Annotated in this window: 172 protein-coding genes, 5 pseudogenes and 1 riboswitch (1 of these 178 cut by a window edge); of the genes and pseudogenes, 144 read left to right on the top strand and 33 right to left on the bottom strand. The window is 55.8% G+C overall.

The window, feature by feature from the left end; genetic code table 11:
- From AC50YL_RS05710 to AC50YL_RS05670, 9 genes and pseudogenes are all read left to right on the top strand, one after another.
- On the top strand, window positions 1–287 hold the end of the coding sequence (locus tag AC50YL_RS05710; RefSeq protein WP_494830080.1) for a polysaccharide deacetylase family protein. 886 nt of this gene lie to the left of the window's left edge; 287 of the gene's 1,173 nt are visible here — the last part of the coding sequence; its start codon lies beyond the left edge, outside the window; the stop codon is at window positions 285–287.
- Between the two features lie 18 nt (window positions 288–305).
- Window positions 306–1,694, top strand: coding sequence for an FG-GAP repeat domain-containing protein (locus AC50YL_RS05705; protein ID WP_494830078.1), 1,389 nt, complete (start codon window positions 306–308; stop codon window positions 1,692–1,694).
- Window positions 1,695–1,728: 34 nt separating this feature from the next.
- A pseudogene (locus tag AC50YL_RS05700) lies at window positions 1,729–2,097 on the top strand (response regulator transcription factor); the annotation flags it as partial.
- Window positions 2,089–2,907, top strand: coding sequence for a winged helix-turn-helix domain-containing protein (locus tag AC50YL_RS05695; RefSeq protein ID WP_494831168.1), 819 nt, complete (start codon window positions 2,089–2,091; stop codon window positions 2,905–2,907). The pseudogene AC50YL_RS05700 and the gene AC50YL_RS05695, both read left to right, overlap by 9 nt.
- Window positions 2,904–4,328: a sensor histidine kinase gene (locus AC50YL_RS05690; RefSeq protein WP_494830076.1), complete on the top strand. Its 1,425-nt coding sequence runs from the start codon at window positions 2,904–2,906 to the stop codon at window positions 4,326–4,328. Before AC50YL_RS05695 ends, AC50YL_RS05690 begins: the two co-directional genes overlap by 4 nt.
- 449 nt (window positions 4,329–4,777) lie before the next feature.
- Window positions 4,778–5,194: an organic hydroperoxide resistance protein gene (locus AC50YL_RS05685; protein ID WP_494831166.1), complete on the top strand. Its 417-nt coding sequence runs from the start codon at window positions 4,778–4,780 to the stop codon at window positions 5,192–5,194.
- A gap of 282 nt (window positions 5,195–5,476) precedes the next feature.
- Entirely contained in the window at window positions 5,477–6,625 is a 1,149-nt protein-coding gene (locus AC50YL_RS05680; protein WP_494830074.1) for a DUF3048 domain-containing protein, read from the top strand.
- A gap of 269 nt (window positions 6,626–6,894) precedes the next feature.
- The gene (locus AC50YL_RS05675) at window positions 6,895–7,509 is read left to right on the top strand and encodes a DUF47 domain-containing protein (RefSeq protein ID WP_494830072.1); all 615 of its coding nucleotides are present in this window, start codon (window positions 6,895–6,897) and stop codon (window positions 7,507–7,509) included.
- Between the two features lie 21 nt (window positions 7,510–7,530).
- On the top strand, window positions 7,531–8,529 hold the full coding sequence (locus AC50YL_RS05670; protein ID WP_494831164.1) for an inorganic phosphate transporter: 999 nt from the start codon (window positions 7,531–7,533) through the stop codon (window positions 8,527–8,529).
- A 201-nt stretch (window positions 8,530–8,730) separates the two neighbouring features.
- Here AC50YL_RS05670 and AC50YL_RS05665 read toward each other — a convergent pair whose 3' ends face one another.
- Complete coding sequence (locus AC50YL_RS05665) at window positions 8,731–9,360, bottom strand: DUF975 family protein (protein ID WP_494830070.1); 630 nt, start codon at window positions 9,358–9,360, stop codon at window positions 8,731–8,733.
- Between the two features lie 268 nt (window positions 9,361–9,628).
- On the opposite strand from AC50YL_RS05665, the gene AC50YL_RS05660 reads away from it, so the two are divergent.
- Entirely contained in the window at window positions 9,629–11,893 is a 2,265-nt protein-coding gene (locus AC50YL_RS05660; protein ID WP_494830068.1) for a S41 family peptidase, read from the top strand.
- A 151-nt stretch (window positions 11,894–12,044) separates the two neighbouring features.
- On the opposite strand, the gene AC50YL_RS05655 is transcribed toward AC50YL_RS05660, so the two are convergent.
- Window positions 12,045–12,689: a hypothetical protein gene (locus AC50YL_RS05655; protein WP_494830066.1), complete on the bottom strand. Its 645-nt coding sequence runs from the start codon at window positions 12,687–12,689 to the stop codon at window positions 12,045–12,047.
- Window positions 12,690–12,924: 235 nt separating this feature from the next.
- On the opposite strand from AC50YL_RS05655, the gene AC50YL_RS05650 reads away from it, so the two are divergent.
- The 7 genes from AC50YL_RS05650 (at window position 12,925) to AC50YL_RS05620 (ending at window position 20,749) form a co-directional block, all read left to right on the top strand.
- Window positions 12,925–13,215, top strand: a complete 291-nt coding sequence (locus AC50YL_RS05650) for a YerC/YecD family TrpR-related protein (RefSeq protein ID WP_161744410.1) — start codon at window positions 12,925–12,927, stop codon at window positions 13,213–13,215.
- Between the two features lie 2 nt (window positions 13,216–13,217).
- Window positions 13,218–14,048 carry a sirohydrochlorin chelatase gene (locus AC50YL_RS05645; RefSeq protein ID WP_494830064.1) on the top strand — a complete coding sequence of 277 codons (831 nt, stop codon included), beginning with the start codon at window positions 13,218–13,220 and terminating at the stop codon, window positions 14,046–14,048.
- A 241-nt stretch (window positions 14,049–14,289) separates the two neighbouring features.
- Window positions 14,290–15,231, top strand: a complete 942-nt coding sequence (locus AC50YL_RS05640) for a diacylglycerol kinase (RefSeq protein WP_494831162.1) — start codon at window positions 14,290–14,292, stop codon at window positions 15,229–15,231.
- 47 nt (window positions 15,232–15,278) lie between these two features.
- Entirely contained in the window at window positions 15,279–16,958 is a 1,680-nt protein-coding gene (gene rlmD, locus AC50YL_RS05635; RefSeq protein ID WP_494830063.1) for a 23S rRNA (uracil(1939)-C(5))-methyltransferase RlmD, read from the top strand.
- 125 nt (window positions 16,959–17,083) lie between these two features.
- A complete protein-coding gene (locus AC50YL_RS05630; protein ID WP_494830061.1) occupies window positions 17,084–17,653 on the top strand; it encodes an SF0329 family protein in 570 nt (189 codons plus the stop codon).
- A gap of 624 nt (window positions 17,654–18,277) precedes the next feature.
- Window positions 18,278–19,726, top strand: coding sequence for a YopA family protein (locus AC50YL_RS05625; RefSeq protein WP_494830059.1), 1,449 nt, complete (start codon window positions 18,278–18,280; stop codon window positions 19,724–19,726).
- A gap of 315 nt (window positions 19,727–20,041) precedes the next feature.
- Complete coding sequence (locus tag AC50YL_RS05620) at window positions 20,042–20,749, top strand: hypothetical protein (protein WP_494830057.1); 708 nt, start codon at window positions 20,042–20,044, stop codon at window positions 20,747–20,749.
- A gap of 147 nt (window positions 20,750–20,896) precedes the next feature.
- Here the strand turns inward: AC50YL_RS05620 and AC50YL_RS05615 are convergent, their stop codons facing one another.
- The 3 genes from AC50YL_RS05615 to AC50YL_RS05605 form a co-directional block, all read right to left on the bottom strand.
- Window positions 20,897–21,067: an HTH-like domain-containing protein gene (locus tag AC50YL_RS05615; protein WP_494830056.1), complete on the bottom strand. Its 171-nt coding sequence runs from the start codon at window positions 21,065–21,067 to the stop codon at window positions 20,897–20,899.
- Window positions 21,030–21,134 carry an HTH-like domain-containing protein gene (locus tag AC50YL_RS05610; RefSeq protein WP_494830054.1) on the bottom strand — a complete coding sequence of 35 codons (105 nt, stop codon included), beginning with the start codon at window positions 21,132–21,134 and terminating at the stop codon, window positions 21,030–21,032. Before AC50YL_RS05610 ends, AC50YL_RS05615 begins: the two co-directional genes overlap by 38 nt.
- A gap of 89 nt (window positions 21,135–21,223) precedes the next feature.
- Window positions 21,224–23,803, bottom strand: a complete 2,580-nt coding sequence (locus AC50YL_RS05605) for a DUF4268 domain-containing protein (RefSeq protein ID WP_494830052.1) — start codon at window positions 23,801–23,803, stop codon at window positions 21,224–21,226.
- A gap of 276 nt (window positions 23,804–24,079) precedes the next feature.
- On the opposite strand from AC50YL_RS05605, the gene AC50YL_RS05600 reads away from it, so the two are divergent.
- The 12 genes and pseudogenes from AC50YL_RS05600 to AC50YL_RS05545 all read left to right on the top strand — a co-directional run bounded on the left by AC50YL_RS05600 (window position 24,080) and on the right by AC50YL_RS05545 (window position 34,593).
- Window positions 24,080–24,271 carry a hypothetical protein gene (locus tag AC50YL_RS05600; RefSeq protein WP_494830051.1) on the top strand — a complete coding sequence of 64 codons (192 nt, stop codon included), beginning with the start codon at window positions 24,080–24,082 and terminating at the stop codon, window positions 24,269–24,271.
- Between the two features lie 247 nt (window positions 24,272–24,518).
- A pseudogene (locus AC50YL_RS05595) lies at window positions 24,519–25,341 on the top strand (IS256 family transposase); the annotation flags it as partial.
- A gap of 229 nt (window positions 25,342–25,570) precedes the next feature.
- Window positions 25,571–25,906: a helix-turn-helix domain-containing protein gene (locus tag AC50YL_RS05590; RefSeq protein WP_494830049.1), complete on the top strand. Its 336-nt coding sequence runs from the start codon at window positions 25,571–25,573 to the stop codon at window positions 25,904–25,906.
- A gap of 251 nt (window positions 25,907–26,157) precedes the next feature.
- A complete protein-coding gene (locus AC50YL_RS05585; protein ID WP_494830047.1) occupies window positions 26,158–26,388 on the top strand; it encodes a helix-turn-helix domain-containing protein in 231 nt (76 codons plus the stop codon).
- A 162-nt stretch (window positions 26,389–26,550) separates the two neighbouring features.
- Window positions 26,551–27,693 carry a hypothetical protein gene (locus tag AC50YL_RS05580; protein ID WP_494830046.1) on the top strand — a complete coding sequence of 381 codons (1,143 nt, stop codon included), beginning with the start codon at window positions 26,551–26,553 and terminating at the stop codon, window positions 27,691–27,693.
- Window positions 27,694–27,950: 257 nt separating this feature from the next.
- Window positions 27,951–28,232: a hypothetical protein gene (locus AC50YL_RS05575; protein ID WP_494830044.1), complete on the top strand. Its 282-nt coding sequence runs from the start codon at window positions 27,951–27,953 to the stop codon at window positions 28,230–28,232.
- 1,019 nt (window positions 28,233–29,251) lie between these two features.
- Entirely contained in the window at window positions 29,252–30,247 is a 996-nt protein-coding gene (locus AC50YL_RS05570; RefSeq protein ID WP_494830042.1) for a tyrosine-type recombinase/integrase, read from the top strand.
- Window positions 30,244–30,588 (top strand): hypothetical protein, encoded by a 345-nt coding sequence (locus AC50YL_RS05565; RefSeq protein ID WP_494830040.1) that lies wholly within the window; start codon window positions 30,244–30,246, stop codon window positions 30,586–30,588. The genes AC50YL_RS05570 and AC50YL_RS05565 overlap by 4 nt, the downstream gene beginning before the upstream one ends.
- Before the next feature lie 355 nt (window positions 30,589–30,943).
- Window positions 30,944–31,351 carry a hypothetical protein gene (locus AC50YL_RS05560; protein ID WP_494830038.1) on the top strand — a complete coding sequence of 136 codons (408 nt, stop codon included), beginning with the start codon at window positions 30,944–30,946 and terminating at the stop codon, window positions 31,349–31,351.
- 730 nt (window positions 31,352–32,081) lie between these two features.
- The gene (locus tag AC50YL_RS05555) at window positions 32,082–33,065 is read left to right on the top strand and encodes a hypothetical protein (RefSeq protein ID WP_494830036.1); all 984 of its coding nucleotides are present in this window, start codon (window positions 32,082–32,084) and stop codon (window positions 33,063–33,065) included.
- A gap of 76 nt (window positions 33,066–33,141) precedes the next feature.
- Entirely contained in the window at window positions 33,142–33,387 is a 246-nt protein-coding gene (locus AC50YL_RS05550) for a helix-turn-helix domain-containing protein (RefSeq protein ID WP_494830034.1), read from the top strand.
- Between the two features lie 27 nt (window positions 33,388–33,414).
- Entirely contained in the window at window positions 33,415–34,593 is a 1,179-nt protein-coding gene (locus AC50YL_RS05545) for a site-specific integrase (protein ID WP_494830032.1), read from the top strand.
- A 210-nt stretch (window positions 34,594–34,803) separates the two neighbouring features.
- Here the strand turns inward: AC50YL_RS05545 and AC50YL_RS05540 are convergent, their stop codons facing one another.
- Window positions 34,804–34,941 carry a helix-turn-helix domain-containing protein gene (locus tag AC50YL_RS05540; RefSeq protein WP_494831161.1) on the bottom strand — a complete coding sequence of 46 codons (138 nt, stop codon included), beginning with the start codon at window positions 34,939–34,941 and terminating at the stop codon, window positions 34,804–34,806.
- A 109-nt stretch (window positions 34,942–35,050) separates the two neighbouring features.
- Between AC50YL_RS05540 and AC50YL_RS05535 the strand changes: the two genes are divergently transcribed.
- From AC50YL_RS05535 to AC50YL_RS05520, 4 genes and pseudogenes are all read left to right on the top strand, one after another.
- Entirely contained in the window at window positions 35,051–35,383 is a 333-nt protein-coding gene (locus AC50YL_RS05535; protein ID WP_494830030.1) for a nucleoside triphosphate pyrophosphohydrolase, read from the top strand.
- Window positions 35,384–35,527: 144 nt separating this feature from the next.
- Window positions 35,528–35,605, top strand: a pseudogene (locus AC50YL_RS05530) (hypothetical protein); the annotation flags it as partial.
- A 135-nt stretch (window positions 35,606–35,740) separates the two neighbouring features.
- A complete protein-coding gene (locus tag AC50YL_RS05525; RefSeq protein ID WP_494831223.1) occupies window positions 35,741–36,142 on the top strand; it encodes a hypothetical protein in 402 nt (133 codons plus the stop codon).
- Window positions 36,143–36,211: 69 nt separating this feature from the next.
- Window positions 36,212–36,658, top strand: a complete 447-nt coding sequence (locus AC50YL_RS05520) for a very short patch repair endonuclease (RefSeq protein ID WP_494830028.1) — start codon at window positions 36,212–36,214, stop codon at window positions 36,656–36,658.
- A 35-nt stretch (window positions 36,659–36,693) separates the two neighbouring features.
- Here the strand turns inward: AC50YL_RS05520 and AC50YL_RS05515 are convergent, their stop codons facing one another.
- Window positions 36,694–37,569, bottom strand: coding sequence for a Cfr10I/Bse634I family restriction endonuclease (locus AC50YL_RS05515; protein ID WP_494830026.1), 876 nt, complete (start codon window positions 37,567–37,569; stop codon window positions 36,694–36,696).
- Window positions 37,570–37,841: 272 nt separating this feature from the next.
- Complete coding sequence (locus tag AC50YL_RS05510) at window positions 37,842–38,960, bottom strand: DNA cytosine methyltransferase (RefSeq protein WP_494830024.1); 1,119 nt, start codon at window positions 38,958–38,960, stop codon at window positions 37,842–37,844.
- A 229-nt stretch (window positions 38,961–39,189) separates the two neighbouring features.
- Here AC50YL_RS05510 and AC50YL_RS05505 point away from each other — a divergent pair, with 229 nt between their 5' ends.
- From AC50YL_RS05505 to AC50YL_RS05460, 10 genes are all read left to right on the top strand, one after another.
- Complete coding sequence (locus tag AC50YL_RS05505) at window positions 39,190–40,308, top strand: DNA cytosine methyltransferase (protein ID WP_494830022.1); 1,119 nt, start codon at window positions 39,190–39,192, stop codon at window positions 40,306–40,308.
- Complete coding sequence (locus AC50YL_RS05500) at window positions 40,305–42,842, top strand: ATP-binding protein (RefSeq protein ID WP_494830020.1); 2,538 nt, start codon at window positions 40,305–40,307, stop codon at window positions 42,840–42,842. Before AC50YL_RS05505 ends, AC50YL_RS05500 begins: the two co-directional genes overlap by 4 nt.
- A complete protein-coding gene (locus AC50YL_RS05495) occupies window positions 42,839–44,575 on the top strand; it encodes a DEAD/DEAH box helicase family protein (RefSeq protein ID WP_494830019.1) in 1,737 nt (578 codons plus the stop codon). Before AC50YL_RS05500 ends, AC50YL_RS05495 begins: the two co-directional genes overlap by 4 nt.
- Entirely contained in the window at window positions 44,572–45,282 is a 711-nt protein-coding gene (locus AC50YL_RS05490) for a hypothetical protein (RefSeq protein WP_494830018.1), read from the top strand. Before AC50YL_RS05495 ends, AC50YL_RS05490 begins: the two co-directional genes overlap by 4 nt.
- A 104-nt stretch (window positions 45,283–45,386) precedes the next feature.
- The gene (locus tag AC50YL_RS05485) at window positions 45,387–48,140 is read left to right on the top strand and encodes a hypothetical protein (RefSeq protein WP_494830016.1); all 2,754 of its coding nucleotides are present in this window, start codon (window positions 45,387–45,389) and stop codon (window positions 48,138–48,140) included.
- Between the two features lie 12 nt (window positions 48,141–48,152).
- Window positions 48,153–53,792: a DEAD/DEAH box helicase gene (locus AC50YL_RS05480; RefSeq protein ID WP_494830015.1), complete on the top strand. Its 5,640-nt coding sequence runs from the start codon at window positions 48,153–48,155 to the stop codon at window positions 53,790–53,792.
- The gene (locus AC50YL_RS05475; protein WP_494830014.1) at window positions 53,789–54,889 is read left to right on the top strand and encodes a PD-(D/E)XK nuclease family protein; all 1,101 of its coding nucleotides are present in this window, start codon (window positions 53,789–53,791) and stop codon (window positions 54,887–54,889) included. Before AC50YL_RS05480 ends, AC50YL_RS05475 begins: the two co-directional genes overlap by 4 nt.
- A 175-nt stretch (window positions 54,890–55,064) precedes the next feature.
- Window positions 55,065–56,240, top strand: a complete 1,176-nt coding sequence (locus tag AC50YL_RS05470) for a restriction endonuclease (protein WP_494830013.1) — start codon at window positions 55,065–55,067, stop codon at window positions 56,238–56,240.
- Between the two features lie 250 nt (window positions 56,241–56,490).
- Entirely contained in the window at window positions 56,491–57,549 is a 1,059-nt protein-coding gene (locus tag AC50YL_RS05465) for a hypothetical protein (protein WP_494830012.1), read from the top strand.
- The gene (locus tag AC50YL_RS05460) at window positions 57,542–58,630 is read left to right on the top strand and encodes a GmrSD restriction endonuclease domain-containing protein (protein WP_494830010.1); all 1,089 of its coding nucleotides are present in this window, start codon (window positions 57,542–57,544) and stop codon (window positions 58,628–58,630) included. The genes AC50YL_RS05465 and AC50YL_RS05460 overlap by 8 nt, the downstream gene beginning before the upstream one ends.
- A 542-nt stretch (window positions 58,631–59,172) precedes the next feature.
- On the opposite strand, the gene AC50YL_RS05455 is transcribed toward AC50YL_RS05460, so the two are convergent.
- Window positions 59,173–59,430 (bottom strand): helix-turn-helix domain-containing protein, encoded by a 258-nt coding sequence (locus AC50YL_RS05455; RefSeq protein ID WP_494830008.1) that lies wholly within the window; start codon window positions 59,428–59,430, stop codon window positions 59,173–59,175.
- Between the two features lie 225 nt (window positions 59,431–59,655).
- On the opposite strand from AC50YL_RS05455, the gene AC50YL_RS05450 reads away from it, so the two are divergent.
- From AC50YL_RS05450 to AC50YL_RS05440, 3 genes are all read left to right on the top strand, one after another.
- Window positions 59,656–60,117 carry a hypothetical protein gene (locus AC50YL_RS05450; RefSeq protein ID WP_494830006.1) on the top strand — a complete coding sequence of 154 codons (462 nt, stop codon included), beginning with the start codon at window positions 59,656–59,658 and terminating at the stop codon, window positions 60,115–60,117.
- 188 nt (window positions 60,118–60,305) lie between these two features.
- Entirely contained in the window at window positions 60,306–62,498 is a 2,193-nt protein-coding gene (locus tag AC50YL_RS05445; RefSeq protein ID WP_494830004.1) for an ABC transporter transmembrane domain-containing protein, read from the top strand.
- Window positions 62,498–63,001: a DUF1854 domain-containing protein gene (locus AC50YL_RS05440; protein ID WP_494830002.1), complete on the top strand. Its 504-nt coding sequence runs from the start codon at window positions 62,498–62,500 to the stop codon at window positions 62,999–63,001. Before AC50YL_RS05445 ends, AC50YL_RS05440 begins: the two co-directional genes overlap by 1 nt.
- A gap of 171 nt (window positions 63,002–63,172) precedes the next feature.
- Here AC50YL_RS05440 and AC50YL_RS05435 read toward each other — a convergent pair whose 3' ends face one another.
- Window positions 63,173–63,763, bottom strand: coding sequence for an NAD(P)H-dependent oxidoreductase (locus AC50YL_RS05435; RefSeq protein WP_494830000.1), 591 nt, complete (start codon window positions 63,761–63,763; stop codon window positions 63,173–63,175).
- A 388-nt stretch (window positions 63,764–64,151) separates the two neighbouring features.
- On the opposite strand from AC50YL_RS05435, the gene AC50YL_RS05430 reads away from it, so the two are divergent.
- Window positions 64,152–65,267 (top strand): NADH-dependent flavin oxidoreductase, encoded by a 1,116-nt coding sequence (locus AC50YL_RS05430; RefSeq protein ID WP_494829998.1) that lies wholly within the window; start codon window positions 64,152–64,154, stop codon window positions 65,265–65,267.
- 99 nt (window positions 65,268–65,366) lie between these two features.
- On the opposite strand, the gene AC50YL_RS05425 is transcribed toward AC50YL_RS05430, so the two are convergent.
- The gene (locus tag AC50YL_RS05425; RefSeq protein ID WP_494829996.1) at window positions 65,367–66,110 is read right to left on the bottom strand and encodes an alpha/beta fold hydrolase; all 744 of its coding nucleotides are present in this window, start codon (window positions 66,108–66,110) and stop codon (window positions 65,367–65,369) included.
- 196 nt (window positions 66,111–66,306) lie between these two features.
- Between AC50YL_RS05425 and AC50YL_RS05420 the strand changes: the two genes are divergently transcribed.
- The 28 genes and pseudogenes from AC50YL_RS05420 (at window position 66,307) to bshB2 (ending at window position 109,916) form a co-directional block, all read left to right on the top strand.
- Window positions 66,307–67,089 carry an alpha/beta fold hydrolase gene (locus tag AC50YL_RS05420; RefSeq protein WP_494829994.1) on the top strand — a complete coding sequence of 261 codons (783 nt, stop codon included), beginning with the start codon at window positions 66,307–66,309 and terminating at the stop codon, window positions 67,087–67,089.
- A 416-nt stretch (window positions 67,090–67,505) separates the two neighbouring features.
- Window positions 67,506–68,213, top strand: coding sequence for a DNA alkylation repair protein (locus tag AC50YL_RS05415; RefSeq protein WP_494829992.1), 708 nt, complete (start codon window positions 67,506–67,508; stop codon window positions 68,211–68,213).
- A gap of 484 nt (window positions 68,214–68,697) precedes the next feature.
- Window positions 68,698–70,167, top strand: coding sequence for an ABC transporter substrate-binding protein (locus AC50YL_RS05410; RefSeq protein ID WP_494829990.1), 1,470 nt, complete (start codon window positions 68,698–68,700; stop codon window positions 70,165–70,167).
- A 67-nt stretch (window positions 70,168–70,234) separates the two neighbouring features.
- On the top strand, window positions 70,235–71,170 hold the full coding sequence (locus AC50YL_RS05405; RefSeq protein WP_494831160.1) for a carbohydrate ABC transporter permease: 936 nt from the start codon (window positions 70,235–70,237) through the stop codon (window positions 71,168–71,170).
- Complete coding sequence (locus AC50YL_RS05400; protein ID WP_494829988.1) at window positions 71,167–72,000, top strand: carbohydrate ABC transporter permease; 834 nt, start codon at window positions 71,167–71,169, stop codon at window positions 71,998–72,000. Before AC50YL_RS05405 ends, AC50YL_RS05400 begins: the two co-directional genes overlap by 4 nt.
- Window positions 72,001–72,129: 129 nt before the next feature.
- Window positions 72,130–73,161, top strand: coding sequence for a LacI family DNA-binding transcriptional regulator (locus tag AC50YL_RS05395; RefSeq protein ID WP_494829986.1), 1,032 nt, complete (start codon window positions 72,130–72,132; stop codon window positions 73,159–73,161).
- Window positions 73,162–73,358: 197 nt separating this feature from the next.
- Window positions 73,359–74,396: a zinc-dependent alcohol dehydrogenase family protein gene (locus tag AC50YL_RS05390; RefSeq protein WP_494829984.1), complete on the top strand. Its 1,038-nt coding sequence runs from the start codon at window positions 73,359–73,361 to the stop codon at window positions 74,394–74,396.
- Entirely contained in the window at window positions 74,393–75,433 is a 1,041-nt protein-coding gene (locus AC50YL_RS05385) for a Gfo/Idh/MocA family protein (protein ID WP_494829982.1), read from the top strand. The genes AC50YL_RS05390 and AC50YL_RS05385 overlap by 4 nt, the downstream gene beginning before the upstream one ends.
- Before the next feature lie 119 nt (window positions 75,434–75,552).
- A complete protein-coding gene (locus AC50YL_RS05380; RefSeq protein ID WP_494829980.1) occupies window positions 75,553–76,359 on the top strand; it encodes an HAD family hydrolase in 807 nt (268 codons plus the stop codon).
- Between the two features lie 55 nt (window positions 76,360–76,414).
- Complete coding sequence (locus AC50YL_RS05375) at window positions 76,415–78,394, top strand: glycoside hydrolase family 127 protein (RefSeq protein WP_494829978.1); 1,980 nt, start codon at window positions 76,415–76,417, stop codon at window positions 78,392–78,394.
- 348 nt (window positions 78,395–78,742) lie between these two features.
- Window positions 78,743–79,582: a metallophosphoesterase family protein gene (locus AC50YL_RS05370; RefSeq protein ID WP_494829977.1), complete on the top strand. Its 840-nt coding sequence runs from the start codon at window positions 78,743–78,745 to the stop codon at window positions 79,580–79,582.
- A 17-nt stretch (window positions 79,583–79,599) separates the two neighbouring features.
- The gene (locus tag AC50YL_RS05365; RefSeq protein ID WP_494829975.1) at window positions 79,600–80,337 is read left to right on the top strand and encodes a glycerol-3-phosphate responsive antiterminator; all 738 of its coding nucleotides are present in this window, start codon (window positions 79,600–79,602) and stop codon (window positions 80,335–80,337) included.
- 169 nt (window positions 80,338–80,506) lie between these two features.
- Window positions 80,507–81,889: an ABC transporter substrate-binding protein gene (locus tag AC50YL_RS05360; protein ID WP_494829973.1), complete on the top strand. Its 1,383-nt coding sequence runs from the start codon at window positions 80,507–80,509 to the stop codon at window positions 81,887–81,889.
- Window positions 81,890–82,051: 162 nt separating this feature from the next.
- Window positions 82,052–82,966, top strand: a complete 915-nt coding sequence (locus tag AC50YL_RS05355; RefSeq protein WP_494829971.1) for an HAD family hydrolase — start codon at window positions 82,052–82,054, stop codon at window positions 82,964–82,966.
- Window positions 82,920–83,990: an ABC transporter ATP-binding protein gene (locus AC50YL_RS05350; RefSeq protein ID WP_494829969.1), complete on the top strand. Its 1,071-nt coding sequence runs from the start codon at window positions 82,920–82,922 to the stop codon at window positions 83,988–83,990. The genes AC50YL_RS05355 and AC50YL_RS05350 overlap by 47 nt, the downstream gene beginning before the upstream one ends.
- Before the next feature lies 1 nt (window position 83,991).
- Window positions 83,992–84,864 (top strand): carbohydrate ABC transporter permease, encoded by an 873-nt coding sequence (locus AC50YL_RS05345; RefSeq protein WP_494829967.1) that lies wholly within the window; start codon window positions 83,992–83,994, stop codon window positions 84,862–84,864.
- A 99-nt stretch (window positions 84,865–84,963) separates the two neighbouring features.
- The gene (locus AC50YL_RS05340; RefSeq protein ID WP_494831158.1) at window positions 84,964–85,797 is read left to right on the top strand and encodes a carbohydrate ABC transporter permease; all 834 of its coding nucleotides are present in this window, start codon (window positions 84,964–84,966) and stop codon (window positions 85,795–85,797) included.
- Window positions 85,798–85,823: 26 nt separating this feature from the next.
- Window positions 85,824–86,564 (top strand): glycerophosphodiester phosphodiesterase, encoded by a 741-nt coding sequence (locus AC50YL_RS05335; RefSeq protein ID WP_494829965.1) that lies wholly within the window; start codon window positions 85,824–85,826, stop codon window positions 86,562–86,564.
- A 418-nt stretch (window positions 86,565–86,982) separates the two neighbouring features.
- Window positions 86,983–87,987, top strand: coding sequence for a LysM peptidoglycan-binding domain-containing protein (locus AC50YL_RS05330; protein WP_494829963.1), 1,005 nt, complete (start codon window positions 86,983–86,985; stop codon window positions 87,985–87,987).
- A 293-nt stretch (window positions 87,988–88,280) separates the two neighbouring features.
- On the top strand, window positions 88,281–93,608 hold the full coding sequence (locus tag AC50YL_RS05325) for an SGBP N-terminal domain-containing protein (RefSeq protein WP_494829961.1): 5,328 nt from the start codon (window positions 88,281–88,283) through the stop codon (window positions 93,606–93,608).
- Between the two features lie 245 nt (window positions 93,609–93,853).
- Window positions 93,854–95,002: a response regulator gene (locus tag AC50YL_RS05320; protein ID WP_494829959.1), complete on the top strand. Its 1,149-nt coding sequence runs from the start codon at window positions 93,854–93,856 to the stop codon at window positions 95,000–95,002.
- Window positions 95,003–95,085: 83 nt separating this feature from the next.
- A pseudogene (locus AC50YL_RS05315) lies at window positions 95,086–95,214 on the top strand (carbohydrate ABC transporter permease); the annotation flags it as partial.
- A 401-nt stretch (window positions 95,215–95,615) separates the two neighbouring features.
- Window positions 95,616–95,900: a hypothetical protein gene (locus tag AC50YL_RS05310; protein ID WP_161744474.1), complete on the top strand. Its 285-nt coding sequence runs from the start codon at window positions 95,616–95,618 to the stop codon at window positions 95,898–95,900.
- Window positions 95,901–96,436: 536 nt separating this feature from the next.
- Window positions 96,437–99,952, top strand: a complete 3,516-nt coding sequence (locus AC50YL_RS05305; RefSeq protein WP_494829957.1) for a PA14 domain-containing protein — start codon at window positions 96,437–96,439, stop codon at window positions 99,950–99,952.
- Between the two features lie 27 nt (window positions 99,953–99,979).
- A complete protein-coding gene (locus AC50YL_RS05300; RefSeq protein ID WP_494829955.1) occupies window positions 99,980–101,554 on the top strand; it encodes an S-layer homology domain-containing protein in 1,575 nt (524 codons plus the stop codon).
- A gap of 26 nt (window positions 101,555–101,580) precedes the next feature.
- Complete coding sequence (locus AC50YL_RS05295) at window positions 101,581–108,738, top strand: GH92 family glycosyl hydrolase (protein WP_494829953.1); 7,158 nt, start codon at window positions 101,581–101,583, stop codon at window positions 108,736–108,738.
- Between the two features lie 159 nt (window positions 108,739–108,897).
- A complete protein-coding gene (locus AC50YL_RS05290) occupies window positions 108,898–109,242 on the top strand; it encodes a YojF family protein (protein WP_494829952.1) in 345 nt (114 codons plus the stop codon).
- 23 nt (window positions 109,243–109,265) lie between these two features.
- Window positions 109,266–109,916: a bacillithiol biosynthesis deacetylase BshB2 gene (gene bshB2, locus AC50YL_RS05285; protein ID WP_494831157.1), complete on the top strand. Its 651-nt coding sequence runs from the start codon at window positions 109,266–109,268 to the stop codon at window positions 109,914–109,916.
- 118 nt (window positions 109,917–110,034) lie between these two features.
- Here bshB2 and AC50YL_RS05280 read toward each other — a convergent pair whose 3' ends face one another.
- The gene (locus tag AC50YL_RS05280; protein WP_494829951.1) at window positions 110,035–110,727 is read right to left on the bottom strand and encodes a hypothetical protein; all 693 of its coding nucleotides are present in this window, start codon (window positions 110,725–110,727) and stop codon (window positions 110,035–110,037) included.
- 193 nt (window positions 110,728–110,920) lie between these two features.
- Between AC50YL_RS05280 and melA the strand changes: the two genes are divergently transcribed.
- From melA to AC50YL_RS05260, 4 genes are all read left to right on the top strand, one after another.
- On the top strand, window positions 110,921–112,261 hold the full coding sequence (gene melA, locus AC50YL_RS05275) for an alpha-galactosidase (RefSeq protein ID WP_494829950.1): 1,341 nt from the start codon (window positions 110,921–110,923) through the stop codon (window positions 112,259–112,261).
- 191 nt (window positions 112,262–112,452) lie between these two features.
- Window positions 112,453–112,845 carry an iron chaperone gene (locus tag AC50YL_RS05270; protein ID WP_494829948.1) on the top strand — a complete coding sequence of 131 codons (393 nt, stop codon included), beginning with the start codon at window positions 112,453–112,455 and terminating at the stop codon, window positions 112,843–112,845.
- A gap of 253 nt (window positions 112,846–113,098) precedes the next feature.
- Window positions 113,099–113,413: a DUF1806 family protein gene (locus AC50YL_RS05265; RefSeq protein WP_494829947.1), complete on the top strand. Its 315-nt coding sequence runs from the start codon at window positions 113,099–113,101 to the stop codon at window positions 113,411–113,413.
- Window positions 113,410–114,114 (top strand): PIG-L family deacetylase, encoded by a 705-nt coding sequence (locus tag AC50YL_RS05260; protein ID WP_494829946.1) that lies wholly within the window; start codon window positions 113,410–113,412, stop codon window positions 114,112–114,114. Before AC50YL_RS05265 ends, AC50YL_RS05260 begins: the two co-directional genes overlap by 4 nt.
- A gap of 196 nt (window positions 114,115–114,310) precedes the next feature.
- Here AC50YL_RS05260 and AC50YL_RS05255 read toward each other — a convergent pair whose 3' ends face one another.
- Complete coding sequence (locus AC50YL_RS05255) at window positions 114,311–115,477, bottom strand: acyl-CoA dehydrogenase family protein (RefSeq protein ID WP_494829945.1); 1,167 nt, start codon at window positions 115,475–115,477, stop codon at window positions 114,311–114,313.
- A 385-nt stretch (window positions 115,478–115,862) separates the two neighbouring features.
- Here AC50YL_RS05255 and AC50YL_RS05250 point away from each other — a divergent pair, with 385 nt between their 5' ends.
- The 6 genes from AC50YL_RS05250 (at window position 115,863) to ilvB (ending at window position 124,573) form a co-directional block, all read left to right on the top strand.
- A complete protein-coding gene (locus AC50YL_RS05250; RefSeq protein WP_494829943.1) occupies window positions 115,863–117,647 on the top strand; it encodes a sensor histidine kinase in 1,785 nt (594 codons plus the stop codon).
- Window positions 117,644–118,717 (top strand): response regulator transcription factor, encoded by a 1,074-nt coding sequence (locus AC50YL_RS05245; RefSeq protein ID WP_494829941.1) that lies wholly within the window; start codon window positions 117,644–117,646, stop codon window positions 118,715–118,717. The genes AC50YL_RS05250 and AC50YL_RS05245 overlap by 4 nt, the downstream gene beginning before the upstream one ends.
- Window positions 118,718–118,839: 122 nt before the next feature.
- Window positions 118,840–120,204 (top strand): ABC transporter substrate-binding protein, encoded by a 1,365-nt coding sequence (locus AC50YL_RS05240; protein WP_494829940.1) that lies wholly within the window; start codon window positions 118,840–118,842, stop codon window positions 120,202–120,204.
- A 97-nt stretch (window positions 120,205–120,301) separates the two neighbouring features.
- Window positions 120,302–121,183, top strand: coding sequence for a carbohydrate ABC transporter permease (locus AC50YL_RS05235; RefSeq protein ID WP_494829938.1), 882 nt, complete (start codon window positions 120,302–120,304; stop codon window positions 121,181–121,183).
- The gene (locus AC50YL_RS05230) at window positions 121,180–122,004 is read left to right on the top strand and encodes a carbohydrate ABC transporter permease (RefSeq protein ID WP_494829936.1); all 825 of its coding nucleotides are present in this window, start codon (window positions 121,180–121,182) and stop codon (window positions 122,002–122,004) included. Before AC50YL_RS05235 ends, AC50YL_RS05230 begins: the two co-directional genes overlap by 4 nt.
- An 829-nt stretch (window positions 122,005–122,833) precedes the next feature.
- Window positions 122,834–124,573: a biosynthetic-type acetolactate synthase large subunit gene (ilvB, locus tag AC50YL_RS05225; RefSeq protein WP_494831155.1), complete on the top strand. Its 1,740-nt coding sequence runs from the start codon at window positions 122,834–122,836 to the stop codon at window positions 124,571–124,573.
- A gap of 133 nt (window positions 124,574–124,706) precedes the next feature.
- Here the strand turns inward: ilvB and AC50YL_RS05220 are convergent, their stop codons facing one another.
- A complete protein-coding gene (locus AC50YL_RS05220) occupies window positions 124,707–125,921 on the bottom strand; it encodes a YibE/F family protein (RefSeq protein ID WP_494829934.1) in 1,215 nt (404 codons plus the stop codon).
- Between the two features lie 318 nt (window positions 125,922–126,239).
- On the opposite strand from AC50YL_RS05220, the gene AC50YL_RS05215 reads away from it, so the two are divergent.
- The 4 genes from AC50YL_RS05215 to AC50YL_RS05200 all read left to right on the top strand — a co-directional run bounded on the left by AC50YL_RS05215 (window position 126,240) and on the right by AC50YL_RS05200 (window position 132,867).
- Window positions 126,240–128,585, top strand: a complete 2,346-nt coding sequence (locus AC50YL_RS05215; RefSeq protein ID WP_494829932.1) for a metallophosphoesterase — start codon at window positions 126,240–126,242, stop codon at window positions 128,583–128,585.
- 76 nt (window positions 128,586–128,661) lie between these two features.
- Window positions 128,662–130,338, top strand: a complete 1,677-nt coding sequence (locus tag AC50YL_RS05210) for an S-layer homology domain-containing protein (protein ID WP_494829931.1) — start codon at window positions 128,662–128,664, stop codon at window positions 130,336–130,338.
- A 361-nt stretch (window positions 130,339–130,699) separates the two neighbouring features.
- Complete coding sequence (locus AC50YL_RS05205; RefSeq protein ID WP_494829929.1) at window positions 130,700–131,671, top strand: HupE/UreJ family protein; 972 nt, start codon at window positions 130,700–130,702, stop codon at window positions 131,669–131,671.
- 47 nt (window positions 131,672–131,718) lie between these two features.
- Entirely contained in the window at window positions 131,719–132,867 is a 1,149-nt protein-coding gene (locus AC50YL_RS05200; protein WP_494829928.1) for a HupE/UreJ family protein, read from the top strand.
- A 201-nt stretch (window positions 132,868–133,068) separates the two neighbouring features.
- On the opposite strand, the gene AC50YL_RS05195 is transcribed toward AC50YL_RS05200, so the two are convergent.
- Window positions 133,069–133,512, bottom strand: coding sequence for a MarR family winged helix-turn-helix transcriptional regulator (locus AC50YL_RS05195; RefSeq protein WP_494829927.1), 444 nt, complete (start codon window positions 133,510–133,512; stop codon window positions 133,069–133,071).
- Window positions 133,513–133,675: 163 nt separating this feature from the next.
- On the opposite strand from AC50YL_RS05195, the gene AC50YL_RS05190 reads away from it, so the two are divergent.
- The 6 genes from AC50YL_RS05190 to AC50YL_RS05165 all read left to right on the top strand — a co-directional run bounded on the left by AC50YL_RS05190 (window position 133,676) and on the right by AC50YL_RS05165 (window position 139,924).
- Window positions 133,676–135,040: a UDP-glucose dehydrogenase family protein gene (locus tag AC50YL_RS05190; RefSeq protein ID WP_494829925.1), complete on the top strand. Its 1,365-nt coding sequence runs from the start codon at window positions 133,676–133,678 to the stop codon at window positions 135,038–135,040.
- Complete coding sequence (locus AC50YL_RS05185) at window positions 135,037–136,098, top strand: GDP-mannose 4,6-dehydratase (protein WP_494829924.1); 1,062 nt, start codon at window positions 135,037–135,039, stop codon at window positions 136,096–136,098. The genes AC50YL_RS05190 and AC50YL_RS05185 overlap by 4 nt, the downstream gene beginning before the upstream one ends.
- Window positions 136,064–136,771 (top strand): glycosyltransferase family 2 protein, encoded by a 708-nt coding sequence (locus AC50YL_RS05180; RefSeq protein WP_161744511.1) that lies wholly within the window; start codon window positions 136,064–136,066, stop codon window positions 136,769–136,771. Before AC50YL_RS05185 ends, AC50YL_RS05180 begins: the two co-directional genes overlap by 35 nt.
- 1 nt (window position 136,772) lies before the next feature.
- On the top strand, window positions 136,773–137,108 hold the full coding sequence (locus AC50YL_RS05175; protein WP_494829923.1) for a lipid-A-disaccharide synthase N-terminal domain-containing protein: 336 nt from the start codon (window positions 136,773–136,775) through the stop codon (window positions 137,106–137,108).
- 528 nt (window positions 137,109–137,636) lie between these two features.
- Window positions 137,637–139,247, top strand: a complete 1,611-nt coding sequence (locus tag AC50YL_RS05170; RefSeq protein ID WP_494829922.1) for a gamma-glutamyltransferase family protein — start codon at window positions 137,637–137,639, stop codon at window positions 139,245–139,247.
- 272 nt (window positions 139,248–139,519) lie between these two features.
- A complete protein-coding gene (locus AC50YL_RS05165; protein WP_494829921.1) occupies window positions 139,520–139,924 on the top strand; it encodes a cupredoxin domain-containing protein in 405 nt (134 codons plus the stop codon).
- A gap of 256 nt (window positions 139,925–140,180) precedes the next feature.
- Here the strand turns inward: AC50YL_RS05165 and AC50YL_RS05160 are convergent, their stop codons facing one another.
- Window positions 140,181–141,224 (bottom strand): LacI family DNA-binding transcriptional regulator, encoded by a 1,044-nt coding sequence (locus AC50YL_RS05160; protein WP_494829919.1) that lies wholly within the window; start codon window positions 141,222–141,224, stop codon window positions 140,181–140,183.
- A 176-nt stretch (window positions 141,225–141,400) separates the two neighbouring features.
- Here AC50YL_RS05160 and AC50YL_RS05155 point away from each other — a divergent pair, with 176 nt between their 5' ends.
- The 6 genes from AC50YL_RS05155 (at window position 141,401) to AC50YL_RS05130 (ending at window position 151,231) form a co-directional block, all read left to right on the top strand.
- Window positions 141,401–144,622, top strand: a complete 3,222-nt coding sequence (locus AC50YL_RS05155) for a glycosyl hydrolase (RefSeq protein WP_494829917.1) — start codon at window positions 141,401–141,403, stop codon at window positions 144,620–144,622.
- A 314-nt stretch (window positions 144,623–144,936) separates the two neighbouring features.
- Entirely contained in the window at window positions 144,937–145,680 is a 744-nt protein-coding gene (locus AC50YL_RS05150; RefSeq protein ID WP_494829915.1) for an alpha/beta fold hydrolase, read from the top strand.
- A 66-nt stretch (window positions 145,681–145,746) separates the two neighbouring features.
- Window positions 145,747–146,559: an AAC(3) family N-acetyltransferase gene (locus AC50YL_RS05145; protein ID WP_494829913.1), complete on the top strand. Its 813-nt coding sequence runs from the start codon at window positions 145,747–145,749 to the stop codon at window positions 146,557–146,559.
- Between the two features lie 410 nt (window positions 146,560–146,969).
- The gene (locus AC50YL_RS05140; protein ID WP_494829911.1) at window positions 146,970–148,061 is read left to right on the top strand and encodes a Gfo/Idh/MocA family protein; all 1,092 of its coding nucleotides are present in this window, start codon (window positions 146,970–146,972) and stop codon (window positions 148,059–148,061) included.
- A gap of 351 nt (window positions 148,062–148,412) precedes the next feature.
- The gene (locus AC50YL_RS05135; RefSeq protein WP_494829910.1) at window positions 148,413–150,848 is read left to right on the top strand and encodes an EAL domain-containing protein; all 2,436 of its coding nucleotides are present in this window, start codon (window positions 148,413–148,415) and stop codon (window positions 150,846–150,848) included.
- A 77-nt stretch (window positions 150,849–150,925) separates the two neighbouring features.
- Complete coding sequence (locus AC50YL_RS05130) at window positions 150,926–151,231, top strand: hypothetical protein (protein ID WP_494829908.1); 306 nt, start codon at window positions 150,926–150,928, stop codon at window positions 151,229–151,231.
- A gap of 155 nt (window positions 151,232–151,386) precedes the next feature.
- Here the strand turns inward: AC50YL_RS05130 and AC50YL_RS05125 are convergent, their stop codons facing one another.
- Window positions 151,387–152,274: a helix-turn-helix domain-containing protein gene (locus AC50YL_RS05125; protein ID WP_494829906.1), complete on the bottom strand. Its 888-nt coding sequence runs from the start codon at window positions 152,272–152,274 to the stop codon at window positions 151,387–151,389.
- A gap of 251 nt (window positions 152,275–152,525) precedes the next feature.
- Here AC50YL_RS05125 and AC50YL_RS05120 point away from each other — a divergent pair, with 251 nt between their 5' ends.
- The 3 genes from AC50YL_RS05120 to AC50YL_RS05110 are packed head-to-tail and all read left to right on the top strand — an operon-like array spanning window position 152,526 to window position 155,663.
- On the top strand, window positions 152,526–153,899 hold the full coding sequence (locus tag AC50YL_RS05120; protein ID WP_494829904.1) for an extracellular solute-binding protein: 1,374 nt from the start codon (window positions 152,526–152,528) through the stop codon (window positions 153,897–153,899).
- Between the two features lie 13 nt (window positions 153,900–153,912).
- A complete protein-coding gene (locus AC50YL_RS05115) occupies window positions 153,913–154,809 on the top strand; it encodes a carbohydrate ABC transporter permease (protein WP_494829902.1) in 897 nt (298 codons plus the stop codon).
- 23 nt (window positions 154,810–154,832) lie between these two features.
- The gene (locus AC50YL_RS05110; protein WP_494829900.1) at window positions 154,833–155,663 is read left to right on the top strand and encodes a carbohydrate ABC transporter permease; all 831 of its coding nucleotides are present in this window, start codon (window positions 154,833–154,835) and stop codon (window positions 155,661–155,663) included.
- Window positions 155,664–155,962: 299 nt separating this feature from the next.
- Here AC50YL_RS05110 and AC50YL_RS05105 read toward each other — a convergent pair whose 3' ends face one another.
- The 5 genes from AC50YL_RS05105 to AC50YL_RS05085 form a co-directional block, all read right to left on the bottom strand.
- Window positions 155,963–156,226, bottom strand: coding sequence for a hypothetical protein (locus AC50YL_RS05105; RefSeq protein ID WP_494829898.1), 264 nt, complete (start codon window positions 156,224–156,226; stop codon window positions 155,963–155,965).
- Between the two features lie 50 nt (window positions 156,227–156,276).
- The gene (locus AC50YL_RS05100) at window positions 156,277–156,756 is read right to left on the bottom strand and encodes a DinB family protein (RefSeq protein ID WP_494829896.1); all 480 of its coding nucleotides are present in this window, start codon (window positions 156,754–156,756) and stop codon (window positions 156,277–156,279) included.
- 301 nt (window positions 156,757–157,057) lie between these two features.
- On the bottom strand, window positions 157,058–157,762 hold the full coding sequence (locus AC50YL_RS05095; protein WP_494829894.1) for a histidine phosphatase family protein: 705 nt from the start codon (window positions 157,760–157,762) through the stop codon (window positions 157,058–157,060).
- A gap of 18 nt (window positions 157,763–157,780) precedes the next feature.
- Window positions 157,781–160,723 (bottom strand): lamin tail domain-containing protein, encoded by a 2,943-nt coding sequence (locus AC50YL_RS05090; RefSeq protein WP_494829892.1) that lies wholly within the window; start codon window positions 160,721–160,723, stop codon window positions 157,781–157,783.
- Window positions 160,720–161,595, bottom strand: coding sequence for a metallophosphoesterase family protein (locus AC50YL_RS05085; RefSeq protein ID WP_494829890.1), 876 nt, complete (start codon window positions 161,593–161,595; stop codon window positions 160,720–160,722). Before AC50YL_RS05085 ends, AC50YL_RS05090 begins: the two co-directional genes overlap by 4 nt.
- 244 nt (window positions 161,596–161,839) lie before the next feature.
- Here AC50YL_RS05085 and AC50YL_RS05080 point away from each other — a divergent pair, with 244 nt between their 5' ends.
- Together AC50YL_RS05080 and AC50YL_RS05075 are read left to right on the top strand one after the other, a co-directional pair.
- Complete coding sequence (locus AC50YL_RS05080) at window positions 161,840–162,877, top strand: Gfo/Idh/MocA family protein (protein WP_494829889.1); 1,038 nt, start codon at window positions 161,840–161,842, stop codon at window positions 162,875–162,877.
- Window positions 162,878–163,209: 332 nt separating this feature from the next.
- Window positions 163,210–163,662: a hotdog fold thioesterase gene (locus AC50YL_RS05075; RefSeq protein ID WP_494829888.1), complete on the top strand. Its 453-nt coding sequence runs from the start codon at window positions 163,210–163,212 to the stop codon at window positions 163,660–163,662.
- Between the two features lie 165 nt (window positions 163,663–163,827).
- On the opposite strand, the gene AC50YL_RS05070 is transcribed toward AC50YL_RS05075, so the two are convergent.
- Complete coding sequence (locus AC50YL_RS05070; RefSeq protein ID WP_494829887.1) at window positions 163,828–165,057, bottom strand: glucose-1-phosphate adenylyltransferase; 1,230 nt, start codon at window positions 165,055–165,057, stop codon at window positions 163,828–163,830.
- 506 nt (window positions 165,058–165,563) lie between these two features.
- Window positions 165,564–167,309 carry an alpha-glycosidase gene (locus tag AC50YL_RS05065; protein WP_494831154.1) on the bottom strand — a complete coding sequence of 582 codons (1,746 nt, stop codon included), beginning with the start codon at window positions 167,307–167,309 and terminating at the stop codon, window positions 165,564–165,566.
- A gap of 251 nt (window positions 167,310–167,560) precedes the next feature.
- On the opposite strand from AC50YL_RS05065, the gene AC50YL_RS05060 reads away from it, so the two are divergent.
- The 5 genes and pseudogenes from AC50YL_RS05060 (at window position 167,561) to AC50YL_RS05040 (ending at window position 175,415) form a co-directional block, all read left to right on the top strand.
- A complete protein-coding gene (locus AC50YL_RS05060; protein ID WP_494829886.1) occupies window positions 167,561–167,896 on the top strand; it encodes a YflT domain-containing protein in 336 nt (111 codons plus the stop codon).
- Between the two features lie 154 nt (window positions 167,897–168,050).
- On the top strand, window positions 168,051–171,785 hold the full coding sequence (locus AC50YL_RS05055) for a response regulator (RefSeq protein WP_494829884.1): 3,735 nt from the start codon (window positions 168,051–168,053) through the stop codon (window positions 171,783–171,785).
- A 25-nt stretch (window positions 171,786–171,810) separates the two neighbouring features.
- A complete protein-coding gene (locus tag AC50YL_RS05050) occupies window positions 171,811–172,662 on the top strand; it encodes a CheR family methyltransferase (RefSeq protein WP_494829883.1) in 852 nt (283 codons plus the stop codon).
- Between the two features lie 101 nt (window positions 172,663–172,763).
- Window positions 172,764–173,423: pseudogene (locus AC50YL_RS05045) on the top strand (response regulator); the annotation flags it as partial.
- Window positions 173,424–173,573: 150 nt separating this feature from the next.
- Complete coding sequence (locus tag AC50YL_RS05040; RefSeq protein WP_494831152.1) at window positions 173,574–175,415, top strand: ATP-binding protein; 1,842 nt, start codon at window positions 173,574–173,576, stop codon at window positions 175,413–175,415.
- A gap of 1,032 nt (window positions 175,416–176,447) precedes the next feature.
- Here AC50YL_RS05040 and AC50YL_RS05035 read toward each other — a convergent pair.
- The 3 genes from AC50YL_RS05035 to AC50YL_RS05025 all read right to left on the bottom strand — a co-directional run bounded on the left by AC50YL_RS05035 (window position 176,448) and on the right by AC50YL_RS05025 (window position 179,467).
- Complete coding sequence (locus AC50YL_RS05035; protein ID WP_494829881.1) at window positions 176,448–177,251, bottom strand: SDR family oxidoreductase; 804 nt, start codon at window positions 177,249–177,251, stop codon at window positions 176,448–176,450.
- Between the two features lie 359 nt (window positions 177,252–177,610).
- A complete protein-coding gene (locus tag AC50YL_RS05030; RefSeq protein ID WP_494829880.1) occupies window positions 177,611–178,504 on the bottom strand; it encodes a carbohydrate ABC transporter permease in 894 nt (297 codons plus the stop codon).
- A 15-nt stretch (window positions 178,505–178,519) separates the two neighbouring features.
- Complete coding sequence (locus AC50YL_RS05025) at window positions 178,520–179,467, bottom strand: ABC transporter permease (RefSeq protein WP_494831150.1); 948 nt, start codon at window positions 179,465–179,467, stop codon at window positions 178,520–178,522.
- Between the two features lie 206 nt (window positions 179,468–179,673).
- On the opposite strand from AC50YL_RS05025, the gene AC50YL_RS05020 reads away from it, so the two are divergent.
- The 4 genes from AC50YL_RS05020 to AC50YL_RS05005 all read left to right on the top strand — a co-directional run bounded on the left by AC50YL_RS05020 (window position 179,674) and on the right by AC50YL_RS05005 (window position 188,078).
- Window positions 179,674–181,239 (top strand): response regulator transcription factor, encoded by a 1,566-nt coding sequence (locus AC50YL_RS05020; RefSeq protein WP_494829878.1) that lies wholly within the window; start codon window positions 179,674–179,676, stop codon window positions 181,237–181,239.
- The gene (locus tag AC50YL_RS05015; RefSeq protein WP_494829877.1) at window positions 181,214–182,986 is read left to right on the top strand and encodes a cache domain-containing sensor histidine kinase; all 1,773 of its coding nucleotides are present in this window, start codon (window positions 181,214–181,216) and stop codon (window positions 182,984–182,986) included. The genes AC50YL_RS05020 and AC50YL_RS05015 overlap by 26 nt, the downstream gene beginning before the upstream one ends.
- A gap of 182 nt (window positions 182,987–183,168) precedes the next feature.
- Window positions 183,169–184,854: an ABC transporter substrate-binding protein gene (locus tag AC50YL_RS05010; protein ID WP_494829876.1), complete on the top strand. Its 1,686-nt coding sequence runs from the start codon at window positions 183,169–183,171 to the stop codon at window positions 184,852–184,854.
- A gap of 146 nt (window positions 184,855–185,000) precedes the next feature.
- Window positions 185,001–188,078 carry a galactose-binding domain-containing protein gene (locus AC50YL_RS05005; protein WP_494829874.1) on the top strand — a complete coding sequence of 1,026 codons (3,078 nt, stop codon included), beginning with the start codon at window positions 185,001–185,003 and terminating at the stop codon, window positions 188,076–188,078.
- 159 nt (window positions 188,079–188,237) lie between these two features.
- On the opposite strand, the gene AC50YL_RS05000 is transcribed toward AC50YL_RS05005, so the two are convergent.
- Window positions 188,238–188,987, bottom strand: a complete 750-nt coding sequence (locus AC50YL_RS05000; protein WP_494829872.1) for an AraC family transcriptional regulator — start codon at window positions 188,985–188,987, stop codon at window positions 188,238–188,240.
- A 121-nt stretch (window positions 188,988–189,108) separates the two neighbouring features.
- Between AC50YL_RS05000 and AC50YL_RS04995 the strand changes: the two genes are divergently transcribed.
- Both AC50YL_RS04995 and AC50YL_RS04990 read left to right on the top strand, forming a co-directional pair.
- The gene (locus AC50YL_RS04995; RefSeq protein WP_494829870.1) at window positions 189,109–189,984 is read left to right on the top strand and encodes a phytanoyl-CoA dioxygenase family protein; all 876 of its coding nucleotides are present in this window, start codon (window positions 189,109–189,111) and stop codon (window positions 189,982–189,984) included.
- Window positions 189,985–190,079: 95 nt separating this feature from the next.
- Complete coding sequence (locus AC50YL_RS04990; RefSeq protein WP_494829868.1) at window positions 190,080–190,280, top strand: hypothetical protein; 201 nt, start codon at window positions 190,080–190,082, stop codon at window positions 190,278–190,280.
- Between the two features lie 264 nt (window positions 190,281–190,544).
- Here AC50YL_RS04990 and AC50YL_RS04985 read toward each other — a convergent pair whose 3' ends face one another.
- On the bottom strand, window positions 190,545–191,657 hold the full coding sequence (locus AC50YL_RS04985) for an NADH:flavin oxidoreductase (protein WP_494829867.1): 1,113 nt from the start codon (window positions 191,655–191,657) through the stop codon (window positions 190,545–190,547).
- Window positions 191,658–191,986: 329 nt separating this feature from the next.
- Window positions 191,987–192,157: riboswitch (cyclic di-AMP (ydaO/yuaA leader) on the top strand.
- 113 nt (window positions 192,158–192,270) lie between these two features.
- Here AC50YL_RS04985 and AC50YL_RS04980 point away from each other — a divergent pair.
- The 9 genes from AC50YL_RS04980 (at window position 192,271) to AC50YL_RS04940 (ending at window position 202,611) form a co-directional block, all read left to right on the top strand.
- Window positions 192,271–192,717 (top strand): hypothetical protein, encoded by a 447-nt coding sequence (locus AC50YL_RS04980; protein ID WP_494829865.1) that lies wholly within the window; start codon window positions 192,271–192,273, stop codon window positions 192,715–192,717.
- A 92-nt stretch (window positions 192,718–192,809) separates the two neighbouring features.
- The gene (locus AC50YL_RS04975) at window positions 192,810–193,259 is read left to right on the top strand and encodes a hypothetical protein (protein ID WP_494829863.1); all 450 of its coding nucleotides are present in this window, start codon (window positions 192,810–192,812) and stop codon (window positions 193,257–193,259) included.
- A gap of 233 nt (window positions 193,260–193,492) precedes the next feature.
- Entirely contained in the window at window positions 193,493–193,570 is a 78-nt protein-coding gene (locus tag AC50YL_RS04970; protein WP_494831148.1) for a potassium-transporting ATPase subunit F, read from the top strand.
- Window positions 193,571–193,611: 41 nt separating this feature from the next.
- Entirely contained in the window at window positions 193,612–195,285 is a 1,674-nt protein-coding gene (kdpA, locus tag AC50YL_RS04965) for a potassium-transporting ATPase subunit KdpA (RefSeq protein ID WP_494831146.1), read from the top strand.
- A 25-nt stretch (window positions 195,286–195,310) separates the two neighbouring features.
- Window positions 195,311–197,350 (top strand): potassium-transporting ATPase subunit KdpB, encoded by a 2,040-nt coding sequence (kdpB, locus tag AC50YL_RS04960; protein WP_494829862.1) that lies wholly within the window; start codon window positions 195,311–195,313, stop codon window positions 197,348–197,350.
- Window positions 197,351–197,375: 25 nt separating this feature from the next.
- Window positions 197,376–197,942: a potassium-transporting ATPase subunit KdpC gene (kdpC, locus tag AC50YL_RS04955; protein WP_494829861.1), complete on the top strand. Its 567-nt coding sequence runs from the start codon at window positions 197,376–197,378 to the stop codon at window positions 197,940–197,942.
- A gap of 80 nt (window positions 197,943–198,022) precedes the next feature.
- Window positions 198,023–200,365: a histidine kinase gene (locus AC50YL_RS04950; RefSeq protein ID WP_494829859.1), complete on the top strand. Its 2,343-nt coding sequence runs from the start codon at window positions 198,023–198,025 to the stop codon at window positions 200,363–200,365.
- The gene (locus tag AC50YL_RS04945; protein WP_494829857.1) at window positions 200,325–201,902 is read left to right on the top strand and encodes an ATP-binding protein; all 1,578 of its coding nucleotides are present in this window, start codon (window positions 200,325–200,327) and stop codon (window positions 201,900–201,902) included. Before AC50YL_RS04950 ends, AC50YL_RS04945 begins: the two co-directional genes overlap by 41 nt.
- 1 nt (window position 201,903) lies before the next feature.
- Window positions 201,904–202,611: a response regulator gene (locus tag AC50YL_RS04940; RefSeq protein WP_494829855.1), complete on the top strand. Its 708-nt coding sequence runs from the start codon at window positions 201,904–201,906 to the stop codon at window positions 202,609–202,611.
- 291 nt (window positions 202,612–202,902) lie between these two features.
- Here AC50YL_RS04940 and AC50YL_RS04935 read toward each other — a convergent pair whose 3' ends face one another.
- The gene (locus tag AC50YL_RS04935) at window positions 202,903–203,592 is read right to left on the bottom strand and encodes a glycosyltransferase family 2 protein (protein ID WP_494829854.1); all 690 of its coding nucleotides are present in this window, start codon (window positions 203,590–203,592) and stop codon (window positions 202,903–202,905) included.
- A gap of 249 nt (window positions 203,593–203,841) precedes the next feature.
- Here AC50YL_RS04935 and AC50YL_RS04930 point away from each other — a divergent pair, with 249 nt between their 5' ends.
- From AC50YL_RS04930 to AC50YL_RS04890, 9 genes are all read left to right on the top strand, one after another.
- Complete coding sequence (locus AC50YL_RS04930) at window positions 203,842–205,467, top strand: response regulator transcription factor (protein WP_494829852.1); 1,626 nt, start codon at window positions 203,842–203,844, stop codon at window positions 205,465–205,467.
- A 1-nt stretch (window position 205,468) separates the two neighbouring features.
- The gene (locus AC50YL_RS04925) at window positions 205,469–207,247 is read left to right on the top strand and encodes a cache domain-containing sensor histidine kinase (protein ID WP_494829850.1); all 1,779 of its coding nucleotides are present in this window, start codon (window positions 205,469–205,471) and stop codon (window positions 207,245–207,247) included.
- 18 nt (window positions 207,248–207,265) lie between these two features.
- Window positions 207,266–208,252 carry a substrate-binding domain-containing protein gene (locus AC50YL_RS04920; protein ID WP_494829848.1) on the top strand — a complete coding sequence of 329 codons (987 nt, stop codon included), beginning with the start codon at window positions 207,266–207,268 and terminating at the stop codon, window positions 208,250–208,252.
- Window positions 208,253–208,303: 51 nt separating this feature from the next.
- Window positions 208,304–209,575: an extracellular solute-binding protein gene (locus AC50YL_RS04915; RefSeq protein WP_494829847.1), complete on the top strand. Its 1,272-nt coding sequence runs from the start codon at window positions 208,304–208,306 to the stop codon at window positions 209,573–209,575.
- A 275-nt stretch (window positions 209,576–209,850) separates the two neighbouring features.
- Window positions 209,851–211,275 (top strand): ABC transporter substrate-binding protein, encoded by a 1,425-nt coding sequence (locus AC50YL_RS04910; RefSeq protein ID WP_494829845.1) that lies wholly within the window; start codon window positions 209,851–209,853, stop codon window positions 211,273–211,275.
- Window positions 211,276–211,373: 98 nt separating this feature from the next.
- On the top strand, window positions 211,374–212,276 hold the full coding sequence (locus tag AC50YL_RS04905) for a carbohydrate ABC transporter permease (RefSeq protein ID WP_494829843.1): 903 nt from the start codon (window positions 211,374–211,376) through the stop codon (window positions 212,274–212,276).
- A 13-nt stretch (window positions 212,277–212,289) separates the two neighbouring features.
- Window positions 212,290–213,135 carry a carbohydrate ABC transporter permease gene (locus AC50YL_RS04900; RefSeq protein WP_494829841.1) on the top strand — a complete coding sequence of 282 codons (846 nt, stop codon included), beginning with the start codon at window positions 212,290–212,292 and terminating at the stop codon, window positions 213,133–213,135.
- Between the two features lie 18 nt (window positions 213,136–213,153).
- Window positions 213,154–213,396, top strand: coding sequence for a hypothetical protein (locus AC50YL_RS04895; protein ID WP_494829839.1), 243 nt, complete (start codon window positions 213,154–213,156; stop codon window positions 213,394–213,396).
- A 28-nt stretch (window positions 213,397–213,424) separates the two neighbouring features.
- A complete protein-coding gene (locus AC50YL_RS04890; protein ID WP_494829837.1) occupies window positions 213,425–213,778 on the top strand; it encodes a hypothetical protein in 354 nt (117 codons plus the stop codon).
- 977 nt (window positions 213,779–214,755) lie between these two features.
- On the opposite strand, the gene AC50YL_RS04885 is transcribed toward AC50YL_RS04890, so the two are convergent.
- The 3 genes from AC50YL_RS04885 to AC50YL_RS04875 form a co-directional block, all read right to left on the bottom strand.
- Window positions 214,756–216,375 (bottom strand): ABC transporter substrate-binding protein, encoded by a 1,620-nt coding sequence (locus AC50YL_RS04885; protein ID WP_494829835.1) that lies wholly within the window; start codon window positions 216,373–216,375, stop codon window positions 214,756–214,758.
- A 68-nt stretch (window positions 216,376–216,443) separates the two neighbouring features.
- Window positions 216,444–217,325: a carbohydrate ABC transporter permease gene (locus tag AC50YL_RS04880; protein ID WP_494829833.1), complete on the bottom strand. Its 882-nt coding sequence runs from the start codon at window positions 217,323–217,325 to the stop codon at window positions 216,444–216,446.
- A gap of 16 nt (window positions 217,326–217,341) precedes the next feature.
- Window positions 217,342–218,265 carry an ABC transporter permease gene (locus AC50YL_RS04875; protein WP_494829831.1) on the bottom strand — a complete coding sequence of 308 codons (924 nt, stop codon included), beginning with the start codon at window positions 218,263–218,265 and terminating at the stop codon, window positions 217,342–217,344.
- A gap of 230 nt (window positions 218,266–218,495) precedes the next feature.
- On the opposite strand from AC50YL_RS04875, the gene AC50YL_RS04870 reads away from it, so the two are divergent.
- The 9 genes from AC50YL_RS04870 to AC50YL_RS04830 all read left to right on the top strand — a co-directional run bounded on the left by AC50YL_RS04870 (window position 218,496) and on the right by AC50YL_RS04830 (window position 230,285).
- Window positions 218,496–220,784 carry an AraC family transcriptional regulator gene (locus AC50YL_RS04870; protein ID WP_494829829.1) on the top strand — a complete coding sequence of 763 codons (2,289 nt, stop codon included), beginning with the start codon at window positions 218,496–218,498 and terminating at the stop codon, window positions 220,782–220,784.
- Window positions 220,785–220,882: 98 nt separating this feature from the next.
- Window positions 220,883–221,326, top strand: coding sequence for a HEAT repeat domain-containing protein (locus AC50YL_RS04865; RefSeq protein WP_494829827.1), 444 nt, complete (start codon window positions 220,883–220,885; stop codon window positions 221,324–221,326).
- A gap of 6 nt (window positions 221,327–221,332) precedes the next feature.
- Entirely contained in the window at window positions 221,333–221,524 is a 192-nt protein-coding gene (locus AC50YL_RS04860; RefSeq protein WP_494829825.1) for a DUF3934 family protein, read from the top strand.
- Between the two features lie 179 nt (window positions 221,525–221,703).
- Entirely contained in the window at window positions 221,704–222,477 is a 774-nt protein-coding gene (locus AC50YL_RS04855; protein ID WP_494829824.1) for an NUDIX hydrolase, read from the top strand.
- Window positions 222,478–222,560: 83 nt separating this feature from the next.
- Window positions 222,561–223,118: a cysteine hydrolase family protein gene (locus AC50YL_RS04850; protein ID WP_494829823.1), complete on the top strand. Its 558-nt coding sequence runs from the start codon at window positions 222,561–222,563 to the stop codon at window positions 223,116–223,118.
- Window positions 223,119–223,145: 27 nt separating this feature from the next.
- Entirely contained in the window at window positions 223,146–224,588 is a 1,443-nt protein-coding gene (locus tag AC50YL_RS04845) for a nicotinate phosphoribosyltransferase (protein WP_494831144.1), read from the top strand.
- A gap of 267 nt (window positions 224,589–224,855) precedes the next feature.
- A complete protein-coding gene (locus tag AC50YL_RS04840) occupies window positions 224,856–225,203 on the top strand; it encodes a hypothetical protein (RefSeq protein WP_494829822.1) in 348 nt (115 codons plus the stop codon).
- A gap of 188 nt (window positions 225,204–225,391) precedes the next feature.
- Window positions 225,392–229,528, top strand: a complete 4,137-nt coding sequence (locus AC50YL_RS04835) for an S-layer homology domain-containing protein (RefSeq protein WP_494829820.1) — start codon at window positions 225,392–225,394, stop codon at window positions 229,526–229,528.
- A gap of 199 nt (window positions 229,529–229,727) precedes the next feature.
- Window positions 229,728–230,285, top strand: coding sequence for a DJ-1/PfpI family protein (locus AC50YL_RS04830; RefSeq protein WP_494829819.1), 558 nt, complete (start codon window positions 229,728–229,730; stop codon window positions 230,283–230,285).
- Window positions 230,286–230,686: the final 401 nt, after the last annotated feature.

Raw genomic sequence — 230,686 nt, 5'->3', positions numbered from 1 at the left:
TGCTGAAGCGGATCGTGGCGGACAACAAGCGCGAATTGGTGTTTTGGACGGTGGATACGAAGGATTGGGAAGGCAGCCCGGTGACGGCCATGCGGGCCAACGTGAACAAGAACACGCATCCCGGCGGCATCATTCTCATGCACTCGTTCGGCAGCAAGCATGTCGCCAACACGGTGCAGCTGCTTCCGCTGATCATAAAGGATTTGGAGGCCAAGGGCTACAGCTTCGTCACGGTCGGCGAGCTGCTCGACGCGAAAGCGCAGCACCGGGCCGCCGCCGCGAAATAACCCGGGAGGAGCGCGATCATGAATTTTCTTCGAACAGCCACTCAGACCGTGCTCGCTCTCGGAGCGCTGGCCGGCCTGCTCGCGACCGCCGGCTGCCAATATACGACGACGCCGGCCGATCTGCTGCTGCCGCCCAAGCCGATGCCGGGCAACGCGGCGCTGGCCGCGGCGCTGCAGACGATTTTGCCGATCCAGGCGAAGCTGTCGGTCGTCGCGCAGGAGAGCTCGAATTCGTCGGTCTTGGAATTCGACGGCGACGGGGACGGAGCGAAGGAAGCGTTCGTCGTCTTCGCCGACGAGAGCGGCACGCAGCGCGTCATGATGCTGGAGCAGACGGCCGGCGGCTGGCGGCAGCGGTTCACGTTCGCGGAAACGTCCGCGTACGGCGTGGACGTGCTGCGGGTCGCCGACCTCGACCGCGACGGCCGGCCCGAGCTGATGATCGGCTGGGATCAGTTCGGCGAGCCGCAGCATATCTTGACCCTCTATCATATCAGCGGGGATAGCGCGGACGCGAAGCCGCCGAAGCCGCTGGCGGAGCTTCCCTACGATACGATGGGGATCGGCGACTTCAACGGGGACGGCAGTCCCGAGATCGGACTGATCAATCTGCAGGGCGCCAAGCTGACGGCTTCGATCGACATGTACCGGTTCAGGGACGACGGCGCCGCCAAGCTGGTGTCCGCCGCGCTGGACGGATCGGTCAACGGCTATATACAGGCGAAGTTGGGCAAAATCGCGCCGGACCGGTTCGGCGTCGTGACGGATGCGGCGATCGGCTCGAATTCCTCGACCTCCACCATGCTGGCCTGGATCGACGGCAAGCTCGTCCAAGTCTATCCGCCGCAATCATCCGGCGACGAGAACGTGCAGACGAACGCCAACGCGGTGCTTAGCGGCGACGGCAACGGCGACGGCATCCTGGACGTCCACGCGCTGACGGAAGCGCCGGGCCAGTCGGACGGCGTCGCTTACAGCGATTTGCTGTGGATCGAGGATTACAAGCAGTGGAACGGCGTAGACCATTTTGACCTCGTGGGCAGGCGGTATACCGATACGGACGGCACCTATGCGATCGACCTCCCGCTCTCGTGGACCGGCTTCACGTTCCGGCATCCCGCGGACGGCAGCGGCAGCGATATCGCGCTGGATGCCTACAACGAGGAGACGGGCAGCCGGGAGGAGGAGCTGACGGTGCGGGTCGTACCGCTCGGCAGCTGGGCCGGCGAGGAAGGGAAGCTTCAAGAGGCGGACAGCCGGTATTTGGAGCTGGGCAGGGCCGACGGGCTCGTCTATTACGCCATCTGGAGGAAGAAACTGCCGGCTGGCGAAACGAACAAAAGCGCGACAGGCATTTTTCCGCCGGACGAAGCGGAAATGAAGCGATTGTTCAAGCTGCTGCCATAGAGAGACAACGAAGGATCGAAAGGGGGACAGCCGCATGCGGATATTATTTCTGGAGGACGAAGAGGCGATTCGCGGTTTTGTCCGCATTAATCTCAAACGCAACGGCATGGAGGTTACGGAGGCCGAGGACGGCGAAACCGCGCTGGAACTCGCGAAGACGGCCGTTCCTCCTTTTGATATCGCGCTGCTCGACGTGATGCTGCCCACGATCAGCGGCTTCGAGGTCTGCGAGCAGCTGCGGCAGCTTTTTCCGCGCATGGGCATCATCATGCTGACGGCGAAGTCCCAGGAGGAAGACAAAATCCGGGGACTGGAGCTCGGCGCGGACGATTACGTGCAGAAGCCGTTCAGTCCGGGCGAGCTGATCGCGCGGCTGAATTCGCTGAAGCGGCGAATGATGCCGTTCGGCGACGAGCCGGCGGGCGGCGCTGCGGCAGAGCGGGGGAGCACGGCGCCGATTGGCGGCGAGGGCGCGGCCAGCAGCGGTGCGTCCGCCAGACCGAGCGCCGTGGGTAACGGCGCATCCGGCGGCGCTGCCGGTCAAAGCGCTTCGGCGGGAGCCGGGGGCAGCGATGCGGACGGCACCGGCGGTGCTGCGCCGGATCAAGCTGCGGCCGCGAGCGGTACGGCAAGCGGAGCAAACGGTGCCGCGGCAGGCACGGCCGGCGGCGCTCACGGCGGCTTTTCGGGCGACGCAGCCGGCGGCGCCGACGTCAATGGCGCAGCGGCGGGAACTGCCGGCATGCCGGGCGCCGCAGCGGCGAACGGCGCCGGTGCCGCGGGCAACGGCAGCGAGAACGGCGGCAATGCCGCCGCCGGAACAGGCGCGGCCGCGTCATTCGCGTCCGGCCAGCCTGCCGGCGAAGCCGGCAGCGGCGGCTACCGGCGCGCGCCGCGGGCCGGCGACATCGCGTCCGGTCCGTTCCTGCTGTCCGCGACGGAGCGGCGGCTTTGGAAGGACAACGTCGAGATCGTGCTGACGCCGACGGAATGGACGCTCGTGAAACTGCTGATGGAGCGGGAGGGCGAGGGACTGAGCCGCGACGATATTTTGAACGGGGTATGGGGCCGCCATTACGTCGGGGATCTGAAGATCGTCGACGTGAACATCCGGCGCATCCGGCAGAAGATCGAGATCAAGCCGTCCGATCCCAAGCATATCGAGACGCTTTGGGGCTACGGCTACCGGTGGAACCGGGGCGACGGGCAATGAGCACCAGCCTCCGCACCCGGATCGTTTGGAGCTACGGCGTGCTGATCGTGCTCGTCGTCGTGCTGCTCGGCTCTTTGTTCGGCACCCTCGTCTGGAACTACTATTACTCCAGCGCGGTCAGCTCCGTGCTGCAGCGCGCGCAGACGGAAGCGGCGCTGCACAACCGGATGATCGCCGACGAGCCGATGAAGGAGAAGGCGCGCTACATGCTGCAGAATATGGCGGTCGGCACGGCGCATCTCCAATTGCTGACCGGCTCCGGCGCGCTCGTCGTCGACAGCGACGGCTTCGCGGGCGATGGCGAAATCGTGGATACGCCGGACGTGCGATTGGCCATGGTGCATGAGCGCGGCATCTGGCGCGGCCGGGATCCCGTCACGAACGAGCGGATCATCGCGGTCACGCTGCCCGTCAAGGAGGGCGCCCGCATCGTGTCGATGTTCCGGTATACGGCGTCGCTCGGCACGCTGGACCGGATCATCCAGAATATTTTATGGCTGACGCTGGCGGTGGGCTTGTTCGTCGTGCTGCTCTTCTTCACGATGAGCGTGTTCATCGCCAACCGGATCGCCCGGCCGATCCGTAACCTCACCAAGGTCGCGGAGAAGATGGCCGAAGGCGACTGGAGCCGCCGGGCCGCGCTGCACGACCGGGACGAGATCGGCCGCCTCGCGGACACGCTGAACACGATGGCCTCCGAGCTGACGCGGAGAGAGAAGCTGAAGGAGGACTTCATTTCCTCCGTCTCCCATGAGCTGCGGACGCCGCTGACGTCGATCAAGGGCTGGAGCGAGACGCTCGCTTCCGGCGACCTGAGCGACGTAGAAGAGCTCAATCTTGGCCTCTCGATCATCGATCGCGAGACGGTCCGGCTGTCCGGGCTCGTCGAGGACCTGCTCGATTTCTCCAAGCTGTACGCCAAAAGCATCGTGCTCCATCCCGAGATGCTGGATATCCGCAAGACGCTCGTCGAGACGCTCCGGCAGTTCGAGGCCCGGGGCCAGCGGGAATCCGTCGCGATCCGCGGGGATACGGGAGACCGGCCGCTGATGGCGAAGGTGGATGCCGACCGGATGAAGCAGGTATTCATCAACGTGTTCGACAACGCGCTCAAGTTCACGCCGAAGGGCGGGACGATCCTGGTGGACGCGGGGCAGGAGGACGGATTCGCCCGCATGACGATCCGGGATTCCGGCTGCGGCATTCCGCCCGAAGACCTGCCGCATGTGACGGAGAAGTTCTACAAAGGCACGAGCCAGCGATCCGGAAGCGGCCTGGGTCTCGCGATCTGCAAGGAGATCGTCGAGCTGCACGGCGGCATCTTCCGGATCGACAGCGCCGTCGACGTGGGCACGGCCGTGACGATCCTGCTTCCTTTGCTGACGGATGCGCAGCAGCAACAGCAGCAGCTGGAACCATGACGGGCAGCCCGATGGTCGCGGCCGCACAGCATGAATAACCCGATTGCAAGCGCGCGGATAACCGGCGCGAAGCGATCGGGTTTTGTTTTGGAGCCGCGGAAGGCGCGGCTATTCTTTATAAAACAACGTCTTGCGCTTCTTCGTGACGAAGGCGACGGCGATCAAGGCCAGACACGCGACGCTGACGGACATCCAATGCTGGCTGGCCCAGTGGAGAAAGGCATGCATGCGGGAGCCTCCCTTGGCAGGTTTTAGGCGTAGTATGCCTTGAATCGGTTGCAGGCTATGCGCGGAGCGTCGACGGGCGCCAACGCGTTACGATTTTCCAAAATTTCCAACGGCATGCATAGCGGACAAGGCAGGTGAGAACGCTAGGAAACGGCGGATGGTGCGGTATGAAGCCGATCGGCCATCCGAACACGACGACGACAGAGATGGAGGAGACGCACATGCAGAACTTATATACCGCTACCGTTACGGTAAAAGGCGGCCGCGAAGGCAAGCTGGCCTCGAGCGACGGCCTGCTGAACCTGGACCTGCGGATGCCGAAGGAGCTCGGCGGCGCGGGCGGGGCCGGGACGAATCCCGAGCAATTGTTCGCGGCCGGCTTCGCGGCCTGCTTCGAAAGCGCGCTGAACCTGGTGTGCCGGACCAAGAAAGTGAAAGTCGACGGCACGCAGGTGACGGGCCATGTCACGATCGGCAAGGACGATGAAGGCGGGTTCGCGCTGGAAGTCCAGCTCGATGTCTCGCTGACGGGCGTCGACGCCGCGCTTGCCAACGAGCTTGCCGAAGCCGCGCATCAGGTGTGCCCGTATTCCAAGGCGACGCGAGGCAACATCCCGGTTATTATCCGCGTCGTCTGACTTTGCGGGGCAGCACCTTCCAAGGCAATGAAGCGGAGGGTGCGACTCCGCAAGCGCAATAGCCGCACAAATAAGAGCTGCCCATCATCGCGGATGATCGATGGACGGCTCTTTGCCGCGGTCTGAGCCCATTCCGCCGCAATTAAAGTCTATCCGTTGGATGCCGCCATAGCCCGGCCCCGCGCAATTCCATCCAGCAGCGGAAGACAATCCCATCCGTCTTATGGTTTAATTGAAGCAGAGTCATTTTTCTTTCCAATTCGACACGAGGTGGGCTGACCGATGGCGCGTGAGCGCGAACAACGATACTACACGCGGCGGCTTGCGCTTCGCTTCGGCATGTCGCTGACGCTGGCTGCCGCGATGCTGCTGAGCGGCTGCAGCGGCGACGACAAGCCGGAGGCGAACGACGCGAAGCCGCCCGCCGGGGATACGACGCCGGCGCCCGCCGATACGGAGCCGGCGCCGGATCAGACGCAGGCCGTCGATCCGCCCCGATTCATCGCCCCGTTGACGGGCCTTCCGCAGGACCATGAAGCCAAGCTCCGCCCGATCGCCGTCATGGTGAACAATTTCGGCGCGGCGCGTCCCCAGTCGGGGCTGCCCAACGCCGACGTCGTCTGGGAGGTGCTCGCCGAGGGCGGCATCACGCGGCTCGTCGCCGTGTTCCAGAGCACGGAGTCCACGGCGCCCGTCGGCCCGATCCGCAGCAACCGGCCGTACTTGATCCGCATCGGCGAAGCGTACCATGCCGTGCTCGCGCATGCCGGGGCCAGCACGGACGCCTACGATCTGCTGCAGCATCACGGCAAGGCTTATCTCGACGAGATCTCGAACGCGGGCGCGTACTTCTACCGCGAGTCGTTCCGCAAGCCGCCGCATAACCTCTACTCCAATCTCGAGAAGCTGCGCGCGGGCGCCGCGAAGAAGAACTACGACGAGACGGTGGAGATTCCGGCGTACAGCTGGTCCGAGACGGGCGCGACTTCGGGCGGCACGGACGCGTCCCAGGTCGACATCCAATTTCTGTTGAAGGACTATCATGTATCTTACGCGTACGACCCGGCGGCGAAGCTGTACAACCGCTCGATCAACGGCGAGCCGCACACGGACCTCGAGACGAAAGCGCAGCTGACCGCGGCGAATCTCGTCGTGCTGGGCGCGAAGCACAAGACGTACGACGATTACGGGCGGCTGGACATCGACCTGGAATCCGGCGGACCGGCCATCCTGATCGAGCTGGGCCGGGCCGTGCAGTGCGAGTGGGTCCGAAGCGACGACGGCATGATCCGCCTCATGAAGGACGGGCGGGAGCTGCCGTTCGTGCCGGGGCATACGTTCTTCCATATCGTGCCGATGACCCCGACGTTCGAGGGGCATGTGAAGCTCGGCAGCGGGACGGAAGCGAGCGCGCACGGAACGACGCCTTAAGAATAAGCTTGCAGAGGAACCGGGAGCGGGAGGCTTCCGGTTTTTTAATTTTGTCGCGGAGGTCGGTTAATAACGGCTCTGCCGGAAAAGACTAGGAGAATGCGGACGCCGCCGGGCGCCGTTTGCGAAAGTTATCTCGCGAATGTCATAAAAGCTTTACAATACCTTAACAAAATCGTCTTCATTTATGATAAGATATTGTCGGTTTCATATGTATTTTGGCGGAATCGGCCGACAAGCAATCGAGGAAGATGGCGAAGGGGATAATTATGTTCAAGAAGAAGAACGACGTGTTTTTTACGACGCTGGAAGCAATGGCGGACACGATTTTGGAAGGCGTGCTTTATTTTCAGCAGAACGTCTCCAAGATCACGGATGTCGCGATATTCGCGAGGGACATGAAAGAATTCGAAAGCAAATGCGACCGTCATGTCCATACGATCTTGACGGAGCTGAATAAAACCTTCATCACGCCGATCGAGCGCGACGATATCATGAAGCTGACGACCTCGCTGGACGACGTCCTCGACGGCATCGAAGCCTGCGCCTCGCGGTTCGAGATGTACGCGATCACGGAACCGGACGAGTTCGTCACGCTGTTCGCCGACATCATCCTTCGTTCCGCCCAGCAGATCAAGCGGGCGATCTACCTGCTGTCGGAGAAGAAGCTGCTGGCGATGCGCGAGCCTTCGATCCAGATCAACGAGCTGGAGAACCAAGCCGACGACCTGCTGCGCGTCAGCGTGAAGAGCCTGTTCGCCAACGTGAAGGACCCGATCGAGCTGATCAAGCGCAAAGAGATCTACGAGCGCCTGGAGCAGACGACCGACTACTGCGAAGACGTCGCCAACACACTCGAAACCATCATCATGCGCAACAGCTAAGGGGACGGGTCAGTCATGGGCATGGACATTTACATTTGGGTCGGCGTCGTCATCTTTCTCGCATTGGCTTTCGATTTCATAAACGGCTTTCACGATACGGCAAACGCCATCGCGACGACGGTATCCACCCGGGCCTTGTCGCCGAGGATGGCCATTATCTTGGCCTCGATGATGAACTTCCTCGGGGCGGTCATGTTTACCGGGGTGGCGAAAACGATCGGCGGCAAGATCGCGGATCCGCGCATCCTCGAGCACGGGGTGCAGGTCGTCGTCGCGACGCTGATCGGCGCGATCGCGTGGAATCTCCTTACCTGGTGGTTCGGCATTCCGTCTTCCTCGTCGCATGCCTTGATCGGCTCGTTGACCGGGGCGGTCGTCAGCTCGGCGGGCTTCGATGCCATCAACAGCGAAGGCTTCGTCGACATTCTCAAAGCACTCATCCTCTCGCCCCTGATCGCCTTCGCCGGGGGCTTCGTCGTCATGTGGATTTTGAAGCGGATCTTTGCGAGGTCAAGCCCGCATCAGGTCAATAAAGCGTTCCGCTCCGGCCAGATCCTGACCGCGGCGTTCCAATCGTTCACGCACGGCACGAACGACGCGCAGAAAGCGATGGGCATCATCACGTTCGCGCTCGTCACCGCGGGGGTGCAGGAGAACACGGACGTGATTCCGCTGTGGGTCAAGATCTCCGCGGCCACGGCCATGGCGCTCGGCACGTCCATCGGCGGCTGGAAGATCATCAAGACGATGGGCACGAAGATTTTCAAAATCGAGCCGATCAACGGCTTCGCGGCGGACATCACGTCCGCGACGGTCATCTTCACCGCCACGCTGACGCATCTGCCGGTCAGCACGACGCATGTCATCACCTCGTCGATACTCGGCGTCGGCAGCGCGAAGCGGTTCGCCGCGGTCAAGTGGGATCTCGCGGGCCGGATCGTCATCTCGTGGATCATCACGATTCCGATCACGATGGTGCTGGCGGCGTTGATTTATCAGATTATCGCCTTGTTCATCTAGTGGCGGTTGCGTGACGGGAATACATCCTAATGCAAAGAGCATCAAGCCGACACGGGCTTGATGCTCTTTTTGTTGGAGCCAGCCACGCCTGACTGACGCTGACAGGCAGACACCTGTGGCCGATTCTTCACTCTCGCACCGACAAGACTACATGCAAAAGCCCCCTTGCCGGGGGCAAGGGGGCTCGAGCAGCCGATACGTTTAGAACGAATGCGGCGGCGGAGGTACTTGGGCGTACGGTTCGCTGAACGACTCGCCGCGCTGGCGAAGGTCTTCGTAGAAATGCGCCATGGTCGTGTAGATGTAAGGATTGAGCCAGAGAATGCCGATGCCGAAGGTCACGAAGCAGAGCAGCATCCAGCCGATGAAGGAAAGGAAGAGCACGAATAAGCGCCCTTTATGGCCCTTCATCATCTCTTTGCTGCGGCGGATCGCTTCCAGCGCGCTGATCTCCGGATTATCCTTCAGGATAAAATAAGCCATCGAGTAACGAAGTGCCGCAATGAAGCCGGGGATGATGAACAGCAGCATCCAAAGCAACGTGAATACCAGCATGAGCAGATAAAGCAGAAACGTGCGAATGAAGTCCGGAAATCCGCTGAGCAATTCGAGGAAAGGCGGACGTTCGCCGCGCGAGATGCGCAGGAAGAAGCTGTATGAGCCGAAGGCAAGCGCGCCGGCGCAAATCTCGATGGCGATCTGCCCGATGGCGGGGATGACGTTCGTGATCGCTCCGATCAGCAGAAACACGAGCATGAAGAGCGCCGATCTCCCCCATTGTCCCGATAAGCTTTGCCTTGCCCTTGCCCGTAGCTCCGATCTTGATACCATGATTGTGCAGAACCCACCTTTAATGTTTTGTTTCTCCTGGAAGGCAACCAGCCGCAGCCGGGGAGATGTGAATAAAATATGAACGAAGAACAGAATCCATGATAGCCTAATTCCCTGAAAAAATCATCACATTTTGGAAATTAACAATAAGTAAATGTCGACAAACTCCACATATAGTTCCTTGGTCCCTATTAATCTGGTATAATCATCCTATTATTCGACAAGACCGGGACAGAATGAGGGACATCACGTGTTGGAGCACAAGCAAATGAAACGGCTTCCGCTTTGGATTTCGGCCGGAATCGGGCTGTTGGCCGTCGCTTATATCATTTTCGCGGACGGGAACGGCATCGGGACAAGCGCCGACATGCGCTGGAAGACGAAGCTCGCCGAAGAGAACGGGACCGCGGTGAAGCTGATGAACGAGAACAAGTACGAAGAGGCGCTCGCGGCGCTTCAGATAGCGGTACAGGATGTCTATGACCATGATCCGAGCCTGAACGAAGTGAAAGAAGAACGCACGCTGTCCGATCCCGTGCTGGATATCCCGTTATCCAATATGAGCTGGGCGTATAACGAGATAGGGGATTACCGGAACAGTCTGGCGGCGATTCGTAAGTCGCTGCTGCTGCTGCCGAACACGGCCGAAGAATACGTTAACGAAGGCAACGCGTTATATGGCCTGAACCGCGGCGAGGAAGCGCTCGCGAGCTTCGACCGGGCGATCGGGCTGGATCGGGACGCGCGGTATGCCTACTACGGCAAAGCCGCCATCCATTACGAAGCGGGCGAGTACGGGGAGGCGCTGAACGACCTGGACCGTTATCTGGCGTATGAACCGGACGACATGGAGGCGGCGGAGAAGAAAATGTTCGCGCTGCTGAACGCGGGCGGGAACGACGAGGCCGCGGCCTACGGCGACGAGCTCGTGAAGGCCTATCCGGACGAATACGAGGCTTATCGGCTGAAGAACGAAGCGATGAGAGCATCGGCCGACTACGAGGCGATTCGGGCATACGACGAGATGGTCGGCGCGAAGTTCCCCGGCAATCCGCGGGCGCAGGAACTGCTCGGCGAGCTGTACGGCGATTACGGCCAATACGATGAAGCGCGTGATTATTACTTGCAGCTGCTGAAGGACAATCCGGCGGAGAGCTCGATCTATCTCGCGCTGATGAACAACGAGAGCGCCCGGGACGACGTCGATGCCGCGCTCGGGTTCTATCGGGATGCCGTGAAGGCAAACGCGGCCGATCCCGAGTCGCACCGCACGATGGGGCGAATCTACGAGGACGCTACGGATTATATGGCCGCCGTGCCGTACTATGAGGAAGCGATCAAGCGCGATCCGCAGGACGAGGAAGCGGTAATCGGCAAAATCCGATCGTTTTACCGGGCGAAGCGCAACATCCGGTGCGCCGATTACGTCAAGGATGCGAAAGCGGTCCGTGCTTCGAAGCCGGACATCGCCTTCTACGGCGGCAAATGCAATGAAGAGCTGGGCCGGAACGCGGAGGCCGCCGCTTATTTCGAACAAGCGGTCGAGGCGGATCCCGGCGATGCGGAAGCGTTGGCCGAGCTGGCCGGCTTGAATCTGACCCTGCATAAGGACGATTCGGCCGCGGACTTCAGCGAGGAGGCGCTGCGACTGGATGCGGACAATGCCGACGCGCTCTACGTGCAGCGCGAGCTGCAGGAGCGGAAGAAGCCGCTCGGGGTGCGGGTGAAGGCGTTCTTCGCGGCGAATTATATGTACGGCGCGCAGGTGAACGACGAGGACGCCTTGCTCGCGAAGCTGGACGAGCCGTCGATTGCGCCGGCCGAGATCGCCGCCGTCATCGATCGCGCGCGGCTGCCGGACGATCCATTCACGTTCGCGGTGTGGGGCGAGGACTATGACGCCGCGACGTCGGACGACGAGCGGGACGTGGACGTCCGGACCGAAGGCAGCGTCGTGTATATGCGGATCGCGGATTTCGGCGAGCATACCGACGATCGTTTCCTCGCGGCGCTCGACGCGGTCGACCAGCCGGCGGGCAAAACGCTCGTCATCGACCTTCGCGGCAACGCCGGCGGCCTCGCGGTCAGCGCCAACAACATGCTCGACGGGCTGCTCCCGGCCGTCGTCATGAGCACGGTCCTGTACAAGGACGGGCAAGCCGAGCCCTACGAATCCGATGCGTCGCACATCGATTTCAAGCATATCTACGTGCTGGTCGACGAGCGTACGGCGAGCGCCTCCGAGCTGCTGGCGCTCGGTCTGCGCACCTATCTGCCGAACGCGACCATCGTCGGCCGCACGACCTTGGGCAAGGGCGTCGGGCAGCAGGCATTCATGGACGACGAGCGCGGGATCGCCGTGTTCGCGGTGAATTTCTACTGGAACGTGCGGGAGCGGAACGTCATGGGCACGGGCATAACGCCGGATATCGCCGTTCGGGGCGATACGCTGGCGGCCTTCATGAAGCCGGTGCTGGCGGGGCAGCTTGGATACATTCGGAAGCTCGGTTCCATGCCAGGCGGTGCGAAATGAATACATACCAAAGAGCAGTCCCGTTCAGCGGAAGCTGGCGCTCGGACTGCTCGATTTGCGGATTTGAAGCAGACGGGGGCGGGCAGGCAGCCGGTGGCTGCCGGCATCTCCCTCTCTCTTAGCCGCCTGCCGAACGGCGTTACGGCTCCGGTTATTTGCGCGGCCGGGGCCGGCGGTTCTTCGGGCCGAGCGGCGTCGGGACTTTGCCGCTGCCGCCCTTGCTGCCGCCCTTGGCGCCTTTGCCGGTCGCGCGGCGGCGTTTCTTCTTGCGCGCCTTCGGCCGGTATTCGTCGATGTCGCCGTCGTCCGCGATCGTCGCGGAGGCGCCCTTCTTTCCGAAGGAGCCGGCGAGCACCTTGATGAGCGGCGCCATCTGGGTAATGCTGCCGACGACCTTCTGGACTTTGGTCATCGTCGTGACGATGCCGTCGAGGCCGCCCATGCGGTCGACGACGCCCTTGAGATCGTTCAGGCTGTTCCCGAGATTGAAGCCGCCCTTCGTCTCTTTCCCGTCGGCGGCCGCCGCGGGCGCGGCATCGGTTTTCGACACGGGCGCTTCCGGGAGCGGAATGATTTGCTGATTGGAGGCCGGCATAATGTTGATGGACGGCACGCCGTTCGAGAATTCGGACGTATCGAATGGAACGGGCGTCTTCAAGCCGACGCTTTTATTCAAGCCCGGGAACGGGTCGGATATGCCCGGAAAAGGGCTGCTTCCCGGATTTTGCGGGCCTTGACCTTGGCCGCCGAGGGGCTGCTGGAAGCTTCTGACGGACGGATCGTAGCGATATTTCACGCAGATCACAACCTTTTTCAACGTTTTGATAGCAGTCTATGGGATAATCGACTATACGGATTGGACGCCTGCCCGCTTTGGGCAAATTTTTTGGGTGAATAGAAGGGGTCATATGGCCCGCGCGGCGCCTTCCGCGGCTCTGCGAGTCTGTACAGCACCGCAACGGTGATGCTTGAATATTACTGACAAAAGCATTACACTGAGCATATTAGTCAGGGTAGGAGTGAACGGACGAATGCAACTCAAGAAGCTGAACGATAAAACGGTCGACCAACTATTCGAGGCGGTACTGACGCTCAAGACGGTCGAAGAATGCTATATTTTCTTTGATGATCTCTGCACGGTGAACGAAATCCAATCGCTCTCGCAGCGGCTTGAAGTCGCGCGCATGCTGGGCAAGGGCGCGACTTATAATCAGATCGAGGCGGAGACCGGCGCCAGCACGGCGACGATCTCCCGCGTGAAGCGTTGCCTGAACTACGGCAACGACGGGTACAAAATGGCGCTGGAGCGCGCGGGACGCTAGGCATGAAGCCGGGCGTGCTGGTGATCAGCCACGGCTCGCGCGAAGCGGGCTGGGTCAAGCTTGTCGACGATGCGGTGGCGGCCGTCGCCGCATCCGGGATCTGCCCGGGCGAGGACGGAGGCCCGGCGGTTCCGGTCGTCTCGTCGTTTCTTGAGATCGTGGAGGGCCGTCTGATCCAGGACGGCCTCGATAGGTTAGCAGCGGAAGGCGTAGGCGAGTTATACGTCCTTCCGCTTTTTGTGTCGTCCGGAAGCACGCACGCGGACGACATCGCGCAGGCGTTCGGCGCGGCGCCCGTATCGGCGGCGCGGGCGGGCGAGCTCGCGCTTTTCCGCGTTCCCGCGGGCGTGCGCGTGCATATCGGGCAGCCGATCGACGACGACGGCGATATCGCCGAGCTGCTGCTGGGCAATATCGCGCCGCTGTCGGCGGATCCCGCCCGCGAGCGGCTGCTGCTCGTCGCGCACGGCTCGCGCGAAGCGGCGTTCCACGGCCGCTGGCGCGACGGCATGACGCGGCTGGCCGGGCGGCTCCGCGCGCTGGGCGGCTTCGCCGGCGCGGACATCGCGATGCTGCTGCCGGATCAGGCGGCATGCAAGCTGCAGTCGCTGCAGCGGCGCCATCCGGGCGAGGCGTTCATCGTCGTGCCGCTGTTCCTGAGCGAGGGCTACTTTACCCGCACGGTCATTCCGAAGCGGCTGGAAGGGCTGGCGTATAGGTACAACGGCAGCGCCCTGCTGCCGAATCCGCGCATCGCGGGCTGGATGGAACGGCAAATCAGGAAGTGGCTGTCAGCGCTGGATGTGGATGGAGGCGGGCGTTTGGGAAGTTAGCCGCATTGGTGTATAGTAAGAACTAGTGCAAGAGATAGATTCATCGGGCAGCAAGAGCAAGGCAGATGGGCGGATGAGGGCGGCGGACTTCGGAAACGAGCGGCCGCCCGAGCGCATACAGGGAACGCATACGGTGACCAACCCAAGGAGAGGATGAGCGGCTTAGCCGGCTTTCGTCCGTCCCTTGGAGGCAAGCCCGCACCGGTTCCCGCAGCGCGGACCGGTCTTTTCTGCCGCCTGGATGTTCGGATGTTCGGAGGTAGTCTTAGTGACGATTAAGCGGGCAAGGCTCATTTATAACCCGACGTCGGGTCGGGAGGAAATCAAGAAACGGCTGCCGGACATTCTCCAGCGGCTGGAGCGCGGCGGCATCGAGACGAGCTGTCACGCGACGGTCAGCGAAGGGGATGCGACGTTAGCGGCGGCGGAGGCGGCGGACCGCGGCTTCGACATGATCATCGCGGCGGGCGGCGACGGTACGCTCTACGAGGTCATCAACGGGCTGGCGGAGAAGGACGTCCGTCCGCCCCTTGGGATTCTGCCCTTGGGCACGACGAACGATTTTGCCCGGGCGCTCGGCATTCCGAAGCACTGGGAGTACGCGTGCGACCTCATCATCCAGCAGTATGCGATGCCGATCGACCTAGGGCGGGCGAACAACCGGTACTTCATCAACATCGCCGGCGGCGGCTCCCTGACGGAGCTGACGTACGAGGTGCCGAGCAAGCTCAAGACGATGATCGGGCAGTTGGCCTATTATATGAAGGGGCTCGAGAAAATGACCCGCCTGCGGCCGACCGAGCTGCGCATCCAGGCCGACGAGATCGGCGAGATCCACGAGGAGATCATGATGTTCCTCATCTGCAACAGCAACTCCGTCGGCGGCTTCGAGAAGCTCGCGCCGGACGCGAGCCTGAACGACGGCATGTTCGACGTCGTCGTGCTGAAGAAGTGCAACCTCGGCGAGTTCATTCGCCTGGCCAGCCTGGCGCTGCGCGGCGAGCATCTCAACGATCCGCACGTGGTCAGCTTCCAGACGAAGCAGCTCACCGTCACGACGCCGGATTACGTGCAGCTCAACCTCGACGGCGAGTACGGCGGCACGCTGCCGTGCACCTTCGCGGTGCTGCCGTCGCATCTGCAGATTATCGTCGACGAATCGGGCATTTCGACTTATAAATAAGCAATCCGGGTGCCGAGGCATGCGGGTGATGGAGCGGGTATAGAATTATGAGCAACAAGTTTAGGGGCAAGGCCAAGAGCAGTACCGGGGGCAAAAGCAATCCCGCGAAGCATAACGGTGCCGTCAGCGGCGGTCGCAGCGGCGGCGCCGCGGCCGGCCGTGGCGGCGGTGCGGGGCAAGCCGGCGGCGGCAACAGCCAAGCGCCGGTGGGCAAAAACGATGACGTCACCGTCGAGATCATCGGCTTGACGCATGAAGGCGAAGGGGTAGGCCGCGCGGACGGCTTTACCCTTTTTGTTCAAGGTGCACTACCCGGCGAGACCGTGCGCGCGCGCGTCATGAAGGTGAAGAAGACCTACGGCTACGCTAAGCTCGAGGCGATCGTCGTGCCGAGCGCGGACCGCGTCGAAGCGCCGTGCCCGATCTACAAGCAGTGCGGCGGCTGCCAGCTGCAGCATATGGACTATGCGGCGCAGCTGAAGTGGAAGCGGCAGCATGTGGTGGACAGCTTGGAGCGGATCGGCAAGCTGCGCGTGGCTGGAGCGGCGGCCGGTATCGGCTCTCCCGAAGATGCGGCTGCAGCATTCACGGGCGAGCGTGGAGAGAGCGGCGGTGACGCGGGAGCTGCTGCGCAGCATGCGGTCATCGTGCATCCGACGATCGGCATGGACGATCCGTGGCATTACCGGAACAAGGCCTCCGTGCCGATGGGCATGGCAGTCAGCGGCGCGATCCATGGCAAGGAAGGCCTGCCCGCGCCGGATCTGAACGGCGAGCATCTCATCGGCGGCTTCTACGCCCGCGGCAGCCACCGGATTATCGACATGGACGAATGTCTGATCCAGCACAACAGCAACGACGAGATCGTCGCGCGGGTCAAGCGGATCGGGCGCGAGCTCGGCATTACGGCTTATAACGAAGAGACGGGGCAAGGCTTGTTGCGCCACGTGATGGCGCGCGTCGGCTTCGTGACCGGCGAAGCGATGATCGTGCTGATCACGAACGGCTCGCGGATTCCGAACGCGGACCAGTGGATCGCGCGCATCCGCGAGACGATCCCGGGCGTGACGAGCATCGTGCAGAACGTCAACAAACGCGACACCAACGTCATTTTCGGCGACGAGACGCGCGTCCTCTGGGGCAGCGAGGTGATCTACGACGAGCTGGACGGGATTCGCTTCGCGATCTCGGCGCGTTCGTTCTATCAGGTGAATCCGATTCAGACGGTGGCGTTGTATCGCAAGGCTGTGGAGTATGCGGCGCTGACCGGGAGAGAGCAGGTTATTGACGCTTACTGCGGCATTGGAACGATCTCGCTATTCCTGGCTCGCCAGGCTGGGCATGTTCACGGTGTGGAGATTGTGCCGGAAGCGATCGAAGATGCGAAGCGCAATGCCGCGCTTAACGGCATCGAGAATGCTTCGTTCGAGGCCGGACCAGCCGAAGTGGTCATCCCGCGCTGGCGGCAAGAAGGCATCGTGCCTGACGTGATCGTCGTCGACCCGCCTCGTAAGGGCTGCGATGAAGCGTTGCTGGACACGATCCTCGCGATGAAGCCGGAGCGGGTGGTGTATGTGTCTTGCAACCCGTCGACGCTGGCGCGCGACCTGCGGGTGCTGGCGGATGGCGGGTACCGGACGGTCGAGGTGCAGCCGGTGGATATGTTTCCCCATACGGTGCACGTGGAGTGCGTCGTAAGGTTGTATCGGGAGGATATTGAAAGGTAACTGCGTCAACTAAGTCTGCTGAGAAAGCAGGCTTTTTTGAATTGTGCTGAGGCATGCATGATGGTATAGAAGCAGTGGTATTAATTCACGCTGCGTACTGATTCATATCGATGAAGGAGAAATATATGGCCTGGAGCAAATTGAAACAAAGCCTGGAAAGTTTTCTCAGCCCTGCGTTAAACGGAAGGGTCGAGTACCGTGCGACCAGCTACCGGTATTTACTCGATAAAGCAGGGATTTGCTACATCGCGGTCGATAAGAAGAACGTGCTCAATATGAGCGATACAACGAACGGGATCAGATGGTATCAGACGGAGCTGGAAATTAAGAATGATCCCGACATCCGAATTCGGGTCAGCGATGAAGAGATTGAAGCCGTCAGACAAGAGACCAAGGGGAACGCCCCGGAGGATCGACTGCAAGTCATGGCTAGCAGCAGAAAAAAATCAGTCCTTGCAAAGGAGATTTTCTCGGCACAGTCATCCTTAAGCAAATCGAATTTTATCGTTGTCGCTACGAAGTTTCTGGCCACCTCTATAGAAGAGAGCCTAGAGAGTCAGGATATCGTGTTGAATATTCTAGCTTTGGTGGACAGACGGGTTGGGAAAAAGCGACTGTTAAATATGGCCGAGAAGATAAAGGCAAAGCATCCGGCTGTGCAGTATTTTTATGAACTGCGGGTTAGTACGTTGTGAGGATAAAAAATGCATTCATCTTTGTTATGCGTTACTGAATAATATAAATTTAGACACTGTTATCTCATGATTGATAGACCAGCAATTCGATTTAGGTTTCCTAGAAATATAGGAATTATAGGTATTGATGCTACTACTCAACACAAGTGGAATCGGTGCGTTGATAGTGTAAATGGTGAATATTGGATGGATGAGGCGTAGCCGGTGGATATGTTTCCGCATACCGTGCACGTAGAATCGGTGGCTTTGTTGGCTAGGGATGGTACAGATCGCTGAGGATGCAGTGGTGGGGCGGGTTTGGGGAGTAATACAGATGATGCAGAAGTGTGAAACAGAGGCTAGAAAATAGTAGAGTTGACTGATTGTTGACGAATTATTAGATTAATTGGGAGATGCCCGATTCTCGAATCGGGCGTTTTCAATTATTGGGACATGGGTTCAAATCCCAAATCCCCTCGGAAAAATGAACCCTTGTCCATACAAAACCACAATGGTTAATGTTGAACAGGGGTTCTTCATGCGAATGATTATTTTTTTGCAGCACATATTCTTAGTAGAATCGAATACTTGGTGAAGGGGGAGGTCGTTGGGGGCGACAAGTTATTTTGCTTCAAAAGGAATACAATGGAAAATTTTGTCTTAACCTTAGGTAGTTTAGTCTTTTTATTTGGAATCATTATAGTTGCTGTTTATTGGTTGACAAAATCCACTGTTGGAAGGAAAAAACTCATGGAATATAATGGATCGGGTAAGTTTGATTATAAGAGTGAAAAAAGTATTACAGCTGATTTTACCTTTAAATGGGAAGAACAGAAATTTTCTAGGAAACCTAGACTACAGATCTTTGCTGTGTCTAAAGACAGTGATTTAATATACCATTTAACCAACCTTCCGTTTTTTCCTTGGGATTTTAAAGGTGAAACAAATGATGGAAGGGTGTTTATTGCCAATGGTCTAGCACTTAGTTCAAGAGGGGAGAAGATAGATAAAGGCATAGATGAAATATCATTGGGGTTTAATTGCAATTTGTTGCAGATCGGAAACCAAGATAACACCTTTGAATATTTTGAATTCTACTTTCCAAACGTATTTATAGCTTTCGATGAGTTTGAAAAAGTGGGAAAGGTTTCGACTTTAAATATTAGCAACTTACAACTAGAATATAATGAAAGTATTTACAATTTAACTTTTTCGGGTTTGAACGAGATTGTAACTAAGAAGAAAAGTATTATTGAAAATGGAGAAGATATTTTAACAGTTAAAATAACTATCCGAAAAACAAGTAACGATCTCTTATTTAACGAAGCAAAGGAAGTATTAGAGATTATTTCTGATTTAATGAGCTTCGTTTATGGAGATCCAGTCAACTGGATTCTTGGAATTGCATATAAGCATAATAAGGAAGTGTTTTCTCAACTGAGGGATGTTAATTTTCCTAGTCTGCACACCTTCAGGAAACTAATTCCCGTCGATTTCCCCCGGCACTTAACCTCATACATTTCTCAATCATTTGCCATTTACGCATCTTTAAATGAAGAGAAGCGAAGGGCTCTCAGAAGATACAATGGTGGTTTACACTTTTCTTCTGAGCGACTGGTCTTCCCGGCACCATTTACGTCTTTGGGCTCATGTGTAGAAGATTTTGTTCAATATACTGTAACTGAGAAAGATACACATTATATAGATACAACAGAGAGAAGGAAAATTGACCCCAGTTTTGCAATATGGGTTAAAGAAAATATTGTGCCTCTACTTAATGATATTGATAAAGCAGACTTTAATGATTCCGGTATGAAACAAAAGCTTTCTGGATTAATACAAAGAAATTTAAGATCTAGAATTAATAAATTACTTGAAACTTACAACGTTGAATATGATCAAAGTTGGGTTTCCGAATTTGTTAAAAAGAGAAACTCAGCAGCACATGGAAGCTATACGTTCGAAAAGGATGATTATTTAATCTGGTCACGCATGGTATCGATGCTAGAAAGAGTAATATTAAAGGAGTTCAACTATAAAGGCGACTTTATTGATTGGTCAGCAAGTCCTCCAGTTACAAAGGAATTTAGCTAATCAACTAAGTCTGACACTGTTATGCCACCTCTTCAAATAGTCGCATCATCACGCGGCGGCGAATTGTGGGCTTGCACAGCCACGGTTCGGAAAAATGAACCCTTGTCCTTTCAAAACCACAATGGTTAATGTAGGGGAAGGGTTCTTCAATTGGACGATTAAAGCACACAAATAAAGATGGCGTGCTTATTTGCAGTATGAAACTGATATCCGACCTTCCCGGCGCCACAACTTGAATTTTAGCCATATCAAAGAAGCATAAAATTACATTCCACTCATAACGATTAGAGAGACTAATCTTATGGGGGAATAAGAATGTTGCCGAATCCATTTATTATGTATAAGCTAGATAAGTTTTTAACTCCGGAATTACTTTTGACAGCAACCGGGCAACAGAGGGTAAAGATATATCCTGGGTTAGGAAATATCTTGGCGGGTTATAAGAGAAGACTTAATGAAACATGCGTAATGACATCAATACTGAATAATGTAAGTTCTTTACCCGATCCAAGCGATACAGAAGCAAAACTTAGACAGTTGCCTTCATATATTTTTAACGATGAGACGTTTACACAGGAAGTAACATTTTCAATGGGGGATTATTATAGAGTAACCTGGAACATTGAAAAGGCAAAAGAAATAATAAAACGTGATAATATACTTGCCGAGGAGTTTAACTGTGAATTCATTAGTCAAGATATCGACTTTAGTTCTGTTGAAACGGAGAAATTAAAATTTGCTTCAACAAATAAAGATCCAATTATCGTGGTTGACTATCACATTACTAATAATTCTACTGGTGGTCTCATTGTCGTAGATGGGAACCATCGTGTAGTTAGCAGAACACTACGTGGGGTAAAGGCAATCAAAGGATATAAGTTGAACCGATATCAGCAGTTTGAAGCATTGGCAGACGAGTTTGATAAATGTATTTATAAAATTCACTCGAATATTCATTACATAATGGATTACATGATTGGACGCGAAAGTTCATCCGAATACACGTTCTATCCAGAAGTTTAATTCATGGTTCTAAGCAACATCCCCGAATAGACTGAGCAATAAGCTGCGGCGAATTGTGGTTTTGCACAGCCACGCCTCGAAAAAACGAACCCATGTCCATACAAAACCACAATGGTTAATGTAGGACAAGGGTTCTTGAATGGGTGATTAATCTTTCGGAACTACATACTCTGACAATTTTATACCTTTGCTGACTTCGGTTGCATATGAAATGTTAATGCCAGAGGCTGCTACTATATCTTTAATGCTGTGGTTGTTTCTTTGGATGACATTCGCATACTTAACACCGAATAAATGAATATAAATGAATTTTGGCAACGTGTTTTCCGTGAGGTGCCTTATTATACATGTCGCTAAGAATTCTTCCTAACTCCTGAACATTCATATGAAGTCCCCTTTCGCTAATCATTTATCTATTTTATAACCTAAAGCACACAGATAAATCCTGCTAGTTTTTGATCACAGAGGGTTTGATTATTCCCTGGATGAGCCGATATCCAATCTTTCCAACGTCACCTTCAGTTTATCGAACTGAGTAATAAGCCATTGGAAGTGCTGTTGGTATAGCTCTGGATTATGGATATCGGCATCTAAGGAGTGCAGAATCCTTTTTGCCGTACTTTTTTCACGGCTGGTATACCATTCAAGTTTCTCGCCATATGCTTCTTCTATTTCAGCCTTAAATGAATCTAACCTCGCGAAGCTCTCCGGATGATAGACATAAAGGCCGATGCGGAGAATTTTCTTTCGAACAATTTGGAAGAAGATAATGTAGTCTCGGCTTCCGATTGTTACATCATACCAATCATCATAAGAAGGCTTTCGAGATGCGATATCTTCCCCTCGTCCATGTGTCTTGCAATATTCTACAAAGTTGCTCCAAAAATCATAGCGTAGGTAATGGCGATCAGACAGGTCACGTGTAGTATCCGGAAGTGTACGCTGTTTTACGGGCAAGGCTTCCTCAATTGTTAGTTCTTGGACTTCTGCACGTTCATCACCCACAAATTGGACATGGAGCAAATGGGTCTTCTGCTCATCAGTAAATGAGAACCGCCATCTTGACTCCATAAATTTAAGTAACAGCATCCCTCGATCCAATATGTTCTGTGCCGTCCAAGCATCTTCTGAAGCTACTTCGATTTCCGAGTGTGATCCGTTCACGTACCCTCGGCGACCAGAAGACGAAGGATTTTTCTTATCTGGAAAACCGTCATTTTGCAGAGAGGAGTTTATACTCTGAGCAAGCGGAAGCAGGTTGCCCAAGGAAGCAGACAGCAGCTTTATTTCATCGGCGGTGTATTGTCTGAACTGATTACGCCAGTAACTTTTTGTTGGGGTCTGCGGTAGTATATGTTCAATAGTTATCTTCTCTTTTTCAACCTTAGTAAACAAATTCCAATCTACTTTCTGCAGATTGTTTCGGGTTGCCAGTTCATATTCATACTCGTACAGGAAGTAACGAAGTTCGCGCCAGCCGTAGAATCCCTCACCAGAATCGAAACGTCTATCGGTACGTGTGATGAAGCTTGCGATAAGAGCAGCCATATCCTTGTTGAGAGTTGTATTCAAGTCATCAGTAACTGATGTTAGTGTAGTGCTATTCCAAAGAACGTCCCTTGCCTTATTATAATAATCGCTGCTTTTGTAGCTTGCATTAAATCCGCCAAAACGGAATGAGAGGAAAATAAATCTCTCTATTGCTTTAAAAAGCATGATCCGTTCGGTAGGGGATGTCGATGTTGCTGAGGCAAGTGAAGCTACTAGCAGTGGTCGGAAATATCCAATCCCTATACGGTTCAATTTGTCAATCCATACCTTTTCACCATCGGTAAGACTAGTGCTATCACTTGGGAAATAACTGTAGTACCAAAACTCTGCTAGTTTCTTCAAGCTGTTGACATAGTCATTGATCTCCTTTGGTGTGAGCTTGCTGACCAGAATAGATTCTAGTTCGGGCATAACATCTGTTAAGTCATCATCATCATCAGAGGCTTCAAAATCAGTCAAAGGTTCGGATCCTTCAACTTGTGTGGTAATAGTAAACTTCTCAAAGACATTTTTCGCGGAGAACTTGCTCAACAGGAAACGAATATAATCGTCTCCACGTTTCCGTGAATATTGGAAATATGTAATCCAATGTGCTCGGAGGAAGTCGTCGTCAGAAAGCGGCGCGTCTTGGTTACGCCCAAGCTGATAGTACACCTCTTTCCATGCGTCATTAATGTTATTCCGAAGTTGTTCTTTATCCCTTGCATCCAGTTGATCGTTATCGAACAGTGTGGTCAGGTAAATAAGACGGTTTTTTAAAAGTTCCAGATTAGTCAACTTTTTGCCACGGTTGTTCATTGTTTCAAATGCAACGAAAACGTCATAATCATCTTCTATTTCGTGAAGATTGAACATCAGACGCAGTGTGAGTTTCTTGTATAAATGCTCAATGCCGTCAATACCTTCGCTTTCGCATATTGCTCTTAGGTTATTAGCAAAGAACGACTTCGCGTATTTCAAATTCTTCGTATAGAAGGTTTCAAATACCGTTCCGCCGAAAGGTTCCTCAAATACCTTGTATTTTAAGTATTCGGAACTTGGATTATCAGTCTCATAACCGAACAGATATGTTGTCACGATATTCTGGGGTGGTCGCTTCCGAAGGACGTACTTCGCCTTGATGTCCTTCAACGATTCATAACCAAGGAAAATTCCTTCATCTGGCTTGTCCTTGTTTTCTGGAGCATTTTTTACAATAGACACTATTTCGTGCATCAGAATGGAAAACGTGGTGAGACGTTGCTGCCCGTCCACAATATGATACGGCTTATAGCCGATATCTAGTAGCCACTCGTCCTCGTGCCACTGGTGCGTTTCCTTTCGGCTAACCGCCTTAAGTGAGAGTAGCCCAGTGTAGTGATATCTATCATCGTGGAGATTTAGCAGGTCTTCCCAGAAATCTACTAGTTGCTCGTGTTTCCACGCATACCCACGCTGATAATCAGGTATGCGAAACAGCCTGTTTTGAAAAAGCACGGATAAAGATTGAAGTTCATTCGGCATTTTCGAATTCTCCTTAGCGCATATTATGGTCACTGAACGCTGATTTCAAATACATGGCAAGAAGGGCACTATATATCTCTTGGTCAGATAGCATCGCTTGCTTCCAGTACTGAAAGATGGTGATTACATATTTCGACATGGGGAAGACAAAATCCTATTGGATCTGGCTCATCCGTGGAGAGGGGAAGGTTTCCGAAATTTCTTGCCTGATGGGAATACAGTTAGGATAGTCGTGGAAAGCTATCCTTACTTTTACGAAAGGGAGGCGAGCATATTTTGAAGGAAAGAATGAGTGGAGCTGAACAACAAAAATTCATTAAGCAAAACGGTGGTTTGAATTTAATGTTAACGACGGCGTATATGGCAGGGTATGCAGAAGGCTTCAGAGATGGCGAACGAAGCGGTGCTGCTAAAGCTCTTATGTATGTATCGAAATTATTTGAGAATCAACAAAAACGTCATGCGTAGCTAAGCGACCTCACCAAACAGCTTTAGCAATATGTGGCGACGAATTGTGGTTTTGCATAGCCACGCTTCGACTCCACCATGTTAAATCCACAACCGCGTGAGGTTGTGGATTTTGCTTTTCATCGATATGTAGCTTTAGAATAAGCTCTACATGCTCCTTATAGACGATCACCTTGAGTCTGTAAAATACTTTGTGTAAACTCTCAAACCTATTAAAATGAAACACAAAGAGAGGTTGGGAGCACACATGAAGAATAAGCTGGTGATGGCTCAAGACGCTCAAAACGCTCAAAACACATTAATGGATCTGTTTGCCAAGACGCTACAGGAAATGCTGGAGGCGGAAATGGACACGCATCTGGGCCACGAGAAGCATGACGTACAGAACAAGATGACGTCCAATAGCCGTAACGGCAAGAGTAAGTAAAAGGTCACGAGTGAATACGGCGATCAGGAAATCTCCGTGCCGCGAGACCGACTGGGCGAGATTGAGCTCTTTGTCGTGAAGAAGTCCGTCTAACGTGACCGGCATATAGGGCCAGATTATCGCCCTATATGCCAAAGGCGTCAGCACGCGAGAGATCCAGGACCATCTTCAGAATTTATACGGTCTGGAGGTCTCTCCGAACTTCATTTCCAATGTCACCAACTAGATCATCCCATTCATCAAAGAGTGACAAAATCGGCCGCTGCAAGGCGTCTACACCGTTGTCTTTCTGGACGCGATTCATTTCAAGGTCAAGCAGGACGGTCCCATCTTGAACAAGGCTGTCTACATGGTCATCGGCATCGATCTGGACGGAAACAAGGACGTGCTGGGCATGTGGATCGGCGAGAACGAGTCCGCCAAGTTCTGGCTAAGCGTCCTGAATGACCTCAAGAATCGCGGCGTCCAAGACATCCTCAACACCTGTGTGGACAACCTCACCGGCTTCTCTCAGGCGATCTAGGCCTGCTATCCGAAGACAGAGATCCAAAATTACCTCATTCACCAGATTCGCAATTCTACGCGATACGTCTCCTACAAAGACCTGAAGAAAGTCACAGCGGATCTGAAGCTCATCTATCGATAAGCGCCTTTTTAAATAATCACAGGCCATTATATGAACCCGCTTCTCTTGAACTTCTGGACAAATCGGACGGCCTGATTTGATGAATCTTTACGCCCTTTGGCACGAGTGTAGTTTAAATAGAAGTTTGGTTAAAAGTTAATTAATATGGGCATGAATGCTTATTAGAATTAAAGTAAATAGGAAAATCAAGGAGTCTTTGCAGTTAAATAAACTGAGGGGCGAAATCATGAAAAATGATGATCTGTTGCGAGTAAAATTATTAAGACTCTTATTGGAATTAGAAGAGGAGCGGGCTGCTAACCTTTATTTCGATAATCAATATGAAGCAAATTCTTGTGAAAATGAAGAAGAAGAATTTTTTCAACAAAAAGCAAGTAGCCAGGAAAGATCCGTTTTTTCAGTAATCGAACTGTCCAGTTATCTTGGTGTCTCTACTGACTCTATATACACGATGGTGCGCGAGAAGCAGATTCCCCACATGAGGATCCGAAGAAGAATATTGTTTCATAGAAATGCAATTGATTCGTGGATTCAAGAGAGCATAGCGTCACCGCTAACCTGAATAATGAAAGAAGCGAACCCCCTTCGCAGGGCAGTTCGCTTCATAGACGGTGCGTTTCATTCGATACGTAAATTATATTGTAGAATGCTATAGATATCAATTCTTTCTTTCGCAGATCCTGTAGTTAAGATATGAACCTAATAGTTGTGGGTGCACCAAAGCATCATTATTTACATTAATTTACATGTGACTATAGTCGGTGGAGCGATGTTCAAGTCTGAAGAATACTAGTTTCAAGGTGGTGTAAGTCCTTGGAACTGGAATATCTATTTGGAGATCTCCTCAAACAAGCACGATTAAAAGCTGGAATGACACAGGAATCCTTGGCATTCCAAGCAGAGCTAGACCGAACATATATTAGTTTGCTGGAGACGGGAAAGCGTCAGCCTACCTTGACGACTTTGTTTGCATTGAGCAAGGCGTTAGAACTAAGGCCATCTGATATTATTAAGGAAATTGAGAAAAAAGTTGGATACTACTAGCTAGGGAACTGAGATTTTGTCTCGGTTCCTTTTGTTTACTTTACGAATAGATTTTCGTATAGTAATTGTGACTATAGTCTGCATGTAGGTCTTTATGAACTAAAGCTACATACAGACGAAGTGGTAGAATTCGTAAAATAAAATTTGGAGAGGTCGTGACTTATGGAGTCAAACAATCATGGTAAGCTGGACTTTTTTAGCATCTTTGATGAAGCTTTTGACAATGAAAGATTGTTTCGAGTAAACGAGCATATGGAAGTCAGACTAACATGCGGTAAGTTTGATCAATTGGATAAGCAAATTGTATACACCCTGTTAAATGAAAGTAGCAAATGGATAGAAGGAAAAGGATTAACTTGCCGAATTGAGTCTAATTTATTGATGAATAGAGTCGGCATGCATGAGGCAGAGCTGTACCGTAGAATTAGAAAACTATTGAGCTTTGGGCTCAATGTATACACGCAAATCGCTGACGCAGAATATAACTTCTGTGTGATCAAAACTCTTTCAGAGAATGGGAAACGAGTCGCATATGAAGTGACTTTCGATCACCTAGACGTGATGAAGAGAGTGTTTGACGATGACTTTTCGAATCTGCTCACTCGTGGTGTGGACGAGAGTCCAGCAGGAGTACATAAATTGGTTGTCGAAGAGTCAGAACTATTCTTTTTGAGTTACATGGAGGCATTTAATTACGGAGAGAATGAACTGAAACCTCAACGAACTGAATACCAAATCTATCATGTACAGAGCAATGAGCTAGTTTATGCTGCAGAGTATATCAATAATTCTACTAAGATAATGAGAAATATAGATATACAACGTCCTGAGGTCAGCAAGCTTAATTTTATGGACATATTTAATTTGGAGTTCGAGAAGGATAATATATCCATCGGAATCAGTGATGACGTCTTTGTAACGGTTGAGTGTCCGGAATTGACGTTGTCGGACAAAGCCGTTTTTACGACAATCTGGGGTAGCGGTGAGAAAATTGCAGTAGATAATAGTATTTTCAGCACAGTTAGTGAGGAAATGCTGCACGCTGACATTTCAATGACTGAATCTGATTTGGAAGAGTCGCTTAAGCGACTTTCTCATTTATCGATTGAAGTCACATATTCGATTCATGGAGAACGTCGTAAAGGGCGTTACAATATATTTGATGTGGCAGCTTCCAGTGACAGTGATGGGGAATTACAGGCAATTACAATGGGAGTAAATTCATTAATGACTTTGAAGTGGTTGTTCTCTGAGGAATCTCTAGAACCGTTTATGACTAAGGATACTGATGTTCGCATAACTTAATTAGACTATTGATCATTGTTGGCTCATCTGACAACTCCTCTATATCCTCTAGAGGAGATGATTCTTTTTAAGTATTCAACTCCGCCATCCACGGCGACTGCTCCGCATCTCCAATAAATCAAGAGTCCTGAATCGTCAATTCAGGACTGAGGTATCCATTACGGATAGTTAATCTGTGTTTCTTGAAGTGCTCATTACGAGCTTGAATAAAATAAGTGTTAAGCTTGAAATGGAACGCTGTTTTTGGAGGGGAACAGATGACCGGACAGAGGTATCTGGAGCTAAAGAGGCTTCATGCTAACCTGCTTATCCCGTTTTATCGGGGATCGCTAGAGCAACGGCTGGATGTAGAGGAAAAGCTATATCAGCTTAAGGAAAAATACGGCTCGGTTCAAGTTTCTTTATCCCACGAAGAGAAGGAAACACTTATTGAGCTTTCACGAATTATGAATCTCTATTCCAAGTATCGAGAGAGTGGCAGCTTAATGGAGCAATCAGAGATTTACGAGCAATTCAAGGTTGCTCTTAAGTTAAGTTAATTGAGTTAACTCAATTAACTTAACTTATATTCCCGTTTGGTCTAAGGATATTGCAATTTTACAGCATGAAAATGTCCTTAAATAAACTCCTTGCACATTATAAGTGAATGATGTAGATTGAAATCATACTTTTAATCATGTATTGCCTCTGGCCAAGCGGCGTAAGAGGAGTTAATTTGCAAAATTGCTGGAACAATATCTGGAGAAATCCGCATAATTATTGTTAATCCCCTCATTTGAGGTGTGATCATAAGTTTTATTCGATGCTCAAATTGAGCAATTTATCGGAGATGTAAGCCCTTAAAGTAACTATTAATCGGGATAGGTATATCCTGTGATAGGTGCTTCAAGGGCTTTTATTGTTCTCCGGAGGTATTTATGAATGTTGTCGGTGTTATGCCGAGAGGTTACAGTCTATCAGTCGAGGAAACCTTATTGCTGATTGGATTGTCATGACCAACTTCATAAGAGAAGTGGGACGAATCTATTTTCTTGATTCGTCTTTTTGCTGTCTTCTGAGGTAGGGATGCTTGTAATAGCCGAGTATCGTCCGTCGGCTATTACACAGGACAAAGTAACGGGGCGTTATCATATTCGGGTTTCAGCGGGATCCCCAAAAACCGCTATTGCATCACCAGCTCATTATGGGCGACTTGGCTAGCCCGGCCGATAGGGGCATTAGGCAATGGAGCACAAAGCGCAAGATATAGTCGGGGAATGTTGGCTATGTCGATCTTTGCTAAGGGATGGTCGGCAAAGATCTAATCAAATAAGATGTCGCCCGGCTAGTAACTATGGCCATCAGCGAAAGGCTGAAGCGGGCGACACCCCGCACCGGCTCTTGTATGCCACACGAGGATCTCGTGCAAGTGCAAACCCATTGCTTAACGACACAACTCCATATAGACGGTTTTGACTTTGCTTGATTTATAAGGGTTTTTGGATCGAGCCTTGTAAAAGCCACTGTATATGCCAATGGGTGAAGTGTGTCCAAATTTAAAAAAGAAGGGTGATTGGTCATGGCAAGTAGAGGATGGATCAAAGACGATAACGAGCTGGCTGCATTTGCGTATCGAGAAGAGGATATAACGAATAAGGGGGTATACATTAATCTTATGAGGCAGCTTAATAGATTGGCCAAGCATACAAAAGGTGGCCTCGGTATTAGAACGCAACGCCAATACTACAATCATATGGATCAGTTTACCCGCTTCCTGGCGGACGAGTTTGGTCTTCAAAATTTGTCCAATATCCACGGGCGTCATATTGCAGTGTACATTGAGGAGCGTCAGTCGGAGGGATTATCCGCATCGGCGGTTGATTTGGATATCGCAGCGATCCGCTATTTTCATGATCAATATGGGAGTGAAGTTCGTAATCGAATTCCGGACAATGTAAGTTTATGCAAGCGGTACGGGATTACTCTGGATCCGCGCTCGTATGGAAAGGTTAACCGTAGATGGACGGACAATGAGATTGCTGAAATGACGGATTTAGCGATGCGTAAAGGACGTACAGATATTGCTAAAATTATTCAACTTGGTGCAGGACTGGGCTTAAGAATTCATGAGACTACGAGGCTTTCTCGACCTGATGCTTTGATGGCTGTACGTACAGGAATTTTACACGTTAAGGGGAAGAACGGATTAGAGCGAGATGTCCCTCTCCGCGCGGATATGGGTGATCTTTTGAAGGCAGCAGCCTCTATTGTCTCTGGCGACGCTAAACTCTTTGTACCGGAGAGCCATAAGACGCACGAGATTATTCAGTCTGTTCAGGATTTTATTCGTAATCATCGGGATAAAGTGGCGGAACAGAGCGCTAGGTCACATGGGGTGAGGATGACCTTCCATGGATTAAGACATCGCTATGCTTTTGACCGATATCAGGAATTCAGAGGAGCGGGTTTTACTGCTGGTGCAGCACGGTTAATGGTTTCGAAATTGATCGGACATCGTAGGGATGAAATTACTCGAATTTATTTGGGCGAAACAACGGAGGAGGATGCAGAATGATGGGAGATATTGAACAGCTGCAGCACCGGATTGCTGAACTAGAAGGGCAAGTAAGACATCTGCAGGAAAGTGTGGGTAAGTGGAGGCGAAAGGCCCAAGGAGCGGCACCTAGGTTTGAATACGTGTCTGAGAGGCATGAACGTGGAATGCACTATATTTCAATACCAGTAGCAGATGCGCCTTCAGATCTTACTCTACACGAGATTCAGCAGCATGTGCGGGAAAATCTATTACCTCAATATTATCCATACCGGTATTATAACGTGTACACAAGCAAGCGATATGACGGCTGGGTTACAACTTTGGTAAAAGAGGATAATGTTATTGAGATGGAACGATAGGACTTTGCTGAAGGAAGCAAGTATAATTGGGTATGATAGGATAGAGGACTCATCGCAATTATCTCTTTGGGCGTGTTAAAGGAAGGGGTTCAAGAATGATATTTGAAATTAACGCAGAAATGAAAAATAAAATCAATCAGTGGGACTCATGTGAAGCACGCGATGTTTCTGGTGCTAAATTTGCGTACACGTTTATTCCTACAGGGTTGGGTTTAGTAGTTACAGTTCAATGTGACGTCTGCAAAAGAACATTGGATCTAACTGATGATTTCTTACGTTGATACGTAAAAAATTGTGTAGGTGCTGATGATTGAGCATCATAATCGCTCAAGACAATCGAGCGGGAGGTATGAGAATGTTTATTATTGAAGCTCGTAATGGTAAAAGAGCGTGGATATCAGGTATTCTTCAAGATGAAGATGAGGCAAAGGAATACTTTAATTTGATACCAGCTAATCAGAGGGGGTATCAGAGCATTGTATCGGTATGCCTAATAGAGTATCCGTTCTATATAGTTGAGGAGACAACCACCTTTAAATATTTGAATCTAAGTTATGTTGTTGATCTGCTTAGCAATATCAGCAAATTGGACGATGACGATCATCTGTATTTCAACCTATACTTTATTAATCAGGATTATCGTCATTCAGAGCCTGGGGTGGATTATATGGGGAGCTTAAACCACATGCATATCGACAATCAATTCCTAGAGCTTTATCAACGATATGGTAAGGACTTATTGGTAAGGAACAGTATGGCTTGATTGCACTCCACAGAGAAACTGCATAAAAAACATTGCAACATATTTGATATGGCCAGATCAAGCGATGTAGATGGAAATGATCGATATTGTTGAATTAATTAAGTTAAGTTAACACAATTAACTTAACTTAATTGAAGTATCAGTCAATTCGTAATTTAGGAATATCAGAAAGTATCAGAAAAAAGTTATTGAAATTGAGAATATTTTCTGTTACAAATAATATAAACATTCATTTTCAATTGCATCTGTCAGGCGATAAGGTGCGTGCTTAACTAACTATTAGTTGGTCAACTTTTAAAGTTCCTTTTGCAAATGCAAAATTCTCTAAATGAGATTAATCCTGAATTTCTTCACCTCCACGCTGTCGATCGGGCAAATGAATTAAAACTTATACTAACCCGCTGGGTAGAATTATTCCTTTAGTGTGTAACATGGAATAACTCTGGCTTAGCGGGTTATTTTTGTTCATAAAACTATTCAAGCTGAAAAGAAACCTAATAAAGGGTTTTCAGCTTTTTACAAATAATGATTTCCGGCTCCAATAAGCCTAAGGAGCGTTCGGAAGTTTACATTACCGCAGCAGTCGAGCGGGTTAGTGATTGAGTCAATGAGTTCTCTCTATCGGAGAATCAGTGGCTCTTTTTTTTACATCGGAACGGCTGGCCCTCCCGCTCCGAGATCATTGGTAACTAGGGCGTTAGTAAACAAAACTTGCAGGAGGTGCTTACCCATGCTAGGAGCAAAGATTTCATGTGACGTTGAGGAAATCGTTATTCATAAGGATTATTTCAAGTATTATGAGCATCCATCGTTTGAGCAGCTCGAGGTGTATGCTAGGGTACTGAAGGAAAATTCCGCATTACCCATTGTTTGCATTTCAACTGATAAGAAGATTCTGTGCGGTGCTACTACTTGGCTGGTGTACAGACAGATGGGACTTAGTAAAATCGATGTATATGAAGTAGATAAGGAGCGGGAAATTGAAATTCTGCTCATGCATGATCTAGATTACAGCCAGAATTACAAGCGAGACGCGATAAAAGTCGCCTGTCACATTGATGCTTTATGTGCAAGGTACAACATTGCACAGGGACGTAAATCGCGACAGAATGACGTGTTTACAATTGCGGATATCGCTCGCTTGTTTGGGCTATCACCGCGATCTATTCAACGTTGCCGACGGTTAGTTAATCTTCACGAAGGTTTTCACTCATTTTTAAAGAGTAAAAAGATTGGTTTGTTATTGGCAGCCGAGATCAGTAAGCATACTCATGAACAGCAAGTGCTCCTCTTTGAAAGAATAAGCCAGGTTGAAGGTGACCTGTCCAAGATTAAACAAAATGAGCTCTCGGTCATCATACAATCATTTTTAAGCGATTGTCATGATGGTATTGCAGGGCCAGTAGAATCGCAAACGGACGTAGAAAGGCTCTACTCCAATCCAGTCTCAGTAGCAGAGAAGGTTGCGGACAGTATTCTTTCGCCGCAACAAAGTGTTATTACTAAGCAAGAACTGAGTAATAGACAGGTTGTCGACCTTGCGCTAGATACCAAGACATCAACCGAGAAATTGGAGAGCTTGATCCGATCTGATTTTATAGCTGATGTTGGACAACAAAACGTTAAAATGCTTCTCGATAATATCGAGCGCCTTACGACCGTAGGACGTGAGTTAACTAAGCTCATTACTACTCATAGCTTATTCGTCCCTTAAGCAGCGAAAAAAAACATTTTGAAATTTGCTGGTAACGCTTAAGAACAATACTCTATTTATATAGGAGGCATCGTGTATGAACATCGTCACACAATTAGAGCATATCCAGGTATCACAAAATAGTCGGCGTAATGTACTAACTTTTGCTGAAGCATGGGACGAAGTATTCGAAAAAGCTATTTCGAAGGACAAGCTCTACGCAGAGGTTAGAGCGGGGCGCATTCCTCATGCAAAAATTGGCTCAAAAATTCTATTCCGGCGCGACACCTTAGAGGCATGGTTCAAGCAGCAAGAATCTCTGAATGTAACCTATTCCAGTTAACATATATCGAAGGGACGGTATCTCTGAATGGCAAGTGTTCAAAAGCGAGGAGATAACTCATGGCTATTAGTAGTAGAGGCTGGTAACAAGGCTGATGGAACAAGAAATCGGTATACAAGGACCGTAAAAGCCAAAGGTATCCGCGAAGCGCGAAAGCTGCTCGCTGAATTCGAGACAGAAGTTGAAGCGGGTGAGTATATTGCACCTGAAAAAATGCTCTTTTCAGCGTTTGTAGATGAATGGCGTGAAAAACACGCTCGAAAAGAGCTCGGTGTAAAAACCCTTAATATCTATGACCGGTTCTTAAAAAATCGCATTCTGCCGGTGTTTGGACATATTCGTTTAGACAAAATAATGCCGATTCATATTGTTAACTTTCTTTCCAGTGAACAACGGCAGGATGGCAAAGAAGGTCCACTTGCTTCCGGAACATTAGAGTATCTCTATCGCATACTCAAGAATATTTTTTCAAGGGCAACTGAATGGCGCATTATCAAAAATAACCCTGTTGCGGATGTTAAGAAGCCTAAAGTGATACAAAAAGAGATTGATGTGTACGATGAAAATGAGATCAGTATATTATTTGATGCTCTAGAAAAGGAACCATTCCATTGGCAAATTTTAATTTTGCTAGCAATAACAACTGGTCTTCGACGAGGGGAGCTAGTAGGGCTGGAATGGAAACATATTAACTTAGAAACTGGAATTATTGAGGTTAAGCAAAGCATTTCGCTATCAGAGAACGGAGAGCGAATCATTACTGAACCAAAGACCAAAAAGTCTAAAAGAAAAATATCCCTACCGGACTCGATTATTGAGAATTTGAAAGAATACAACTTTTACTCTCGCAAAAAGAGATTAACGTTAGGTGATGCTTGGAAGGGAGGAGATCATTTCTTTATATTCTCAAATTCAGAAGGCAATGCATACTACCCGGAGACGCCTTATCTGTGGTTTCGTAACTTTTTGAAGAAGAATAATCTCCGCTACATCCGTTTTCATGATTTGAGACATACTTCCGCGACATTATTAATAAATCAAGGCGTCCATGCGAAAATCATTTCCGAGAGGCTTGGGCATGCCAGCATCACTACGACAATGAATGTATATGGCCATGCACTTCAGTCGGCCGACCGGGAAGCTGCAAATAAGTTTAATTCTATTGTTCCATTGAAGAAGAGAAAAAACAAAGTAAGGGGATGTTAAGAAGAGAGTTTATTGACGATTTTGATACAATCGACTAATATGGAAATTATTCAAGCTCGTAATGAGCATTTGCTGAATTACAGATATTAAGTCCGTAACGGACAAAGGGGATTCCTTGAAGTAGAGTGAGCTACTTCAAGGAATCCCCTTTATTTTCATAAAAATTGATCTATTTGTTTGAAGGAGAAATCATAAGTCAAGTCAGGTTAACTAAGAACATCCTTGTTTGAGCCAATCTTTTATCGACTCCTGATAAAATAAGTTTCTCCTTCTTATTCTGATATGAGGTATTTGTTTCCCACGGAGCATTGCATAGATACAATCCGTTGAGACACCTTTTACCTTGATAAGTTTAATGAAGTCTACAACTGACTCAGCCTAGACGGATATTGTGAACTCGGTGACATCCATGTGATACAATACTACTAAAAAAATACCCATATAAAGGATGAAACTAATGCCGATTTACAATAAACTCGTTCGTGATCTTATCCCCCGAGTGATCAAAGCAAATGGTAAGGAATGTCGTACACGTATTTTAGATGAGGAAGAGTATGAAAAAGAGCTGGTCATAAAGCTTAAGGAAGAGTCAGAGGAATACTTCTCAGCTCAAGGAACAAAAGAGTCATTAGAAGAACTTGTGGATATGCTTGAGATCATTCGGGCGTTGGCCACCGTACATGGTGCAACATGGGAAGAACTTGAAGCCTTGAGAGAGAAGAAGGCGGAAGCACGTGGCGGTTTCCAAAAGCGGGTGTATTTAATCGATGTCGACGACAACAACGCTTAATGTCAAACTGATTACAGAGCCTGGGGAACAGTAAAGGAATCTACTATTCCATCTGTACCTGTCGGGTGTGAGCTCCATCTGGAGACAGCAGTTATCAATCTGCTCGATGAGTTAAGCCGTAAGAAGCTTCCACATCGCGAGCGTTTGCATCGTTCTTTCCTTGATCTAAAGAATGAGCTCGGACGAATCCCAACATATCTAGAGCTTCACCTTCATGGCAGATCCAATAGCTGGGGATATCGGAACGAATTCGGTTCTTACGTTGGTTTTCTTCAATGGGCCGAATGCTTAACGGAAGAAGAAGAGGAAGTATATTATAAATATGAAGCTTGGACCCGTGATGCCGAGAAGACGGTCATGACCAAGAGCTATAAAATGATTGTTCTCCTCTATATGCTCGAACGAGGACCGGAACATTGGGCTGAGTCTGTTACATCTAAGGAGGTAGCGCCATTCTTTCACGCTTACCTTGTGGAAAAGGAATACCGAAGACGAATCGATTTCTCTGACAAGGACTTAAAACGGCTCTGGGATTATAATGAGGCTGGAGTTAGCCAACTTATTGATCGTATGCCAATGACGAAATGGGGTTCGGCTAAAGGGAGCATGACCCGCTTCGAGGATGGGGTGTTTAGTCTGAAATTTGAGCCTGCCCCAGAGCATTGCTCTATCCTGTACCGCTGGACGAAAGAAATTTGTCTTTATAGGCTGCATCATCATTTTGAGCGCAAAGAGGAAAAGCAGGGACCCCTTCAGTAATGAGGGGGTCTTCATGTATAACATTTTTATTTGTTGGAAACCTAATTTGATGAAGCGGGTGATATTTCAATGGCAGACAAAATAAGTAAAGAACAACGAAGTGCAAATATGAAGGCCATCCGTTCCGTTTCTTTTCTTGAGAGTGAAGTAACAAAGGCTCTTTGGAAGAGAGGGATTAGATTTCGTAAAAATGTTAAAGGCATGCTCGGTAAGCCCGATATTGTCATAAAGAGATATAAAGTTGTTATTTTCATTGATTCTTGCTTTTGGCACCATTGTCCTATTCATGGTACTATGCCCAAAAGTAATACTAAATATTGGGCCGAAAAAATTGCAAACAATGTGGAGCGTGACCGTAAAGTAACAAGGTATTATTATGATACAGACTGGAATATATGCCGTATTTGGGAACATGAGATCAGAGCAGATTTCTGTGCTGTAATAAATAAAATATCCGCTTACATAGATCAATGCAAAACAAACATCAACAAAGTACGTCTGAACAGGGAAAAGTAAAATTATCGTCCAGGTATTAATGGCTTATTTCAGTTTTAGTTCTTTAGAATACTATCAAACATTTTTTCAATGTCTTTGAACGTAAGCAGAGAGAAAAGACCATCAACCGCCCTCTCGGGTAAAGAATCCACATTAACGATCGTATGAGTAGCAGCTGTTTGCAATGCATCATCGTCAGCGCCAGAAATGTGCTCACTAGTTGCTCCATAGTATCTAAACGTTGCATCACGGTTCCAATTTCTCATTTTTAAGTGAGCAAATAAAGATTTAAGGATATTTCCTTCGTGTACAACTTGAAGTCTTCTATCGGGACGAAGAGATGTCTTGACCCCGATTCCTGCTTTCAAACTATCCCAATGACATTTACTCTCAAGCACCTTATACAGTTCGAAGGCTTCTATAATGCTTTGACTATCGAGTTTTGTTATAGGTACATTATGGATATCTTGTATGAGGTCTTTTTGTTCAACTACTAACAAATCTGGGTTCGAAGTTACTAAACGGACTTGGGAATTAAGCAATGATTCTTCGAGTTGATCGAGCATTTTCTCTGTTTTTTCCTCAAATATCCTGCGGAAATTGAATGTGCTTACATTTGGCATTTTTACAATGAGCACATCATCAAGGTTATTTTGGATACGATAGTTCCATGCACATACAGCTATGAAGATTTCAAACCAAGTTCCGCGTGTATTTGAGAATGCTTGTGAATTAGGAACAGCTATTTTTTGTGCAGAGGCTGCATTTTTAGCGTGTTTCTCGAGTTTGTCGAGATTTTCTTCAATGGTCCCAGTTGGAAGAGCTTCTCCAAATACTTCTGTCAAAGTGTGATAAGGTTTAATCCGTGTTTTCTGATTTAATTTAGGACCGTGCAGTTCAACACTATTGCTTTTAAAGTAATCAAATTCCATTATCAGAATCCTCCTAATTTTCATTTATCTTGGGACAAACTAATAAATGCATCTAATACTTAAAACCTGCTCTGTAATCTAGCAGCTTATCAATTTCCAGGTTCCTCACTAACAAGTTTAGTATATCTATACTAGACGCTATTACAAGAAAGCAACACTCTTCCATTATAGTTGAATGGGAAAGTGTGAAAAATGGTCAGGATAATAAAAAACAAGAGCGGTTTGCGATTTTTACGCAAACTGCTCTTGTTGAGGCTGCAGTAGGTCTTGAGTCAGATTGTTATTCGTATCTTTTCTCTTCGTTCCTGAACTGCAAGGTTGTAGTTATCTAGCACTGTTCTAATTTCTTCTGCTAATAAATTTGCCAGTTTATAGGCAACTCCGTTGCTTATCATCTTAAACATCTTATCCAGCGGTATACCTTTCTCGAAATGGTACCAGTCAGGGACAGATTGCAGCCGAAGCGCTTCACGCACCGTTAAGCGACGTGGCAGAGTCGGGTGAAGATGTACCTCATTATTTCCATAGGCTACGGTAGGGCTATATCTGAAACGGTGCAGTCGTTTAAATGACTTTCTCTTAACGTCACCTTCCGGTACAGTGAAAAACCGCTGAGAATAGGGATTGAATGAGACGTGGTTTGGCAACTGCATTAATTCGTTTTCGTCTCCAATAACCGAATGAATTGTAAGTTGATATTGATCAAGTGCTTGAAAATTAGCAATGTAGTCCGCTTCATTAACTTCAGCCCCGATCTCCCATGTATCCGGCCATTCAAATGCTTTCTTAGGATCTTCATAGACTGGAGCTGGCCATTTAAAAGTTTCATAGCCGTGCTGTCTCAACGTTATAGGAATGTATTTCCTAAATCCTACAATAAATACTCTTGAGCGGTCTTGTGGAATTCCAAAACTAAGCGTATTAAGAACTTTAAATTGCACTTCGTAGCCAAGCTCCTCAAATTTCTCAATGAGAGGGTTTAATGCCTGAACCCGATGTTTCTTTGTTTTGTATAAAGCTTCAACGTTTTCAAACAGAAAAAAGTCTGGCTGCAGCTTCTCAATTTTATCTAAGAAGTCCCATACAAGCTTCCCTCTTTCTCCTTCAACTCCTGGGCTATTGGCATTACCAATCGAGTAGTCTTGACATGGGGGACCCCCAATAATACCAACTGCTCCTTTAGGAATGTCTTTGATAGGATCAACTTGAGTAACGTCAGCTGTAATAATTCTATTAGAATGGCCGTAACGCTGCCTCATATTGTAGTTATTCGATTGTGCAAACTCTTTTATTAGTTCGGTTCCCCAAATAATGGAAAAGGCATGTGTCTCGGTAAACCCCAAATCGAGAAAGCCTGCACCTGAAAACAGCGATATAACGGGATAGGTCATTAGTTTAATAAATCTCCTCTGTCTTAGATACTCATTCTATTATCACCGATTATCGAAGGATATTCAATAAACTTTCAATTAAAAACGAATATATGTTCCCAGGGGGATTTTGGGTATAATATGTAGGTAGATGGACTCTTAACTTATTATCTCTGTAGGTCTTGCACGTAAGGTGTGATTATACATAGGAACACGATACTCTCGTGTCGGGATTGAAAGGATGTAATAAATGAACAATTTTCAGAACGATAAAATACCGATACCAATTCTATCTTTTTTTTCTGGTGCAGGCTTTTTGGACATCGGCTTTATGCAAGCAGGGTTTCAGACGATCTGGTCTAATGAATATGAACCGCATTTTATAAAGGGATTTGAATTTGGAATTAGTTCCATGATGGGGCAGCATCATAGAATTGCTAACTGTTCATCTATTATTGGGATAGGTCCTAATCAAATTGCCAGAGAGGCTTTTCATAACACCCAAATTCCTGAAACGTTCGGAATAATAGGAGGGCCTCCATGTCCTGACTTTTCTGTAGGAGGAAGAAATAAGGGGCGAACTGGAGAGAATGGAACCCTCTCTAAGGTATACGTTGATAAAATTATGGATCTTCAACCGACCTTTTTTTTATTTGAAAATGTAAAAGGGCTCTTTAGAACTGCGAAACATCGTGAATTTTTCGATAGTCTGAGAATGCAGTTTTCGGAACATTACTTGACTGATGTACGCATATTGAATGCCCTCGATTTTGGTGTTCCTCAGGACAGGGAACGTGTGTTTATGGTCGGCCTAAAAAAGAAATGGTTAAAAAAGAAACTCGGTGTCCGGATTATTCCGCAAGACTATAGCTGGTTTCAATGGCCTGAGGACAACCGGTTCACAGGTGCGAAACAGCGTTTTGCTTGGCCGCGGGAAACACCGTTTGGAGTCTCTCCGGAGAAACCAGCTGGTATACCGGAAGAGTTAATGGTTGGCCCGATTATATGTAATTTGGAAGAGATCGCTTCTTTACCTAACGGTCTAGAAGGATTAAGGCCGTTAAGCGATAAATATCATGTTATTCATGAAGGCGATGTATCCCGAAAAAGTTTTAAACGGCTTCATCGTTGGCGGTATAGCCCTACTGCGGCCTACGGACATAATGAGGTTCATTTGCATCCGACACAGCCAAGGAGGCTTACGGTCAGGGAAGCTCTAAGAATTCAGAGTGTTCCTGATAACTATGTTTTTCCTCCGGAAATGCCATTAACTTATAAGTTCAAGACAATAGGTAATGGCGTGCCAGTGAAGCTGGCACATGCAATGGCAGTAGCGATAAGGAATATGATAGAGGGGGAACCTAAATGACACAGCCAGAGTTGTTTTTCGATTTTACACCAGATCCAAAAGTGCTGATAGCTTTAACTCACACACCAATGCTTCCTTTAGATGCGTTATGTGAGTTGGTTGATAATGCAATAGATTCATTTCAAGCCGCGAAACTTACGGGTATAAAAATAGACAATCCTTTAATCTCGATTGAATTGCCAAGAAATTCAGATCTCAACAAGAATATAGGCATAGTGCGTATTCGAGATAACGGGCCAGGCATGACTGCTGAGATGGCGGAGAAATCAATTAAGGCAGGTTTCTCGGGTAATAATCCTTACGACAGTCTCGGATTATTTGGTATGGGGTTTAATATTTCTACAGGTAAACTAGGCAGGGTAACCCGGTTGCTGACAGCTCGGAGAGATGAGAGGAAGGCAATAGAGGTTATTATTGATCTGGATAATATTAATCAGTCCAAAAATTATCAGCTCCCTGTCAATATTATTGATAAACCAAGGGAAATCAATCACGGTACTTTTATTGAGATTAGCCAATGGTGGCCTGAGGGAAATGCAAACAGCCAATTTGTTAAACGCCTGATTCAATACGGGCTTCCTAAAGTCCGTTCTGAGATTGGCCGGCGGTATGCCTCTGTTTTATCTAAACGTGAAATTAGGATACTGGTAAATGGGGAGCCGTGTGAAGCATTTGAGCATTGCGTCTGGGATTCTAATAGATATGTAGAACGAAAAGGGCATGGCCAGATTCAGGCAAGATATGATTTTGACTATATTATCGGAGTACAGAGGAGATGCGGCAGCTGTACTGCTCTAGTTCCGGTTGAACTAATTGAATGTCCGGCGTGCAAATCTTCAAGTATCAGAAGTGTTGAAGAGAGGGTAAAAGGCTGGGTTGGTATTCAGAGATTTGATGATAGTACCGAATATGGAGTTGATCTCGTTCGGAATGGACGAGCAATCCGAATAGCTGAAAAGACAGCTTTTTTTGAATTTGTGGACGAATTTAAAAAAACAATTAAGGATTATCCGATTGACGGGCCATATGGAAGGATAGTGGGTGAAGTACATCTCAATCATGTTCCTGTAGATTTCCTCAAGCAGGATTTTCAGCGAAGCAGCCCTGAATGGCAGCGGGCTATCTCGTATTTAAGAGGTGAAAGCTCTTTACAGCCTACTCAGCCGGGTGCGGATCAAAATGAGAGTTATATTTATAAATTGTTTCAAGGTTTCCGCAGGGTTAGAAAACCAGGGAAATCTGACTTGTATATGGGTTATTGGGACAAAGAAGCAAATGAATCAAAGAGGATCTCTAGAGATGTGGAGAAAGAATACTATCAAAAATTCCTTGATAAACTCCCAGGTTATTATGATGATTCTGAGTGGTGGAAGCTGGTGGAGCAAGCTGATTCCCCTCCGCTAGAGGAACTGGTTGAGTGTCCAGGCTGCAGTGCACAAAATCTTAAGGAACATGACTCGTGTGCGGTGTGTGGTTTTGTGTTAATTGGCAAACCATGTATTAACCCTGATTGCAAACATGAAATACCGAAGTCGGCACACTCTTGTCCGGAATGCGGAATGTCGCAGGTACCTAAAGTTGAAGAACCCTGGACATGTCAGGTTTGCGGCGTGAAAAACAGGGCGACAGAAAAAAACTGTACAGCATGCAGTGAAGAAAAAGGGGCTGAAAATACACTTTCAAAAGAGTTTCTTTCGAAAAATGCCAATAAATCAGATGATCTTTCTATACCTGGATGTTCAATTATGCTTGCTGATGGCACATATAGTTCCCCTGTGAATGTAAATGTGTATATAACTCAGCTATCAATTAAGGCTAATCAGCAACAAGAAGTGGTTCCTCTTATTGCTTTTAAAGGAGAAGAAATCGATATATATCTTGATAAGACGCACAAAGTATATAAGTCTTTCCGAATCCGTCCGGAGCAAATGATAGCCGCAGAGGTAGCGCTTTACATCTATGATATGAACCGAAGACTCTCCGGTAAACAATATCAAGGCCAGCATACGCTCTCAAACATTGAGTGGTTGATATTGAACAAAAGATGGTCGGATAAGCTGGAGGATAGTCCTGAAAAAATTAGAGAAGAAATCAGCAAATTCCTTATCCAATTAAAGGAGAAGCTGCCGGAACTCTTAAAGGAAATGGTGGTTGATATATTCAATGAAATGAACGAAGAACAGAAGAAAGCAATGGTAGATAACATGCTTAATCAAAGTGCTGATATCAGCAAGTTAGGTGAAATGAAGGAAAATGGTTTATTTTTGTTATACATTGATGAGGATGGTATAACTGAGATCTTTAAGAAATACCCGCACACGTTCTTTGATGGGGGGATGTGGGACATTCCTTATTCGGTATCTGCAGAATTGTCAGGTGCTATTTTAGAGCAGGCACAGCTAAGGATACGGAGCATTTATCTGAACTGTTTAAGTGATATTGCGAATTATATTAAGTACCGTTCTTCTGAAGTAGGAATAGCTCAAAAAACAAGGTTGTCACTGGACTTTCTACAGCAAAGGATGATAAAGTGAACGCTTTTATCGATGATATCAATCTGAGGGCCGGTACCTGGCAGGCATTTGAAAGAGTAGTGTCGCGTTTATTGGCCCATGAAGGCTTCGAGGGAATCAGACTTGTCGGACAGTCTGGTGACCGTGGGGCCGATGTGCTTGCACACCGGGCCGGCAAACGATGGCTTTTTCAAATGAAGCATTGGAAGAATAAAGTAGGTGTTGAAGTTGCAGATCAGACCCTTGAAGCGATGAGAATATACAGGGCTCAGGTGCCGGTAATTGTAGCTTTAAGCGGCTTTGACGAGAAGCTAAAAGAACACCAAAGAGCGATCATGAGCAGAGGAATCCCGCTTCAGCTTTGGGATTCAAAGGCCCTTGTTAATAAGGCAGACAAACTTCCTGAAATACCGGCGGCTGCCAGAGTTCCAAGAGAATATCAAGAGCAGGCAATCCGCTCAGTGATACGGGCATACAACGAAGGGAATAATAGAGCACTTATCGTGATGGCAACGGGGCTTGGCAAAACCTTCGTTGCATGCGAAACGGTCAAACGAATTAATGCTGTATCCCCAGCGAGAGTGCTGGTGATAGCTCATACAAATGAACTTGTGTATCAAATAGAGAAGGCGTTTTGGCCTTTTTTGTCTAAACATCAGGCAACAGCTGTTTGGAATGGTTATGAGCAGCCTAGTGATGAGCAGCTTGAGAAAAGCAGTGCTGTATTTGCATGTTTAAATACTGTAGCTGATTATGTACAACGGGGGAAAGAATTGCCGCATTTCGATCTGATCATCATAGATGAGTGTCATCATGTGGGAGGGCAAATGTATAACCGTATTTTGCAGGATACCATGGCTGGATTAGAAAACGGACCTTTTCTGCTGGGATTAACTGCAACCCCCTGGCGGCCTGATGATGTTAACCTCTATGATTATTTTGGTGAACCCCTGGTGAGTGTGGACATTGTTACAGGGTTGAGAAATGGATTCTTATCTAATGTTGATTATCGAATGTATACAGACAATATAAATTGGGAGGCGCTAGGAGTACTAGAAGGAAAGAGTCTTTCGCCGCGGCAAATCAACAGGACACTATTTATAACCGAATGGGACGATGCTGTTGTATTTGAATTGAAGCGGGTCTGGCATGAGCAGCATAAACCGCGGGCAATAGTATTTTGTGGAACGATAGATCATGCTGCTACTATGAGGGATAGGATTAATTCACTTGGCTTTTGTAATGCTTCAGCAATATATTCACAAACTGCTACGGGACGTACAATGGATCCGGCAGAACGTAATCGTATACTTTGTGATTTTCAAGATGGAGCCATAGATGTGTTATGTGCCGTTGATATCTTAAATGAAGGTGTTGATGTACCGGATGTCAACATTATCGTCTTCCAGAGAGTAACCCATAGCCGCAGAATATTTATTCAGCAGTTAGGCAGGGGGTTAAGGCTATCGAAAGAAAAGGAGAAGGTAATTGTTCTCGACTTTGTATCTGACATTCGAAGATTTGCCGCAGGTATCGACTTAAAGGACGGGCTTATGGCAGATGGACCTGCTCCAGGTAATCCGGTGAGAATCAGTTTGCCGCATAAAGTTACTTTCAGAAAAGCTGGAGGAGAAGATCCGCAGACTGAGTCGTTTTTAAGGCAATGGATAGAAGATGTCGCAGCCGTTGAGGGAGCGGGCGAGGATACTAGCATACTTAAATTCCCACCGGAAATGCCAGGAGGTCGAAAATGACATTCGATGAAGTCATTAATGATATAGAGAAAATGGTTGGTCTGGAGCTGGAAAGTATTAAGCCAGGCGCGAACATTATCCTGACAGGCGTTGACCAGGAAGCCCAAAGAATAGAGTTGACTACTTCCGTAGGCAAAGAAAAGACTAGGCCATTCAGTGAATTAAAAAAAATATGGGATAAACTATGTTCTTCACCGGCTGCCCACGTAGATAGCGTACTTGGAGGTTCAGGATCAAGCAGGAATCAGCCAGAAACTGTAATGGCTAACTTGCCGTATATAGAGTGGTTTTTTATGGACGGCAAAAAGCATCTTGCTTTGATGAAGGAACCAACGCATGATTATGGGACACTTTATAAAATGGATGAAGTGTCAGCAATCGAGATAAAAGATAAATTATTGAATGCTGAAAATACTGCCTGTGAAGTTGTTATAGTCACAGAGGATATTAAAGTAACAGCTGCTGCTTATGAGAAAGTTACAGGGATGCCCTTAAAGCCGCTTTCTCCGGGGATTTACGAGCAGTATAAGGACAAAGTTAGATTTATTTTTATTTTAAAAAGCCAATTGGATGACCAAGTAAAAGCTGGTACATACACAGTAGTAAATGGAAAGGCCAGTATTAGTAGAGGTCCATCTGTCACTGTAAATGAACGTGAATTTGTATTGTTTAATGAGGGAGGAGTTCAATTTCTAATATCAAACTAACTATGTATATAAAACACCCATCATGTGGGTGTTTTTTTTATTTTCGGAAAAAATTAGGGAGGAATTGAAATTGTTATGTAGAAATATAGGAGTATTTATCTAATGTGGACGAAGGAATGAGTCATATGCATCAGGGATACGAGAAATGGAATATGAGCCTCTTTGATTATTTTTTCGGAAAGCATAATTCTCATAAAGTAGTCTACCTTTACTTAAATGAAGAAGTTATTGTGATGGTAGGTGAAAAACTAGGCGTTTCTGAGGAAAGTGCCTTAAATGATTTTTGTTCATCTATTAAATCTTACACTCAGAGCGTTACTGATCTATTCGAAAAGGCATCAATACGGGGGCAAAGATGGTTTAGTCAAAAAGATAAGGCTATACCCCCATTTATTGGGGTTATGGCTATAACAGTTCTAGCTGCAGTAAATATGAGGGCTGACTCCGAAAACGGTATTGGTGGTGGTAATTACTATGTTAGGTTACGTGAATTACTTGGACTAACAGGTACTAGAATACCAAAGGGATTTGATAAGTTTCAAATCTTGTGGGAGGTTTTACGTGACTGGCAAGAGCTAAATAATGGGGAATATGGTTATGTAAATATATTTGAATACGGAACTAAATATACAGCCTATGCCCGTTCCCAGTGCTTAATAAAAGAAACAGAAAGAGAGCAATTATATGATTTCTTTTATTGGGCGGGCTATAGACCCGGGATCCAAATAAACGTTACTCATCTCATTAGCCATCTAGAGGCTTATTTATCATCCAGGTTTAACAGATTAAGTCGAATGTTTAACACTAAAGATTTAGCACTAAAAAAAGCAATGGCTGAAACAATACTTCATGAGTTCAAGAGATGGACTGGAGCTGTACGAGAGAAGCAATCTGATTTAATAAGCTATTCTAGAGAAGTAGATAAAATCAAACAATTTAAGCTATTCCTTGTATTAGAAGCTGAGGGCATAATCCCTACTGTAAAAATAAGTTTTAATTGCATGGTCGAAAACGAAATTCTCATTAGTAACAATGATGATGATGATGATGAATTTAGATTTGAGGGATTTACTTATCGAAATAATCTTTTCCGCAAATATGTTGCTGAAGAAATACTTAGTGAATCAATTGGGTTTGAATCGTCTGACAAGTGCTACGAATTAAAGCATGAAGGTTCAAATTATTTCATTTTTAGAAGAGGTCAAGACAAAGGATTAAGAGGCTGGGTAAGCCGACTGGATATGCTTTCCGGTCATGAGCATCTATTATCATTCAATGAAAAAATGAATGAGGAAATAGAACGATGGTTAATGGACCAAAACATACCAGCTAAATCAAGAAACTACAAAGGATTGCCTGAAGGTTGGAAATGTCTAAGTATATTGATTCCTGAGAATGTGAAAATAATGTCTCTGGACTCTAAAATGATATGGAATGATGAAAATACGAGCATTCATTTGTCTGGGGGCTTGAAAATTGGGAACCAGGAATGGCTGCTTGATGCCCCGCCCACTTTGTCAATCTCTGCACCACCCAAAACTATGGTGAAAATTAACGATACTGAATCTTTTTGCGTAATCGATGGTGCTGATAATATAGATCTCAGAATGCTAAATTTAAAGTATTCAGATACTTATGTTGTTAATGTCAACAATACAAGCAGAACAATTATTTTAAGAAATGATTATGTGCATCGTATTCTTCAAGAGAACTTTACTCCAGTTACTGCACAAGCAACCGATGGTGAGCTTAAAATAGCTGGTACCTATATCTACAACAATCTTGATGAGTTTGATAATTGTTTTGACATGAAAGGCGACACAGCTATTCTTTCGGTGGATGGGAAACGCTATACGAAGCGTATTCCGCCATTTATTAAGGCGGTTCCTTATGACTTAGAACGTGGATACAGAACTTTAGGAATAAAATTCGGAAATGAAGAGTTACCTATACGCAAAATTGATCTTTTTTTAGAGTATTTAACTTTACGCGGAGAAGGTAATTGGAATAACTTCTTGAAGGGGTTAAGCTGGTGTTTTGGGGAAGAACAGCTCCGTTTAAAAGCATATGAAGTTAGACAAAGACTATCTCAAACAGGCTTTGTCGAATTTACGCGTGAGGGGAATAGTAATAATTTTTATTGGAAAGTAATCCCTACATCTGCTGCTGTAATTCCTTGTGCGGATCCCTTAGTAATAATATCTGGTGCAAGAACAAGAAAAATGTTTGAGTTATGGCAGGATAGCAGTAATGACAGGTTTGAGATATTATGGTCTCCTCCAATAAGTGATCTGGAACCTATTTCGTTTTATTTGTATTCTGGAAATTGGGGTGATTTAGAGGAGTCCCTTCAAAGCATGCAAATTCCATATAATTTGGGTGATGATTATTTTGCATATCACCTAGCTAAATGCCTGCCATCGATTGCTTCTCTAATTAATCAGGATGAAGAGATTCTAACTGTAAATTATGAAAATTGGGATACGAAGGGTTGGGATACCACTTTATCGAAATGGGTAAAGAATGGTTCCTCAAGGCTAAAACAGTACACCAGCCGTTTTTGGGATTATATATGTGTATTGCAACTTTCTAGTGGGAAGAAAAAGCAAGTAGATAGGGATATGGGGAAGCTCTATTTGGCCACTATTGAAAGAATGAAATTATTCTTATATAGAAATCATGAACTAAGAATAAGAATTGAGTATACGTTGCCGGAACTCTACGAACGTTCACTCACTGCCTGTTCAGGTAAGTGTCCTGAGAGGGATAAATCGTACCGTGTTTATAGCAATGTACCATTAGAAGTTGCCTTGACTATAGTACATAAGCTTGGGTTTGAACTTGAATTTATTAGGTAGGAGTGAGAGCGCTTGGAAGATGTCCTAGGCCTTTTTCAGAGAATGAAAGAAATGTATTTCCGCTATATGGATAGCCCGTTCGCCCTTGGCCATGATAGATTAGCAGCAGAGCGAAGGTCTCTATTGGAGCAGGAAGGGAATATATATCAGTATCCATATATAGAAGCGCTTCCGCCCTTTATAAGTTCCCAAAAAACGATTAAAGAAGTTTGTAAAGATATTGGGGTGTCATCTGACTTTTCAGAATTTGCGGCTTTAGGTTTATTTGATCCCAAGAATAAGTTGCATCAACATCAGTATGAGGCATTTAAGAATGTTGTAACAGAGAAGAAAAATATTGTTGTGACATCCGGTACGGGTTCTGGAAAAACAGAGAGTTTTTTGTTACCGCTTATTTCAAACATATTAAATGAATCAAAAAAGTGGTCTTCACCAGGTCAACACATTCAAAAATGGTGGGAATCAGGAAGAAGATGGACTTCGACAAGGGCACACGAAAAACGAAAGGCTGCAGTGAGAGGGCTAATTTTATACCCTTTGAATGCTCTCGTTGAAGACCAAATGGTGCGGCTGCGTAAGGCATTAGATAGTGATCGAGTGAGAGAGTGGTTTAGGGAGAACAGGGGTGATAACAAAATTTATTTTGGTCGCTATACTGGTAAGACACCTGTTCCGGGCAACCTATCTAACTCAAATAAAGTAAGTCAATTAAAAACCGCAATGAAAAAAATGGAACAAAAACAAGTTGAGCTTCGAGCTTACTTTGAAGATATGATGCTCAAAGCAGGTAACACCCCTGATTTTAAAACGAAGCAGAATATTTTTGTGGAATTACAAAATGAGATTGATGAGGGGTTGCTGTTTTCAACAACTCAATGGAGTCCATCTGAAGTGGAGTTAATTAGAAACAAACTACTCGAGAGACTTAATGAGAAACTTGCGTTTTTAAACCAAGTCGATGGTTCGGAAATGATTTCTCGCTGGGATATGCAGGACTCACCTCCGGATATTTTAATCACAAACTTTAGCATGCTAAACATCATGTTAACGCGCCAAATTGAACAACAGATTTTTGAAAAAACACGTGAATGGCTTCAAGAAGACTCTGCCAATACATTTCATTTAGTACTTGACGAACTGCATGCATATCGTGGAACTGCTGGTACTGAAGTTTCTTATGTTATTCGTGCATTACTTGATCGGCTGGGACTTAGACCGGATAGTCCTCAACTTAGGATCTTGGCCACTAGTGCATCTTTAGATGAGAACGGTAAAGAGTTTCTCGGAGACTTTTTTGGTGTTCCAATTGATAAATTTGAGATCATTTCTGGGGATCGAGAAAATGCTGCGAAATATCCACTAAGCAACTATTACAAGGAAAAGAAAGATGTCTTTTCTGAACTTTTCAATTCATTCCATAAGGAAGATGGATGGAATAAATCCATCAGCAAATTTTGTAGTGAATTTAATGTGAAATACGATCCAAATACGACAGGAGAATGTTTAAGAAAGGTTCTAGAAAATAGCGGCGCTTTGCGGGCATTAATTAGTGAATGTGAAAAACCAAAGTCAATAAAATATCTCTCCGCCAAATTGTTTGATGTTGAGAAAGATCTAAGCTTTATCGGCGGTTTATTGTTAGCTATTGTTAAATCAAGGATTAATGGAGAACGCGATGTTGTTTTACCATTAAGAGCTCATTTATTTTTTAGAAATTTCCAAGGACTTTGGGCATGTTCTAACCCTGACTGTACAGAAGTTAATCCCCTTTATAGATATAAAGGAAGGAATATCGGCAGATTATACAATCAGCCGCGTATTCAATGCGGTTGCGGATCTCGGGTATTGGATTTCTATTATTGCCAAAATTGCGGAGATAGCTTTCTTGGCGGATTCAAGACAGCCGATAATACCGATGATTCAAGTAACCAATTTTACTTAAGTGCCGAATTCCCGGAAATAGAACAACTCCCCGATAAATTGCCTCCTATAAAAAAGTATGGGCAGTATACAGTTTATTGGCCTTCACTAAGTATTGATTCTGATGCGATGAAATGGGAGCGTACCCGCTCCGGGGATGATTCCGACCAAACAGGAAGCATTAAAAATAAAATGAAATTTAAATGGGAAAAAGCGTTTTACCGTCCAAGGTTAGGCCAAATATGTTCTGATATGCACAATGCAACAGGACATTGGTACCAAATTACTAACATGGGGGATACGGCGAAGGATATGCCGGCATTTCCTATTAAATGTCCTCATTGCGCAGATGATTGGGAATTAATCAGAACCTCAAGCGGCCCACTTCCTATTGAGAGTGAGAAACGTACCCGGTCACCAATCAGGGGACAACGAACAGGCTTTGACATGATTGCACAAATTATGCTCGATGCATTAATGCGGGAATTGCCTGATAGAGAGCAGCCTAAAGCTGTACTATTTTCTGATAGCCGTCAGGATGCTGCTAAATTGTCAGCAAAGCTGGAAATTAACCACTACAGGCAGATTATCCGTTACGTTGTAATAAAGGTTGTCCGTGAACAGAATGCTGCTTTACGCAGCTTTATTAAGCGTACCAGACAAGAAGCATTAACTGATCTAGAGGCATCTCTTGCTGAATCGTACTGGAACGAGAATTTTACTGAAGCCAGTCTAATTGAAGCTGCAATTTTAAACAGAAATCTGCCTCCGGCTAAATTGGAAGAGGCTAAACATATTATTAATTCAGCTGAAAGTTATCCTCAGCTGGGTGATCTGTGGGATAGCATAGAGAAAGAGATTCTAAAGGTTGGAATAAACCCGGCAGGACCGGAAAATTCCCTCAAGGAGTATTCGGGTATCATATGGAAAGATATGTACAGTTGGCTTGACAGGAATAATCCAACTCCAATTACAATAAATATGAATGCTGATAAACAAGGCTATCGTCAAAAAATACAAGAGACTCTAAAAGAACGCGTCATTATTGATGTGCTCTTTTCACAAAGAAAGAGAGATCTGGAATCTATAGCATTGGCCACAATCACATCTGATCTTGATAAGGACTTTGGTGATTATCTTGAAAAAGAGCCGGAATTTTGGCGGCAGTTAGTTGATAGTTCAATCAGGATACTTGGGGGACTAAGACGTTTTAATTCGAATAAAAAACCAAGTGATCAGCCGCCTCCGCAATTAAATACTTATTGGAAGGCAATTGCAAAAGACAATAATATTAATGAAACGCAGTTGCTAGAAAGAGCTCACCGTATTTTTTCTTCCTTACGTGGAGTTAAACAATATTTATTACAATCAGATGAATTGCAGGTTATTCCGTTTACTGGAAAGCCTTATGCTTGTGTAAAGTGTCATAGGGTACATTTGCATCTATCCTGTTCGGTTTGTACTGATTGCTATTCACGATTAGAAGAAAGCAGTCTTGAAGACTCTGTAACGAATGATTATTATAGATACCTTTCCGTTGACGCAAAAACTGTCCGTCGTTTCCATTCCGAGGAAATGACAGGGCAAACCGATCCGGATGATGCATTAAAGAGACAGCAGCTTTTTCAAGGTATCTTCGATTCAGAAGATACACCGCTTGTCGACGAAATTGATATTTTAAGTGTCACGACCACGATGGAAGCTGGGGTGGATATTGGATCTTTAAGAATTGTCGCCATGTCAAATATGCCTCCACAAAGATTTAATTATCAACAGCGTGTAGGACGATGCGGACGCCGGAATTCACCGTTATCCGTAAGCTTGACACTCTGCCGCGGCAGAAGTCACGATGACTGGTATTTTGATAACTTAGACAAAATTACGGGAGATCCATCTCCACAGCCGTATATCGACCTGCAGTCTAAAAAGATCTTTAACCGTGTTGTTAATAAAGAGATGCTGTTTTATGCCTTTAAAGATACAGGTCTATCACAAGAAAATATAGGCGGAGAAAGCGTCCATGGACAGTTTGGTAACAGGAATGATTGGGAACAGATTAAAGATCGTGTGCAAGCTTACTTTGCGTCTAAAGAAGGGCTCGCCCGTTTAAACCAAGTGATAAAAGCACTATCAATAAAAAGCAATATCGCGGCTGGGGAATTAGAGCAAGTAAAAGAAGATATAGTTAGCGGAAGATTAACGGAAGATATTACACGAATCGCGAAAGACCCAAGATATTCTTCGAATGCACTAAGCGAGAACTTAGCTGCAGCAGGCGTGTTCCCTATGTTTGGGTTCCCGACACGGGTCAGATTGTTACACCATAGCCGGAAAAGCCCTTATACGTCTATTCATGATTTAGATAAAGATACAGTAGATCGAGATTTGGAAATGGCGATCAACGACTACTCACCTGGATCTGAGGTTGTTAAAGATAAGTCAAAACACCGAGCTGCAGGAGTGGCACATTATTGGATTCAGGGCAACAGGGTTATGCCAGAAGAGAATCCTTTAGGTGAAATCAAGACAATTGCCATTTGTAAAAACTGTCATATGTTATACGATAAAGATCTGCCAGAAGAATGTCCATCCTGTAATGCTTTACTAGATTCCGCAGAGAGTCCTTATAAAAAAATTCGAATTTCCGAGCCGCAAGGCTTCAGAACTGATTGGATTAAAAGAGATTATAAAGAGGAATTCGAATGGTCATCAAGAAGTTCTGTACCGAGACTGGCTCTTGACGGTAATAATGATACTAACTACACCCATGAAATATACAATGCTGCTTTCTCGTGTCAAGAGGGGGATGTTTACACTATCAATGATCGTAACGGGGCATTATTCACTTTTGAGAAGGCCCAAAACGAGTATGAGGGCTGGATCGAAACATCGAATTTAGCTGATGATTATAAGCCGCCTGCACGGAAATCAGTAAAAGAAGAAGTAGCCTTAGCAGCTATCAAAAATACCGAAGTACTAATTATTAGCCCCAAAATAACTGCTGCGGGTATAAGCTTTGATCCAACAGTTCTTGGAGCACGCTCCGGACTAATTTCGTTTGGGTTCCTTTTTAGAAGAATTGCAACAAATCTTTTGGATGTTGATGCGGATGAACTTCAAGTGGGTATCCGTTCGGTATATAACAATTCTACAGATAGTCTTGTGGGTCAGATTTTTTTCGGTGACAGGCTTATTAATGGAGCGGGTTATGCAAAATATTTAGCTCAAGAGAAAGTCATGAAGAGGATCCTAGATGACTTATGCGGTGAGCTGAATTATCTTCCAAAACTTCGTAATCACGACTGTGATTCTTCATGTTATGAATGCCTGCGTACCTATGAAAATATGAGTTATCATGGCATCCTTGATTGGCGGCTTGGACTCGATGCGGCGCGATATTTAAGAGATGGCAGTACACCTGTTATTGACGGACAGTGGATTGAACTGGTTCAGAAGTCCTTAGCAAATCTAGTAGAAAACTTTCCAGGGGTAGAGCCAGTATGGTTTTCTGGAGTCCCAGGTTTAAAGTTTGCTTTTGAGGATGAAGCTATTGCCTTATTTGGACATCCGTTCTGGAACACAAAAAATGATGATTATTTTACTCGTGAATTATCCACAGCGACGGCAGAAGCAGAAGTAGAAGCTAGAGTGATCAAACATTTTAATATTTTCGATTTAATCCGTCGTCCAACTTGGATAATTCAAAAGATGATTGAAGGAAACAACGAATGAAAATACCCGACTGGCCTACACCTGAATTGATACCTTATCTGACTCCTTCTACTTATACGGCATTCCGTTCGTGTGCTCTTAAAGGAGTCTTATCAAGATCTGCAATATACAAGGATTTAGTATATATTCATCCAAAGGCAAGAATAGGTAGTGTATGCCATGAGATACTTGAGCGGATTGGAAGTGGTGAATTTGATCAGCTAGCTGAAGGTGAGCTAGCTGATCACATTGAAGTGCTTTATAAGCAGTTGTGCCTGAATCAATATACTTTGGCAATGCAAAGTATCTATAGGGAAAAGGCCCTCCCTGAACAATGGCCGGGATATTTTATACGTTTAGCACGATTAAAAATAATAGGCCGGAATTTGTGGAACAATAGAAAGAACGCAGTCATTCGGCATTCCAGACAATTTTTAGAACAATCTGTTAACGTTTTTGATGGTAAGCTCAAAGGGAGACCAGACCGTTTTATCTTTATTTCTCAAAATGAACTACTGATTGAGGATTATAAAACAGGCCTTATTTATGATGAAGATTTAAAGTTAACAGAAGGTATCAGACAGCAAATGCTGGTATACTCTGCTATATTAGATCAGTTATATCCTAATAGTAGTATTCGCTTTCGGGTCATTCCCCTAAAGGGAGTTGCTTATGAAGAACTAGTGAATATCGATGAGGCGGTCCAACTTGCAGAGGAAGCCGTTAATTTATTGGAGAAAGTTAATTTCGATTTAGGCAAGATAGTAAATGCAAATAAATCGTTTGATGATTTGGCACAGCCTAGTTTTGATAATTGTGTTTACTGCTCTTATAAATTTAAATGTAATAAGTTCTTGAAACAGGAATTTACAGATCAAAAATTTATTACTATGAAAGGTATATTCGTAAGTCATATTCTTAAGGAGAGCGGCTTTTTAGAGATTACTTTAAAGAATGAATTTAATAATCAAAATGTTGTTATAAGGAAATTGCCTGGCGCCCAGTATGATTTTTTTTGTACTTTGAATGAACAAAGCACAATTATCATTACAGAATTAGTTAAAAAAGAAGATTGCATTTATGAAGCGGGATTATACACTACAGTATGGGGAGAGTAAGTGCTAAATTATGTATTTATTTAGCAGATAACAAACCTGCTCTTTTCTATATTATAAATAATTATAGACATCGTTATTCTGTTTTCAATTTCTGGGTAAGAAGCGGCACTAAAAAAGATTCCGAATACACACTCTTTCTTTAAAAATTATTATTCGTTGCCTTAGGAGTTACGTGATGAAAGATAAAAGAGTTTTTCTATTTAACGAATTACAGACCGCCGATTTGAAGGTCGATGCTATATATAAATGGGGAGGTGCTCCCAATTTAAGTGCAGAGCCCATAAGTAAACTCTTAAAAGGTTGTGGAAATGCGAAAGGAATTCGTGTCAGTGGAAGGAATCCCAAATATAAATTTGCAGTCTTATATTCGGACTTCAGTGACGTTAATTGGCCGGATACACTTGATTTAGAAACCGGTGAATTTGTGTACTTCGGAGATAATAAAACACCTGGAAATGACTTGCATAGTACTAGTGGCAACAAATTTCTAAAACAGATTTTTGATGCCCTACATACTAATTGTCGAACTGATATATGTCCAATTTTTCTTTTCACTCAAGGTCAAACTAAACGTGAAGTTATTTTTAGGGGGTTAGCTGTTCCTGGAACAGCCGAGTCATCTCAAGTAGACGATATGGTTGCCGTTTGGAAAACAACTAATAATGCACGTTTTCAAAACTATCGTACTATTTTCACAATTTTAAATGTACCCACTCTAAGCCGGGAATGGATTGTCGATATTCAAAGTGGTAATCCTTTCAGTCCTAATTGCCCAATCGAGTGGAAGAACTGGACTGAAACAGGAAGTTATACTCCTCTGCAATCTCCCAGAGCAATTGAATATCGAACGGAGACAGAACAAAAGCCTAGCAGCCGAATCAATCTGGATATTGTCCAAACCATTATAGGTTATTTTTCTGAGGACCCCTATGCATTTGAGAAATGTGCAATAAAAATTGCAAATATGATGCTGGATGGGGCTATTGTCGAATACGAGAATACATCGAAGAGCCGTGACGGGGGACGTGACGCATATGGCAAGATGCGAATTGGCTTGCCAAGCAATTCTGTTCTTATTGACTTCTCTTTAGAAGCAAAATGCTATGCTCTTCATAATGGTGTTGGAGTTAGAGAAACTTCAAGATTGATATCAAGATTGCGGCACAGGCAGTTCGGAATATTGGTAACAACTTCTTTTGTAAAGAAACAAGCTTATGAAGAAATTAAAGAAGATGGACATCCAGTTATTATCGTATGTGCGGAGGATATAGCTACAATTCTCAAATCACACGGTTTTTGTACTAAGGAATCAATCCGTAATTGGTTAAACGTGTATTTCCCTCTTGATTAGTTAGGAGTGTTACAGATGTAACCAAAAATCAATAATTAAAGCATATGAATGGGGAAACATGCAATCCTTATATTAACAATAATTTCTACCAATCTTTGAATACACGCTTCCTCCCATAATTGTTCAGTTGAAAGAATTGTATGCTATATTTTGAGAGTAAGTTAAAAGGGATTACCGAATAAGTCTTGGATAGTTAACATGGAGCCAGTTCTAGCATAATCGGCATAATCTGAACAGGAGATGTTGTTCTTTGAGAAAGTACCTTTTTCTGCTTGGTAATGGATTTACGATAGACTTTTTAAATCATATGGAAGTGAAAAAAGACGAAATAGACGTTCTGAATTTGTTTTCACTTGGTGATACTGTAAATTATCCAAGTAATAATGAACCAGGTTTTCTTTCGTATAGATGGTGTAAAAACCTATGGAATCTAGGTGCTAGACCTAATATGTCATATGAGTCTTCTATGGAATTAATAGAAGCAATCGTTACTTGTGCAAACACTGCAAGTGCTATTAATCGTAGATTTGATACTGTTTATCTGCAAGCATACCAAGAGCTAATCACATATTTAAAATATCTTTTCATCTCATACGATAAGAAAATATCGTTTTCTGTTGATGAAGTAAAGAGAAAAGTGGAAACTTGGGGCTGGTTTACTCTTTTTAAAAAGCTTCAGGATTCCCCAAATACGTCCAAAATAACTATTATCACATATAATTACGATATCTGGCTTGAACGCGTACTAATGATGGCAGACATTAATTTTGAAGTTGTTGGTGTCCAAAATGGTATGTTTAAACCAGGGGAACCTTGCAAAGTTCAAATTATTAAACCCCACGGGTCAATAAGTTTCTCATATAAGGATCCAATCGAACGACATAGGTTTAAGCTGGCATCCGAAAATCGAGATGAAATTGTTATCGGTGAAATCGGTGATTATTCTGTGAACTATGGTGCTCTTGATAATATTTACAGTTTTAATGCAATGATACCTCCTGCTGGTGATTCGATTAGACTGGATAATGCTACTGGGAATACAAACTGGGCAAGGTTTTTGAGAGTAGAAGCAAACAAAGCAGCAAAAGACCTTGTTTATTCAGATGAAATGTTTATTTGTGGAATCTCCTATTGGCACGTTGACAGACTTGAGTTAGATCAAATATTAACTAGCGTAAACTCTAAGATTGCGTTGAGAGTTGTTAATCCAAGACCAACAAGCACTTTTAATGCTGTACTTACAGGATTATATGAAGAACATATTACATATAATAGTTCAAAGGTACTAGGAGGTATTGTCATTGAGTGAATACAAAAGTTTGAGTTTAACTCGCAGTTCAAATAACATAACTATCTCTGAGTATTTAGAAAATCACGATTTAAAAAAATATAATTATGATCCTAGATATCAAAGAAACGGTGCAGTCTGGAACACTGAACAAAAGTCATTTTTAATGGATAGTATCTTCAAAAACTATCCCATACCTCCTATATTTTTACGTTCAAAGTTAGATATAAAAACAGGAAAGACCACTTACGATGTAATTGATGGTAAACAGCGTTTAGAAACGGTTAGAGACTTTATATCTAACAAGTTTTCTTTACCTGAAAATTTTGGCGATGACAACTATGGAAGTGAAAGTCTTAATGGTTTGAACTTTGAGGATATTCAAAAGTTATCTGATCTCGACAGTGAACACTTTAAGAATAACTTCTGGAACTATCTAATACCTATTGAATATATAACTATAGCAAATGAAGAAGAGGAAAAAGTTGTTCACACTATTTTTGATAGGTTAAATCGAAATGGAGAACCGCTTAATGATCAGGAACTTCGGAATGCAAATGCTAATTATTATGATTTAATTCGAATTATTAAAAAGTTAAAAAATGACTTTTGGAAAGATCGTTTAAGTGAAGCAGTATCAATTAACCGTATGGAAGACGATGAGTTTATTTCAGAATTGTTTTTTACTTTACTTGAAAATCAATGGATTGACTCTATACCCTCTAAAGTTGAAGATTTGTATAAAAAATGGTCGGCGAGAATCCCAGATATATCTGAAAATGAAATAAAAGGGAAGTTTACAACAATAACAGATTATATGAATGCTTTGCAAATTGATTATGATGGATACAGAATTAAAGGTGTCAGCCACCTTTACGGAATATGGGGCTTCTGTAAATATTGTGTTGAATATAATGTTCCGAATGAAACTACAAAAGAGGTAATAAAAGAGTTTTATGAACAATTGAGAAATAACCCAACCAAAGATGAAACAGTCATCAATTATAAGTGGAGTATGTCTTCGGCAACTCGTACAGCTACAAGAAGGAAGAAAAGAATCGAATCCCTAATTGAATTCTTAAGAAAAGCTACGAATGGTTAAAGACTTTTTGAACAGAAGGCTATTACTTAGCTAGTGGTAACAAAGTTAGAGAGAAAAGAATACCTCTGTTGCTTTTACATAATACAAAAAATAATACTCATAACAGAAGCCTCGTTCACATCGCAATAGCGACTTGAACGAGGCTTCTGTTATGAGGGGGACTCGGATGAGGTATGGTTTTGCCCCAGTGTATTCCTTCATGTTTTATTGAGTGATTATGAAAATGTATTTTACAATATAGTTGTTGACGCTTTGTTGACGAACATCGTCAACAATCAATAAAACGCAAACAAATAGAACAATATGCCTTGGTTAAAACCATTATAAATCAAGGGTTTTAACCAACTGAAACAGAATCCATCCAAACCATACATGTTCCCGCATACGGTGCATGTGTAACGTCTACTGTAAATAATGCTGCCCTTGAAGGAATAAATACATCTATTAGGTATAAACGAAGGACCGGGCTCGATAATTCTTAATTAAACATAAGAGCGAGACGCAGGCTACTGAAGCCTTCTGTCTCGCTCTTATTTGCGTTCTCAGTCCTGTTCACACATCTTCTCGTATTCACCCTCTACTAGCTTGAAAAAGTCGGACGGCCTAATTCTAAGCCCTTTGCAGAGGTCAAATATTTTCGTGACGGAAGGCTCATTCCTACCGACTTCAATCATGGAAATATAGGAGCGATCCACGTCACATTCATGCGCCAAGTCCTCTTGACTCAACCCTTGCTTGATACGTATGGCTTTCAAAGTTTTTCCGATAATTTGTTTGAGGATAACGGGCTGCTCGCGCAAGGATATTTTCTCCTTTTAAGTCCATTATCAGTCTGGTATACTAACCAAAACAGATAAAGTATTCAACAAATAGTAAAAAATATACATTTAATGAAGTTGGAATGGAGCTACATGCCATGATCTCTAGTTGCTTATTCGTTACGGGATTAAAGTGACCGTTTTATTAACTAACTTCAGCAATAGAGTGAAATTCGCACGAGCCACGCTACCTAAGGGGGACAATGCATGCAGGATAGGTCTGCTGAGGGATCTTTCTTCACGCTATGGAATTCGAACTACTGGCACGAAACATCCCGGGCTTACATGAATTCGGCGGTCATCTTTTATCGGCACCAGATGTATTCGGACTGTCAGTTGGTTGCGGACATGGCTCTGGATGCGATGCTTAAAGCAACATACATCCATAATCAATGCATCCGCAGCGTTCCGGCGCGCGACACCGAGAGTTGGCTCAGTTATGCCCAATTGGTCACTGAGATAAATGCCGGTATTGCGCTGCTTCGAGTCCAATATGACGTTGGTCACCGACACTTCTCATCGCTGATCACGGAAACGGAGATCAGCGGATACTTGGAGCGGATAGACCATTTGCTTGTAGAACTGTCGCCATCCATTGTTGAAATAGATTCCAGTGCTTCATACCGTTCGATTGCACTAACGCTCAATGAAGCAAAGGAGCAAATCTGATATCTCGGCTTAAATCATAAGGGTTTTCAACAGTACCGACCCACTCGCAAAAATTTGGGTAAACCTTACAAATTAAGCAGGAACTATGCGGCCCATGCCGAACATATATTCGGAGTGCAGGCTCCATCCGACGAACGCGTCCGATGAGGAGCCCGCCGAATACGTGCATTGGCGCATAGGGGGAAACCATGTCTACCCAAGATCAGCTTCCGGATGTACTGAGGAATCAACTGACGGCTGAGCTTCTGTTCAGCGCCAAGACCGATCTGCTGCAGGACGGTCGATTCGGAGAGCAATGGCTGGCTGTCACGGAGCAGGCGATCGTGGTATGGAAGCAGGACCGGACGCAGCTGCTCCGGCAGCCGATCGCGAATCTCAAGGATGCGCGGGCCGTCGGCGGCATCGGCGGCGGTACGCTGCTGGCCGACACGGGCAGCGGACCGGTCGTCCTCGCGCGCTATACGGCCGCGCAATCCCCGGTGTTCGGATTTGCCGCCAAGCTGCTCGGCGCGATCGCCAAGGACGAAGAGCGCCCGGTGCTCTCGGAGCGCGAGATGCCCCGCAGCTGCCCGAGCTGCGGCAATCCGCTGGCGGAAGGCACGCAGATCTGCCAGGTGTGCACGCATAACGGCAAGGTTGCCGCCCGCATGCTGCGTTACACCAAGCCGTACAAGCTGCAAATGGTCGTGGCCGCATGCCTGCTGATCACGACGACGCTGGTCGAATTGGTGCCGCCCTACCTGACGAAGGTCATCATTGATGACGTACTGGGTCCGAAGGATATCGGCTCGACGCTGCTGTATGTCGTGCTGGGGCTGGGCGCCACGATGCTGCTCATGTCGGTCATGCAGACGATTCGCGGCTTGATCGGCGTATGGGTCGGCTCCAAGCTGATGGGCGATTTGCGCAAGGACGTCTACAGCTCGCTCATGCGGCTCTCGCTCGCCTTCTTCGACCGCCGCCAGACGTCGCAGTTCATCGGCAGGGTGAACAGCGATTCGGAGGCGATGCGCCAGTTCATGACGGACGGCGTCGTGTTCATGTCCGCGGAGGGGCTGCGGATCATCGCGATCTTCATCATTATGTTCGGCCTCGATTGGCAGCTGACGCTGTACGCGATTCTCCCGGTACCGGTCATGGTCGCGGTGTCGATGACGATCTGGCCGAAGATCGGACGGCGCTGGTACCAGCAGTGGCGGTCGATCTTCCGGCTGAATACGCTGGTCGGCGATTCGCTGCAGGGGATCCGGGTGGTCAAGGCGTTCGGCAGGGAAGGGGATGAATTGTCCCGTTACGGCGAAGCCAACGTGGACGTGGTGCGGCGCAATATTCGCATGGAAGGGCTCTGGTCCTTCATGTTCCCGGCGTTCGCCTTCATTGCCGGACTCGGCACGCTTCTGATCTGGTATAACGGCGGCAGCAAGGTGCTGCACGACAATATGCAGCTCGGCGTGCTGATGGCGCTCATTGCCTACCTGGGCATGCTCTTCGGCCCGCTGCAATGGATCAGCCAGATGATCAGTTGGGCGAGCAATGCGATGGCGGCCGCGCACCGCGTCTTCGAGATCATGGATACGCCGTCCGACGTGCCCGACGTGCGGGAACCTGCCGCGATCGGCGTCATCCGCGGCGATGTCGTATTCGAGCGCGTCACGTACGGCTACGAGAAGCATCATCCGGTGCTGAAGGACGTCGATCTACGCGTGCAGGCCGGCGAGATGATCGGCTTGGTCGGCCACTCCGGAGCGGGCAAGTCGACGTTCATCAACCTGATCTGCCGGTTCTACGACACGGATGAAGGCGCCATCCGCATCGACGGCACCGATCTCCGCGATATTAGCCAGATCGACCTGCGCAAGCAGATCGGGGTCGTGCTGCAGGAGACGTTTCTGTTCGACGGCACGATCGCCGAGAACATCGCGTACTCCAAGCCGGATGCCACGCCGCTCGACATCATGCGCGCGGCGAAGATCGCCAATGCGCATGACTTCATCGTGCGGCTGCCGGACGGCTACGATACGCGCGTGGGCGAGCGGGGCCATAAGCTCTCCGGAGGCGAGAAGCAGCGGGTGGCGATCGCCCGCGCCATCATCCACGACCCGCGCATTCTCATCCTGGACGAGGCGACCGCGTCGGTAGACACCGAGACGGAACGCCAGATCCAGGAGGCGATCTCGCGGCTGGTCAAGGGCCGTACGACCTTCGCGATCGCGCACCGTCTCTCGACGCTCCGCAACGCCGACCGGCTCGTCGTGCTGGATCGCGGCAAGATCGTCGAGGTCGGCACGCATGAGCAATTGCTCGAGAAAGAAGACGGTGCCTACCGCAAGCTCGTCGATGCGCAGAAGGAGCTGTCCAAGATCAAGGGGGTTGAAGGCTGATGACTGCCGATGACAAGTACGATATTCGGCTATTTTCGCCGGACGACGTGTATTTCAGCCGCGGCCAAGGCGGCGTGTTCCAAGGCATCGTGGAAGGCAAGCCGTACGAGGAGCTTGAAGTGTACCGCGCGTTTCCGTTTCTCTACGCCACGCAGTACATCTCGATTCGCAACACGAAAGGCGAAGAACTCGGCATCGTGCCCGACTTGAAGGACCTCTACGAAGAGAGCGCGACCGAGCTGGAACAGGAGCTTCAGCTGCGTTACTTCATGCCGCGCGTGACCCGCGTCGAGAGCGTGAAGCAGAAGTCGGATCTCTGGATGTGGGAGCTGCAGACCCATCTTGGCGCGACCCGGATGGTGATGCGCAACCTGCACGAGTACATGCAATACCCCGGCGGCGGCCGCGTCATCCTGACGGACATCAGCGGCAAGCGCTGCGAGATCGTCGATTGGCGGGAGCTGGACGCGCACAGCCGCAATCAGCTGGAGGAAGTGCTGTAACTGTCCCATGACAATTAAGCCTTCGGCTACGCTTCACAATAACGAAAGGCAGTCTGACGACTTGGAAAATAAAGTCGTAGACTGCCTTTTGTAATGAGCGATCGTACCTGTCCCTCGGAGTGAGGCCGCCGCTCGATCCTGCGGCAGCCTATACGCTGATGCGGTTTGAATTCATTGTGGAAACAATGAATCGATCTTATCTTCCACTTCCTTCAGCAGCCCTTTATAATACGATTCGTCATCGAGGTACCCGATACTGCCGAATAATAAATGGCCTACGGGCTCGATGCCGACGAAGTCGAAGATCCCGATATCGGACGTGATTTTTAATCCATCGGTCATGCCGATCTGATCGTAAATCTCTTGCGGCGTACCGTGCGTATTGATAATGAAACCCTGCTTGCCCGTCAGCATCTTAACGATGCCTTCTTCACCGACGCTATAGGCAAAGCCGTAAGCGTACACGCGGTCAACGTAACCTTTAAGGATGGCGGGAAGCCCCGTCCACCAAATGGGATAAATAAATGTAATCGCGTCCGCTTGGGCGATGAATTCCTGTTCCGTTTTAATATCCTGCGGCGTGCGTCCAGCTCTCATAGCGGCCGTATCTTCCGGTTTTAGCACGGGTTGGAAATTCAGCGCATACAAATCGCGCACAATAACCTCATGACCGTTTTGTTTCAATGCGGCGATCGTAGTTTCCAATAGAGCACGATTTAAACTTTCGGGTTCTGGATGGGCATAGACGACAAGATGCTTCATTTCATATGGCCTCCAATCGCATTATTTTTCAACAGTTCTAAGTCATGTTCAAACGACGTGAGCGTGACCTGTTCACCTCCGAATCATCTAAGCAATCTTCACTATATATTCGACAGAATCGGCTACAATCCTTCCATTTTGTTCCAAACAACTGCCCGTGAATTGAGAAAACGGCAGCCATAAGCCGGCTGCCGTTTCTTCGTGTTTATTCAGCTATCGTTTCCGTTCGTGTAACGCATGGATATTTCTAAACATAGTAACGATATAAATGTTAGTTGGTCAATTCAAATCGGCTAGGTCCACAAATTTTGCGTTCTTACATCATGAAAGTGTCTTCACTATAATTCCAATTATCAGCTAACGACGCTATCAAAGGAGAGGTTTCCAAATGAACGAACGCTATCGACTTTTGTTTCAACCGCTTAACCTGCCGAATCGGATCCAATTAACCAATCGAGTGATTATGGCTCCCATGACGCACTTATCTTCGGGGGTCGATGGTTCCATTACCGACCAGGAAATTGAATACTACGCTCGTCGTGCACGAGGTGTCGGCATGGTCATCACGGCAGCCACGTGGGTTGCACCGAATGGCGGTATTCCCGGCGCGCCTGCCGCTGACCGCGACGCAGTGATTCCCGGGCTTCGTAAGCTTGCGTTAGCTATACAGGAGCAAGGAGCTAAAGCGATTTTACAGATCTTCCATTCCGGCCGCCAAGCAACGTTAACCGGAGATCTTGTGAGCGCCAGCGCCGTACCGGAACAGACAGAGGGTTCCATGGTACCGCGTGAATTGACGGATCATGAAGTGGAAGAGCTTATTCATGCCTATGGTCAAGCGGCAAGACGCGCCGTCGAGGCAGGGTTCGATGGTGTTGAAATTCATGGCGCGAACGGCAATCTCCTTCATCAGTTTTTTTCGCCGTTTACGAATAGACGCAGTGACCGCTTCGGCGGGACGCTCGAGAAACGGATGACGTTTGCTTTGGAGATTGTGAGCGAGGTGAAACGGGTTGCAGCCGTGCACGCGAAGACCCCCTTTATCATCGGCTATCGGTTATCGCCCGAAGAGCCGGAAACACCCGGAATAACGATGGCTGAAACACTCCCGTTCGTGGATGCCCTTGCTTCGAAAGGATTGGACTACTTGCATATTTCTTTGAAAAATTATAAAGCAGTACCGCGTCGGGGAATCGATGATCCGCGCACGCGACTTGCCATTATTCAAGAACGCGTGGGGGATCGGCTGCCGGTAATCGGAGTTGGGAACGTGCAGACGCCGGATGATGCCGTTCAAGCGCTGCAATCCGGAGTTCAACTCGTTGCGCTAGGACGCGGACTTATCATGGAACCGGATTGGATGAAGCTGACTTCAGAAGGAAGCGAGGATGGAATACGAACCGCGCTTTCATTAAGGGATCAACAGAAATTGGTCATCCCGGACGGAATGTGGCAGCTGATTTTAAGCGATCCAGGCTGGTTTCCCACAGTGAAAGAATTATAAGCTTATAACAGATCATGAGAAAAAGGAGCCAGCGAACATGGGGTCGCGGCTCCTTTTCTTTCGTGGTGTCCATAATAATGAGCGATTAGCCGCGGCTACCTAACCGATAGACTTTTCGGCGATATGATGCAGATGCTTGCTCAGCGCTTCCGGCTGCGAGAAGAACGGCGAGTGGGCCGTATCCATGGTGATGACTTCGCCGCACGGAGTCTGCGCCAGCATTTGCCGTTGCAAGCCGATCGAGATCGCGACATCTTGGAGGGTTTCGATATAGACCCGAGGTACCGATCCGTAGCGTTGCGGCGTGAGTTGGACGGGCGCGACGAAGGTCGCCATCGGATCCAGGCAAAGCCGCTCTTTGGCGAATTGCACGTCCTCGTCCGAGCAATCGCCGTACAGGTTCACCTTGACGCGATCTCCGTCGAGCGACATGTACGTTTGGTCGTCGCTGAACACGACGGCCGATGGCGGCCTAACGGCAGCGGGATCGATTTGCTCGCTTTGGATGACTTGCAAGAGAGACTGCCCGTCTTGCGGAAGATACGCGCAGAGATAGACGAGCGTCTGAATCTTGTCCGGGCGATACTCGGCCGTCTGGGTGATGGCGAGCCCGCCCGAGCTGTGCCCGACCAGAATCACCTTCTCGGTCTCGTTATCTAATACGCTGCACAGGCGGTCCGTGTAGTCCTGCAGCGTAATTTCTTGTACGGGCTTTGTATCTAAGCCGTGCCCGGGCAAGTCGATCGCGACGACGCGATGTCCGGCGTCTTGCAGCAAGGGGACGACCTTATCCCAGCACCAGGCTCCGTGCCATGATCCATGGACCAATACGAACGTACTCATCGAACAGCAATCCCCTCTCAAATTAAACCTATATAATAGTTAAATAGTTAAATACGTATTTAACTTATAAGAATTCATCGTGATTGTCAAGCTCGATGCCTTCATCCGGAGAGAGCGCGCGGCAGATTCAGGTCTACCGCCGTTCGGTCTCCAATATGTATCTAAGGTGCATCACTTTCAACAAAGGGGGATCACCTTGGAATCTTTCGTAACGGTAGAACCGGGCGTTCGGGTATTCGTGCAGGATTTGCTTCCGACGGGGAACAAGACGATCTTGTTCATTCACGGCTGGCCGTTAAGCCATAAACAGTTCGAGTATCAATACGACGTGCTGCCGTCGATGGGCGTGCGATGCGTCGGCATGGACTGGCGGGGGTTCGGCAATTCGGATAAGCCCTATCATGGCTACGGCTTGGATCGATTGGCCGACGACATCCGCGCGGTCATCGATGCGTTGCACTTGCAAAACATCACGCTCGCGGGACATTCGGCGGGCGGCGCGTTGGCGGTCCGCTACATGACCAGGCATCAAGGCCATGGGGTAGCCAAGCTCGTGCTGATCGATGCGCAGGCGCCGGGCTCGGTACCGCAGCAGGCGGCCAATAATTTCATCGCGCAAACGCTGTCCGATCGGCCGGCGTTGCTTGCCGGGCTAACGAATCAGTTTTTCTTCAAGTACATCACGGGTCCGTTCTCGGATTGGTTCTTCCAAGTCGGCTTGCAGGGAGCGGGCTGGGCGACGGCGGCCGTGATGGCGACGCTAAGGGATCAGAACGTGCGAGGCGATCTGCCCATGATAAACGTGCCGACCTTGATTATTCACGGCATCCATGACCAGGTCGTGCCGTTCGCCAATGCCCAAGAGACCCACCAGCTCATCCGGGGCTCGATCCTCGTGCCGTTCCAGTACAGCGGCCATGCCTCCTTCCTGGACGAACGCGATCGGTTCAATCAGGTCGTGATGCAGTTTATCGGCTGACGGAACGGTTGACGCTGCAGGATGATCAGTCGGCCGCTCTTGTCCAAACCGAAGTTTTGGAACGCGTACGATCTGCCGGGCACGCTGTTACGGCGCATGCCGGCGATGAACCGCACAGGGTCACTTTTATCGCTCGCGACTCTCTGTCGCGGGCGTTTTGTATTGTGCCCATCCGTTGCGGTAGGGCTGGTCAAGCCTGCTGCAGCCAATTTCCCGGGAACGCACGCAGGCGGCATCGCGTAATAACGAATGAGGCGGAGAAGCGCAACCGAACCGGAAAACGAGCGAATTTCGGACAGCCATGCGCTATAATAAAGGTACGATCAACAGCAGCTGCCGGCGGCGTGGATCATGAACCCATGCCGGCTAATTCCCCTTCAAAGGGCATAATCCCAAATAGAAGGAAGTGTCTATCCATGAATGCAGAACTGGTATTGCAGGAGCTCGAAGCGCTCGGCAAGGAACGCCTGAAGAAAATGTACGGCACCAACGGCGCGCAGGAGCCGTTCTACGGCGTGGCTACGGGCGAGATGAAGCCCATCGCCAAGAAGATCAAGCTCAACCAACCGCTGGCGGAGGAGCTGTACGCCACGGGGAACTACGACGCCATGTACTTTGCCGGCATCATAGCCGACCCGAAAGCGATGACGGCAGCGGATTTCGACCGGTGGATCGCTGCGGCGTATTTCTATATGATTTCCGATTACGTGGTTGCGGTCACTTTGGCGGAGACCGATATCGCGCAGGAAGTGGCCGATAAATGGATCGCAAGCGGCGAGGAGCTGCGCATGTCGGCGGGCTGGAGCTGCTATTGCTGGCTGCTCGGGAGCCGGCCGGACGGCGAATTCGCCGCAAGCAAGCTGGCCGCGATGCTGGAGCAGGTGCAGCGCACGATTCACGACGTCCCCGAGCGGACGAAGTTCGCGATGAGTAATTTTATCTACACCGTGGCCGTATCGTACGTGCCGCTCCATGACCAGGCGGTCGAGACCGCCAAGGCGATCGGTCAGGTCGAGGTCAACCGGGACAAGCCCAAGAGCAAATTCCTGAACGCCTCCGGCAATATCCAGAAGGCCGTCGACAAAGGACAGATCGGGTTCAAGCGCAAATACGTCCGGTGTTAGCCGGTGCGCTGGCTACGGTAGAATGTGAGTGAAGCGGCTGTCAAATCACCGGAAACGATCGTGTTAGCGGACGAGTTATCGGTCAAGAGACGAAAAGGAAAGTGTTGACAAATAAAAAGAGAAAATCTACAATGAGTTTAATTTAATCGGCGCACGACTTAAGTAGGCGATTTCACCGCCTGCTTTTATATTCGATTAAATTATGAACGTTAATGTTAACGATAATAAAATTAGGAAAGAGGTGATCTCCGCTTGTTGCCGCAATTCCTCCCTCGGTTGCTAAGATGAAGCAGACATAGCAGATGTCTGCTTCTCTTATCGACCGGAATATGAACGTTAATGTTAACGTTCACAAGGATCTTCGCAGCATCAATCCAGCATTCATTTTTGACCCATCAATCCCATCTAGCGTCATTCTGGCTTCGATCGGTACCTTTGGCATGAATAGGTATTTCATTCATTTCATGAAGGCGGGGGAAGGAACATGAAAAGGGGAGCAGGTTTTGCACTGGTAATAATGATAGCGCTTACGCTCGTATTGTCGGGCTGCGGGAGCAATAATGGCGCTGCGGGCGCAGGGAACGGATCCGCGGAACAAGATGCCGGTTCGAGTCCGAATGCGGGCGGATCGAACGCCGCGAACGCCGCGAATGCCGCGAATGCGCAGGAGCCGGCGGAGACGCCGGAGAATCACGAGCCGGTCACGTTGAAGTACACGTTCTGGGGAAGCCCGAACGAGAAGAAGGTCCAGGAAGCGGCGATCAAATCCTTTACCGCGCATTATCCGTGGATCAAGGTCAACACGCTGCACATTCCGGATGCGTATACGACCAAATTGACGACCATGGCGTCCTCCGGGCAAACGCCCGATATCGGCTTGCTGAACGGGGACGTCGCGCTCGCATGGGCCGAGCAGGGCCGGATTGCCAATATTATGGACTTTCTCGAAGGCGACGCGGACATCGGCCTGGCGGACATTTTGCCCAATACGCTGTATTTCTGGGAGGAGGGGAAGCTTGCGGGCGTGAACGGCGCGTTGGAGGCGTTCGCGCTTTTCTATAACAAGGACGCGTTTGCGGATGCGGGCGTGCCGCTTCCTCCGACGAAGGCGGAAGCCGCGTACACGTGGGAACAGTTCGTGGAGACGGCCCAGAAGCTGACGCTCGACCAGAAAGGCCGGAACGCGCTCGATCCGGACTTCGATGCCAAGGCGATCAAGCAGTTCGGCGTCACGCTGCCGCTGTGGGCGTACATGAACGCGGTCTCGTCCAACGAAGGCCGGTTCGTGAACGAGGACGGGACCCAATTCCGGTTGACCGATCCCGAGGCAGTCGAAGCCATTCAGCGATGGGCGGACTTGATCAACAAATACCATGTCGCCCCGTCGCCTTCGCAATCCAAGAACATTCCGAGCGGCGCAACGGCGCTCCAGTCCCGCAAGGTCGCCATGACGCTGGACGGACAGTGGAGCCTGGTCGATCTGAGCGCGACCAAGAAGCTGAACTTCGGCATCGGCGTGGCGCCGGTCATGAAGACGAACGCGACGATGACGCTCGGCGAACCGATCGTGATATTCAAGGACACGAAACACCCACAGGAAGCGTGGATGCTCTACAAATGGATGATGAATCCCGAAAACACGCTGGAGCTGCAAACGAGCGGACTGTGGATGCCGGTGCTGAAGAAGTGGTACGAGGACCCCGAGCTCGTCAAGAAATGGGCGGCGGGCAATGCGGCTCACCCGGAGGGCTACGAGGACGCCGTCATGCAAAACGCGTTCAACAACGGGTTCCCGAACACGTCGTACTACGTCAAGAACCTGTCGAAGATCAACAGTCTCATCGATCCTGCGCTGGAGCAGGTCTGGTTCGGCAAAGCAACGGCGGCGGAAGCGCTGAATAAAGTGAAGCCGTTGGTAGAAAAGGAGCTCAAAGGGGTTTACAAGCAGCAATAAGATCCGCCGGGGCGGAGCAGCGGACTTCGCCCCGGAACTCCCGAATGGAAAGAGGGACGCGAAGGTGATTGAAGCGGCGACTTCCGCCGGCCGAGCGGTATCGGCCAAGAAACGGGCGTGGAACAAAGAAGCATGGACGGGCGTCCTCTTCGCTTCCCCGGTCATTGCGGGCTACCTGATCTTCGTATTGGGTCCGATGATCGCAAGCCTGGTATTCAGCTTTACGGATTACAACGTCATCAGCCGGATGAATTTCGTCGGCGCGCGCAATTATACGAATCTGTTCGACGGGACGGATCCTTTCTTCTACCAATCGTTGAAGGTCACGGCGTACTATGTCGCGCTTAGCGTCCCGCTGCAAATCCTGTTCGCGTTCCTGCTGGCCCTGCTGCTGAACAACGACATCCGGCTCAAAGCGTTGTTTCGCACGGTCTTCTATCTCCCTACGATCGTGCCGGCCGTGGCCTCCTCGATGCTGTGGCTGTGGCTGTTCGATCCCGATCTGGGCCTGCTGAACCAGCTGCTGGGCTATGTCGGCCTGCCGGGCTTGCAGTGGATCTATTCCGAGCGGCTGGCCGTGCCGTCGCTGGTGCTGATGAGCCTGTGGACGATCGGCGGGACGATGGTCATCTTCCTGGCGGGGCTGCAGGGGATTCCGAGGCATCTGTACGAGGCCGTCGAAGTGGACGGCGGAAAATGGCGGCATAAGCTGTTCTCCGTTACGATCCCGCTAATGACGCCGACGATCTTCTTCAATCTCGTCATGGGCTTCATCGGCAGCTTCCAAGTGTTCGGCCAAGCGTACATCATGACTCAAGGGGGACCTAACAACGCAACGCTGTTCTATTCGTACTATCTCTTCCGGGAAGCGTTCGAATCCGCCCGCATGGGCAGCGCTTCGGCGATCGCTTGGGTGATGTTTCTGATCATCCTGCTGCTGACGCTGCTCGTGTTCAAGTCCTCCGCGGCATGGGTGTACAACGAAAGCGAGGGGAAACGATGACCGGACCGGGCCGTTTATCCAAAGGGACCGTCTATGCCGCGCTGATCGCCGGCGCGATCCTGTGCCTATTCCCGTTCTACTGGCTGCTGCGCAGCTCGCTGATGGACCAGTCGGACATCTTCGTCATTCCGCCGATCTGGCTGCCGCATCCCCTGCGGTTCGGCAATTATTCGGAGGCGCTCACGGTAGTGCCCTTCGGCCGCTACTTTCTGAACACGCTGACGATCGTGGTGCTGGAGGTGTCCGGCGTGGTGCTGTCCAGCTCGCTCTGCGCCTATTCGTTCGCGCGACTGAGATGGCCGGGCAAAAACGCGGTATTCGTGGTCATCCTGACAAGCATGATGATGCCCGGGGCGGTAACGCTCATCCCGCAATTCGTCGGCTGGTCCGCTTTGGGCGCGACGAACACGTTCATTCCGCTCACGCTTCCCGCTTGGTTCGGCGGAGGGGCGTTCAACGTCTTTCTGCTGCGCCAATTTTTCATGACGATTCCCAAAGAGCTGGACGAAGCGGCATTGGTCGACGGGGCGGGTTTTTTCCGGATATACGCCGGCATCCTGCTCCCGCTCGTCGTTCCCGCGCTGGTCGTGGTCGGGTTGTTCTCGTTCTTGAACGGCTGGAACGACTTCATGGGGCCGCTGATCTACTTGAGCGACGAGAAATTGTATACGCTCGCGCTCGGGCTGCAGACGTTCAAGGGCATGTACAACGCGCAGTGGCAGCTCATGATGGCCGCGACGACCGCGGTGCTGCTTCCGGCCATCGCCGTCTTCTTCGCGGGGCAAAAGTATTTCGTCGAGGGCATTGTCATGACGGGCGTGAAAGGCTAACAAAACTGCCGCTGCTGCAGGCTTACCGGCCGAGAGCGGCTCGATTGACGTCAAATTGGTTGGATGCTATGCTCTCTATGAATTGGATCGGGCTGTTTCGCAGACATTGAGTCCTGAAGGAGAGAAAGCATGGAGGGCAAGAAGGTAACGCTCAGGGATTTGGCGGTAAAGGCCGGGCTGTCGGTCAACACGGTGTCGCGGGCGCTGAAGGATAAAGAGGACATCGCGGAGGCCACCCGGAAGTTGATCAAAGACCTGGCGAAGGAAATGGGTTACGTCGGGAACGCGCTTGCCGGCTCTCTCCGGTCGGGACTGACGAAGACGATCGCGGTCATCGTCAGCGACGTGGCGAACCCGCATTTCGGCATCATGGTCAAGGATATCGAGAAATCGGCGCGGAAGCACAACTATACCAGCATCGTGATCAATACCGAGGACGACCACGAGATGGAGGAGCGCGCGATCTACACCGCCATCGGCAAGAACGTGGACGGCATCATCATCTGCCCTTCCCAGCGCAGCGCGGACACGATTCGCCTCTTGAAGAAGAACGGCGTCCCGTTCGTGCTGATCGGCCGAAGGTTCGAGGAGGAGCCGGAATTCGACTACGTGATCTGCGATGACGAGAAGGGCGGGTATCTGGCGGCCAAGCATCTGCTCGATAGCGGTCACGAGCGCGTGCTGTATCTGAACGGGCCGAGCCGCATCTCGAGCGCCCGGGAACGGTTGGACGGGTATAAGCGGGCGTACCGGGAAGCCGGACTGCCGATACGCGAGGACCTGATCATCGAAGTCGAGCCTACGGCGGGGGATGCGCGGCAGATCGTCAAGCAGCTGATCGAGCAGAAGGCCGATTTCACGGGGATATTCGCGTTCAACGACGTGATCGCTTGGGAAGCGGCGTACGTGCTGCAGAAGTACGGCCACCGCGTGCCCGAGGACTATGCCATCATCGGGTTCGATAACATCCAGTCGCGGTTGTTCCTGCCCTTCCAATTGTCGTCCATCAGCAATTCCAAAGGCAAAATGTCCAAACGGGCGGTGGACATCCTGCTCTACAAAATCAACCATCCGGATTCCACGGAAAGCTATCGCGACGTGATCGATACGGCGCTGATCTTGAGAGACAGCACGAGACGAACGGCGAGCGAGGAGGGTTAGGGGAGTGCGCGAACCTAACTTGTCCGATTCGAAAGCGCATACAATCCGTCTAGTAAAATCCCCCATCTAACGTATTGACAGGAAAATGATGGAGTGTTAACTTAACATTATCGTTAATGTTATCGTTCCTTATACCTGAATCAGCATTGATTTTGGTGTCGCCGCACGTACCTTATCGCAATCGGAGGATGAAGAAGATGAGCCAAGTACTGAACACGCCGCAAACGATGACGATCCCGCTGTTCGTCGGGCAGGGCAAGATCGCGTACGGGGAGAAGCCGGTCCCGGCTCCGGGCCCGGGGCAGCTGCTGATCGAAGTCAAAGCCAACGCGCTGTGCGGCTCCGACCGCAGCCAGTTTTACGACGGGAGCGCGACGACGCCGGGCCATGAGGCGGCAGGCGTCGTCGTCGGGACCGGCGAGGGAACCGTTACGGCGGTCGGCACGCCGGGAGTCGTGTTTCTGATGGATTTCTGCGGGGAGTGCCGCAGCTGCAAGCTTGGCTTCACCAATCAATGCCTGAGCAAACGGGCGGACTACGGCTTCTCGCATGACGGCGGATACGGCCCTTACATGGTCGTGAACGAGAACGTGTTCTTCCCGATGGATCCGTCGATCCCGTTCGGCGAAGCGACGATGCTGCTCGATATTATGGGCACGGGCGGCCATGCGATCAAGCGCGCCCTGCAGGTGCATCAGGACATCGAATCCGTCCTCATCGGCGGCGCGGGACCGATCGGTCTCGGCGTGCTGGCGATGGCGAAGCTGCTGCTCGGCTCCGGGATGCCGGTCTTCATCATGGATTTCGTGCCGTACCGCCTCGAGCTGGCGAAGCAGATGGGGGCCATCCCGATTAATCTCGCCGAACAGAAGGCCAACGACGTCATTCGGGCGGCGGGCTTCGGCGGCGTCGATGCGGCGATCGACACGAGCGGCAAGACGGCCGGACGCCAAACGGCGCTTCAGGCGCTGAATCAGCGCGGCGTGCTCGTGTGCGTCGGTCACGGCCAAGAGCTGAATCTGGACGTGTCGAACGATCTGATCGCCGCGGAGCGGACCGTCCTCGGCAGCGAATACTTCCGGTATCAAGAGCTGGCCGAGAATCACGCGCTCATCCTTGAACATCTGCCTTATCTCCGTCAGATCATCACGCACCGGTTCGGCATCGACCGGATTCAAGAAGCGTACGAATTGTTCTTCCAAGGCGACACCGGAAAGGTGCTGATCGAGCAATGAGCGCCGGGGATAAGCTGAAGGTCGCCTTGATCGGAGCCGGCGGCTCCGCGGGCAGTCTCGGGCTGCCGGACGGTTTCCGGTCGGCGGGCAGCTGGGGAATGCAGCACGCGCGGATCTGGTCGTCCCGGCCGGACGTGGATTTCTGCGCCATCGTCGGCAGGGACGAAGCGCGGACGCGGGCGAAGGCGGAATCGTTCGGCACCCGGGCGTATACGCGGATCGCGGATATGCTCGCGCAAGAAACGCCGGACCTGGTCAGCATGTGCCTGCCGAATCAAGGGCATTTCGACGCGACGCTCGAAGTGATCCGCGCGGGGGTTCCTTTGCTCGTGGAGAAGCCGCTGGTGTTCGATATTCGGGAGGCCGATATCCTGATGAACGAGGCTGCCAAGAATAATGTCTTCTTCGCGATCAACTTCAACCATCGTTTCGCCAAGCCGGTGGAGCTGGCGCATGCGGCGATCGCGGAAGGCCGCCTGGGCGAGATTACCTTCGCCTCCTGGCGGTTCGGCGGCGACGGCGGCGGCGCGCATCCGCACGCCAATCTGATCGAGACGCAGTGCCACGGCATCGACATGCTGGAGCATCTGTGCGGACCGATCGAATCGGTCATGGCGGAGATGACGGACAAGACGGGCGGCGGCTACCGCACGATGTCGCTCGCGCTTCGTTTCCGCAGCGGCGCGGTCGGCAGTCTGATCGGCACGTACGATTCGTCGTATGCCTATCCCGACACGCACCGCGTCGAGATCGACGGCACGCGCGGGCGCTCCGTCATTCACGATACGGTGAAGCGGTATACGTTCCACGCGGCTGGCAGCGAGATCGGGGAGAGCTGGGAAGCCGGCTACTTCAACGATGCGGACCGCGAGTTCCACCGGACGTTCGACAAGCACGCGGACGCGCTGCTCCAAGCGCTTCGCGCCGGGCAGCGGCCGCCCGTCGAAGCCGCGGCAGGGTATCGCGCGCTGCTCGTCGCCGAGGCGGCGATCCGTTCGTTCGAGAGCGGGCGAAGGGTGACCGTCGGCGAGCTATAGAGTCGCTGGTCCGCCTTGAAGGCAGGGCCGGCCTGCAGCAGAACGCGGACGCGCGCGAGCCGGGCGATTCTGACGGCGAGTAACAGAGCATGGAACGAACGGAAAGGAGCACGGTCCGCATGACGGTTCATGAATCAACTCGGAGGAAGCTGTTTCTATCGGATATCGACGGCACCTTGATGGACAGCCGGAAGGAAATCCAAGCCGAAGATATCGAGGCGATTCGGGAGGCGCACCGGCAAGGCGTCGTCATCGCGCTCGCTTCCGGGCGCATGCACGCGGAGATTCGGCAGGTCATCGAGCTGCTGGGCGTGCCGTGCTACGCGATCTGCCAGAACGGCGCCGATCTCGTCGGCTTGGACGGCAATGTCCTTCGGTCGTTTCGCTACGAGGCGGACCTGGCGTTGTCCGTTCAAGCGTTCACGGACCAGGAGGGATTCGTCCCCGTGATCTGCAGCGCCGAAGGCAATTTCGTCGCGGACTTGAATTCGCGTGCCGAGCAGGTGGGCCGGCGATTCTTGACGCCGCTGCGCGAGCGCAAGCAGCTCGCGGCGGACATCGCGGACGGGATGCCGGTCACGAAGTTCTCCGTATACGGCGAGATTCCGGCACTGCAAGCGATGCTGGAGCGGCTGCGCGAGCGGTTCGGCGGCCGGATCACGGCTTCGTTCTCCGATCCGGACGGGGTCGACGTCATGCCCGGCCGCGTCGATAAAGGCGCGGCCGCGGAAGCGCTGATGGCGCTGCACGGCATCGGCCCGGCGGATACGGCGTGCATCGGCGATTCCTTCAACGATCTTGCAATGTTCCGGGTCTGCGCGCACAGCATCGCGATGTCCCACGCGCCGGAGGAAGTACGCGCCGCCGCGGCGCATGCGGCCCATACGGTGGCCCTGGCGCTGCGCGAATGGCTGACCGAAGAATAACGCATGGCCCTCAGTCTATCATCTATTATCTATCATCCCGGAAGAGGTGTACCCCTTGTCCAGTCAAACAACGCACGCGCACATGCGGCCGACAACCTATAAGCATCAGACCGTGACCAATATACCGGTTCGCTCGGTAAGCATCGACGATTCCTTCTGGGCGCCGAAGCTGAAGGTGCTGCGCGACACGACCGTGCATGACGTGCTCAATAAATTCGAGCAGGACGGCACCCTGCGCAACTTCGATTTCGTGGCTGCCGGCGCCGAGGGCTATCACAACGGAGAACCGTGGTTCGACGGGCTGCTCTACGAAACGATTCGCGGGATATCGGATATTCTGGCGGTTCATGACGACGAAGCGTTGGACCGCAGAGTCGACGATATCGTGGCGAAGATCGCCGCGGCGCAGGATGCCGTCGGCGACGGCTATATTAATACGTATACGCTGCTTGACCGGCCGACCCAGCGCTGGGGCGAGAACGGCGGCAATTTGCGCTGGCAGCACGACGTGTACAACGCGGGCTGTCTCATCGAAGCGGCCGTGCACCATTACCGGGCCACGGGCAAGACGTCGCTGCTCGCGGTCGCGGTCAAGTTCGCCAATCACATGAGCGGCTTGATGGGGCCGGCACCCAAGCGCAATATCGTCCCGGCGCACTCGCTGCCGGAAGAAGCGGTGCTTAAGCTGTACCAGCTCGCCGTCGACGAGCCCGGGCTGGCGGATACGCTGAACCTGCCGTTCGCGGCATCCGATTACTTGGCGCTCGCCGCGTTCTGGATTCATAACCGGGGCAACCACGAGGGCAGAGCGTCCCATGACGGCGAATATGCCCAAGACCATAAACCGGTGCTGGAGCAGGACGAAGCCGTCGGGCACGCGGTCCGCGCGACGCTGCTCTATGCGGGGTTGACGTCGCTGCACCTGGCGACCGGCGAAGCCGCGTATCTGGACACGGCCAAGAAGCTGTGGGACAATATCGCCTACCGCAAATCGCATATTACCGGCGGCGTCGGCGCCATACATCATGACGAGAAGTTCGGAGGCGAGTATGAGCTGCCCGACAACGGGTACCTGGAAACCTGCGCGGGCGTAGGCTTGGGCTTTTTCAGCTGGAATCTGTTTCTCGCGACCGGGGAAAGCCGGTACATCGATAAGCTGGAGACGATCCTGTACAATATCGTGCTGGCGGGAAGGTCCATGAACGGCCATAAATATTTCTACGAGAATCCGCTCGTCAGCGACGGCGGCCATAATCGGTGGGAATGGCACGGCTGTCCGTGCTGTCCGCCGATGATCGTCAAGCTGCTGCCGGAGCTGGCTTCCTACGTTTATGCGAAGGACGAGAACGGCGTTTATGTCAATTTATTCATCGCGAGCGAGGGCGCGCTGCAGGTCGGGGACGTGCCGGTGCGGCTGAAGCAGCAAACCCTGTATCCCTGGGACGGGGCGGTCGCGGTCACGGTTGCGCCGGAACGGGAGGCGCGGTTCGACGTTCGCGTGCGGATTCCGGAATGGTGCGCGCGGTACGTCATCACCGTCAACGGCCAAGAGGCGGCGTACGACACGTTCAACGGCTACGCGGCGTTAACCCGCACATGGGCAAAGGACGATGTCATCCGGCTGGACATGGAGCTGGCGGTCGATCTGATCGGGGCCCATCCCAAGGTGACGACCCATGCGAACCGGGCCGCGATCAGACGGGGACCGGTGCTGTACTGCCTGGAGTCCATGGATAACGAGCGATATGACGACGGCGTCGTGAACTACGCGCGCGAGGCGTTGGATAAACAAGTGCGCCTGAACCGCAAGCTGCCGCAATCGCCCGTATTCGAGACGCAGTACGACCCTGATTTCTTCGACGGCGCCGTGATCATCCGAACGGAGGACGCGGACGGTCATCCGCTGATGGCCATCCCGTATCCGTATTGGAACAATCGGTCGCGCGGCACGATGGACATCTGGCTCGCGTACGACCATGCGGCGGGCTCGGAAGGCTGGGATAATCGGCTGTATCGTAAAATTATGCCCGAGTGAGGCAGAGCAAGCCGTGCAAAGGCAGAGTCAAAGGCAGCAGTCCGACGATGAACTGCACTCCGATTGTTAGACACGAGCTAACAGCTGGAGGTGCAGTTCAACAAGGGACTGCTGCCTTTGTTGATGTTTCGCGGGCATGCGGGCGACGGTCAAGGCCGCGTGGACAGCGAGGACTTTCTCCTAAACAGGTTGGCATGATGTTTTCGCTTGAAAGCCGCTGCGGTCGTGTTTCTTCGTTTTCATAAACCTTTACAAAAATACCTTACCGGCTTAATGGACAAGCAATACTCGCTCGCTAGCATGAGGGTGGTAGTTGAAAAATTGGGTATTTCCAGGAGGAGAGAAGCAATGAGATTGGTTCTGATGGGCGACTTGCATTATCACGAGATCGATGCGACGATTCCGGGGTTGCCGGAGGCTAGGACTGCTTTCTACCACACCTTGCTGGAACGATTTCTGAACACGGACGCCGATTTGCATATATCGCTTGGAGACCTGACGAATTTCGGTTCGCCCTCGGAGCTGCAGGAAGTGTACGAGCTGCTGCGGCGCGAGGAACGGACGTTCGTCCATGTGCTGGGCAATCATGACGTCTACTCGCAGACGCGCCGGCAGGTGCTGGCCATTACGGGACAGCAGCGCTACCGGGCGATCGACACGGACGAGGCGATGCTGGTCTTTCTGGATACGGCCAGAGAGATGGACACCGCCGACTGGAGCGGCTGGATCGACGAGGAGCAGCTGCAATGGCTGGAAGCCATGGTGGAGCAATCCGGCACGAAGCCGCTGCTCGTCTTCGGCCATCATCCCGTCTATCAGACCACGGCCCGATCCGAGATGGACAAAGGCTCGATTCATCCGAGCATCGACATGTGGCGCATTCTGGACCGCAAACAGGGGACGGGCGTGTATTTCAACGGCCATACGCACGTGAATTCGATCGTCGCCCGGAAGAACTGGACCTTCGTGCAGCTCGCCGCCTGTCTGGACGAGCCTGGCTTTCGCATCGTGGAGCTGGAAGGCGAGCGGATCCGAATCACGCCGGTGGATCTGATGGACGAAGCCATGCTGGCGTATGCGGCCACGATGCATCTGCATATGTCTCATTTCCGCCATAATCCGAACGCCCGCGGACTGGACGCAGACCGTCAATCCGAGATTCGCTTGACGACTGCGGCACAGCCTTGATGACGGAGGGAAAAGGAATGAAGCGCGCCGCGAGCCATGCCGCTTTCCTGGAAGGCCTCGCCGCGCACAGAATGATCGCATCGATCAAGGACCCGAGGCATATCGAGACCGCCTTGTCGCTGCGCGGCCAATTAAGCGGGGTCTTCCTGTTAACCGGGCACATCGGCGTCTTGAAGGGGTACGTGGACGTGTTCAAGGCGCATCAGCTGCCGGTCTTCCTGCATCTGGAGAAGATCGGGGGCCTCAGCACGGACAATTACGGCCTGGATTATCTCGCGAAGGTCATCAAGCCGACCGGCATCATCTCGACGAAAACCAACGTGGTGAAAACCGCGAAGAAGCTGGGCTTGGTCACCGTCCAGCGGTTCTTCCTCGTCGATAGCGAAGGCTTGGACAATATCGCGAAGAGCATCTGCCAGAGCGAGCCGGACATCATCGAGGTCATGCCCGCGCGCATCCCCGACATGATCGACAAGGTGAAGGCGTTCGCCTCGGTGCCGATCATTACCGGCGGTTTGCTCTACGAGCAGAGTCAGGCGGAGGAGTGTCTGAGGCACGGGGCGGCCGCGATCTCGACGTCGAAGCCCGAGCTGTGGCGATGCGCGGGACCCGCGCCGGTCAGGGCCGATGGCCGGAAGGCGGGCGCGGCGCCTTCCGCCGCGCGTCATCGGAAGACGCTTCCGATGGCGCAGATCGGATGCGGGCTGGCCGCGCTCTTCGAATATTCATACAATCTTTGCAACCAGATAACATAGATTTAACGAACGCCTGCTATGATTCGTTATGAAAAGTAAATAGCGAACGGTTGGAGTATTGGAGAAACCTTATCCGCTCGAGGACATGCCTTGTCCTCGGCAGGATTAAGGTTTCTTTTTTTGCGCCCCCGGTCGTATCCCAGGATAAGAAAAGGTGGAGGATTAGGGAATGGTTAAGAAGCTTACTGCAGTGACGGCGGTTGCAATGCTGATGACGGGGGTGCTCTCGGCTTGCGGAGCGAGCGGCACGAACACGAACGACGCGGCGGCGGACACGAATGCCAACGCCGGCACGAACGCTGGCGCCAATACGGACAACGCCACGGCCGGAGGCGAGGCGAAGCCCGCGGATGCCGATGCCTCCAAGAAGATCGTCATCAAATACTGGTACGCGTTCGGGGACAAAATCGAAGAAGCGAAGCTCCATATGGTCGATACCTTCAATAAATCGCAGGACAAAATCGAAGTGGTCGCCGAGCACCAAGGCAACTACGACGACCTTCACGCCAAAGTGCAAGCGGCTTTCGCGGCCGGAGACGCGCCCGCGGTAACCGATCTCGAGATCTCGTCCACCGGCGTGTTCGCCCACTCCGGCATGTTGGAAGAGCTGACGACGTACGCGGAGCGGGACAAGGAGCAGCTGCAGCTGGACGATTTCAATCCGGGCCTGATGGGCAATGCTTACGTGGACAGCAAGCTGTACGGCCTTCCGTTCATGCGCAGCACCCCGATCCTGTACAAGAACGTCACGATGCTCAAGGATGCCGGACTCGACCCGGCCGGGCCGAAGACATGGGACGAGCTGGAGGAATATTCCCGCGTCCTGAAGGGGAAGGGCAAAGTCGGCATGACCGTGCCGGCCGATATCTGGTACTACGAAGGCCTCGTTGCCCAAAGCGGCGGCCAAATGCTGAGCGAAGACGGCAAATCGGCGGCGTTCAATTCGCCTGAAGGCGTGGCGCCGGTCGAGTTCTGGAAGAAGCTGTCCAGCGAAGGGCTGATCAAGATCCCGATGGGCGACGAAGCGGGACCGACCGCGGACAAAGACTGGGCCAACCAGTTGTCGGCTTTCAAATTCGGCTCGACGGCCGGCGTAACCGGAAGCCTGGAGATCGCCAAGGGCAACGGCTTTGAGATGGATACGGCGTTCATGCCGTCGAACGTCAGCTACGGCGTGCCGACCGGCGGCTGTCAATTGGTCATCACGTCGAAGAGCAGCGACGAAGAGAAGGAAGCGGCCTGGGAATTCCTCAAATGGATGACGTCGAAGGAAAACACAATTTACCAGCATAAGCATGTCGGATACCTGCCGACCCGTATCTCTGCCGTGGAGAGCGACGAGCTGAAGGCGCATTTTGCCGAGTTCCCGCAATTCAAAGTCGCCGTGGACCAGCTGGAGTTCGCCAGACCGCGCCCGATGGAGAACGCGTATCCGGAAGTGGCGAAGATCATCAAGGAAGCCATCGAAAAGGCGATTCTCGATCCGAAGGTGTCGCCGCAGGATTCGCTCAACCAAGCCGCGGAGAAAGCCAATAAGCTGCTGAGCAAATAAACGCGGCACCCGCGTCTGCAGCCTGGGCTGCCATCGCGCGGCCGGGCTTGTCCCTCCTGTTTACTCTATATCTACTGCGGCAATTGCTGAAGCTACGGAGGAGCCTTTCGCTTGGGCGGAAGTCTTCTCCTTCTTATCCTAAGAGCGGAGAGGTACCACCTTATGTACAACGAGAATTGGCTGTCTGCGATCAAAGTCGTGATATTCGATATGGACGGAACGCTCTACCAGGAGGATACGTTCCTGGAGCGGTATATCCGGTATCTGCTGGAAGGAACGGAGCACGAAGCGGCGACCGACACGGCCATGCGCCTCGGAAGAGCGATTCTCGCAGGCGAGCATGCCATCGGGTTCGGCCATTTCTATCATATGCGGGATGACGTGGGACTGGTGCTGGAGGGCGAGCGTTTCGTCCGGGGCTTTACCTGGGAAGGGGCAGCGATCGAGGAGGGGGCCCTACGCGAATACGGCGCGTTCTCCTCGCAAGCGCTTCATCTGATTCCGATCGGCGACCCTTGGGGAGTCGTGACGGCGCTCGGCCGCAAATACCGGCTGCCCGAGTCCAAGTTAAGATCGGCATTCGACCGGGTCCGCAAGGAGATGCTCCTTCCCCCGTATCGATTCGAGCGCCATGGCAAGCTGTTCGAGGCCATTGAAGCCCTTGGCGCGGTCGAGAAGAAAATCCTCTTGACCAACACCCATCTCGAGTCGGGCATCGCGTTCATGAGCTATATGGGAATTCGCCATTTGTTCGGCGATGTGGTCTGCGGCGCGAATAAGCCTGCCGGGCTTCACGCGTATTTCAACGCGCTGCTTGCGCAAGGCTACCAAGCGCACGAGATATTGTCGATCGGGGATAACCCGTGGAATGACCTGCATCCGGCCAAGAAGCTGGGAGGCAGAACGTGCATGATCTCCCCTTATCCGAGCGGCGACCCGGAGGTCTGGGATATGAGGCTGCGCCATCTGGACGAATTGGAGCAGCTCATGCGCGCGTTGCAGGAATCCATTACAAGGAGGAACATAGCGGATGGCCAAGATCGAGCTGAAGCATATCAGCAAGAAGTTCAAGGATGAGACCGTCATCGAGGATCTCAACCTGACCATCAAGGACGGATCGTTTACCGTGCTCGTCGGCCCGTCGGGCTGCGGCAAATCCACGACGCTGCGCATGGTGGCGGGGCTGGAGAAGCAGACGGGCGGCGAGATCTGGATCGACGACGAATGCGTGAACGACACGCCGCCGGGGCTGCGGGACGTCGCGATGGTGTTTCAGAATTACGCCTTGTACCCGACCATGAGCGTGCGCGGCAATATCGAATTCGGTCTCAAGAACAGAGGCATCGCGAAGAGCGAGCGCGAGAAGCTGATCGCGGATATCTCCGAGATCGTCGGCTTGACGCCGCATCTGAACAAGAAGCCGCAGAACCTCTCCGGCGGACAGCGCCAGCGGGTAGCGCTCGCCCGGGCGATGGTGAAGCAGCCGAAGGTGTTCATTCTCGACGAGCCCTTGTCCAACCTGGACGCCAAGCTGCGCAACCAGATGCGGACCGAGCTCATTCAGCTGCACAAGCGCCTTGGCACCACCTTCGTCTACGTGACGCATGATCAGGTCGAAGCGATGTCGATGGGCGACGAGATCGTCGTCATGAACAAGGGCGTCATCCAGCAGGCGGATACGCCGATGAAGCTCTATCACGATCCGGCCAACCGGTTCACCGCGGAGTTCATCGGGACGCCGGCCATGAACATGATGAACGGGCAGGATCTGCAGGGGATGGAGATCCGGTCGGCCGCCGCCGTCGGCCATGTCGGATTCCGTCCGGAGCAGGCGCTTATCGGCGCGGGCGCGGATGTCGAAGGGTACGAGATCGAAGGCGAGATTCTGACCCGGGAGAGCCTCGGGGCGGAGAATATCTATCAGATCCAGTCCCGGACCGGCGTTTTCTTCGTGAAAACCTTCCTTGCGCCGCTCGAGACGGCCGCCCGCGTGAAGGTGACGGTTCCGTACGGCCATCTCTATTATTTCGGGCTGAACGGGGAACGGCTGCGCGGCGTCGAGGGCAGCTCGAAGCGCCTGGCGGCGGCTGGGGGCAGATAATATGCGCACTTGGGAAAAGCTGCGTCCGTACAGCATGGTCGCGCCGGCGATTATCGTGTTCTCGCTGTTCTTCATCTATCCGATCTTCTACATGATCTACCTAAGCCTATTCGACTGGAATTTCGTCAGCCCGACCAAGACCTTCGTGGGCATCCAGAACTTCAAAGACCTGCTGACGGACCCGGATTTCCGGCAGGTCCTCACCAATACCTCGATCTATACGCTGCTCACGGTGACGCTCACGACCGGACTCGCGCTGTTGCTCGCGCTGTGGCTGAATCGCAAAAGCTTCTTCCACGGGTTCGTGCAAGGCGCGATCTTCAGTCCGCATATCATCTCGCTCGTGTCCATCTCGCTGCTGTGGAGCTGGTTGATGGATCCCGAATACGGGCTGCTGAACTGGGTGATCGGACTCGCGGGCTTCGGCAAGCTGGAATGGCTGTCCCATCCGAGCACGTCGCTCGTCTCGCTCGTGATCGTGGCCGTCTGGAAGGGGCTCGGCTACAATACGCTGGTGTTCATCGCGGGGCTGCAGAGCATTCCGCCGGACATCTACGAAGCGGCTTCCCTGGACCGTTCCAAGCCGTGGACGACCTTCTCGAAGCTGATTCTGCCCATGCTGTCGCCGTCGATATTCTTCCTGGTGATCATCAACATGATCGGGTCGTTCCAGGTGTTCGAGACGATCGCGATCATGACGCAGGGCGGACCGGTCAATTCCACCAATACGCTCGTCTATTACATCTATGAATACGGATTCCGGTTCTTCAAGATCGGCTATGCCTCCGCGGCCGGGGTTATCCTGCTGGTCATCGTCGGGATCCTCACGATCATCTACTTCAAGCTGTTGTCGAATCGCGTTCATTACCGTTAGGAAGAGGTGAAGCTCTTGGAAACCGTAGACAATACGATCGGCAAAATCGGAACCGCCGCCGCAGGCAGCCAGCGGAGCTATGTGCGTACCCGCAAAGCGATGATCCGGCAAACGATAACCGCCATTCTGCGCGTCATCAACGTGGCCTGCCTGCTGGCGCTGGTGCTGGTCTTCGCGCTGCCGTTCATCTGGATGGTCTCCACTTCGCTCAAGACGTTGCCGGAGACGATGATTTTCCCGCCGCGGTGGATTCCGACCGATCCCGTCTGGCAAAATTACGCGGACGCCTGGAACACGGGGCCGTTCCTGCAGTATTTCACGAACAGCATCATCATCGCGGGGGGCATCCTGATCCTGCAGATGCTGACCATCATTCCGGCCGCGTACGCGTTTGCCCGGTACCGGTTCGCGGGCTCGAGCTTCCTGTTCGGCATCGTCATGGTCACGCTCATGATTCCGGCCCAACTGATCTTCCTGCCCGTGTACCTGGAGCTGAGCGCTTTCAAGCTGCTGAATACGCATCTTGGCCTGATCCTGCCCTTCGCGTCCAGCGCCTTCGGCATCTTCATGCTGCGGCAGGCGTTCATGCAAATCTCGGACGAGCTGATCGAAGCGGCGCGCCTGGATCAGGCGGCCGAATGGAAGATCATCCTGCGGATCATGGTGCCGTTGGTGAAGCCGGTGCTCGTTACTTTCGCGTTGTTCAGCTTCATCGCCCATTGGAACGATTACTTCTGGCCGCTCGTCATGACGACCAACGAGACGGCGAGAACGCTGCCGCTCGGCATCGCCAAGATCCGGGAAGTCGAAGGCGTCGCGACCTGGAATGTCCTCATGGCCGGCAACCTGATTCTGGTCACGCCGATCCTGATCGTCTTCTTCTTGTCGCAGCGGCAGATCATCAAGGCTTTCGTGTATAACGGCGTAAAATAAGAGCATGAGAAGGGATGAATGAAATCATGGTAACGATCGTAGCACACCGCGGATGTTCGGGCGTCGCGCCCGAGAATACGATGGCGGCGTTCAAGCTGGCGCTCGGCGAGCCGGATATCGCGATCATCGAGCTGGACGTGCACCTGTCCAAAGACGGCGTGCCCGTCGTCATTCACGATCATACGCTGGACCGGACGACGAGCGGCTCGGGCTTGGTCCAGGCGCATACGCTGGAAGAGCTGCGCGAATTGGATGCGGGCAGCAAGTTCGCGCCCGAATTCGCATCAGAGCGGATTCCGACGCTCGAGGACGTGCTGGAGCTCGCGAAAGGACGCTGCAAGCTGCATGTGGAGCTGAAGATGCTGGGCAACGAGTATGCGGGGATCGAGGAGAAGGTCATCTCGCTCATTCAGCGGCATGGCATGCAGGAGGAGGTCGTGCTCTCGTCCTTCAATCACGACTCCATGAAGCGGGCGCACGAGTTGGATGCCACGATCGCGACGGGCCTCATCTTCCTCGGCAAGCCGACGCTGCTCGCGGAGCAGCTTCGTTATACGGGTGCCACGAGCGTGTCGATGCATTATGCGTTCATGACGCCCGAGCTGGCGGACGAGATGGCTGGCCTGGGGATCGATCTGGGCGTCTGGACGGTGGACGAGCCGGAGGTGCTGGCGCGGATCATCAAGGAGTATCCGGGAATGCGGATTACGACGAATTATCCGGACCGGATCCTGCGGATCGTGTGGGGCGATGGGGTCAGAGCTTAGGTTCGAGACTAGAGTACGAGGCTTAGATAAGATTCGAAATGAAACCGTAATTGCCGGCAAGCCGGTTCTATTCCTAGAATAGGACCGGCTTTTATGTGGTTGAGCGACGGCAGCCGGGATATCGAACGCCTGAGCGCTGCGAACTGCGGGATAAAATACCGAAAATATACTACTTTAGGATAATAATAGAACAATCAATGGCGTAATGCATAATACCCGATAGTGGTATTCGGAGCGGTTCTAAAGCACCTCATGAAGACGAGTGCTCGCCATGCGCTCCTACTACCGGCTCAATTATCCGCCCGACCTGCCGGATTAAAAGGATTTATGCCGAATGATGACGAATCCTCTCAGCCGCAATTTATTCCGGCAGAAGGTGTGATCAACGGTGGGCAGGCAGACGAAGTGGGTCTTTTGTATGGTGATGGTATTGTTCGTATTGGCGAGTTATCCGAGGATTTCGCACGCGGGGGAAAACAAAGAAAGCTTCATCAGCGTCTCGTACGACATCAAGCCGGGGGAAACGCTGTACGCCATCTCCAAAAAGTTTTATTTGACCGGCGATTACGAGCAGGTCGCGCGGTTGAACGGATTGAATCCGAAGGCGAGCCTGAAGGCGGGGACGACGCTCAAGCTGTCGAATCCGCTGGTGATGGATCAATACACGGTCAAATCCGGCGATACGTTGTTCGCGATCACCAATCGCTATTTCAGCCGCGACCATTATATGAGCGCGCTGATGGCTTATAATCGGATCTCGGACCCGAACACGGGCTTGAAGCTGGGCATGGCGCTTCGCGTGCCGCTTCCGTCGGGGGAAGGCAGGCATACCGTGCTTAAGGGCGACACCTTGTACAGCCTGTCCGCGCGGTACTTCAAGGCGCAGGACTATCGGGGGGCGATCGCCGAGTCCAACGGCCTTCCGCCCGCGGGCTCGATCAAAGCGGGACAAGTCCTGCGAATTCCGAATCCGTATTATTACGCGACCGGAGGCGGCGCGGCAGCTCCAGCGGCGCCAGTCACGGTCGCGGCGCCAACCAAGGTGTATGCCATCGAGATCGACATCAAGCAAAACAAGCTGTACGTGTCAGCCGGCGGGAAGGTCGAGAAAAGCTTCGCCATCGCGAGCGGCAGGCAGGGGCTGACGCCGATCGGCAGCTTCGAGATCATCACGAAGATCAAGAATCCGTGGTATTCGGCCAAGGGCATTCCCGGCGGCGACCCGAAGAATCCGCTGGGCAGCCGCTGGCTGGGGCTTAGCGTCCCGAATACCGAGGGCACGACTTACGGCATCCATGGCACGAATGCGCCGACGTCGATCGGCAAGAGCGTCAGCGCCGGCTGCATCCGGATGAACAACGCGGACGCCGAGTGGTTGTTCGACACGGTTCCGACGGGAACGAAGGTCAAGATTCATGCCTGAGGAGGCGAACCACGGAGCTAGCTTATCGACCGATTACGAAAAACCGCGACAGCCTTACGCTGCGCGGTTTTTTGACGTTTATTTGTAACGCGGTGCCGGGTGTATTCGCACGGCTGCCCCGGCAACCGCTCCCATTGAGCGCCTCCCGCAGCTGCCGCGCGGTTTTCGCGTATTCCGGCCGCGTTTTTCATTATTCTTTTATTCACCTTCGGTAGACTTGGCTAAGGAGGGCTGTCTATTCAGCCCCTATGTCGACGGCGCTTGAACGAATAACGCCAAGAGGAGGAAGAAACATGCGCAAGACGAGCCATAAAATCATGCTGCTGCTGCTGGCGGGGACGGTCGCTTTCGGCACGATGACCGGAGGGCTGTCCGGCGGCGGGCGCGCTTATGCGGCATCGTCCGATTTTCCGGGCTCCGGCACGTCCGCGGATCCATACCTGATCGCCACCGCGGATCAGCTGAACAAGGTTCGGGACGAGTATTTGGCCGCGGGACTTCACTATAAGCTGATTGCCGATATCGATTTGAGTGGGTACGCGGCAGGAACGGGCTGGATGCCGATCGGGAATCAAGACGAGGCTTTCTACGGCCAGATGGACGGCAACGGCTTTACGATCGCCGGGTTGACGATCGATGCGAGCGAGAACGAATATGTCGGCTTATTCGGCTACCTGGAAGTTGGGAGCGCATTGACGAACATGAAGATCGCCGATGTGTCGCTGACCGGCAATCAATTCGTAGGCGGCTTGGCCGGATACAACAACGGCGGGCAGATCAGCGGCAGCGCCGTTTCGGGTACCGTCATTGGCACCTACAACGCGGGCGGCCTGATCGGCTACAACGCCGACGGCGCGATCAGCGACAGCCGCGCTTCGGCGAGCGTCACCGGGAATTCCGCCATCGGCGGGCTGCTCGGACATTCGAGCGGGGAGGACGGGGCGATCAGCGACAGCTACGCGACGGGGAACGTGACCGGCAATAGCGGCGGCGACAGCGTCGGCGGGCTTGTCGGATACAAAGGAGGAGGCACGATCGACCGCAGCCATGCTTCGGGGAAGGTGAGCGGGAAGAAAAAAACAGGCGGACTGGTCGGCGACGAGGATTCGGTATTTATTCATGACAGCTATGCTACGGGCGACGTGAGCGGCAATACGGATATCGGCGGACTGGTCGGAAGCGGTTCCGGCGGCGGGGAGATCGTCGGCAGCCGCGCGTCGGGCAAGGTCGGCGGCAGACAGGCCGTCGGCGGCCTGATCGGACGGAACTACGGCGTTGCGATCAGTGCCAGCCATGCGTCCGGAGACGTGGTCGGGGGCAATAACGGTACTGGTATCGGCGGTTTGATCGGCGATCTTCTCGGCGGAACGGTGACGGACAGCTATGCATCCGGGACCGTGAGCGGAGCTAGCGGCGTTGGCGGCTTGATCGCTTATAACGAGTCGTCCGACATCATTCGCGGCTATGCCTTGGGGGATGTTAATGGGAATGACACTAGCATGGATATCGGCGGGTTGGTCGGAATCAACAAGGGCCTGATCGTCGGCAGCTTCGCGGTCGGGGCGGTATCCGGCGGCCAGAGCGCTTTTCATCTCGGCGGTTTGATCGGCGACAACTTCGGTCCGGTCAGTGCGAGCTTCGCTTCCGGAGCGGTGACCGGAGGCGACGAGAGCGGCGCCGTCGGCGGCCTGGTCGGCAATAGCAACGGCGCGATAAGCGCGAGCTACGCCTCGGGCGATGTCACCGGCAGCTATTATATCGGCGGTCTGGCCGGGTATCATGGCAGCGAGCCCGTCACCGACAGTTATGCCTCGGGCAGCGTGAAGGGCATCCAAAGCGTAGGCGGCCTGTTGGGCTATAACTTCGACCAGACGATCGGCAATAGTTATGCATCGGGCGCGGTAAGCGCGGCGGAAAGCGATAATTCGGGCGGTTTGATCGCGTATTCTTCGGGCACGGCGGTCAACAGCTTCTACGACGCGAATACGACCGGACAGTCGGTATCGTCAGGAGGCGACGGCAAAACGACCGCCGAGCTGCAGACGCAGGGCACCTATGAAGCAGATGTCCCGCATGCGTGGGACTTTGCCGCGATCTGGGCAATGGATGCGGCGCATAACGGCGGGTACCCTTATCTGCGGCGAAGCCAGGCGTACGTGGATTATGACGGGAACGGCAGTGACGGCGGGACTGTCCCGGCAAGCCGGTCGTTCGTCGCGGGGGGAGCGGCGATCGCGGCACCTGGTCCAGGGGATTTGGTCAAAGCGGGCTATGGGTTCTATGGCTGGAACACGCAAGCGGATGGCGGCGGGACGACCTATAGGCCGGGCGAGACGTTCGTCATCTCCGGCAATACCGTCCTGTACGCAAATTGGATCCATCCGAGCACGGACGCGACGCTGACTTCCGCAATCGGTACCGTCAGCGTCGGCGGAACCCCGGACGAGCGCATCACGGACGTTCCTTACGGGACGGCATTGGCCGCGTTCGCAGGGGGGATCACGCCGGCAGCGGGCGCGGAGTTCGCGATTTGCGAGGCGGACGGCACGACGCCGGCAACGGAGCTGGCGACCGGCGTGAAGGTGATCGTTACCGCGCAGGACGGAGCGACGCAGGTGACCTATACCGTGAACGTTGCGGGGAACAGCGCCAAGGCGATTACGGGATTCAGTTTGGCGGCGCAAACGGGTTGGGCGGTCATCGACGGAGCCGCGCGCACGGTCGCGATCGAAGTCGGCTACGGCACGGACGCGAGCAGCTTGACCGCCGCGTTCGCGTTATCCGCCGGCGCTTCGGCGAAGGTCGGCACGGCGACGCAGGCGAGCGGCGTGACCGTGAATGATTTTACGGGTCCGGTCAGCTATGAGGTGACGGCGGCGGACGGCAGCGCGCAGCGCTGGACGGTGACCGTCACCGTTGTCGCCAGCAGCGAGAAAGACATGACGGGCTTCGGCTTCGCGGCGCAAACCGGTCCAGCCACGATCGATGCGGCCGCGCATACGGTGACGATCGAAGTAGCGGCGGGAACGTCCCGAAACGGCTTGGTGGCGACGTTCGCGCTGTCCCCGGGCGCTTCGGCGAAGGTCGGCGCCGTGACGCAAGCGAGCGGCACGACCGCCAACAACTTCGGGAGTCCGGTCACTTATGCCGTGAAGGCGGCGGACGGGAGCACGCAGAATTGGAGAGTGACCGTGACGGTTGCCTTGAGCGGCGCGAAGGCGATCACGGCGTTCAGCCTGGCGGCGCAAACTGGCCCCGCTGCGATCGATGCGGTCGCGCATGCGGTGGCGATCGAGGTCGCGAACGATACTTCCCTTAGCAGCTTGAGAGCATCGTTCACGCTTTCCCCGGGAGCGTCGGCGAAGGTCGGCGCAGCGAATCAAGCGAGCGGCGTAACGGTAAATAATTTTACGAATCCGGTCGCCTACACGGTGAGGGCGGCGGATGGCAGCACGCAGAATTGGATCGTCACGGTAACGGTCGCGGCGAGCAGCGCGAAGGCGATCGCGGCGTTCGGCCTGGCGGCACAAACCGGTGCGGCTACGATCGATGCAACCGCGCATACGGTCGGGGTTGAAGTGACGAACGGAACGGACGTCAGCAGTTTGGTTGCAACGTTTATGTTATCCGCCGGCGCAACGGCGAAGGTGGGCACGGTGGATCAGGTAAGCGGCGTGACCGCGAATGATTTCACGAGTCCGGTCAGCTATATGGTAACGGCGGCGGACGGGAGCACGCAGAGCTGGATCGTCACGGTGACGATCGCGGCGAGCAGCGCGAAGGCGATCACGGCGTTCAGCCTGGCGGAACAAACCGGGGTGGCGACGATTGATGCAATCGCACATGCAGTCTCGGTTGAGGTGGCGAACGGTACGGACTTGAGCAGCCTGGTCGCAACATTCGCGCTGTCCGCCGGTGCCTCGGCGAAGGTGGACACGGTGGATCAGGTGAGCGGCGTGACCGCGAATGATTTCGCAAGTCCGGTCAGCTACACGATTAGGGCAGCGGATGGCAGCATGCAGAGCTGGACCGTCACGGTAATGGTCGCGGCGAGCAGCGCGAAAGCAATCACGGCGTTCAGCCTGGCGGAACAAACCGGGGTGGCTGTGATCAATGCGGCCGCGCATACAGTCTCGGTTGAGGTGGCGAACGGTACAGACGCGAGCAGCCTGGTGGCAACGTTCGCGCTGTCCGTCGGCGCCACGGCGAAGGTGGGTACGGTGGATCAAGTAAGCGGCGTGACCGCGAATGATTTCATGAGTCCGGTCAGTTATACGGTTACGGCGGCGGACGGGAGCACGCAGAGCTGGACCGTCACGGTGACGGTCGCGGCGAGCAGCGCGGCTACGCTGACTTCGACGATCGGAACCGTGAGCACGGGAGGAATAGCGAACGAGACGATCACGAACATTCCGAATGGCACGACGTTGGCGGCATTGAAAGCCGCGATTACGCCGGCGGCGGGCGCGACGTTCGACGTCTATGACGCGGACGGCATAACGGCGGCGACCGTGCTGGCGACCGGCAAGAAGGTCATCGTCACCGCTGAGGACGGCGTGACGAAAGTAACGTACACCGTAACGGTGGATGCGCCGCCCGTAAGCGGAGGCGGAGGCTCGGCTCCTTCGACCGACGACAAATTCGAATCGACAAATGGCAAGCTTACGATTCCGGCCGGCCATGCGGGCACGGTCAGCTTGGACGACGAAGTCATCGTCACGATCCCGGCGAATGCGGCGGAGCGGGATATCTTCGTCACGATCGATAAGCTGAGGAATCCGCAATCGCTCCTGTCTGGCAACGAAGCGCCGGTCAGCGGAATATTCGAGATCACGAAGAACTTCACGGGGAATTTCGCGCATCCCGTCACGATATCCATCTTGTTCGATCCCGCGAGACTCAAGCCCGGCCAAACGCCCGCCGTCTTCTACTACGACGAAGCCAAGAAAAGCTGGATCGAGATTGCAGGCAGCGCCGTCAACGGCAATCGTGTTACCGTGTCGGTGGATCATTTCGCGACATTCGCCGTTTTCGCTGCCGGTCAGCCTACTGACGCGCCTGCGGACGAACCTGCGATCGAGCTTAGCGACATCGCCGGACATTGGGCCGAGGCCGCGATCAAGCAAGCCGCCGCCGGCGGCATCGTCTCGGGTTACCCGGATGGAACGTTCCGGCCGAACCATGCCGTGACGCGCGCGGAATTCGCGGTCATGCTGATGCATGCGCTGAAGCCGCTGCCCGCAGCCGCGGGACCTGCACGGGCTTTCGTCGACGACGGCCAGATCGCAGCTTGGGCGAAGGAAGCCATCGCGCAAGCGGCGCAGGCCGGGATCATCAGCGGCTATGCAGACGGCAGTTTCCGCCCGAACGCCGCGATCACCCGCGCCGAGATGGCGGTCATGCTGGCGAGAGCGCTGGGTTTGGCGCCGGATGCCAACGCGATGACCGGCTTCGCGGATGACGGCGACATCCCGCAATGGGCGTATGCCGCCATCGCGGAGACACGCAAGCTCGGCTTGATCGAGGGCACGGAGACCAACGCGTTCCGCCCTCTTGCCTTGGCAACGCGAGCGGAGGCGGCCGTGATGCTGCTGCGCATGCTGGCGTTGAAGAGCGAGTAATTCGCAGTCGAACAGGGGTTGCCCCGAAGCAGGTCGAACGAACGGGCTGACGGATCCCCCTTTTCGGATCCGGCCCGGCTGAGGGAATTCAAGCAAGGTGCGCCCCGCGACGCGCGTCCTAACGGCGCGCCCAGGCAAACCGCCAGATGCGGCGGGCATCCGGTTAAGGCCTGCTTCTGTTTAAGCATTTATGCTGCATTTACGGAAAAGCAAGTGGACGACGAAGCGATGGAGGCGAAGGCGGCATGAACGTGATTCTGGTGGACGATGAGCCGGCCATGCATCTGATATTGACTAAAATGCTGGGCAAGCTGCCCGGCATTCGCGTGCGGGGCGCTTTTGCGGACACGTCGTCGGCGACCGCTTTTCTAAGTGAGAACGCCGACATCGGCCTCGCGTTCGTGGACATCTCGATGAAGGGCGAGAACGGTTTGGCATTCGCCGCCCGGATAGAGCGCGCCGGTTATCCGCTGCATATCGTGTTCGTTACGTCCCACAAGGATTACGCCCTGGATGCATTTGAATTGTCGGCTCTAGATTATCTGGTCAAGCCGGTCTCCCAAGAGCGGCTGCAGCGGACGGTGAATCGCGTGCTGGCCGTCCGGGGGGATTCGAGTCGCACCCAGCTGACGGAGACGGCGGGCACTCTGGCGGATCGCTTCGAGATTCTCGCACTGGGGGACGTCGCGGCGAGCAGCGGTTCAGTCCGCGTCAAGTGGATCTCGCGCAAATGCACGGAATTGTTCGCCTACCTGCTGCTTCATCACGGTCGGCGCATCCCGCGCTCGAGACTGATCGCGGATATATTCGGCGGCATGAATCAATCCAACGCGGAGAGCTATCTGAATACGACCGTGTATCAGCTGCGCAAATCGCTGGAACCGCTCGGCATGCGCGAAACGGTGCGTTCGGAGAACGACGGCTACGCGCTGGAGCTGAATCACGCCGCGATCGATTACGTGGATTTCGCGCGGCAGGCGGAGCATTTGAAGACCATCGATGCCGGCAATGTCGACGCCGCGCTGCGGATCGAACGGCTGTATGCGGGCGATCTGTTCGGCGACAAGGCCTATGTCTGGGCCGCGAGCGCGACGGAACGGTACGCGAGGATCTACGAGTCCTTCTCGCTCAAGCTGGCCGCCGCGCTGATGGCCATGCGGGATTCGTCCGCGGCGTCCAAGCTGCTGCTTAAGTTGAACGTGCGCAATCCGCTCGAGGAATCCGTCCTGTGTCTGCTGATGAAGCTGCGGGCGCAGGCCGGGGACAAGAAAGGCTTGGCCGTGCTCTACGCCGATTACGTCCGGCTGCTCGTACGCGAGCTCGGCATTCGGCCTTCGGAAGAATTAATGCGTCTGTACGACGACTTGGCAAGCGGTACGGCGCAGGAAGGCTAGCGCAACGCGGTTCGAACAAGCGATTGATCGTCTGCCCCCGATTTCTCGCGTGCGTTTTTGCACGATGGAAGGACACCGGCGACATCGCCATCCTGAACGAGATCAACGACCGCACGACGAAGTCGGCGCAGATCTTCCTCGCCGAGCTGCCGATCTTGAGCGTGTACCCGTTCCTGCAAAAGTACTTCGTGCTCGGGAGCGTGAAGGGGTAGGCAGCGCGGGGAATCGATCGTTATCCCTGCCAATGGGTGAATGAGCGAAAAAGCGGGACGGCATGTCCCGCTTTTTTGGCGTTGCCGTGGGACGGGAGGCCGGTTCCGGACGCATGCGAAGCGCTCGCGCCGCATCTCCGGGGCGTCGTCTCCGATAAATGTGCATTGCCAAATCCATGTCAATCGTGGTAGTGTGGGGGTTGGGCTGCGGAACTTTGCGACGCGCAGGCTTTAAGGCGGAACCTATTTATGTATGCGGTGTATACAATACAAAGAATAGCATTACAATAATCCTATACGATATTGTAAAAAGGTTCCTTTTTATCGGTGTAATGGATTGCAAGCTTAATCGTGACTATAACATGAAACCTAGGGGTGATTCTCTGAGAAAGCACAAGCCAATGCCATTCGACGAGCTGCTGAAGGAATTGCAAGGACAGAAGACGGCGCAGGAAGATCCGAATCACGTTCCGCTCGGCCAGTTGTTTAACGACGCGTTCATGGGGAAGTATTCCAACATGAACAGCTTCGCGGAGTTCGTGGAGAAGGGCAACTTCAAGATCGAGACGCGCGAGGACATCGGGAACATTCCCGACGAGCTGTTCGACCGGCACGTTGCCCGGGAGACGAAGTTCGCGGATTGGAAAGCGATGCTGGAAACGGCGACCAAGGAATTGAGCAAGTAAAGGAAGTCGCGCTGCGGATAGCCGGGCGGGATTCAGGGATTTTCCTGAATCCCGCCCGGCTATTTTTTTGCGATCGTTTTTGATGCCGGCGCGCGATTTTGAGTCGCGGCAGGACGCGGAATGACAACCTCCGGCGCATTGCGATTTATATGTCAGCTTTTGCGTTCTGAATTATATTTACGTTTTATTAACAATCAAGGCCTGCCAGAGTCTTCCATGACTTTGGTAGGCCTTTTCGAACAGGGCGTTCGCCGTCGATCGCGCATGAACCGCTTCCAAGTCATAAAGAAGGGCCATTCGAGGATTTTCGCGCGACACGGGCCGATCTACCTACGGGAGACTGCATTTTTACAGATATATACACCGCCTCCAATTTACGATGGCCGGCCGCGGAAAGTGCTTAAAACCATTTATAGATATAAGCCAATTTGTTTACAAAGGATTTAACTTCCGTTGACACTCCATGAATTGAACCCCCCATTGTACAGGCTTATATTAGGTCAGTGAAATTAGTAATAGTAGGAGGGAATGCAAGAGTGAAAAGGAGTGTCAAGCTGACAAACCGCTTGCTCGTAGTCGTAATGCTTTGGACGTCGGTGTTTGCCGCCGCAGGTTATTTCGTGGTGCAGCATGCCAATGCCCGAACGGCCGCTACGAACGTTTTTGCGGCAGCCGGCGTAACCGCGACCGCCAATGGGTACGTGTCGGACGAATTCGCGCCGGCCCACGCCATCGACGGAAGCATGAATAGCGGCAAATGGGTGTTCGAAGGCGACAAAGGGTTGCCTACGCCGGAGAATCCGTATTGGCTCAAAATCGATGCCGGCTCGGAAGTCACCGTGCAGCAGTTCGTACTGGCTCATGCCGGTGCAGGAGACGAGCAGGCGCAATATAATACGAAGGACTTCACGATCGAGACAAGTACAGACGACGTGAACTACGCGCCGGTCGTGACCGTAACGGGCAACACGGAAGGCACGACGACGCATGATCTCGAATCGCCGGTCAAGGCGAGGTACTTCAAGCTCAACATTACGAATCCCGGCGACGCGGACCCCGTGACCGGCTTCTATTCGGCCCATATCTACGAGTTCCAGGCCATTGGCTTCGCGCAGGAACAACCCGATGCGACGGACGCCGCTGCCGATGCGGCTGCCGCGGCCGGCAACGTGCACGGTTTGCTCGGCGAGTATTACTTGAACCAAGGTCCTGACAAGAACTTCGCGTTCGGCGAGTATAAAGGCACGACGGTCGATCCGCTGATCAACTTCCCGGATTTGAACCCGGTGCTGACGAGCTTCACGGGCGGAGAGGACGGCGCGAACGTGCGCTGGACCGGCCAAATCATGCCGCCGCAGGACGGCGACTATACGTTCTACATGACGGGCGACAACGGCTATCGCGTATGGATCAACGATCAGCTCGCCATCGACCACTGGGTAGACGATTGGGATACCGAGTATTCGAGCACCCCGATCACGCTGCAAGGCAATCATAAATACAGCTTCAAAATCGAATATTTCGAGAACTTCGGCGGCTCCCATCTGTTCCTTCGCTGGTCGGCGCCGGGCGTGACGAAAGACTTCGTGCCGAGCAACGCGTTCTACCTCCCGGCGGACTATGCGGGAGCGGGAGCAGGCGTCATCGCACAAGACGGCAAGAGCGTCTCGCTATCGATGCTCTCGGACTTGGGCGCACTGCCCGCCGAGCTCAAGGCTCACCTGACCGTGACGGCAGGCGGCCAAGCCGTTTCGGTAGATGCCGTGGAAGCGGGAGCGGATGCTTCCAGCATGACCGTAAAACTTGCGAAAGCCGTCATGCCGGGTCAGGTCGTAAACCTTGTTTACGATGGATTAGCCGGGCTGCAATTCGCGGACGGCACGGCCGTTGCGAGCTTCAAGTTCAGCCCGTCCAATTTATCCCAGGCGGGCATCTATTCGCCGATCGCGATCGCGATGTCGATCTACGGCAGCGCGAAGACGAACCGTTCCTTCGCCTGGTACACGCGATACGACAATCCGCAAAAAGCGCCGGAGAACGCGACGGACAGCATCGTCGAGATCGTTCCGGCGGACAAGGACTTCGATTTTGAGCCGAAGATTCGCGTCGAAGGCAAGCCGGAAGACACGCGAATTCTGAAGAACCTCGTCATCTCCGGCAGCACGACGGGATCGTTCATCAGCCATAAAGTGCTGGCGGAAGGCTTGACCCCGGGAACGGCGTACAAGTACCGCGTCGGCGCGGACAACAACTGGAGCGAGACGGGCAAGTTCACGACCGAGGGAGAGAACGAGAATACGTTCAACTTCTTGTACATGACCGACTCGCAAGGCTCCAACACGCAGGATTACGGCGTATGGGCCAATACGATGAAACAAGCGCTGGGCCACGTCGATAATCCGAAGTTCCTGCTCATGACCGGCGACCAGGTCGATGCGGGCGCGCAGGAAGGCCAGTGGCTGGACTACTTCGGCCAACCGCAGGACATGCTGATGAACCTGCCGATCCAGGCGGCCGTCGGCAACCACGAAGGTCCTTATAACGATAACTATTACTACCATTTCAACTATCCGAACAATTCGATCAAGGATCCGCTTCCTCCGGGCAGCGTTTATGCGTACGACTACGGCGACGCGCATATCATGATCCTCAACACGATGGATATCGGATGGGACGATCGCCAAAAGGCGGCATTCGAACAAGAGGTCGAATGGCTGAAGCATGAAGTGGCGACCACGGACAAGAAGTGGAAGGTCGTTGCCTTCCATAAAGCGATCTATTCCGTCGGCAACCATGCCATCGACAGCGACATTCTGGCATTGCGCGATAAGATGTACCCGATCTTCGACGAACTGGGCATCGACGTCGTGCTGCAAGGGCATGACCATACGTTCATGCGTTCGTTCCAAATGTACAACAACACGCCGATCAAGGACGTGCAGAAGGACGCCGAAGGCCGTGTCGTCAACCCAGGCGGTACGCTGTACATGATCAACAACTCGGCCGCTACGAAGTTCTACGACATCAAGGACGGCGTCAATAGTTTCTACGCGGATAAAATCGAGCAACCGAAAATCGCCATCTATTCCGGCGTGAGCTTCACGGAGAACAGCTTCACGATCAACTCCTTCAAATCGGGCGAAGGTACGCCGTTCGATACGTACTCCATCATGCGGGACGACGTGAAACCGGCTCCGGTTACGGGCCTGTCGGCGTCCAAGTCGGACGATGGCGGCAAACGGACGATCGCGTGGACCAAGCCGCAGGACGACGCGAACAACAAGATCCGCGGCTTCCGGATCTACGAAGCGGGCGGCAAGCTGGGCGCCAACTGGAACGTTTATGTTCCGGCGGTGGACGGCCAAGACAACTACCAATACGTCGTGGACAATGCGAACCCCGACCAAACGTATAACTTTGTCGTGAAAGCCGTCAACAAACGCGACAATTCGGATGCCGGTACCGCTGTCAGCGCAGGCAACCAGCCGGCGGCGCCTACCGCGCCGGTGATGAACGACACGCATAACACGTTCGGCTGGACCAATTCGCCGGCATATACGAAGCCGACGGATTATGAGTTCAGCGTGGACAACGGTGCGACCTGGAAGCCGGCAACGGCGAATCCGCAGCCGATCGGCGACGGCGATTTCCCTGCCGGCACCGTGCAGGTGCGCGTTGCGGCCAATGCGGCGCTCGGCATCGCTTCCGGCGCGCCGCTGGTCTCGACCAAGGCGTATACCAAGAACGACCTGGGCGACACGTTCCAGCTCTCGGGCACGATCGACCGTCAAGATCAGATCAAAGTCGAAGTAAACGTCGAATCGTTGACCGACTACAGCGAGGATGCGTTCCTGGTGTTCCAGCTGATGAAAGGCGACAGCCCGACCCCGGTCCTCATCAGCGCGGTTCCGCTGAAGCAGACGAAGATGGCGATCACGCAGTACTTTAACGAAACCGGCGCGGATTACAAGGTGAAGGTATTCGTGGTGAATCAATTCAATAGCGAGCTTAAGACGCCGGTTCAATTGGCGAAGCCGATTCTGCTTCAATAAACGGCTGGAAAGAGAGGACTGCAAACGGTGAAAAAGGTTTTGGCGGCTGTACTGGTATTGCTCTTCGTGATATCGCCGGTATCCAGTTACGCGGCAGCTTCTTTCGCGCTCGAGTTGAGTGCGAAGGAGGTGCTGCGCGGCGATGCAATTACGCTTTCCGGGACGGCATCCGGCGACGTTGGCTTGAAAATCGTACGTTCCAACAATACGGTATTCTACCTCGATGTCATCGAGCCGGTCGACGGCAAGTTCAGTGAAACGATCACGATCCCGGAAGAGGAAGATTTAGCGCCATACGGCGATTATCAAGTCGTCGCAAGCAGCGGATCCGAGACGTTGAAAGCGACGTTTAACGTCAAGAATCCGAATGGCAGCACCGGCGGCGGCTACATCCCGCCTGCTACCTCCAACGGAATTCCGGCCGATGCCGGCAGCGCGGCAGGCCCGGTCATTCAACCGGATAAAGACAAGGACGGCACGTACATCTTCGGCAGCGATACGCTGGCTGCCGCGATCGGACAAGCCAAGGATGCCGTCACGATCGGGCTGCCTGCTTCCGCCGGCACGCTCGGGAACGCGCTGGCCTTCCCCGCGCAAGCATTGAAAGCCTTGAACGACAAGGAATTGGATCTTGTCATTACATCCGATAACGGTACGGTTCGCTTCCCGGCGGGATCGATCGCGTCTGCCGCCCAAAGCGGAGACGGCGCGAACGTTCGCATCGTGCTGAACACCGCGCTGACGGACGATGCGAAAAACGCCATTGACGGAACGCTGCAATCGAATCCGGATTACGCGCCGACCGGCGTCGTGATCTCGGTCGTCATTCAAGTCGTCGTCGGCGACAAGGTCACGGAGATTCACGATCTGGCCAAACCCGCGACGGTCAAGCTGAAATTGACGCCCGAGCAGGAGAAGCTGATCGCTTCCGATCTGGCTGGCGTTTATTACGTGAACGGCAAGCAGCTGGAATACGTCGGCGGCACCGTCGGCGCCGGAACGTTCACGTTCCAAGCGAATCATTTCTCGTACTACACGATTCTCGAATACGACAAGACCTTCGCGGACATGAAGGGACACTGGGCGGAGAAGCCCGTGAAGTCGTTGACCGCGAAGCATATCGTGAACGGCGTGGACGAGCAGCACTACGCGCCGAACCGGGCGATTACCCGCGGCGAGTTCACCACGCTGATCATGCGCGGCATGGAATGGGCGGGCAATACCGACGTTCAAGCGGGCACGAACCCGTTCAAAGACGTGCCGGCTGGCCAGTACTATGCGGACGCGGTCGCGAAAGCGTCGGCGCTGGGCATCGTGACGGGCTACGAGGGCGCGTTCAGACCTGCCGACAACATCACCCGCGAAGAAGCGGTCGTTGCGCTCGTGCGCGCAGCCAAGTATTTCGACCTGACGGCGACGGGCAAAGGCGCGCCTGCTTTCGCGGACGCGAAGAGCATCTCGGCTTGGGCGGCTGCCGCAGTCGACGAAGCTTGGACGAAAGGCCTGATCGAAGGCGACGGAAAGCAATTCCATCCAAAGCAATCCGTGACGCGGGCCGAAGTGGCCGTCATGGTCACGCGACTGCTGCCGGTCTCTGAGTAAGACGAAAGAAGGAGGGCCACATTCGAATGTTTAAGAAGCTTCTTGCTGTTGCGATGACGGCATTGTTCGTTTACAACATGCTGATGCCGATCTCTTCGGAGATCGCGTCCGCGGCGACGGTCGTCGCAGGCGAACCGACGCAAAACGTTGCGCTCGGCGCGACGGCGACGTCTTCGGGCCAATGCAACGCGAACGAAGGCGCCAGCAACGCCATAGACGGCAAAACCGACACGAAATGGTGCGACAATACGACCGCCGCGAAGAAATGGCTGATACTCGATCTGGGCAAGGTCTACAACATCAATGAATGGGTGCTGCAAAACGCGGCGATCAACGAGGGCGGCAACGCCCCGTTCTGGAACACGAAGGACTTCCGTCTCCAGAAAAGCGACGACGGCATGACATGGACCGACGTCGACGTCGTGAAGAGCAACGTGCAGACGATCGTCGACCGTTTCGTAACGCCGTTCGAAGCTCGTTACGTCAAGCTGCTCATCGACAAAGCCGCCTATGACAACAACACGGCCCGTATCTACGAGCTGGAAGTGTACGGCGTAGACGCAGGCAAAACCCCTGCCGATCCGGCTACGAACCTGGCGCCGATCGATTACGTGGATCCGTTCATCAACACGCTTGGCGATAACGGCCAGACGAACCCCGGGCCGACGACGCCGTTCGGACTTGTCGCCCTCGGTCCGGACAGCGACGGCGGAGCGTTCAGCGGTTACTATTACCAAGATAAGAGCTTGAAGGGCTTTTCGCATTTGCGCTTCAGCGGCGTAGGCTGCAGCGGCGGCGGCGGCAACATTCTTATGATGCCGGAGACGCGGGATTTCACGAAGAACGTCGCGGACTACAAGCAGAAGTACGACAAGAGCAGCGAACAGGCTTCCGCCGGCTTCTACGGCGTGACGCTTGCATCCGGCATCGGCGTTCAGTTGACGAGCTCGGATAACGTCGGCTTCCACAAATACACGTTCCCGGGCACGGCGAATAAGGGCTCCGTATTGGTGGATCTCTCGAACTCGTACGCGGGCATGGTAGATGCCAACCTGAAAGTCACGAACAACCATGAGATCACGGGTATGATCAAGTCCAAGAACGTTTGCGGATACGGTTATTACACGATCTATTATTCCATTCAATTCGATCATGATTTCGACACCTACAGCACGTGGCAGAACGATGCGGTCGGTCAAGTGGCAGAGCGCACGGGCTACAACAGCGGCGCTTGGCTGAACTTCAACACGACGGGCAACAAAGTCGTTCAAGCGAAAGTCGGTCTCTCGACGATCAGCGTGGAGCAGGCGCAAGCCGAGCGCGGCGAATATTCCGATTGGGATTTCGATGCGCGCCACCAAGAAGCGAGAGCCGCTTGGAGCAGCGTCCTGAACAAGGTGGAAATCACGGATTCGAACGAAGAAAACAAGCGCGTGTTCTACACGCAAATGTACCACGCCTACCAGAGCCCGAAGAACGTGACGAGCTCGGTCGGCACGTTCAAGGCAGGCCGTGACGAGAAAACGATTCGCAGCGTCTCGGAACCGGGACTCGGCGAAGATTTCGAATACTACAACGGCTGGACGACATGGGATGATTTCCGTAAATATTCCATGTTCTCGCTCTTCGAGCCGGATCGCTACAACAATATGGTGAAGTCGCTGGTCGATCTGTACGGCACCCGCGGCACGTACACCCAATATGGCGATGGCTATTGGCCGAGCCCGACGGTACGGAACGAATTCAACGGAGCCGTTATCCTCGATGCGTATGCAAAAGGCTTCCAGGACTTCGACGTATCCAAGGCTTTGAAGGGCATGGCCGTCGATGCGGACAATTTCTCGATCGGCGACGGTGACATTTCCGGCAAGCTGGAGAAATACAACAGCGCTTCGTTCCCGATGAAGCTGGCTTCCTTGATCGGCGACAAAGCGACGTACGACAAGTACAAGACGTTGGCATTGTCCTACAAGGGGCTGTGGAATGCGGATCAAGTGGACGAGAAGGGCGTCAAGACGGGCTTCTTCACGCCGAACGGCAAGCCGGTCGGCGCCGGGGATATCTTGGCCGTCGACCGTTACGCCTACCAAGGCAACCTGTGGCAGTACCGCTGGTCGGTGCCGCAGGACGTGAGCGGCATGGCCGACCTGATGGGCGGCAAGACGGAGATGGCGAAGCAGCTGCAGCATTTCTTCGCGATCGACGAATACATGGCGATCAACGAAGAGGATATCCAGGCGCCATACTTGTTCGACTACCTGGGCTATCCGTATCTGACGCAATATTATGCCAGAGAGTACACGACGGAAGTCGTGACGCAGAAATACCATAACCACGGGGCATATATGTATCCGATGGAGTCGCGCGTTTACCGCGACGATCCGGAAGGCTACTTGTCCTCGATGGACGACGATGCCGGCGGCATGGGCTCCTGGTATGTGTACAGCGCGCTCGGCTTGTTCCCGGGTAACCCGGGCGAAGCGGATTTCTTGATCGGCTCGCCGATCTTCCAAGAAGTGAAGCTGCATATGGGCAGCGGCAAGACGCTGACGATCAAAGCGGACGACGTTTCCAGCGCGAACCGCTTCATTCAATCCGCGGAGCTGAACGGCGCTAATTTCGATCAAGCCTGGATCAAGTACGACGATTTGATGGCCGGCGGCACGCTCGAGTTCCATATGAGCAGCACGCCGAACACCGATTGGGGCGCGAAAGCAAGCGCGACGCCGCCAGCGATCGATTACTCGGCGAACGTCGACAACAACTTTAATCACGAGCCGCTGATCGCCGAGAAATCGACGTGGAAGTATCTCGATCAAGGCCATTACGCCGGCAACGGCTGGACGGGCTTGAACTTCGACGACAGCACGTGGGGCTCCGGCCCGGCGATGCTCGGTTACGACAGCTACGGCAAGCCGGCGACGAAAGTCGGCTACGGGCCGAATACCAACGATAAATACCCGACGACGTATTTCCGCAAGACCTTTAACGCGAAGGACATCGACGGCATTCTCGAGTTGGATGCCTCGTTGATTCGCGACGACGGCGCGATCGTGTACTTGAACGGTCATGAGATCAGCCGTACGAACATGCCGACGGGCACCGTGGGCTACGACACGTACGCGAATGCGACCGTGGCGGACGAGCGCGACCGGAACAGCTTCGTCGTCGACCCGTCTTATCTGGTCGAGGGCCAGAACGTATTGACGGCCGAGGTGCATCAGGTCAACGGCACGAGCTCGGACATCGCGTTCGAATTCAGCCTCGAAGCCGTCAGGAAATTATCGATTCCGGATGCGCCGACGAGTCCGGTCGTGGACGACAAGGCGAATACGTTCGGCTGGACGCCGGTTGCGGACATCGAGCAAGCGACCGACTACCAATTCAGTACGGACGGCGGAAAATCGTGGAGTAAGGCGAAGTCCAATCCGCAAACGGTCGGACCGCTGAATTACGCGGCAGGCGCGGTTCAAGTCAGGTTAGCGCCGAATGCCGAGAAGAACCGCGGGGCAGGAAAGGCGCTTGTCTCTAATGCGGTCTATACCTCCGACGTGAAATGGGACGTATACGACCTCAAGGCCGATATCAAGCGCGACGGCAACATGACGGTGAACGTAACCGGAACATTGAAGGGCGATTACGTGGATTCCGCGGTTCTCGTCTTCCAACTGATGGACGGCACCGGCAACAAGAGCGCGTGGTTATCGAGCGCAGTACCCGTAAAACAAGGCAGCTTCGACATCGCGGAAATCTATAACGTCAATGCATCCAAATACAACATCAACGTTTATTTGGTCAGCGACTTCAATGGGGATATCTACGATTCGTCGCTGTGGCTCGCCGATCCGATCGAGAACGAGGCGGAGCCGGGCACGTTGCCGGACGCGCCGACCGTCGATGATCCGATCCCGCCTGCGCTGCCGCTCCCGGATCCGGATCAACCGGAAGATCCGGGACAACCGGGCGACGGATCGACGGTACAGTTCGAAGACCGGCTCGACTGGTCGCAGGAAGTCAATCCGACCAACCATAATCCGCTGAAGACCGAAGCGGGCAACGGCGGCATCGTCGTGGCGAACACGTTCGACGGCGCATGGCTCTCCTACAATGTCGATTTCGGCACGACCGGCGCCAATAACGTGACCGTTTCGTACGATTCGCCTACGGATAAAGCTCCGGCGGGCAGCAAGCTGGAATTCCGCTTGGGCAGCGTGACCGGAGAATTGGTCGGTACCGTGAATCTGGATGATAAGCTTGCCGGCTGGGGCACCTATACCGAAACGAAAGCGCAATTGAGCAAGACGCTCGCCGGCGAACAGTCGCTGTATGTCGTGATGGTGGCCGGACAGCCGAACAATCTCCCGTATATCGGGAACTTCGATTCGTTCAAATTCGGCTACGAGAAGATCAGATCCGACTACGCCAAGCTGGAGTTGGAATCCTTCGACGAATGGTCGACGGATCTGAATCCGGACAACAGCCAGCCGCTCAAGACCGAAGGCGGCAAGAGCGGCCAACAAGTAGCGAATACGTTTAACGGCGCATGGTTGGCCTACAAGCGCATGGACTTCGGCAGCGAAGGCGTGAACAAATTCGCGATCGAGTATTCGAGCAATTCGACGAACTGCTTCGTCAATTCCGCGATCGAGGTTCACCTCGGCAGCGTGACCGGTCCGAAAGTCGGAACGGTAGCCGTGCCTCCGACTGCTGGCGGCTGGGGAACCTATGCGACCGTAACCGCTGACTTGACGCAGACGGTAAGCGGCATGCAGGATCTGTATCTGGTAATGACCGGCAGCGCGGCTAACGGAGAGACGGGCAAACGATACGTCGGCAACCTGGATAATGCGAGCTTCTCGTACGCGGCTCCGCCGGAAGAGCCGACGGATCCGGGCGATCAGCCGGATGCGGACACGCTGAAGCTGGATTTCGAGCAGAAGACCGATTGGACTGAAGACGTTCATCCGATCAAGGGAGGACCGTTGAAAGTCGAGAACAACAACGGCGGCCAGACGGTCGGCAACACGTTCGGCGGCGCTTGGCTGCATTATCGTAACGTTAATTTCGGCGAGACGGGCAAGAACAAGATCTCCCTCGTCTACGATGCCCCTTCCGATAAAACGCCAGCAGATACGGCGGTCGAGCTTCGATTAGGTAGCGCAACAGGCGATTTGATCGGGACCGTCAATCTGTCGAAAACGGGAACAGGTTGGGGAAATTACAGCACGGCAACCGCAAGTTTGACGAGGAAGGTTAAGGGCAAGCAAGACCTGTACCTCGTTCTGAAAGGCACGCAGACGGAAGCCCTGCCTTACATCGGCAACTTCGATAGCTTCATGCTCGGTTACGAGCGCGCCGATTATGCCGCATTGGAGCTTGAGACGTTCGATGCTTGGTCGTCGGCCAAAAATCCGGTGAACAACGACCCGCTCAAGACGGAAGCAGGCAAAGGCGGCGCGGGTTTGCAAGTGGCCAACACGTTCAACGGCGCGTGGCTCGCTTACAAGCGCATGAATTTCGGCACGCAGGGCGTAAATCAATTCGCCATCGAGTACACGGGCAAGAACGATAGCGTTCCTGCCGATGCTTCCATCGAAGTTCACCTTGGCAGCATTGACGGGCCGATGGTCGGCAAGGCAGCTACGCCTCCGACCGGCGCAGCATGGGGCAACTATGTGATCGCCAAGGCTAATCTCACGCAGATGGTAACCGGCATTCAAGATGTCTATCTGGTGATGAAGGGTACGACCACGACCGCGCTCAAATATATCGGCAACTTCGATAACGCGAGCTTCTCGTTCCAAGCCGATCCTGCTCAAGCGGTCGTCGAATTCGAGAACAAATCGGATTGGACCAAGGCGCTCAACCCCGTCTCGGGCGGAACGCTGGCGGTCCAGGACATCAATGGCGGCAAAGCGGTCGGCAATACGTTCAACGGCGCATGGCTGTCCTACAAAAACGTCGACTTCGGCACCGAGAATGGCAGAAACAACATCGCGATCGTTTATGACGCTCCATCCGACCTGACGCCTGCGGACATCAAGGCGGAAGTCAGATTGGGCGGCATCGCGGGCCAACTCGTCGGCACGGTCAACCTGCCGAACACGGGAACGGGCTGGGGCACGTATGCCACAGTCAACGCGGAATTAACGACAACTTTTAAAGGCCTCCAGGACGTGTACGTGGTGTTGAAAGGTACGACGTCCGCAGAGCTGCCTAGCGTGGGCAGTTTCGACAGCTTCGCGCTGACCTATAATCCGGTTCGCACGGACTTCGCCAAGCTGGAGCTTGAGAAGTATGACGATTGGACGCAGGTCAAAAACCCGGGTAACGGTAACCCGCTTAAGACGGAGCCCGGCAAAAATAAAGTCGGCCTGCAAGTGGCGAATACGTTCAACGGCGCCTGGCTGCAGTACAAGCGGATGGATTTCGGCACCGAAGGGGTGAACCAATTCTTCGTCGAGTATGTCGGCAATACGACGAATACCTTCTTGAACTCCGCCGTCGAAGTGCATTTGGATAGTTTGGAGGGACCGCTGGCCGGCACGATCGCCACGCCTCCGACGGAGGGAAGCTGGAATAAGTACGCTACGGTAACCGGTACGCTGACCCAAACCGTTAACGGCATTCACGATGTCTTTTTCGTCCTGAAAGGCAGTGCCGCTCAAGGTGAAACCGGCAAGATTTACGTCGGCAACTTCGACAACGCCGGCTTCTCGTTGAACGCCCAACCGGAGCAAGGCCTTACGGTCGAGTTCGAGAACCGGACAAACTGGTCGCCGGACAAAAATACGTTCAACAGCAATCCGCTGAAGACCGAGGACAATACCGGGCGGACGATCGTGGGCAACACGTTCACGGGCGCATGGCTGACGTACAATGACGTCGATTTCGGCGCCAAGGGCAAGAATACGATCGCGATCGAATACGATTCCCCGTCCAACCGGGCGCCGGCCGATGTCACGGCGGAGATCCGCCTGAACGATAAAGAAGGCGACCTCATCGGGACGGTGAAGCTTCCGAACACGGGCGGCGCATGGGGCAACTACAAGCCTGCCACCGCCAAGCTGGATCAGCTCGTGGCCGGCAAACAGACGATCTGCGTCGTGTTCAAGGGATCGACGACGAAAGACTTGCTCTACGTCGGCAACTTCGACAAGATGACGTTCACCAAGCAAGCATAACAACAGACTGGTCCGGATGGGCCGCCCCTAAGCCGTCCATCGGCTTAGGGGCTTTTTGCTTCCGTAATGTCGGGATTTGACGGATGTTTTGGAAGTCTAGCGGATTTGGGCTATAATCGCATTAAGGGCAACGTTGTAACGTTGGGAGGGAGGCAGCACATGCAGCTAATCGACTTTAATGAGATCCAGCATCGGATTGACGAGTTACGGGATCAGGAGTTATATATTCATCTCGAGATGACCACGGGCGCGTATGCCGCCCATATGGACGCGTCGAAGCATCCGGCGGCGACCTTTATCAGCAATGCCGTCATTCGCTTCACGCACGGCTCGATCTCCGGGAACGGGCCTTACCGGGTCGGCCTCAAAATGCCGCACGGCTGGGTCTACTCCGAAGGGCTGACCCATTTCGAAGAGACCGATCGGGAACGGCTGATTTTGGCCGGGCACGACGGTCAGGGCAAGCTGGTCGTCGCCCTGCAGCTGAGCCGGGAGCCTTTCTGATGAAAGAGGAGATGAAGAACGCGATGGAACGTCACATCCTTGTCGTGCTGCCGCATCCGGACGACGAAGCTTTCGCTTTGTCCGGTACGCTGGCGAAGCATATCGTGGCCGGCTCGCCGGTCACTTACGCCTGTCTGACGCTGGGGGAAATGGGCCGCAACATGGGCAACCCGCCCTTCACCAACCGGGTCGGACTCCCCGGCATTCGCAAGCAAGAGCTCGAGGAATCCTGCGCCGCGATCGGCATTCAAGATCTGAGGCTGCTCGGATACCATGACAAAACGGTCGAATTCGAAGATACGGCGCTGCTGGACGGCAGCATCGCGGCGATTCTGGACGAGGTGAAGCCTTCCCTCGTCTATACCTTCTATCCGGGCTATTCGGTCCATCCCGACCATGACGCCACCGGCGCGGCCGTGGTGCGGACGGTCGGAAGCCTGCCCGAGGACGAGCGTCCTCTCGTGCGCTGCATGGCATTCTCGCGGGACCACGAACTGGCGATCGGACGCCCCGACGTCATCAGCGACGTTAAAGGCTTCCTGAAGCAGAAGATGGGCGCGATACGGGCGCACCGCTCCCAGTTCCACGGCGTGATCGGCAGCAACTCGTTGACGGATCGGGAGATGCAGGAACGGTTCGGAACGGAACGGTTCTGGACGTACCGGTTTAACTAAGCGGCATTCGGATATGGGAACAAATGAGGACGTCAAAAAGGCTTGCTCCTACGCGGGGCAAGCCTTTTATGCGTATGGACAAGCCGCCGCCTACCGGCGAGACGTCAAACGCGCAGCATTATTCCGTTGCCTGCAGGTCCTTCAAGGCGTCGGGATATACGACCGTGTTGAACACTTCTTTCGTGCTAGCATCCTTGTAGTTGATCGTGACCTTATACTTGTCCGGAGCAGCGCCGTTGAACGCCTGGTACATCATCGCGCTCATGCCGAGGCCAAGACCGGCGAAGCCGTCGAAACCGCCTTCGAACGCGGCCTTGTCCACGGTCAGGGTGAACTCGGAGAGCGATTCGTTATGGTCCACGCTTTGGATGGATTTGAACGTCTCGCCGTCCGTCAGCGTGGCCGCGTAGTCGAGCACGCTTTTCTCCGCATCCTTCAGCATGTCGTTATAGACGGACTTGGACATCTTGTACGTATAGGAGCCGTCCGCGTTCTTTGTGACGTCTTTGACGCCCTTGCTCTTCGCGCCCGCGATGATCGACTCGCTGGTCTGGTCCTCGCCTTCGAAGAAACTGGCCGGCAGCGTGACCTCCGCGTTCAATAATCCTTTGTCCGCTTCGATCTGCTGTTCGTCGTCGACCGCCTCTTCGGTCCCCGCCGCATCCGTCCGGTTCGCGTCATTCTCCGCCGGCGCATCGGCCGGTTGGACATTGGCGGCAGCCCCGTTCGCGGCCTTGTCGTTGCTTGCGCCGTTCGAGCAGCCCGCGAGCAGCAGGGCGCCCAGCGCGAATAGAACGATTGTTTTTTTCATGTTTTCTACTTCCCTCCTTCTGGTATATCGGCTGGATAGGTTTGGTATTTTAGGACGAAATCGCCTTGAAGTTGAAGAATCGGGCAGGTGCCGAAACGCGGACGCCGAATACCAATCATTAGGCTGACCTGCTGCCGCGCCTGCGGCACAGCGCAACCGCCCGCATGCAACGATCATGAAGGAGGAGATTGATTTGACTTCGAAGATCGCCTTTATCGGCGCCGGCAGCTTGGTGTTCACGAAAAATTTGGTGCGCGACCTGCTGACCTTTCCCGCGTTTCAAGACAGCACGATTGCCCTGATGGATATCGACCCGGGCCGGCTCGCTTTCGCCAAAGCGGCCGTGGAGAAGATCATTGCCGCCGGAAATTACGGCGAGGTGACCCTGGAGGCCACGACCGACCGCGAAGAGGCGCTGCGGGGCGCGAACGGCGTCGTCTGCACGATCCTGGTCGGCGGCTTGGACGTGTTCCGGCACGACGTGGAGATTCCGAAGAAATACGGGGTCGACATCAATATCGGCGATACCCGGGGTCCGGCCGGCGTATTCCGTTTTTTGAGAACGCTTCCGGCGATGCTGGACATCTGCCGCGACGTCGAGCTGCTCTGTCCGGATGCGATCGTCCTGAATTACACGAATCCGATGGCGATGCTCTGCCGGGCGCTGCAGGGCGAGACGAGCGTGCAGGTGACGGGCCTATGCCATAGCGTGCAGGGGACGGCGGCCATGCTCGCGGGCTGGATCGGCGCGCCGATGGAGGAAGTGACGTATACGTGCGCGGGCATCAATCATCAGGCGTTCTATCTGGATTTCAAGCGCAACGGCGAGGATGTCTACCCGCTTATCCGGGACAAAGTGAAGCACGACCCCGCGGTCTACAACGAGGAGATCGTGCGCAATGAAATGTTCCTGCATCTGGATTATTACGTCACGGAGTCGAGCGGCCACAACTCGGAATATAACGCGTGGTTCCGCAAGCGTCCGGATCTGATCGAGCGCTATTGCACGCACGGGACGGGCTGGAATCCGGGCGAATACGGCGTCACCGTCAAATACGGGGAGCGCATGAAGAACGATTGGCAGAAGCAGATGGAAGCGTGGCGCGACGCGCCGGTCGACCTGGCGCGCGGCGGGGAGTATGCTTCATATATCTTCAACGCGGCGTTCGGCGACGGCACGCTGTTCCGGTTCAACGGCAACGTGCGCAATTTCGGCTTGATCGACAACCTGCCGGAAGGCGCGTGCGTCGAGGTCCCGGTGCTGGCATCGCGCGGCGGCCTGTCGCCGATTCACGTCGGCAAGCTGCCGGACCATCTCGCGATCCTCGTGAACACGAGCGCGAGATGCGAGGAGCTGGCGGTCGAAGGGGCGCTGACGGGCGACCGCCGCAAGATCTTCCAAGCGATCGCGTTCGATCCGCTGACCTCCGCCGTGTTGAGCTTGAGCGAGATCCAAAGCATGGTGGACGAGCTCTTCGAAGCGAACCGGGGCTGGCTGCCGCAATTCGAGGATAACGAGCTCGTGAAATCGTAATCGATTGGATGCGGCGAGCGGGGGAACCCCGTTTTGCCGCTTTTTTTGGCTGGCGGCAAGCTTTTGGTACAATAAAGCCATCGTAAAGCCAATCCTAAAGCCATCGTAAAAGCCAATTTTAAAGCCATCATACAGTCACTAACAAACCAGCAGCGACCGTCGCGGTACGAGCCGTGCGAGAGGAGCCCATCATGAAGGAGACGGACAAAACGGATTACGCCACGATCGACGCCTATATCGCGCTGTTCCCGCCGGACGTGCAGGCCGAGCTGCAAACGCTGCGGCAGGTCATCCGCGCGTCTGCGCCGGACGCGAAGGAGAAAATCGCGTACCGGATGCCCGCGTTCGAGCTGGAGGGCAGTCTCGTGTACTTCGCCGCGTACAAGAAGCATATCGGCTTCTATCCGACGTCGAGCGGCATCGCGGCGTTCAAGGACGAGCTGTCCGCGTACAAAGGGTCGAAGGGCGCCGTGCAATTTCCGATCGGCGACCCTCTGCCGTACGAGCTGATCCGCCGGATCGTGGAATACCGGGCCGCGGAGAACTTGGAGAAAGCAAGCCGCAAACGCCAAGCGAAGCCGTAACGCGAATGCGGCCGGCCGGCGGAGCGCTTGCTCCGCAGGCGCCGTTGACAAGGGCGGAGACCGCGGCGATCATGCAGCGATTGCTGCAGAAGTCCGGTTTGATCTAAGCCTCTCTCGATCCGATCCCGTTCCGGGTTTGGGCGAATCCGCCCCGGGACGGGTTTTTTTATTCGTTCGGAACGATTCGGCAAGCCGCTTTCTCATGCTACAATAAGCATGCAATCCAAATTCCACGAGAAAAGGATCCTGTGCGATGATTAAAATCAACAAGCCGGAAGTCGAGACCGAGCTTCGGCGTTTCGTCGGAGCCGAGGTCTATCTTCACAGCGAGGCGACGTCCTTCGTGTTCGTCCGGAATTTCAAGGTCAAGGTGACCGACGCGTTTATCGCGGGAGAGGGCAGCTCCTACCGGGTCGCGCTCCGGTTCGACGGCCACGGATGGCTGCGGATGGAAGCGCTCACGCATTACGAGGTCGACGGGCAGGGCCGGCTGCTGCTGGCCGGCTACGATGACAGAGGACGCATGCATGTCGCCCTGCATGCAGGAAAGGAGCCGTTTCCGGAATGAACACGAGCGATAGCAAACGCAAGCTGCTGGCGGTCTTCGCGCACCCCGACGACGAATCGTTCATTTGCGGCGGGATGTTGGCCAAATACGCGAGCGAAGGCGTGGACATCACGCTGGTAAGCGCCACGAGGGGCGAGATGGGGCGCCGGATGGGCAATCCGCCGTATCTGAACCGGGAAACGATGGCGGCCGCGCGGGAGCAGGAATTGCGGGCGGCCTGCGAGTGCCTGGGCATCGGGAAGCTGATTTTCTTCGATATGCGGGACAAAACGGTCGAGTTCGCGGACGAGGAAGCGCTGACGGGAAGGATCGAGGATTTGATTCGCGAGCTCGAGCCGGACGTCGTGCTGACCTTTCACGAAAAGCTGGGCGGGCACCCGGACCACTGCGCGATCGGCAAGGCGGCGACGGCCGCATTCCGGCGTTCCGCGGGCAAGGGCGCGCTTTATTTCATCACGTTCGGCGACGCGATGGAGCATCCCGAACGGTACGGCTATACCCATAAGGACGTCATCAAGGTCGACGTGCGCGACCATTTGGCGGCCAAGCTGGCTTCGTTCCGCGCCCACCGCTGCCAGACGGAGATCGACGAGTGGGTGTGGCTGTCGGACCGAGAGGCGTTGGCCCATTTCGGCAACCATGAGTATTTTCTGAAAGGCAACCGGGATGCGCCGCAGCGGACGTATCACGATTTGTTTTAGCGGGTATATGGTCTTCTAGCTCAAGAAACGGAATTGTCCCAAAAGTCATTCCGCGAGTTCTCAAGCCGGACTTAGCACGAAATTCTATGCACGAAAGAACCTCGATTTCCGCTTTAGTGGAATTCGAGGTCCTTTTGCGTGTCAAATGGGAAGTGCCGATGTCGTCCAAATACTTTTGGGACAACGCCGCAATGCGTCAGTCTTCCGGCGTCTCGCCCAGCGCGGCCGCGGCCAGCGTCGAGAGCACCGCATTGTCCATCGGCGGATTATGCAGCCCGGCGCGGACGTCGCGGTAATAGCGCTCCAGCGGATTGCTGCGCGCCAAGCTCGTGCCGCCGACGATGCGCATCGCCAGGTCGACGACCTTGATGGCGTTATTGGTGACCGCGTACTTGGCCAAGCCGAGCTCGGGCTTGAGCGATGGCCGGCGGTCCGCTTCCTTGTCCCAGCGGTCCGCCGCCTCGTACAGCAGCGAGCGCGCCGATCGAAGCAGGACCTCCATCTCGCCGATCGTCTGCTGGACGGCCGGGAGCGCGGCGATCGGTTTGTCCATCGTGTTGGGACGATACGCGCGGGCGAAGGCCAGCGCGTAATCCCGCGCGGCGAGGGCGATGCCCATGTAGCACGCCGGAATATGCAGCATCCAGCCGGCTCCGTCGTCCATGCCTTTGCCGGACAGCCGCATGCCGGGCTCGGCAAACGCGCCGTCCAGCACGACGTCGTGGCTGCCGGTCGCGCGCATGCCGAGCGTGTCCCACGTCTCCACGACGGTCACGCGGTCGCTGCGGCGAACGAGAAAATCCGCCGCGCATTCCTCGTCCGGCAGATAAGCCGTCACGACGAACCGGTCGAGTATCGGGGACAGCGTGCTGAACGTCTTGCGTCCCGTGATCAGCCAGCCGCCGCCCTCCGCGGGCACCGCGATGGTCTCCGGCCGGCCGCCGCGGCTCGGACTGCCCGAGGCCGCTTCGCTGGCGAACGTGTTGATCATCGCGCCGTCCTCCACGATGGCGCGGCACAGCTCGGCGAAGACCGGCTCCGGCCATTTCCGCGTCGTTCGCAGATGCATCACCTGGCCGACATGCCAGCCTACCGCCAGCGCCGTCGATCCGTCCCCGTAAGCAAGCCGTTCCTGAAGCATGACGAGCTCGTAGAGCGACAACTCGTCCCCGCCGAATGCCCGGGGAACGGTTATTTTCAAATACCCGGCTTCGCGCAGATCGGCGAAATTATCGAACGGAAACGAGCCCTCCCGGTCATGCCTCGGCGCACGCTCCGCGAACCGAGCGGCCAAGGCTTCCGCCCGATCCGCTCTGGCCCTCTCCGCTTCGCTCCGGATATAATGATCGATAAATCGACTCATGCCATGATTCACTCCCTTCCTCCGTATTATACCAAGCGGCGCGGGAATAGGGAGAGGCGAATGATGCGATTCCCGCCGGCGCGGCGAGGAATGCTCGTCCGCCCATGCTTTGCGCGCTCCTCTTGTGCTGCTCCCGTGCTGCGCCGCGATGCGTCTGGACTGCAGCCGTGCAGCGGCAGTTTTGCATCCGCACTACGCTTATCCTGCACCCGTGCATCGGCTCTCTCGGATGCTGCGGACCGCATATCACGATCAGGTCCGCCTGATCCGCTTTCCTGCAACCTAAACGCTTTTCCATAATGGAAGCGTTGACAACTTGCACCGACAGGCGTCACACTTGCTGGTAGATGCATTTCTACACGAAGCGGGGATGACGATGGCGATAATGATGGCAAGGAAGGTTCTGCGGGGCATCGTCCGTCCGTTCCAGCTCAGCCTCCGGTACAAGCTCATGCTGCTCATGGTGCTGATCGCCGTGCTGCCGCTGTCGCTGGTCACGCTGTTCGCGACGAAGACGACGAAGCAATCGCTCGCGTCCGAGGTGATTCGCTCGAACGAATCCCGGATGGAATGGGCGTCCAAATACTTCGACGAGAAATTCGATCAGCTGCAGGCGGTGTCCTATTCGCTTCTCCTCGACAGCACGCTGTTTCCGAACGCCAACGGAGGCACGGTCCAGAGCGAGGGCACGCCGGCGTTCGTCAATCCATACACGATCGACAAGCTGAAATCGCTCTACAGCGCCAACAATAAAAATATCGCGCAGATCGCGCTCTATCTGAAATCCCAGAATCGCCTGTACGTCGTCGACAAGGACGCGGGCATCACGACGGATCAGCTGGGGACCCCGCAGGCCGACTGGGGCGCGATCGGGCGGACGCACGAAAGCTTGAACCTGCTGCTCAACAACGGGAAGAACACGTTCTCCCTTGTCCGCAGCATGAACCGGTTCTCGGACCGGGAGGTGCTCGGCGGCGTCACGCTCGAGGTCCGGTGGAAGATGATGAACAGCGTGCTCGACATGGTCCGCTCGGAATCCAACAGCGAAGTGTTCGTGGCGGATGCGGACGGCAACGTCATGTACAATCCGTATGCCCCGACCATCTCCACCGACCGGGAGACGCTGAAGGCGGCGATTTCCGGCCCGTACGGCCCGGGTTACACGGAATCGAAGCGGGGCTTCTTGTTCTACCAGCCGAGCGTGTCCGGGCAGGTCTGGATCGTGAAGTTCATTCCGATCCGGTACGTCACCGAAGGCGCGTCCTCGACGCTGAATTTCAGCCTGTTCACCGCGATCGCGTTCGCGTTCGTGGCCATCGCGGCGTCGGTGCTCATCGCCTACGTCACGACGAGGCCGATCATCCGGCTGACGAAGTCGATGAAGGCGGTCGAGATCCAGAACTTCGACGTGGACATCCGCGAGCCGCGAAGCGACGAGATCGGCACGCTGGAGCGGCGGTTCAATTCCATGCTCGGCCGGATCAAGGAGCTGATCCAGACGGAGTACAAGGCGAAGATCGAGAAGCGCACGGCGCAGGTGAAGGCGATGCAGGCGCAGATCAATCCGCATTTCCTGCATAACGCCCTGCAGGCGATCGGGGGCATCGCGCTGTCCCGCAACGTGCCCGAGATCAACGACCACGTCCGGGCGATCAGCGATTTGTTCCGTTACGCGATCCGGATGAAGTCGGACCTGGTCACGGTGGCCGACGAGCTGGAGCATGCCCGGAACTACCTTCAGATCCAGAAGCTGCGGTTCCAGAGCATGATCGAGGTAGGGATCGAAGCGGACGAGGAGTGCCTCGCCTGCCGGATTCCGAAGTTCTCGCTGCAGCCGATCGTGGAGAACTGCTTCTTCCACGGCCTCGAAGGCAAGATGGACGCGTGGCGCATCTCCATCCGGGTCGAGAAGGTGCTGGACGAGATCGAGATCGATATCGCGGACAACGGAGCGGGCATCGGAGAAGCGCGCCTGGCCGAGATTCGCCGGCAGCTGAGCCAAGAGACGGAAGCGCAGGAGAGCGCGGAAGGCATGGGCATGAGCAACGTCAACGCGAGAATCAAGCTGCTGTTCGGCGAGGAGTACGGGCTGTTCGTCTCGAGCGGGGTGAACGAGGGAACGACGGTCAAACTGTTGATTCCCGCCCAAGAGAAGGGAGAAACGGAATGAAGGCGGTCATCATCGACGATGAATTTTGGACGCGCGACAGCATCAAGCGGCTCGCGGACTGGGAACGCTTCGGGATCGTGCAGGTCGAGGAAGCGGAGGAGGGGCTGAGCGGCCTGCGGATCATCGACGAGATCCGTCCGGATATCGTCATCACGGACATGCGCATGCGCGGCATGGACGGCGTGGAGCTGCTGCGCAAGCTGACGGAAGACTATCCCTTCATTCGCAAGATCGTCATCAGCGGCTTCGATGATTTCGCGTATACGAAGCAAGCGATCCAGTCGCGGGTCGACGAATATATCCTGAAGCCCGTTCAGGCGGAGGAGCTGAACCGTGCGCTGGAGAAGGCCGCGTCGGAGCTTCGGACCGCGCGGGGTCTTCACGCCGCGCAGCCGATGGCCAAGGACGTCATGAGCGCCGTGACCGAATTCAAGGAACAGCTCTCGCGGCAGTTCCAGGAGCTGCAGGCCGAGGCCGTCCGCGAGTCGTTCGACGCGCTCGAGACGCTCCTGCGGTCGCAGGCGAACGCCGCCCCGGGGTTGAACCATCTGTTGTACAAACATTTCATGCTGCTGCTGGACGAACTGATGGCGAAAGCCGGCATTGATTCCTCCTCGGCGCTGCCGGCGCAGGCCGGGGCGTTCTTCGTGACCGACTTTACCCCGCTCGAGCAATGGATCGGCATGCTTCGCTCGTCGTACGTGTGCGTGCTGGAAGGGACGATCCAGCTCCGCCGAAGCAAGGGCCGGATCGACATCGAGCATATCCGGCAGTTCATCGACCGCGCGTACGCGGAGCCGATCACGCTGGAGTCGATCGCGAGCCTCTACTTCGTCAGCAAGGAGCATTTGTCGCGGACGTTCAAGGGCGTCACGGGCACGACGGTGATGGATTATATCATCGCGAGGCGGGTCGAGGAGGCGAACCGGCTGCTGCAGGCTTCCGCGTCGATCAAGAGCGCGGCGGAAGCGGTAGGCTATTCCGATCTGACGTATTTTCATCGCATTTTCAAGAAAATCACGGGCATCACGCCCGCGCAGGCAAGAAGGGAAGCGGCGGACGAGCGCTAAGGAAGCATTGCCCAATATCAATATCGTCCATAACAATACGCAAATGCGGTCCAATGCCAAGGGCGTACCCTCCCCGTTATACTCATTACGTAAGCGTTACCACGACATAGGGGGGCCTTGAAATGAAGAAATCAATTTCGATTTTGGCAGCGGTTACAGTGCTGGGACTGACAGCCGCTTGTTCGTCCGGCGGAGGAACCGCGAACAATAACGCGAACGCAGGCGGCTCGGGAAGCAACGCGGCAGCGAACGATGCGCCCGCAAACAACGCGCCTGCGAACAACGCGGCGGACAACCAGCCGGCGGCGGCGCCGAAGAAAGTCGAGCTCAAAATTTTTCTCGGCGGCCTTGACCGGTTCCGCGAGCAGTTCGACGGCTACTTCGAGAAGTTCGCCGAGAAAGAGAAAGCCGAGAAGAACATCGAAGTCACCTTCAACTCCGAATATCCGGGCGCGGACAACGCCCCGCAAATCTTGAAAACCCGTCTCGCCACCGGCGACGTGCCGGACGTATTCAGCCTGCATGCCGGCAACGACATGCCGACCTTCTACAAAGCCGGCTATCTGACCGACCTGTCCGACCAGCCGCTCGCGGGCAAGCTGATCGACGGCATCAAGGACCTCGTCTCCATGGACGGCAAAGTCGTCGCGGTGCCGATGGAAAGCCTCTCGTGGGGTTACCTGTACAACAAGAAGATCTTCAGCGATCTCGGCATCGCGCCGCCTAACACGCTCACCGAGATGAAAGCGGTCGTGCAGAAGCTGAAGGACAACAAAGTCACGCCGTTCCTGCTCAGCTACAAGGAAAGCTGGATTCCGCAACTGTTCCTGCCGCTGACGGTCGGCGGGCTCGTGAACAGCAGCCATAAGGATTTCATGGACAAAATGAACAGCGACCAAGGCAGCTTCGCCGACATCAAGGAAATGTTCGACATCATCGACCTCGTCAACGCGAACGGCACGGACCGCGCGTTCGAGAAGGGCAACGACGACGGCGCGGCCGACTTCGCCAACGGCAAAGCGGCGATGTGGGTGCAGGGCACTTGGGACGCGGACAGCATCCTGAAAATGAACGACAAGATGGAATTCGGCGTCGCGCCGCTGCCGATCAACGACGACCCGGCTTCGCTGCGCATCAACGTATCGGTGTCCACGGCCCTGTCCGTGCCGCCGAACAGCAAGAACAAGGACGTCGCGACCGACCTGCTCAACTTCATCTTGGATGACCAGGCGTCGAACGACCTGTACCAAAGCTTGAAATTCAACCCGGTTTCCAAAAACCACACCTTCAAACCGTATCCTTGGGTAGAAGACGCATCGGTGTACGTGAACAACGGGCAATCCTACAGGGACCCTGCGATTCCGTCCGCGGTGAAAGACGAGTCCGGCAAAGCGCTGCAGTCCTACTTCGACAAGAAGCTGTCCAAAGACGATGTCATCAAGGCTTTGGACAAAGCGTGGAAGGAAGCCAACGCGGCCGTCAAGTAACCCGTACCCGGATCAAAACGAGCCTACCCTGTTTTTGCCGCCGCCCCCGGGAGCGGGCGGCGGAAACGGGGTATGTCCTTAAGGAGTGAACGCATAAATGACCCGACGCTACAAAGCGACCTTCTCGCTGCTGTTGTTCGTCCTGCCCGCCCTCGTGCTCTACCTGATATTTCTGATCATCCCGATGCTGCAAGGCTCGTACTACAGCTTCACGGACTGGAACGGCTTGAACAAGACTTACGACTTCGTCGGCATTCGCAATTTCGCCGAGGCGCTCCGGGATGACCGCAACTTCCGCACGGCGATTTGGTTTACCGCCAAATACGTGTTCTTCGCCGTCGTCTTTCAGAACGCGGTGGCGTTGCTGCTGGCGATGCTCATCGAATCCCGCAAGCGGGCCAAAGGGCTGTTCCGCACGATCTTCTTCATGCCGAACATGCTCAGCGTCATCATCAGCACGTTCATGTGGGTGTTCGTCTTCTCGAAGGTTCTTCCGGCGCTGTCCGAGCACGCTGCTTTCAAGTTCCTGGACTTGTCCTGGCTCGGCGATCCGAACATCTCGTTCTGGTCGATTCTGCTCGTCTCGCTCTGGGGCGGCGTCGGGACGCTGATGTTGATCTACATGTCGGCCATTCAAGGCATCCCCCAACACCTGAAGGAAGCGGCGATCATCGACGGGGCGACGCCTTTCCATATGCTTCGCTACATCACGCTGCCGCTCATCGCGCACGCGCTGACGATCTGCATTTTTCTGACCTTGAACAGCTCGTTCAAAGTGTATGACCTGATCTACGCCTTGACCGGCGGAGGTCCCGGACGGGGCACGCAGCCGATTACGATGAATATTTTCGAAGAAGCGTTCCAAGGCAACAACCGGTACGGCTACGCCAGCGCCAAAGCGATCATCCTGTTCCTGATCATCTTCGTCATCACGATGATTCAAGTGACGGTCATGAAGAAACGCGAGGTGGAAGCATGAGCAGACGCCTTTATTCCGCGCTCGCATGGCTCGTGCTCGCCTTGCTGGCGGTTTATTTCCTCTTTCCGATCTACATGGCCATCGTCAATTCGTTCAAGACGGAGGGCGAAGTGTACAGCTCCGTCTTGGGCTTGCCGTCTACGTTCAAATTCGACAATTACACGGAAGCGTTCAAGAAAGCGAACATGCTGCACAGCGGCTTGAATACCATCATCGTCACCGTGACGGGCATCGTCGGCATCGTCGTCTGCAGCTCGTTGGCGGGGTATAAGCTGTCCCGCACGCGGAGCCGGCTGAGCAATTGGATCTTCATGCTGTTCGTCGCCTCCATGCTCATTCCGTTCCAGACGATCATGGTGACGCTGACCAAGATGGCGCGGAACCTCGGGCTGCAAGGCTCCCCGTTCGGCCTCGGCGTCGTCTGCGCGGGCCTCGGCGTCAGCATGGCGATCTTCCTCTACCACGGCTTCGTGAAAGGCATCCCCCGGGAGCTGGACGAATCGGCGAGCATGGACGGCTGCGGAGAATGGAAGGGCTTCTTCTTGATCATCTTCCCGCTGCTCGTGCCGATCACGTTCACGATCGTCGTGCTGAACCTGCTCTGGCTGTGGAACGACTTCCTGCTGCCGGTGCTGCTGCTCAACGATTACCGCAAATACACGCTCGTGCTGACGATCAATATGTTCTTCGGCAAATACAGCCGCGACTGGGCGCTTATTCTCGCGTCGCTGATCCTGTCGTCGATTCCGATCGTCCTGATCTTCGCGTTCTTCCAGCGGTGGGTTATCCAGGGGATTACGGACGGGGCGGTCAAGGGCTGATCGCCGCCGGTTACCCGCAAGATATGGATTGCCAATCGTCCGGCGGTATGCTAAGATGATAAAAATTTACAACGCGAAGAAGAGAATCACATGCGCGATTGCTTATGCTCAGAGAGCGGGGGGAACGCTGAGAACCTTGCCTTAAGCGCCGCATGACGTCGTCTCGGAGCGGTCGAATCGAAACGCGGTCCCGGCATTGCAAGCCGGCATTCCGGCGGAGTAGGCTCGAACGGAGTGGCACACGTTATCGTGCGGAAGGCAGGCGTCGAAGCTTGCCTCGCAAGGCCGGCATCGCAAGATTTCGGCAAACCAGGGTGGTACCGCGAAAATGATGACCCCTTTCGTCCCTTGGCCAGACCATTGTCTGCGCCTTCGGAGGAGAGGGGTTTTATTGTTGCCTATACGAACGCGATGAAGAGAAAAAGTACCGGTGGCCTTATGTCCAGAGAGCAGGGGGAATGCTGAAACCTTTGCCTTAAGCCCGGGTATGGCGTCGTCTCGGAGCGGTCGATCGAAAGTCGAATCCGGCGGTCCGCCCGCGCCCGGGTTCGAACGGTAGAATCGAACGGAATCGCACACGTTAGCGTGCGGAGGCAGGCTTGTCCCTGCCTCGTGAGGCCGAAATCGCAAGATTTCGGCGAACCAGGGTGGTACCGCGAAAATTTGACCCCTTTTCGTCCCTTTGGCCAGACAGTGCTGTCTGGCGTTTGGGAGGAGAGGGGTTATTTTATTTTCGGGAGGGTTTCGAATGGAGCAGCTATTCATGGCAACGAACGGCGCGGCTAAGCGGGAGCAGGAGTTAGAGCCGGGGCAGGAACTAGCGCCGGAGATGGTGCAGGAGTTGGCGTCGAAGCAGGAGCCAAAGCGCGAACAAGCGCAGGAAGAGACGATCAGCGGCTCGGAGGCGCTGCTGCGGGGTTTGCTGGCCGAGGGCGTCGACTGCGTGTTCGGCTATCCGGGCGGCAATGCGCTCTACATCTACGATGCGATGACCGGCAATCCGGCATTCAAGCATCTGCTCGCCCGGCACGAACAAGGAGCCGTCCACGCGGCGGACGGCTATGCCAGGTCGACGGGGAAGGTCGGCGTGTGCGTCGCGACCTCCGGCCCCGGGGCGACGAATTTGGTGACCGGCATCGCCACGGCATACATGGATTCCGTGCCGCTCGTCGTGATTACCGCCAACGTCCCGACGACCGTCTTGGGCACGGACGCCTTTCAAGAGGCGGACATCGTAAGCATCACGATGCCGATCACGAAGCACGGCTACTTCGTGCGCGACGCGCGCGACCTGCCCCGCATCGTTCGCGAGGCGTTCCATATCGCGGGCAGCGGCCGGAAAGGTCCGGTATTGATCGACATCCCGAAGGACGTCTCCAATCACCGCATGGTTTATCGACCGTATGAAGCGGAGTTGAGCCTGAAAGGTTACGAGCCTGCGCCGATCATCGATCCGGCGGCCATCGACGAGCTGCTGGCGGCCATCGCGGAAGCCGAGCGTCCGCTTATCATTGCCGGCGGCGGCGTGGTGTACGCCAATGCGGCGAGCGAGCTGCTCGCGTTCGTGAACCGCACCCGGATTCCAGTGGCGACGACGCTGCTCGGATTGGGCGGTTTCCCCAGCAGCCACGAGCTGTGGCTGGGGATGCCCGGCCATCATGGCGGGTATGCGGCGAATACGGCGATCCAAAATGCCGACCTGCTGATCTCCATCGGCGCGCGGTTCGACGACCGGGTCACGATGAAGCTGGACGGCTTCGCCCCGCGGGCCAAGCGGATCGCCCATATCGACATCGATCCCGCCGAGATCGGCAAGAACGTCAGGACGGACATCGCCTGCATCGGCGATATCAAGGACGTGCTCGATTACGCGAATGCGGCGGCGTCGCCGGCCCGGACCGAAGCATGGATTGCCCGGCTGCGACGGGATAAGGCGGACTATCCGTTCCGCTACCGCGATTCCGAGACGGAGCTAAAGCCGCAGTACGTCATCGAGATGCTTCACCGGACGACGCGGGGGGAGGCCATTATTACCACCGACGTCGGCCAACACCAGATGTGGACCGCACAGTTTTACAAGTTCAACCATCCGCGCGCGTTGATCACCTCCGGGGGCATGGGGACGATGGGCTTCGGCTTTCCTTCCGCGATCGGCGCCCAGCTCGGCAATCCGGAGAGGCTCGTCGTCTCGATCAACGGCGACGGCGGCATGCAGATGTGCGCGCAGGAGATGGCGGTCTGCGCGATCCATAACATTCCGGTCAAGATCGTCGTCATCAATAATCAGGTGCTCGGCATGGTCAAGCAGCAGCAGGAAATCATGTACGAGCGCCGCTACAGCCAGATCGACCTGGCGGGCAGCCCCGATTTCGTCAAGCTGGCCGAAGCTTACGGCATCAAAGGACTGCGGGCAAGCACGAAAGCCGAGGCCGAGCGCGCTTGGCGGGAAGCGCTCGACACGCCCGCGCCGGTGCTTGTCGAATTCATGGTACCGACGGACGAGAACGTCTATCCGATGGTCGTCGCCGGCACGACGCTGGATCGGATGATTATGGGTGATCTTGGATAAGGGATTTGTCCCCGGCCCGGCGATTATGCGATCGGAATCGGCTCCAAGGCTCCAGCCATGGCCGCATGAAAAAGGAACAAGTCATGAAGTCGACGTGTTCCTTTTTTGCATGGTTTGAAGCTGCTCGGCTATTTTAAAGCTGCTCGGTTACTTGAAGTTTCTCGGTTGCTAGGAGCTTCTCGGTTACGGGAGAAACCATGGCCGGGAGCTTTTCATATTTCGGAATAATTCTGGATGATACGAATGCTACGGCAGGTACGAGGAGCACGATTCCGATGCATCCGCTCATGCCCAGGATAACTTCAATGCCGATCAGATTCATGTTCAGCATTTGAGCGATGGAAGTTCGCAGCGCGTAGATGATAATGAGCGAACTGAGCGCACTGCCCGTGAACGCAAGAATTAGGGTGGATGCCATCGTCCCCATCATATCCCGTCCCACGTTAAGGCCGGCCAAATACAATTCTTTCCTGCCGATGTTCGGTTTGGCGAGATACACCTCATGAACGGCTGCCGCAACAGAGATGCTGACATCCATCATAGCACCTAACGAAGCGAGTAATATTCCGGCAAATAACAGATCTTTCAGCTGCAAACCGGTGTTATGGGAAATGGTCACGAGCGCCTCGCCGCTATCGATGTTATACCCCGAAATATGGGCCATGTTTCCGGCGACATAGGCGATAAGGCCGGCAACCGTCACCCCGATCATCGTACCGATGATCGCGGACCAGGTCTTTGAGCTCCAGCCGTTTAAGAGCACAAGCGTGACGAACGTGGCTAGAACGACGATCAACACAGCTGCCAGAATAGGCGAGTAACCTCTATAAATCATCGGAATAAATAAATAAACGATACAAGCAAACGTGAAGATAATGCCGAATACGGACAGCAGCCCTTTTTTACCTCCGACCGCCCATAATGCGGCAAAGAAGAGCAGGATTAAACCGAGGATGATAGGAGCTTTATGGTTGCTGTAGACAAAAACCTCATATTCTTTCGTGGAAGCCGTATCCACGTTCACGACGGCCGTAGAGCCTTCTTTGAAGATATTGTGGTTGTACAAGCTGACATAATTCATGACCGTGCGAACCTCGCCTTTATGCTCGCCGGTAAGAAGTTTCACCTCTAGCTGCTGCGTGCCGGTTCTAAGATTCAGTTGATCGGGACTTTGCTCTAATTGCTCTTCTAGAATCTTCAATACTTTCGCCGTTTCGTATTTGGAATTCGTGGTGCCTGATTGGAGATATTTTACCTCGGGAGCCCTGTGGAACATATAAATGGAAACGCAGATGATTAACAGTGCAAGGAGAGAGAGAGCCGTTCTTGTCGTTTTCGTTAATTTCATCGCTTACCCCCGAATGGATTGTATGCATGAGTTGGCTCAAATACACTAATCAATCTATCTTATTGGCAGAAAATGCACAAGGAGATTAATATATTGTTTTCGTAAGCAGTTACCTGAAAATTGGAAGTTTTGGATACGAAGATAAAGAAGCCAGGTACGAAAGCCATAGGTCGCAGGTCATTGGCTATCGATGATAGATTATACATAAATTTACAAAGGTAACACTAAATTCTGAAAGCGATTTAACAAATCAACCTTACACTTAAACAGTCGGGCTGATAGGCTCGCAAAATAGTTTAGGGGAGTGTTGATATCTCAATGTTCAGCAAAGGCAAGAAAAAGCAGTTCACGAAGGTAGGTTCGTTGATCCTGGCTTCGATGTTGGCAGTATCTATATTGCCAGCTAGTGCGCTTGGAGATGAAGGGGCCGAAGGTGCGGCAGCGGCAGTCGAAGTACAAGCCGCCTATTCGGCGAAGGACCTTTCGCTTTCTCCGGGTTCGGACGTGTCCCAATTGAATTTCGCTTGGTACTCTTCCGTTAGTCCGGTCGCTGCCGTCGTTCAAATGGCGAAAGCCGCAGATCTGGTTAACGGTACTGATTTCCCGACTGCTGACAAGATTATGACATTCACTGGAACGACTTCTGCGGCAGTCACCGGATTCAATTCCAACAAAGTAACGGCAACGGGTCTCGAGCCAGACACCGAGTATGCGTACCGTTTCGGAGACGGCACGGACGGTAACTGGAGCGCGGCTTCCGAGTACAAAACGCCAAATCCGGACAGCTACACGTTCATGTACGTAGGCGATCCGCAAATCGGCGCAAGCGGCAACGCGACCACCGACGGTGCCGGTTGGAAACGCACCATGCAATTGGCTAAACAAAACTTTCCGAACATCAACTTCGTGATGTCTGCCGGCGACCAGGTGGATACGGGAACATCCGAGGCGCAATACGATCTCTATCTGGCTCCCGACCAACTCAAAAACCTTCCGGTAGCAACGACTGTCGGTAACCATGATACAAACATTAACTATCAGTACCACTATAATGTTCCTAATTTGACGACTTTGGGCGGTCAAACCGTTGGCGGCGAGGTCGTTAACGGCGATTACTCGTATACATACGGCGATGCGCTGTACATGGTGTTGAACTCCAATAGCTCCAGCACCGCGGACCATGCCGTATTTATGAGACAAGCCGTTGCTGAGCATCCGGATACAAAATGGCGTTTCGTTACGCTGCATCATGACATCTATGGCGCCGGTGCGTCTCACTCGCAATCGGATTCGCTAGACAGAAGAATTTATCTCCAGCCGATCATCGACGAGCTTGACATCGATTTGGTATTCACGGGTCATGACCACTCGTATGCGAGATCGTACCCGCTGTATAACAACAACGTGCAAACGCAATTCAAAGACGCAGCAGGCAACGATATCAACCCGACCGGTACGTCCTACTTTACGGCGAACTCCGCGAGCGGAAGTAAGTATTATGATCTTGCGGCGGTTGCTGAGTATTATTCTGCAGAAAGAATCCAGCACAAAAAACCGATGTTCTCTACGATTACCGTAACGCCGACAACGTTCACTTACGACACGTATGAAATCCAAACGGACGACAGCATTACGAAGCTCGATTCCTACTCCGTGTTGAAAAAACCGGAGGACGCGAAGGTTTACGCGAAAGCAGAGGATAAATCCAGCGCGTACTACGCAATCAAGAACGCGAATGCCGTTAAGGATCTAGATGTGACCTTTAAGTTCGACAGCACGAAAGCGAAATTCAAAGAAGCGGCATTGGTAACGCCGGATACGGGCAGCTTCGTAGTCGACAGCGCTACGGCCGGAGAAGTTAACATCAAGGCGACGCTTGCGAACCCGATTCACACGGTGGATTATGCGGATGTCATCAAGCTTGCATTTGAAGCGCCAACCGGCCAAAAATCCGCAGTAACCAATGTAGAGCTTACCAAATCCAATCTCACGACATTGAATAAACACAGAGCTACCGTTTCCGCACTCGAAGCGAATACCGCTCCGATCACGGTTACGAATCAGCCGAACGTCAAAGTGTACGCGAAAAAGGATACGATCATTGCGGAGCTGTCCAACAAGGCGGAATTCTATCTGGCACTGAGCAACACGGATGACGTGAACGCGCTCGACGTGACATTCCATTACGACAGCACGAAGTTCAAGTTGCTGACTCCGGAACTGATCGGTCAAACCGATGACATCCAAGCCTTCGAAGATAAGGATGGCACCGTGCGCTTCCTCGCGGGCTTTACGAAACCAATAACGAATGAGGGCTACACGGATGTCGTGAAGCTGACGCTGCAGCCGCTCAATGTATTCAATCGATTCTTGCAAGCCGACATCGAGCTTGACAAAGTATCAACGGCTTCCAAGGGAATCAATACGGAAGTGCTGAACAACACGGAGGACAAAACGTCATCGATCCTGATTCGTACGTATAAAGACCTCGTTGACGTTAACGAAGACACCAAAGCAGACGTTGGCGATATTTCCTTTGGCGTCGAGTACTACAGAACGACGACTACCGATTCGCAGTGGGATAAGGCCAAGCGCGCCGACGTTGTCGAAGACAACGTGATTGACACCGCAGACTTAACCTTAATCATGACCCACATCCTATAACTATAAAAGCAAGTAAACGAGCAGGCGAAGACCTTTCGTCATCGCCTGCTCCTTACTAAATTAGGGAGTCTATACTATGAAAATAAAATGGTTAGCCGCACTCTTAGTCATCTGCTGCCTTAGCTTCCAAGCACCTGCTTATGCGTTAGCCGATCAACATATTCAATCCGTGGATTTCTCGCAATCCAGCATTAAGGTTGGCAGCAGTGCCAACGAATTTTCCGTCGATCTCCTGTTAGACAATAACGCCTCTTATAGCAGCGCCGAATTCGGTCTTCGCTTGGATGGCGTAACGTTTCAAAAAGTAACCTATAGCAACACCGTAGCCGCCAGTTCGAAAGTCGGCCCGAAAGAAAGCAATGGCATCACGTACTTCGGTTTTTTCGATCTTGCCAATAAGTACAGCGGAAAAATAAACGTGGCTACGATTACGTTCGCCTACACAGGCAATTCTCCGGCCACTGTAACCCTTGCGGAAACGAAAGTGACGACCATCACAACGGATGGCTCTGTAAGCTCCGAAACGGCGCAGCCGAATAAAGCGTTGCATGTCACGCGCGATCAGGGCGGCAACACAGGTACTGGTCCGGGTAACCAGACGGGTACGACACCTCCTCCGGTTAACGACGGTTTGTACGTGTTGAACAGCCAAGATGCGCTCGTCGCAGTGGAACAAGCCAAAACGGACAAGAACAATGTCAAGGTCATCACTCTCGATGCAACCGGAGTCAAGCCGGATGACAAGGGTGAAATCGCGATGCAATTCCCTTACTTCCTGCTCGCTACGTCCGAGAAGCGGATGGTTACAATCTTGACGCCATACGGAACGTTCAATCTTCCGTCTAACGTGTTGACGAAGGAACAAGCAGCCAATGCCAATACGTTGACTTTGGTCGTGAAAAAGCAGGATGTTACCCTCCTGCCGCAGGATGTTCAGACGCAGGTCGGCAATCATCCGGTGTTTGATCTTCATTTCATGGTGGATGGGAAAGCGATCGCTTGGAACAATGACGAGGCAGCCGTAACGGTATCGATTCCTTACGCGCCGACCGCGGACGAAGCAAAGAACAGCAATAAATTGGTCGTTTATTATATCGACGACCAAGGCAAGCTGCATGCGGTGGCCAACAGCACGTATAACGCGCAAAGCGGCAGCATTCAATTTGCAACCAATCATTTCAGCAATTACGGCATCGCTTTTGCCCGGAAGAGCTTTACGGACATTCAAACCTCGTGGGCGAAGAACGAGATCGAAGCGCTTGCCGTCCGCGACATCATTACGGGGATGACGGCAACGACGTTCGCTCCTGCGGCCAATATTACGAGAGCGGACTTCACCAAGCTGCTTGTGGGCGTGCTGGGGTTGAAAGCGCAGAAGCAAGGGGCGGATTTCAGCGACGTAACGTCGACGGCGTATTACTATGAAGCGGTCATGACGGCGAAAGCGGCCGGCCTTGTCAATGGATCCAGCGACAACAAGTTCAACCCCAAATCGCAGATCACCAGACAGGAAATGATGGCCTTGATGGATCGCGCGTTTACGATCGCCGGCAAGCCGCTTTCGGAGAAAGCCTCTCTCTCCGCTTTCAACGACGCGAAGCAAGTGTCGGCTTATGCAACGGACAGCACGGCGAAGCTCGTCGCGGCGGGCATTATCAGCGGCAGCAACGGCAAGATCAGACCGCTGGATAACTTGAAACGCGACGAAGCGGCTAAAGTGCTGTATGCCATCTTTACGCGCTTGAACCCGTAATAGGCGAACAATCATAGAGCAATATTCGGCGTTGTACGAACGAAGTATGCGAGAACGAGTAAGTTCCAGTCAAGCCAAAAAAGGAACAAGTCACGGCATCGACTTGTTCCTTTTTTTTGAGCTATTTGCCAGAACGCTCATAGATAGGAAATACACAGGGAGATTAAGTTAATATTGGCATAATTAACGTATGGTATCGTGTGGACTGAAGCAGATTTCAGTTCATTAGGAGGCAGCGATGTTACTACGATTGGGCAGGCTTATAGGCTGTACGGCAATTATTTTAGGTTTTGCGATAGGTTTGTTTCCCAAGGTTACATCCGCGCATGACAATGTAAGCATAGCGTTTACGGATATTTCGATGAAAGGCCATGCCATTAAGATGGTCTTGCAAATCAATATGTACGATATCCGGGTAGAGGCAACCCCGGAGGAGCCGGACGTAGGGGACCTGACGCCGGAAGCGTACAAGCGGTTTGTCACGGAGCTGCAGGATCCCGTAGAGAAATACTTGCTGGCGAATATACAGCTGTATGCGGACGACTTACCGCTCAAGGGGAAGATGACGCAGCTGAGTCAGGTCGAGATCAAGGATCAGAACCAGCCGTTCGCGGAAGCGGAGCTGGAGTTCCCGGTCGTGAATACGCCGCGGAAATTCGAAATGGCGTATAATCTGGTCTTTCAGCGCGATCCCTATCATGTCAATTACGTCAACGCGGCGCTCGGAGATTTAAAAGCAAACGCGGTGTTCGTCGCCGAGCTGCATGACATGCGAATCGGGCAAATGAGCATGCCCTATACGTTGGGGCATTTTTCCTTGCTTGGTCTTAAGGAAATGCTGATCATGTTCGAAGCGATAATCTTAATCGCGCTGTTGATCATAGGTCGTACATCCTTGAAGCAGCTTGCGATGGCATTGTCCGTTTTCTTAGGCATGGTTGCCGTAACTTTGGCTTTGGCGAGCATGCGTCTGGTGGACTTGCCCAGCCAGTTCACGCATTTCATGATTGCGCTAAGCATTGTTATCGTTTCGCTCTATACCCTGCTCGGCAAGAAGAAAAATCTCTATCCCTGGTTAGCGGGAGGGTTTGGTTTCTTCTACGGAGCCGGTTATGCGGAAGGACTGGCCGGGTTGCAATCGGACGAAGGGAATAATCCATATCCTGTTCTGGCGTATATGGTCGGAATCGCTGTCGCGTTAACTTTAATAGCCGGCCTCTTATACCTCCTGCTTCATTTCGCCTTGAAAGCGAAGAGCGCGATTCCCCGGATTTCGAAAGTGATTTTGCCAGTTGCAATCCTTTGGCTGCTTGTAAAATTATTCATCCAGTAAGGAGAGTAATCATGTTTCGTATCCAAACCGCAATGCGAGTTTCCGTTATGCTGTCTCTTCTATCCTTGCTGCTGATCCCCCTTGGACGAGCGGATGCGCATGCATACAGCGCCAGCTATACGACGTTAACGCTGACGAAAGCCAACGTCGGGATGACGTACACGCTTGACGAGCTTTCCGTCATCGAGCTGACGGAGGGGGACGCGAATAAGAACGGTACGCTGGAACAGGAAGAGTTCGACGGGGTGAAGGATGAATTTTTGGCATTGTTAAAGAAAGATATCCAGTTAAAAATCGATAACGTGCCGCAGGAATGGTCCCAAATCGAAAGCTATTCGTTGACACGCGAAGGAAACGCAACAAAACTGGTCCTCGCGATCGACTTCCCTCCCGTATTGGCTTCCCAGTCGATCGAGTTAACGGATAATCTGTACTTAAGCGATAAAGTGACCGCGAATTACGTTGATTTAGTCAAAATCGATTACGGTAAACATAACGCCACGTCCGCACTGTCGGGAAAGTACCGCGTATGGTCGATGAAACTCGCCGAAAGCGATTATGCGGCTCTCCGTCAAGATTTGCAATCGCAGGCGGATAGCAATAGCGCCGAATCCGGCGGTACGGAAAGCTCGGACGGAACGGAGCAGACTTCAGGTTGGTATTCTTTCTTTACGTTAGGCATGGGTCATATTTTAGGCGGTTATGATCATCTCTTGTTTTTGTTCTCGCTGCTGATTGCCAGGCAAACGTTCGGGCAATATGCAAAGATGATAACGGCGTTTACGATCGCGCACAGCATCACGTTGACGTTGACGGTGCTCGGCATGATCAATGTACCGGCGTGGTTCGTGGAGCCCGCAATCGCGCTGAGCATCTGCTACGTGGCCGTTGAAAATATCGTGCGGAAAAAAGTCAGCTATCGATGGGTATTAACCTTTTTGTTCGGATTGATTCATGGTATGGGGTTTGCCGATATTTTGAAAGAAATGGAGATTCCGAGAAGCGAGCTGGCGGTAGACTTGATCAGCTTCAATCTCGGTATTGAAACGATTCAAATCACCTTGGTTGCGTTGGTGCTGTTTCCGCTCTTGCTGCTGCATCGTTGGAAGTTCTCGAGACGGGCGATCATGGCCGGCTCCGCCATCGCCTTGCTGCTAGGCGCATACTGGTTAATCGACCGTATCATTATTCTGTGAGCCTCGTTGCGCCGCCGAAACGAACGAAGAGACGCCGGGATCATCCTGGCGTCTCTTTCTCTTTGCGACGGGCTTTCCATCATAGACACGGTCTATAGCGCCTGTGCAAACTATGTATTTCTTAACATAGGCGCTTTCGTATTATAGTGGAGCTAGCCAATACGGGTACCTTAAGTTCCGTTTTGGTTGTCATGATTCGTTCTAGTCCCGATTATTATAATAGTGATACGCTTTGGTCAGCAGATCGGCCAAGTGCCGGCTTTCTTCCAAGCCCAAATGATCGATCAATCCTCCGAGCGATTCCTTGAAAAGCGCATCGGCTTCCTTGGCGACCTCTTTTCCTTTGGGCGTGAGCTCGATGCCGACGGAACGCCTGTCGTCCGGATCGACGGAGCGCTCGATGAGATCCTCTTCGATCAGCTTCTTGATCAATTGGGTGACCGTCGGCGTCGTGACTTGCAGCCTTCTGCTGATTTCCGAAATTTTCGGCTTGGGATTGCCGCCGTTCTCGAAATCCATGATGCAGAAGAGGATGCGAATATCGCTTCGCGTCAGTCCGCCGACCGGCTTTTGCCGCCATTCGGCTTTCAAGAAACGGAAGAAAGCATCCTGCAGCTGTTGGATCGTTTCGTGGTTGTCGTTCATACATGCTCCTATCCATTCTGTTTTTTGCGAAACGCGGGCCGGTCGCGCCGAGCACCGCAGGATCGGTTACATCTTCTGCTTGAAATATACTACATGGATCATTATGATAAAAGTTAAGTTGGTAAACTAATTATTCTCATCTTGCTGGATATGAGGTGGAACGATGGTGAAGATTGGCATTATGGGAACGGGGTACGTCGGGCTTGTCCACGGCGCCGTTCTTTCCGGTTACGGCTTCCGGGTGACTTGCATGGACGTAGACGCCGATAAGATCAAGCGATTGACGGACGGATTTCCCCCCCTCTACGAGCCGGGTTTGGACGAATTGCTCGAACGCGGCGTACGGGACGGGACGCTGTCGTTCACGACAAGCGCCAAAGAGGTCATTCAATCCAGCGACGTGATCTTCATCGCGGTGGGGACGCCTGCCAAGGACGACGGAAGCGCCAATCTTGCCTATGTCCACGAAGTCGCGCAGGCCATCGGCAAATACGCGAACGGCTATAAAGTGATCGTCAGCAAGTCCACGGTGCCGGTCGGCACCAACCGGACCATCGCGCGTTATCTGGATGGCGCGCTCAAATCGCGGAATGCGCCTTTCCGGGTCGACGTCGCGTCGAATCCCGAGTTTCTGCGGCAGGGCAAGGCGGTCGGCGACTCGCGTTCGCCGTCTCGGGTCGTCATCGGAACCGAGAGCGAGCAAGCGAAGCGGATGCTTCAGGAGGTATACGAGACGCATATCCGCGGAAACGTTCCCTTCCTTTATACGAATCTGGAGACCGCCGAGATGATCAAGTACGCATCCAATTCGTTCCTGGCCGTCAAAATATCATTCGTCAACGAGCTCGCGCTTCTGTCCGAGAAGGTCGGCGCGAACATCGGGGACATCGCGGCCGGCATGGGGCTCGACGAACGCATTTCCCCGCATTTCCTGCAGGCCGGTCCCGGCTACGGCGGGAGCTGTTTCCCGAAAGACACGCAGGCGCTGGTCGATACCGGCCGGCGGCACGGCGAAGAACTGCATGTCGTGCGCGCCGCCATGGCCGCCAACGAGAAGCAGAAGAGCCGCATGGTCGCGAAAATCGGCGAGCTGCTCTCGTTCGACGGCACGCTCAAGGGGAAAACGATCGCCGTCTGGGGCTTGTCTTTCAAACCCGAGACCGATGATATTCGCGATGCGCCGAGTTATGCTATTATTAACGGCTTGTTAAGCCGCGGCGCCGCCGTGAAGGCCTACTGCCCGCAGGGCATGAAGCAGGCGCAGCGCCTATGGACCGAGTTGGACGGACGCGTGACCTACTGCGAGAGCGAGGCGGACTGCGCGCAGAACGCCGACGCCATCGTTTTGATGACGGAATGGGAACAGTTCAGGAAGGTCAGCTGGGATATCCTCGCGAAAAGCATGCGCGGCAACGCCTTCTTCGACTTGCGCAACATGTTCGCGGAGCATCCGCGGGTGCGTCGGCTTTTCCGCTACTATCCGGTCGGCTCGAGCGAACTGGCGTATACCCTGGAGGAGGCAAAGTGAGTACTTATTGCGTAACCGGGGGAGCGGGTTTTATCGGCTCCCATCTGTGCGAGCGTCTGCTGCGGCTCGGTCACCGCGTCGTCTGCGTCGACAACTTCAACGACGCGTACGACTACAAAATCAAGATTAAGAATATCCTGAATAGTAAAGGAATGGAATCGACTTTTCAATCTTTTAACAAAGAAACCGATCTGCTTCAACTGCAGCAGGCTGTCGACGGGGACGGCTACAGGCTCGTTGCGGCGGATATTCGCCATGCGGACGAGTTGGACGCCGCGTTCGCGGGCGAGCGGATCGACGCGGTGATCCATCTGGCTGCAATGGCCGGCGTGCGGCCGTCCATCGCGGACCCGCTGCTCTACGAGGACGTCAACGTGCGCGGCACGCTCCACGTGCTGGAGGCGATGCGGAAGCACGGCGTGCGCAAATGGCTGTGCGCCTCGTCCTCGTCCGTATACGGCAATAACGCGCAGGTTCCCTTCTCGGAGCGGGATATCGTCGACCGGAGCATATCGCCGTACGCGGCCACGAAGAAAGCCTGCGAGGTGCTGGGGCACACGTATTATCATTTGCATGCCATCGATACGTTGATGCTGCGCTTTTTTACCGTTTACGGCGAGCGGCAGCGGCCGGACCTGGCGATCCATAAATTCGTGCGCATGCTTGACCAGGGCGAGGAACTGACGGTCTTCGGCGACGGTTCGTCGCGGCGCGACTACACCTATGTCGGGGACATTATCGACGGCATCGTCGGCGCGCTGCACTACGTCGAGGAGAATGAGAACGTCTATGAAATCGTGAATTTGGGCACGAACCGGACGATTTCGCTGCTCGAGCTGGTCCGGGGCGTGGAGCAGGCGCTCGGCAAGGCGGCCCGGATCCGCCGGCTGCCGAATCAGCCCGGCGACGTGGCGCGGACGTACGCGGACATATCCAAGGCCAAGCGGCTGTTCGGCTATGACCCGCGGACCGATTTCGCCGATGGCTTGAATAAGTTCGTCACTTGGTATAGGGGGAATACAAATGGTCAAGCTCTCGATCGTCGCGCCGATCTATAACGAAGAAGAGAATATCCTGCTGCTGCACGAGGCGATTACGAACGCGGTCCAGAGCAAAGTGGACAGCTACGAGATCGTGCTGGTCAACGACGGCAGCAAGGACCGGAGCGCCGGCATCCTGAACGAGCTGGCGGCAGCGGATCCCGCGGTGAAGGTGATCCATTTCACGAAAAATTGCGGCCAAACCGCCGCGATTTTTGCCGGCATGAAAGAGTCCTCCGGCGAACTCGTCGCCTTGATCGACGCGGACCTGCAGACGGACCCGCGCGATATTTTCAAGCTGATGCCGTATATTCCGAACATGGATTTCGTGAACGGCAAGCGCGTCAGACGGAAGGATACGCTGGTGAAGAAGGTATCGTCCCGGATCGGCAACGGCGTCCGCAATTGGCTGACGGGGGACAAGATCTACGATACCGGCTGCCCGATGAAGCTGATGAAGCGCGAAGTGGCCGACAGTTATTATTTGTACGAAGGGATGCACCGCTTTCTGCCGACGCTCGCGAAGATCAACGGCTTCAAGGTCATCGAGATCGCGGTATCCCATCAAGAACGGCAGCACGGCGTGTCCAAGTACGGGGTATTCAACCGCGCGTTCGTCGGCCTGATGGACGCGATCGTGATCGGTTGGCTGCGCAAACGGGTCATTCGCTACCAGATCCGGGGACAGTAAGATGTGGTGGCATTCGTTGATCGGCAATCTCTCCGCCGGCAACATGGCGTGGATCGTGTTCGGGTTCATCGGTCAAATCATGTTCACGATGCGATTCATCACGCAGTGGCTGGCCAGCGAGAAGGCGAAGCGAACCGTCGTGCCGCTTTCCTTCTGGGTCTACAGCATTCTCGGCAGCGTGGTGTTGTCCATCTACGCGATCTACCGCAGGGACCCGGTGTTCATCCTGGGCCAAGCGCCGAGCGTCTTTATTTATTTCCGGAACATCATGCTGGAGCGCAAAAACAACATGGCGACCGCGGCGGGAGCAGGGGAATTCAAGTCGATGGATTCTTAAGCGATTGGTTTGCGTAAGGCGATTGGTTTGCGTTTCCGTCGCGAGACGGAAATGCAGCATTCGCCGGCTTCCTCGAATAGATTGGTTTGCGTAAGGCGATTGGTTTGCGTTTCCGTCGCGAGACAGGAAATGCAGCATTCGCCGGCTTCCTCGAATAGAGACGGAAATGCAGCATTCGCCGGCTTCCTCGAGTAGAGACAGGAAATGCAGCATTCGCCGGCTTCCTCGAGTAACCTGCGGTCGGGATGGGCCTGCAATCGCTGTTGTAGTCGGATATCTGGAATGGAAAAACAGGTAGAGGTCGATATCCGACTACAAAGGCGAACACTTCGTTTTTCCGGCTCCGTCCCGACCTCCGGTCACTTCTTCACCATTTTTCTGGGTGCATAAAATAGATAAGATAAGCCGGTCTGGCCTTGCGCTGACCGGCTCTTTTGGGGTTTTCGCAGGAATCGGGAAGCCGGCCAGCGAAAAGGTAAGGTATCGTGTTTATCATTCACTAATGGAAGAGGAAGGGGATTGCTTACCATGACGTTCGATTTGACGAATTATCCGTATCCTTCGCGCAGGACGGCGGCCGTTGCCCGGAAGGGCATGGTCGCGACTTCGCAGCCGCTCGCGTCGCAGGCGGGGCTTCGCGTGCTGCAGCAGGGGGGCAACGCGATCGACGCGGCGATCGCGGCCGCGGCGTGCTTGACCGTCGTGGAGCCGACGGCGAACGGGATCGGGGGCGATGCGTTCGCGATCGTCTGGCATGAAGGGCGCATGCACGGATTGAATGCCAGCGGCCGCTCTCCGATGGCGATGACGATGGAAGCCGTGCGGGAAAGAGGCTTCGATTCCGCGATGCCGGCGAACGGCTGGCTTACCGTGACCGTGCCCGGGGCGCCGTCCGCCTGGTCGTCCTTGTCCGAACGGTTCGGCCGGCTGCCGTTCGCGCGCTTGCTCGATTCGGCCGTGCAGTATGCGGACGAAGGCTTTGCCGTGACGCCGGAGCTTGGGGCTACATGGTCCAAGGCATACCGGGCATGGGCCGCCAAGCAGGAGGATCCGCTGCTCGCGGAATGGTTCCGCGTTTTCGCGCCGGAGGGCCGGGCGCCGCGCCCGGGCGAGCTCTGGCGCTCGCCGGATCATGCGCGGACGCTGGCCATGATCGCGGAATCGAAGGGCGAAGCGTTCTATCGCGGCGAGTTGGCGGAAGCGCTGGACCGCTTCGCCCGCGACACCGGCGGCTTGATCCGGAAGGAGGATCTGGCGGCGCACCGGCCCGAATGGGTGGATCCGATTTCCGTCCGCTACCGCGATTACGACATCTGGGAGATGCCGCCGAACGGGCAAGGACTCGTCGCGCTCATGGCGCTGAACGTGCTGAACGAAATTCCCTTGACCCATAGGGAAACGATCGAGACCTATCATGCCCAGATCGAAGCGCTCAAACTGGCATTCGTCGACGGCCTGCAGTACATTACGGATCCGGGGCGGATGCAGGCAAGCGTGAACGAGCTGCTTTCTCCCGCATATGCCGCGCAGCGCAGGAAGCTGATCGGCGAGCAGGCGCTGCTGCCCGCGCCGGGGCAACTCCCGAGCGGCGGTACCGTGTACTTGGCGACGGCCGACGGGGAAGGCAACATGGTCTCGTTCATTCAGAGCAATTACAGCGGATTCGGCTCCGGTCTGGTCGTCCCTGGCACGGGCATCGGCCTGCAGAACCGCGGCGCGTCGTTCTCCCTGGATCCGCGGCACGCGAACGCGGTCGAGCCGGGCAAACGGCCGTACCATACGATCATTCCCGGCTTCATCACGAAGAACGGCGAAGCGGTCGGCCCGTTCGGCGTCATGGGCGGTTTCATGCAGCCGCAGGGACATGTCCAGGCGATATCGAACCTCGTCGATTTCGGTCTGAACCCGCAGGCGGCGCTCGACGCGCCGAGGTGGCAGTGGCTGGAGGGCAAGCAGCTTGCCGTGGAGACCGGGTTCCCCGACCACTTAGCCAGACAACTGGAGCAGCGGGGACATCAGCTTCAGCTGAGGCTTGACCGCAAATCCTTCGGCTGCGGGCAGATCATCTGGCGCGAGCCGAGCGGCGCGCTCATCGGCGGCACCGAGCCGCGAACCGACGGCTGCATCGCCGCTTGGTAAAATTGGATCATGGCACAGAAGAGCTCGCGACCAGGACGTTCGTCGACCGACGAAGCCGCATTCCGGACGGGGCTCTTTTTGCTTTCGTCCTACACTGGCGTCGACCGGACCGCTGCAAGGAGCAGCGTTCCCTTCGCTCCGATCGCGGGCGCAGCGACCGGTCCGCAGCGGCTGCCGGGAGCAGATCTCCGAATGATCGAACCGATTCTCCATTAACCGCGTTACGTGTAGAGAGGGGTTAAATGACGCAGCGAATGGGATGTGAGAGGGTAATGATTAACAAAAAGCTTGTCCGTACTTGTTTGGTCGCCGTTGCCTTGACCGGCGCGTTGTCCGCGTGTTCCGGCAAAACGAATGATACCGAAGCGACATCGGGGAATGCATCGGCGGGTGCATCGAGCGCGCAAACGGTTAAAATCGACATGAACGAATTCAGCTTTTCGCTCGGCGAGGTCACTGTGAAGCATGGCGATACCGTGCATTTCGTGCTTTCGAACACGGGCACGGTACCGCATGATATGAACAGCGAGGAATTAAAGCTCGACCAAGACGTGGACCCCGGGAAAACCGCGGAGTTCGACTGGACCGCCCCCGATAAGACCGGCACGTATAAAGTGATCTGCGATAAACCGAACCATATGGAGCAGGGCATGACCATGAATTTGATCGTGAATTAATTCCTGTCCGCAACGAGCACGCGGAGCATGGGAGCGCTCAGGCCGCCGTGATCCGTGGCTTGCGAGGCTCGAAAGCGACCGTCCAACGAAAAGAAGACATTCCCCCTTCGTAACTTCGGGTGAATGTCTTCTTTTTATTTGGAGCTTCATGATGGTTACATCCAAGTATGGGCCAATGTCGTGTCCGAGCCAGCGCCGAAGTCTGCTGCTCTCTGCCGCCGCCCCGCAACGTTGGTTGCTCGGCTGTTCCGCGCCTTCACGACGGGATCGTGCGGATCGTGCCTCCGAGGTAGAAGCCGCCCTTGAGCCGTATCTGCTCGAACGGCAGCAGCGGGTTGGCGATCCTCCGCAGCATCAGCTCCGCGGCCCGCTCGCCCACTTCCCGCACGAGCAGATACGGACGCGACATCTCGGGAAAATACGGATTTTCCTCGTTCTCCATTCCGATCAGCGAGAAATGCTCCGGGATGTTCAGCTTCAGGAAGCCTGCCGCGATATAGATCCACTCCGCCATGTTGGGCACGGCGCTGATGACCGCGGTGAACCGGCCCGAGCTCAGCTTGCCGCCCAGGTCCTCCAGCCAGGCGGTTCTGTCCCCCGCCGGACCGGTGACATGCTGGCCGGGATCGGTCAGCCCTTCCAATTCAAGCCGTTCCGCCGCATCCTTGAACGCCTTCCACCGCAAATGGAACCCGCGCAGCGGCGCGATGTCGACCGCGTACAGGATGCGCCGGTGGCCGTGGAGGTACAGCTCCTCCATCGAGCGCTGAACCGCATACTCCACGTCCCAGACGATGCTGTCCACTTCCGCCAAGTCCGGCGGATAATTGATCAGCACCTTGGGGACGGGCATCCGCAGCAGGACGGCCTCCATCCATTCGGGAATCGCCGCGGTCAGGAACAAACCGTCGGCGAAGAACAGGTCGTTCCTGTCGAGCCAGGCATGGAATTCCGCGCCTTCGGACAAGCCGCCCGGAACGATCAGCGGATACAGCGAATGGCCGAGCTCGTTCAAGCGAAGCCGCACGCCCTCCAACTGCAGCCGGTGGAAATTCGTATCCCCGATAATGAGCATCGCGAACCGCCGGGATTTGCCGTACACCGACGGGATCCGCTCCCCGAACAGGCCCGTCTCCTGCTCCTTCGTCCGGTAACCCAGCGCGCGCGCCCGGTCGGCCACCGTCTTGCGGGTCGTCTCCGCCATGCCCGGCAGGCCGCGCAGCGCCTTGGATACCGTGTGGATCGTCAAGCCGAGGTCGTCGGCGATCGTCTGCAGGGTCACCTGTTTTTTTCTGGGCATGTGCCGCATCCTCCCCGGAAAAGCCTTGATCATACGAACCAGAACGATAATTGAAACTAAAATGAAACTATATTTTAAGCGCTTTCTTTTCTAAAATGTAGTAGAAATTCAGGCTTGCGTCAACCTTCGGACAGGAAGAATCACGGGTCGCAACAAGACAGGGAGAGGATGATTTGATGAAACGGGTTAGAAAACTCAAAGCGACGATGGCGATATTTTGCGCGGTGGTCCTGATGTTGTCGGTTTTGCCGGGCGCATTCGCGTTCGCCGCGGAAGGGGATGCGGGCACGGAGACCGTTACCCCGCATTCCGGGACGTACATGCTGAAGTCGGCGCTGAAGGGCGAGCAATCCTTATGGGCTTACGCGGAGCAAGAGGTAAGCGGCATTACGGCGAACACGGATTATTCGTTCGGCATGTGGGTGAAGGGGCGCGGCATCGTCACGATGAAGGTGTCGTCGAACGGCTCGACGGTCACCTACAAGCGCCCCGTCGCGACGGATGATTGGACGTATGAAAGCGTCGATTTTAATTCCGGCGCCAAATCCGGCAAGATGGTGTTTTCCGTGGTGGACAGCGCGGCGACCGCATTCCCGCAAAATCAAGTCGCGGGCACGATGTACATCGACGACGCTTACTTCGGCGTGAAGGACTCCGGCGTCAACCTGCTGCAAAATCCGGGCTTCGAGCAAAGCATAACCGGCTGGAACAGCAGCTTGAAGGACGTATTCTCCGTCGTTGCGACCGACGAGACGACGCCCGGCGAGCCGACGGATCCGACCGATCCGCAGGACCCGAACGACGACGGCACGAATTACGATGCGACGGATCCGAGCAACACGACGAATATTTACGCGGGCAACCGTTCCATGCAAGCGGTTACGAAGGGACTCAAGTCCGACTGGAAGTCCGCGACGCAGCAGATCGCCGGGATCACGGCCAATACGGAGTACACGTTCGGCGCCTGGATCAAAGGCAGCGGGGCCGTCACGATCAAGGCGGCGAAGCTCGGCGGCGGCGAGAATCTGCATTTCATGCGTCCGAAAGCGGCAGGTATCTGGACGCACGTAACGACGAGCTTCAACTCGGGCTCGTATGCCGGCACGATCGTATTCTCGATCTCGGACAGCGCGGGCAACGTGCTTCCCCAAGCGGAAGCGGCCGGGACGATGTACATCGACGAATTGGCCTTCGGCCCGACGGGCGGAGCCAATCTGCTGCGCAACACAGGGTTCGAGGAGCAGCTGAAATATTGGGGCGGCGACAAAGGAAACGTCTTCGTCCGGTATCCCGATCAATCGGACAATCCGCCGGCGCGGCAGTACGAAGGCATCGCCAATCTGGGCGCGTATTCCTGGGACCGCAACCCGGACGGCGTATCGGATTTCGGCACGTGGACCGGCACGACCCCGTATCTGGCCGAAGACTTTCTCGAGCAGAATACCTGGTCCGACCTGGAAGGCGGCAACCGGCTGGACGCCTGGAAAGACTCGCCTTATGCGCAGAGCATGCTGTGGGCGACGTATCCGTTCCCAAAATCGGGCGGCAGCCTCGCGGCCGCGGCGCACGGCGATTACAACGAGCATTACCGGCAGCTCGGCGAGAACCTGATCGCGGCCGGCATGGACAACGCGATGATCCGTTTCGGGCATGAGTTCAACGGCGGCTGGTACTACTGGACGGTCGGCAACGCCAACGAACCCGATCACGAGCAGAAATGCGCCGATTTCGCCGAAGCGTTCCGCCAATTCGTCACGACGCTGCGCAGCATCGACGGGCAGCATTTCAAGTTCGTCTGGAACCCGTCGACCGCGGTGTGGGGCGTCGATCTTCCGGCCGCGTTCCCGGGCCGGGACTACGTGGACTTCATCGGCATCGACCACTATGACCAGACGTGGGCGCAGAGCAACGGGCAGCCGCTGTACGGCCCGGCCTACCAAACCGCCGACCCGGCCGAGCGGGCAAGAAGGCAGCAGCTGGCCTGGAACGCCGAGGTAGCGGACGGCAACTGGGGCCTCGGCATGATCGCCGATTTCGCGGAGGACCAAGGCGTTCCGCTCGGAATCTGCGAATGGGGGCTCGCGACGAGGTCCGACGGCATGGGCGGCGGCGACAACCCCGTCTTCATTCAGAACATGCATGATTGGATCGCGAACAACAACGTGGCCTGGCATGTATACTTCAACGTATCGGCCAGCGACGGCGACCATGATTTGTACGATACGGTGGCGTTCCCGCAAGCTTCCGCGAAATTCAGCGAGCTGTGGAACCCCAGCGGCGCGCCTCAAACTTCCCCGGCCATCGCGCCGTCGGACATCGTCGCAAGCGGCGAGTCCTACGCGAAGCTCGAAGGCGAGGACGGCGTTCTCACGGGAAGCGCCTTCCGGTATCACGGAGATCCCTGGGCATCCGGCGGCGAATTCGCGGTCATGTACAGATCCGTCAACGCGCTGACGTTCGCGAACGCGCCGCAGGCGAACGACGGCGTCGCGATCGTGTATCAAGGCTGGCAGTCGGATCAGAAAGCGTCGCTGTACGTCAACGACGCGCTGGTGAAGAAGAACATTTTGTTCCAGCAGCATGGCCGTTCCTGGTCGAACAGCTACGGCTATGTCGTCTTGAACGACGTTCGGATTCCGGCAGGAGCCACCGTGAAGCTGCAGATCAACAAGGACGACGAGTTGGACAATTTCGACAGCCTGAAGATCGACTACCTCCTGCTGCTGGGTACGTCCGGCGGGAGCGGCAATCCCCCCGCGAACCCTGGCGACGGCGGCTCGGCGGTTCCAAGCGTGAAGCTCTATGCGAAGCATGCGACGGTGATCAAGGAGGAAGGCGGCAGCCTGGAATTTTATCTGGCGGTGAACGGCGCGGATAAGCTCAATGCCGTGAGCGCCGATTTCGGCTTCGACAGCTCGAAATTCAGCCTGCGCAGCGTGGAAGCCGTAGGGGCGCCGGGCGCGGTCATCGACAATCGGGTCAGCGGCAATACCGTCCATATCCTGGCCGGCTTCCCGGCTTCGATTACGACGACGGCTTATGCGGACATGATCAAGCTGACCTTCGATCCGCTGGACACGAACGCGAAGAGCGTGCAGGCGGACCTGCGGCTGCTCGGCGCGACGACCGCCTCGAGCGGCGTGAACGCGGATATCGAGCCGACCAAGGACGGCGATTCGGCCTCGATCATGCTTCGTTCGTACGCCGATCTCGCCGACGTCAACGGGGACGGCAGCATGACGGCGGCAGACCTGTCGCTGGCGCTGGACCATTACCGCGCGACGCCGCAGGCTGCCGATTGGAGCAGCGCGTGGCGGGCGGACGTCAATGCCGACGGTATCGTCGACACGACGGATTTTACGATCATCGCGGCCGGCATCTTGGACGCGCGGCCGTAATTCCGGTCGCGGGGGGTGACGGACGTCACGCATCGTCAAGCCTCTCGCGAGCTATTGAAAGGATGCAATTCTACTTCAGGGACGGCTGGGTACGAAGGTATGCGCAATCTGCCGTGCTTTCAGCCAATTATTAATCAGAGCCGAACGGGACACTCGGAAACGAGCGTTTCGTCCGGCTTTTCTTCTGATAGAGGCTCCCTGTCCCGTCATGGTGCAACGCGATGATGCCGAATCGTTTGCCGTTCGCTGACAGGTTCTGTCGCGAGGCCGTGCTACAATGAAGGCAGTAACGAGGAAGAAAGGGAGGCATCGGAATGACGAGGATTTTGGGCAGTCAAGCAGCGGGGCACGAAACCGGGATGCTGTTCATTCACGGCGCGGGATTGCGCGGGAGCATCTGGGAGGAGGTGGCGTCGGGGCTGGGCGCGCCGGCGCTGCTGGCGGATTTTCCGTTCCGCGACGGCTGCGGGCAAGCGAGGCTGCGGCTCGGATTCGCCGATTATACGGCGCATCTCCGCGAGCAAGCGGAAGCGTGGGAGGTTCGCAGGATCGTCGTCGTCGCGCATTCGCTCGGCGGCGTGCCGGCGCTGCAGCTCGCCGCTTCCTTGGCCGCGGAACGGCGGCTGGCGGGATTCGCCGCGGTCGGCGCGGCGATTCCGCGCGACGGCGGATCCTTCCTGTCGGCGCTCCCGATGCCGAAGCGGCTGCTGACGGGCGCGTTCATGCGGCTGTTCGGCACGAAGCCCCCGGCGTCGGCCATCCGGAGCGGGTTATGCCAGGATTTATCGCCGGAGCGGTCCGCGGCCATCGTTGACGGATTCGTGCCGGAAGCGATTCGGGTCTATACGGATGCCTGCGGGGCTGCCGTTCCCCAGGCGCCGTCGCTTTACGTCAAACTGACCCGCGACAAGGAGTTCGGCTCGGATTTGCAGGATCGCATGATTGCGAATATGACGCCGTCCCGCGTGGAAAGATTGGCCGCCGGCCATCTGCCGATGCTGAGCGACCCGGACGATTTGCGCGAAATTCTGCGGCATTTCCTTATTGCGTGCGATTAAGAGAGTTGCATCGAAGCCGCGTTCTCTTTATGATTTAATCACGAATCATAGAGGACGGTGAGCGCAATGGGAGAAAGGGAAATCATCGCGAATTCGGGCATGCCGGTAACGGTGGACCGGATCGTTCGCGATCTGCGGGCGCTTGGCGTCGAAGAAGGCGATACGCTGCTCGTGCACGCGTCGTTATCGAGCTTGGGCTGGGTATGCGGCGGCCCGCAGGCTGTCGTGCAAGCGTTGTTGGAAACGGTCGGGGAAGCCGGAACGATCGTCATGCCCGCCCAAAGCGGCGACTGGAGCGACCCGGCCGAATGGTCCAACCCGCCCGTCCCCGCGGAGTGGCTCGAGCCGATCTACCGCGGCATGCCGGCGTTCGATCCGTTGACCACGCCGACGCGGGGCATGGGACGGATCGCCGAGCTGTTCCGCACGTTTCCGGGGAGCGTGCGGTCGCATCACCCGCAGGTGTCCTTCTCCGCGAACGGGAAGCACGCGGCGGCGATCGTCGCGGATCATCCGCTGACCCCGCAATTCGGCATGGCTTCGCCGCTCGGCAAGCTGTACAACCTGGAGAACGCCAAGGTACTGCTGCTCGGAGCGAGTTACGGCGCCTGCACCGCCTTCCATCTTGCCGAATCGCTTCTGCCGGACATGCCCGCGAAGAAGATGGGCACGGCGATGATGGAATCGGGCGCGAGAACATGGAAATGGTTCACGGATTTCGCATACGATTCCGCCGACTTCAGCTTGATCGGCGCCGTGCTGGACGAACGCGGCGAGCTCCCGGCGAGAGGCAAGGTCGGCGGCGCGGACTGCCGGCTCTTCGGTTTGCAGGCAGGCGTGGACGCGGCTGGCGAGTGGCTGCGGGCGAATCGAATTTAGGAGTGAAATGATGCAAAAGTACAGCAATTTTCTGTCTTGGCACGCATTCAAGCGGATTTCCTGCAAAAATGCAGTATTTCTTCGAATTCGGGAGGCAGATGCGAGAAAACGATTCGAGTTGCTGCACATTTGCAGGAATGATATGCGCGTTGATCGATTTTGAGAAATATTGCTGTAAAATTGCAGGAAAGTGCAAAAGCAGTCGGCTTCCCGCAGCCATTGTCAGTCCTATCGGGCTTCGACTGGCTATTCTGCTATCGTACAGCTGCGGAGGCTCATGCCGCAGGTGATGATCGGATTACTGGCATCCTGTGGACATCCTCTGGCAGAAAATGGGGCGAACGAGTAAGATGAAAGGGAATGCTCCATGCGAAGATGCCTGTTTCTTGCGCATGCGAGGACACGCTATCATGTCGTCGATCGGGAGAGGATGCAGCATCAAAACGTATCGAATCGGTTTAATCGGTCTGGGCGGGATGGCCCAGGCGCATATCAGATGGCTCGCGGAGGCGGGCGAACGGTTCCGGCTCGTCGCCGTCAGCGACGTGAACCCGCTCGCGCTGTCGGCGACTGGCGACAAGCACGGTATATCCGAAGCCAAGCGCTACGCGGACTTCGAACAGCTCGTCGCGGATCCCGACGTGGACGCCGTCGTGGCGGTGACGCCGAACAACGTGCACGCGGCGATCGTGCGGGCCTGCTTGGAAGCGGGCAAGCCCTTCATGGCGGAGAAGCCGTTCACCCGCGTCTTCGAGGAAGCGGTTCCGCTGCTTGCCCTGTACGAACGGCAGCCCGTTCCGGCGATGATCGGCTTTTCCTACCGTTATACCCCGGCGTTTCGCTATACGCGCGAGCTGCTGCGGGACGGGCGGATCGGCGCGGTCCGAAGCTTCTCCGGCCAATATTTGCAGGGCTGGGGCGCGGAGCAGTACGACTGCCCGTACGTTTGGCGGTTCGACAAGGCGATTACGGGCACCGGCACGCTCGGCGACCTGGGGTCGCACATGGTCGATCTCGCGCGGTTCCTCTTCGGGGAGTTCGAGGAGCTGTCGGCGCAGATGCAGACGATCGTTCCGGAGCGGCCGGACCCGCTGACGGGCGGGATGGTCCGCATCGAGGTCGACGATTTCGTCAGCTTCCAAGCGCGGATGGCCGACGGCGCCATGGGCGTGTTCCAAGCGTCGCGCAATGCCGTCGGCTCCGGCAACCAGCACGAGATCTCGATTTACGGCGATCGCGGCACCATCCATGCGTCCACGCTGGACCCCGACCATCTGGTACTGGTCCGGGAGGACGGAGAGGGGCAGCTGTCCCGATCGACGCTGGCCGTGCCGAATCGCTGCAAAGTCACGCAGTACGCGGACTTCCTGGCGGCGCTGGACGGGCTGCCGGCGGACGGGCTGCCCGGCGTGCTCGACGGGTACCGGAATCAAGCGGTGCTGGAGGCGATCGTGCGGGCCAGCGAAACGCGGAGCGTGGTGTCGCTGCATGCCGGTCTATAACAACCTCTTACGCGATGGCATCCCCGGGTAGTTTTGAATTTGAAACGGAACGGGTATAGCTGATGAAGGCTGGTTCGGATCGGATTGAAAAAGCTCGGATCGGAATGCGGGCGGAGTCTGTCGCCGGCAAGCAATAGAAGGATGGCTTCGGGGGAAGAACCGGGGCCGTCCTTCTTTCCGTTTATTTTGAAATGCCGGGAAGAAATCGCTCTTTTAAAATGAATTTTTTCTTGAAAATGGCAAAATTCCGTTTATGATTAGTAAATTGGGACTGTCGCCCGACCGACACTTCATTCCACTTCTTCAGTGAGCGATATTGCGTCCATTACATCCATGAAAAGAGGGACAATAGTGCATCACGTGCATGGCTCCTACGATATGCTGCTGGTTTTGTTTTCTTATGTGGTTGCCGTCGTGGCATCCTATACCGTACTTGATTTGGTCGGCCGCATCAGCACGGCCAAGGGCATTCACCGCTGGGGATGGCTCTGGTTCGGAGCGGTCGCGATGGGACTCGGCGTGTGGTCGATGCATTTCGTCGGCATGCTTGCTTTCTCGCTGAGCGTATCCGTTGCTTATAATTTGTTGACCGTCATTCTATCCGTCGTAGTCGTCATCGCGGCTTCGTTCGTCGCGCTGTACGTCGTCGGACGCGGCCGCCTGTCCGTAGCTCAACTGCTAAGCGGGGGACTGCTGCTCGCGGCGGGCATCTCGGCGATGCATTATATCGGCATGTCGGCCATGCAGATCGGGATTACCTACGAGCCGGTCTTGTTCGCCTGCTCGATCCTGATCGCGATCGTGGCTTCCGTCGCGGCCTTGTGGCTGGCCTTTTATTTGCGCCAAGGGAATGCGCGCGGGGGGCTGTGGAAGAAGCTCGGCAGCAGCCTCATCATGGGCGCCGCGGTCGTGGGCATGCACTACACGGGCATGCGGGCCGCAAGGTTTCATATGGCGGATGCGATGGAAGGCGCGAACGGCATGATGCTGGATCAGAAATTCTTGGCCTTCATCATCGCGGGCGGCACGCTGCTGACGCTCGGGCTGTCGATATTCGGCATTTATATCTCCAATCGCTTCTCCCGTAAAGATTCAGAAATCCAGCAAAGCGAGAAATGGTACCGCTCCTTGTTCGAGAATAACCAGGATGCCATTATATCCATCGATTCGCAGTACCGGATCATCGGCTTCAATCCGGCCGCGATCAAGCTCACGGGCCTATCGGGCGACTCGCTCCGCAACCGGACGATCGAGGGCATATTGCCCTTCGTCGCGGTCGCGGAGCGCGAGCGTACGCGGGAAATGTTCCTGAAGTCGCTGGGCGGGGAGATGCAAAATTATGAGACCGCGATCGTCCACCGCGAAGGGCGCCGGATCGACGTCAGCGTCGTCAACGTGCCGGTCGAACAGGACGGACAAGTCGTCGGCAGCTACATTATCGCCAAGGACGTGACGGCGGAGAAGGAATCGAAAGAGAAGATTCAATACCTGGCCTTCCACGATGAATTGACGGGCATGCCGAACCGGCGCATGTTCAATCAGGCGCTGGCCGGGGTCATCCAGAGCGACGCCGACCGCTTCTCCGTCATGGTGATGGACATGGACCGGTTCAAATTGATCAACGATTCGCTCGGGCATACGTACGGGGATCTGTTTCTCCAGGAAGTCAGCCAGCGGATTCTGCGCTGCACGAGCGATTATCGCGTGAAGCTCGCCCGCATGGGCGGCGACGAGTTTACGCTGCTGTGCGACAGCTGCTACGGGAAGGAAGAGGTCGCCCGCATCGCGGAACGGATCATCGAGGAGGTCGCGATCCCGTACCGGCTGAAGGAGAACGACTTTTACGTCACGGCCAGCATCGGAATCGCCGTCTATCCGCAGGACGGGGAGGACGCGGTCCAATTGCTCAAGAACGCCGACACGGCCATGTACGAGGTCAAGAAGAACGGCAAGAACGGCTACCAGTTCTATACCGGCGAGCTGAACGCGCAGCTGCAGGAGAAGATCGAGCTGGAGGTCGAGCTGAGGCAAGCGCTGCTGCGCGACCAGCTGTTCCTCGATTACCAGCCGCAGATTCGGGCCGGCGACGGGCAGATGATCGGCGTCGAGGCGCTCGTCCGCTGGCGGCATCCGTCCAGAGGCACGATCTCGCCGGGCGTATTCATTCCGATCGCGGAAGAAACCGGCATGATCTACGAGCTCGGGACATGGGTGCTGCGCGAAGCCTGCCGGCAGATGAAAACCTGGCATGACGCGGGCGGACCGCTGATTACGGTGTCCGTCAATCTCTCGTCCCAGCAGTTTCACCAACCCAATCTAACGACATATATCAAGGGTATCCTGGAGGAAACGGGGCTCGAGCCGCAGTATTTGGAGCTGGAGATCACGGAGAGCATGATGATGGACGCGGCGGTCTCGACCGGCATCCTGAACGAATTGACCGAATACGGCATCCGCATCAGCCTGGACGATTTCGGGACGGGCTACAGCTCCTTGAGCTACTTGAAGCTGCTGCCGATCCACAAGCTCAAAATCGATCGTTCCTTCATCCGCGACATCGTCGTGAACAAGAACGACAAGGCGATCGTCGCGACGATCATCTCGATGGCGCAGCATTTGAACATGGACGTCATCGCGGAAGGCATCGAGACGAAAGAACAGCTGGATATCCTGACGGACAACGATTGCGAGAAGATTCAAGGCTACTATTACAGCCGGCCGCTCCCCGCGGTTCAAGTGGAGCAGGAGTTCTTCGCTCCGATGCGGATCGCCGCTGCCGCGAAGTAATGCAAGCTGCCGGAATGGATACACTAGAATCGGTGCAGGGAATCTCGTGCCGTGCCGACCGATAAGGAGGGACGCCCGTGGCATTCGGCGTGAAGCGCGAGGAATTGGAACAGTGGAAGGCGCAGGTGGCGCGCGGCGAGATCGCCTTCTTGACGCATTATTGGCTCGAGCCGCGGTTCAAGGACATCAAGACCGTGACCAAGGTCGGCTGCGGCGATCTCGACAAGCTGACCGCCTGGTGCAGAAGCAACGGACTGGATCCGAAGTATATCCACCGCCGGCAGCCGTTTCCGCATTTCGACCTGATCGGCGAGAAACAGCTGGAGATTCTGAAGCGGGAAGGGCTGTGGGAGCAGCTGGAACGGTTTAAGCTGCAGGATTGAACGCGCGCTGCGGCGGGCTGCGGGTTGAGAAAGAAATAACGGCTGCTTCCGGTCATGGACCGGAGGCAGCCGTTTTTGCGTGGGGGTCGCCAGCGGGCATGGGCGGAGATGGCAGGCGCATTTCAGTCCGGGCAAGCGCGCGGGTTCTGCCGAATCTATCCTGCCGATACCGACTCCCCGTCGCCTTCCCAGCCTGACCTTGCCCCCATTCCCTTTTTCCGGTAATCCGACGGATTCATCCCGTAGAACTGCAGGAATTTCCTCGCGAAGAAAGCCGAGGAGTTGAAGCCGACGTCCATCGAGATCTCGATGACCGATTTCTTCGTATTCAGCAGGAGCTTCGCGGCCTGTTTCAGCCGTTCCTTTTGAATGACGTCGACGATCGTATGGCCGACCTGCTCCTTGAACAGATGCGCGAGGCGCGAGGGGGACAGGTACACTTTGTTGGCGAGCTCCTTGATCTGGACGGGCTGCGCGTAGTGCAGCAAGAGGTAATCCATCACTTCCTTGATGCGCGGGTCCAGGCGGGCACTGTCTTCGTGGTGGTGCTTGGCGAGGAGCAGCAGGATTTCTTCCAGCGCATTGACGGACAGCTCTTCCGTGAACGCTTCCGGTTCGCCCTGATTATAACGGATTAACCGTTCGAACGCCTGCTCGACCTGCTGCCGCATGCCGCTTTGGCCGAGCCGGAGATAGAGGAACCCGTTGTGCTCCTTTGGCAGGGACAGCCACGAGAAGACCTGCGCCTTCGGCGTGAAATGGCACCACATCTTCTTCCATACGCTGTTCGCGGCGGTATAGAAATCATGGGGCGTGCCCGGCGGAATGAGGACGAGGTCGCCGCTCGTGCATTCGTAAGGCGCGTCGTCGTTCTCCACGATGCCTTTTCCGGACAGCGTGAACATCAGCAGCCAATCCTTGGTTCCTTTCGAACGATGGCAGAAGTATCCGTAGGCTTTATCGTAGAGTTCGGTCGCCAGGACGCCGGGCGGACGTTTCTTAGGCGTTTCGTACCAAAGGGGGACAGGCGGCTTTTGATGCATGCGGGCACGCTCCTTTCTGCGAGTTGCTTGTCTCTTCAGTGTAGGCGGAGAACGTTAGGAGAGATCATGGCAATCGTGAAGAAAAGGTAAATTTCCCGCAGCAATGCGGCATGCGGCCGCGTGCGGCGGCTGCCGATAGCAGGATTGTAGTGTTATTCAGCCGTTTCGAGCGCTCTTTGCGGCGAGGGGCGGTTCTATAATGAACACAGGATCGATCCGAAGCCAACCAACCCCAACGAGGAGTGACATTTGTGACCAAACGCTTTCGCTTTACGCTTACGATGTGCATCATGATCGGCCTGCTCGCCATGCTGTCGGCCTGCGGTTCCGCCGCCAACGATACGCAAGGCGCCGGCAATGCCGCGGACAAGGGCGGCAACGCCGCGCAAAATGCCGCCAATGCCCCGGACGATGCGCCCCCGGCCGAAGAACCGGCGAAGGAAGTCGACCTGACCTGGGTAGGCTGGTCCGGATCGGACAAGCCGTGGATTCCCATCATCCAGCACATGATGGACGACTGGAATACGGCCAACCCGAAGGAGCAGGTCAGCTGGCTCGGCTGGCCGTGGGATCAGACGCTGCAGCAAATTCTCGTGCGCAACCAGTCCAAGCAGCCGATGGATATCGGCCAGACCGATCTCGGATGGCTGAAGACGCTGGCGGATTCCGGCGCGCTCGCGGATCTGGGCCAGCTGTTCGACAAGCAGTGGCTGGCAGACAATTTCGAGCCGTCCGCGCTGGATGCCGGCCGCATCGACGGCGTGCTGTACGCGCTGCCGTGGACGATGTCCGCGACTTCGATGGTCAATAATCCGACGCTGCTGGAGAAGGCGGGCATTACCGCTTCGCCGGCCACGATCGCGGAATTCGAAGCGGACCTCGGCAAACTGAAGGCGCTCGGTCCCGACATCGTGCCGTACGGCATGCTGACCAAGTCGGCCTCGGCCAGCAACGACATTCAAGTATGGCTGAAGGTGTTCGGCGGCGACGTATTCGACGACGCGGGCAATATCATCCTCAACAACGCCGCGGGCGTGAAGACGCTGGACTGGTACAAGAGCCTGCTGGCCAAAGGGTACGTCAAGATGGACATGGCCCGTGCCGACGCGCGCAACCTGTATTTGCAGGACAAGGTCGGATTCTACGAGGATTCCATCCTGGCCAAGGGGCTGGAGCTGACGAACGGCGTCGCGGAAGCGGACGTGACGAAGCATCTGGTGCCGATTCCGCGTCCGGTGCTGAACCAAGGCGACAAGACGCTGGATAAAATGTGGGGCCATCACCTCGTCGTTTTCAATAATTCGCCGAACAAGCAGCAGGCGGCCGACTTCATCAAGCAAATCGTCGGCAAAGACAACTCGCTCTACTATTTCCAAAACGGCGGCCTGCTGCCGACCATGAAGTCGGCTATCACGGATCCGATCGTGCAGAATGATCCGACGTCGAGCAAATTCCTGGAGATCACCAAGAACAGCACCTCCGTCGATACCGATGCTTACAATCAGAAGGCGGCGCTCGACAACGTCATCGTGGAAGAATTCCAAGCGGCGATGCTGAACAAGAAGTCGAGCCGGCAAGCGCTGGACGATGCGGCCTCGCGCATTGCGGCCGAGCTGAAGAAATAAGGAGAAGTCCCCTATGAACAAATCCAATCGCGGGTTGCGGTTGACAGAAAGCCAATTTGGCTTTCTGTTGCTTTTTCCGGCGCTGATCGTCTATGCCGCCGTGCTGCTGTATCCGCTGCTGAATTCGACGTACATGAGCTTCACGGACCAGACGCTGCTGAAAGCCGACCGGCATTTCATCGGGCTCGCGAATTTTCGCGCGCTCTGGAACGATCCCAATTTCCTGGACGTGTTCCTGCATACCGTCGTGTTCGTGGTCGGGGCGACGATTGCGCCGTTCATCCTTGGGTTCGTCTGGTCCATCGTGCTGCAGCAGGGGTTCAAAGGGTCCAAATGGCTCCGCAGCCTGACGCTGGTGAACTGGGTGCTGCCCGGCACGGCGATCAGCTTCCTGTGGATGTGGATGTTCCAAAGCAATTACGGCGTGATCAACGGCCTGCTGATGAAGCTGGGCCTGATCTCGGAGAATATCAATTGGCTCGGCTCCACCAATTACGCGATGGCCGTCGTCATCCTGGCGTCGACCTGGAAAGGCGTCCCGTGGTTCATGGTCTTCTTGTTCGGCGGGCTGCAGGCGGTGCCGCGCGAGCAGCTGGAGGCGGCACGGATGGACGGCGCTGGCAACGTGACGGCGTTTCTGAAGATCGTCTATCCGAGCATGCGGCCCATTATCGCCGTGTCGCTGATCCTCGGCGCCATCGGCAATTTGCAGCAGTTCGACCTGCAGTGGGTCATGACCGAGGGCGGTCCCGCGCGGGCGACGACGACGTTATCCATCGAGGTGTACCGCAGCGCGTTCCGCGAATGGGACTTGGGCAGGGCTTCCGCCATCGGCCTCGTCTGGGTGCTGATCATGGGGGTGTTCGCCGCGTTCTATCTGCGCCGTATGCGCGAGCAATTGAAATCATAACCGACACGAAGGAGGCAAGCCCCATGTTCGAGCAAACTTCAGGCTTCCGGGTGTTCTTCTGGATTTCGCTCGTCTGCCTGACGGCGTTTCTGTTCTTCCCGCTGTATTGGATGCTGAATTCCGCGCTTAAGCCGGCGTCCGACATCTTCGATCTCTCGTTCATCCCGCATCACCCGACATGGGGACATTTTGGGGAAGTTTTCCGGGATCGGGAGATCCGGCGCTATTTCGTTAACAGCCTGACGCTGTCGATCGCGAGCTGCGTCTTCGCCACGATCATCTCCGCTTACGCCGGGTACAGTTTCTCCAAGTACCGGTACCGCGGACGCATGTCCTTCATGCTGCTGTTCCTCATGGCCAAAATGTTCCCCTACGCGGTGCTGCTGCTGAGCATGTACGCGCTCATGCTGAAGCTGCAGCTGCTCGACAATTACCTCTCGCTCGTGCTCGCTTACGTGACGTTCACGCTGCCGGTCGGCTGCTGGACGCTGAAGACGTACTTCGACGGCATCCCGGACGAGCTGATCGAATCGGCCAAGATCGACGGCGCCGGCAATGCGCGCATCCTGCACCGCGTCATCCTGCCGCTGGCCGTGCCCGGCCTCGTGTCGGTCGCGATCTACGGCTTCGTATGGAGCTGGAACGACCTGCTGTATTCGCTCACGCTCGTCACGTCGCCGGAGAAGCGCACGCTGGCTCCCGGGCTGATCCTCAGCTATCTCGGCGAAGCGCAGCAGGATTGGGGCGGCATGATGGCGGCTTCCATCGCGGTGTCGCTGCCCGTCACGTTGCTGTTCCTGCTGCTGCAGCGGTATTTCATTCAAGGGCTGGTCGCAGGCGCGGTGAAGGGCTAGCCGCGGTTGCCGGTCGGAGGTTGAGCGTCGGGAGAGGACATGGCCGGCCGAACGCAAAGGGCGGAAATAACGGTGTCCATCCCGTAAACGAAAGAGCAGACCACCGTTGTGATCTGCTCGGGCTCATGTTCAATGACGGACAAGCGGGGGAACAACATTCACGTCCTGCACCATAAAAGGGAATTTCTTTGCCTCATCCTGGGCCAACCGCTTGATTCGCTCCATGATCTTGAGAACGCTTGGCGGCCCGATGCCGATGACCGCGCTGAACGCATGCGTTTGCCCTTTCATGGACCAACTCAATGTATCTTGTATCCGTCGCATACCATGTCGGGCTCGAATCCGGAAGCTTCCACCTCCCATGGCCGGGCCGCTAAAGCCTTGGCCAGGTTTTGGTACACCCGCTTGGAAGCCGGCCAGCGGTGGCCATCCGGCATAGCAATCGGTAAATCGGAGCCTTCGCAATCATATTCCATCGTTCCGTCCGGACGGTAAAGGAGCTTGGTGTAACCCATGGGATGGCTTCCGAAAAACTCCAATTGCATCCAATCGACGACCGTCATATCGTACTCCCTTCTCTCCAAGCAAGCGCAAAGACCCGTTAAGGAAAAATCTATTTTTCGAATAGCTTTCTGCCGACAAAGTTGGCCGTAACCGGCTTCTTGCCGAGTTCTCGCGACCAGACCGATAATTGGCCGGCGTGATGGATCTCGTGCGCGATCAGGTGCCGCATCACTTCCCCGTACGTATGGGCTTCCCGTTCCCCTTCATCCGTGATATCGATCATGATGCGGTCCTCCAGGCTGTCGTTCCAATCGCAGACGAACGGAGCGAGCTCGGCGTGGCAGCGTTCGGAGAGGTCGCGCACTTGCCCCAAGCTTGCCACGTCCCCGAACGAAGGGACGTCAATCGCTTTTTCTTGAATGCCGCCGCAGATCCAGCCATACTCGACCGTCACGATGTGGTACAGCGTGGGAAGGATGTATCCGATGCCGCCGGTGCGTTTCTTCAGCAGCTCCTCCGCGCTCACGTCCTCGCACCAGTCAAACCACTCTTTGCGAACCTGCCAGTTATACCGGAATAGTTTTAACATGTCGCCGCCTCCTTGAAAAACTTGTATTTCTTACCATTCGCGAAAAAAGTAAACTTTCCTGCCGAGCCGGTTTATCTGTTACGGATAACCGCAAGCACGGTCTCTCCATCGGCGGCTTGCCATTGCGACTCTTAGTAGATGGCCGCCGATTCGCGGCCAAGCGCAGCATTAGGCGGCGTCGCGAACGCGCGGCACATGCGGCAAGCCTTTACCGCGCGCATCTCCCGGCGCGCCTCATTGCGCCGAAGGCGCCGTGCGTCAGGACGCAGTAAATGGCGAAGATAGATCGTAGTGCCGCGGACTACCCGAAGTTGGCGATAATGCCCTGCCGGCTGACGGGAAGTCCAGCCTCGTACAGGTGGGAGACGTCCCCCGCGCCGAGGCACCGGGGGACCGCCCATTCCTCGGAGCGGGCGTCCATCAGGATCGTCGTCACCGAGCTGGGCGGGAGCCAGAAGCCCGACCAGACGAGAGGAAGCGGAATCTCGAGCAAATGCGCGAGCCAGGCGAGGCCGAAGCCCATGTGGCAGAAGACCGCCAGCTTGTCGTCGTTCTCCCGGAGAATCCGGTATTTGCCGCCTTCCCGGCGGTAACCGGCCGCCTCCATGAAGGCATCGGACTGCCGCTTGAGCTCGGCGAAGCCCTGCTCGAACACTTCGCCGCTGAACGGCTCCATCCGCGTCCACGTATCCCGTGTCGGGTACGGTCTCGCGCCGCGGATGATTTCGCCGTCCACGTTCCAGGGGGCGATCGTGCCGCCCTGGTTATCCGGCACGTCCCAGCCGCGGATCTCCGACAGCCAAGGCTGCGTCTCGAACGGCAGCCCGGTCAACGCCCGGGTGTAAACCATCGTATGCTGCGCCCGCTTGAGCGGGGAGCAGTAGATACGGCTGATGTCCTCGGCCGCGATTCGTCTGGACAACGCCTCGGCTTCCAGATGGCCGGCGGCCGTGATCGTGTCGTTCTCATAGTCGGGATCGGCGTGACGAATGATGTAGATGCGCAAGCGATACACTCCTTAAAGTCATTGCGGAACCTGTCCTGCCGAGACGGTTCCGGGCGTAGGCGTCTGATGGAGCGAAGCGGGCGAGCGCCGCTCCATTTCCCGTTTCACGGGATCGAATGCCGCCGGGTAATAGTAGGCGATGCTCTGATTCTGCGCGGCGTCGCAGCCCGTGGCCGGCACGCAGGCGTTATCGCCGATGCCGGGATTGTACCGGACGAAGGAATAGCGGTCCGTGTCCTTGTCGCCGAACGGTCCGGCGATCGCCAGGAACCGCTCCTTCGTCGCGTCCCATTCGGCGCCGGTAACGTAGACGAATTGGTTGGCGGCCAGGCTCGTGCCGTAAACGGCGTTGAAGTCGGCGACGGTCTTCGTGGGATCGGCGAGCAGCCAGACGATTTTGGTGCCGTGCGCCGGGATCGTCATGCCTCCCCCGCGACCGGCATCGTGCAGCGTGTACCGCAGCAGCTCGTAATTCCACGGATCGGCGAACTCGTACCGCCAGTAATAGTTGAGCTGATGCCCGCTCAGGTCGATCGCGGAGCTGCTGTTGTTATAGAGCTCGACGTACCGGTAAGCGTTGTTCCCCGAGGATGACAGTACCGTCTCCGTGATGAGCAGCGCCCCGGGTACCGTGCCGACCGGCTTTGTCGCGGCGGTCACGGCCGTCAAAGGCGTCGCCATCAGGCGGTCGATCGGATAGATGCTGGCGTAGCCCGTCATGTATTTCGGAGCGGCGTTCTCGAACGAGACGTACAGCGTGCCGTTCGCGCTGAACAGTCCTTCCGACTGCGGCGGCATCATGATCGTGTTCACGAGGTTCACATGGTCCATGTACCAGACGGGAACGTTCGGCGAGCCGAAGCGGTTGGTCGTCGTGTTCGGCGTGCCGTTCAGATTGATCTGGTAGACGAGCAGCTCGCTGTCCCATTCCGGGCCGTACGACTTGCTGACGATGAATTTATCGCCGGACACCTCGACGCCCTGCACTTCGTCCGGGACGGAGATGATGTAGTTCGGCACGACGGCGCTCGTGCCGGGCCGCAAGCGGGTCCGGTCGACCGTGTCGGCGGCGTTCAGGCGGAAACCGGCCATCCATGCTTTGTTGACGCGTCCGTCGCGGTTCGTCATGGCATGCGCGGGATCGGTCTCGTAGTTGTAGCGGCCGTATTCGCTGACCCATACGATGCCGTTATCGATGCCGACGGCGCCGGCTTTGTTTTCCAGCTCGATGGCGTCATTGAAAATCAGCTTGTCGCCGTTGACCGCGGCGACGAAATCGGCCAGCTTGAACTGGTACAAATACTTCCACGAGGTGATCCAGCCGTTGGTCGCGCTGAGCGCGACGCCGGCGGCATGCTCCGTGTACGCCGTGCCGGGATCCTTGTACAGCCGGACGTACTTCACGAGCTGGCCCGTCGATTTATCGACCGCGGCCAGGATGCTCGGCGCGCCCTTGTCGCTGTAATACGACAGCAGAATCCAATCCTTGGGGGCGTAATAATCGGCGCCCTGCACGATGTAATCCTGATTGAGGCCCGGAATGATCGGGCCGGGCGCGCTCATGCCCAGATACTTGTCGTAGTTGACCGTATGCTTCGTAATGGCGATCGGCATGGCTTCCTGGGTGACGGGCTTCGGCGGTACTTGACCGGCCATGACCGCGCCGGGCGACGGGGCTTGATGGAGCGAATCCGGATTGACGCGTCTCATCTCCCTGGAAGCCGTATCGAACGAATCGGGATAAAAGTAGTCCACGCTCTGGCCTTTGTTGAAATCGCAGTTCGTCGTGCAGGCATTCAGCCCGGCGTCCGCATTGTAGCGGATGAAGGAATGCCGGTCGTTGACGGTGTACGGGGCGGCGGCGATCGCCATGTACCGCTGGTACGTGTAAGCCCAACCGCTATTCTGGGTATAAACGAAGGCGCTCGCGGGCAGATTCGTGCCGTACGCGGCGTTGAAGTCGGCGACGGTCTTGGTCGGATCGGAGAGCAGCCAGATGATTTTGGTCGAATAGGGCTGGATGTTCATGTCCGTCGCCCGACCGGCGGATATGATGTCTTCCTGCGAGGAAGCGCTGTTATTCCAAGGCTCCGAGGAGACGGCCTGGTAATAATAGAGCAGCTTCTGTTCCGCCAGATTGATCGCTTGGCCGCTGTTGTTGTACACCTCGATGTACCGGTAGGGCTCGTTCGTGCCCGGCGATTGGATCATCGCTTCCGTGATGAGCAGCTTGCCTGGCGGAGTCGGCACCTGACCGGATGATACCGCTCCCGGCGTCGGCGCCTTATGCAGCGATTTGGTAGGAATGCGTTCCATCTCGCGGCTCGTCGCGTTGAAGACCGCAGGATAGAAATAATCGACGCTTTCTCCCTTGGCGAAGTCGCAGTCTACGCCCTGCGTGCATGGCGTCGTGCCGGCATCGGCGTTATAGCGGATGAACGTAACGCGGTCGGCATCCTGGCCGTAGGGCGCCTTAACGATCGCCAGATAGCGCTGGGACGCGTAAGCCCATCCGCTGCCCTGCGTATAGACGAACCGGCTGGCGTCGAGACTCGTGCCGTAGGCGGCGTTGAAGTCGGCGACGGTCTTCGTCGCGTCGGATAGCAGCCAGACGATCTTGGTGCTGTACGGGTGGATGTACATATCGGTGGCCCGGCCGGCGGAGATGATGTCGGACGGGCCCGCGGCGCTGTTCGACCACGGGTTGGACGCGACGGGCTGATAATAGTACATGATCTTATAGTCGGCAAGGTCGATGGTGCGGTCCGTGTTATTGTAAATCTCCAAATAGCGGTACGGCTCGTTGGTGCCCGGCGATTGGATCATCGCCTCCGTCAGGAGCAGCGTCGGCGGGTTCTCGGCGGCTGCGAAGGCCGAACGGGACCCGGCGATCCAGCAGGCGCCGAATACGATCAGCAAGCCGAACGCGAAGGTCCAGCGGCGAAATGCGGTTGCTTTCATGGAAATACGCTCCTCTCTATGGGTGATTCAAGATAAGGATAGCCGACTTCGAGATAGCGGAGCCGGACGGCGCCATCCGCCTCGAGAGTAATCGCGTTCACGTACGATTGCTCTCCGGCGACCATCGCGACGCCGTTGACGAACGTCAGGTTCGGCGCCATGCGGCGAATCTCCGCCGCCGGATGCACGTGATGATGGCCGGCAAAGTAATACACGTCCTTCGCCTGACCGCTCTCCGGGCTGCCGGTCCCGACGTTCTCGGCCAGACGGACGAATTGCCGGACATGCTCCTGGTCGAAGTACGCCTCCGGTCCGCCGATGCCGTTATGCGCGAACACGAAGATCACCGGCTCCGGGCAGGCGCTCATCTCCTGCTCGAGCCAAGCGAACGCTTCGGGCTCGATGGTGCCGAGGCAGGATCCGGCGCGGTGCTTGCCGTCTTCCCCAACGTACGTGTCGAGCAGCAGCACGCGCGCGGAGATGCCGTGACCGGCCGTCACCGCGAAGGAACGGTTGAAATGGCTGCCCGCGACGATCGGCGCGGCCGGGCCGCAAAGCTGGTTCGCGAGCAAGTCGTACCCGTTGTCCAGATCATGATTGCCGATCATGATCGCCTTGGGACTCCGAATGCGTTCCCAGTGGACAAGGAAGGAAGCCAGGCTCTGCTTCTTGTCCACGATGTCCCCCGTGCAGACGAACAATTCCGGCATCTCCCGATTGGCGATGTCGACCGCCTGCCGCCATTTATCCAGCGATCCGTAGAAATGCCGCTCGGCGAATACGGCCTCCGGATGCTCCGGCCGGTCGGTCACCCGGTCTTTGATATGCAAATCCGTGGTCCAATGAATCGTCAATTTTCCGCTGCCGGACATAAATGCCTCCTTCGGTTTCAAGCTGCAGATGGCCATCTGAGAGCAAGGATACCGAAGTCGAGCCGCGGATAAAACGCCGATTCGGCTAAGTCGGCGCATGATGCTGCTATTCTGGGTCGGGCGGCCGTTCGGCTGCGCGAGGCCGCTCCGCGAACGCAGCTGCTTCCGACCCGTCATGTTGCGGTTAATAAAGAGGCAGAGGCCTTGCGCTAGAGGCCGACTATGGAGTACGGGGTGAGGACGAATGAAAATCAAAGTCGCGATTATCGGCTGCGGCTCGATCTCGGAATTCCGCCATGCGCCGGAGTACGCGGCGAACGCCCATGCGGAGATCGTCGCGTTCTTCGATCATAATCCGGAACGGGCGGAGCGGCTTGCCGACATGTTCGGCGGCAAGGTCGCGCCGAGCATCGACGCGATCATCGAGGACCCGGCGGTCGATGCCGTCAGCGTCTGCACGTCGAACGAAACGCACGAGGAAGTCACGGTCAAGGCGCTCCGGGCCGGCAAGCATGTGCTGTGCGAGAAGCCGATCGCCATCTCGGTGGCGGGGGCGAGGGCCATGATGAAGGCCGAGGAGGAGTCGGACTGCGTGCTCATGATCGGCCACAATCAGCGTTTCTCCAAGGCGCATATCGTGGCGAAGCGCCTCGTCGCCTCCGGCGAGATCGGCAAGGTGCTGACGTTCCAGACGACCTTCGGCCATAGCGGACCGGAGCATTGGGCGTTCGAGAAAAGCAAGGATTCCTGGTTCTTCAGCAAGGACCGGTCCGTGCTCGGAGCGGCGGGCGACCTCGGTATCCACAAGCTGGATCTGATCCGGTATCTGCTGGAGGACGAGATCGCGGACATCGCGGCATTCGGCGGGGCGCTGCACAAGACCGACTCGGACGGCGAGCCGATCGCCGTCAACGATAATATGGTCTGCATCGTGAAGACGGAGGGCGGCGTGCTCGGCACCGTCTCGCTCAGTTGGACCTACTACGGCGAGGAGGACAACAGCACGACCCTGTACGGGGAGAAGGGCATCGTGAAAATATTCGCCAACGAATCCTACCCGGTGCAAGTGAAACGCAGCGACGGCACCTCCCGGCAATACGAGATCGACGGCATCCAGACGAACGACAGCCAGACCGACAGCGGCGTCATCGACGCGTTCATCGACTGCATCCGGAAAGGCAAGAAGCCGCCGGTCAGCGCCCGGGACGGACTCGTCTCGCTGAAGCTGATCCAGGCGGCGATGAAGGCAGCCGAGGAGCGGCGTTCCGTGCGCGTGAAGTGAGCGCGGAGTGCGGGTGGAATTACGGTTGCCGGATAGGAGCGGCGGCAATCTTCGGAGAGGCCGATGCATTCGTTTAAGAAGAAAGAAAGAGCAAGCATCTCGGATTAGGAGAGCTTGCTCTTTCTTCTTACTTAGGGTCGTTTTTACGCTAAGGCGGGTTGCGGGATGTCCATTAACAGGAGAAATCGTGAGGTGAGTCGTTTGTATGCAGCCTTAATTTTCGGCAATGCTGGAAAAGTACGAAGCTCCGCCGCATGGCGGCATGAAGCCGCCCATCGTTCCATACGATGAATTAACCGTGAAACTAGCCCGATCCGAAGGAGGGAACATGCATGATCGTCGCCCAAGACGTTCTCGACTTGCACCGAATGACCCATGAAGCGTTTGTCGCGTGGATGAAGGAAAAGGCCGCAAGCTCCGTCATCGGCCTCATGGATATCGAATTCGCGGAGCTGGCCATGGACCGCGTCGTGCTCGAGATGCCCGTGGGCCCGAAGGTTCATCAGCCGGCCGGCATTCTGCACGGCGGCGTGTCCGTGCTCCTAGCCGAGACCGCGGCGTCCATCGCGTCGGAGCTCAATATCGATCCGTCGAAATACGCGGCGGTAGGACTGGAGATCAACGCCAATCATCTGCGTCCCAAATCGGACGGCCGCCTCGCCGCCGTGGCGACGCCGCTGCACCGGGGGCGGAAGACGATGGTGTGGGACATTCGAGTCGCCGACGAAGCCGGCAAGCTCGTCTGCATCTCCCGCTGCACGGTGGCGATCGTCGAAAAACAGTGATCGAACGACTAAACACGAAAGACGCAAGAAAGCCCGACACGAGGAGGCATAGCCATCCCCGTTCGGGCTTTCTTGCGTATGGATAGTCCCGTTCGCCGCCCGCTTGCCCGGATCGGAGCCGCGGCGCGTGCGGTGAATCGGTCGTTCGCTGCTTATGGATAGGAATTAAACCTTGTCGTAGGCGATCCCGGCCGAAGCGGGCGTCTCCCGGTCGTATAACGACTGCGGCAGCCGGTCCGGCGTGACGACGAAGCGCGGATGCGCCGTGACGCGTTCGCCCGGGGCGATGACGGTGACCTCGCCGTTCAGGCTGCCGATGACCGCGCCGTCCTCGACGATCGCACCTTCGCCGATAATGGCGCGGGAGAGCTGCACGTCCCGGCCGATGCGAACGCCCGGCATGAGGATGCTTTCGCGAATGTCCGCGCCTTCGTCGACGGCGACGTCGCCGAATACGATGCTGCGGTCCAGGTCGCCTTTGATCGAGCTGCCGTGGTGCACGTACGAGCTCTGAACGTCCGCGTTCGGACAGAGATAGGTGCGCATGGCGCTGCTTCGCCTCCGGGAGAGAATCGGCCAAGGTTTGGCTTTCGTCTCGGCCGCCGCGTCCAGCTCGCCGTCGATGAGATCCATGTGGGCTTCCCACAGGCTTTCCACGGTGCCGACGTCGCGCCAGTAGCCTTCGAACGGATGGGCGAGCAGGGGCGTGCCTTCCTTCAACATGCGCGGAATGATGTCCTTGCCGAAATCATGGCTCGAGGCCGGGTTCCGGCGGTCCGCCAGCAGCGCCTCCCGCAGGGCCGCCCATTTGAAGATATAAATGCCCATGGAAGCCAGGTTGCTTTTCGGTTTCGCGGGTTTTTCCGCGAAATCCCGGATCATCCGCCGCTCATCCGTCATCATGATGCCGAAGCGGCCGGCCTCGCGCCACGGCACGCGCTTCACCGCGATCGTGGCCGCCGCGCCGCCGGCGATATGATCCTGCAGCATGGTGCGGTAGTCCATCCGGTAGATATGGTCGCCGGACAGGATGAGCACGTGCTCGGGCGATTGCTCGTCGATGAAGCCGATATTTTGGTAAATCGCATCGGCCGTTCCCAGATAGCCCTCCTCGCCGGCGCTGCCGGAAGGCAGCAGCGTGATGTTCGCCGATTGTCCGTTCGTTCGCCAAGAGGAACCGTCTCCGATATGCGCATGAAGCGAATCCGCCATGTACTGCGTCAACACCCCGACCGTTTCGATCCCGGAATTGATGCAGTTGCTGAGCGTGTAGTCGATGATGCGGCAGTTGCCGCCGAAAGGCACGGCCGGCTTTGCCATGGACGCCGTCAGCGGCGCGAGCCGCCGTCCCTCTCCACCGGCTAACAGCATTGCGACACAACCATTCGAATTCATTTCGTTTCCTCCCCGAAGTCCGTTGTACTAGTTAATACACGCGGCAAAATAGGATGAAACGCCCAAAAAAATTTCCTCCGGCGCGGGAAAAAGCGGCGCTTCAAGCGGCAAAAGGACGGGTATATACCCGCGGTTTTTTGCGGCCGACGCATGTCCGGGACTGTCGGTGGGGGAGGGGGGCGCTCAACGCGAAACGAACGTACCGCTTCCGCGCGGTTCAAGGGTACGTTCGGTTTGGCGAGGGGCAGCCTGGGCACCTCGTACCCGCACGATGCATGCGGACAAACGCTGCGATTACGCTTGGCGTACTGCGCCCAGTAAAGTATATGAGCCGACCTGTGCGTAAATTAACGGAATGCGTCCATAATGCGGAAAAATCTGTTTTACCCGCTTCCGAACGCCGAATTCGCCTAGTAACTGGGATTTAATCATTCTGCTTGTCTTTCCTATGCCAATCCTGCTGCCATTTCGCCTCCATTGACGCGACGCACCTACCGCGGCCAGCCTCACAGCTCCCGCCGCAAGATCCGGTAGCCGTACGGGTCGAGCTCGACCTGCTGCACGCCGTCCTTCGCCGGCGCATGGTCGCCGGTCAGGGCGTCATGCCAATCGTTCGTGTCCATGGCATGCTCCAGCACGGTCCGCTCGCCGGTCGGATTCATCCAGACGGTGAAATGCTCGCCCTCCCCCAGCCGTTCGTAGACGATGCGCGCGTCGCCGCCGTCCGCCTTCAGGAAGCGGAACCGGCCGCTCAGCAGCGCGGGATGCGACTTGCGCAGGCCGATGAGCAGCTTGTAGAAATCGTACAGCTCGCCGTCCTGCTTTCCTTCGTCCCATTCCATGCAGGGGCGGCAATCGGGATCGTTGCCGCCCTGCAGCCCGATCTCGTCGCCGTAGAAGACGCAGGGCGTGCCGATGTAGGTCATCAGGAAGACGACCGCCAGCTTCAGCTTCAGCTTGTTGCCGCCCGCTCGCGTCAGCACCCGCGGGGTATCATGGCTCGACAGCAGGTTGAAGATGACCTCGTTCGTCCCCTGCGGGTAGCGCATGAGCAGATGGTTCATGCCCTCCGCGAACGTTCGGCCGTCGACGCCCTCGCCGGTGAAGAAGCCGAGCACCTTGTCCGCGAACGGGTAGTTCATGACGGAGTCGAATTGGTCGCCGAGCAGCCAGGCGCGCGAATCGTTCCAAACTTCGCCGATGATGTACGCATCCGGCTTCGCGTCCTTGACGGCTTGGCGGAAGGAGCGCCAGAAATGGTGATCGACCTCGTTCGCCACGTCGAGCCGCCAGCCGTCGATGTCCGTCTCGCGGATCCAGTAGGTCGCGACGTCGAGCAGGTACTGCTTCGCCTCGGGGTTCGCCGTGTTCAGCTTCGGCATCTGGCCGTAGAAGCCGAACGTATCGTACGTCGCGATGCCGTCCTTTACCTCCGCGGGAAACGTCCGCACGTGAAACCAGTCCGCGTATTTCGATTGCTTGCCATGCTTCAGCACGTCCTGGAAAGGCGGAAACTGCTCGCTCGTATGGTTGAACACGGCATCCAGCACGACTTTGATCCCGCGATCGTGGCATTCGCGGACGAGCTTCTTGAGCGTCGCCTTGTCGCCGAAATGCGCATCGATCTTCATGTAGTCGACGGTGTCGTATTTGTGATAGGAGGGCGATTGGAAGACCGGGGTCAAGTACACCGCCGTCACGCCGAGGTCGGTCAAGTGGTCGAGATGGTCCGCGATGCCCTTCAGATCGCCGCCGAAGCAGCTTTCCCAGGTCGGCTGTCCGCCCCATTCCGCCTTGTTCTCCGGGTCCAGGGAAGGATCGCCGTCCGCGAAGCGATCGGGCATGATCTGGTAGAATACCGCCGATTTGGCCCATTCCGGCGCGGCGAACAGATCGATTTCGTGTATGTACGGAAATTCGTAATAACCGGCGACGGGCTGCGGCTGATCCGAGCAGATGCCGTCCTCCGTCAAATAAACGGTCTCCTCGCCCTGGCGCAGGCGGAAAATATAGGAGAAGCGTTTGTATTTCGGCTTCACCGCGGCTTCCCAATAATCGAAGAACCGGTCGGTCGCGATTTTGAGCATCGGCAGTTCTTCGTTGATGCTGTCCCAATCGTACTTGTCTCCCGCGATGGCCGTGACTTCTTCCACGTCGTCGCGTTTGGTCTGCACGCGCAGATGAATGGTATCCATATCGTAGGCGTACGCCCAATTGCTGCGGGGCGAGTGGTGAAAACATTCCTGAAACATAAGCTTCATCTCCTTCGGGGTGATCGGGCAGGACGCGGGCGTCGCCGCCCGGCAGTCTATCCTCATATACACGAAGAGACGAAACCGTGAATCCGCCTCGATCCGGGCGCGGCCCGCATAGGTCCGCATAGGCCGAAAGCCTCCCGCATCCGCGTTCTTTCCGGACGCGGTTTGTTTCATTCCGCCCGGCCCGGGGTAAATTCAGACTAGCCTCACCTGGCAAATCCATTTGGAAAGCGGAGGGATTGACTATGCAACAGATGAAACCGAGCGTTCAAATTGTACCGACGGCGATGGATGCGCTGCATACCGTTCAAGAGCTGAACCGGCGTGGATACAGGCAGGAAAACATTTTCGTCCTGGCGCACGACAGCAGCCAGACGAAATCGTTGTCCGAGGCGGCGGACGCCAACGAAATCGGCTTGAAGGAAGAAGGCATGTTCACCGCAATGGCGAATGTATTCAAATCGCGGGGCGACGAGATTCGCTCCAAGCTGACTTCCATCGGATTGTCCGACATGGAAGCGGAACGTTACGAAGAGGAGCTTGATCGCGGCCGTGTACTCGTTATTACCAACGTCCATTAACCAACGCAGCACGGATTCATCGATTTTCGACAACGATCGATAGCGAGAAGGTCGCCGTCCCCCGGGACGCGCGGCCTGTTCGCATGTTGACATACAGGGGCTCCGCTTGGGCGGGGCCGCCGGGCAAAGGGGAAATAAATGTGGGTTGTGTCTCATGAAAACGAAAACCAAACTAACGATCAGCTTCGTCGTGCTGATGGTCGTCCTGATCTTCATCTCGGTCGTCAGCCTGAACAACAGCTCGGTACTGGGCGGCAAATTGAACGAGGTGTACGGCAACCGCTATCAGAAGCTGATGGCCGCCTACGATATGCGCAGCTCCGTCAACAACATCGCGAAAGGGCTCGCGAACGTGCTGACCGTGCCGACCGCGGAGAATCTGGCCAAGAACGACTCGCTGCTCACCGACGAGCCGAAGAAGGCGCAGCAGGATTTCGACGAGCTGAAGCGGCTGTCCGCCGACGAAGCGGAATCCGCGACGTTGAACGAGCTGAGCCGCAGCATGGCCCGGTACGTCCAGTATTCGGACGACGTGAAGCGGCTGATCGCGGCAGGACACGGCGCAGAGGCGGTCGCCTTGCGGGAGAAGGAAGGCTTGAGCGCGCAGGAGGACACGATCAACCTGATCGACGATCTGACCGCGTTCCACCGCAGCGCGACGGACAAAGCGGTCCAATCGGCGGAGGAGGCGAACCGCAGCACCCGAATGATCATGGTCGCGACGATGGCCGCGGGCATGCTGATCGGCATCGGCACGATGCTGTGGAACATCGCCGGCCTGACGCGCAGCCTGAACCGGTTGACCGACATGATCGGCGCTTATGCGCGCGGGATCAGCGATCCCGGCCTGCGCCGGCGCGCGGAGACCGGCGACGAATTCGGCAGCGTGGCCAAAGCGTTCTTCTCCCTCGCCGACGATTTGGAGCGGAAGACGGAAGCGGAGCAGATTTATAATAAGAAGGTCGAGGACGAAGCATGGGTGAAATCCAACTTCGCTTCCATCGCGGTCACGATTCAAGATGCCGCGGAGCTCGGCCAGCTCGGCGCCGCGTTCATGGAGCGGGTCGTGCCGCTCGTCGGCGCGGCGTACGGCGGGTTGTACGTCCGGGAAGGGTTCGGCGAGGACAACCGGCTGGGCTTATACGGCGCCTATGCGCCGACGGACGAGACGGCATTCGACCGGCAGTTCCGCATGGGCGAGGGGCTCGTCGGGCAATGCGCCGGCAGCGGGCAGCCGATCGAGCTGACGGAGCTGCCGCCCGCGTACGTCCGGATTCGTTCCGGGCTCGGCGAGACGGAGCCGCGGACGCTGCTTCTCCTCCCGGTCGCTTACCAGAACAAACAGCTGGCCGTCATCGAGCTGGCCTCGCTGTCGCCGGTCGGCGGCCGGGAGCGGGAGCTGCTGCAAGAGCTCGCCGAAGGGCTTGGCGTCCTGCTGAACAACCTGTTCGGCCGGCTTCGGATCGAGGAGCTGCTGCGGGAATCCCAAGCGCTCGGCGAAGAGCTGCAGGCGCAGTCGGAGGAGCTCGTCTCGCAGCAGGAAGAACTGCGCCGCTCCAATGGCCAATTGGAGGAGCAGACCCGCTCCCTCAAGAAATCCGAGGAGCTGCTGCAGAGCCAACAAGAAGAGCTCGAGCAGACGAACGAGGAGCTGCTGCAGAAGACGCATCTGCTGGAGAAGCAGATGCGCGAGACGGAGCGGAAGAACGAACAGATCGAGCGGACGAAGTCGGCGCTGGAGCAGCAGACCGTGCAGCTGGCGATGTCGTCCAAATACAAATCCGAGTTTCTCGCCAACATGTCGCATGAGCTGCGAACGCCGCTCAACAGCCTGCTGATCCTGTCCCAGATGCTGATGGACAACAAGGACAGCAACTTGACCGGCAAGCAGATCGAATTCGCGACGACGATTCATTCGTCCGGCGGGGACCTGTTGAAGCTGATCGACGAGATTTTGGATTTATCCAAGATCGGGGCGGGCAAAATGAGCTTGGTCACGGAGCACGTGAAGCTCTCCGATCTGATGCTGACGCTGCGCCGCAGCTTTGGGCCGATGAGCCAGCAGAAGGGGCTGGCCTTCGACCTGACGATCGAGAAGGATGTCCCCGAGGGCCTGTATTCCGACAGCCACCGGGTCAAGCAGGTCTTGAAGAACCTGTTGTCGAACGCCTTCAAATTCACGCATCGGGGGGCGGTCGGCCTGACGATCCGGAACGCGCGGCCGGAGGAAACGCAGGCCGCGCCGGAGAGCGGCCGCATGCTCGCCTTCGAAGTGCGGGACACCGGCATCGGCATTCCGGCGGAGAAGCAGCAGCTCGTCTTCGAAGCGTTCCAGCAGGTGGACGGCACGACGAGCCGCATCTACGGCGGCACGGGACTCGGCCTTGCCATCAGCCGCGAGCTGGCCGGCCTGCTCGGCGGGACGATCGCGCTGGCAAGCCGGGAAGGCGAGGGCAGCACGTTCACGCTGTACCTGCCCGAGTATTACGTGGCGCCTGCGGCCGGCAGCAGCGCCGCGCATGCGGCGGAGGACGCCAAGCTCGGCGAGCAGGCCGTGCAGGCGGCCATGCTTGCCGCTCCTGCGCGGCATGACGCGAGCGCGGCTATCATGGAAGCCGCGCCTGGAGCAGCGGCGCCGAAGAAGAAGGGGACCGAGGCCGGCCGGTTTCCGGTTCAGGCGGCGATCGAGGACGACCGGGACGCGATCGGGCCGGAGGACCGCGTCGTGCTCATCATCGAAGACGACGGGCCGTTCGCCCGCGTTCTGCTGGAGATGGCGCGCTCGCGCGGCTTCAAGGGCATCGTGGCGATGCAGGGCGACGCGGGTCTCGCCGACGCGAGGACCTTCAAGCCGGACGCCGTGCTGCTCGACATCATGCTGCCGGTCATGGACGGCTGGTCCGTCCTCCATCACCTGAAGCACGACGCGGATACGCGCCACATACCGGTGCATGTCATCTCCGTCATGGAGGAGGTGCAGCAGGGGCTGTCCATGGGCGCGATCGCGTACCTGCGCAAGCCCGCGGACAAGGAGCGGCTGGATAAGCTGTTCCAGCAGATCGAATCGTTCCTCGCCCGCGACCTCAAATACGTGCTCGTCGTCGAGGACGACGCCGCCCAGCGGACCGGCATCATCGAGCTGGTCGGGGACGAAGACGTCGTCGTGAAGGCCGTGTCTTCGGGCGCGGAAGCCATGGAGGAGCTGGAGAGCCGGCACTACGACTGCATGGTGCTCGATCTTGGGCTGCCGGACATCTCCGGTTTCGACCTGCTGGACGGCATCCGCCGGAGCGAGAAGCTGCGCGAGCTGCCGATCATCATTTACACCGGCCGCGAGCTCGACAAGAAGGAAGAGATCCAGCTCAAGAAGTATGCCGAGACGATCATCATCAAGGACGTCAAGTCGCCGGAGCGGCTGCTGGACGAGACGACCTTGTTCCTGCACCGCGTCGTGGCGGACCTGCCGGAGGAGAAACGGAGCGTGTTGCGGAGGCTGCACAGCGTGGAGACGATTTTCGCGGGCAAGACGATCCTGATCGTGGACGACGACATCCGCAACGTATTCGCCCTCTCGAGCGCGCTGGAAGGGTACGAGATGAACATCCATTTCGCGGAGAACGGGCGGGAAGCGCTGGAGCAGCTGGAGCAGCATCCCGAGACGCAGCTGATCCTGATGGACATGATGATGCCGGAGATGGACGGTTACGAGACGATGCGGCATGTCCGCGCGATACCGGCGTTCGAACGGCTGCCGATGATCGCGGTCACGGCGAAGGCCATGAAAGAAGACCGGGACAAATGCATCGAGGCCGGCGCTTCCGATTATATCGCGAAGCCGGTGAACATCGATCAGCTATTGTCCTTGATGAGGGTGTGGTTATATCAATAACGGAACGGCGAGTGAAGAGAACATCATGATGCAGGGCGACGAAGAAACGAACAAAGCCGGCGAGCGCGAGCAGATCGAGATCGCGCTGCTGCTCGAAGGGCTGTATCAGCTGTACGGGTACGATTTTCGCAATTACGCGGCTTCCTCCGTCCGCCGGCGCATCTGGCACCGGGTGAACGCGGAACGCCTGCCGACGATCACGGCGCTGACGGAGCGGGTGCTGCACGACCGGACCGTCATGAACCGGCTGCTGGCCGACCTGACGATCCACGTGACGGAGATGTTCCGGGACCCGCTGGTTTTCCGCTCGTTCCGCGAGCGGGTCGTGCCGCTGCTCCGGACGTATCCGTTCATCCGCATCTGGCACGCGGGCTGCTCCACCGGCGAGGAAGTGTATTCCATGGCCATCCTGCTGAAGGAAGAAGGCCTGTACGACAAAACGCGGATCTACGCGACGGACATGAACGAGCGCGTGCTGGAGACGGCGCGAGAAGGCGTATTTCCGCTGGAGCGGATGCAGACGTTCACGCGCAATTACATCGAAGCGGGCGGCAAAGAATCGTTCAGCAATTACTATACGGCGAAGTACGATTCCGTGCTGTTCCAAAGCGAGCTCAAGCGCAATATCGTGTTCGCGCAGCACAATCTGGTGACGGACCGTTCGTTCAACGAATTCAACGTCATTTTCTGCCGCAACGTCATGATCTATTTCAACAAAGAGCTGCAGAACCACGTGCACGGCTTGCTCTTCGACAGCCTCAGCACGTTCGGGGTTCTCGCGCTCGGGACGAAGGAGTCCATCAATTTTACGCGGTACGCCGATTCGTACGAGGAACTGGACGCGCACAGCCGGCTGTACCGCAAAATCAAATCGTAGCCGGGGCGGCGCGCGCCGGATGTGTTGCAGGCATTCTCGGGACTGGATAGGGGAGCAACATCGGTTTTCCGAACCAAGGGGAAGGTGAAGAAGCAGTTATGATCGCTTATGATGGACCGGTTAACATATTGCTGGTGGACGACCACCCGGATAATTTGCTGGCGCTGGAGGCGGTGCTCGGGGATTTGAACTGCAAGCTGGTCAAATGCCTCTCGGGCACCGAGGCGCTGCGCTGCCTGCTCAAGGACGAATTCGCGGTCATCCTGCTCGACGTGCAGATGCCGGAGATGGACGGCTTCGAGACGGCCAGGCTGATCAAGTCGCGGAAGAAAACGCAAGAGACGCCGATCATCTTCATCTCGGCGACCAGCAAGGAGGCGGAGCATTTCTTTACGGGCTACGAGGCCGGCGCGATCGACTACATGCTCAAACCGTTCGTGCCGCAGATCCTGAAGGCCAAGATCGAAGGGTTCGTGCGGCTTTACGTGGGCAACAAGACGCTTCAGCTGCAGGCGGAACTGCTGCAGCGGCAGACGGCGGAGCTGGAGCGCAGCAACCGCGAGCTGATGCGGACGACCTACCAGCTGACGAAGACGCAGGCGCTGACGCGCGCCATTCAAGAGACGAGCACGGATACGATGATGACTTTCGACGAGGACGGCAGCATCCTGACGGTCAACCCGGCGGTCGCGGCGATGTTCGGTTACCGGGAGGAAGAGGTGCTGGGCTTGCCCGTGTCGCTGCTCATCCCATGCTTCGAGGGCGGCGCGTTCCGGCATTCGGAATCAGGGGCGGGATCGGGAATCGCCGGCGGGCCGGATGGTTCGAGCCGCCGGGCAGCGGGGAAGACGGAATCGGTAGCGCAGACGGAATCAGTAGGGCAGGCGGAATCAATAGGGCAGGCGGAATCAATGGGGCAGACGGAAATGCAGCAGAGGGAACTCATGGCGCAGACCGAGTTAATGGAGAAGTCCGAATTCGCCGCCCCGGCGGACCTCGAAGGACACATGTCTAGTGGTGCGGGTTCCGCCGCGGGCGGAGCTTTCGGGTCCGTGCCGCGCGCGGAAGAAGCGGGCCGAGTCATGTCCGGACAGCCTGCGCCGGCGGGAGAATGGTTCTTTCCGCGGCCCGGTCAGTCCGCGACGGCTGCCGTAAACGGCAAGAAAGCGGAAGGGCCGGTGATGTTCGCTTCGCTCCCGGGCGAACGGATGCAGCTGAATCCCCTTCGCAAGGACGGCAGCGCCTTCCCGGCGGAGATCCAGATCGGCGTCGCCGTTGTCGACGAGGAACGGATCTACGCCTGCACGGTCAGCGACATGACCGAGCGCGTTCGGTTCGAGCGCGAGCTGATGGCCGCCAAGGAAACGGCGGAGGTCGCGGCGCGGGCGAAGACGAATTTCCTCACGATGGTGAGCCATGAGATCCGTACGCCGATGAACGGCGTGCTCGGCATGACGGGCCTGCTGCTGGATACGGAGCTGGACGGCGCGCAGCGCGAATACGCCGAGATCATCCGCAAGAGCGGCGAAGCGCTGCTGTCGGTCATCAACGACATCCTGGATTACGCCAAGATCGAATCCGGCAAGCTCGAGGTGGAGCAGCTGCCGTTCAAGCTGCCGCTGCTCATCGCCGAAACCTTCGACCTGTTCACGGCCCGATCGATGCAAAGCCGCCTCGCGTTGACCTACGAGCCGGATCCCGCGCTGCCGGAGGTGCTGGTCGGCGACGAGATCAAGCTGCGCCAGGTGCTGGTCAATCTCGTCGGCAATGCCTTCAAGTTCACCCCGGAGGGCAGCATAACCGTCGCATCGAGGATGCTGGCTTCAAGCGGGCATACGGCATTGATCGAATTCGTCGTGTCGGATTCCGGCGTCGGCATTCCCGAGGATAAGCTGCCGCTGCTGTTCCAGCCGTTCTCCCAGGTCGATACGTCGCTCACGCGGCAGTACGAAGGAACCGGACTCGGCTTGGCCATTTGCAAAAATCTCGTGGAGCTGATGGGCGGCTCCATCGGCGTCGCGTCCGCCCTGGGCGAAGGCACGACGTTCCGGTTTACCGTGCAGCTGGGCACATGGCTGACGGGACGGGACGAATCCGCCGCGCAATCGTACCGCGCGGATGCGAAGCTGCCCGATGCCGGCAGCTTCGCCATGTTCGCTGCGGAGGATGCCGCCGGCGGAGAACGGGGAGCGGGCAATCGCGAATTCGCCGCGGAAGGTCCGGTACATAACGCGCTCACGGCGGAAGCCCGGTCCGCGAAGGATACCGCCGCCGGAGAACGGGGAGCGGGTAATCGCGAATTCGCGGCGGACGGTAAGCTGATTAATGCGATCGCGGACTCGGCCCCCGGTCCAATGAGCGGCCGTGCGGCCGTTCTCGTCGCGGACGATAACGAGATCAACCAGAAGCTGACGCTGTCGCTGCTGGATAAGCTCGGCATCGCCGCGGATGTCGCCAGCAATGGAAGCGATGCCGTCGATTTGGCCGCGCTTCGCCATTACGATCTGATTCTGATGGACATGCGGATGCCTGTCATGGACGGTCTCGAGGCGACCCGGCGCGTGCTCGCCTCCGCCCCGTCCGGCCGCGCTCCGGTCGTCGTGGCGATGACGGCGAACGTGCTGCCGCGCGACCGCGAACGCTGCCTCGAAGCGGGCATGACGGATTTTCTCGCGAAGCCGATTCAATTCGACGCGGTGGAGAGGCTGCTGCAGCGCTGCGGCATCGAGACGGAGCGCACGCGGTTATCGTGAGAGGAGAGACTGCCCGTATCTGACTCCAATGGAGGCAGCAGCGGCACTCCTCAGCTGAATGCGGATGGAGCAGATCACGAACGCTGATGCAGCCAGCAGCTCATACCTGAATGAACTTTGCGCAATGAACGAAATGTACGAATGCACGAGATGCACGAAATGCACGAGAGATACGAATTGCATGAGAGATACGAATTGATTGTAGGTCACAGCCGCAGGAATTCCTGTTTTTTTCTGCGCCGAGGTCCGAATTGCTGCAAATCAACAGGAAATCATGGCTCAGTGCGCTACTAGTTCGGAATTGCTGTAAATCTGCAGCAATTTCGAGCGAATAAAACAGCTCCATGTATGTATGGGGTAAAATGGCTGCATTATTGCAGCCATTTTACCTTGAGGCCCCCGTTTGATCTTCATTTCCTGCACTTTCGCAGCAATTTTTTCGATAGGCGCAGCTCTGGGTATATGCATAACTACACGGGACAACGTCCCGCCGTGCGTCTGCCAATGATCGCCGGTATAGTGAAAACGTCGTCCTGCCGAGCGCATGGCATCGAACGTTGACGAAACGAAAACCTCTTCCCGACACGCGTAGTGCCAGTATCATTAGCGAGGCGAAAGCAACCTTCGCCGCGCATCTGCCGGCAATCACCGGCGAAGCGATAATCGTTCCCCCGCCGCGCTCTCCCGGCAATCACCGACCAAGCGATGACCGTCTCCCCGCAGCAGACCAGCCGGCGCACGCCGGCCAAACACAAACAACCTCCACGCCGCCGATCTCGGCGGTACTGGAGGTTGTTTGCTTGATGCGGCACGGAAATATCCCGTGCATGGTCTTGATGATTATGCATGAGGTCCGTGGAGACCCCATATTCTGAACGTCCATCGTTGTCATCCGATTGATCAAGTGCGAGACGGCAAAGCACGCAACATTGCGATGACTTGTCGTTTCGTTTGCGCGCATTTCGCATGCAACGATTCGACAGCGCCAAGCAAAACAAATCCGCTCATTGTACCCGCTTTCGCTTGAACAAATTACCCGCGCAGCAACGACTCCGCCCCGTCGATGAAGATCGGAGTGCCGGTAATATGGCTCGACGAATCCGAAGCGAGGAACAAGACGAGATCGCCGACCTGCGAGGCGCGGCCGGGGCCGTTCTCCAGCGGCTGGTTGCCTTCCGGGTATTCGACCGGGATTTGAATCTCGTCCAATTCCGGTGTCGGGTGCGTGCTTTGTCCGATATGCGTCTTGATGGCGCCCGGACAAATCGCATTCACGCGGATGCCATACTGGGCCAGCTCCAGTGCGGCCATTTGCATAAACGCAACCTGACCGGCCTTGGAGGTGCTGTAGGCGCTCATGCCGAAATTCGAAAATACCCGGTTGCCGTTGATCGAGCTCGTGATCACGATGCTGCCGCCGTTTTTCTTCAGATACGGAACGGCGTACTTGACGGTCAGGAACGTGCCCTTCAGGTTGATGTCGAGCGTCGTGCTCCAATCCTCCGGCGTCATCGTCTCGATCGGCGCAAGCGTGCCGTTGATGCCCGCGTTGGCGAAGACGATATCCAGTCGGTCCCAGCGGCCGGCGGCCTCTTGAACCGCGCTCTCGATGTCCGCAGGCTTCGCAATATCCGCCTCGATGGCGATCGCCTCGCCACCCGCCTCCGCGATCCGTTTCTTGACGTCCGCGACGCGATCTTCCTTGACGTCCACGAGCGCGATCCGCGCCCCTTCCTCGGCCAGCCGAAGCGCCGCGGCCCGGCCGATGCCGGAACCGGCCCCGGTAATGACGGCGACTTTGCCGTTTACGATTCCTTTGCCGTTCGATGTGGTCATGACGGGCAGAGACCTCCCTTTCGATTGGATGCTAGTATGCCTGGAATGCTTGTGCGCCTGGAATGCTTGTATGACTAGAAAGCTAGCACGTCTGAATGCTTGTACGTCCGCATCCTCTCATACCCGTTTTTTCCTAATCGCAACCAGATATACCTGCGGAAAGCAAGACTTCCGCCGGCCGTGACGCGAGCCGGCGGCCCAGGAGCGTAAGGCGGCCGCGCCGGCTGCCGCCGAGCAAACGCAAAAACTCCGGTTCATGCACCGCGATCGGCGATATGAACCGGAGAAGCATTCGTGCGTGCCAACCAACCCGCGTTAAGCCGCGCCAATCAGCACCGTCGCGTCAATCCGCCATGCGGTCAGCTCTTGATCGCGCCCATCATGATGCCCTTCACGAAGAAGCGCTGGATGAACGGATAGACGAGGATGATGGGCAGCGTCGAGACCATGGTCACCGCCATGCGGATGCTTTCGCCGGACACGGGGATGCGCTTCGACGACTTGGCCAATGCCTCCGCTTCGGACACCATGGCGCCCGTCTGGAACTGGTTCAGGATCTTCACGAGCACCGCCTGCAGCGTCTTGAGCTCCGGCTTGTACGTGTAGATGTACGAGTCGTACCAAGCGTTCCAATGCCCGATTCCGATGAACAGCGCGATGGTGGCGAGCACCGGCACGCAGAGCGGGAGCACGATGCTGCCGAAGATCTGCAGGTCGTTCGCCCCGTCGATCTTGGCCGACTCTTCGAGCTCCGGCGGCAGCTGCTCGATGTACGTCCGCACGAGAATCATCAGGAAGACGCCGATCAGGCCCGGGAACACGAACACCCAGAAGGAGTCGATCAGATGGAGCGACTTGATGATCATGTACGTCGGGATCAAGCCGCCGCCGAAGTACATCGTGAAGATGAAGAACAGCGTGAAGAAGCGCCAGGCGATCAATTCGCGCTTGCTGAGCGAGAAGGCCATCATGCAGATCGCGATCACGGAGAGCGGCGTGCCGACGATCGTCCGCAGGACGGTAACCTTCACGGAGCTGATCAGCTCCGAATTGCGCAGGATCGACCGATAGCTCTCGAGCGTGAATTCCCGGGGCCAGAGATAGAGGCCGCCCCGAACGGAGTCGGTGGCATCGTTCAGCGAGACGATAAGGATGTTCCAGAACGGATAGAAGGTGACGACGAAGACGAGAAACAGAAACGCGTACATCGCCGCATCGAACGCTTTATCCGAAATCGTGCTTTTTCCGAGCATGCTGCACCTGCTTCCTTAGAATAGCGATTGGTTGTTGAACCTCTTGGAGGCGTAATTGACGATCACGATGATCAGGAAGGCGACGACGGAATTGAACAGGCCGACGGCCGACGCGTAGGAGAACATGGAATTTTGCAGGCCGTACCGGAACGAGTACGTCGAGAGCACGTCCGAATAATCCTGGTTCAGGCCGTTGCTCAGCAGGAAATGCTGGTCGAACCCGGCATTCAGGACGCCGCCCAGCGACAGGATGAGCAGGATGACGATCGTCGGCTTCAGATGCGGCAGCGTGACGTAGAGGATCTGCTTGAACCGTCCGGCTCCGTCGACCTTGGCGGCCTCGTACAGATCCAGGTTGATCGACGAGATCGCCGCCAGATAGATGATCGAGCTGTAGCCCATCTCCTTCCACGTATTGCCGAAGGCGACGATCCACCAGAAATATTTGCCCTCTTGGAGGAACAGAATGCTGTCCTTGGTCAGATGCAGCCACTTGAGCAGGTCGTTCACGATGCCGTCCGAGGAGAGCACGGTGACGATGATGTTCGCGGCGATGACCCAGGAGATGAAATGCGGCAGGTAGGACACGGTCTGCACCGTTTTCTTGAACGCGGCGCCTTTGATCTCGTTCACGGCGATCGCGATCAGGATCGGGACGGGGAAGGACACGATCAAGGTCAGCAGCGTCGAAGCCAGCGTGTTGCGCATGATGATGAAGAAATCGCCGTTGCTGAAGAAATAGTCGAACCATTTCAGGCCGACGAACTCGCCGTGGAACATGTTGGTCCAGAAGCTGCCGAGCATCGGCTGGTAATTGATAAAGGCCATATAGAGCCCGGCCATCGGCAAGTAGGCGAACAAGACCGCCCAAATAATCGCGGGAAGAAGCATAAGCAGGAGAAACCGCTGCTCCATGAGCCGGTGCTTGAATTTCTTTTTGGCCGTCTTCTCCTTGGTGCGCATCGTCGTCGCAGCCGTTTCCATGGGGTGCACCTCTTTCGTTCATATTGGGAAAAGTATACGGGTCCGCGATTTGCGCCAGCAATACAACAATGTGCAGAATCGTGCGGGAAAACGTCTTTCATGCCGCAATGGGGCTTTTCGGTCTTCTTCGCGGATCGGGACAGATAGTATAATAGGTCTGGACGTAATAGGGGGAGGGTTCGGAAATGCTGGCTGTATATCTTGTGGAGGATGAAATCATCGAACTGAACCTGATGAAGAACCATATCGATTGGGGAGAAATGGGGCTCGAGGTCGTCGGCGCCGCCAAGAACGGCAAGAAGGCTTGGGAGGAGATCCAGACGCTGCAGCCGGATATCGTGCTGTCCGACGTGCGCATGCCGTTCATGGACGGACTTCAGCTGGCGGCGCTCGTCCAGGAACGTTTCGATTGGATCAAGGTCGTGTTCCTGAGCGGGCACGACGAGTTTACATACGTGAGATCCGCGCTGGAATCGGGCGCGGTCGGCTATCTGCTCAAGCCGATCGATCGCGGCGAGCTGTCCGCCGTCATGGCCAAGGCGAAGGCCGAGGTGGAGAAAGCGAAGCTGCTTCGCCGCTCGAAAGAGGTGCTGATCGAAAATCTGTTGGCTGCCCTGCTCGTCGGGACGGACGCCGGAAGCCGGGAACAGGCGTGGAGGGAGCTGATCGCTCTGTATCCCGAATACGCGGACCGAAAATTTGTAACCGCTTTAATCAGCGTGGACGGGTATTCGGACCTGCTCGCGGACAGCCCGGGGACGGCGCGCGAGGCGCCGCGAACGGCACAAATGCTCCGCGAGCGGCTGGAAGCCCGCGGGCTCGAAGGAACGGTGATCGGATTGAACGAGCATGAATGGCTGCTCGCGCTTCCCGCTGCGGCCGTGCCGGAGGCGGCCGGGTTGTGGGAAGAGCTGGCGGACGCGATCAAGACCGCGCTCGGCCGGACGGCGACGATCGGGGTATGCGACCGGGAGGCCGCGCTGCATGAGGGAAGCGCGCTGTTCGCGAAGGCGAGGAACGCGGCCGACGAGCGTTTCTTCGCCGGGCCGGGGAACGTGGTGCTGGACTCCCGGCTGCATGCCCGGCTTGACCTGGGCTTCGGCGCGACCGACGACGCGGAGCGGCCCGGCAAGCTCGATCTGTCCGACCGGGAAGGGACCGCCGAGGCCGTCGGCCGTTTCTTCGACGTCATGCACAGCCTCCGGGCCACGAAATCGCGCGTGCTCCAAGGCGCCGGCGAGCTGCTCGGCGCGATCGCTTCCGAGCGGGCGAAGTACGAGGACGCGGCCGGCGAGGCCGATATCGCCGGCGAACTGGCCGGCTGGAAGCGAGCGATCGAACGCGCGGAAACCCTCGAGGAGGTCAAGCGGTACATGCTGGAGCTGAGCGGCAGGCTCTGCGCGCAGCTCGAGGACCGGCAGCAGGACCGGCATATGCAGCTCGTGCGGCAGGTGAGGGACATCATCGACCGCGAGTATCACGACTCGCTCACCATCGATTATTTGGCGGGGAAGGTCTATCTGTCGCCCAACTATCTGCGCGTGCTGTTCAAGGAGAAGACAGGCTGCACCGTGCACGAGTACCTGACCCGGATCCGGCTGAGCAAATCGCTGGAGCTGCTGCGCGACAAGTCGCTCAAGATCCACGACGTCGCCCGCCGGGTCGGCTACGACAACACGTCCTATTTCTGCTCGTTTTTCTATAAAACGCAAGGAGTCACGCCGAATGAATATCGCAAGAAGTTTTTATAAACCCGTGCGGCTGCTCTATGCGGATCTGGTCAACAAGCGTTATCGAAGCAAGCTGTTCTTCGTCTTTCTCCTGGTCACGATCGTCCCGGTCTTGTTCCTCGTCTCGTATTCGTACCATGCGATCAAGGACCAGCTCGTCCGGCAGGCCGTCGAGAACGTCGGCAGCACGATGGACCAGATCAACAACAACATCGAGAACAAGCTGAGCCTGTATTCCCAGCTCTCGACGCTGCTCTACCTGGATACGGAGCTCCGCAATTATTTGGTCAACCAGTATAAGAAGAACGACGTGTACATCCTCGACGCGTTCGACTATATCAACAAGTCGCTGTACAAGATCATGGCGATGAATCCCAATATGAAAGCGCTCACGATCTATTCCGACAACGAATCGCTGAACTCGGACGGGTTCTTCATCAAGCATATGGAAGATTTGCCGCAATCCCTGCGCGAGCGGTCGTTCCATGCCGAGGGACAGCTGACGAGCTTCTATATGACGGACTCCGCGACGAACGAGAAGGTCATCCTGTTGGCGCGCTCGCTCAATTATCTCAGCTTGAACTATCCGTACGGCATCCTGACGATGGAGATCTCGGAATGGGAGATTTATTCCCTCATCGAGAAGGAGAACAAGAACAAGACGATCTACGTCGCGGACGAGAACGGCGACATTATCTCGTCGAGCGCCAAGCGGTCGGCGTACCGAAATATTTCCCAGATCGTGCCCGGCACGGCGAAGGCGGAAGCGCTGAACGAAGGGGATGTCGTCTACGGCAGCATCCATGGCGAACGTTCGATCTTCGTGCAGAAGTCGCTGCCGAACGGCTGGAAGACGGTCGTCGTCCTGCCGTACAACGAGCTGATCGATCAAGCGTCGGCCGCATCCCGGAAGATGCTGTACATCTCGATCGTCTGCATCGCCGTCGCGATCGTGTTGATCTACTGGACGAGCCAGCTGATGACGAAGCGCTTCGAATCGCTGCTGCAGCAGATCCGCAAGGTCGAGCGGGGCAACTTCGACGTGCGGCTCCCGAAGATGGGGACGGACGAGGTCGGACAGCTGTCGTTCGCGCTGAAGAAGATGGCGGTCAGGATCCAGGAGCTGATCAACGACGTGTACAAGAAGGAGATCGCGCAGAAGGAAGCGGAGATGGACAGCCTGCAGGCGCAGATCTCGCCCCACTTTCTGTACAATACGCTGGCTTCGATCTCGGCGCTCTCCATCGCGGGCAACACGCGGCAGAGCCATCTGATGGCGGACGATCTGGCGCGGTTTTACCGGATCTCGCTCAGCAAGGGGAAGAAGAGCATTCCGATCGAGCAGGAGATCCGCTTGACCGAGCATTACCTCGCGATCCAGAAGGTTCGATTCGAGGGGCTGTTCAGCGTCCGCTTCGCGCTCGACGAGGCGCTGCTGCATTTCACGACGCCGAAGCTGATCCTGCAGCCGTTCATCGAGAACTGCATCAATCATGCCATGTGGGACGAGGAGGGCGGCATCGGCATCGTCATCAAGCTCATGGAGGACGGGGGCGATCTCGTATTGGCGGTCATCGACGACGGCATGGGCATACCGCGGGCGGTCATGGAACGGATGCAGGAGAGACCCGATGCATCGGTGGGCTACGGCATTTACAACGTGCATAAACGCATCCAACTCGCCTTCGGGGAGCGGTACGGGGTACGCGTGCACAGCAGGCTCGGCATCGGAACCTCGGTCCACATCCGCATGCCGATGGAGCGGTGATGTCGGGGATGAAAGTCGTTTTCCGGTACGTTTGAATGCAAAGTGGTATGGAAACGCGGCGGACCCGGTGTCTACAATGAATGCAGGCGGCAGCGATGGGCCCCGCGGAACCGGCCGGTCCGACCGGATATGAAATCGCTGTCATGCATTGGTCGCCAATACGTGAAGGGGGAAAAATACGCATGTGGAAAAAAGGGCAGTTTCGATTTACGGTCGCCATGGTGTTGATGGCGTCGATGCTTGCGGGATGCGGCGGCAACAACGCGCCGGCCAATAACGGAGGAACGGCGAGTACGGGGAATACGGGGAATACGGCCGCGGCCGGCAATGAGGGCGAAGCGGGTAACGCGGGCAACGCGGAGGCGCCGGCGGACAATAAGCCGGTCACCTTCACGTTCTTCGACGCCAACGTCGGGGATACGTTCGACAACCCGGTCGCGCAGGAAATCTCGAAGAAAACGAGCGTGTCGCTGGAAATCCAGCAGCCGACGGGCAATCCGTCCGAGAAGCTGAACCTGATGCTCGCGAGCAACGACTTGCCGGACATCATGGACATCGGCCGAGGCGACATTCTCGAGAAATACATCGCGGCCGGCGCGCTCGTGCCGCTGAACGATCTCATCGACAAATACGGCACGCACATCAAGGAAATGTACGGCGACATGCTCAAGAAAACGAGAAGCGCCGACGGCAAGAACTATTACCTGGCCAACTGGTACGGCCTCGAGCAGTACCCGGTCTTCGGCTTCCTGATGCGGATGGACGTCATGAAGGAGCTCGGCGTCGGCGACAAGGTCAACAACGGCGAGCCGTTCACCTCCGACGAATACGTCGAGCTGCTGAAGAAATACAAGGAGAAGTACCCGACGTCGGACGGCAAGCCGACGGTGCCGATTACGTTCAACGGCGAGAACATGGGCGCGATCACCGGCTCGTTCAAGGGCATGTTCGGCATCATGCCGTATTACCAGGATGGCGGCGAGCTGAAGACGGACGTGAAGGATCCGCGCTACCTGGACATGATCAAGTTCATGAATTCCCTGTACACGCAAGGCCTGATCGACCCGGAATGGGCGACCAACAAGACGCAGCAGTACGAGCAGAAGCTGGCGAGCGGCAGCTATTTCTCCACGGCCGACGCCTTCTGGAACCTGGGCAAGCCGAACGCGATCCTGAAGGAAGCCGCCAAGGATCCGGCCTTGAAGGACGAGAGCCAATTCTACCCGTACAAGGTGCTGGCGCCGGGCGTCGACCCTTCGAAGGCGACGTACGGACCGAAGAGCTCCCTGGGCTGGGACGGCATCGGCATCTCGAAGAGCAACAAGGATCCGGTCCGCGCGATCCAATTCCTCGATTTCCTGGCCAGCGAAGAAGGCCAGTACCTCATGATGTGGGGCATCGAAGGCAAGGACTGGGACATGAAGGACGGCAAGCACGTGCCGCGGCCGGAGACGCTGGAAGGCTTCGCGAAGGACTGGGACGGCTATTCCAAGCAGACGGGTATCCGCAAATGGACGTGGACGGTCAAGAACGGACCGGGCTCCGACGGCACGCCGTACGACCTGATCGGCCGCTATCAGACGGATCCCGTGTCGGCGCTCGCGATCAAGAACCTGGCGGACACGTCGTTCGACACCTCGCCGTTCGATAACCTCGGCCCGAGCGGCGGCACGCCGGAAGCGATCATCCAGCAGAAGGTAAACGAGACCACGTCCAAATACTTCCCGCGCATGGTCATGGCCGCTTCGCAGGACGAAGCCGTCGCCACCTACGAGAAGATGCTCAAGGAGCTGGAAACGGCGGGCGTGTCGAAGCTGGAGAAGATCTACACCGACAATTACAACACGCGGATGGAATTGTGGAAATAACGAAGCTGGCTGCAGGGTCGGAGGCGCCGTCAGGCGCTTCCGGCCATATGCCGCCGCTTCGTGCACGAGGGATGGATGCTGCTCTGCCCGCATGAACGGCGGAAGCAGCCGGTATCATAATCGACGCTATGCCAAGGAGGCAGCCAATGCGCACAACCATATGGACGCGGCTTATTGCAGTTTTCATCACGATCGTGCTGGGAGGGACGTTAATACCGCAAGTGAATTACGCGAAAGGAAAGCTGACGGTCGAACAGAAGGACGGCAAGGTAGCAGCGGCTAACGGCAGCTACGCGATCGCGTACGATCTCGCGACGGGGCTCGGCAGCTTCGCGTGGGGCGGACGGACGATCCTGCGCGACTTCAGCTCCGACATCAAGTTCGCCGGCGACGACGCGCGCTACCGGTCCTCCGATCCGGCGAAGCGGACGGCGGAATGGAACAAGCTTCCTCGCGACGGCTACGGCAAGGACGGCGTGAAGCTGTCGATCCGCAGCGTGCTGGATTCCGGACCGACCTTGACCCTGAATCTCTATTTGTACCCGGACGAGGCTTATTTCTTATCCGATCTGAACGTCGTCAATCCGGCGGGCAAGGCGGTCGAGATTCTCGAGCCGGTCGCGGCCTCCAACCTGGATATCGGCGCGGGCGCGGACAAGCGCGTCCTGACCACGCCGTACACGAACAACTTCGACTTCGGCGTGGCGCCGGTGAACGATTTCGGCAGCAGCCAGAACGGCGCCGACCGCTACGAGGGCGAGCAGCTGAAGTGGGAGCCGTTCAACGGCATCAGCCACTGGGTGTCCGCGATGTTCGACAATGCCGGGAAGCAGGGCTTCGTCGCCGGCGCCGCGACCGTGAAGAACTGGAAGAGCAGCCAGAAGCTCGGGCAGGCGTCGCAGGCGAACGGACCGCTCACCGAATTCGGCGTCTATAACTGGGGCGGCTCGCAGAGCGGGCAGGCGATCGCTTCCGACCGGTTCTTCTTCGGCTTCTACGACGACTACCAGGCGGGCCTGGAGGAATACGGCAAGGTGTACAATATCGGCGAGCCGCATCTGGAGTGGAAGGGCGACGTGCCGATGGGCTACAACACCTATTATTCGCATTTTGGCTACGCGACCGCGGAAGCGATGCATGCGATGGTCGATTACGTGGCGGATAACCTGAAGCCGCTCGGTTACGAGTATTTCAACCAAGACGGCGGCTTCTGGCCGGATACGAGCCTGCCGTTCGACGAAGGCATGCAGACTTTCGCCGATTACGTGCACAGCAAAGGGCTGAAGGTCGGGGGCTACCAGACGCCGTTCACGATCTACGACTCGTGGCTGGACGAGGCGATTCCGGGCACGGACGCGACATACCGCGACATCTGCCTCAAGGACGAGGACGGCAAGCCGATTCGGACGTATCTGGGCACGTACGCGATGGATATCTCGAACCCCGCGGCGCAGACGGCCATTCGCAACGCGATCCAGAAATACGTGGATTGGGGCTTCGATTACCTCAAGCTGGACTTTATCGATATGGGCATGTACGAAGGGCAGCATTACGATCCGTCGGTCAACGGCGTGCAGGCGTACCGGATCGGCATGGGCATCATTCGCGACACGGTGCTGGCGGCGGGCCGGCCGATCTATATCAACGAATCGATCGCGCCGCTGCTTCCGGCGGCATTCGCCCACGGCAGACGGGCGGCTTGCGATACCTCGCTCGGCGTGGACGGGTACTCCGGCATCGAGCGCCAAGCGTTCAACGACCTGGCGTCCTGGTGGACGAACGGCACGCTGTACGACTACAACGATCCCGACATGATCATGCCGGAGAATTTCGCCCAAGGCTTCTGGTATAAATACAGCCAGAGCGAAGGCAAGCTGCTGGCGACGACGGTCGCGATGGGCGGCGGGCATTGGCTGATCGGCGACAACATCCCGTTCCTGACCGAGGACCGCATGAGCCTCCTCCAGAACAAGGAGCTGCTGGACATCGCCGCGAACGGCCGGGCGGCCAAGCCGGTCAGCATGACGAACTTCTATCACAAAGGCGAGCATTCTCCGTCGGTCGCCTATACGACGGGCAAGCATGGCGAGACGTACGTCGGCCTGTCCAATTGGGACGCCAAGAACGAAGCGACGATCACCGTCAAGCTGGCCGATCTCGGCTTGAACGGCAGCGCGAATTACGCGCTGGCGGAGATTTATTCGGGGCAAGGGCTCGGCAAGGCGAAGGGGCAGTTCACGTATACGCTACCGCCGAGCGGCACGGCGATCATCAAGGTGACGAACGGCGGCCCGGGCAACGGCAATGGCGACGCGCCGGTCAATCTCGCGCTCGGCAAACCGGTCAACGTATCGTCCACATGGGGCGATCCCGGCTACGAGGGCGCGATGCTGACGGACGGCAAGCTGTCCACGAGATGGAGCGCCGCCGACAAGCATCAGAACGACGAATGGGCGGAGATCGATTTCGGGAAACCGACGGCCGTCAATCAAATCGTGGTGAAGGAATACAAGGGCGACTATTTCCAAATCGCCAATTACGCGCTGCAGTATTGGGACGGCTCGCGTTACGTCGACATCACGAAGGGCTTTACGGTCGGGGATGACAAGACGATCGATTTCAAGACGGTCACGACGTCCAAGATCCGGCTGTTCATGAAGACGAACTATTTCATTCCGTCGATCAAGGAGATCGAAGCGTATAACATCAAAGGCGGCGGCGGACCGAGCATCGTGCAGGACGACAGCAACGGGGAGTACGCGAACTACTCCGATATCCGCGCAGGCGTGCAGCGGATGCAGGTATTCAAGCTGACGAAGAGCGATCTGCCGAAGCTGGACGTGTACATCTACGAGAGCTACGTGAGCGCGGTGCCGGCGGACGCCTATTATTTCGACCTCGTCACGCTGGACGCGAACGACAACCCGCAGGACAAGATCTTCTCGGCCTCGCTGCCGGCGTATAACATCCCGGGAAGCGTGAGTCCGTACTCGATCTATCCGCGCCTGAAGAACCTGGATACGACGAAGAAATACGGCCTGATTCTCAAATCGCCGAAATCGGCGGACACGGAATCGACGGACAACAACTACGGCTTCGCCTACAGCGACAACGATCCGTACGCGGACGGATACGAGAAGCTGTCGCTCGACGGCGGCAAGACGTGGGCGACCGAGAATGACGGCAAGCGGGATTTGATTTTCTCGGTTTATTCGAGCGAGTAACGGTTGCATGCGCATGAGGATGGAAGACGGCGGGAGCGATCCTGCCGTCTTTTTTTGCGGGCGGCGGCAGTCGGCAGTCGGCACTCGCTCTGCGGTTGATGAAGCAGAGAGGCGTCCGGCGTGGGTCAGGCCGACTTCCGGCAACGCAGCGGCTTGGCGTCAGCGCGTCTTCCGGTAGCGCAACGGCGTGTCGCCGAGCTCCCTGCGGAACAGCTCGATGAACTGCGAGGTCGTCGAGAAGCCGCACTCGAGCCCGATCGCGCTGATCGTCAGCGTCGTATTCAGCAGCAGCCCTTTGGCCGCTTCCAGCCGCTTGCGCAGCAGGTATTGCCCCGGCGACAATCCGGTCTGGACCTTGAACAGATGGCGAAAATGATCCTCGCCGTAGCCCGACAGCTCCGCCAGCGTGCGAAGCTGCAGCGGCTGCGTATAGTTCTCGTCCATGTAGCGCCGCGCGTAGAACAGCCGCTCGGGACGCTGCTCGTCGCCCTGCGGCGCTTCCGCCTGCCGGCCGAGCAGCAGGATGATCTCGTTCAGCAACAGATTCGCCCGCTGCGCGTAATGGGCTTTCTGCGCGAGCAGCTCTTCCTTCATCGTCAGCATGAGCGCCAGAATCGACCGCTCGTCCGTATCGCGGATAAGGCCGTTCGGCAGCTGCACCGGGAAATCGTCGTAGCGAAAGCCGAAGAAGACGACCTCCGTCGCTTCGTCATGCCGCTCGTCGTGCATGTAATTCGGCCGGGTCAGCGTGATCGTGCCGGGTCCGTAGGCCAGCGTCCCGCCGTTCAGGTTCATCGTCCCGGTCCCCGATACGTAGTAGACGAGCTCGTAGCAGCTATGCTTGTGATAATCGACGTAGCTGCCCGCTTCATGGGATTTGTAGAAGAAAAAATCCAGTTGTCCGTTCACGCCCGCCACGACCTTTCCCCGAATCCTGATAGTTTATCCCCAGTCTATTATAGCTCGGGGGCTCTTGTCACCCGTATGATGGAGGAGAGAGACGACCAATCATTCACGGGAGTGATCGACGATGGCGAACGGAAACGAGACAGGGCTGACGGAACAAGAAATCACGCGGTACCGGGAGGACGGCTTCCTGGTGTTCGACGGGATATTGCGCGAGGCGGAAGTCGAAGAGCTGCGGCTAGCGTGCGAAGCGGACCCGATCACGGCGCTGCGCACGCAGAAGGAGTACGAGACGATGACGGTGCACGCGCTCGGCATTACGTCCCTGCATCCGGCATTTCTGAAGCTGGCGAAGCATCCGGCGATCGTGGGCAAGCTGCGCGCCCTGCTCGGCGACGATATCGAGCTGCAGCATTCCAAGCTGGCGACGAAGCCGCCGACGAAGGGCGTCGGCGCGTTCGCGTGGCATCAGGATTACGTCTTCTATCCCCACACCAATACCGATCTGTTGTCCGTCATGGTCATGCTGGACGATGCGACGCCGGAGAACGGCTGCATGCAGATGGTGAAGGGGAGCCACCGGCTCGGCCCTCTGAATCACATGAAGGACGGACGCTTCGTTGCAGCCTGCCAGGAGACCCGTTACTGGGAGGAACCGGCGAATCCTGACGACATCGCCTACATTATGCCGAAGACGGGCGGCATCAGCATTCATCATGCGCTGACGCTGCACGGCTCGGCGGCCAACGCGTCCGGCAGGCCGCGCCGGGGCATCGTGTTCTCGTACCGCGCGGGGGACGCGTATCAGCTGGCCGATACGCTGTTCGACGACACCGGCCTGCTGATCAACGGCAGCCGCAAGGGCATCGTCCGTTGCGACGCCGGCGTCGTGGCGCTGCCGTTCCGGGGAGGAGGCGCCCACCCGTACGGCTCGGCCTGGAACCAGGCGGGCGGATTCGCGGCGGCGCATAACGCGGAGCAGTTCCGAGACCCGCTTTGATCCGCGTGCGGCAGCCGCATGCGGAGCGAATCGCGGGTTTCCGCGGAGACTGCCGCAGCTTCGCCTGCACCCGCCGGGCCAGGGGCTTCTCGGTCGTGGCGACCGAGATCCGGCGCATGGCGGTGCAGAGTCGCGACTCCTCCCAAGATATCCGCACGCAGCTCGGCCTGATGCAGAACCGGCTGAAGGCAATCGGCGCGGACATCGACCGGATCAAAGGCGACATGGCGCATCACTCGCAAAGCGTCAAGGAGCTCGACGGCGGCGTTCGAGCATATCGCCGCCACGGCCGGTGAGCTGCTGGACAAGTTCACGACGCTGCAAGCCGAGCCTTCCTAATCGTTGCATTAGCTGAGGCGGCGATCGCCTCGCGCGAGCAGGCTCACCCTTCCATGGGCTGCCCGAACTCGTTTTTGCGATCTTTCGAGCTCCGCTTAGTACGGATTTATCGCAAGAAAAGGACCTCCATTTCCGCTTTGCGGCGGAAATGGAGGTCCTTCGTTTGCCTATCGGGATTTTCCGTTGTCTGCGAATCTTTTTTTTGTGACAGCGCCTAGGCGTCAGTACAGCGTTCCGAGCGCTTGCGGCGCGAACGGCTGCAATTCGTCCGGCCTTCCTTGCTTGATCTTGAGCGCCCAGGCGGGATCGCTCAAGAGCGCCCGGCCGACGGCGACCAGGTCGAATTCGCCGCGATCGAGCCGTTCCAGCAAACCGTCGAGGCTGGCCGTTCCGGCGCCCATCCCTTCCCGGAAGAGGCGCGTGAATTCCAGATCGAGCCCGACGGAGCCGACCGTGATCGTCGGCTTGCCCGTCAGCTTCTTCGTCCAGCCGGCCAGGTTCAGGTCGACGCCGTCCTCGAAGGCGGGCTCCCAGAACCGGCGGGTCGAGCAGTGGAACAGATCGACCCCCGCGTCGACGAGCGGCCGCAGGAAGCGGTCCAGCTCGGCGGGGGTTTCCGCGAGCTTCGCCTCGTAGGCGCCGTCCTTCCACTGGGAGTACCGCAGCACGATCGGATAGTCCGGGCCGACGGCGCGCCGGCAGGCCGCGATGACTTCGGCGGCGAACCGGGTCCGGGACACCAAGTCCCCGCCGTACCGGTCCGTCCGGATATTCGTGACGCCCCAGAAGAATTGGTCGATCAGGTAGCCGTGGGCGCCGTGCAGCTCGATGGCGTCGAAGCCGAGCCGTTTGGAATCGGCTGCGGCTTGCGCGTAGGCCGCGATCAGGCCGGCGATCTCGTTCTCGGTAAGCGGCTCGCCCGCTTGCTCGCCGGCGAGGTTCAGTCCCGACGGACCGACGGAAGGCGCGTCCGGGTTCGACCCGGTTCCCGGCTTGCGGGTCATGCCGACATGCCAGAGCTGGGAAGCGATCTTGCCGCCGGCTTCGTGGACCGCGCCGACGACGCCGGCCCAGCCGTTCAAGGCAGCCTCCCCGTAGAAATGGGGCAAACTCGGGCTCGCGCCGGCCGCGGGATGATCGATCAGCGTCCCCTCCGTCACGATGAGGCCGACGCCGTTCTCGGCGCGCCTCCGGTAATAGGCGGCCACGTCTTCGCCCGGCACGCCGCCGGGAGAGAAGCCGCGCGTCATCGGCGCCATGACGATCCGGTTATCGAGCGAGAGCTTTTCGGAACGGAAGGGGGCGAACAGGGCTTGCGCAGAAGTAGTGCTCATCCAAATTCCTCCTCGGGAAAAAATGCGGAATCAAGGGACTGGGGCATAAGGGCATTGGGAAATTATAGGTTAACTTTAAACCTTTAAGTCGTTCATTTCAATAGAAATAGTCGGCTTTTATATCCGCCGGACCTTATCGAGACGGAGGGCTCGCGAACGGAGATACACCCGAAAACGAAAGCAATTTGCAGGCATGCCGCCGATACCATTCTTTGTGCGCGCTTTCATTGCCGCTGACCGACAAGAATTTCGTCATGCGGGTTTCTGCGGCTTTTTACAATTTTCGCCGCCGGGACTACGATTAGAAGCATCACAAGCAATCATCGTTCAACCCATAATCGCTGAATCCCTTTATAGGGAGCGGGGGAACCAATGGAAGCCGGCGCCGCGTGGCGGCGCGTCTTCCCGGGGTGAATCGCGGACAAGCAACGCTTGTCCGGGTAGGGCACTCTCTAGCCCGAATCCGACAGCTAACCTCGCAAGCGAACCAGAGAGACGACTTAGGCCAAAGCGCGCGAAGCAGCCTTTTTCTTTGCGCTGTCCATGAAGCCGGGAGTGGAGACATCTCTTCTTCCCGGCTTCTTTTTTTTATCCCACGAAGGAGTGAATGAGCATGCACGCCGTACAGACAAGGGCTTCGCTTCAAAGAGAACGCATGGATATGGTGAAAATCGAGCGCATCGAATGCTTCCGGTTCGATCGCGAGACGGCGCGTCTGCTGTTGCCGGACTGCGGAAACGGGGATTGGTGCGGCATCCTGATGCTCGGCACGGGCTCCGGCGAGCTCGGCATCGGCGTCTTCCGGGAATGCGCCTTGAAGGGCGATTTTATCAAATGGGCCTGCGCGTTCCAGGGGTTCAAGCACCATACGCTCAGCGAAGGCCTGCTGGAAGCCCGGATCAAGCACGAGGCTTGGGGCGACGTCCGGTCGTTGGCGGCGGAAGCGGCGCTGCGCGAGCTGGCCGGCGGCATCGGGGCGCCGGTGGGCCGATCGTTGTCCGACAGCCTGCACGACCATTCCTTTTGCTTCGAGCACGCGGAGGCATATGTCATTTTCTAGGCGGAGAACCGCGGCGACATGGCCGTTTTTATATTTTTTTTACACCCTGGGGGCGATCTCTTTACCCCGATTTTATGGGGAATGGGATTAAGATGACGGAGTACGGAAGAGGGGAGCGTGGAGCGGACGTGGACATACGGGAAATCAATTCAAATTCGGCAACGATCGTCGTCGCGGCCATGACGAAATCCGGCGAGCATTTCATGAAGCAGCTGCTCGTCAAAGGCGTGCCGTTTACGGCGATCACGAACAGCGTCGCGGAGCGGCAGCAGCTGTCCAAGCTCGGCATCGCGTCCATCCTGCTCGTGAATACGATCGATCCGGATACGTGGGAGATGCCGGATCATCCGGTCGGCAAGGTGTTCTTGTTCGAAAGCAGCCTGTCGCTGTGCTGCCGGTACCTGCGCATGATTCGCAAATGGACGGATCAGCCGGTATACGTCATCACGGGGCGGACGCACGGCCGGTTGATCTATAAGAGCCTCGGCGCCACCCACATCGTGCATTCCAACACCGGCAGCATTTCGTTTCTGCTGGATTAGCATAAGATTGCTTCGATTGGAAAATGTTATGACTAACTACAGAAAGGCTCGTGAGGAGGGTGCTCGGATGGTTAACGATTTTACGATGGTCCTCTTGGCTGCGGTCCTGTACGGATTGTTCTGGGGCTTCAAGAAATTATGCGAGAAAGCGTGAGGCCGATCTCCCCAAGCAGTTGCGTTAGCTGAACGGATCGGGCCAACGAGGCCGGATCCACTACAAAGGAGGAAGCGACATGGTCGTAATGGGGATTATCGCCATCTGCCTGATGATCTATCTCGGTTTCGTATTGGTGAAGCCGGAAAAGTTTTGAGTAAGCTGCTTCAATAACGAGGAGGAAACATTGCTATGGCTATGGGATTCGTACAAGTTGCCATTACGCTGGTCATCATCATGCTGTTGGTGAAGCCGGCGGGCACATATCTCGTCAAAGTTTTTTCGCAGGAAAAAACGGGCCTCGACCGGGTATTCGGCCCGGTCGAGCGTTTGCTTTACCGGATCATGGGCGTAAAGGAAGGGGAATCGATGGGCTGGCGCGGCTACCTTGGCGCCGTGCTGCTATCCAACTTCGTCATGATGCTGCTGATGTATCTCGTGCTTCGGCTGCAGAGCTATCTGCCGATGAATCCGGACGGGATCGGCAACATGCCGGCCGGTCAGGCTTTCAATACGGTCACTTCGTTCATAACCAATACGAACTGGCAGTCTTACAGCGGCGAGAACGGGTTGTCTTACCTGTCGCAAATGCTGGCGATCACGTTCCCGATGTTCACGTCGGCAGCGACCGGCTTCGCGGTGGCGGTCGCCTTCATCCGCGGCTTGATCGGCCGCAAGGACGACCTCGGCAACTTCTACGTCGACATGACCCGCTCCATCACGCGTGTGTTCCTGCCGATCAGCTTCATCGTCGCGCTGTTCCTGGTATTCCAAGGCGTGCCGCAGACGCTGCTCGGCGCCGTTCACGCCTCGACGCTCGGCGGCGGCGAACAGACGATCACGCGGGGCGTCGTCGCTTCGCTTGAATCCATCAAGCACTTGGGCACGAACGGCGGCGGCTATATGGGCACGAACGCGGCGCATCCGTTCGAGAACCCGACGGCGCTCGCGAACCTCGTCCATATCTTGTGCATGATGCTGCTGCCGACGGCGCTGGTCTATGCCTTCGGTCTCATGATCAAGAACAAGAAGCAGGGCTGGGCCGTATTCGGCGCCATGAGCTTCATCTTCCTGGTCATGCTGGCGACGGTGTTCATCTCCGAATACAGAGGCGTCGGCGCGATCGACGCCATGGGCGTTCACGGCAACATGGAAGGCAAGGAAGTGCGCTTCGGCGTCTCCGAGTCCGCCTTGTTCACCGCGGTGACGACGGCGGCTACGACCGGCAGCGTCAACAACATGCATGAATCGTTAACGCCGATGGGCGGGTTCGTGCCTCTGGCGGAAATGATGCTGAACAACGTGTTCGGCGGCAAGGGCGTCGGACTGCTCAATGGTTTATTGTACCTCATTCTGGCGATCTTTATATGCGGCCTGATGGTCGGGCGGACGCCGGAATTCCTGGGCAAGAAGATCGAAGGCAGGGAAGTGAAGCTCGCTTCGATCGCTCTGCTGATCCATCCTTTCGTCATTCTGGTGCCGACGGCCATCGCATTCCTTAGTCCGAACGCGATGTCGTCCATCGCGAACGGCGGCATGCACGGCTTGACGGAAGTGCTATATGCATTCACCTCCGGCGCGGCCAATAACGGTTCGGCGTTCGGCGGCTTGACCGCGAATACCGATTTCTACAACATCATGATCGGCGTGGTCATGCTCCTCGGCCGGTACGTTTCCATCATCGCGATGATCGCCATCGCCGGCTCGCTTGCGGTCAAACGCGTCGTTCCGGTGACGACGGGCACGCTGAGAACCAACACGCCGTTGTTCTCGGGCATCCTCGTCGTGATCATCCTCGTCATCGGGGCGCTGACGTTCTTCCCGTCGCTTGCGCTGGGACCGATTGCCGAACATTTGGCGATGCCGAAATAAAGATTGCTGAGAGGAAGGATCTATAATGGCCGCAAGTAAAAAAAGCTTATCGAAGGATATGGTGCTTCAAGCGATCGCGGACGCGTTCAAGAAGCTGAACCCCGCCGTCATGATCAAGAACCCGGTCATGTTCGTCGTTGAAGTCGGTACCTTCATCACGTTGCTGCTCTCCATTCAACCGGATCTCTTCGCCGCTTCAAGCGCGGGCCGGGGTTATGATATTGCCGTGTTCTTCATCCTGCTGTTTACGCTGCTGTTCGCCAATTTCGCGGAAGCGCTGGCCGAAGGCCGAGGCAAAGCCCAAGCGGACACGCTGCGCAAAACGAAGTCGGAGACGATGGCGAAGCTGGTCCAGAAAGACGGATCGCTGAAGCAGGTATCGTCTACGCAGCTGCGCAAAGGGGACGTCGTCCGCGTCGATACCGGGGAGATCATCCCGACGGACGGCGAGATCATCCAAGGGCTCGCGTCGATCGACGAATCGGCGATCACGGGCGAATCCGCCCCGGTTATCAAGGAAGCGGGCGGCGACTTCTCGTCCGTTACCGGGGGCACCCGGGTCGCGTCCGACTTTATTATCGTGAAAGTCATGACGGATCCCGGCGAGTCGTTCCTCGACCGCATGATCTCGCTCGTCGAAGGCGCGAAGCGCCAGAAGACGCCGAACGAGATCGCGCTGACGACGCTCCTCGCCGTCTTGACCATGATCTTCCTGGTCGTCATCCTGACGATGGTGCCGATGGCGGACTACTTGAACGTGCATCTGGATATCGCGACCTTGATCGCGCTGCTCGTCTGCTTGATCCCGACCACGATCGGCGGGCTGTTGTCCGCGATCGGGATCGCCGGCATGGACCGCGTCACGCAGTTCAACGTGCTGGCGATGTCGGGCAAGGCGGTCGAAGCGGCCGGCGACATCGATACGCTCATCCTGGATAAGACCGGCACGATTACGTACGGCAACCGGATGGCATCCGAGTTCGCTCCCGTCAAGGGCGTGTCGCAGAACGAAATGACGCTCGCCGCGCTGAAGGCCTCCGTCAAGGACGAGACGCCGGAAGGACGCTCCATCGTGGAGATGGCCACGAAGCTCGGCGAGACGTTCGCGGAGAGCGAATACGGCAGCGCCGAACCGATCGAATTCACCGCCGAAACCCGGATGTCGGGTCTCGATATGACCGATGGCACGCAGATCCGCAAAGGCGCCGTGGACGCCATGAAGAAGTACATCTCCGCCAAGGGCGGCAGCGTGCCCGCCGACCTGGACGAGATCTCGAACCGCATCGCGAAGGCCGGCGGCACGCCGCTTGCCGTCTCCATCGGCGACCGGATCTATGGCGTTATCTACCTTAAGGATACGGTGAAGCCGGGACTCAAGGAACGGTTCGCGGAGCTGCGGGCCATGGGCATCAAGACGATCATGGCCACGGGCGACAATCCGCTTACGGCCGCGACGATCGCTTTGGAAGCGGGCGTCGACGATTTCATCGCGGAAGCGAAGCCGGAGGACAAGATCGCCGTCATTCGCAAGGAGCAGCAGGAAGGCAAGCTGGTCGCGATGACCGGCGACGGCACGAACGACGCGCCGGCGCTGGCGCAGGCCGACGTGGGCCTCGCGATGAATTCCGGCACGATGGCGGCGAAGGAAGCCGCCAACATGATCGACCTGGATTCCGATCCGACGAAGCTGCTGTCCGTCGTGTCCATCGGCAAGCAGCTGCTCATCACCCGCGGCGCCCTGACGACGTTCTCGATCGCCAACGACATCGCCAAATATTTCGCGATCATTCCGGCCATGTTCATCCTGGCGATGCCGCAGCTGCAATCGCTGAACATCATGGACCTCGCCTCGCCGCAATCGGCGATCCTGTCCGCGCTGATCTTCAACGCGATCATTATTCCGCTCTTGATCCCGATCGCGATGCGGGGCGTCAAATACCGCGCCATGAGCGCGGACCGGCTGCTGACGCGCAACGTGCTGCTGTACGGCATCGGCGGCGTGATCGTGCCGTTCATCGGCATCAAGATCATCGATCTGATACTGCAGGGACTGCACCTAGCCTAAAATGGAAGCAGAGGAGTCTTCAACCATGAAAATGATATCCACCGCAATACGCGTATCCATCGGCCTGATGATCATCTGCGGATTCATTTATCCGCTCGTGACGACCGGGGTGGCGCAGGTGCTGTTCCCCAAGCAGGCGGACGGCAGCCTGATGGAAGCCGCCGACGGCACGGTCACCGGGTCGGAGCTGCTCGCGCAGGGCGTCGACTCGCCGAAGCTCTTCCATCCGCGGGCCTCGATGGCCAAGTATGATCCGACCGCTTCCGCCGGCTCCAACCGGGCCGTCGCCACGCCGGATTACGTGAAGGAGATCGGCGACAACGTCGCCGCCGTGAAGGCGGACAATCCGGGACTGACGGATATCCCGGCCGACCTCGTGACGGCCTCGGGCTCCGGGTTCGACCCGGACCTGTCGCCGGAGGCGGCGAAGGCCCAGGTGCCGCGCATCAGCAAGGCGACCGGCATGAGCGCGGACGACCTGAACAAGCTGATCGACGACTTGGAGAAAAGCAGGCAGCTCGGGATCTTCGGGGAACCGCGGGTCAACGTGAACGCCCTGAACGAGGAATTGTTGAAGCAGATCAAGCTATAAAACGGCGCAGCCGCTCCCGCAGGTCGGGGGTGGCTTCGTTTGCGTTATGCGCCGTCTGGCTATAGAGGGGGGAACTCACCGTGAAAAGCTTTAAACGCAAGACGCCGGAAGAAATTTTGCAGTCCATCTCCAAGCTGCACACGGGGACGCTGAAGATATATATCGGTCCCGTCAGCGGATCGGGAAAGACGTACCATATGCTCCGGGAAGGCCAGATGCTCCGGCAGCAGGGCGTCGACGTGGTCATCTGCGCGGTCTCGACGCTGAAGCGGCCGGAGACGGTGGAGCAGATCGGGGACCTGGAACGGGTGCCGAGCATCCACTGGTTCCGGGACGGCGTCGAATGCAAGGACCTGAATCTCGACGCGCTGCTGGCGCGCAACCCGGAGGTCGTGCTGGTGGACGGCCTCGCGCACCGGAACTGCTCCGATTCGCGCTTCGCCACGCGGCTCGAGGACATCAAATTCCTGCTCGGCCACGGCATCAGCGTCATTACGACGGTGAACGTCTACGAGCTGGAAGGCTACACGGAGATTGCCCAGAAGCTGACGGGCATAGAAGTAAAGCATACGGTGCCGGCGGATACGCTGGAGCTGGCGGACGAGGTCAGATTGATCGACGTAACGCCGGAGATGATCCTGAACCGGCTGGCGGAGGGCCATCTGACGGGAAGCATGGATAAGTCCGTGTTCAAGCGGGGCAATCTGGGCGTGTTGCGCGAGCTTGCGCTGCGGCTGGTCGCCGAGGATGTCGGCGACGAGCTGCGGGAATACCGGGAAGAGCTGGGGCTGATCGGCCCGACGGGCACGGGCGAACGGATTCTCGTCTCGGCGCAATATCATTGGAACGGCTCGATCTACGTCCGCCGCGGCCAGCAGATCGCCAAGCGGCTGAACGGCGAGCTGATGGTCGTGACGTTCCGCAACATGAAGCGCAAGTTATCCAAAGAAGCGGCTGCCTTTCGCCGCAATATGATCAAGTTGGTCGAGAAGGTCGGCGGCGAATTCGAGGAGCTAAGCTTCCGCAATCGTCGCGTCCTCCCGAGAACGCTCGTGAATTATGCCGTCGAACATCAAGTGACCCGCATCGTCATGGGCCACACGAAGCGTACCCGTTGGCAGGATAGAGTGTACGGCTCCATTGTCAACCAGTTGTTGAAGAAGGCGCGCAACATCGACGTTTTTCTCATGGCGGACCGTTCGGAACGGGAAGGGGAGCGCGTGCTTCCCGCCAATATAGCTTCCACCGTGCAACAGCCTTACCGCAGGCTTAGCGAACAGGAAGTGACCGAACGGATCGGGGAAATCAAGCGGGGCACGTTCAAGGTCTACATCGGGGCGGCGCCCGGCGTCGGCAAGACGTATACGATGCTCCGGGAAGGCAATGACTTGTTGCGCAAAGGCATCGACGTGCGGGTCGGCCTGTTGGAAACGCACGGCCGTCAAGAGACGGTCGCCCAAATCGGGGGACTTACGCTGATGCCGAGGGACCAAATCCAATATCAAGGGGTCTCGCTCGAGGAGATGGACACCGATGCGATTATCGAGGCGTGTCCGGAAGTGGTGCTCGTGGACGAATTGGCCCATACGAACGTTCCCGGCAGCCGGAACAAGAAGCGGTACGAGGACGTGCAGGAGATTTTGAATGCCGGAATTTCGGTCATTACGACCGTTAATGTCCAGCATCTGGAAAGCCTGAACGATGCGGTGGAGCAGATCACGGGCATCCGCGTCCGCGAAACGGTGCCGGACAGTATCCTGCAGATGGCGGATGAAGTACAATTGATTGACGTGGCGCCGGAAGCTCTCCAGAACCGAATGCGCGAAGGGAAGATCTACGCGGCGGCAAAGATCGATCAAGCCCTCTCGAATTTTTTCAAGACGGGCAACCTCATCGCGCTGCGCGAGCTGGCGCTGCGGGAAATCGCCGACGACGTGGATGAACGGCTGGAGTCGCTGGAACGAAAGAATTCGCTTCGCGGACCGTGGCGAAGACGGGAAAGCATTTTCGTTTGCGTCAACGATACGCCCTACGCCCAGCGTCTCGTGAGACGCGGCTTCCGGACCGCGTACCGGCTAAAGGCGCCATGGTGCGTTAATTACGTGCTTGTCGGCGAAAATAGCGGCGGCGAAGGTTTGCATGGCGAGTTGGCGGCTTTGGAACGGTTGACGGTTAGGCTGGGCGGCAAGTTCTGCGTGCACCGCGCCGATTCGCGAAAAGAAATCGCGGCCACGTTGGCGGACAAAGCAAATAAATCGGAAGCCACGCAGCTCATTATCGGGCAATCCAAGATTTCCTGGTGGGATGCGTTTCTGCACGGCTCGGTCGTGAAGAATCTGATCGCGTTGTCAAGGGAGAGGGATATCTTGATCGTCGCGGATCATGATGCGAAAGAAGGGGAAGACAGTCGCGGCAGCCGCTGAAAGCAAACGAATCACATTCAAGCCTTATGTATGGATAACGATCGGAATCGCAGGATTGACATTCCTTTTTCATGCGTTAGGCTTTATATTCGATGACGTCAATATCGCGCTCATTTATTTGTTCCCGATTTTGTTCAGCGCCGTGTATTGGGGGATTGCGCCTTCGTTCTATGCGGCGTCCGCGAGCGTCCTGGCATTCGATTATTTCTTCGTTCCGCCGTTCCTGAGCTTTACCGTGCAGGACCTCAGGTACGTGCTTTCGTTCGCGGTGTATTTGGCGGTGGCGGCGCTCACCGCTACGCTCGCCGCCCGGTTGCGGCAGCAAGTAAAGCTGTCCAAGCAGCGGGAAGCCAACACGGCGGCTCTTTATTCGTTAAGCCGGCAGATGACCGCCATAGGCGATATCCAAGTGCTGCTGGAGAATATCATCTCTCGCGTATACGAGACCGTCCGGACGTACGTGGCCATTTATTTGCCCGACGACAAGACGGAGCTGCGGCGGGCGGCTTGGGCTCCCGCGGAGCTTGGACTCGACGAAAGCGAATCTGCGATGGCGATCGCGATGTTGGCGTTCCGGCATGGGGAAATGGCAGGCAAGGGCACGCGCACGCTGAAAGACTTCTCGGGTTTGTTCGTCCCTCTGCGAACCGAAGAGCGGACCTTCGGCGTGATGGTCATTCGTACCGGGAACGAGGACGATGCGCTGTCGACGGAGGAGCTTAACCTGCTGGAGGCGTTCGGAGGACTGGCCGCAAGCGCAATCGCCCGTATCAAGCTCAGCGAGGAAGCGAAGCTGGCGCATCTGACGGCGGAATCCGAGCGTATCCGGACGGCGCTGCTCGATTCGGTATCCCACGAGCTGCGCACGCCGCTCGCCACCATCATCGGCTCGGCATCGGCGCTCATGGAAGCCGACGAGGTGTTCTCTTCCGCCGACCGGGTGGAGCTGCTCGGCACGGTACGCGACGGCGCGCTGCGCATGAACCGGCTGGTCACCAACCTGCTCGGCATGGTGAAGCTCGAGAGCGGCATGCTGGCGCTGCGCCGGGATTGGTGCGACGCCGAGGATATCGTCGGCGTCGTGCTGTCGCAGGTGAAGGGATTCCAGCAGGACCGGCGCATCGTCGTGAAGATGTCCGACCCGGCGCCGTACTTTCCGGGCGACGAGGTGCTGCTGGAGCAGGTGCTGGTCAACGTCGTCAGTAACGCGATCAAGTATTCGCCGGATGGCAGCGAGATCGTCATCGCGGTCCGGCAGACCGGGCCGTGGGTCCGGATCTCGGTGGCGGACGAAGGCATCGGCATCGCGGAAGACGACCGCGATCGGGTGTTCGATAAATTTTACCGGGGCGCCGAAGTGAACGGCACGACCGGCACGGGGCTCGGGCTGGCCATCTGCAAAGGCATCGTGGAAGCCCACGGCGGAACCATCGCCGCGGGACCGCGCGCGGAGAAGGGCACGGTCGTGACGATCGCGCTGCCGGCTGGAGACCCCGAGCTGCCCGAGGATTGGAAGCGCAAGGAGGAGGAAGCGTAGCATGACGACAACTAGCGGCGCGCGGATTCTCGTCGTGGACGACGAGCCGCAGATCATCAAGCTCTTGAAGGTGACGCTGAAGGCGCATCAATTCGAGGTGCTGGAGGCCGCGACCGGGGAGGCGGGCATCTATGAGGCGAGCATGAATCACCCGGATCTGATCGTGCTCGATTTAGGGCTGCCGGACATTCCGGGCATCGAAGTGCTGCGGCGCATCCGGGATTGGTCCCGGATTCCGATCATCGTGCTGACGGCGAAGGACCGGGAGACGGATAAGATCGAAGCCCTCGACGGAGGCGCGGACGATTACGTGACCAAGCCGTTCGGGATGGGCGAGCTGGTCGCCCGCATCCGAGTCGCGCTGCGCCATTCGGGCAACGCCCAGCAGGAACCCGTGCTGCGCTTCGGGCGGCTCGTCGTCGATCTCGCGCAGCGGCTCGTGGAGCTGGACGGCAGCCGCGTGAAGCTCACGCCGACGGAGTACGAGCTGTTGAAGATCTTGGCCTCCAACGCGGGCAAGGTGATCACCCAGCGGCAGCTGCTGCAGCAGGTGTGGGGCGGCCATCATCACGAGTCGGACAGCCATTACCTGCGCATCTACATCGGTCATCTGCGCAAGAAGCTCGAGGAGGACCCGACGCGTCCGAAATTCATCGAGACGGAGCCGGGCATCGGCTACCGCTTCCTGCTGCAGGAGCAGGCGGAGTAGCGATTCCGCGAACGATTTCGGGCACGTCGCGGAGAATGGCCAGGTGCGATTGCGGAAACGATCGCGGGTATATCGGAGAACGTTTATGCGCGGTTGCGGGAACGGGCCGCGCCCATTTCAAGAAACGGCCGCGCACCCTCTGATGAACGCCTGCGCCGTTTCCGGTCGAGGCCGAATACCGCCCCGCCTCGGCCTGATTACACGGCAAGAAGGCAGCCTGAGCAGGCTGCCTTTTTGCCGTTCGCGGATGCCGTCATGGGCGGCATCCGCTTCTGTTTCCTCCCATCCCCGTCAATTCACGTAACGGCGATAACGTTTCGTCTTGCGCACCATCCTGCACTGCGACATGTAGCGCCGCATGCTTTTTTTCTGCGTGTGGCTGCCGGAATTTTTGCGGCGGATGCAGACGTAATGCTTCCTGGACAAGGAATACAGCCGTATCCCCCTGCGGTGGCAACGCCCGAGCCAGCCGGCGTCGGTGCCGACCTTTTTGAATTCGGGAAAGGGGACCCGTTTCCAAACCGATCTCCGGAAGACCAGCGTGCCGCCTTTGAGGCTGCGCGTATAGGTGCGTTCGCCGCCGGGGCGATACAGCATCAGCGCCCGCTTCGATTTAAAGTAGACATAGGCCGTACGCTTGCCGACGACGCCTGCTTTACCCCCTTTGATGGCGCGGGCGGCTTCCCGCAGGAACTTGGGGCCGTAGTAATCGTCGTCGTCGAACTTGGCGACAAGGCCTTTGCTGGCCCGTTTAATGGCGTAGTTCAGGCATTTGCCGAGCTTATATTTCTGCTGGACCCTGAACACGCGGACTTTGTTCTTCGGATAGCGTTTCGCTCGTTTCCGGTAGCGTTTGATCTTCAGCTTGTCGTTGTTCAGGACGATGATCATTTTCTTGTCCTTCCATTTCTGCCGGTCGAAATTATCGAACACGTTGTCGATGCACGAGGATCTGATCGTGCACGAGATCACGGTAATCATGGATTATCATCTCCGTTTGGTGTAAGTTCAAGCTTCGCTTTCATAGGCATTCTTTGTAGGATATGAGCGGACGACGGCGCAAGGCACGGCGTATTCATCATTTTCGCGCCGGCGGACGATGCGGGGGCTGGCCCTTATTCGTTCGGAGAACGACCCATTTGCCGATTCGTCACCGCTGGAAGAAGAAAAGGCATGGACGATTGCCGTCCCGATCGGCTACTCTTAGGGGAGCGGGAGGGAGATGGACGGATGTACAAAGCCATTATCGTGGATGACGAAGCCGTCGTCCGCGTCGGACTGAAGAATACGATCCAATGGCAGGAGCACGGCTTCGAGCTCGCCGGCGATTACCCCAACGGGCGCGACGCTTGGGAGGCGATCGAGCAGGACAAGCCGGATCTCGTCATTTCCGATATCAGCATGCCCTTCATGGACGGCCTGGAGCTCGCCGGTCTGATCGCCGCCAGCTATCCTTATATCAAAGTGATCATCCTTACCGGGTTCGACGAATTCGAATACGCCCAGCATGCGCTGCGCCTGAAGGTATCCGACTTCGTGCTGAAGCCGATCACCGCCCGCGAGATCCGGGGGCTGCTCGACAAGGCCCGGAGCGAGATGGACGAGGAACGGCAGCGCCGCGAAGACCTCAGCCGCCTGCAGAGCCAGCTGAAGCAGAGCGTGCCGCTGCTTCGGGAGCGCTTCCTGGAACGGCTCGTCGCCGTCGGCCTCGGCAAGGCGGAGATCGAGGACCGCTTCGCGTATTTCGGCCTGCCGCCGCTTGCCGCGGGCTCCGTCGCCGTCGTGGCCGACATCGACGACTTCGGCGACCGCGAACTGCTCTCGTACGCGCATGACGTTGAATTTTTGCGGTTCGCCGCTTTCGATATCTTCGAAGAGATCGCCGAGCGCGAGAACGCGATCGTTTTCCGCACCCGCGAGGAACGGATGGTCGCGATTCTGACCGGCGAGGGGGAGGGCAACGAGCTTTACGAAACCGCTTTCCGTTACGCGGAGGAAGCGCGCCATCACATCGAGAAATTCCTCAGCTTCACGGTGACGGCCGGCATCGGGCGCATCGTCCCGTCCGCCGAGATGCTGCCGGACTCCTACAAAGGCGCCTTGTCCGCGCTCGATTACCGGTTTCTCCACGGCAAGAACCGCGTGCTCGGCATCCTCGACCTGGAGGGCCGGCCGGAAGCCGCGCCGCCCGCGACCATGGCCTGGGACCGCAAGCTCGTGTCCGCCGTCAAGACCGGCTCCATCCGCGAGGCGCAGGAGCTGATCGAACGCGGCATCGCGGAGCTCAAGCAGTCGCGCGTGCCGATCGAGACCTGCTTCCTGCAGATGCAGAAGGTCGTCCTCTCGCTCATGAACGCGATCCAGGAGGTCGTGCCGCATGACCGCGAAGCGTCGATCGACAGCCAGATGATGCTCATGGAAGTATACCGGTTCAAGACGCTCGACGAGATCGAGGTTTGGCTCAAGCAGGTCGTAAGCGCCGTCATGACGGAAATCGCCGAGAACCGGAACCATTTTACGAATGCGCAAATTCACAAGGCGGTCGAGTACATCGAGACGAACTACGCCAACGACAAAATGTCGCTGCAGGACCTGTGCCGCCACGTGCTCATGAGCACCAGCTATTTCAGCCTCGTGTTCAAGCAGCATACGGGCGAGACGTTCGTCGAATATCTGACGGGCGTCCGGATCGCCAAGGCGAAGGAGCTGCTCCGGTCCACGAGCCTGAAGTTCTACGAGATCGCCGCGCAGGTCGGCTACGGCGACCCGAATTATTTCAGCATCCTGTTCAAGAAACGGGCGGGCATGACGCCGAAGGACTACCGCGACGGGACGGCAAAGGAGAGCGGATCCTGACATGCCGAGAGAACGCCCGCTTCGCCTGCCGATCTTTCCGCTGAAGAGCATCCAGTCCAGCATCTCGTTCGCGTTCTCGTGCGTCATCCTGGCCGCGATCGTCTCGATCAGCCTGATCAGCTACCAGCTGTCCGTCGGCGCGGTCGAGAAAAATTCGCAGGGCTACATCGAGGAAATCATCAAGCAGGTGAACACGAACATCCAGTCCTACGTCGACAACATGGAGAACATCTCCCTGCTCGCGATGACGAGCAAAGACGTGAAATATTACATCTCGGACAACAGCTTCATCAGCCCCGAGGAACGCCGCCCGTACGAGAAGCGCATCTCGGATCTGTTCCAGGCCATTCTCTACACCCGGAAGGACATCGCGAACCTCATGGTGTTCGGCTACAACGGCCGGTTCGTCTCCGACCGCCGGATCACGGATCTGAACCCGAACGCCGACATCGCGCAGCAGGCCTGGTACAAGGACGCGAAGGCGGCCGGCGGGCGATCCGTCATCTCCGCGCCGCATATCCAGAACATCATCCAGAACGAATACCGCTGGGTCGTATCGCTCAGCCGCGAGCTGAAGAGCACCGACGGCATCACGGCGGAGGGCGTATTTCTGGTCGACCTGAACCTGAGCGTTATCAACGACCTGGCGAGCAACATCAACCTCGGCAAGCGCGGCTACGTCTTCATCGTCGACCGGAAGGGCAATATCGTCTACCATCCGCAGCAGCAGCTCATCAACAGCAACCTGACCACGGAGCTCATCCCCGAGGTGACCGCGGCGAAGAGCGGCACGTCGTTCATCGCCGACGACGACAAGGGCAAGCGGATCTACTCCATCCAGGATACGAGCTTCGGCTGGAAGATCGTCGGCGTCGCGTATACGGACGACCTGATCGCGAGCAAGGGCACGATTCGGAATTCGATCCTGCTGTACGCGCTGTGCGGACTCGGCATCTCGCTCTTGATCTCGTTCTGGCTGTCGTACCGGCTGTCCCGGCCGATCCGGAATTTGCAGGCGGACATGAAGCTCGTGGAACGGGGGAACTTCGGCATTCAGACCGAGATCGGCCAGATGAACGAGATCGGGCAGCTCGGGCGGACGTTCAACATGATGGTCGGCCGCATCAAGACGCTCATGGACGAGATCATCCAGAACCAGGAGAGCAAGCGCAAGAGCGAGCTGCAGCTGCTGCAGGCGCAGATCAATCCGCATTTTCTGTACAACACGCTCGATTCCATCGTTTGGATGGCGGAGCAGAAGCAGCACGAGGAAGTCGTCCTCATGACGTCCGCGCTGGCGAAGCTGTTCCGGGCGAGCATCACGAAGGACCAGGAGATCGTCCCGATCCGCGTGGAAGCGGAGCATATCGCGAATTACCTGCTCATCCAGAAGATGCGCTACGAGAGCCAGTTGGACTACGAGATCGACATCGCGGACGACATCATGCGGAACAAGACGCTGAAGATCCTGCTCCAGCCTTTCGTCGAGAACGCCATCTACCACGGTATCCGGGGCAGCGCCGACAAAGGGCTGATCGCGATCCGCGGTATGCGGGCCGGCGACAACGTCGTGTTCGAGGTCGAGGACAACGGCCAAGGCATGACGCCGGAGCAGCTGCAGCGGCTGCTGCTTCCCGAAGACGGGGAAGGCCGCAAAGGCATCGGCATCCGTAACGTCGATGAACGGATCAAGCTGTATTTCGGCCGCGAATACGGCGTGCACATTCGCAGCGAGCTCGAAGTCGGCACCTGCGTGACGATCACGATCCCCACACTCTAACCGAAGGAAGAACGCCTCATGCGCAAGCAACGCCTCACGATTCTGCTCGTTCTCGTGCTCGCGACGGCCGCCGTCTATGCCGTTTTTTTCGCCAAGCTGATCCCGGGGCCGGACCGCGGCGGCAAGACGATCACCGTCGTGCTCAAATCGCTGAACGTCCGTTCCGATTATTGGCAGGCGGTCATCTCCGGCGCCCAGACGGCGGCCAAGGAGCTCGGCGTCCGCCTCGACCTGCAGGGTCCGCTGCAGGAATCGGACGTCGAGGGGCAGATCACGGCCCTGAGGGACGCGATCGCGCGCAAGCCGGCCGCGATCGCGGTGGCGCCGATGGACGATCCCCGCATCCCGGAGCTGCTGGACGACGTTCGCGCGGCCGGCATCAAGCTCGTCGTCATGGATACGCCGCTCGCGCTGAAGAATCCGCCCGCGTTCGTATCGAACGATCATTTGCAGGCAGGCCGGCTCGCGGGCGATGCGGCCGCGCTCGCGGTCGGCGAGGCTCCGGCCGTCGCGGTGTTCAGCGATTCGCAGAAAGCGCCGATCTCGAACCGGCGGTACGCCGGTATCGAGCAGGCGATGAAGGATCACGGGGGCCGCATCTCCGGGACGTATTACAGCGGCGATTCCGAGCAGCTGGCGTATGAATTCACCGTTGCGCTGCTGCGGACGAATCCGAAGGTAAACGCCTTCATCGCGCTGAACGAGAATGCCACGCTCGGCGTCGCCAAGGCGATCAAGGAAGCGAAGAAGACGAACGCCTACAAGCTGATCGGCTTCGAAAGCTCGATCTACGAGATTCAGCTGCTCGAAGAAGGCACCGTGGACGCCCTCGTCGTCCAGAAGCCGTTCAACGTCGGCTATCTGGGCGTCAAGACCGCCGCGGAGTCGGCGGGCGGCCGCAAGACGGACAAGACGACGCTGATCGGCTCGACCGTCGTGACCCGGGCGAACATGAACGACCCGGAAATCCAGCGGCTGATGTTTCCGTTTCCCGTCATCCAGTGACGAAGCGCGTCATCGCGATCAAGAGATTCGTTCGAAAGGAGCGTCCAAGCCATGACCGTTGCGTCGCATTACCCGAAACGAGCCGCCGCGCTGCTGCTCGCGTTTCCCGTGCTGCTCTCGGCTTGCGGCGGCGACGAAGGCGGGCAAGCGGCTCCTCCTCCGGAGAAGAGCGCGCTCATCCGTTTCGTGGCCTCCGAATACAGCACGGAGACGAAGCCGATCCTGGAGAAGCTGGTCAAGGAGTTCGAGCTCAAGAACCCGCTCATCGACATCGAGCTTCAGGTCGCGAACTGGGACATCCTGGACGGCATCTACACGACGATGATCAGCCAGAACCAGCCGCCGGACCTGCTGAACACGAACGTTTACGCGCATTTCGCGAAGGACGGCCTGCTGAACGATTTCAACGACATCCTGTCGCCGGAGCTGCGGAACAAGCTGTATCCGAACTTGATGAGCATGGACCAGATCGAGGGCCATCAGTACGCGATTCCGTACGTCGCCACGATCCGGAGCTTGTATTACAACCAGGATATCTTCGATAAAGCCGGCATTCGGCAGCCTCCGCTTACTTGGTCGGAGCTGAAGGCGGACGCGCAGAAGATCAAGCAATCCGGCGCCGGCTACGGCTTCGGCGTCGACCTGACCGACAACGAGACGCAGGCGTACCTGTCGTACTTCTTCTTCGGCGCGGGCGGCGGGTGGATCCAGAACGGCCAATGGACGATCAATTCGCCCGAGAACGTGGAAGGGCTGACGTATCTGAAGGCGCTGTTCGATGCCGGGCTCACCGACCCGGAGCCGACGGTCACGACGCGCGACGAGAAGCAGCGGATACTCGGCGACGGCAAGCTCGGCATGATGATCTCCGGCAACTATTTCTCGTCCGTCGTGCCGAAGGAATTTCCGAATCTGAGATGGGGCCAAGGGCCGATTCCGGTCAAGGACGGCAGCGCCCCGATCTCGTTCGGCGTGCACGACGTGCTCGTCTCTTTCAAGACGGACCATACCGACAAGGAGGCGTTGTCCAAATTTCTGGATTTCCTCTACGACGACCCGTCCTACCTCGAGATGATCCGGCGGGAGGGGTTTCTGCCGGCCAATTCCCAGGTGGGCGACGAGCTGGCCGCCGAGGACGACGACATGAAGGCCAATCTGCTCGCGCTCACCCGGGCAAAGTTCTACCCGGTGCAGGAGCCGGCCTGGCAGGCCGTCATGGACTACGCGCGCAAGTTGGGCGACGCCGTGCTGTACGACGGCTTAGCGCCGAAGGCGGCACTCGACGAGCTGCAGCATTTCGCCGAGACGCGCAGCAAGCAATAGGCGGCAGCGCTAGGTAGGCAGCAGGCAGTGATGCAAAGAACCGGTCCGCGATTACGCGGGCCGGTTCTTTTTGTTCTTGGAGATCAGGTTGTTTGCGGACCGCGAGCTCCTCGATTTTTTTACAATAAGAAAATACTAAAGAATTCGTGGAAGATATTCGATTCAGCGCAGCCGCCCCGCCCACTATGATGAATACAAGCGCTGCAGCAGGTTCTCCAGCGAATCGCGAGATTCGATGCCGGCGCCGACACACACATACTAGGAGGGTACGCTTAATGATGAACAAGAAAAAGTACGCCGCGATGGGCGCGGCGGTATTGCTTGCTTCGATGTCGCTCGCCGGTTGCGGGTCCAATGGCAACAACGCTTCGAACGGCGCGGCTTCCACGAACAACGCGACCAACAACGCGGCGAACAATGCCGCCGCGACGAACGATTCCACGAATGCGACGAACGCGGCGAACGCGGGCGGCACGAACGCCGGCGCAACGACGGACACGCCCAAGCTCACCGGCGATTTCGAAGTGCAATACTTCGTCGGCGGATACGGGGACAAATGGTGGACGAAGGTCATCGCGGATTTCCAAGCGGCTAACCCCGACCTCCATGTGAAAGCGCTCGGCGGACCGAAAATCAACGAACAAAACAAACCGCGCTGGATCGGAGGCAATCCGCCGGACTTCGTGTACATCGACGGACCGGAGCTGAACGACCGCCAGATGGTCGAGGACGGGCAGCTCGAGGACCTGACCGACTGGCTCAAGGACGCGAAGAACGTCGACGGCGACAAAATCCTCGACATCCTCGCGCAGGCGCCGCAGCAGTACGACGGCAAGATCTACAACATTCCGCTCGTGCTGAACTCGTGGGGCATTTTCTGGAACAAGGCGCTCTTCAAGGAAAAGGGTTGGCAGGAGCCGCAAGACTTCGGACAATTCCTCGAAGTCAGCGACAAAATCAAAGCGGCCGGCATCACGCCGTTTATCCATACCGGCAAATACCCGTACTACATTAACGGCGCGTTCCTGTACCCGGCGATCGTCTCCGCGAACAACGGCGACTATACCGTCCTGCAGGACATGGCGGCGAACAAGGTCGAAGCGTTCGAGAGCGAAGCGGTCAAGACGGCCCTCGGCAAAATCGTGACGCTGCGCGACAAAGGCTTCATCGACAAGGCGTCGATCCAAATCAACCACACCGACTCGCAAATGCTGTTCCTGCAAAACAAGGACGCATTCATCCCGAACGGCCTGTGGCTGCCGAACGAGATGTCCAAGGACATTCCGCAAGGCTTCGACTTCGGCTTCATCCCGTCGATCACGCAGGACGCGGGCCAGAAGATCGTCGCGAACACGTCGACGGCCACCGTCGCCATCGCGAAGAACGCCAAGAACAAAGACGCGGCCAAAGCGTTCCTGCAGTTCGTCTTCTCTAAAGCGCAGGCGTCCCAGTGGGCGGAGCTGAGCGGCGCGCCGTCCAACATCAAAGGCGACATCAGCGCTTCCAACGCGCCTAGCTTCGTGAAGGACGCGGCGAAGTACCTGACGGATCCGAACACGGTCGTCATTCCGACGATCACGTTCAACGCGGACGTGGACAAAGCGATGCAAGACGCGACCGACGCGTTGACGATCAGCAAGATCACGCCGGACGAGTGGATCAAACGCGTCACCGACGTCGTGAAGAAAGTAACCAAGTAACGATCGTCTTCGCTTCAAGGCAGTAGACAAAGCGCGAAGGATGGCCGGGCCCGCGCCCGATCATCCTTCGCGAATTTTACCGGAAGGGCGGTCGCGTCATGGAAGCAGGCAGCGCCAAGTGGCAGAGAAATCTTTTCATCGCTTCGTTCATCATCCCGACGTTCGTGTTTTTCTGCATCTTCACCATTTATCCCGTTGCCAAGGGCCTCTACTATTCGATGTTCGACTGGTCCGGCATGTCGCAAACGAAAGACTTTATCGGCTTCGGCAACTTCAAGGAAATGTTCAAGGATCCCATCGTCTGGCGGGCGATCGGCAACGATTACTTCCTCGTCGTCGGCAAAATCGTCGGCATCATGGTGCTCGCGACCTTCTTCGCGGTAGCCTTGACCCGGTTTAATTTCAAGATGGCCGGTTTCTTCCGGTCGATCTTCTTCATTCCGAACGTCATTTCCGTCGTCGTCATCGGCGTCTTGTGGAACTTCATATACAATCCGCAAATCGGCTTCCTGAACGCGTTTCTCTCCCTGTTCACCGACGAGAAGGTCAGCATCACCTGGCTCGGCTTCACGAACCATACGATCTGGATGCTGCTGCCGCCGGCCATCTGGGCGGGCATCGGCTTCTACATGATCCTGCTGATCGCCGCGATCCAGAACATTCCGGCTTCGTACTACGAGGCGGCCGACCTGGAAGGCGCGGGCCAATGGACGCAATTCCGGCGCATCACCGTTCCGCTCATCTGGGAGCAGATGAAAGTATCGATTCTCAACATCATGATGACGACGCTGAACGGCTCGTTCGTCATCGTTTGGATCATGACCGAGGGCGGCCCGGACAACAGCACGCAGGTCATGGGCTCGTATTTGTACCAAATGGCGTTCCGGCAGTACCATTTCGGCTTCGGAGCCGCGATCGGCGTATTGATTCTGGTGCTCTCGCTTATTACGACAGTGGTGCTGCAACGGCTGCTTCGTCATGAGACCGTCGAGCTGAGCTAAGGGGGATTTCATCATGAACAACGGCATTCGCAACCCGATCGTCAAACTCGCGTTCTACGCCATCCTGATCCTCTGGGGCTTGTCCGTGCTGTATCCGCTGCTGTGGACGCTGCTCGACGCGCTCAAGAACAACGACCAGTTCTTCCGCCACCTGCCGTGGGCTTTGCCGGAGATGCCGCTATTATGGTCCAACTTCTCGTATGTCTGGAACAAATACAATTTCGATTCGTATTTCCTGAACTCGATCATCATCACGGTCGGTTCGACGCTGCTCGGCCTGCTGCTGGCAGCCACGACGGCGTACGTGCTGGCGCGTTACAAATTCCGAGGCAGCGGCGCGCTATATCTGCTCTACATCGCGTCGATGATGGTGCCGTTCATCCTGGCGCTCATCCCGCTGTTCTTCCTGATGAACTCCTTCCATCTGATCAATACCAAAATCGGCCTCATCCTCGTGTATACGTCCAGCGTGCTGGCCTTCGGCATCTTCGTGCTCGTCGGCTTCTTCAAATCGTTGCCGAAGGAGCTGGAGGAAGCGTCGATCATGGACGGCGCGTCGAATTTCGGCACGTTCTTCAGGGTCATGCTGCCCTTGTCGCAGCCGGGCCTCATCACGGTCGCCATCGTCAACGTCCTGAATATCTGGAACGAATACATCGTCGGCACGATTCTCGTCAACGATCCGACCCAATACACGTTGCCGGTCGAGATCGGCGTCATGCAGGCGGAGATGCAGTACCGCACGGAATGGGGGCCGCTGTTCGCCGCGCTGTTCTTCACGATCGTGCCCGTGCTGCTCGTCTATATCGTCTTCCAACGCAAAATCGCCAGCGGCATCACGGCCGGGGCGGTCAAGTAACCGCGGCTTCCGGTGGTATTGGCGGAGACCCTGCGCCTGACGTTTCGCGAGATGCCGCGCGGCGCGATCCGCGAACATGCCGCGCTACGCGGTCTTCGAACAGGCAACGCGGCGCGGCTCGCGAACCGGATGCAAGACGACGAAGCTCCCGCGCGTTTCGACTATCGAAACGCACGGGAGCTTTTGCGATTGTCATGTTCGCGGCCGAACGTTCGTCCGGCACTTGCGATGATCGCCGCTTCCCCCTACAATGAACGGTAACGAGAACATGAAGGAGCTTTTACCGCATATGAACCATGAAATCACGATGAATCTCTACGGCGACTGGGTGGAAACGGTGAAGCAGGTGTTCCGCGGATCGGGCCAACCGCTGCCGGAGGATTTGACGCCGGATCAAGTCGCCCTCGCGTACTTCCTGCAGTCGGCCCCGTCCAAGGAAGAAGCGCTGCGGCAGCGCGACGCGAACGAAGCGCGCTTGATCGACATGCAGCAGAAGCTGTTTGACAACTTCGATTCCGTCGTGCTGCCGGACCTCCGCAGCCGCACGGGCTACGAGGGCAGCGCCTTCGTTTTCAGATGGATATACGGGCAGGGCGGCGAGCACATCGTCGAAGAACGGTCCGCGTACCGGATTCCGTTGTAGGCGGCACGGCAGAACGGTAGACGCAAGCGCGAATTGCACGGGAGCAGTTGGATAGGTCGCGGCGTTGGCTGGGGCGGGAATGGTCCGGGGATTACTTGCTAAGTCGGGGTGCCTGTTCATCCGGGAACCGCGGCAGACTGCGTGCGGATTCGATGCGAGATGAACGTTTTGTCGTTTTTGCAGGAGTAGGATCGGCCCCTCGATTGTCGCCTGATGGGGATGTAATCCTCGCCGCATGAGTGTGGGATTGGCCGCCCAAGAGTCGCCAGCCATGGGTTGAATCTTCGCCGCATGAGTGCGGAATTGGGCATCCAAGAGTCGCCAGCATGGGCTGAATCCTCGCCGCATGAGTGCGGGATCTGCCGCTCAAGAGTCGCCGGATGTGGAAGTGTCTTCGCGGTCGCAGGTCATGGACTCCAACCTCGAAAATGCTGCAAAAGTGCAGGTTTTTTCTGCCCTAATCGTCCATTCAAGCGATATTGCTGCGAAAATGCAGCGATAACTCAACAATCAAACCACTATTGATGATTCTGCTAGTAATTGCTGCAGAATTGCAGTAAACGGATGCTCCTATCACGAACTGTGAGCTAATTGATGCCTTTTTGCAGGATTTCTCACCGTAAAGGAGCTGTCCGCGGTGATTCTAGCCACGGTAGCAGCCCCTTTTGTCGGTGCGGTCCTTCTCGGGAATTTTTCACGCCTGCCGCAATGCGAAACCGATTCTATCGGTCTTGCCGATCGCCGCGATTAGCCTTATCTGTTTTCGGGAATCCCGCTCAACTCGATCTCATGTTCCGCCTCCGAGTAGTGTGCCGCATCCGCCTTCTCACTCGAAGCTTTTCGCGCACCGATCCGCAGCCGCCTCTCATGGCATGCGAATCTTCCTCCCGCCATTGCGAGCCGGCTTACGGCGAAGCTACCGCATCGATCCGCAACCGCCTCTCATGGCATGCGATCATCCTACCGCGCGCGACCGCCTACTTCGAAGCCTTCCACGCATCGATTTGCTTCTGCATCTCGGCAATGATTTTATCCGCGCCGGCGGTTTTCATTTTGGCGACGAAGGCGCCGTATTTGTCCTCGGACGTGACGCCGAGGCTGATCGCGCGGGCGTATTCGTCGAAGACCGCCGTCGCTTTGGCGATCTCGCCTTTGACCGGCTCCGCGTCGAACGTGAAGCCGAGCAGCTTGGAAGGCAGCGCTTCGGCATTGACCTTCTTCGTCTGTTCCCACACGTCGGTCGGCATGCCCTTCTCCACGTTCGCCAAGAAGTTGGTCGCGAACATCCACGGCACCTGCGGGTTATATGCCTGCTGATTGTCGCCGGGCACCATGAAGCCGTCCGCGTCGATTTTGTAATGGTCGTCCTTGATGCCGAAGTTGAGCAGGTTGTAGAGATCCTTGTCGGTATTGAGCAATTCCAGCAGCATCATGGATCGCTCGGGATTTTTGGAATTGCGGTTGATCGCCTGCATCGTCGCGGTGATGCCGCCCGTCGTCAAGTGGGCGACGCCGGCCGGTACTTCCGCGTACGGTTCACCGCCGAGCGCGGCCGCGAGGTTGGCGCCGCCCGGCTTGAACGCGCCGCTGATGCTGAGGATCCACTTCCCGGCTTTGGCGTCGACCCAATCATCCTGTTTCTTGGAGATCCGTTCCTTCGAATTCATATACCCCTTGGCGTTCCAGTCGCGAAGCGTCGCCGCGAACGTTTTGAACTCTTCGGATTCGAACTGGTTCACGACCGTAAGCGTATCGTCGTCGAAGCGCACGACGCCGGGTACGTTGATGCCGACGATCGCTTCCATGTTGAAGAAATCGGGATCGATGCCGAGGGTCGGGTACTTCTGCGGGTAATCCTTTTTGACGGCCTGGATGAACGGTTCAAGCAGATTCAGCGTATCGAACGTGATTTTGCCGCTGATGCTGCTCATGTCGAAATTGTATTTGTCCACGAGCGCTTGCGGAATATCGACGGCCGGCGTTCTCGCCGATATCTGCTGGTTGACGAAGCCGTAGATCTGGCCTTTGATCTTCGTGGCATCCCAGAACGAAGCGGGCATCGAGGCGTAGGATTGCGGCGCGTACTTCGCCAGCAGGTCGTCGAGCGGGAGGAAGGCGCCCTTGGCCACGTTCTGCGTGTAGTTGTTGATCCAGCCTGCCGTGAACGCGATGTCGTAAGGCTCGCCCGAAGCGATGACGACCTGCATCTTCTGATCGTAATCGCCGAACGGCAGCGCTTTGAAGTCGACGGTGGCGTTGATTTTGGCTTTAATGACCTTGTTGACCTCCGCGAAAACCTTGTCCTGCTCGGGCTGCGGAAAGTTTCCCGGGAAATACCAGGTCAGCTTCGCCTCGGGCAGATCGGCGGTGCTGCCGCTGTCGGCCGGCGTATTGGCGTTGTTCGTCCCCGCGTCGTCGGCGGCAGGAGCGTTCGCGTCCGTCCCGTTCGCGGTGCCGCTCCCCGCGTCGTTCTTCGGCGCATTCGTGCTTGCGCCGTTGTTGTTCGAGCTGCCGCATGCCGTGACCAGCAAGCTCAGCGCCAGAACCATGAGCATGCCCGCGAATCCGATCTTGCCCTTTCGAAATCTTTTTGCCATGAATGGATCCTCCCTTTTCTCGTTCGAGTCGCTTATATCCTGAGATGGACATGACGTCCATGTTCAAGCTAGCCCTTGATCGCGCCGACGGTCAGTCCGCGGACGAAGTACTTCTGGAAGAACGGAAACACGGCCAGCATCGGCCCTGCCGCCAGCACCGCCATCGCCATGCGCGCCGATTCCGAAGGGAGCGTGACGTTCTTCATGCTCGGCGGCATCATGTTCGTGGAGCTGGTCAAGAACGAGATGTTGTTCATCATGCGGTAGAGCATGTATTGCAGCGGCACGAGATGCTCTTCTTCGATATAGAGCAGGCTGAGCCACCAGTCGTTCCAATACTGCAGCATGGTGAAGAGGGCGATCGTGGCCAATCCGGGCTTGGCGAGCGGCAGGATCACCTGCCAGAAAATCCGGAACTCGTTCGCCCCGTCGATCATGCACGATTCGATGATGTCGTGCGGGATTTTCTGCATGAAGGAGCGCAGCAGCAGGATGAACCAAGGAACGGCGAGATAGGGCAGGATCAGCACCCACAGCGTGTTTTTCAGATGCAGATAATTGCTGATCAGGATATACGTGGGCACCAGGCCGCCGTTGAACAGCATCGTGAAGAAGACGAAGAAGCTGAGGCCGTTCCGGAACCGGTAATCCTGACGCGACAAGGCGTAGGCGATGCCCGCCATGAAGAACACGGCCAGCACGGTGCCGATCACGCTGACGAGCAGCGATATTTTGAATGCGCCGAGCAGCTGGACGGGGCGGTACAGCACGTAGGCGTACGCTTTGAGATCCGGGAGATGCGGGATGAGGCGGTAGCCGTTCTGGATGATGTCGACCTCGTTGCTGAACGACACGGACAAGACCGAGACGAGCGGAATGATGCAGGATAAGCCGAACAGGATGAATACCAGATGGATGACGAGCTGCGGGGCTCTTTTCTTCAGCGGCACGGCGCGCGCCTCCTTTCTAGAACAGTTTGTTGTCGTCGTCGATTTTGCGCACGACGTAGTTGCTGACCAGCACGACGATAAAGCCCATCACGGATTGGAACAAGCCGACCGCGGAGGACATGCCGATATCGCCGGACACCTTCAGCATGCGGTAGACGTAGGTATCGATGACCTGCGTGACCGGGAACAGCTGGCCGACCTCGCGCGGCACGAAGAAGAACAGTCCGAAGTCGGAATAGAAAATTTTGCCGATCGACAGCAGGGTCATGATCGTGATGAGCGGCATGAGGAGCGGAATCGTGATATGCCGGATCGCCTGGAGCTTGGAGGCGCCGTCCATCTCGGCCGCTTCGAAATACTCGCCCGGAATGCCGATGATGCCCGCGTAGAAGATAATGCTGACGTATCCGAGCCCTTTCCAGATATTAATGAAGGTAAGCAGAATCGGCCATATCCACGTCTCGCTGTAGAAATCGAAATCCATGCCCAGCCGGCTGAGCCCGTTCGTGAGGATGCCGTAGGGGCCGATAAAGGAATACGCCATATAAGCGACGATGATCCACGAGAAGAAATACGGGAAGAAGAACACGGTTTGGTACGCTTTCAGCCACCGCCGGCTGACGATCTCGTTCAGCAGGATGGCGAAGACGACGGACAGGAAGGTGCCGACGGCGATGAAGACGATATTGTACGTCAGCGTATTGCGGATGACCGTCCAGGCGTCGCTCGAGGTGAAGAAGAACTTGAAGTTGCTGAAGCCCACCCAAGGACTTCGCAGGATGCCGTCGGTATAATTGATGTTCTTGAATGCGATGAAGATGCCGCCCATGGGCAAGTACGAGAAGACGAGGATCAGGAGAATGGCCGGCAGGGCGAGCAGCGTGAGCTGCAGGTTCTTCTTCAGATGCCGGGAAGGCGAGAGGAAGGAAGGTTTATCCACGGATAGCGACGACTCCTTTGCACAACGAATTGTAAGCGTTCTCCATTCATGCTCCGATCATAGGATAAACGGCGCGCGCCGGCAATTTCTCGTTTTGCGCATCGGTCCGTTTCCGGCGAAAACGGGAGTTCTCAAAGCGGCCAATAGTTCTCATTTCCGTTCTTTTTCCAAATGAATTGAATCGATTTTGCGTTCTGTGATAGTCTTGGGGGAAGAGGAGTGGTGCGCGCATGTTTAGAAAATTCGTGCTCAAAAATCCGTTTCAGCTCTTCCTTACGATCCTGCTTCCTTTCCTCGTCAGCACCGTGCTGCTGCTGTTCGCGCAATCCTCGCTGCTGAGCCGCAACTTCGAGCGATTCGCCTTGGACCAAGTGTACGGCCAACAGCTGGCGAACCTGCAAGCCGCGAGCCGAAATGTAAGCGTTCTCGAACAAACGGCCAGGTCGGTGTCCACGACGGCGTTCTTCGACGACGGCATCAAGGACCTGCTCTATTCCGACGTCAGCTCGGAGGACTACAACAAATACCAGACGAAGCTTCAATCCTATAAGAACATCTATCCGTTCCTTCAATCCATCTACGTATACAACGGCGACAGCATGTATGCCGTGCCCAGAGCGCAGTTCGTCCGCCCGCGCGCCGATTTCGACGATCAGGGGATCTTCGCCGTCCTCGACGACATGAAGACCTACAAATCCCACAGCATCGTGCTCCGCAAAATCCCGAACGTCATGTCGGGCATAGTGGCCGGCGCGGAGAAGGACGTGTACGTATACTCGTACTTGTTCTTCGACTCCCAGCTCACGAGCGGCAAGGTGAACGAAGCCATCATTTTGAACATCTCGGAGGATTGGCTGAAGCAAAGCATCCAAACCCAGAATGCCGGCGATGCCAGCCGCGCGTTCATTATCGATCGCGCGGGCAGGCTGATGTCGTCCGATTCGATTCATCCGCTGCTGAGCGACCTGCACGGCGAGGCGTACATTCGGCAGATCAACGCGTCGAAGGCGCGCGCGGGCAGCCTGCGCATGAACGTGAACGGCGTGGACGCCTTCGTTACCTATGCGGCAATGGACGTATTCGATTGGAAAATGGTCAGCGTCACGCCTTACGCGATGATCGTGAAGGACGTCGAGCGGATGCGGCAGAAGACGTATCTTTTCGTGGCTTGCTTCATTATAGGCAGCATGCTGCTGTCGTTTTATTTCTCCCGCAGGCTGTACGTGCCGATGTCCGTCGTCATCCAGAATTACAACCAGCTGGAGTCGGAGAAACGCAACGAGCAGTACAACCGCAAACAGGAGTTCCTGCGCAAGCTGATCCACGCCAAGGGACTGCTGCCGCCGGAATTCGTCCGCAAGCAATTTCAGCGGTACGGCATCGAATTGGATCCGTCGGCGAGCGGCTTGATCGTCCTGGCCAGGATCGATCGCTTCAAAGCGTTCTGCGCCGCGTACAGCCGCTCCGACCGCGATCTGCTGAAATTCGGGATCGTCAATATCATGAGCGAGCTGCTGCGACCGGCGCATAAACATGAGTGCATCGACATGGACGAGGATTCGATCGCGATCCTGCTGAACGTTCCGACGCTGGACGCGCCGTCCGCGAACGAGAGCCTGACGGCAGCGATGCTGCAGGCGCAGCGGCATACGCACGAGTACTTGCGCTTATCCGTCTCCATTACGTTCGGCGAGCCCTTCGCTTTGCTGCAGGCGCTTGACTTTCACTATTTGAAAACCGCGGACCTGTCCGATTACCGGCTCATGCACGGTTATTCCAGCATGATTTTCAGCGACCGGATTCCACCGCGCACGGACGAATACCAGCTCCCGGCGGACACGGAGAAGGCATTGACGGAGACGCTCGTTCAAGGCCGGTTCGAGGAAGCGAAGGAGCTGCTCCAGGCGGTGGCCGCCGCCGCGCCGAAGTACAGCTACACGGCGGTTCATTCCATGTTCATCCGGCTGCTGCTGCTCATTCGCCATGCGATCGAAGTGCTGGAGAGCAACCATGCGATGAAGGTGGATTTTCAATTCAACGGGTTCCTGGTGAAGCTGCAGAAAGCGGAGACGACCGCGGAGATCCTGGCCGATTATTTCGCGTTGTTCGACGGCTTGGCGCGCGAGCTCGAAGCCAAGCGAGACAACAAGTACACCAAGCTGCTCGAATGCGTCGCGCGCATCGTGGAGCGCGAGCTGGCGAATCCCTCCCTGTCGCTGGATGCCATCGCGGATGAGGTGAATCTGTCTCCGCCTTACCTCGGCAAGCTTCATAAAAAGCATCGCCAAATCTCGGTCGCGGATTACATCAACCTCGAACGGCTGGGCTGCGCGAGCCGGCTGATCGCTTCGTCGGACGATCCGATCGCCGACATCATGGCGAAGTCGGGCTTTTCGAGCCGCAGCCATTTCTTTACGCAATTCAAGAAAGCATACGGCGTGACGCCGAGTCAATACCGTACGAACGCGAAACTCGGATCGAGCGAAGGAAGGGCGTTATCGGATGCCTACCAGCCTTAGCGAAGACCGCGGCATTGACTTTCGAAGTATTTAAAGGTAGCGTTGTAGTGATTGCAGTGAAGCAAGCTAAGCGATTCGACTAAGGGAGTTTGATGGAATTGGAACATACAGAACAAATGACGGACGCAGCGCCTACGCTGGAGGAGCTGAAGAAATCCGCGGGGCGCATGTCCAACTGGCGTGAGCGGCTGAAAGCGGTGGAGGCGCTGGGCGAGGCGGGCGGTCAACCGGTGATCGACCTGCTGTCCCGCATCGCGCAGAACGATCCCGTGCATCAGGTGCAGCTGGCGGCCCATCGCGCGGCGGTCAAGCTGGGCGGAGAGCTGGAAGCGCCGGCACGGAAGACGGGCGAGCTGATCAAGGGCACGGGCAAAATCCTGCTTCGCATCAAGAAGAGCCTGCCGGCAGGCCATGATTACCAGGCATTCAAGGAAAAGCTGAAGCATATGAGAACGGATGTCTACGATACCTACGAAGGCGATAAGGAAGCTGAATTCGATCAGTGGCTGGAACAAAAGTGGTCCTCCTTGTCCGGCAGGTAGACGATCATGGCCAAAGGCAAAGGCGGCACGGGCCGCGGCACCGACAAGAAAGGCTGGACCCGCTGGCAGGCGGGAGAGAAGCGCCTGAAGAACGCGCCCAAGCCCTACAAGAGCAAAGGCACGAAGAACCCTCAGGGCGAGGGCGGCGCGGCGGCGTCCGCCGCAGGCAAGGGAGCCAAGCCCGCTCCCTCCAAATAGCGGCGGCCTCCGGTCCCGAAGAGGGTCTCGCCGAATCGGAGGTTTAAATGTCCTCATTTCGTGAACGCTGTTGAACAGACGGCGTTTCCGCGAATGAGGATTTTTTGGCATGCCCCTTGACTTTATTTTTAATTATGTCAGAATGACAATATAAGAAAACCGAAGCAGGTGATCCTATCGTGAACGAATCCTTTGACGAGGCCGCGTCCTACTCGGCCAGCCGATACCGCACGCCGGACGGCGCTCCGACGGATATCGTGATCTTCACCATTACGTCGACGGAGCGCGGCACGGCGAAGAAGTCGCTGCCCTTGCGGCAGCTGGAGGTGCTGCTCATTCAGCGCAAAGGCTGGCCGTACCAAGGCCATTGGGCACTCCCGGGCGGCTTTACCAGGGAAACGGAGACGCTGCTAGGCAGCGCGCTGCGCGAGCTGCGGGAGGAGACGGGCGTCGCCGCCGTGCACATCGAATATTTCAACGCGTACAGCGAGCCCGGCCGCGATCCCCGCGGATGGATGATCTCGCATGCGTTCTTCGCGCTCGTGCACGAGCATGATCTCGCGGAGCGGCGGGCGGCGGACGATGCCGCGGACGTCCGGCTGTTCCCGGTACAGGAAGCGCTGGCGATGGACCTCGCCTTCGATCACCGCTCGATTCTGGAGGACGCGCTGCAGCAGATTCGCGTCAAGATGCTGACGACGACGATCGCGCGTTCGTTTCTCCCGGAGGAGTTCACGATCGGCGAGCTCTACCAAGTGATAGAAGCGGTCGTGCCGTCGTTCGAAGAGAAAAATTTTATCCGTAAAATCACGTCGACGCAGAGCCGCAAGGGCATCATAGAAGAAGCGCGCGACCGCAAGGGCGAGCTGAAGCAGTCCAACCGCCACTCCCAACGCGCGGCGCAGCTGTACCGGTTCACCGATTACGTGCCCCGGCTTTCGATTTACAGTTAGCCGTCTTACATCTTCAATTTTATCCGAATCTTCAATTCAATCTGAAACGAATCTTCCATTCACATCCGAAAGGGGAGCTCCATATGAAAGCACTCCTCGTCATCGACTACACGGTGGACTTCGTCGTCGGCAAGCTGCCTTGCGGTCAGCCGGCCATCGACATCGAGGATCGCATCGCGGCTTTGACGGCGCGGTTCGCGGCAGAGGGCGATTTCGTCGTCATGGCCGTCGACCTGCACCGGGAGAGGGATGAGCTTCACCCCGAGCATAAGCTGTTTCCGCCCCACAACATCGAGGGAACGAGCGGCCGGGAGCTGTACGGCAAGCTGAAGGAAACATACGAAGCGAACCGCGACCGCATCCATTGGATGGATAAAACGCGCTACAGCGCGTTTGCCGGCACGGATTTGGAGCTGCAGCTTCGCATGCGGGGCATCCAGGAATTGCATCTCGTCGGCGTGTGCACGGACATATGCGTCCTTCACACGGCCGTCGATGCGTACAACAAAAGCTACAAGATCGCGGTTCATGCCGATGCGGTCGCGACGTTCAACGCGCCGGGCCATGACTGGGCGCTGGGACATTTCCGGGACTCGCTCGGCGCCGCGATTTATAGGGATGGGCAACAGATCAAGCGGTAGAGCAAAGGAGAAACGGCGGGGATGAGCATGACGCACGAGAATTTGACGCTGCACACCGACAAATACCAGATCAATATGATGTACGCCCATTGGGTGCAAGGCTCGCATAACGAGCAGGCGGTATTCGAGGTGTTCTTCCGCAAGCTGCCATTCGGCAACGGGTACGCGGTCTTCGCCGGATTGGAGCGGGTCGTCGACTATATACGGAGCCTTCGTTTCGGGGACGAGGAGATTGCTTACCTGCGGGAACAGGAGGAAGGTTACGCGGAGGCGTTTCTGGACGCGCTGCGCGAGCTCCGGTTTACCGGGCAGCTGGACGCGGTGCCGGAAGGGACCCTCGTGTTTCCGAACGAGCCGCTGCTGCGCATCACGGGCCGGATTTTCGAAACGCAGCTGATCGAGACGGCGATCCTGAACTTCGTCAATTACCAGACGTTGATCGCGACGAAAGCTTCGCGCATCAAGCAGGTGGCCGGCGACGACGGCCTGCTGGAGTTCGGCACGAGAAGGGCGCAGGAAGCCGACGCATCCGTCTGGGGCGCGAGATCGGCGTATATTGCCGGTTTTCACGCGACGTCCAACCTGCGGGCGGGCATGCTGTTCGGCATTCCGGTCAAGGGAACGCATGCCCACGCGTGGGTGCAGGGCCATGACAGCGAAGAAGAAGCGTTCCGCAAATACGCGGAAGTGCTGCCCGATCAAGTGACGCTGCTCGTCGATACGTACGATACGCTGCGCAGCGGCGTGCCGAATGCGATCCGGATCGGAAAGCTGCTCGAGAAGCAGGGGAAGAAGATGAACGGGATTCGGCTAGACAGCGGCGACTTGGCGTATCTATCGCAGGAAGCCCGGCGAATGCTGGACGAAGCGGGGCTGCACTATGTCGGCATCGTCGCGTCGAACGATTTGGACGAAGGATTGATCTTCAGCCTGAAGGGGCAGGGGGCCAAGATCGACGTATGGGGCGTCGGCACGCAGCTGATCACTTCGGGCGACCAGCCGTCGCTTGGCGGCGTCTACAAGCTGGTGGCCAGGGAGAAGGACGGCGAATTCGTGCCGGTCATCAAAATTTCCGGCAATCCCGAGAAGGTGACCACGCCGGGACGCAAGGACGTCTACCGCATCGTCAACCGCGAGACCGGCATCGCCGAAGGCGATTACTTGACGCTCGTGGAGGAAGGTCCGATGGATACCGAAGAGCCGCTGCGGCTCTTCGACCCCGTGCACCATTACATTCAGAAAGTCGTCCCGCTCTACGACGCCGTGCCGCTGCTGGCCGAAGTCTTCAAGGACGGCGAGCTCGTCTATGAGCTGCCTTCGCTCGAAGACATCCGCCGCTATCACCGCGAGCAGTTGAAGCTGTTTTGGCCGCAAGTGCTGCGCAAGACGAATCCCGCGGAGTACCGCGTCAACCTGAGCGAGATGGCCTGGGAGCTGAAGATGGCGCTGATCGCGAAATACAGGGAGTAATGAAGGTTCGGCAAGGACGAGGACCGCGGCAAGAAAGGACGCTTTGTCGCGGGCAGCGGACTGATTAGCCCCTATTGCCCAAGGGTGAAGCGGATGCCTCGATCCCGACGAATACGCGCAAATAAACGAGCCCGACCGCGATGGTCGGGCTTTTTGCTGCAGCAGATACGCGTTCAGCCGGGTGGTTTCGGCTTCGAGTGCGCGGCGTTAACCGCTCTAATGCTTCCTTTGCCGGCATATACATCTGCTAGAAGGAGCGTGAACCAAGTGGACAACAAAGTCAGAAGCTATTACCGGCTGAAGCGCAAGCAGAAGGAAATCGAGGAGGAGCTGGCTCGGCTGCGCGAGGAGATCCTGGCCTATTGCGCGGAGCACGATACGACGTCGATGGAGGTCGGCAGCTACAAGGTGAAGGTGATTCCCCACCGGCGAAAGGAATACGACGAAACGAAGCTGTTCGAAGCCCTGCCGGATCTTGAGCTTTGGCGGCTGCTCTCCAGCCCGGACACGGGCAAAATCTCGCATCTCGTGAAGCTGAACGTCATCTCGGACGAAAGAATCAAGGATACGTATACCGTCAAGGACGTCGCATACCTGCAGATAGAGCGCAAATAACGCAAGAGAACGGTTTTTTCGTCAAGAATTTACGCCGTCATGCCTCCTCTTTTTCATGTCTAGACATGCGTATGCGCGATGTTAATCCCGTTAAAGGGTTTTAGGTCTCGCATGGCGAATGAAATCGCAATGACGCATGAGACCTATTTCCAGTCAGTCGCAGTCAACCAACATAACGGAGGCATGAAATGAAAACAGCAAGATTCACGAAAAAAATGGTCAGCCTTACGGTGGCCGGATCGTTATCGCTCTCTTTGCTCGGAGCGGCGAACGGGGCGGCCGTCACGGAGGGGACGGCACCGGATATCGTCGGCCATTGGGCGGAGCAGGATATCGCCCAGTGGATGTCCCAAGGCCTGATCGACGGCTACGAGGATGGCAGCTTTCAACCGGATAAAGCCGTCACGCGGGCGGAGTTCGTCGCGCTCGTCAACCGCGCGTTCGGCTTTACCTCGCCCGGGAACGCGGCATTCAAGGATTTGAAAGCGGCCGATTGGAGCTACGCCGATTTCCAGAAAGCCGTGAAAGCGGGATACATAACCGGATTCGAGGACGGATCCGTCCACCCCAATGCGCCGATCTCCCGTCAAGAGATCGCGCTGATCGTCGAGCGCCTGCTCGGGCTGGCACCATCGCCGCAAGACGCCCAAGCCTTTTCCGACGCGGACAAGATTCCGGCTTGGAGCAAGGGAGCCATCGGCGCCGTCGAAGCCAGCGGAATCATGGACGGGTACGAGGATCATACGTTCAAGCCGGCGAGTAACGCCACCCGCGCGGAAGCCGTTGTTATTTTAAGCCACGCGCTCAAAGTGAAATCCGCGCCTGTCGTCTTCGATAAAGCGGGTACCTACGGACCCGCGACGGGAACCCGAACGATTCATGGCGATGTCGTCGTCTCCTCGCCGGGCGTAACCCTACGCAACACGGTTGTCGAAGGCAACCTGACGTTTGCTGCAGGGATCGGCGAGGGCGATGCCGTCTTGGACCGCGTGACAGTGAAAGGCACGACGCTGGTGCAGGGCGGGGGCGCGCATAGCATCCACTTCGAGGATTCCGTGCTGCTTGCGATCGTCGTGGACAAAACGGCCGGCACCGTTCGGATCGTGGCGGAAGGCTCGACGACGGTGGCAACGGTTCAATTGCAGACCGCGGCCACGTTGGAAGAAGACGCCGGCCTGACGGGCGAAGGATTTACCGACGTGCAGCTAAGCCAGCTGCTTCCGGCGGGCAGCTCGATCACGCTTCTCGGCGCGTTCGACGACGTCGACGTGACGGGCGTTAAGGTCCGCATCGACATTCCAAGCGGGAATATCCAGCATATTACGGTAGGCGAGAATGCCACGGGCAACGATATCAACCTGGGTACCGGCGCCAAAATCGTCGATTTGGTGCTGAATGCGGCCATCAAGGTGATCGGCGGCGGAAAGATCGATACGGTCCAAATGAACGAAGCCGCGCAAGCTTCCAGCTCTTTCGAGACGCAGCCGGGCAGGCTGGAAGACGAGAAAGGAAACCTCATCGTACCGAAGTCTTCGGCGCCCTCGGGTCCGTCCCAGCAGGAACTCGACCAACGCGCGGCAGATGGCGTAACCGCGTTGATCACGGCGCTCCCCGCAACGGCGGATCTGACGCTAACGGCGAATGCGGCGGGCGTCGAGGCTGCCAATGTCGCTTTCGGCAAGCTATCGACGGCGCAAAAAGCTTTGGTGACGACCGATAACCAAACCAAGCTGGCCGACGCGGTCGCCCGGATCGCGGAGCTGAAAGCGGACAAAGCGGCCGCGGATGCCGTCATTGCGCTCATTGCGGCGCTGCCGGAACCCGAGGTTCTCCAATTGGAAGACCAAGCGGACGTTACTGCGGCCAAGGACGCTCTCGGCGCGTTGACCGAACCGCAGAAGGCGTTGGTCACGAATCAAGACATGCTTGTGCTTGTTACTGCCAAGATCGATGCACTTATCGCGGCGGCAAACGCCGTCACGAACCTAATCACGGCCTTGCCGGATCCGGTGGCAATTACACTGGATAACCAAACAGACGTTAACGCGGCAAACGCGGCATTTAACGCCTTGTCGGCTGCCCAGCAAGACTTGGTCACGAACAAAGACAAGCTCACGCAAGCGGTAGCCAAGATCGAAGCGCTCATCGCAGCGGCAAACGCGGTAACCGCGCAAATCGCGGCCTTGCCGGATCCGGCAGCGGTCACGCTTGACAATCAAGCGGCCGTAATGGGAGCGAGAACCGCGTTTGACGCATTATCGGCATCGCAACAAGCGCTGGTCACTAATGAGGACAAACTTGTGCAAGCCGAAGTGAAAATCAGCTCGCTGATCGCGGCGGCAACCGCCGTCATAAACCTGATCACGGCCCTGCCGGATCCAACCGCAATCACGCTGGACAACCAAGCAGACGTTAACGCGGCAAACGCGGCATTCAACGCCCTGTCGGCAGCCCAGCAAAACCTGGTCACGAACCAAGCGAAACTCACGCAAGCCATCGCTAAGATCGAAGCGCTCATCGCAGCGGCAAACGCGGTAACCGCGCAAATCACGGCCTTGCCGGACCCGGCAGCAATCACGCTGGACAATCAATCAGCCGTAACGGAAGCGAGAACTGCGTTTGACGCATTATCGGCATCGCAGCAAGCGCTGGTCACGAACCAAACGAAACTCACGCAAGCCGAGACGCAGATTACTGCGCTCATCGCTGCGGCAAACGCCGTCACAAACCTGATCACGGCCCTGCCGGATCCAGCCGCAATCACACTGGACAACCAAGCAGACGTTAACGCGGCAAACGCGGCATTCAACGCCCTGTCGGCAGCCCAGCAAAACTTGGTCACGAACAAAGACAAGCTTACGCAAGCCATCGCCAAGATCGACGCGTTCATCGCAGCCGCAAACGCCGTAACCGCGCAGATCGGGCAATTGCCAGATAAAGCAGACCTGCAGCTATCCGATAAAGCAGCCGTAGTTGCCGCCAGCAGCGCCTTCAATGCCTTGTCGGCCGCCCAACAGGCGCTGGTCACGAACCAAAACAAGCTCGCGGACGCATTGGCGCAAATCATCGTGCTCGAAGATCAGCAGGCGGCGGATGCCGTTATCGCGCTCATTGCGGCGCTTCCGGCCGCAGCGAATCTTACGCTGTCCGACGAAGCAGCGGTCAACGGCGCGAGCAGCGCATTCAACGCCTTGACGGCGACCCGGCAAGACTTGGTCACGAACAAAGCGAAGCTGACCGACGCGCTGGCCAGAATGACGCAGCTTAAAGCCGATAAGACGGCCGCGGATGCCGTCATCGCTCAAATCGCGGCGCTGCCTGCGACGGCGAGCCTCGCATTGTCCGACGAAGCAGCCGTAACGGCCGCGAACACCGCCTACTCCGCGTTGTCCGCGGATCAACAGAACCTGGTCACGAACCAAATCAAACTTTCCGATGCCGTCGCCCGGATCGAGGTACTCAAGGCGGAGCATGAAGCGGACGTGCAAGCCGCTGCCGCCGTTACGCAGCAAATCAACGATCTGCCGGACCTGGCGGATATTACGTTGTCCGACAAAGCAGCCGTAGCCGCGGCGCGCAGCGCCTTCGAAGCATTGACGGCCGTTCGCCAAGCGCTCGTCACGAACGTCGACAAACTTGTTCAGGCGGAAGCCAGAATCTCGGAGCTTCGCTTCTTGCCAAGCAAAGCGATCTCGAGCTTCGACTTCGAAACGATTTACGCAACGCAGGCAAGGGGAGAAAGCGTCCGGATCACGGACACCGATTTCCAAACGCATCCCGTAAGTTTCACGATCAGCGACGGCAATGTCGTCATCCCGGTGGAACTGAACTGGGATATCCCGCTCAACGGCTTTACGACGGGCCAGGCAGTCGGGTCGGCGGTCGATAGCTTTATCCAGCAATATTGCAACGATCATCATATCGATCTCGGTCAGCGCACGCTAACGGCGATGGGATTTGGAGATACGTTCTTTATCATGACGTTCGCTACGGGAACGCAGGCATCCGTCACGCTGGGCGGAGGATATTCGGCGTTCTTCGCGGCCAATCATTTCATGGGTACGAATGAAGATACGAGCAAGAACCGTACGTTCACGGTCAGTGACGGTACGCAGACGGCCACGATTATCCTGGAATGGGCGTATTACGATATGGACGATTTCGTCGCGGACCTCAACTGGCAGCTTCAAAATGCCGATGTCCAAGCCGTAGCCGCGAAGATCGACGCCACGCACTTCAAACTTTCGTCGTCGACGGCAATCGGCACGCTCACGATTGACGGGGCGGATAAAGCGCAGTTCTTCGACGCTTTTCAATTGAACTGATCCGAATTAAATCATCTGCTCCAGACAAAATCGCATAGATAAATTAATGTAGAAGGCGTCGAGATTTAATCGGCGTCTTTCTTTTGTTGCCCCTTCCGCGACGTTTTCGACAGGGATCGCCAAAACCAACCCGTTTACAGGTTATGGAAGGTTCATCATAATTGGAAAGGAGCATCACATTTGGTGGAGGAGTGATATCATGTCCAAACGCATTCTCATCGTAACCGGAGACGCTGCAGAGGTACTTGAGGTCTACTACCCGTATTATCGCATGTTGGAGGAGGGGTACGAAGCGATCATAGCGGCCCCGGTCCAAAAGGTTCTGCATACCGTCGTGCATGACTTCGTTGAAGGCTGGGATACCTACACGGAGAAACCGGCGCATTTGCTGCCGGCCCATATCGCGTTCGCGGACGTAGACCCGGCTCAATACGACGGGCTCCTCATACCCGGCGGACGAGCGCCCGAATATATTCGCGGCAGTGAAGATCTCCCCCGCATACTCAGCCATTTCCTTGAAGCGGACAAACCCGTCGGGGCGATCTGCCACGGCGTGCAGGTTTTTGCTTCCTTGCAGGATACGACTTATTTTAAAGGCCGCACGATGACGGCATACAATGCCTGCCGATTGGATGTTGAACGTCTTGGCGCGAGCTACGCGAAAGAGACGCTCCATGTAGACGGCAGGCTCGTGTCCGGCCACGCTTGGCCGGATTTGCCGGGCTTTATGCGCGAATTCCTCAAGCTTCTGGCTTAGCCGTCATAGTAACAAAGCGGCTGCCTCTGGGCAGCCGTTTCTATTTTGAGCTGACAGGCTAAGTGGGTTATTATACGCGATCATCGAGCCTATTCGACATTTTATTTGAAAAGTGCTTGCATTCTTCAATCGGTTCATGGTATATTCTAATTCCGGCCGAGAGAGATACGCGGCAGCGGTGATCGAAATCGAAACAAGCCTAAAAATAATGCTTGCAAAACGGTTTTGAAATATGATATATTCTAATTCCGGGCTTGAACCGGATGAAGAATAAAGTGAAAGAACTTGTTCCTTGAAAACTGAACAATGAGCGACCTGTCAAAAGGTTATAAATACGGTGAAACGATCGACGTCATCTAGGTGACGAAGCGAGTTTCATCGGGTAAGTCAGCGATGAGCTA

This window comes from Paenibacillus sp. J22P277 (assembly GCF_059383675.1).
The sequence above is the reverse complement of the archived record's forward strand: the minus strand, read 5'-3'. Positions and strand labels throughout refer to the sequence as shown.

Bases quoted from the DNA above. Each gene is read 5' to 3' on its own strand.
- AC50YL_RS05705 (WP_494830078.1), top strand. From the start codon at position 306: ATGAATTTTCTTCGAACAGCCACTCAGACCGTGCTCGCTCTCGGAGCG.
- AC50YL_RS05695 (WP_494831168.1), top strand. From the start codon at position 2,089: ATGATGCCGTTCGGCGACGAGCCGGCGGGCGGCGCTGCGGCAGAGCGG.
- AC50YL_RS05690 (WP_494830076.1), top strand. From the start codon at position 2,904: ATGAGCACCAGCCTCCGCACCCGGATCGTTTGGAGCTACGGCGTGCTG.
- AC50YL_RS05685 (WP_494831166.1), top strand. From the start codon at position 4,778: ATGCAGAACTTATATACCGCTACCGTTACGGTAAAAGGCGGCCGCGAA.
- AC50YL_RS05680 (WP_494830074.1), top strand. From the start codon at position 5,477: ATGGCGCGTGAGCGCGAACAACGATACTACACGCGGCGGCTTGCGCTT.
- AC50YL_RS05675 (WP_494830072.1), top strand. From the start codon at position 6,895: ATGTTCAAGAAGAAGAACGACGTGTTTTTTACGACGCTGGAAGCAATG.
- AC50YL_RS05670 (WP_494831164.1), top strand. From the start codon at position 7,531: ATGGACATTTACATTTGGGTCGGCGTCGTCATCTTTCTCGCATTGGCT.
- AC50YL_RS05665 (WP_494830070.1), bottom strand. From the start codon at position 9,360: ATGGTATCAAGATCGGAGCTACGGGCAAGGGCAAGGCAAAGCTTATCG.
- AC50YL_RS05660 (WP_494830068.1), top strand. From the start codon at position 9,629: ATGAAACGGCTTCCGCTTTGGATTTCGGCCGGAATCGGGCTGTTGGCC.
- AC50YL_RS05650 (WP_161744410.1), top strand. From the start codon at position 12,925: ATGCAACTCAAGAAGCTGAACGATAAAACGGTCGACCAACTATTCGAG.
- AC50YL_RS05645 (WP_494830064.1), top strand. From the start codon at position 13,218: ATGAAGCCGGGCGTGCTGGTGATCAGCCACGGCTCGCGCGAAGCGGGC.
- AC50YL_RS05640 (WP_494831162.1), top strand. From the start codon at position 14,290: ATGTTCGGATGTTCGGAGGTAGTCTTAGTGACGATTAAGCGGGCAAGG.
- rlmD (WP_494830063.1), top strand. From the start codon at position 15,279: ATGAGCAACAAGTTTAGGGGCAAGGCCAAGAGCAGTACCGGGGGCAAA.
- AC50YL_RS05630 (WP_494830061.1), top strand. From the start codon at position 17,084: ATGGCCTGGAGCAAATTGAAACAAAGCCTGGAAAGTTTTCTCAGCCCT.
- AC50YL_RS05625 (WP_494830059.1), top strand. From the start codon at position 18,278: ATGGAAAATTTTGTCTTAACCTTAGGTAGTTTAGTCTTTTTATTTGGA.
- AC50YL_RS05620 (WP_494830057.1), top strand. From the start codon at position 20,042: ATGTTGCCGAATCCATTTATTATGTATAAGCTAGATAAGTTTTTAACT.
- AC50YL_RS05610 (WP_494830054.1), bottom strand. From the start codon at position 21,134: ATGAATGTTCAGGAGTTAGGAAGAATTCTTAGCGACATGTATAATAAG.
- AC50YL_RS05605 (WP_494830052.1), bottom strand. From the start codon at position 23,803: ATGCCGAATGAACTTCAATCTTTATCCGTGCTTTTTCAAAACAGGCTG.
- AC50YL_RS05590 (WP_494830049.1), top strand. From the start codon at position 25,571: ATGAAAAATGATGATCTGTTGCGAGTAAAATTATTAAGACTCTTATTG.
- AC50YL_RS05580 (WP_494830046.1), top strand. From the start codon at position 26,551: ATGGAGTCAAACAATCATGGTAAGCTGGACTTTTTTAGCATCTTTGAT.
- AC50YL_RS05575 (WP_494830044.1), top strand. From the start codon at position 27,951: ATGACCGGACAGAGGTATCTGGAGCTAAAGAGGCTTCATGCTAACCTG.
- AC50YL_RS05570 (WP_494830042.1), top strand. From the start codon at position 29,252: ATGGCAAGTAGAGGATGGATCAAAGACGATAACGAGCTGGCTGCATTT.
- AC50YL_RS05565 (WP_494830040.1), top strand. From the start codon at position 30,244: ATGATGGGAGATATTGAACAGCTGCAGCACCGGATTGCTGAACTAGAA.
- AC50YL_RS05560 (WP_494830038.1), top strand. From the start codon at position 30,944: ATGTTTATTATTGAAGCTCGTAATGGTAAAAGAGCGTGGATATCAGGT.
- AC50YL_RS05555 (WP_494830036.1), top strand. From the start codon at position 32,082: ATGCTAGGAGCAAAGATTTCATGTGACGTTGAGGAAATCGTTATTCAT.
- AC50YL_RS05550 (WP_494830034.1), top strand. From the start codon at position 33,142: ATGAACATCGTCACACAATTAGAGCATATCCAGGTATCACAAAATAGT.
- AC50YL_RS05545 (WP_494830032.1), top strand. From the start codon at position 33,415: ATGGCAAGTGTTCAAAAGCGAGGAGATAACTCATGGCTATTAGTAGTA.
- AC50YL_RS05535 (WP_494830030.1), top strand. From the start codon at position 35,051: ATGCCGATTTACAATAAACTCGTTCGTGATCTTATCCCCCGAGTGATC.
- AC50YL_RS05525 (WP_494831223.1), top strand. From the start codon at position 35,741: ATGACCAAGAGCTATAAAATGATTGTTCTCCTCTATATGCTCGAACGA.
- AC50YL_RS05520 (WP_494830028.1), top strand. From the start codon at position 36,212: ATGGCAGACAAAATAAGTAAAGAACAACGAAGTGCAAATATGAAGGCC.
- AC50YL_RS05515 (WP_494830026.1), bottom strand. From the start codon at position 37,569: ATGGAATTTGATTACTTTAAAAGCAATAGTGTTGAACTGCACGGTCCT.
- AC50YL_RS05510 (WP_494830024.1), bottom strand. From the start codon at position 38,960: ATGACCTATCCCGTTATATCGCTGTTTTCAGGTGCAGGCTTTCTCGAT.
- AC50YL_RS05505 (WP_494830022.1), top strand. From the start codon at position 39,190: ATGAACAATTTTCAGAACGATAAAATACCGATACCAATTCTATCTTTT.
- AC50YL_RS05500 (WP_494830020.1), top strand. From the start codon at position 40,305: ATGACACAGCCAGAGTTGTTTTTCGATTTTACACCAGATCCAAAAGTG.
- AC50YL_RS05490 (WP_494830018.1), top strand. From the start codon at position 44,572: ATGACATTCGATGAAGTCATTAATGATATAGAGAAAATGGTTGGTCTG.
- AC50YL_RS05475 (WP_494830014.1), top strand. From the start codon at position 53,789: ATGAAAATACCCGACTGGCCTACACCTGAATTGATACCTTATCTGACT.
- AC50YL_RS05470 (WP_494830013.1), top strand. From the start codon at position 55,065: ATGAAAGATAAAAGAGTTTTTCTATTTAACGAATTACAGACCGCCGAT.
- AC50YL_RS05450 (WP_494830006.1), top strand. From the start codon at position 59,656: ATGCAGGATAGGTCTGCTGAGGGATCTTTCTTCACGCTATGGAATTCG.
- AC50YL_RS05445 (WP_494830004.1), top strand. From the start codon at position 60,306: ATGTCTACCCAAGATCAGCTTCCGGATGTACTGAGGAATCAACTGACG.
- AC50YL_RS05440 (WP_494830002.1), top strand. From the start codon at position 62,498: ATGACTGCCGATGACAAGTACGATATTCGGCTATTTTCGCCGGACGAC.
- AC50YL_RS05435 (WP_494830000.1), bottom strand. From the start codon at position 63,763: ATGAAGCATCTTGTCGTCTATGCCCATCCAGAACCCGAAAGTTTAAAT.
- AC50YL_RS05430 (WP_494829998.1), top strand. From the start codon at position 64,152: ATGAACGAACGCTATCGACTTTTGTTTCAACCGCTTAACCTGCCGAAT.
- AC50YL_RS05425 (WP_494829996.1), bottom strand. From the start codon at position 66,110: ATGAGTACGTTCGTATTGGTCCATGGATCATGGCACGGAGCCTGGTGC.
- AC50YL_RS05415 (WP_494829992.1), top strand. From the start codon at position 67,506: ATGAATGCAGAACTGGTATTGCAGGAGCTCGAAGCGCTCGGCAAGGAA.
- AC50YL_RS05410 (WP_494829990.1), top strand. From the start codon at position 68,698: ATGAAAAGGGGAGCAGGTTTTGCACTGGTAATAATGATAGCGCTTACG.
- AC50YL_RS05400 (WP_494829988.1), top strand. From the start codon at position 71,167: ATGACCGGACCGGGCCGTTTATCCAAAGGGACCGTCTATGCCGCGCTG.
- AC50YL_RS05395 (WP_494829986.1), top strand. From the start codon at position 72,130: ATGGAGGGCAAGAAGGTAACGCTCAGGGATTTGGCGGTAAAGGCCGGG.
- AC50YL_RS05390 (WP_494829984.1), top strand. From the start codon at position 73,359: ATGAGCCAAGTACTGAACACGCCGCAAACGATGACGATCCCGCTGTTC.
- AC50YL_RS05385 (WP_494829982.1), top strand. From the start codon at position 74,393: ATGAGCGCCGGGGATAAGCTGAAGGTCGCCTTGATCGGAGCCGGCGGC.
- AC50YL_RS05380 (WP_494829980.1), top strand. From the start codon at position 75,553: ATGACGGTTCATGAATCAACTCGGAGGAAGCTGTTTCTATCGGATATC.
- AC50YL_RS05370 (WP_494829977.1), top strand. From the start codon at position 78,743: ATGAGATTGGTTCTGATGGGCGACTTGCATTATCACGAGATCGATGCG.
- AC50YL_RS05365 (WP_494829975.1), top strand. From the start codon at position 79,600: ATGAAGCGCGCCGCGAGCCATGCCGCTTTCCTGGAAGGCCTCGCCGCG.
- AC50YL_RS05360 (WP_494829973.1), top strand. From the start codon at position 80,507: ATGGTTAAGAAGCTTACTGCAGTGACGGCGGTTGCAATGCTGATGACG.
- AC50YL_RS05355 (WP_494829971.1), top strand. From the start codon at position 82,052: ATGTACAACGAGAATTGGCTGTCTGCGATCAAAGTCGTGATATTCGAT.
- AC50YL_RS05350 (WP_494829969.1), top strand. From the start codon at position 82,920: ATGGCCAAGATCGAGCTGAAGCATATCAGCAAGAAGTTCAAGGATGAG.
- AC50YL_RS05345 (WP_494829967.1), top strand. From the start codon at position 83,992: ATGCGCACTTGGGAAAAGCTGCGTCCGTACAGCATGGTCGCGCCGGCG.
- AC50YL_RS05340 (WP_494831158.1), top strand. From the start codon at position 84,964: ATGATCCGGCAAACGATAACCGCCATTCTGCGCGTCATCAACGTGGCC.
- AC50YL_RS05335 (WP_494829965.1), top strand. From the start codon at position 85,824: ATGGTAACGATCGTAGCACACCGCGGATGTTCGGGCGTCGCGCCCGAG.
- AC50YL_RS05330 (WP_494829963.1), top strand. From the start codon at position 86,983: ATGGTGATGGTATTGTTCGTATTGGCGAGTTATCCGAGGATTTCGCAC.
- AC50YL_RS05325 (WP_494829961.1), top strand. From the start codon at position 88,281: ATGCGCAAGACGAGCCATAAAATCATGCTGCTGCTGCTGGCGGGGACG.
- AC50YL_RS05320 (WP_494829959.1), top strand. From the start codon at position 93,854: ATGAACGTGATTCTGGTGGACGATGAGCCGGCCATGCATCTGATATTG.
- AC50YL_RS05310 (WP_161744474.1), top strand. From the start codon at position 95,616: ATGCCATTCGACGAGCTGCTGAAGGAATTGCAAGGACAGAAGACGGCG.
- AC50YL_RS05295 (WP_494829953.1), top strand. From the start codon at position 101,581: ATGTTTAAGAAGCTTCTTGCTGTTGCGATGACGGCATTGTTCGTTTAC.
- AC50YL_RS05290 (WP_494829952.1), top strand. From the start codon at position 108,898: ATGCAGCTAATCGACTTTAATGAGATCCAGCATCGGATTGACGAGTTA.
- bshB2 (WP_494831157.1), top strand. From the start codon at position 109,266: ATGGAACGTCACATCCTTGTCGTGCTGCCGCATCCGGACGACGAAGCT.
- AC50YL_RS05280 (WP_494829951.1), bottom strand. From the start codon at position 110,727: ATGAAAAAAACAATCGTTCTATTCGCGCTGGGCGCCCTGCTGCTCGCG.
- AC50YL_RS05270 (WP_494829948.1), top strand. From the start codon at position 112,453: ATGAAGGAGACGGACAAAACGGATTACGCCACGATCGACGCCTATATC.
- AC50YL_RS05265 (WP_494829947.1), top strand. From the start codon at position 113,099: ATGATTAAAATCAACAAGCCGGAAGTCGAGACCGAGCTTCGGCGTTTC.
- AC50YL_RS05260 (WP_494829946.1), top strand. From the start codon at position 113,410: ATGAACACGAGCGATAGCAAACGCAAGCTGCTGGCGGTCTTCGCGCAC.
- AC50YL_RS05255 (WP_494829945.1), bottom strand. From the start codon at position 115,477: ATGAGTCGATTTATCGATCATTATATCCGGAGCGAAGCGGAGAGGGCC.
- AC50YL_RS05250 (WP_494829943.1), top strand. From the start codon at position 115,863: ATGATGGCAAGGAAGGTTCTGCGGGGCATCGTCCGTCCGTTCCAGCTC.
- AC50YL_RS05245 (WP_494829941.1), top strand. From the start codon at position 117,644: ATGAAGGCGGTCATCATCGACGATGAATTTTGGACGCGCGACAGCATC.
- AC50YL_RS05240 (WP_494829940.1), top strand. From the start codon at position 118,840: ATGAAGAAATCAATTTCGATTTTGGCAGCGGTTACAGTGCTGGGACTG.
- AC50YL_RS05235 (WP_494829938.1), top strand. From the start codon at position 120,302: ATGACCCGACGCTACAAAGCGACCTTCTCGCTGCTGTTGTTCGTCCTG.
- AC50YL_RS05230 (WP_494829936.1), top strand. From the start codon at position 121,180: ATGAGCAGACGCCTTTATTCCGCGCTCGCATGGCTCGTGCTCGCCTTG.
- ilvB (WP_494831155.1), top strand. From the start codon at position 122,834: ATGGTGCAGGAGTTGGCGTCGAAGCAGGAGCCAAAGCGCGAACAAGCG.
- AC50YL_RS05220 (WP_494829934.1), bottom strand. From the start codon at position 125,921: ATGAAATTAACGAAAACGACAAGAACGGCTCTCTCTCTCCTTGCACTG.
- AC50YL_RS05215 (WP_494829932.1), top strand. From the start codon at position 126,240: ATGTTCAGCAAAGGCAAGAAAAAGCAGTTCACGAAGGTAGGTTCGTTG.
- AC50YL_RS05210 (WP_494829931.1), top strand. From the start codon at position 128,662: ATGAAAATAAAATGGTTAGCCGCACTCTTAGTCATCTGCTGCCTTAGC.
- AC50YL_RS05205 (WP_494829929.1), top strand. From the start codon at position 130,700: ATGAAAGGCCATGCCATTAAGATGGTCTTGCAAATCAATATGTACGAT.
- AC50YL_RS05200 (WP_494829928.1), top strand. From the start codon at position 131,719: ATGCTGTCTCTTCTATCCTTGCTGCTGATCCCCCTTGGACGAGCGGAT.
- AC50YL_RS05195 (WP_494829927.1), bottom strand. From the start codon at position 133,512: ATGAACGACAACCACGAAACGATCCAACAGCTGCAGGATGCTTTCTTC.
- AC50YL_RS05190 (WP_494829925.1), top strand. From the start codon at position 133,676: ATGGTGAAGATTGGCATTATGGGAACGGGGTACGTCGGGCTTGTCCAC.
- AC50YL_RS05180 (WP_161744511.1), top strand. From the start codon at position 136,064: ATGGTCAAGCTCTCGATCGTCGCGCCGATCTATAACGAAGAAGAGAAT.
- AC50YL_RS05175 (WP_494829923.1), top strand. From the start codon at position 136,773: ATGTGGTGGCATTCGTTGATCGGCAATCTCTCCGCCGGCAACATGGCG.
- AC50YL_RS05170 (WP_494829922.1), top strand. From the start codon at position 137,637: ATGACGTTCGATTTGACGAATTATCCGTATCCTTCGCGCAGGACGGCG.
- AC50YL_RS05165 (WP_494829921.1), top strand. From the start codon at position 139,520: ATGATTAACAAAAAGCTTGTCCGTACTTGTTTGGTCGCCGTTGCCTTG.
- AC50YL_RS05160 (WP_494829919.1), bottom strand. From the start codon at position 141,224: ATGCCCAGAAAAAAACAGGTGACCCTGCAGACGATCGCCGACGACCTC.
- AC50YL_RS05155 (WP_494829917.1), top strand. From the start codon at position 141,401: ATGAAACGGGTTAGAAAACTCAAAGCGACGATGGCGATATTTTGCGCG.
- AC50YL_RS05150 (WP_494829915.1), top strand. From the start codon at position 144,937: ATGACGAGGATTTTGGGCAGTCAAGCAGCGGGGCACGAAACCGGGATG.
- AC50YL_RS05145 (WP_494829913.1), top strand. From the start codon at position 145,747: ATGGGAGAAAGGGAAATCATCGCGAATTCGGGCATGCCGGTAACGGTG.
- AC50YL_RS05140 (WP_494829911.1), top strand. From the start codon at position 146,970: ATGTCGTCGATCGGGAGAGGATGCAGCATCAAAACGTATCGAATCGGT.
- AC50YL_RS05125 (WP_494829906.1), bottom strand. From the start codon at position 152,274: ATGCATCAAAAGCCGCCTGTCCCCCTTTGGTACGAAACGCCTAAGAAA.
- AC50YL_RS05115 (WP_494829902.1), top strand. From the start codon at position 153,913: ATGAACAAATCCAATCGCGGGTTGCGGTTGACAGAAAGCCAATTTGGC.
- AC50YL_RS05110 (WP_494829900.1), top strand. From the start codon at position 154,833: ATGTTCGAGCAAACTTCAGGCTTCCGGGTGTTCTTCTGGATTTCGCTC.
- AC50YL_RS05105 (WP_494829898.1), bottom strand. From the start codon at position 156,226: ATGACGGTCGTCGATTGGATGCAATTGGAGTTTTTCGGAAGCCATCCC.
- AC50YL_RS05100 (WP_494829896.1), bottom strand. From the start codon at position 156,756: ATGTTAAAACTATTCCGGTATAACTGGCAGGTTCGCAAAGAGTGGTTT.
- AC50YL_RS05090 (WP_494829892.1), bottom strand. From the start codon at position 160,723: ATGAAAGCAACCGCATTTCGCCGCTGGACCTTCGCGTTCGGCTTGCTG.
- AC50YL_RS05085 (WP_494829890.1), bottom strand. From the start codon at position 161,595: ATGTCCGGCAGCGGAAAATTGACGATTCATTGGACCACGGATTTGCAT.
- AC50YL_RS05080 (WP_494829889.1), top strand. From the start codon at position 161,840: ATGAAAATCAAAGTCGCGATTATCGGCTGCGGCTCGATCTCGGAATTC.
- AC50YL_RS05075 (WP_494829888.1), top strand. From the start codon at position 163,210: ATGATCGTCGCCCAAGACGTTCTCGACTTGCACCGAATGACCCATGAA.
- AC50YL_RS05070 (WP_494829887.1), bottom strand. From the start codon at position 165,057: ATGAATTCGAATGGTTGTGTCGCAATGCTGTTAGCCGGTGGAGAGGGA.
- AC50YL_RS05065 (WP_494831154.1), bottom strand. From the start codon at position 167,309: ATGTTTCAGGAATGTTTTCACCACTCGCCCCGCAGCAATTGGGCGTAC.
- AC50YL_RS05060 (WP_494829886.1), top strand. From the start codon at position 167,561: ATGCAACAGATGAAACCGAGCGTTCAAATTGTACCGACGGCGATGGAT.
- AC50YL_RS05055 (WP_494829884.1), top strand. From the start codon at position 168,051: ATGAAAACGAAAACCAAACTAACGATCAGCTTCGTCGTGCTGATGGTC.
- AC50YL_RS05050 (WP_494829883.1), top strand. From the start codon at position 171,811: ATGATGCAGGGCGACGAAGAAACGAACAAAGCCGGCGAGCGCGAGCAG.
- AC50YL_RS05040 (WP_494831152.1), top strand. From the start codon at position 173,574: ATGGGGCAGACGGAAATGCAGCAGAGGGAACTCATGGCGCAGACCGAG.
- AC50YL_RS05035 (WP_494829881.1), bottom strand. From the start codon at position 177,251: ATGACCACATCGAACGGCAAAGGAATCGTAAACGGCAAAGTCGCCGTC.
- AC50YL_RS05030 (WP_494829880.1), bottom strand. From the start codon at position 178,504: ATGCTCGGAAAAAGCACGATTTCGGATAAAGCGTTCGATGCGGCGATG.
- AC50YL_RS05025 (WP_494831150.1), bottom strand. From the start codon at position 179,467: ATGCGCACCAAGGAGAAGACGGCCAAAAAGAAATTCAAGCACCGGCTC.
- AC50YL_RS05020 (WP_494829878.1), top strand. From the start codon at position 179,674: ATGCTGGCTGTATATCTTGTGGAGGATGAAATCATCGAACTGAACCTG.
- AC50YL_RS05015 (WP_494829877.1), top strand. From the start codon at position 181,214: ATGAATATCGCAAGAAGTTTTTATAAACCCGTGCGGCTGCTCTATGCG.
- AC50YL_RS05010 (WP_494829876.1), top strand. From the start codon at position 183,169: ATGTGGAAAAAAGGGCAGTTTCGATTTACGGTCGCCATGGTGTTGATG.
- AC50YL_RS05005 (WP_494829874.1), top strand. From the start codon at position 185,001: ATGCGCACAACCATATGGACGCGGCTTATTGCAGTTTTCATCACGATC.
- AC50YL_RS04995 (WP_494829870.1), top strand. From the start codon at position 189,109: ATGGCGAACGGAAACGAGACAGGGCTGACGGAACAAGAAATCACGCGG.
- AC50YL_RS04985 (WP_494829867.1), bottom strand. From the start codon at position 191,657: ATGAGCACTACTTCTGCGCAAGCCCTGTTCGCCCCCTTCCGTTCCGAA.
- AC50YL_RS04980 (WP_494829865.1), top strand. From the start codon at position 192,271: ATGCACGCCGTACAGACAAGGGCTTCGCTTCAAAGAGAACGCATGGAT.
- AC50YL_RS04975 (WP_494829863.1), top strand. From the start codon at position 192,810: ATGACGGAGTACGGAAGAGGGGAGCGTGGAGCGGACGTGGACATACGG.
- AC50YL_RS04970 (WP_494831148.1), top strand. From the start codon at position 193,493: ATGGTCGTAATGGGGATTATCGCCATCTGCCTGATGATCTATCTCGGT.
- kdpA (WP_494831146.1), top strand. From the start codon at position 193,612: ATGGGATTCGTACAAGTTGCCATTACGCTGGTCATCATCATGCTGTTG.
- kdpB (WP_494829862.1), top strand. From the start codon at position 195,311: ATGGCCGCAAGTAAAAAAAGCTTATCGAAGGATATGGTGCTTCAAGCG.
- kdpC (WP_494829861.1), top strand. From the start codon at position 197,376: ATGAAAATGATATCCACCGCAATACGCGTATCCATCGGCCTGATGATC.
- AC50YL_RS04945 (WP_494829857.1), top strand. From the start codon at position 200,325: ATGATGCGAAAGAAGGGGAAGACAGTCGCGGCAGCCGCTGAAAGCAAA.
- AC50YL_RS04940 (WP_494829855.1), top strand. From the start codon at position 201,904: ATGACGACAACTAGCGGCGCGCGGATTCTCGTCGTGGACGACGAGCCG.
- AC50YL_RS04935 (WP_494829854.1), bottom strand. From the start codon at position 203,592: ATGATTACCGTGATCTCGTGCACGATCAGATCCTCGTGCATCGACAAC.
- AC50YL_RS04930 (WP_494829852.1), top strand. From the start codon at position 203,842: ATGTACAAAGCCATTATCGTGGATGACGAAGCCGTCGTCCGCGTCGGA.
- AC50YL_RS04925 (WP_494829850.1), top strand. From the start codon at position 205,469: ATGCCGAGAGAACGCCCGCTTCGCCTGCCGATCTTTCCGCTGAAGAGC.
- AC50YL_RS04920 (WP_494829848.1), top strand. From the start codon at position 207,266: ATGCGCAAGCAACGCCTCACGATTCTGCTCGTTCTCGTGCTCGCGACG.
- AC50YL_RS04915 (WP_494829847.1), top strand. From the start codon at position 208,304: ATGACCGTTGCGTCGCATTACCCGAAACGAGCCGCCGCGCTGCTGCTC.
- AC50YL_RS04910 (WP_494829845.1), top strand. From the start codon at position 209,851: ATGATGAACAAGAAAAAGTACGCCGCGATGGGCGCGGCGGTATTGCTT.
- AC50YL_RS04905 (WP_494829843.1), top strand. From the start codon at position 211,374: ATGGAAGCAGGCAGCGCCAAGTGGCAGAGAAATCTTTTCATCGCTTCG.
- AC50YL_RS04900 (WP_494829841.1), top strand. From the start codon at position 212,290: ATGAACAACGGCATTCGCAACCCGATCGTCAAACTCGCGTTCTACGCC.
- AC50YL_RS04890 (WP_494829837.1), top strand. From the start codon at position 213,425: ATGAACCATGAAATCACGATGAATCTCTACGGCGACTGGGTGGAAACG.
- AC50YL_RS04885 (WP_494829835.1), bottom strand. From the start codon at position 216,375: ATGGCAAAAAGATTTCGAAAGGGCAAGATCGGATTCGCGGGCATGCTC.
- AC50YL_RS04870 (WP_494829829.1), top strand. From the start codon at position 218,496: ATGTTTAGAAAATTCGTGCTCAAAAATCCGTTTCAGCTCTTCCTTACG.
- AC50YL_RS04860 (WP_494829825.1), top strand. From the start codon at position 221,333: ATGGCCAAAGGCAAAGGCGGCACGGGCCGCGGCACCGACAAGAAAGGC.
- AC50YL_RS04850 (WP_494829823.1), top strand. From the start codon at position 222,561: ATGAAAGCACTCCTCGTCATCGACTACACGGTGGACTTCGTCGTCGGC.
- AC50YL_RS04845 (WP_494831144.1), top strand. From the start codon at position 223,146: ATGACGCACGAGAATTTGACGCTGCACACCGACAAATACCAGATCAAT.
- AC50YL_RS04835 (WP_494829820.1), top strand. From the start codon at position 225,392: ATGAAAACAGCAAGATTCACGAAAAAAATGGTCAGCCTTACGGTGGCC.
- AC50YL_RS04830 (WP_494829819.1), top strand. From the start codon at position 229,728: ATGTCCAAACGCATTCTCATCGTAACCGGAGACGCTGCAGAGGTACTT.